This is a genomic window from Rhodococcus sp. 06-470-2, assembly GCF_002258235.1.
GTDB lineage: Bacteria > Actinomycetota > Actinomycetes > Mycobacteriales > Mycobacteriaceae > Rhodococcoides.
In genome coordinates, this window is sequence record NZ_NOYB01000024.1 from 55672 (window position 1) to 252105 (window position 196434).

Genomic DNA, 196434 nt, shown 5'->3' on the forward strand with positions numbered 1-196434 from the left:
GACGCATTCTCGTCTCGCTGCGGTTGGTGGTGCTCGGCACCGTCCTCGGCGCGGTACTGGGAACACTCGTAGGTGCGTACGGTGCCGTCCGGCAGTACAAGATCTTCGATCACGTCGCGACTGTCGTGACGTTCATCCTCATCAGCACCCCGATCCTGGTTCTGGCGCCGGTACTCAAATACCTTGCTGTGCAGGTCAATCAGAGCACCGGTAGCCAGTTCTTCCAATACACCGGTGAGACGTCGACAACACTCGCTCCCGGTCTGATGAACGAAATCATCGACCGTGCTCAGCATTTGCTGTTGCCGACCGTTGTCCTGATGTTGTTCACCATCGGTGGTTACAGCCGCTACATGCGTAGTTCCATGCTCGACGAACTGAACATGGACTACATCCGTACGGCCCGCGGCAAGGGCCTCACCCGCGGCCGCGCGATCTTCAAGCATGGCTTCCGAACTGCCTTGATCCCGATGGCGACGCTCTTCGCGTTCGGGATGGGTGCGGTGATCACCGGCGCGACCTTCACCGAGCGAGTTTTCGGGTGGTACGGCATGGGGGACTGGCTGATCTACGGCATCACCAGTCAGGACATCAACATCACGCTCGCGGTCTCGCTGTTCACCGCGCTGTCGGTCCTCGTCTCCGGAATGTTGACCGACATCTTCACGGCCGCATTGGATCCGCGCGTTCGTTACGCGGACTGACCCACCACTTCGAGTAAGGAAAGGATCGGCGATGGCGACACCTGTGGTTCCCGAGATCGCTGCGGTCGAGGGCCCGAGCGACTCGACGGCTCCGATCACACGCAGGCGCTTGGTGCTGCGCCGGTTCCTGCGCAACCGGCCTGCGTTGGTGGGCATCGTGGTGTTGCTCGCGATGTTCGTCGGCGCATTCGTACTCCCGCACTTCATTCCCTTCACCTACGAGGAACTCGACGCGTACGCGCTCAACTCGCCGCCGACCACACGACACTGGTTCGGCACCAACCAGATCGGGCAGGATGTTCTGGCTCAGACGCTGCGTGGACTGCAGAAGTCGCTCATCATCGGCATGCTCGTCGCGCTCATTTCCACGGTGCTTGCCGGCGTCGTTGGCGCGGTGGCGGGATACTTCGGCGGTTGGACCGACCGCGCGCTGATGTGGGTCGCCGATGTTCTGCTCGTCGTCCCGAGCTTCCTGGTCATCGCTATCTGCTCGCCGCTGTTCCGCGACAAGAGCTTCTTCATCCTGGTGTTGCTGCTCGCGGCGTTCGCGTGGATGATCACCTCCCGCATCATCCGTGCGATGACGCGGTCGTTGCGTGAGCGCGAATTCATCCGTGCCGCCAAGTACATGGGTGCGACGCCGACGAGTGTCATCGGGAAGCACGTGCTGCCGTCGATGGCGTCGATCCTCATCGTCGACGTCACGCTCAACGTGGGTATCGCCATCATCGGTGAGGCGTCGCTGAGCTATTTCGGTTTCGGTGTCCAGCGGCCCGACGTCTCGCTCGGCACACTAATCGCGGACGGTACGTCGTCCGCGTTGACGTATCCGTGGCTGTTCGCGTTCTGCTGTGGCGCACTGGTCTTGATCGTGCTGGCAACGAACTTCGTCGGCGACGGCCTGCGCGACGCATTCGATCCGAACTCGACGAGGGGACAGGCACGTGGCTGAGACTGTGCCGGTGTTGAAGGTCAGCGGACTCGAAGTCAGCTTCCCGAGTGAGGAAGGCCGCGTCACCGCGGTCCGCGGACTGGACTATCAGGTCGACAAGGGCGAGGTCATGGCCATCGTCGGCGAATCCGGCTCCGGTAAGTCGGTGTCGTCCCTGGCCGTTATGGGGTTGCTTCCGCAGACCGCACGGGTCACCGGGTCCATCGAGCTGAACGGCCGTCAGCTACTCGGACTGTCCGACCGTGAGATGTCCCGTGAGCGTGGGCGTTCGGTGGCGATGATCTCGCAGGACCCATTGACTGCGCTGACGCCCATCTACCGGATCGGTGATCAGATAGCCGAGGCGATCTCGGTACACAATCCGTCACTGAGCAAGGTGAAGGTCCAGGAGCGGACCTTGGAATTGCTCGATCTGGTCGGCATCGCCGATCCGAGAACACGGGCCAAGTCGTATCCGCACGAGTTCTCCGGCGGTATGCGGCAACGCGTCGTCATCGCGATGGCCATCGCCAACGATCCCGACCTCATCATCGCCGACGAGCCCACCACTGCCCTCGACGTGACGATCCAGGCGCAGATCCTCGATCTGCTTCGGACCGCACGGGACGTGACCGGAGCGGGCGTCGTGTTCATCACCCACGACCTGGGAGTCGTTGCCGGCGTTGCCGATCGGGCCATGGTCATGTACGCCGGGCGAGCCGTCGAAAGTGCTCCAGTGGACGAGCTGTACGCGCACCCGTCCATGCCCTACACCGTCGGATTGCTCGGCTCCGTCCCTCGCCCGGATCGTCCCGCACAGGACCGTCTGGTGCCGATCGAGGGCACGCCGCCCGCTCTGGTGAATCTCCCGACCGGCTGCCCGTTCGGGCCTCGATGCCCGTTGCACACGGAGGCCTGCGACGAAGGCGAACCGCCGCTGATTCAGGTTGCCCCGAATCACAGTGCGGCGTGTGTCCGCATCGATGCGGCGACGGCCGAGTCGGTGGAGGCGGAGTTCGAGGGTGCCCCGAGGTCGGAGGCACCGGCCGAATTGGTGGTGACCGTGCCGAAGGATGCTCCGGTGTTGTCGGTGACCGATCTGCACAAGAGCTACCCCATGTTCAAGGGTTCGGTACTGCGGCGTCGGGCGGGGGAAGTGCCTGCGGTGCAGGGCATCAGCTTCGATGTCCACGCAGGGTCCACCTTGGCGATCGTCGGCGAATCGGGCTGCGGCAAGTCGACGACCCTGCTCGAGATCATGGAGTTCGTGAAGCCGCAGCAGGGCTCGATCAGAATCAACGGAGTCGAGCCTTACGGCCTGAGCCGAGCCGAGCAACGAAAGCTGCGCGCGCACATCCAGATCGTGTTCCAGGACCCGATGGGCTCGCTCGATCCGCGAATGCCGGTGGGGGAGATCATCGCCGAGCCGTTGAAGATCAACGGCGTGCCGGTCGACGAGCGCACCCGCCGGGTTCGGGAACTGATGGACACCGTCGGAATGCGTCCCGAGCTCGCCGATCGGTATCCCACCCAGTTCTCCGGCGGGCAGCGTCAACGTGTCGGCATTGCACGGGCTTTGGCGCTCAAACCGTCGATCCTGGTGCTCGACGAGCCGGTGTCCGCGCTCGACGTGTCGATCCAGGCGGGCGTGCTGAACCTGCTCCAGGATCTGCAGGAGGAGCTCGGTCTGGCGTATCTGTTCGTCTCGCACGACCTGTCGGTGGTGCGTCATCTTGCCGACGAAGTAGCGGTGATGCGCAACGGGGTGTTCGTGGAGAAGGGCCCGACGGCGCAGATCTTCGACGCACCCGAGGACCCGTACACACGGGCTCTCCTGAAAGCCATCCCCATCCCCGATCCGGTGCTCCAACGAGCCCGAATCGCCGAGGCCGCACAGCTGGCCGACGCCATCTGACCTTGCAGGTTATGTGCACACTGAGAAAGGTGAATTGATGAGAGCCAAGCTATTTCGGGCACTGGTCCCGATCGCGGTGGCAGTGACTACCGTCGGACTGGTGGCGGGGTGCAGCTCCGGCGACACCGGGCCCAACGCCGATGCGCCTGCGTCGTTCGAGAGCGGAGCGCAGATAAACCCGCATCCCATCAGCGATCTCCAGCAGGGCGGAAACATGAACTTCCCGCTCTCGCAGGTGCCGACCAATTACAACTACTACCAAATCGATGGCACGACGGTCGATGCGGCACGGTACTACCTGGCATTGATGCCGAGAGCATTCAATGCTGCAGCCGATGCAAGCCTGACGGTCGCGACGGATTTCTTCACCGACATCACCGAGTCCGAGGTCGACGGCAAGCAGGTCATCACCTACAACATCAACCCAAAGGCGAAGTGGAGCACCGGGCGTCCGTTGGACTACACAGACCTCGTGGCAACGTGGACTGCAAACAACGGTAAGGATCCGGCGTACGAGGCGTCCAGCACCGCTGGCTGGGACAAGGTCGAGTCCGTCGTCCGCGGCGAGAATGACCAGCAGGTCATCCTGACCTTTGCCGAGAAGTTCGGTGACTGGCGATCGTTGTACGAGCCTCTGATGCCAGCTGAGTCCATGGCCAGTGTCGACGCATTCAACACCGGATCTGTGAGCACGATGCCTGCCACCGCAGGCCCGTTCCGGATCCGGACCATCGAGCCCGGTGGCAAGCGCATTGTTGCCGAGCGCAACCCGGACTGGTGGGGCGAAAATCCCGCAGTGCTCGACACCATCACTTACCTCCCACTCGATTCGACAGCGTCCGTCGGCGCATTGCAGAGCGGCGAGATCGACTACTACGAACTGGGGAGCAGCGCAGATGCATTCAAGGTCGCCCGTGGTATCCCGAACGTCGACCTGCGGCAGAGCCTCGGGTCTCAGTACCGCCACTTCGACTTCAACGGTGCTCCCGGGCGCATCACGTCGGACAAGGCGGTCCGGTTGGCTCTGATGAAGGCGATCGACCGCGATTACCTGGCCACCTCGCAGCTCGGCCAGATCACCTCGAACCCGACGGTGCTCAACAGTCACATTTACGTCGACGGACAGAAGGGCTACCAGGCGAACAACGGCGACATCACGTTCGACCCGGAGAAGGCGAAGTCCGAGCTCGAGGCCGCCGGTTGGACGATGAACGGCGAGTTCCGCTCCAAGGACGGTCAGCAGCTCGATCTGCACGACATCATTCCGGCGGACACTCCGAACGCGACGCAGGAAGCGCAGATCATCCAGCAGAACCTCAAGGCTGTCGGTGCCAACCTCATCATCGATGCGGTGCCGTCGGACGACTTCTTCGAGAAGTACATCCTGGTGGGTGCTTTCGACGTCACCCATTTCACCTGGGAGGGAACGCCGTACACGTCCAGCAGTGACGGCATCTTCCGTTTGACGCCCGGAAGTACATTGCAGAACTACGGCCAGGTCGGGTCCGAGGAGATCAACGGGCTGCTCGACAAGGCCGCGGGCGAGCTCGACGACGACGCACGTATCGCCGACTACAACGAAGCGGACAAAGCGATCTGGGCCGAAGGCCACAGCCTGACGATGTTCCAGCGTCCGTTCACCTATGCGACGAAGTCGAATCTCGCCAACTTCGGCGCTCCGGGATTCGGTGACCTCGATATGTCGAAGGTCGGGTTCCTGAAATAGCTCACGGTCTCGGATATCCGGTCGGTGCCGCGGCAGCCACGTTGGTTGTCGCGGCATCGACCGTTGTCGTCATCGCACCGCTGAGTGTCTTCGTTGCGCTCGTCGTCCTCGTCTGGACGGGTTGGTCGGTGGCGTGCGCTCTCCTGTCCGGGCGATCAGCACAGACATCGACCGCCCGAACCACAGTGCGGCGAGTTCGGTTTCAGCACCGCATGCGGTCGCGCGGTTACCTGGAGGTCCACGAGAAAACAGGGCGGGCTTGGTACCCCGTCTACTTCCACACCGGGCTGCTGGCAATCGTTCCCGACGCCGCCGCGACCGTGAGCAGGTCGATCTTCGGTCGGCGTGCTTTCGTCGTGGAACCGGGGATTCTCGCCGTGCCGTCGGGGCGGCATCGCACGTCGTTACCTCCCGGCACACCCCTCGATGCCCCTCGCCTCAACGACGTCGATCTGCATACGCGCAGTGAAAGATTCGGATCGCTACGCCGCCGAATCATGCTCGACGCCCCTGCCGCAGTGGCCGGCCCGTTCATCGGTCTGCTGTGGCTGGTCGTCGACGGCGGGGGATTGGCCGAGTTCGTAGCCGTCACCGTTCTGGCTGCGGTCACTGCGCTCTGGTGGTCGGCGATCGGTGGAAGCGATCCCAGCTGAGCCGTCCTGCCGAGTACTTCGTCCGACGCATGTTCGTAACTGCCGAGAAACACCCTCGGTCTACGTTCGAGATTCGGACAATTCAGGAGGCATCATGGCGCGGTCGATGGCGGAGCAGGCAGCGGAGACGATCACCAAGGGAATCGGTCGACGTGGATTCATCCAGGCGGTGGCGGCATTGGGCGCAGGCGTCGGAATTGCCGGAACGGCAGCGTGTTCGTCGTCGTCGTCGTCCACCACCACCGCCGCCGCGAGTTCGTCGGCACCTGCACCGGTCGGCATTCTTCAGCCCGGATCAGGCGACATCTCCGGCGATCACTATCTGAGTTCCGAAGTCGACAAGGTCCTGTGGGGGTACGTCCCGACGGTCGAGTCCGAGTCGGTGCTGCAGATGAAGTCCGGCGAGACGGTGACTATCGACGCGCTCAGCCACGAAGGAATTCTCGAAGATCAGGGTCGCGATCCCGTCGAATTCTTCGGCAGCAAGGGCGTATCGGAATCCGACGTGCTGCAGGACGCCATCGACATCGCGGGCGGGTACGACCGCACGGTCCGTAACTTCGACGTCGACGGCCCTCATGTGGTGACGGGTCCGGTGTTCGTCGAAGGCGCGCAGCGCGGGGATGTACTCAAGATCGAGACGCTGGAGGCGATCCCCCGCGTTCCGTACGGCGTGGTGTCGAGCAGACACGGCAAGGGCTCGCTGGCGGTCACTGCGTCCGGTGAGGCACCAGCGGGGATCAGCCTGGACGAGGTGATGCCTCCGATCGCGAGCGACGGCAGGACCTCGGGTGACCCGACGCAGTACGGCAATATCTCCACGTTCACCGCCGTCGAGGACGGGCAGGGTGTGATGCGGTACGGCGATGCGGCCGTACGCTTTCCGCTGCGTCCCTTCATGGGCATGATGGGTGTTGCCTTCGCCAGCGACCCGGGCCTGACATCACCGAATGCGAATTCGATTCCCCCGACGCTCGGCGGCGGCAACATCGATGTCGGCCTGCTCGGCGTCGGGTCGACGTTCTACCTCCCGGTGTTCGCAGAGGGTGCGTTGTTCTACGTCGGCGATCCGCACATGGCGATGGGCGACGGGGAGGTCGCACTGACGGCGATGGAGGGTTCCCTGCGCGGCACCTTCCGTCTGACGGTCTGCAAGGCGGGTAGCGGTGATGCCCCGTCCGTCGCATACTCGTATCCCTTTGCCGAGAACGAGGATTCATGGATTCCGATCGGCCTGTCCGATCCGGACGGTGCCGTCGGCGGTCAGAGTTCGGACCTGAACGCAGCCATGCGTCGCGCAGTGGTCAACGCGCTCGACTTCCTCGAGAGCGACCTCGGCATGGACCGGGCGACGGCCTATGCCTACCTTTCCGCGGCCGCGAACTTCACCGTCTCGCAGGTGGTCGACAAGACGGTCGGCGTGCACGGCCAGATCTCGAAGGCGCACTTCGACCGATAGGAGTGCGCCTTCGGCGCAGTGGTGCGAATAAGTGCCTTCCGCGGCACCTGAACACGCCACTGCCGAAGGCACCTCAGCGGTGTGCCGTCGCGATGAAATGACGTGTTGCGGCGTCGACGATGTCGGCAGGGGCGATGTCGATTTCGTCGTTCAACCACGCGATGACCAGTTCGGCGAGTCCGCCGATGAACAGCAGGCCGTTGATCTCGGATTGTGGTTGCGGCCAGGCCTGTTCGCCGAACAGTTCACGTGACTGCTCGGCCACCAGATGGGCGAACGCGCGCATGGACTTTCGTCGATAATCCCGCAGTGAGTCGACGGCCAGTGACTCGATCATCGCGACGCGTCCCTTGCGGCGGTCGTCGGTGAGCACGCCGACGAACGCTGCTATGGCGTTGCGCACCTGTTCCTCGACGGTGGGGGCCGGGGAGTGCAACGCGTCCATAGCCGCTGCCCGGATCTCGTCGGATACCGACTCGACCACCTTCTCGAGCAAATCCTCTTTGCCGGAGAAGCTTTGGTAGAAGTAGCGCTCGGTCAGTTTCGCCTCCGCGCAGATCGCGGTCATGGTCGTGTTCTGGGCACCGGCCGTGGAGAACACTTCGAGTCCGGCTTCGAGCAACCGCGCGCGACGGTCGGCGGTGCGGTCGTCGGCACTCATGCCGTTGTACCTGCGCGTCGGGGAAGCCATGGGTAGATCTTGACAGAGGAAGCGGGTGTGACGCAGACTACATCTCATCTGACAGGACGCTCTGTCAGATTGACGGAGGTCGACAATGGCACGTGCTCTGGCTGCTCCCCCTGCTGATTCAGCGCTCCAACCGGTATACGGTGACGGCGGCATACCCGTCGTGGGGCACACACTCGAATACATCCGAGACCCCCTGAAACTGCTCGGGAGTCGGTGGGAGAAGTACGGCGAGGTGTCGTGGCTGACGATGGCCGGGCAGAAGTGGATCACCGTTCTCGGTCCGGACGCATGCCAAGAGGTGTTGCAGAACGCCGACAAGGCGTTTGCGAACGGTGACGGCTGGTCCCTGCTGATCGGCCCGTTCTTCCACGGTGGGTTGATGCTGCTGGACTCCGACGAGCACCTGAAGCACCGACGAATCATGCAGCAGGCCTTCACGAGGGACCGGCTCACCAAATCCGTCGAGGCGTTGAATCCTGTCACCGCAACCGGTTTGGACGCGTGGCAGGGCGGGCGCGACGTCCAGGTCTACCCGGCGCTCAAAGCGCTGACCCTGGAGGTGGCGACGAGCATCTTCATGGGCGGTGCCGAGGGCAGCACTGAAGCCGAGATAGCCGAGCTCAACTCGAGTTTCGTGGCGTGCGTTCAGGCTGCGACGTCGATCGTGCGCTATCGAGTTCCGGGAACGCGGTGGAAGCGTGGCCTCGATGGCCGCGCCATGCTCGAGCAGTTCTTCCGGCGCTACCTTCCGTCGCGGCGCGCCACCGAAACCGACGACCTGTTCTCGGTCCTGTGCCACATCGAGGGGAACGACGGCGAGCGATTCTCCGACGAGGAAGTGATCGACCACATGATCTTCCTGCTGATGGCTGCGCACGACACGTCGACGATCACGCTGTCGACGATGATGCAGTACCTCGGGCAACACCCCGAGTGGCAGGACAAGTGCCGCGCGGAGTCCGAGGCCCTCGGCACCGATGCGCCGACGCTCGCGCAACTCGACGAACTGCACGGTGTCGATCTGGTGATGAAGGAATGCCTGCGGTTGGTCTCGCCCACTCCGGTGGTGGCGCGACGCGCTGTCAAAGACACCGAGGTGCAGGGGAGGTTCGTACCCGCGGGGACGTACGCGTCGGTCGCGCCGCACTTCACGCACCACATGGAGCAGTACTGGCCGGAACCCGAGAAGTTCGACCCCGGCCGGTTCGCCGACGACCGCCGAGAGGACAAGGTGCACCGCTACGCGTGGGAGCCGTTCGGCGGCGGAGTGCACAAGTGCATCGGCATGTTCTTCGCGGGTGCCGAGATCAAGACGATCATGCACCACCTGCTGCTGCGATTCGATTGGTCGGTCGATCCCGATTACGTTGCGCCGCTGAACTTCACGTCGCTGCCCTTCCCGGAGGACGGGCAGCCCGTGCAGCTACGAAAGCGCTAGATCTTTCCGGCGCGGTCGGTGAGCCAGCCGATGATGTTCGCGGTGACCTCGTCACGGTTCGTCTCGTTGAGAATCTCGTGGCGGGCACCGGGGTACAGAGTGACGGTCACGTCGCTCATGCCGGCCTGGCGGTACCGGGCAGCGAGGGTTTCGATCAACTGTCCGCCGTCGGCGAGCGGGTCGTCGGTTCCCGACGTGATCAGGAGTGGCAGGTCGGAGCGGATCTGCTCGAGGTTGTGTGGATCGGCGAGCTTGTCGGCCTCACCGAACAAGGCAGGGACCGTCGACTCGGGGAGGTCGAAGCCGCACAGCGGGTCGGCGACGTAGGCATCGACTTCGGCCTCGTCGCGCGAGAGCCACTCGTACCCGGTGCGGTGCTCGAAGGCGGCGTTGAAGACACTGAGGTCACCAGCTGGAGCGTCGGCCATGCCGGCGGCGAGGATGTCGAGCGTGGTCGAACCCGACAGCACCACGCCCTCGTAGAGATCCGAGCGCTCGATCAGAACATGCTGCGCGGCAAAGGATCCCATCGAATGTGCGAACAGGAACAGTGGCAGGTCCGGGTATTCGTTCAGCAACGATTCGCCGAGTTGCTCGATGTCGGCCCACAACCCGGCGAACGCGGCAGCCCCGAAGTCGCCCGGTGTGTCGACGATCGACTCTCCGTGGCCGCGATGATCGGAGGCGACGACGTGGAATCCGGCGTCGTTCAGAGCGGCGGCGAAGCGGGCGTAGCGGCTGCCGTGTTCGGCGAGTCCGTGTGCGATCTGTACGACGCCGCGAGCCGGATCGACGGACGTGGTCCAGGTGTAGGTGCTGATCTCGATGTCGTCCTGCTTGGATACGAACGACGAAGCGTTGGCCACGACTATCTCCTCGAAACGGCGATGGGAACGAGACTCGAACCTATCTCCTATGCGTTCTCTATCGGGTCGAAATGCGAGACGACGGGGAACGGCTCGTAGAAGTGATGCAGCAGCGTCTTCCAGTCCTGGTACCGGTCTGACTTCCTGAAGCCCTCGGTGTGGTCTTCGAGGCGTTCCCATTCCCCCAGCAGAAGATAGACATCGGGCTGCTCGATGCCCCGCGACAGTGTCAGATTCACGAACCCCGGCATCGAGGAAATGATCGATTTCGCGTCGGCGAAGGCGGCCTCGAAATCGTCGGTTCGGTGGGGAATGACGTGCAGCAGGGCGTGTTCGATGATCATCGAGACAGTATGCGAGGCGGACTCGGGAACCGGTTCGGTGGGTCTGGAGCTCTAGACACCCGGAATTCCGAACGCCGAGGCCTTACGGACGCAGTCCACGCGTGAGACAGCACCGAGCTTTGCATAGATGTTGGTCAGGTGGCGTTTGACGGTGGATTCCGTGATTCCGAGTTCTCGGCCGATCTGATAGTTGGAACGTGCTTCGACCAGTAGGTGGAGAACTTCGAGTTCTCTGGGCGACAACAGGTTCGGCGGTCCGGGCGTCTCGGAGTCGAGCGCGGAGCTGATCGAATCGCGAGACGTGGACAGCAATACGTTGTCCGGACTGCGCTGGACCGAGTGGAGCCCGGCGATCAGCTGATCTCGCGCGACGGTCTTGGACAGAAATGCCGATGCCCCGGCATCGAGGAGGCTGCGCAACAGTTCGGCATCCTGGTGCATCGACAGGACGACGATCGAGACGGTCGGTGCTGCGGCGCGAATTGCCGTGACGACCGCGTGTGCTCCTGGGCCCGGCATTTCGATGTCGACCACGGCGATGTCCGGAACGTCTCGGGTGATGACCTCGATGGCGGTCGTTCCGTCCGGGCACTGCGCGACCACCTTGAATGCGGGGTCGGTCTCGATCAACGCTGCGAGACCGTCTCGAAAGAGTGTGTGGTCGTCGGCGAGGATCACACGGATGGCGTGCCCGGTCACCACCGAGTCCTCCCGAGCGATTCGGCGGTGCGGTCGAGCAACGGCAGCTGAACCTCGACCGTGGTCCCGCATCCTGGATCGGCCGTGATGACAGCGCGCCCCCCGAGCAACTCGGCGCGTTCGCGGATCGACGCCAGTCCGCCCACGATCTTGATCGCGGTGACCGCTCCGACGTCGAAGCCGCATCCGTTGTCGCGGACGACGGCGCGCAGTCTGTCTCGCTGGGTGGCGAGTTCGACGGTGATTGCGTCTGGCTTCCCATGGATGATGGCGTTACGGATCGCCTCTCGGAGTAGCAGGTAGAGCTCCTGAGCAACCTCGTCCGCCAGACCCGGTTCCTCCCCGGCGACCGTCACCTCGGAGACCGTTCCTTCGGGAACGGTCGATTCCAAGTAGGACGCCAACGACTGGCTCAGCGATTCGCCGCCCAACCGGACCCACAGATCCGCCGATACCTGCCGAGTGCTGTCGAAGCTCGACTTGATCGACTCTCGTGCAGTGGAAAGGTGGGCTTCGGCTCGGACCGGATCCCGCGTGCGGTAGTGGTCGTAGAGGTCGAGTTGTTGGAGGGCGGCACCCATTCCGTGCGCAATACGGTCGTGTAGGTCGCGGGCGATCCGGCTGCGCTCGTCCTGCTGCGAGGACAGGAGCTTTGTCAGCAGATAGTTGACGTACGGGATCGATCCGACAGCCAGGCGTTCCTGGATCTCCCGTTGCAGAGCGGTTCCCAGCGCGACGACGGTATCGGTCGAGGTCGGTGGGTCGACCGCCTCGACGAGTACGGGAAACAGGGCCTCGAACATCAATGTGGCCGCTGCCAGCGATTGGGTCGGGTGAATGCCTGATCGGGCGCGCTGCTCACCGATGGCTTCGCTCGGATCGGGCGAGGGCGGCGTCGATGTCGGCGTGCCGACAGCGGTGAACGCTGTAGCGATGACGCGCACCACGGCTTCCGCCTGACGCGTCAGCTGCACTTGCAACGATCGATCGGTCAGCACCGGGCTCCCCGAACCGTCGAGGAGGGCTGTGTACGCCGTGACCGCCCGCTCGACGAGTCGATTCGGTTCGACACTCACTTCGTTCGCCCCCGCCCTGGAGAACCGGACGGATCAGACCCCTGGAAAGCCTGATTCGCTACGCCGATCCCGATCGCGTCATATTAGCGGGACAAACAGCACAACTGGTACCGAGTGCACATGAACACGCACGTCGAGGCCCTTCCGTTCGAGACTTCGTTCGAAGCAGTTCACCTGTGGGTCACCGGTGATTCGATGCGTGGTCGGGTCGGCAATCGAATCGTGTTGTTCGGGCGTCTCTCACAGCAGCATGCACAGAGCGCCCGTGTGCGCACCGTATTGCGAGTACATGAAGGCGGTGTACGGGGTGCGCGCGTGCCTTCGACGTGATGATCCCCCCACCGCAGCGAACGCCGCAATCGCCGCTGCCCCGCAGGCCAATACCAGTGCCGGGACGATGAGTCGTTCCTCGAGTGCCCACGCCGAGACGGCGAATCCGACGCAGATGGCTCCGGCCGCCGACGCGATGACCAGGCAGGTGCCACGTTCGCTCCACATCGCCAGCGTCGACCGTCCGGCGGCCCTGTCGCCGTCGACGTCGGAGACGTCCTTGGCCAGACCGCCAACACCCATCCACGCCGACATCGCGATCGCGAATACGATCACGGCAGGCGTGACCTCGGTGCCGGCCGCACACACTCCGGCAGCGTAAGTTGTGAGCCCGCCTCCGAACACCGCGACCTGGACCCCCCACACGCTGTTCTTCAACGGCGCGGGCCCGACGGAATACAGAAAGCCCAGGGCGAGCATGACGAGCGCCGACATCAGAACCGGCCGGCCGGCCGACAAGCACAGAACCATACCCACGCACGCCAGAACAGTTACGAACCGGCGAGCCACTCCCGCATCGAGTGTGCCCTGCGCAATCGGTCGCATTGATCCGTTCACCCGGTCCTCGATGCGGTCGGCGAGACCGTTGAGCAGGTAGATCGACCACGTGAGGCACAGCCATCCCGCACAGCACAGTGCGGCGGCCGTCCACCGGGGAGCAGCTCCGGCGTCGAGCGACGCCACGGCGACCACCGCGATCAGCCGAAGCTGGAAGATGATCTGCACTGCGGGTCGAGCTTCGGACCAGGCAGATCGAATCGATGACCGCAGTGACCGATCGGGCGCACCGACGGCGACGAGATGACGCGGTGATGCAGTGCGGGGACCGACTGTTCCACTAGCGGTGGCCATGCGTCGATCGTCTACGGCCGGGTGGCTCACGTCCATTGCCCGAGGGTCGTAGTCCACTACGACCTTGGTCGTAGTGGGAGGTGCACCTTCGCGGCGACCCCATTGGCTTTCGGTGTTCTGCCACTTAACTTTCGAGTCGTAACACCGCATTCGACGGAATCGGAACCCGGCGTACGAGAACGACAGTCGCCGACTCTCATCGGCCTACGAAGGTGGAATGCACGTGAACACGGACTACGTCTGGTTGGCTTTGGGATGGATGGCTTTCATCGCGATCATCATCGTGGTGGTCGTGGTTGCACTGGTGGTCCTGGTACGCGGACGCCAGACGGCACCCCGCTCGGCCGATCACCGAACCTTGCCGACAGAGAACGACCCGGCGGAGTAGAACCCCGGATTCGAGCTGTAGCCCGCACTGCACCGTCGGAGCCGATGCGCGTCGCGCATTCGGGGATCGCGACGCCGGCCCATGGGAGATCTGCGAGATGAATCGATTGACCGCCGCTCAGTCGGCGATGCTGTTCGACCAGATCGCCGAACCCACCGATATCGGCAACAACGTCGTGGCGTCCGTGATCGTTGCGAGTGGGGCATCGGCGTCCGACCATCGATCGGCGTGGGAGGACGCGCTGCGACGCCACCCGGTTCTGATGAGCCGAATTGTCTCTCACGACAGTGGTTTCCGGTTCCGGGCAACCGACAGATCGATATCGGTCGACGTTGCTCAGGTGCCCGATGTGCGTGACCGGAGCGTGCGAGAGGATCTCGCGTTTCGTGTGATGCAACCGTTCGATCTGTTCGCTGGGCCCCTCGTCCGCGCGGCAGTCCGCTGTGACGGGCGCCGTGCGGTGGTGTCGCTGGTGGTTCATCACATCTTGATCGACGTTGCGAGCGCACCGTTGATTCTCAACGAGTACTTCGCGAACCTGCGAGCGCTCGAATTCGGTGAGTCGGGTGCGAAAATCGACCCTGGAGCGAACTTCGAGCAGTTCGTCGACGCCGAGCAGGCCTACCTCCGTTCGTCCGAGGCGGAGGCCGATCGCGCGTACTGGTGTGCCACAGTCGAGGGCTACTCGAACGATCCATTGGCCGGTCTGCCGACCTCGACCGATCCTGCCCCCGACCCTCTCGAACCGTTCGTGCGGTTCGAGGCCGAGCCCGACGTCGCCGAAGCTCTTCGTGCACAAGCGAAGTCGGCCGCTGTGTCGCCGGCTGCATTGTTCCTCGCGGCATTCCAGCGCGCTCTCGCCGCTGTCTCGACCTCCACTGTCGCCGACATAGCAGTCGGAATGCCGGTGCTGCGGCGCGACGAACGACATCTGACGACGCTGGGTAGTTTCACCCAACTCGCAGTGGCACGTTCGCGTGTCGGGCTCTCGTTCGACGACGACCTTCGCGCAGCGGGCGAGGCCATTGCAGGTGCCAGGCGACACGGACGCCTTCCGCTCTCGGAATACGCACAGTACGCAGACGAACCCTCGTGCTTGACTCGAACCACCTTTCTCTACGAACCGTCGCATCTGGCGTTCGGTACTGCCTTCGTTCTCGGTGATCGATGGGACTTCGACCTGTCGGGTTACCGGGCGAACCCGTATCCGGTGCCCTCGCAGACCGGCCAATTCGACTTGAGATTCCAGGTCGGGCTCGTGCGCGGAAGATACGTCTGCGCAGTACATTTCGGACCGCGGTATCACCGTGCTGCGGTCCTGATCGCCGAGCACATTCGAGACGATCTCCAGCGCATTTCAGGACCGGCGTCCTTCGCTTTCGTCGAACCGGGTCGGTCCGGTTCGGGCTGGGTGCATCCGGCCGATCGCGGGCCTACCGACCGACCGGCCGATGTGATCGCACGAATCGGCGACATCGCGCGTTCGCACCCCGACCGTTTCGCCGTGTCGACCGGTTCGGCCAGGTTGACCTACGCCGAACTGTGGCGTTCGGCGAGTCGGGTGGCACGTTCGCTGAGCGGTCGACGGGGCGAGCTCGTGGCCGTGTCGATGCCGAAAGAGCCCGACGCCGTGGCGGCGATACTCGGGGTGATGTTGTCCGGCAACGCGTTCGTTGTCGTGGACCCGATGTATCCCGAGCAGCGTCGCGCCATCATGCTCGCCGGCATCGACGTGGCCGTCGTCGCGACCGGTACGGGGGGTGCGATTCCGAAGACGTTCGCAGGGTCCGTCATCGAATACGGTGGTGCTGATGGGAGTCCCGCGGCCGGCGGGCTTCCCATACCCGACCGCACGCCTCCGCTGCGTGCTGCTTACGCCGTTCACACCTCGGGATCGACCGGACGGCCGAAGCGCGTGCTCGTGGATCGCACAGCTCTGGCGTATTCCACGGCTGCACGCGATGTCGTGTACGGCGAAGAGCCGCAGCGCTTTCTGCACCTGTCGTCACTGTCGTTCGACAGTGCATACGCCGGTCTGCTCTGGACGTTGGTGCGGGGCGGTGAGCTGTTGCTCGTCGATACCGGCGAGCCGCGCTCGACCGCAGAACTGGCCGATGTGGTGGCCCATCGTGGTGTCACCCACGTACTTGCCATCCCGTCGTTGTACGAGGCACTGCTCGACGAGTCCGCCAGCTTGCTCTCTCTGCGACAGGTGATCGTCGCGGGAGAGGAGTGCACCGAGGCTCTGGTCGATCGACATCATGCGAGGCTGCCCGATGTCACGCTGACCAACGAGTACGGCCCGTCCGAAAGTGCGATCTGGTCGACCTCCGATGACGTCGCAGCGAACGAGCAGGTCACGATCGGGCGAGCAGTACCCGGTATCGGTACTCGCGTGGTCGACGAATCCGGTCGCCCGGTCCCGGCAGGAACACCCGGCGAACTTCACCTGACCGGCACGCTGGCATACGGATACGACGGCGACCCGCGGGCCACGGCCGACAAGTTCAGGCCCGATCCGTGGGGGACCGACGGACGGCGGGTGTACGCAACCGGGGATCGAGTGCGAATCGCATCCGACGGTCGGTTGGTGTTCGATGGCCGAGTCGACGAGCAGTTCAAGATCTCCGGATTCCGTATCGAGCCCCGCGAGGTCGAAGCGGTGGTCCGCCGGATCACCGGGCATCAGTGTGTCGCGGGTGTCGCGACGGGGCCCGGTGGGCGCCGTGACCTCGTCATCGCCGTCGACGATGCCGTGTTCGCGAGCGTGGACGTCGAATCGATGCTCACCCGTATTCGACAGGAGGTTCCCGCGCATCTCGCACCGCGCGCTGTGCAGGTCGTCGAGTCCATCCCACGCAGTGTGAACGGCAAGGTGGACAGGCGTGCGGTTGCGGCATTGTTGTCCGAGGTCGCTGTCCCGACGACCGAGCACAATGCGGCCGGTGCACCCTCGACCGACATCGACGGCCTTCTCCTGGACGCGGTTCGGCATGCGTTGTCGTGTGCTGTCGACGGGAGCCGTACCTTCGTCGAGCACGGCGGTGACTCGATCGCCGCCATGCGGGTCGTGGGCTTCCTGCACAGACGGGACGTTCAGCTCTCACCTCGCCGACTTCTGGCACCGGTACCGCTACGCGAACTCTCCCTCGTCACCGGAGGGGAGGTCGTTCCCTCCGTGCGGCCCATCGGCGCTCGGACGGATACGCTCGCCACCAGCCGTGCTCAACGAGCCATGCTGCTGCAGACCGCGCAGGCGTCGTCACCGGGGGTCTACGTCGAACAGTTGGTGCTCGAACTGTCGGGTGATGTCGACGTTGCGCGTCTCGCTGCGGCGTGGCGAACAGTGTTCGAAGCCTTCCCTGTCCTCGGAGCGCACGCCACCGCGGCCCCGTACCTCACCCTCGACACCGGACGAGCAGGCACCGTTCCGATCGACATCCGTCCCGAGGTCGTGAATTGGACCGACATGCTGGCCGAAGATCGTGCGCGTGGGTTCACTCTGCCGGTCGATCCGCTCTCGCGGGTGCTGATCGTGCCGAGCGCCGACGGTGTGCGGGTCCTGTGGACCCATCACCACGCAATCGCCGACGGCTGGTCCCTGCCGGTGATCGTCGCGGGCCTCGCGGCCGCGTACCGCTCGGGTGACGTAGGTGACAGACAAGCCGGATTCGAGTCGTCGGCGGACGAGTCCGTCGCGGAACATCGGTCGAATGCACGCCCTCTGGTGGAGAGATTGTCCTCGCCGACAGAGGTGGAACTCGGTGCGACCCGGACCCACACGATCACTCCACCAGTCGATCTCGATGTCGTGGCCGACAGGCTCGGCATCACGGAGGCCGCACTGGTCAACACGGTGTGGGCACTGGTGCTCGGTAGCGTCTTCGGAGTCCGCACGGTCGAGCACGGCGCGGTCGGCAGCGGCCGTCACATCGGTACACCGGGGATGGATCGCGCGGTCGGCATGTTCGTGCGGATCGACCCGATCACCTCGACGTGGACCGACGTCACGGAACTAGCCGACCTCGGTGCTCGTGTCGCCGATCAGGTGGCCGCCGCGATGGACGGACCTGTTGCCACCGGGTGGGCACCGGAGACCCTCGTCGTCGTCGAGAACTACCCCCTCGATCCGTCGGTTCTCTCCTTCGGACCGGGGATCGAAACGGCATCGGTGGAGCTCGTGGAACAGACCGAGTTCGCACTGGTTCTGCAGTACCGGACATGGCCGACGAGCGCGCTCCATCTGCACGTCGACACCACTACGGTCTCGCCGACAGCCGCAGGTGCCGTGGCTCGACGAATTCGAGCAGTGCTGTCGGGGCTGGCCTCCGCCACGGGTGAAACTCCGGTGACGACGATTCTTGCCGCCCTCGCGAATCGGGAGGTCGATCACGCTGTCGAACAGTCGGTTTCGGTGGTCGAGAGGGTCGCGCAGAACGCGCGAAACCATCCCGCTCGGATCGCCCTGGTCGACGGTTCCGTCCGCTCGACCTACGCCGAGCTGGACGAGCGTCGTCGAGACGGCGCGGCTCGATTGCGCGCGGTCGGTGTCGCGCCAGGGCACGTGGTGGCCGTCCGTGCGTCGGCGTCGGTTTCGCTGGCCAGTACGCTTCTTGCGATCGCAACCGTGGGTGCCACCTGGATGGTCGTCGACGACGATCTTCCGGCCCAGCGAGTCGAGACGATGCTCGCGCGATCCGGAGCGCATTGGTCGTTGGTACCGGGCGAGCAGGCCGTGCGATCGACCGTCGCGTTGCCGAGGTCCGAGGCGAACCCAGCCGACCATCTCGCGTACCTGATCTTCACGTCCGGCACCACCGGTGAGCCCAAGGTGATCGCCGTGGAGCACGGCGCGCTTGCTCGCCACCTTTCCGGTACGTGCGCGCGTTTCGACTATCGGCCGACCGACGTCGTGTTGGTGTTCGGGTCGGTGGCGTTCGACGCGTCGCTCGAACAGCTCTTGGGCGCACTGTATGTCGGTGCCACCGCAGTGGGCAGGCCGAAGAATATCGTTGTGCCTACCGAACTCGCGCAGTTCCTGAACGAGTTCGCCGTCACCGTGTTCAACCCGCCCACAGGCTATTGGACCCAATTCAGCTCCGTTGCGCTGCCTCCGACTGTGCGCACCGTCATCGTCGGTGGAGAAGCGTTGCCGGCGTGGGCGACTCGCGTACCGGACGGAGTGACGCTCTGGAATGCGTACGGCCCGACCGAGGCGGTGGTGACGGCCCTCGCCCACCGCGTCGAGCGTCGGGCACTCGATCCACTCCCGATAGGCACGTCTTCACCGGGTCGTGGTGCGGCGATCCTCGGCCCCGACCTGCTGCCGGTCGCCGACGGCGTGATCGGCGAGATCTGGCTGACCGGCATTCTGGCAGCAGGCTATTCGGGAGACCCCAGAAGTACGGCCGATGCGTTCCGGCCGAACGTGGCCACCGTTGCATCGGCTGGTGAGCGGATGTATCGCACTGCGGATCTGGGATTCAGGGCTGCCGACGGTTCGATGACGTTCGTCGGCCGGGTCGACCGTCAGGCCAAGGTTCGTGGGTATCGCGTCGATCCGGCCGAGATCGAGACCGCGGCGGTTGCAGTGGACGGCGTTGTTTCGGCCCGCGCACTGCTCGTAGCACCCAGCGACGGTGTGGCGGTACGCATCGAATGCGTCGTCGTGGTTCGAGACAAGGACGCTCGATCCGTTCGCGCCGCAATGGGAGCGATCCTGCCTCCCCATCTGGTTCCGGCGCGTGTGCACGTGGTCTCTGAGTTGCCGTTGACCCGAAACGGGAAAGTCGACGATCTCGCGTTACGGACCCGGATTCTCGCCGGTACGCCGGCCGTGGGTGACCCCGGCGACGCCACCGACATCGACGGCATCGTCACCTCGGCGGTGCGGGAGGTTCTCGGCGTCACCGATCGAAATATCGGATTCGTCTCCGCCGGAGGCGATTCGCTGCGTGCGCTGGAACTGTCGGCGATAGTACGGCGCAGCGGAGTCGTCCTCGACGTACGGGTGGCTCTCGCCGACGGAACCGTCGATGCCCTGGTGGCGACCGCATCCGTCGACCCGTCTGCCATGGCCGACGGTACCCAGCCCCATCGAAGCCGGCTCCTACCGCCGGCCGTGCACTGGTTCGGAGATCGTGTATCGCCCGAGCCGATCGCGCAGTGGAACATGGCAATTCGGCTGGATCTGGATTTCCTGCCGGACAGCGCCCGCGTGGACGCAGCGGTAGCCGAGGTGCTTCGCGTACACCCCATGCTTCGGGTGCGCCTCGAAGAAACGGACTCGGTTCAGGAGTTCGTTCTCGCCGAGGCATGCCCTGTCCTGTTCTTCTTCGACACGGTCGACCACGAAGTGGCGAACGCGTGCAAGCGGGTGTTCAACATGCTGACCCGTCGAGTCGGCATCGACAACGGCACACCGATCGGTTTCGGCGTCGTCCGAGCGATGGACTCGGGTGCGGCCACGATCATCGTGCTGGCCCATCACCTCGTCATGGACGTCGTGTCGCTGCACATCGTCGCAGGAGACCTGATCGAGGCCGTCTCTCACGGTGACGACGGCGTTCGTCTTCCGTCCGAGCACACCAGTGTTCACGAGTGGGTGCAGTGGCTGGCCTCCGACGCGAGCGCCCCCGGTTCGTCCGAGCGATGCCGCGCCGCCTATCGAGGGCTCGACCTCACGTGCGCAGATTCCGGACGTATCGAGCCGGGCACCGAGGGCGCCGCGGTCTCGGTACAGCGAAGTGTTCCCGCCGCGATGATCGACGCGGCGACGGCCGCCATCGGTGCAAGTGTCGAGGAGATCCTGCAGTCGGCGGCGGTCACAGCGTATGCCGAGACAGCAGACGCATCGCCGGTCGTCATCGAGGTCGAGACGCACGGACGTGAGCTCGACGCGGACGGTATCGATCTGACCCGAACCGTCGGGTGGTTCACCGGACTGTCCGCGGTTCCGGTACACCCCGCGACACCAGGTGAGCAGATCGCCGAGATACGTTCGAGGCGAACGTTTCTCGGTGCAACCGGTCAGCTACCCACGGTCCTGAGGTACATCCTCGGGTCGGACCCGTGTCCGGGATTGCGTCCACACGTCGGCGTGAACTACGTCGGGCGGCTCGACGCCGATCGCACGGGCTCGGCACGTGCGTACGGCCAGGGGCATCTGCGTGCCGCTCATGCCACACGACCGGTCGCTGTCCAGATCGACGCCTGGTTCAGAGGCGGGGAATTCGTCGTAGCAGTCGAACACGTGGACGGTGAGTCGGCGGATCTGGTCGCCGATGCGATGGTCGCGGCGATCACGGCCGCGTCTTCGGCCCGGTCGATCGCGGTGGAGGCGGGACTGTGTGCGATCGATCTGCGCGGCAACACGATCGACGACGTACTCGCTTCCGGGCCTGTCGAGGCCGTCGCACCGCTCACCGAAGTTCAGGAAGCGATGTACCTGCGCAGCGGTTCCGATCCCGGCGCTGCATACATCGAGCAGATCGTCCTGAGACTGCCGGACGGCGTCGAGGTCGGCCGACTGTGCGCAGCCGTCCGATCCGCGGTCACGGTGATGCCCCTGCTTCGCGGCGATATCGTATGGGAGGGGCTTGCCGATCCGATTCTGGTGGTTCGGGCACACGCGGAATCGGTCGTGGTGTCGGACACTCTCGATGCCGGGATCGACGTCGATTCTCTTGCACGAGGTTCAGCGCTGTTTCGGGCCACCGTCTCGAACGGTGCGTTGGCCCTGACCTTCCACCATCTCGTCGCTGACGGCTGGACCGTCCGAATGCTGCTGCAGCACATCGACGATCACTACTTCGGCCGTCCCGTGCCGACGGAAGCCGATCATCGGATGCTCCTGCACATGGTCGTGTCGGCGAATCGGCAACGGCCTGCCTCTCTCGACCGATCTCCGGCCACGCTGCTTCCGCCGCTCGATCCGGACGCACCCGCGGCGGGCCACGGGAACATCGACCTGACCCGCTCGGTCGAACCGGCGGCTGCGCGGCAGGTACGGCGGGCCGCCGCCCGACGCGGTGTCACCGTGGCATCTCTCGTCCACGCCGGCTGGGCACTGCTGCTCGGACGGTCCGGTCGGCACGTGCGGTTCGGCAGCGTCGGACAACACCGTCCGGCGGGCCATGACGATTCGCCCGGCATGTACATCGAGACCCGCACGCTCGACGTGCGACTGCCCGCCGATATCGACGTTTTGCTGAAGTCGATGCATCGTGCATTGCGAGCAGAGCCCGAATCCGATGTCCACGAACACGATCCGGACCGTGTCGTCACGGCGGGCGTCGGTGCGATGTACGAGACCGCGGTCATCGTCGACGACGCACGAGGAACCGGCGCAGCCGACGAGTTTCTCGGTCGCCCCGTCGAAGTGATGTCGACCCGTGAACGCACGGGTCTTGCGCTGACCGCGTCGGTGATCGACCTCGGCGGCGCGTCCGGCATCGAGGTGACCCTCAACTGCGATCTGGAGCAGGTGACGGAGCCGGACGGACACCGCATCCTGAGTGATCTCCTCGAGATCCTGGCCGACCTCGCCGAGCCTGCCGATCACATCGACCGACGGGTTCCCGATCTGCCCATCAGCACCACAGCCGACTCTGCACCGAGGAGCACACGTTGACCACCACCAGACAGGCGATCGACGTCGGGGCCGACGCGACCGCATGGATCGATGCTCATCTGATCGAACTTCGCGAGATTCTCGCGACCGAGGGCGTGTTGCGTCTGCGCGGTCTGGGCGGGGCAGTCCGCGAGTTCGACACGATCACCGAAACCGTGACGGGCGCTGCGCCACTCGAATATCACGGCGGCGCAACGCCGCGCACCCGAATCGATCGAAACGTGTATTCGTCCACGGATTTTCCGTCCGAGTACGCGATAGATCTGCACTCGGAGATGGCGTATTCGCGTACCTGGCCGCTCTACCTTGCATTCTGCTGTGCGAAGCCACCACGTTCCGGCGGGGCCACTCCACTTGCATCGACGGTCGAGATCGCCGAGCGCATTCCGGTCGCGCTTGCCGAGCGGCTCCGTCTGTTCGGCATCAGGTACCGGCGCGCCTTCCACCCCCTGCTCGGTACCGACTGGCGCAGTGCGTACGGCGTGAACGACGAGGCGGAGCTCGTCGACTGTGCTGCCCGACGTGGAGAGGACGTTCGGATCGACCGTGACGTCGTCACGTCGTCGTGGACCTTGCCTGCGTACCGAGACTGCGGAGGCGGCATCGAGTCGTGGTTCAACCAGATGGTCGCGTTCAACGTGCGCACGCTGCCGTCCGGGGTGCGCGAGGACCTGCTCGACGTCGTGGGAGAGGACGGAATCCCCAAGAACACCCTGCTCGGTGACGGCTCGCCGTTCCCCGAATCCGACATCGGCGCGGTGCGCGATGCGGTGGACGCGACATCGACCGCCGTGCCCTGGGAGGCGGGGGATCTGACCATCGTCGACAATCGCCGCTTTGCACACGGACGGCAGCCGTACACCGGTTCTCGGGAGTTGCGGGTGTGCATGACCGGAGAGGGGAGTTGGGCATGACCGCCGATACCCTGTTCGCGCGTCTGGCCGGAGCCTGGGTCGTGGACGACGACAGCGCGAGCCACGGGACGAACGGAGTGCCGGCACATGTGGCCGATGCCTCCGTCGATACCGTCGAGTCCGCCGTCCGTGCGGCGTTGACGCCGTTTCTGTTGGGGGAAGGCACTATCGGTTCGCTGCGCACGATACGCACCGGTGCCGGTTGGGTCGTGGACGCCGGTGACGTCATCGTCAGGGCGACACCCGAACGGGTCGAGGTCTCGGGGCAGGTGGCCGGGTGGACACTCGATTCGTTGGTCGCGTCCTCCATAGCGACCGAAACGGCTCGCCGACTCGATGCGGGGATCGCCGGTGACGCGCCGGCGCCCGAGGCGAGAAGGTTCGAGAACGTCGATGTCGTCGAGCGCATCCGCACACACGCCCGACTCACACCCGACCGCACTGCAATTCGTTCCCTAGCCGCGACGCTCGACTACGCGGACCTGGTCCGTGCCGCCGAGGTGGCGGCCGACGGACTCGATGCGTCCCGAGCCGGAAACGTCGTTGCGGTGCGATTCGATCGGTCGATCGGCTCGGTGGTGACACTGCTCGGAGCCCTGATCTCGGGGCGCGCCTATCTGATGGTGTCCTCGGACGACGAATCCGATTATGCCCGCACCGCATCGACCATCGCCTCGAGCCGGGAATCGGTCTCAGGAGGGTTCGATCGAGCGTCGGCCTCTGCCGCCGCGTACGTGCAATTCACGTCGGGAACATCCGGTGAGCCCAAGGCGATCGTCGTCGAACGGGCCCAATTGTCTGCTTACTGTGCATTTCTCGAGGCCGAGAAACTCTGCGGCCCGACAGTGACCATGCCGGTCCTCAGCGCCCCCGAATTCGACGCCATCGTCAAGCAGATCTGGGGGCAGCTCACCGCAGGGGGAACGGTGGTGCTACCCGAGTCGGGCGACGTACTACGAGAGATCGACCGGGCCACTGCGATCGACAATGTGTCGATCAATACGGTGCCGGCCGTGTGGAATCAGTTCCTGGACGTAGCGACGCACCGTCCGATCACGACGCGGGGAACTCTGCTGCTCGGTGGTGAGGCCCTCGATCCGATTCTGGTCGAGCGCACTCGGTCCCTGTGGCCCGGTGTACGGGTGGTCAACCTGTACGGACCATCCGAATGCACCTCCAACGCAACATGGTTGCGAGAGGTCTCCGGCCGCCGCGATCGCACCCCCATCGGCAGCGCGATCCGTGGTTCGGTCGCAGTCGTACTCGATGACCGGCTCACCGCCGTTCCCGTCGGTGCCGTCGGGACCCTGCACATCTCGGGCGACAGCGTTTCGCGGGGTTACCACGGCGACACGCGTCGCACCGCGGCCTCGTTCCTGCCGATGGCAGTGGACTGCGGAACCGGATCGGGCACCAGGATGTACGCGACCGGCGACCGCGTGCGAGCCACGTCCGACGGGCTGGTCTATCTCGGCCGTACCGATGCCGAAGTGAAGATCAACGGAGTCCGCACCGACCTCGAGGCTCTGCGCAACGACATCGCCGTCGTCCCAGGGGTCACGAGCGCCGCAGTGGTCGTGGTGCACGGCGGCATCGAGGTCGTCGTCGAATGCCCACTGCAACAACGGGACGACGTGTTCGGATCGGTGCGAGAACGAGTCGAAACCAGCTGGCGACGCGAACTGCGCACCAACCGGGTGCGCTGGGTGGCCGAGATTCCCCGTACCGAGGTGGGCAAGGTCGACGTCTCGACCCTCGCCCGGCACGTGGACCGACAGGCTGCCTCGGAAGGCCTCGACACGGCGGCGGCCGCATCGCCTGCACCACCGCACCGCGTGCTCGAGACGATCTGGACGTCCGTGCTCGGATCCGAGCCGACTCGGTCGTCGTCCATCGTTGCGCTCGGCGGCGATTCGATGAAGCAGCTCAAGATCGTCGCGCTGTACCGGCGCATTCTCAAAGTGGATGTGTCGCTTCACGATTTCAAGCAACGAGACACCCTGGGTGAACACGAGGATCTACTCCTCGAGCGCGTCGACGTCGCCCACCTCGATCGAATGGCTGCATCGTTGGACGGGGCGAAACGGTGAGCGACATCGACGTTCTTCTCGCTGCCGCGGACACGGGAATCGAGGCCGAGGTTGCCGTGGATCTGCGGGCACCGAGCCCGTATCAAGAACGGCTCTGGAGAGCGCACTGCGCTGCACCTTCGACCGCATATTCGGTGCCGTGTGTGTTCGATCTGGACGGCGGAGACAGCGCACGGGTGCTCGCGGCGATCGTCGAGGTCCTGGCATCACACGAGGTGTTCGCCACGCGCATCGTCGACGCCGACGGCTCGAGCTTCGCGCTCGAACCCGTCGGTCCGATCGTTCCCGAGATCGCTGTCGTGGACGACGTGGACGCCGCGACCGAGGAACTGCTTGCACGTGGGTGGGCGAGCGGACCGTTAATGCGAGTCGCCCTGTTTCGCAGAGAGGGACGCTCGGACCGCATCGCCATGGTGTTCCACCATGCCGTGATCGACGGCCATTCGGTGTCGCTCCTGATCACCGACATCTCTCGCGAGCTCGCGGAACCGGGTGCCTCCTCGATTCGGCCTCGTCCCCGCTATCGCGATGTCGCTCGGGTACGGCTTTCGTCGAGGTCGTGGTGGACAGACCACCTGGCCACGGTGCCGTACCGCCGCGCCTGGCGACCGTCCGAGCCCGGCGCAGCCGTCGTCAGCCGTGCCTCGGTGAGGGCCGGTCGCCAGGATGCCACGAGCTGGTTCACCGCAGTGGCCGTCACGCTGTCCAGGCTTCTCGGCTCGGAGGTCGTGTGCATGTCGATACCACTGGCCAACCGTCGGGAGGTCGAGGAATTCGACGTGGTCGGCCCACTCGTGAGCACCGTGCCGCTGGTCGTGGAGGTGTGCGAGAGCGACACTCTCTGCGAGGTTCGTGGCCGCATCGAAGCTTCGGTGGAGGCTGCGAGCGCGCATGCCGACGTGGATCTGGCCGGCGTGGTCGCCGACCTACGCCGCGATGACCCCGATTTCTTTCTGCCTACCGAGGTGTTCGTCAACGTCCAGAGCGCCGACCGATCCTGTTTCGCACTGGGCGGCGCGACAGCTCGGCCGGTCGCAGTACACACAGGGGAGATGAAAGCCGCACTGACGGTGAGTATCTCGGCGACCGATTCGCCGGAGGTGCAGATCGAGTCGGCGCTGCCGGGGTGGTCGGCAGTGACCCACGACGGCATCCGAGACGTTCTGCTCACCGTTCTCGCTGCGGATCCGTCGGTATCGGTCGCGGAACTCTCGGTCGGACTCACCGGCACCACGGCGTCTCGATCGAGGCTCGATGCCTCGATCCTCACGCCGCTGCTGTCTGCGGCCGACGATTCGCGAGTCGCACTGGTGGCACCCGATCGCACCCTCACGCGTGCGGAACTGGTTCGGGAAATTCGAGCGCGTGCGGGAGTTCTGACGCAGCACGGCGTGGTCAGCGGGGACGCAGTCCTGTTGTCGGTCGAGCGAGACCACGAGTTCGTGGTGTGGGCTGCGGCGATCATGGCACTCGGAGCGGCGTATGTTCCGGTGGACACTCGGCACGGAGCAGTCCGCATCGCTTCCATTGCAGCACAGTCGAATGCCAAGTCCGGTGTGTTCTCGGACGTCGCCGAGGCTCCGCCCGGTCTCCACACGATCGACCGCGCAGCTGTGGTTTCCGACGTCGATGCGGTCGAGTTGCCGACCGTCGCTTCGGGCCTGCCCGCGTACATCATCTTCACCTCGGGCACCACCGGCGCTCCCAAGGGTGTCCCGGTCACTCACGCCAACCTGCTGGCGTTGCGCGATGCCACCGCCTCGATCATCGAGCCGGGCGACATCGTCTCCGCCGTGCACGCGTTCACCTTCGACTTCAGTGTCTGGGAGATATGGACAGCGCTCTCTCGCGGGGCGCGCGTCGTGATCTACGAGGAGGGCGTTGTCCGCGACCCCTTCGAGTTGGCCGTACGGCTGAACGAGGACAGTGTGAGCGTTGTATCGCTGACGAACTCGGCGTTCGGGTCGCTGATCGCGGCGCAGCCGGTTCTCCCGTCGTTGCGACGCGTGGTGCTCGGCGGGGAGCAGGTCTCGTCCGGCTACGTGCGGCAGTGGCTCGATGCAGTCCAACACCCAACGGGGGGTGTCGAAGTCGTCAACATGCTCGGTGCCACCGAGACCACGGTGCACACCACTCGGCGGGTGGTCACCCGGACCGATCTCGAGGCCCCCGCCGTCCAGGTGGGGGAACCGCTCGAGCATCTCGACGTCGTCGTGATCGACGCGGCCGGGCGGGCACTGCCGAGAGGCTTCGAGGGCCAGATCACCGTTCGCGGTGCAGGTCTGGCTCTCGGCTATCTCGGGCGCGGTCGGTTGACAGCGTCGCGCTTCGTTCCCGATCCGTTTCCCGATGCTCTGCCCGGTTCCAGGCTCTACCTCACCGGCGACAAGGGGCGGTGGCTCGCACCACGCGAACTGTACGTCGACGGTCGAATCGACTCCCAGGTGAAGGTTCGCGGACACCGTATCGAAACGGCCGGGGTCGAGGCCGTACTCGAGCAACTCCCCGGTGTTCGGCGGGCCTGCGTCGTTGCACACGAGAATCGTCTGCTCGCGTTCGTCGACGCCGCCGACGACTGCGTCGATCTGTACGCCGGTGCTGCCACCGGACTGGCAGCCTACGAGGTACCCGACCGAATTCATCGCGTGCACGAGTTCCCGGTGACGGTCAACGGCAAGCTCGATCGGCGAGTGGAGTCACTGACCGCTGTGGCACTCCCGTCGGAGGTGAGGCCGCATGATGAACCGGATACTGCCCCGGGGTGGTTCGAGCGTGCACTCGCCGATGCGCTGGGGTTCGAGGAGCCCGACGAAGACCGCTCGTTCCTGGCCAACGGAGGCGATTCGATCCTCGCAGTCCGCCTCGTGAGCGATGTCCGCTCGCGTGGAACAGAGCTCGGAATCGGTGATGTACTCGGCGCATCGAGCCTGAGAGAACTTGCCGCACTCGTGGCCGATCGTGGGGTCAGGGCCGAGCCCGAAGACGAAGAGCTGCAGCCGTTCTCGCTGATCGACGCCGGCGTTCGTGATGGCCTGCCCTACGACGTGGCCGATGCGTACCCGTTGTCGGCAGCGCAAGAGGGCATGTTGTTCCACATCCGCTCCGATTCGGTCGTTGGGGTGTACCACAACACGGTCAGCCTGCGCATTCGTGGTGGGCTCGATCCGTTGGCGTTCCGGGTGGCACTCGCCGACACCGTGCGCAGACACGAGGTGTTGCGCACCTCCGTCGACGAGTGGAGTGCAGCCGAGCCTCTGCAACTGGTGCATCGGCACGTGGCCACACCCCTGTCGGTGGTCTCGGTGCCCCTGGGTTCGGACGCCGATGCAGTGATCGACGAGATCGTCTCCGCGGAACGGGTGCGCCCGTTCGACCTCGACCGGGCACCGCTGTTTCGTCTGACACTGGTTCGCGTCGCACCGGGGGAGGACCAGCTGATCATCAGCGACAGCCACCTCGTACTCGACGGGTGGAGTTGGACCTCGACACTGGCCGAGGTCGTCGACCGGCACAATGCTCTGCTCCGACGAGATCAGGCGTACGACACCCTCTACCCACCCGTACCCGTCAAGTTCGTCGATTTCGTGGCAGCAGAACGACGTGCGCAATCGTCCGCAGCGACATCGCAGGCCTGGGCCGAGCACCTGCGCGGCGTCCGGCCGCGCCGAGTGGCCGATGTTCGCAGCATCGGTGGCAGAGACGTCCGACGCACCGAGATCGACGCCGATGCTCTCCGTGAACGTGCCGCGGCTGCGGGTATTTCGGTTCGTCACCTCGCGATGGCCGTGCACGTTCATGCGCTGGCCGAGGTCTTCGGCGATCGCGAACTGGTCACCGGTACAACTGCCAACGGTCGGCTGGAGCGCGAGGGTGGTGTCGATGCCCGCGGGATGTTTCTGAACATGCTGCCGCTGCAGTTGCGTGCCCTGTCCGACCCGATCGCGACGGCGGAGGAATGCGCTCGCACGGAGGCTGCATTGATGCCGCATCGATGGCTGCCGAATGTGGACATCACGACGGCGGTCGGCAGGGGACCGTTGTTCGACTACGGATTCAATTTCGTTCGCTTCCATCGTCTTTCGGGCATCGAGAAGACTCACACCTTCGGCTCGAAGGACGACGATTCCCACTTCTCGCAGGAGGACACCGACTTCGCCTTGATGGCGACGTTCTCGATACACCCACCCGAGCATCGGCTCGCGTTGATGCTCGTCGTCGACACAGCCCGTGTGTCACCGCCGCGCCACCGAGTGATCGTCCAGGCGTACCGCGCAGCACTGGCCGACGCGGCGACAGCGGTCGACGCCACCGAAGGAGACACCCCGTCATGACAACTCTGCTTGCAGTTCTACTTCGAGGCGGTCGCGGTATCTCGGCCCTGGCCGTGGTCGCAGGAATCGTCACCGGTGTTGCGACCATCGCCATGGTTGCGACCATCACCAGCGCGGTGACCTCCGACACCGGACTCGACGCGCTGGCACCGTTCGGGGCGGCGGCCGTGGCGGTACTGCTGTCCGGTGCGTTGGCCTCGAACGCACTGGTGCGGGTGACACAGAAGTCCGTCGACCGACTGCGTACGAGGCTCGTCGACGACCTTCTGTCGGTGCCACTGCGCGGATTCGAATCGCTGCGTACTTCTCGCGCGATGGCGGTGCTCACCGACGACCTCGCCGCCGTGGGGCAGGCAGTGCAGTCTCTGCCGTTGCTGCTCATCAACTCGGTGATCGTCGTCTGTGCACTGGGGTACGTGGGCATACTCTCGCCCGTGGCGCTGGGAGTGTTGGTGCTGGTCATCGTCGTCGGCGGCGGTGCGTACGCGTTCGCGAACGGCAGAGCCGGAGCGCACATGTACCGAGCCCGTCAGGCTCAGGACGGACTCCACGAGACCTACCAGGCCATCACGCACGGCTTCAAGGACGTCAAGCTCAGCTCCCGGCTGCGGGCATCCCTGGTGGAACAGGACCTGCGTCGGCACTCGGGCGACTACGCGCGCAGCGTCGTCAGGGGTTCCACCGTCAGCCTCGTCACGGGGTACTGGGGGCAGATGCTCTTCCTGGCGTGCGTCGGTGCGGTCGCCTTCGGTGGGGACGCCCTCGGCATTCCGGCACAGGATCGAGTCGGTGTCGCACTGGCGGTTCTCTACCTCAATACCCCGCTCGTCACCGTGCTCAACATCGGACCGGTTCTGTCGCGTGCGGTCGTGGCACTGCGCCGAATCGGCGAGGTCGCGACACTGCGCGAGGACAGCGAAGTCGTCGTCGACGTCGGGCGGCCCGCCGTTGTCGACGAGATCGGCGTCGAGGGTGTGACATTCGCGTACGACGCTCCTTCACCAGGAGAGGCCTTCGCGATCGGACCGGTGACACAGCGCTTCTCCCGCGGCACGATCACCTTCCTCGTAGGCGGAAATGGCAGCGGCAAAAGCACATTGGGTCGTGTGCTGGCGGGGTTGTACACCCCGGACGGGGGATCGCTCGAGGTCGACGGCAGCGCACTCTCACCGAACGAGATCGTCGCCTATCGGGAAAACGTCTCGGCGTGTTTCGCCGACTCGTACGTCTTCGGTAGGTTGCGGTCGGCCGATCCCGAGGTCGCTGCGCGTGCCCGCTACTGGCTGCACGAGCTGGGGCTCGACGCGGTCGTCGAACTCGACGGGGAACGTCTGATCTTCGAGGGACTCTCGAGCGGACAACGCAAGCGGCTGGCTCTGGTGGAAACGCTGGCGGATCCGCGCGATGTCGTGGTGCTCGACGAGTGGGCCGCAGAGCAGGACCCGGAGAACCGACACCGCTTCTACACCGACATCCTTCCGCGCATCCGCGACGAAGGCCGCATCGTGATCGTCGTGACCCACGACGATCGCTACTTCGACCTGTGCGATCACCTCGTCAAACTCGAGCGGGGCGCGCAGGTGTTCGTCGATCAGCCCGTACACAACTGACGCAAGCCATCACTCGACCAGTCGAAGGAACAGGGGATCACAGTGCAGGACTACATTTCCGAATGGACCGTCGTACGAAACGACGAGGAGCAGCATTCGATCTGGCCGGCGAAGCGACCACTGCCGCTGGGGTGGTACGAGGTCGGATTCACCGGCGACCGTGAGGCGTGCCTGGACCACATCGAATCGGTGTGGACCGACATTCGCCCACTGTCGCTACGTCGCGCGCTGGGGGTGGCGTGATGACCGTCGTCGACACCGCGTCGGGAGTCCCCGCATCACTGGCCCGGACTCTCGTGGGCGACTTCCTGCCGATGACCATCGACATCGAGCGTTCGTCCGGTTCCTACCTCTGGGACGAGGCTGCCGGACGACCGGTCCTGGACATGGGGATGTTCTTCTCGTCGTCCCCGCTCGGCCACAACCCCACACCGCTCGCGCATATCGAAGCCGAGCGAAAATTGTTGGCAGCAGCCAAGATGAAGCCCTCGAACCCGGATTTCGCGTCTCGAGTCCTGGCCGATTCGGTCTCGACCTTTCGTCGTCTGCTCATGCCGGAGGACATGCCGCACCTGTTCCTCATAGACGGTGGTGCGGCTGCAGTCGAGAACGCACTCAAGGTCGCCTTCGACTGGAAATCCCAGCGAGCAGGCACCGACGAAACGAATCTTCAAGCGCTGCATCTTCGTTGGGCCTTCCATGGCCGCAGCGGCTACACCATGTCGCTGACCAACACCGATCCGGCCAAGACGGCGCGATTCCCCAAATTCGACTGGCCCAGAATCGATGCCCCGGCTCGCGGTGAGGATGGCGGTGACGACGCCGACCGAGCCGGTCTCAGTGAGGCCGAACGTCGGGCACTCGCGGAGATCGAAGCGACCCTCGTCGCCGACGGTGACAGGATCGCGTGCTTCGTCTACGAGCCGATTCAAGGGGAAGGCGGCGACCGACACCTGGGTGCTGCATTCCTCAGGGCCGTGCAGTCGCTGTGCATCGAGCACGACGTCCTCACCGTCGCGGACGAGGTCCAGACCGGAGGCGGCACGGTCGGCGCTCGGTGGGCGCACGAGGCACTGGGATTGCGTCCCGACTTGGTGGCATTCGGTAAGCGCCTGCAGGTGTGCGGGGTCATCGGGGGCCGTCGCGTCGACGATCTCGACACCAATGCGTTCGCCGTACCGGGACGGATCAGCTCGACCTGGGGTGGTTCGTTGGTCGATCTGGTGCGCTTCGCACTGCTCTACGAGTACATCGCGCGAGAGAACGTGATCGCGCGAGCGGCGGCGATGGGTCCCTTCGTGCGCGCCGGACTCGACGCGATGGTCGGTTCCTCGGATGGTCACGTGACGTCGGCTCGGTCACGGGGCCTGTGGGGGGCCGTCACAGTGTCATCGCGCGAACTGCGTGACGCGGTGCTCGGCATCGCATTGGACGAGTACGACACGGTGCTTCTGCCGTGCGGGACGAGGTCGATCCGTTGGCGTCCGTCCCTGTTGGTCACCGAACAAGAGTTGGCGCTCTCGTTCGACGCAGTGACTCGGTCACTGACCGCGGCGGTTCGCTCGTGACAGCCTTCGTCGACGATCTCGCGTTCACCGGGCTCTCGGAGCGCTTCGGCGATCGGCCCGTGCAGCTGTGCGTGGACGGTGAATTGGGTGTCACCGCACTCGAAGAGCGGAGCGCGCAGGTCCGCGAGGCCTTGACGCGCGCCGGGGTCGGCCGCGGGCACGTCGTCGCAGTGAAGGGCCGCCGCGACTCCTGGTTGTTCCCGACCTTGCTGGGCATTCTCGGTGCAGGCGCGGCGTACACGGTCATTCCGTACAACAGTCCCCAGGCAGTCGAGGCGCAGTTGCTCGAGACCATCGAGCCGGCCGCCATGGTGGTGTGGGAGGACCTGCACCCGGCGTCCTGGCACGGACGGCCTTCGATTGCCCTCGGCGACGCCGTCTTCTTTCTGTTCGGTTCGTTCGAGCCGACTTCCCCCTCACCGCGCAGCGTCGACGATCCCGCCTACATCATCAGCACGTCCGGGACGTCGGGTAGGCCGAAAGCCGTTCTGGTACCGCACCGAGCGGTGCTTGCTTTTCTCGACGCGGCCCGCGGGGTCGTCGCCCTGTCGAAATGCGATGTCGTGGCGGCGCGGTCGTCGGCTGCCTTCGATCTGTCGGTGTGGGAGTTGTTCGCATCGGTGGGGGCGGGTGCCACCGCTGTACTCGTCGTGGAGGCTGTTGCGGCCGATACTGCCCGGCTGCACGAGTTGCTCGAGCAGACAGGTGCGTCCGTGCTCTCGACCACGCCGTCCGCGGCATATCAACTCGGTGCGTACGACGAGACGATCGGTGGCGGGCTGGCGCTGCGATCTCTGCTCGTGGGCGGCGAAGCCTCCGACGGCGGCAGGCTTGCCGACGTCATGGCCGCACCGTCCTTCGGCCGGTGTCGACTGGTCAATTGGTACGGTCCGACCGAGGTCACTGTGTCCTGCACCGGCGGCGAACTCGTCGAACAGGATCTCGCCGAGCCGAGGACGCCCATCGGGCCCGCACTGTCGGGCGTGAGAGCGGCGGTACTACCGGCCGCTGACGGTGTCGGTTCCGCCGACGGCCTCGGACAGCTGGCAGTGGGCGGCGACCAGCTCGCACACGGATACCTTGGGAACCCGCGTGCGACCGCAGCAGCGTTCGTCCCGGACCCTGAAGGCCACGGTGATCGGTTGTATCTCACCGGGGACATCGTCGGTACAGACGCAGGCGACCGTTTCGTGTATCACGGCCGCGCCGACGACCAGGTGCAGTTGCGGGGGTACCGGCTCGAGCTCGGCGAGGTGGAACGAGCGATCGCGAAGCACCCGGCAATCCGGTGGTCGCATGCCACGGTCGGCGGCACCGACCTCGATGTTCTCGTCGCGTATTTCGCGACCTTCGACGATGGCGATCTCGATCGTGCGGAGCTGTGGTCCCACCTCTACCGCACGCTCCCGCGCCACGCAGTACCTGCCGCTCTGGTGAAGGTGGTCGAGGTTCCCGTGACCGTGGGGCAGAAGTTGGATGTTGTGAAGTTGCCGGCGCCGGTGATCACCGACTTCGTTGCCGGTTCGACCGCGGGCCGGGCGGCGGAGACCGAAACCGAGGAGAGGCTGTTGACGCTGTGGCGACGGCTGTTGGGAATCGAGGAGATCGGTACCGATCACCACTTCTTCGCGCTGGGCGGCCACTCCTTGTTGGTCGCGCGCTTGGTCAACGGCATCGCCCGCGAGTTCGGGGTGCGGTTGCAGTTGGCGGACGTAGTGGAGGGACTGACCGTGCGCGAGATCGCGTCGGTCGTGGACAGAGAAACGAATCGTCTGTCGGTCGGCGCATCGGCGTCGAACCGTGGACAGGAGGAGATGTCATGGTGACCACGAGTGAGAGGCCCCCGATCGAGGACGCGACGGCGGATGGCTCCATTCTGGAGCGTTTCGCGGCGGTGGCCAGGTGGAGTTACCGTCATCGTCTCGCAGTGCTTGCGGGATGGCTTGTGGCGCTGGTGTTGTCGGCCGGTGCATACGTCGGACTCGGCATGTCCGAGTTGTCTCCGGCGGACGGGTTCGTCGGCGAGTCCGGCGCGGCGGAGCAACTGGAAACGGGCTCGGACTTCCTGTCCTCGCGAACCGAAACCATTCTGGTGCAGGGTAGCTCGGCGGAGGACTCCGATCGCATCGCAGACGAGTTGTCGGCTGCGCTGATGGGGACGGCGCAGGAGCCTCCGGAGAAGTTGACGGCCGCTACCGGCGATCAGCGAGTTCTGCAGGTGCTGTTGCCCGACGAGCAGGCATCGCCGTCCGAGCGTGTGCAGGGGATCGATTCTGCGATCGAGAGCGCCCGCGAAGCCAACCCGGGTGCTGCCATATCTGCTACCGGGCCCATCTCGGTGCAAGCCGACGTCACCACCAGTTACGGTGAGCGACTTGTGTTGCTGGAAATGCTCAGCCTCCCCGTCACGGCCGTCGTGCTGTTTCTCGTGTTCGCCGGTCTGATCGCCACCTTGATTCCGCTTGTCACCGGCCTCGCCGTGGTGGCACTGGCCATCCTCTGGAGCGGGCCGACGTCATTGTTGGTGCCCATGGAGAGCAACCAGATGAGTGTCATTCTGCTGATGGGTCTCGCTCTTGGCGTGGACTATTCGTTGTTCTTCGTCAGGCGGGCCCGCGAGGAGTTCGCCCGGTCCGGTGACGCCGACGCAGCCGCAACGATCGCGGTGTCGATGACGGTGCGCTCTGTTCTGGTGGCGGGGCTGGTGACCGGTGTTTCGGTGATCGCAGCCTTCCTGACCGAATCGCCGATTTTCCACTCGCTCACACTCGGCATCATTCTCGTCGTCGTCGCCGCGATGCTTGCATCGATCACGCTGCTGCCTGCGCTGCTGGCATTGGGACGTCGACGAGTGGTTCGGCAGCTGTTCGGCAAGACTCCGGACGACGCAGCGGAGGAGACAGGGTTCTGGGGTCGTCTGTCGGGCAATGTCGTTCGGCGCCCCATGCCTGCGCTGCTCGCCGGACTGGCCGTGATGGTCTTGTTGGCCGCACCGGTCGCGACCATGAAGCTGCAGTTCCCGGGAACGGACAGCATGCCGCGCACCTTCGAGACGCTGCGCACGCTGGACGACGTCTCCGAACAGTTCCCTCTGTACGGCGTCAGCCACACCGTGGTCACCGAGACCGGCGGTGACGTCGCCGGTGCCTCGGCCGTACTCACCGACATCGCCGAGGCCGCGGCCGGCTTGCCCGGATTCGACGGGCAGGTACGTGACGTTCAGATCTCCACGGACAGGTCGGTGGCGCGCATCGAGATCGGCACCGACTCGGACGGTATCGATGCACAGGCGGCGAAGGATTCTCTGAACGAGTTGCGAAGCAACGTTGTTCCGGAGTTCGCGGGCGGTCGTGACATTCTCGTCGGTGGTGAGACCGCGGTCAGCGTCGACGTTTCGCAGTCGACCTCGCGTGATCTTCTGATCGTCATACCGATCGTCCTCCTGGTCGCCTTCGCGCTGATCTACCTCGCCTTCCGCAGTGTGGGGCTCGCCGCGCTGAGCGTGGGTCTGAACCTGCTGTCCGTCCTCGCGTCCTACGGCATCCTGGTGCTGTTGTTCCAGTACGGCTGGGGTGCAACGGTGTTCGGTTCGGAGTACGTCGGTCCGGTGGTGACTCTGCTGCCGGTGATGATGCTGGTGATCCTCATCGGGTTGTCGATGGACTACCACGTCTTCATCCTCACTCGGGTGCGAGAGGCGTTCGGTCGCGGCCTCGGCGTCGAGGATGCCGTCCGGCAGGGTGTGGTCCGGTCAGCACCGCCGGTCACCGCGGCTGCGGCCGTGATGGTGGTGATCTTCGCGATGTTCACGCTGTTGCCGACGCCGGAGATGAAGCAGCTCGGTGTCGGGCTCGCCGCGGCAATCGCTCTCGACGCGACCGTTGTTCGCGGCATTCTCGTCCCTGCTGCCCTACGCCTGCTGGGGGCGAGCGTGTGGAAGCGCTCACTCGACGGCGCGGGCCATCACTGATCACGAAACCGGCCGATCGCACCACGGACAGGAGCTCGACAAGGATGGCGACCGTAGCGGCATGTACCCGACGACTCGCCGTGGGACTGCTCATGACTCTGACCTTCCTCCTCGGGCTCACGCCCGGTCCTGCTGCGGCAGTAACACTCTCGAACACCGATCTGCAGAATGCAGTGGACGAGTGGGCGGCCGAGATCGGAGCCCCGGGAATGTCGGTCCAGGTTCTGGACTCGGACACGGTGGTGGGGGAAGCATCGAACGGTGTCGACGGCAACGGCGAGCCCGTCGATGCCTCGACACCGTTCGTGTGGGGCTCGGTGTCCAAACAATTCACGGCGGCCACCGTCCTCGGGCTGGAACGGCAGGGTGTACTCGACGAGTCGACGCCCGTCGTGGACATCGTCCCGGGAGCACGGAACATGCTGGGCGACCCGGCAACGTCAGTCGGCGACCTGATGCACCACACCAGTGGCTTGCCGCACGACATCACCGTCACCGACGATTGGTCCCGGCGTGGCTCGGCCGTCGACGCAATTGCGACCATCCCGCAGCCGGTGGGGACGACCGAACGTGGATCGTTCCGCTATTCGAGCCTGAACTACATGCTCCTGCAGGCAGTGGTCGAGACCGTGACCGGTGAGTCGTTCGCCGATGCACTCGACGCCCAGGTCCTCTCGCCCGCAGACACCTCCGCCATCACCGATCCGGAACAGTTCACCGACGACGTTCCACCGGGCCATGTGCCGTTTTTCGGCTCGGCGCGACCCATCGACGTAGGAGTGGATTCGGCGGGTCTGGGCTACGGCTACCTCGCGGGCTCCACGGGCGATCTCGGACGGTACGCATCATGGCGACTGAGTCGGCTGCAGGGCGGCGAGGACACGGCTCCCGAGGTCGACACCGGCGAGGGCACCGAGTACGGCGACGGTCTGTTTCACGAGAAGATCGCAGGCCAGGACGTGTGGTGGCATTCCGGAGCCGTCCCCGGCTACTACGCCTACGTTGCATTCGTACCCGCCCTGGACAGAGCAATGGTGTTGGCCACCAATCGATACGGTGAAATCGAAGCAGAACATATCGCTGCGGTAGGAAGAAATCTCACCACGCTCGTCATCGACGGGTCGACCACAGGACTACCGTCGTCGTCGGCTCCGATGGTGCTGGGTACCATTTTCGCGGCCGTGGCTGTCCTGCTCGCCATCGTCGTCTGGGTAACCGTTCGGCTGTTCACGGGGCAGGTGCGACAGCGTTCGCTCGGTGGTGCCGCACTTCGGATCGCGATCACCACGGTGTTGGGCGGGTCGGTGCTGATCGGTGCCTACATCGGGGTGCCGACGATCGTCGGTGCGTCACTGTCCGTCATGGCGCTGTGGGCACCCGACGTCACCCTGGCGTTCTGGATTCTGCTCGGCACGGTGTTTCTCGCATCTGCACTGGTGGTGACCGATCAGGTGGTCAACTACGGTCGAATTCGGCAGACCTGATCGGTCGGACGAACCCACACGGACGAACTGCTCCCCGGCCGCAGGGCCGGGGAGCAGCGTCGGTCGAGGTGGTCCTACTTGGCGGAGACGCGGACCAACTTCTTGTTCACGAACTCGTCCATGCCCCACGGTCCCAGCTCACGGCCGACGCCGGAGCGCTTGACGCCGCCGAACGGCAGGCCCGGCAGGGTGGTGCCGTGCTCGTTGACGAAGGCCATACCGACCTCGAGCTGCTCGGCCACGTCGCGGGCCTTGTCCAGATCGGCGCTCCACACCGAGCCGCTCAGGCCGTAGGCGGAGGAGTTCGCCAATTCGATTGCCTGCTGCGGGCTTTCGACCTTGTAGATCACTGCGGCCGGTCCGAACAGCTCTTCGCTGTACGCACGCATGTCGGGGGTGACGTCGGTCAGCAGCGTGGGCTGCACGAAAGCACCCGGTCCGTCGATCTTCTTGCCGCCGGTGAGCAGTGTCGCGCCCTTGGCGACGGCGTCGTCGATCTGCTCGATCAACGTGTCGGCCGCTGTCTGTGACGACAGTGGGCCGAGCGTGGTGTTCGCGTCCAGCGGGTCGCCGGTCTGCACGGCCTCGAACGAGGCGGTGAGCTTGGTGACGAAGTCGTCGTAGTGCTCCTCGGCGACGAGGATGCGCTTGGCGGCGTTGCAGGCCTGACCTGCGTTGGAGAGTCGCGCCCTGGTCGCGGACTCGACTGTTGCATCCATGTCGTCGGAGTCGAGCATGATGAACACGTCCGATCCGCCCAGCTCCAGGACGACCTTCTTGAGGTTGCGTCCTGCTGTTTCGGCGACGGACGTTCCGGCTCGCTCGCTACCGGTGAGCGAGACGCCCTGCACGCGTGGATCGGCGATCATGTCGGCGATCTGCTCGTTGGTCGCGAAGATGTTGATGTACGCGTCCTGGGGGAGTCCGGCCTGCTGGAAGATCTCCTCCATCAGCAGCGCCGACTGCGGGCAGTTGGGTGCGTGCTTGAGCAGAATCGTGTTGCCCACCATCAGGTTCGGGCCGGCGAACCGAGCCACCTGGTAGCAGGGGAAGTTCCACGGCATCACGCCGACGAGCGCGCCGACCGGCTTGCGCTGCAGCACAGTGTCTTCCGCACCGGGTACGTCGAGCTTCTCGTCCTCGAGCAGAGCGGGGCCGTTGTCGGCGTAGTAGCGGTAGATGTTCGACGACAGCTCCACCTCACCCTGGGATTCGGTGAGTGGCTTGCCCATTTCGAGTGAGATGGTCCTGGCCAGCTCGTCGGAGCGTTCGGTGTAGAGGTCGGCGACCTTGTGCAGAATTTCGGCGCGATGCTTCGGTGAGGTCTTGCGCCACGTCCGGAATCCGGCGTCTGCGTCGGCGAGCGCGCGCTCGACACCGGCCGAGTCGAGGGTTTCGAATTCCTTGACGGTTGTGCCGTCGGCGGGATTGACAGTCTTGTAGGTCGTCATGATTCGTTCAACGGTCGGGGAGGGGTCTGTTGTTCCAATTCGGGCAAATCGGATGCTCCGACGGTGGTCAGGGGCGGATCGAGGAACGCTGCGAAAACCTATGAGCGCCCTACTGGTCGGTAACTTGGAATCGCAGGTGGAGTGATACCCCACTGCCCCGCACATCGGCGGGTTCAAAGATTAAAGTCGACGGTGGACGCATCCAAAAGACGACGTTGAAACTGAGGCAAAGGCGAAACATGACAGCGAAGAAGCCGACCATCATCTATACCCTGACCGACGAGGCGCCGATGTTGGCGACTCACGCGTTTCTGCCGGTCATACGTTCTTTCGCCAGCGCGGCCGAGATCAACGTCGAGTCGAGTGACATCTCCGTTGCCAACCGCATCCTCGCCGAGTTCCCCGATTACCTGAACGAAGACCAGCGAGTGACCGACAACCTCGCCGAGCTGGGCAAGCTGACTCAGCTGCCCGAGACCAACATCATCAAGCTGCCGAACATCAGCGCATCGGTGCCGCAGTTGCTCGCTGCCGTCAAGGAACTGCAGGACAAGGGCTACGCGATCCCCGACTTCCCCGGCAACCCGAAGACCGACGAAGAGCGCGAGATCCGCGACCGGTACACCAAGTGCCTCGGCAGCGCGGTCAATCCTGTTCTGCGTGAGGGTAACTCGGACCGCCGTGCACCCAAGGCGGTCAAGGAGTTCGCCCGCAAGCACCCGCACTCCATGACCGAATGGTCGATGGCGTCACGCACCCACGTCGCGCACATGCGCGAGGGCGATTTCTACCACGGAGAGAAGTCGACGGTCGTCGACGGAGACCGTGAGATCAAGATGGAACTGCTGCCCGCGGACGGCGAGCCGATCGTGCTCAAGGAGAAGGTCTCGCTCACCGACGGTGACGTGATCGACTCGATGTTCATGAGCAAGAAGGCGCTCCTCGACTTCTACGAGGAGCAGATGCAGGACGCCTACGAGACCGGCGTCATGCTGTCCCTCCACGTGAAGGCCACGATGATGCGGGTATCGCACCCCATCGTGTTCGGCCACGCCGTTCGCGTGTTCTACAAGGACGCGTTCGCCAAGCACAACGAGATCTTCGAAGAGCTGGGCGTCAACGTCAACAACGGCCTGTCGGACCTGTACGCCAAGATCGAGACACTCCCGGCGTCCAAGCGTGACGAAATCATCGAAGACCTGCACAAGTGTCACGAGACCCGTCCGGAACTCGCGATGGTCGACTCCGCCCGCGGAATCTCGAACTTCCACTCGCCCAGCGACGTCATCGTCGACGCATCGATGCCCGCGATGATCCGCGCCGGCGGCAAGATGTGGGGAGCCGACGGTCGTCCCAAGGACACCAAGGCCGTCAACCCCGAGTCGACGTTCTCCCGGATCTACCAGGAGATGGTGAACTTCTGCAAGACCAACGGACAGTTCGATCCGACGACGATGGGCACCGTCCCCAACGTCGGCCTGATGGCGCAGAAGGCCGAAGAGTACGGCTCGCACGACAAGACCTTCGAGGTACCGAAGGCAGGCGTCGCCAACATCACCGATATCGCCACCGGCGAGGTACTGCTCACGCAGACCGTCGAAGAGGGCGACATCTGGCGTCTGTGCATCGTCAAGGACGCGCCGATCCAGGACTGGGTCAAGCTCGCCGTGACACGCGCCCGTGAGTCCGGAATGCCGGTCGTCTTCTGGCTCGACCCGTACCGCCCGCACGAGAACGAGCTCATCGGCAAGGTGCGCACGTACCTTAAGGATCACGACACCGAGGGCCTCGACATCCAGATCATGTCGCAGGTTCGCGCAATCCGGTACACGATGGAGCGTCTGGTCCGCGGACTCGACACCATCTCCGCGACCGGCAACATTCTGCGCGACTACCTCACCGACCTGTTCCCGATCCTCGAGCTCGGCACCAGCGCCAAGATGCTCTCCATCGTTCCTCTGATGGCAGGCGGCGGACTGTACGAAACGGGTGCGGGTGGCTCGGCTCCCAAGCACGTCAAGCAGCTCATCGAGGAGAACCACCTGCGCTGGGACTCGCTCGGCGAGTTCCTGGCTCTGGCAGTGAGCCTCGAAGACCTCGGCACCAAGACCGGCGACGTCAAGGCGACCATCCTCGCCAAGGCACTCGACGCCGCCACCGGCAAGCTGCTCGAGAACAGCAAGGGCCCGTCGCGCTCGACCGGTGAACTCGACAACCGCGGCAGCCAGTTCTACCTCGCCCTCTACTGGGCCGAGGAGTTGGCCGCACAGACCGAGGACACCGAACTGGCCAAGCACTTCGCCGCACTGGCGAAGACGCTGTCGGAGAACGAAGACAAGATCGTCTCCGAGCTCAACGAGGTCCAGGGCAAGGCAGTCGACATCGGCGGCTACTACTACCCGGACCCCGAAGCCACCGCTGCAGTGATGCGTCCGTCCAAGACCTTCAACGAGGCTCTGGAGTCGTTCAAGCTGTAGTTTCTCTGGCTCACCCCCATCGAATGAATGGTCCATTCACGCGCTCAGACGTACTGAATGGGCCATTCATTCGTATTGGGGTGCACCAGAATTCGGTCCACCACCCACCCCGTTCGGAGCCGGCCCCGCCCACCCCGTTCGGATCAATGTGACTTTCACGCGCTCAGACGTACTGAATGGACCATTCATGCGTTACGGGGCGGCACCAAGATGTCGAGAAACGCCGTACAGCTCGCACTGTGGCGACGCCCTGGCAGTTGGACAACGGAGATCGTGCGATGGATCGTCGGCTCGATGGGCAGGTAGACGAGGCTCGCGAACGACATCATCGGCACCACCAATTCCGGGATGACGGTGATGCCGAGTCCCGCCGCGGTCAGGCCCGCCACCGCGGCCACGTTGTGTGCCTGAACCGACGGTCCGACGTCGACTCCGGCGTTTTCCAGTGCCAGTCGCACGTGCGACGCGATGCTCGATTCCGGGCCGAAGGCTATGAACGGCTCGTCGGCGAGGTCGGTCCATCTCAGGCTCTTGCGCTGCGCCAGAGCGTGATTCGACGGTAGTGCGCACACGAATGCGTCGGTGCTGACTGTCGTACGCATCAAATCGTTCGCTCGCCCCGAGGCAGCAACCACCGCGAAATCCACGGAACCGTCACGTACGGAGGCCACTACGTCGTCGCGCAGGCCGTCCCTGATGTGCACTGAGACATCGGGATGGCTGTCGCGGAATCCGACGATGTACGGCGGGAGGAACGTCGCCGCGATCGACGGTAGGCACGCGATGGTGACGGTTCCGCGGTCGCCCGAGACGAAGCGCCCGATCTGCTCCAGGCCGTCATCGAACTCGAGCAAGACCCGACGGGCATAGGCCGTCACGTCGTGTCCATCACCGGTGAGGTCGACGCTGCGGGTGGTGCGTACGAACAGTCGCACGCCCAGGCGGCGCTCCGCCTCGGCGACCGTGCGACTGAGGTTTGGTTGTGAAACCCCGAGGGACGCGGCCGCCGAGGTGAAGCTCGCGAGATCGGCCAGCGCCACGATGGCCCGTAGGTGTGCGATGCCGAGATTGATGCTCACAGCGAATGAATCTATACCCAACTGATGTTGGACTGCGTAAGTGATCTGCACAACACTCGACGTATTCGATGAAGGAGATCACATGCTGTCGCTGCTCGGCTTCGGGACGATTGCCGTCATCCTGCTGCTGTTGTTCACCCAACGCGTCGCGGCCATCGTTGCGCTCGCGGGTGTCCCACTCGCTGCTGCGTTCCTGGCCGGCAACTCACCGTCCGAGGTGGCAGGGTTCGTCAAGGACGGGCTGGGTGGCGTGGTGGGCGTCGCGGCCATGTTCCTGTTCGCGATTGTCTTCTTCGGGATCATGCGCGACGCAGGTCTGTTCGATCCCATCATCGCCCGCATCGTGCGCTGGGCAGGTAGCGCCCCGCCGACCGTCGCAGTCGCGACCACTGCCCTCGCCGTGGTGGCTCACCTCGACGGTGCCGGCGCAACCACGTTCCTGATCGCAGTCCCCGCCATGCTGCCGATCTACGAACGTCTCGGTATGAGCAGACTCGTTCTGGCCACCTGCGTCGGTCTCGGTGCCGGAGTGATGAACATGGTCCCCTGGGGTGGTCCGACTGCTCGCGCTGCAGCAACTGTGGGTGTCGACGCCAACGAACTGTGGGTCCCGCTGATTCCTGCTCAGATCGTCGGGGTCGTGTTGGCACTGGGTGCTGCCTACTACCTGGGTCGGCGTGAGCGGACCCGTCTGGCCAAGGTTGCCGCGGGCGATGCGTCGGCCGTCGTGGAGGAGTCGACGGCGCGAGTCGCCGAACGCGTATCCGTGGGATCCGGGGATACCGGATCCGCGGTCGGTGACGCGAACGAGGACCCCGGCAGCCCGTCGACCGGCGCGGACGATTCGGACGTTCCGGCAACCGCGTCGAGTGACCGAGCGCTGCTGCGGCCGAAGTTGTTCTGGGTCAACGCCTTCCTGGTAGTCGCGACGTTGGCTGCGTTGATCGCCGCCGTCGCCCCTCCGGAAACCTGCTTCATCATCGCCACTATCGTGGCGCTCCTCGTCAACTACCGCGGAATGAAAGCACAGTCCGCCCGCATCGAGGCCCACGCTGTCGGCGCGATGCTGATGGTCGGCACGTTGTTGGCTGCAGGGGTACTACTCGGTGTGCTCGACGGCAGCGGCATGATCGAGTCCATGGCGGTCAGCGCAGCGAATGCCATTCCGGACGCAATGGCCCCCGCCTTGCCGCTCATCGTCGGCGTGTTCGCCGTCCCGATGAGCCTGATCTTCGGACCGGACGCCTACTACTTCGGCGTGCTGCCGGTCCTCATCGAGGTGGGTGACCAGTTCGGCGTCAGCGCAATCGATCTGGCGCAAGCCTCGATCATCGGTGAGGAAACGGTCGGATTTCCGATCAGCCCGATGACCGGCGCGTTCTACCTTCTGGTGGGTCTCGCGAAAGTCGACATCGGCAGGCACATTCGGCACACGCTGGGGTGGGCGTGGCTGATCAGTCTCGGCATGCTCGGCGTTGCCATGGCCACCGGCGCGATCCCCCTGTGGTCGTCATGAGTCGCGACGGAACGATCCGGCTCGGGGCCGGAGCAGGCTTCGCCGGCGACCGCATCGACCCGGCACAGGTCTTGGCTGAGCGCGGTGAGCTCGACTATCTCATCTTCGAGTGCCTCGGTGAGCGGACGGTTGCAACCGGGCAAGCCCGAAAATTGCTCGATCCCAAAGCGGGCTACGACCCTCTGTTGGCAGCGCGGATGCGTGCAGTTCTCGGGGCGACGACGGAGCAGGGCATCACCGTCGTCACCAACTCCGGAGCCGCGAATCCTGTTGCGGCAGCCGCGGTCGTCGCGCAGGTGGCGGAGCAGGTGTGCTCGCGTTCGGTGCGCGTCGCTGCTGTCACCGGCGACGACGTGCTCGACGCGGTGCGTCGCATCGATCCGGTGGTGTGGGAGACCGGACGCCCGCTGTCGGAGCATTCCGAGGAACTGGTGTCGGCCAACGCGTATATCGGGACCGATGCGGTACTGCCCGCACTCGACGTCGGTGCCGACGTGATCATCACGGGCCGTCTCGCCGATCCGGCGCTGTATCTCGCACCTCTGATGCACGAATTCGGTTGGGCCGGGCAGGATTGGGAGACACTCGGTGCAGGGACAGCCGTCGGGCATCTTCTCGAATGCGCGGGCCAACTGACCGGTGGCTACTTCGCCGACCCGGTCACCAAGCCGGTGCAGGGTTTGGCGAATCTGGGTTTTCCGTTCGGCGACGTATATGCCGATGGCACAGCAGAATTCGGCAAAGTCGACGGCACCGGCGGGGAGCTGACGCGTCGAACGTGCGCCGAGCAGCTGCTCTACGAGGTGGGCAATCCCGCCAGGTATTTGACGCCGGACGTGACCGCCGATTTCACCGGAGTCTCCTTCGAGACCGTCGGACCCGATCGGGTGGCGGTGTCGGGGGCGACGGGCAGTACCCGGCCCGAGGAGCTGAAAGTGACCCTCGGATTCCGCGGCGGTTGGCTCGGTGAGGGGCAACTCAGCTACGCCGGGCCGCACGCGCTGCAACGCGCCGAGCTCGCCGGAGAGATTGTGCAGCAACGACTGTGGGAGGTGCACGGCATTCCGGCAGAGAATGTCGGCATCGAGTACATCGGGGCGGGTGCGGCATTCCGCGGACTTGCTGCCCCAACCGATGTCCCCGAAGTGCGATTGCGCGTCACGGCAAAGGTGCCCAACGCGGAGACAGCCTCGTTGGTGGGGTGGGAAGTCGAAAGTCTGTACACCAACGGCCCGGCCGGGGGAGGTGGCGCACGGAGCAGCAGCGCCGAGGTTCTTGCCATCAGATCGTGTCTCATTCCACGTGCACAGGTAACGACCGCTGTACACACCACGGAGGTGACGGTATGACGACTGTCGACGATCTCGCCGACGTGCGAACCGGGGACAAGGGCGACACCCTGATCCTCGCTGTCTTCCCGCGGACAGACCAACACTACGAGCTACTGGCCCGCGAACTGACTGTAGATGCCGTCGCCACGCATTTCGCACCGCTGGTCACCGGAGACGTGCGCCGCACTGCAATGCCTCTGGTCTCCGGGTTGGTGTTCGAGCTACCCGGCGTGCTCGGTGGGGGAGTGACGGGTAGCCCGGTGCTCGACGGTCACGGAAAGTGTCTGAGCTACCACCTGCTGAGTATGGCTGTGGGCGAGCAGATCTAGCCGAGTTGCTCGACCTCGGCGTCGGGCAACACCGGCAGCGCAACCGGATACAACTGGAAACTTCCGCTCATTCCCTTGAGTTCGACGTCGCGGGGCGTTCCGAGAGTCAGATCATGCGCCGCGCCGATTGCATTGCGCACCGGTTCGCTGACCAGAATTTCACCGCCGTCGGCCTGTCCGGCGACGCGTGCGGCCATAGCGACGTTGAGTCCGAAGAGGTCGTCGCCGCGTCGCACGGAACTGCCCACGTGTACGCCCATGCGTACGCGGATGCGGTCCCAGCGGTCGGGGTTCTTCAGCAACGCCTCTTGGACTTTCACCCCGCAGCGCACCGCTTGGGCAGGGTCGGAGAAGGCGATCATGTAGCCGTCGCCTTGGCTCTTGACCACGTGACCTCCGTGGTCGTCGACGTGTTTGCGGATCAGCTTGTTGTGCTTCTCGAGCAGCTTCACCCAGCCGCGGTCGCCGAGTTCCTCGTTGCGTGCGGTGGATCCTTCGATGTCGGAGAACATCACGACGATGTCGCCGTCGGCCGTCATGCGCGCCAAGTCAGGGCGTTCGACCTTGGCCCAGCCGGCGAGGTCTTCGACGGAGTTGCGGACCGTTGCGCCGAAACCCTTGTTGATGAGTAAGTCCGTCGTGTGAAAGGCGGTTCTGATCGCGAAGGGGACCAGGCCTCGTCGCTTACGCCGTTGTTGCGATTCGGCAAGCGCACGGTCCAGGGCACGGCGTGTGCTGCCGAGCTTTCGACGCGAGACGATCAAGACCACGCCGAGAGCGATGATGGCGGCGAGTTCGACTCCGGCAACTATCCACAGGATCACGTCGCTCATCCTTGCCTGTCGGCCGCATCCGTGGGTGCGCAACCGACCGCGAAGTGCCGTCGATACGCCGTCGGGGTCACCGCGAATGCCGAGCGGAAGTTCTGACGCAATGTGACGGGGCTACCGAATCCGCACAGCGTCGCGATGTTCTCGATACTGCGATCGGTGGTTTCGAGCAGGCTCCGAGCTTCCTCGAGTCGTTTGTCCAGCACCCAGCGAGCGGGGGTGGACCCCGTCTCGAGCTGAAACTGGCGGATGAAGCTGCGTCGGCTCATGCGCGCGCGTTCGGCCAGTCGCTCGATGGGCAACGGCTCGTCCAGTCGTTCGAGTGCCCAGCTCTGTACGTCGGCGATCGTGGTGTCTCCGGCTGCTTCGACGACCGGACGTTCGATGTACTGCGCTTGCCCGCCGTCGCGATGGGGTGCGACCACCAGGCTGCGAGCCACCCGCGTCGCCGCAGCCGAACCGAGGTGCTTGCGGACGATGTGGAGGCAGGAATCGATCGACGACGCAGTGCCCGCAGAGGTCATCACGTCACCGTGGTCGATGTAGAGCACGGACTCGTCGACGCCGGCGTGCGCGTTTCGTTCCCGCAGCTCGGGCATTTTCGTCCAGTGTGTGACGGCGGGGCGGCCGGCGAGCAATCCGGTGTCTGCGACGGCAAACGAACCGAGACACAGACCCGCGATTTCCGCGCCTCGCGTATGCGCTCCGCGAAGTGCGTTCGAGAAGTCGGTACCTATGTGCGGCAACGACTCCGGCCAGGACGTCACGATGACGATGTCGGCCCAGTCGACGGTATCGGGCCCAGCGATCCCGCCGACCGGAAACCCCTCCTCGGTGCGGATCGACCCGGCTTCGTCGGACCACACCCGCGTCTCCCAGTCCGGTGCGAGCCCGAGTCGGGTCACCTCGCCGAACACCATCAGCGGCGCAGCGAGGTGGAACATCGTGATGCCATCGAACGCGTAGAGCGCGATGCGCATGGCTGACTCCGATCTCGAACGTTGGCGCAAATCCATCGAAAGTATGCATCCGTGCCACTCGTGCTCGCAAGGCCGCCACCGCAGGATGAGAAGCGACCGAGATCGCCAGTCGAAGGAGAACACCATGACCGCACCGCGCAGAGCCTTGATCGTCATCGACGTTCAGCAGGAGTACTTCGAGGGTGTGTTGCAGATTCAGTACCCGCCCCGCGACGAGTCGTTGGCCAACATCGTTCGCGCGATCGAAGCGGCTGCGGCGCAGGATCTTCCCGTCGCGATCGTCCAGCACGAAATGCCCGAGGGCGCGCCCGCATTCGTCAAGGGCACCCCGACGTACGAGCTGCACCCCGATATTCAGGCGCTCGTGCAGCCGTCCTTCGAGCGGGTCGAGAAGAAGTACAGCAGCGTGTTCGCCGGAACCGGCATCGCGAAGTGGCTGCAGGGCAACGACATCGACACCGTCACCATCGTCGGATACATGACCAACAACTGCGACCTCGCCTCCAGCGCCGACGCCGAGGTCCTTGATTTGACCGTCGAGATCCTGGCCGACGCCACCGGCGCGATCAATCTGTCGAACGAGGCGGGCACTGTGTCCGCCGAACAACTGCACAAGGCTTTGATGGTGCTCCTGCAGTCGAACTTCGCGGCGGTAGCGACGACGGATCAGTGGATCGACGCCGTCAAGAACGGAAACGAGCTCACCGCAAACAATCTGGTGGTCTCCGCGGCTCAGGGCAACGACGCGGTGGCCTGAGCTTCTACACTTTCCACGTGACTGCGCGGGCGATTACCGATCGGACTCTCGGTGCATGGGTGATCAAGTGCAATCCGCACAAGACCGATCTCGCACCGATGGTCCAAGCTGGACGTGCGCACGAGCACTGGTGCGTCGCTGACAACTACCGAACGCGTCTGATGGCACCTGGTCATCCGGTGCTGTTCTGGGTCAGTAGTCATCCGAGACGCGGAATCTGGGGTGCCGGTCGGTTGACCGGCACCCCGGTCCCCGGCCCGCAGTGGAAGATCTCGACGAACATCGCCTTGTTCGACGAGCCGATCCTCGCGTCGGATATTCGGTCCGTCGCATCGTTGTCGAATCTCGAGGTGTTTCGCTCGCCGCAGCAATCGAATCCGTCCTGGCTCGACGCGTCCGCGTGGGCGTCGATCCGACCGATGCTGCCTCTCGAATGATGTGATGGCGGTATGGCACTGGAAGACGAGCCGACGCAGCACGGGATGTTGGATGTCGGGGACGGTCAACGCATCTACTGGGAGCAATGGGGTCCGTCCGATGGCGTGCCGGCGGTCTACCTGCACGGTGGACCAGGCGGGACCCTGAATGCCAGTCAGTTTCGTCGCCACTTCGACCTGACCCGTGTTCGCGCAGTCGGGTTCGAGCAGCGCGGGTGTGGCCGGTCCACCCCGCACGCGTCCGATCTTTCGACGTCGTTGGCCAACAACACCACTGCGCACCTGATCGCCGATATCGAAGCCCTGCGTGAGCACCTCGGTGTCGAGGCCTGGATCGTCAACGGCGCGTCCTGGGGATCCACCCTCGCCATTGCCTACGCCCTCGCACATCCGGCGCGTGTCCTCGGCGTCGTTCTCGTCGCGGTCACCACGACCGGCCGTGAGGAGGTCGACTGGATCACCGAGGGCGTCGGCGCGATCTTCCCCGAAGCCTGGGATCGGTTCGCAACCTTCGCCGAGCAGTCGGGCGTCGGCTATCGACGGAGCCAGGGCCGAATCGTCGACGCGTACGCCCAACTGTTGAATTCGCCCGATCTCTCGTTGCGCGACAATGCATCCCGAGAATGGGCATTGTGGGAAGACGTCCACATATCGATCGGCACCGGCGGTATGAGACGCGATCCCAGGTGGGAGGATGACCGGTTTCGTCTGGCTTTCGTGCGACTGGCCGCGCACTACTGGTCGCACGACGGGTTCTGCGATCCGCCTCTGCTCGATCGCGCCGACGGTTTGCGTGATGTCCCGGGTGTCCTGATCCACGGCCGAAAGGACATCTCGGGACCCGCTGTCACGCCGTGGCGTCTGCATCGACGTTGGCCCGGGTCGACACTCGTCGTCGATGAGGGGGACGGGCATGGGGGCAGGTCCATGGCGGCGCGCTGGGACGCTGCGAACGATGCATTGACCAACCGGGCCCTGCAGGAGCCGAATGGTGCATGATCGAGAGGTGACTTCCTTCCCGATCATCGACCTGACTCCCGACGAGTTGCTGACCACGACTCGCACCGTTCGCAAGCGCCTGGACCTGACGCGGCCGGTGCCGATGGAGCTGATCAAGGAATGTCTCGAGATCGCTCTGCAGGCACCGTCCGGCTCGAACAAGCAGGGTTGGCAGTGGATCGTCGTCACCGATCCTGATCTTCGGGCTCGCATCGGTGCGATCTACGGCGAACTGTTCACCGCGTATCAGGCGTCCAAGCATTCCGCGTCGGCGCTGTTCGCAGACGACCCGGAACGCGCCTCGGTGCAGAAGCGCGTCGGAGACAGTGCGAGCTGGCTCGGCGAGCACATGGGTGAGGTGCCGGTGCTGCTGATTCCGTGCATCCAGGCCGGTAAGACCCTCCCGGCCGGAAATCAAGCCGGTCTGTGGGGCTCACTCCTGCCCGCTGTGTGGAACTATGCCCTGGCTGCGCGGGCGCGTGGTCTCGGAACGGCCTGGACGACAATCCATCTCGCCAAGGAAAGAGAGATCTCTGAGCTGCTCGGCATCCCCGAGGACTTCCATCAGGGTGCGCTGATTCCCACGGCGTACTACACGGGTGAGACGTTCAAGGTCGCTCCGCGGGATCCGATCGAAACGGTGCTGCACGTTGACCGCTGGTGATCTACGGGCAGCCCGTCCCAATCCCGGTAGCGTCGAATGGCAACTACCTGGGCAGCCCCATCCTGTACTGCAGGGCGTAGGCCAGCTTGCCTGGTTTGTCGTCCGAGTACGGTGCCGAGAGCTTTCCGAATTCTCCCTTGCCGGCTGCCTTACCGTCGTTCCACGCGTTCAGCGCGCCGAGTTCCGCTGCAGTTCGGCCACTGTCGATCACCGCGTCTTTGGGAGCCGCGACCTGTGCACGCGACACCGCCTCGACGGTGCTGAGGTAGCTCGTCAGGTTGTTGCTGTCCCAGCCGCTGATGTCGACGGCACCCGAGTCGCGAACCCATGCACCCCAATAGAATTCCTGGAAGGGGATGGTTCCGGGGGTGAAGCCGATGTCGCGGGCGAAGTACGTCAGGCTGCGGTATCTGTCGTTCTGGAACTTGGCGAGGCCGACTCCCGACGGGAGTTGTTCCACCGGAACCTCGTTGCCGTCGACGTCGTAGTTCCACACCCACTTCTCGGCCTTCATCCGTGCCCAGAAATCGGCTGTGCTCAGGTCACTGAGGTTCGCGACCACCCGCAGGCGAAGGTGCAGATTCGGTCCACCGTCGGCCGTTTCGTAGAAGGAAGTCAGCGTGTGGTGACCGTCGGTCAGGTACGGCACGCCGCCCGGACCGATGACGACAGTCTTCATGGGCGCGATGGTGTCCGGCGTTTCCCGACCGACGGGGACGGTGCAGGTGAACGACGACGGATTGTCCAGTCGTGCATCGGGCAACGCCGACGCGGCCTCTTCCTGGCCGTTGGCCTCGCACCAGTCGTCGAACTTCTTGTTGATCTCGTCTTTGCCGAGTGTGTATCGCCCGAGCTTGTAGTACACCTCGTCGTATCCGAGCGAGGGTTGTGTCGCACGCACTTCGCCGATCGGCAGGTCGAGAAGCTCACCCGCTTCGGCGCATCGGTAGCCGAGGCCTGCCGACGATCCGGAGGGAAGCAGGTCAGCGACCTGACACAGCGGCGACGCTGCCCGTGCCGGCGCGGCCGTGGCAACGCTGGTCATCGACGCGGATACGACAGAGATCAATGCGAGCGTGCCCAGCAGGGCTGCTCTACGACGCGTGACCATTCGGTGAAACTCCTCTGAGTTCGAGTGAAGTTCTCCGAGAGTGCAGCCCGTGGGTCACCGGTCGATGTCGCAGAGCCGAACCGGAGGTGTTCGAGAGGTGAACGCAGCGCGCCGGTCAGCGATCCTCGCGCAACATCGCGTACACGAGCGTGTCGGTCCATTCGCCCTTGCACCACCAGTTCTGCCGGAAGTGAGCTTCCCGTCGCATCCCGACCCGCGCGGCCAGTCGGGCAGAGGCGTCGTTCCGGCCGTCCAGCTGTGCGCTGACGCGGTGGATCTGGGGTAACGAGAACACGTGCTCGATCAAGGCGGTGACCGCCTCGGTGGCGTACCCGCGGCCCGCAACGTCGGGGGAGAACGTCCAGCCGAGTTCGACGAGAGCCGGGGAACCGTCGACCAACCACGCCTCGACATTTCCCACCACCATTCCCTCGTGCTCGGCGACCATCGCGAGTGCTTGGGTGTGCAGTCCGATTCGCTTCATCCGTTTGCCCACCGCAGCAACCGCATCGGTGTGTGTCCACGCTTCGTGGAGCAGATAGCGGCAGACTTCCGGGTCGCTGTAGTAAGTGAGGATCCTGTCCGCATCGGCGGGTTCGTACAGACGAAGGGTCAGGCGCTCGGTGTGGATGGGCTCGACGGTCATATGTCCGATTCTGCCCGACTTGTATTCACGCTGATTCGAACCCTGGTCCAGGACCCGACGTGTGATGGATGGTGGTGAGTCGAACCTGCCCGCACTCAACCGGAAGGCCTGTACCCATGGTCATGACGTCGTATGCCGCTCCCGCGGGACCCGTGGACGTGAGCGACAGCGATGCCTCCGACATCGGCTCCACACCCGTCTCGCCGAAAGGGTCTGCGTGGCAGCGGTACCGCTGGACCGTCGTGCGGGCTTTGTCGCCGGTCGTCCTCCTTGTTCTGTGGCAGATCGCCAGCGCTGCCGGAGTTCTCTCCGAACGAGTGCTGCCTGCACCGTCACTGATCTTCGATGCAGGTCTGGAGTTGCTGCGCAACGGTGAATTGGCCGACGCTCTGGCCATTTCCGGAACTCGCGTAGTCCAGGGACTCGTGCTGGGTGGGGTGATCGGGGTGGCGCTCGGAGCGCTCGTCGGACTGTCCAAACTTGCCGAGGCAACCGTCGACCCGCCGCTGCAGATGCTGCGCGCGCTACCGCACCTCGGTCTCATCCCGCTGTTCATCCTGTGGTTCGGAATCGGGGAGACTCCCAAGATCCTGCTCGTTGCTCTGGGAGTCGCATTTCCGTTGTACCTGAACACATTCTCGGCGATCCGCCAGATCGATCGCAATTTCCTCGACACGGCCGTCGTACTCGGTTTCTCGTGGCGTCAGCGGTTCACCACGATCATTGCGCCGAGCATCGCCCCGCAACTGCTGGTGGGACTTCGTCAGTCGTTGGCCATCGCCTGGTTGTCGCTGATCGTGGCCGAGCAGATCAACGCCGAATCCGGGCTCGGCTACATCATCAACAACGCGCGCGATTTCCTGCGTGTGGACACCATCATCTTCGGGCTCGTCGTCTACGCCCTGATGGGAATCGCCACCGACGGCATCGTCCGAATCCTCGAAAAACGAGCCCTCCGTTACCGATTGGATGCTTGATTCATGACTACGACGACGACCTCCGTCGCCACCCTGCGCGGAATCGACAAGTTCTACGGTGCCAGTCACGTGTTGAAGGGCGTCGACCTGTCGATCGAACGCGGCGAAATCGTCTCGCTGGTCGGACGATCCGGCTCCGGCAAGTCGACCATTCTCCGGGTCTTGGCGGGGCTGTCGACGGACCACACGGGGGAGCGGCACGTCACTGGGCATCCCGCGGTGGCGTTCCAGGAACCGCGGCTGTTTCCGTGGCGCTCGGTCCGGCAGAACGTGTCCTACGGGCTCAACACAGCCGGTGTGACGGGTAACGAGGCGTTGACTGCTGCGGATGCGACCCTCGACGAAGTCGGCCTCGCCGACAAGCGCGACGCATGGCCGATGACGTTGTCCGGCGGCCAAGCTCAGCGCGCCGCACTCGCCAGAGCATTGGTGGGCGAGCCGGAGCTGCTGCTGCTCGACGAACCGTTCGGCGCTCTCGACGCGCTCACCCGGCTGTCCATGCAGTCGCTGCTGCTCGACCTGTGGGGTCGGCACCGATTCGGCATCCTCCTGGTCACGCACGACGTCGACGAGGCAATTGTGTTGGGAGACCGGGTGTTGGTGCTCGACGGGGGTGGCGTGGCCGAGACCGTCACCATCGACCTGCCTCGTCCACGCGACCGAGGAACAGCCGGATTCTCTCGCATCCGCACTCATCTGCTCGGGGCGCTCGGCGTCCACTGAACCGATCGATTTCACCGAACTCATCGATTTCACTGATACGAAGGATCGTTCACGCATGTCGTCATACGCTCGTTCCCGATCGCTGCGCGCCGTCGGGATACTCGCTGCCCTGTCCCTGACGGTTGTCGGACTCACCGGCTGCGTCTCCCGCGGTAGCGACACCACTTCCACCGAAGCGCCCGAACTCGTCTCGAACGATCAGCTCGCCACCGTCACCCTCGACGTCGGCGACCAGAAGGGTGGCACCGAAGCCCTGCTTCGTGCGTCCGGTGAGTTGGACTCTGCGCCGTACGATGTCGCGTTCTCCACCTTCACCTCCGGCCCGCCGCAGGTGGAGGCCGCAACGGCCGGTCAGATCGACTTCGCGGTCACCGGCAACACACCCCCGGTGTTCGGAGTCGCAGCCAACGCGCGCATCAAGGTCGTCTCCGCCTACAGCAACGACGCGAGCGGGGATCAGATTCTCGTGCCGCCGGATTCGACTCTCGCCACGTTCGCCGACCTGCGCGGCAAGAAGATCGCCGTCGGCAAGGGAAGTTCCGCGCACGGCCATGTCCTGCTGCAGTTGCAGAAGGCAGGGTTGACCACCGATGACGTTCAGCTGGTCTTTCTTCAGCCAGCCGATGCGCTGACGGCGTTCACCTCGGGTGAGGTCGACGCCTGGGCGATCTGGGATCCCTTCACCGCGATCGCGCAGGTCCAGAACGGCTCGAAAACGCTCACCACCGCAGAGGGCGTCGCCAACGGCTACGGCTTCGGCATCGCCTCGCAGCAGGCGCTCGACGATCCCGCGAAGAACACTGCCCTGCAGGACTTCGTGGTTCGTCTGGCCAAGGCGTCCGCCTGGGCGAATGCCAACCCGGCCGAGTGGGCGGCGGCGTACTCCACGGCCGTCGGCATCGACCCTGCCGCCGGTGAATTGGCTCAGGGACGAAGCCAGCGACCCGCAATTGCGCTCGACAACACGGTGATCGAGTCCGAGCAGGCACTCTTCGATGCCTTCGTCGAGAGCGGAAGCATTCCCGGTGGCAACACGTTCGCGGACTTCGTCGACACGCGGTACGCCGACGCCACCGCCTCCACCAACTGATCACCCACCACGTCGTAGGAGTTCACTCGTGACCGCACGCATCTTCTGGTTCCTTCCCACCGCGGGCGACGGCCGTTCCATCGTCGGCGCCTCCCACGCATCCGGGAACCTCCGCGAACCCGCCGGGTTTCGTCGCCCGTCGCTGCGTTACCTCACCGAGGTGGCGCAGGCTGCGGACCGACTCGACTTCGAGGGCGTGCTGACTCCGACGGGAACCTGGTGCGAGGACGCGTGGCTGACCACGGCTGCTCTACTGCAGAGCACCCGACGGCTGAAGTTCCTCGTCGCCTTCCGTCCCGGCCTCACACCGCCCACGTTGGCGGCGCAGCAGGCGGCGACGTTGCAGCGCTTCTCGGAGGGACGGGTGTTGTTCAACATCGTCACCGGCGGCGACGACGTCGAGCAGCGTCGGTTCGGGGACTGGATAGACCACGATCGTCGCTACGCTCGCACCGACGAGTTTCTCGAACTCGTTCAACGCATCTGGACCGAGCCGTCGGTCGATCATAAGGGCGAGTTCTTCGAGGTGGCCGATGCACGGGTGTCCGAGGCACCGGATCCGTTGCCGGAGTTCTGGTTCGGTGGTTCGTCCGAGCCGGCTCTCGAGGTTGCGGCCAAGCGAGTGCAGACGTACCTGACGTGGGGCGAGCCGCCGGTCGACGCTCGCGCCAAGATCGAGAAGGTGCAGGCGCTCGCGGATGCCGAGGGCCGCAAGCTCACTTACGGCATTCGCCTGCACACCATCAGCCGTGACACGTCCGAGGAAGCCTGGGCCGTCGCACAGAAGCTTCTCGACGAGCTTCCCGAGGATCAGGTGTCCCAGGCTCACGTACTGCACTCGTCCTCGCAGTCCGAGGGGCAGCGCCGGATGGCCGCTTTGCACGGCGGCAGCAAGGATTCGCTCGAGATCTACCCGAACTTGTGGGCGGGTGTCGGACTCGTTCGCGGCGGAGCCGGGACGGCCCTGGTCGGTTCGCACGAGGAGGTCGCGGACCTGATCGGCGAATACCACGACGCCGGCTTCGACGAGTTCATCCTCTCGGGCTACCCGCACCTGGAAGAGGCGTATCACTTCGCCGAGGGTGTTCGACCGATCCTCGACGCCAGAGGAGTCACCGTTCCGGCCAGGTGATCTCGGCGGCGCAGGCGTCGCTCACACGGCCGTCGGCGCGAGAACGATGTCGAATTGCACTCTCGACCAGTTGTTTTCCCCGAGATCGCGACCGTCGGGGGTGCGGGTTCCGGCAGGCTGTTCCACGAAGTCCTTGATGAGCGAGTCCTTGACGCCGAACACCGAGTCGCGATCGAGCAGTTCGTCGCCGCGTACGAAGATGTGGGTGATCAGTGTCCGTTGACCCTCGGCGGTGACCATGAAATGCAGGTGCGATGCCCGCATCGGCGAGCGTCCTGCGGCGTCGAGCATCCGCCCGACGGGTCCGTCGAACGGGATGGGGTACGGAGTCGGGGTGAGGCCCCAGAACGCAAACTTTCCGTTCTCGTCGGAGAGCAGGTGACCGCGGGCGGCGACCCGTCCGTCGGAGTACTGGACGTCGTAGAAGCCGTCGTCGTCGGCCTCCCATACTTCGATCCGAGCATTCGCAACTGGGTCGCCTGCGATATCGGTGACGGTTCCCTCGACCCAGCAGGCCTGGCCCGGTGCGCCGTGGGAGATGTCCCCGCCCGACTCGATGGCGGGGGCGTCGTCGACGAAGAACGGACCGAACACCGTCGCCTCCGTCTCGCCTGCGATCGCTTCGTTGTTGACGGTCACGGTCTGCATCGAGGCCCCGAAAACGTCGGAGAGCAGGATGAATTCCTGACGTCGGTCATCGGTGATGTGACCGACCTCGGTGAGGAACTCGATGGCCGTGTTCCATTCGTCCTGCGTCAGCCGGACCTCTCGGATGAACGCGTGGAGATGCTCTGTCAATCCCGTGAGCAGTTCTCGCAGTCGTGGATCGGGGGTGTCGGCGAAACTGGCGACGACCTTGTCGGTCAGTGCCCGCTCCCGGCTGCTCTGCTCGGCGGAGATGTCGGTGCGACTGTCGATACCCATGTCAGCGGCCCTCGTTCTCGGAAGTCGTTCCGGCCCAGGCGTTACGGAGCAGTACCATGAGCGATTCAGCAGTGACCGGCCGCGGATTGGAGGCGGGAGCCGCGTCGAGAACGAGTGCGACGGCCTCATCCAGATCGGACTCGTTCATCCCGTAGTCGCGCAGCGCGGTAGGTGCTTCGAGTTCGGTTCGGAGCGACCACAGTCCCTCGACTGCAGTGCTGCTCCCGAAGGCACTCGCGATGCGCTGCTCGGCCGTCGGTGCATACGGAGCGTTGTATTCGAGTACGTGTGGCAGCACGATCGCATGGGTTTGGGCATGCGGCATGTTGTACGTGCCGCCGAGCACATGACAGATCTTATGGTGCAGTCCGGACCCTGCGGACGCGAAGGCGACCGCGGAAAGGTAAGCGCCGTACAGGGTTTGCTCATGGCCGGATTGGCTGGCGGAATCTCGTTTGATGTCTCGAAGTCCGCTGGACAGTGCAGTGATGGCCTCCACCGCGAGCGTCGAGTTGATCGGATCCGCGCGCGGAGCCCACATCGAGTCGACGGAATGCGCCAGAGCGTTGAGTCCCGACGCCACGCTCAACTCCACCGGAAGGGTCAACAGCGAGAGCACGTCGTAGATCACGGTGGTGGGGAGCACCCGCGCGTCGACGCCGGTGGTCTTGCGCGAGGACTCGGTCAGTCCCCACACGTTCGTGGCCTCCGAGCCCGCGTACGTGGTGGGAACGGCGACGATGGGGATACCGCTGGTGAGGGCGACGGCTTTCGCCAGGCCGGTGGTCGACCCGCCTCCGATGCTGACCAGCAGATCGATGTCGTGCTCGTGAGCTGCGGCTCGCGCCTTCTCCGCCGTCTCTATCGGAACATGCTGGACCACTTCGGAATACATCAGTCGCGGCTCGATCTCGCCGCACACCGAGTTGGCCAGATCGGTCTCGGCGGGGCCGGCGATCACCATGACGGAGGTGGCACCGAGTCGAGCGACCTCGGCAGCGAGATTCGATGCTGCTTTGCCTGCTCCGAACAGAACGCGTTGTGCGAGTGAATCGTGCTCGAATTCGAGCATCCGTGCCTCCGGTGTGTCAGTGAGCCGAGTGAGTGTCAGTGCGAGGGGCGCGGAGTCGGCTGGTAGGCGAGGAGCAGCCACTGGTCGTTCTCCTTGACCCACACGGCGATCGAGTTGTTCACCAGTTCCTTCTCGGTGCCGTTGGCGGTGATACTCGCGTTCATCTCACCGACCACCACTGCGGTGTCGCCCGAGACCAGAATGTCGTCGGTGGGGTGGTCGATGCGGTGGTAGACGTAGAAGCCCGAGGTGACCTTCTTCAGGTACGACTCGACGGTATCGCGGCTGCCGTCGGAGTGGGTGTAGACGAGGTTCGGGTGGCAGCAGCTGGTGAAGGCATCGAGGTCGCCGTCGACGATCGCCGTGTAGCGCTTGTTCTCGAGCTCGGAGATCGTGGCCTTGATGGCGTCGATGTCGAGTTCCTGTGCCTGTGTCATGGGTTCTCCTGAGAAGTCGAGCGGCCGCAGGTGTGCCGGTGGTGATGACGGTAGGCAGCCGGACGGTGAGTGTCAACTGTCACAGAACACTCTCGACCGTGACGAAACGGTCTTCCTGTACTTCAGTCGGTGCGAGAACGCCATATTTTTCGCCGAGTAAGTCCAGCTAGAGGCATCTGTATTCCCGGCAGAAGTGGCCCACAGCATTGCGTGCTTGACAAAGTGACCCACTGCACAGTTCAATCAGGACAGGACATTCATGCAGCACTGGTGGACATTCTGAAGCTCTATGTTCGCCTGCTTGTGCACAGCCGAGTTTCACGCAGCGAAACATCCCGCTGGATTCACAACCCTCATCGCCCGATCAACGGAGAACTCTCGTGACATCACATGGTCAATCGGCTGGGGGACCCGCGCCCTCGACGGGAATCGGGCCCACTCCCGGCAACGAACGATCGACGGCAGGCGGACTGCGCACGGCCCTGAGCGGACGAGCCAGAGGTGCCGTCGCCATCGGAATCGCCACCGTCGTCCTGTTCCTGATCAGCGCAGTACTCGCGCCACAGAGTGTCAGCGGTGGGGCGATCTCCGCGATGCTGCCGTTCGCCGCAATCCTGGCGGTCGTCGCGATCGGGCAAACCCTGGTCGTGCAGCAAGGCGGTATCGATCTGTCGGTACCGGGCGTGTTCTCCCTGTCCGTCGTCGTGGTCACCAAACTCGCGAGCAGCGGCACACCCGGCGCGATCTTCCTGGCAGTAGCCGCGGCCCTTCTCATCGCTGCGGTGGCCGGAGCCGTCTCGGGCTTCGTCGTCGCGCGGTTGAACGTGGCACCGATCGTCGCGACCCTCGGTATGAATGCGCTCCTCATCGGTGCGACCTGGGCGGTTTCCGAGGGTGCCGCCCGCCGTACTCCGACCGGACTGTCCGATGTCATCGGATCGACGCTGCTCGGAGTTCCGGTGACCGTCGTCGTCGCGATCGTCCTGACCGTCGTCGTCGGGGTCGTCGTTCGACTCACGCCGACCGGACGCATCTTCGAGGCCGTCGGTGCCAATCCGCGGGTCGCCGTCGCGGCAGGTATTGCACCGTTGCGTTACACACTGGGCGCGTACTCCGTTGCGGCAGTGCTCTACGCCGTTGCCGGTGTGCTGCTGACCGGCATCGTGAACACCCCTGGAATCAGTGAGGGCAACACCTACCTGCTGCCGTCGGTGGCTGCCGTCGTACTCGGTGGCACATCGCTGCTCGGCGGTAAGGGCAGTGTGCTCGCCTCGTTGATCGCTGCAGTCTTCTTCACTCAGGTCGACCGGTTGGCCTCGACTCTGGGACTCGCTTACGGCTGGCAGATCCTCATTCAGGCTCTCGCGCTCGGTCTCGGTGTCGCCTTCCACAGCGGTTTCCGGCCCGGCGGCAAGCGTCGCGCCCCGGCCGTCGAGGAACCCAGAAAGCCGGTCGAGGTGGCATGACCGCCGGCACACGGCACCTGGCCCGTTACGACATTCGTACTTCCCCCTTGACTCGAGGACATCATCGATGAAGCTCACGACCTACACCCTGCGGATGCTGACGCTGCTGCCCGTTGCCGCCCTGATCGCGGGCTGTTCGGTGGGCGGCTTCGAGACCGTGTCCAGCAGTGAGCCACGGCCGGACTGGTGTGGCCCCAACGAGGCCGTCATCGGGTTCGCCGACGGTAGCGGCGGAAACAGTTGGAAGCGAACCAATTTCGCCGAGTTGCAGGACGAGCTCGCCAAGTGTTCGTCCGTCACGGACTTCATCACCACCGATGCCCAGGGGGACACTCAGAAGGCGATCGCCGACATCAAGAGCCTCGGCGCTCAGGGCGTCGACGGCATGCTGGTGTTCCCCGACGCAGGACAAGCGATTCTTCCGGCGCTGCGTTACGAGTACAAGGCCGGTGTCGCCGTCGTTCCCTACCGGATATCTCCCGGTGGGTCCGAGGGCTCGGAGTACACCACGTTCGTGGCCGCCGACTTCGGCGCGATCGGCCGGTTGTACGCCGAGTGGCTGGTGAAATCGCTGCCGAACGGGGAGGGCAACGTCCTGTTCCTCGGCGGACCGCCCGCGAACTCCCAGGATCTCGCGGAGTACGAAGGCATGCAGGAAGTCCTGGTCGATCATCCGGGCATCAAGTTGATCGGCGACCAACCGTTCACCGTCACCAACTGGACGCCCGCGGAAACCCAGCAGGCCACCTCGACCATGCTCTCGCGTTTCCCCCAGATCGACGCGGTCATGACGGACTTCGCCGCGACCAGCATCATGACGGCATTCCAGCAGGCCGGACGTCCGCTGCCGCTGATCGCGTCGGCCGACTCCAACGGACTGTCCTGCCAGTACGCGCAGCTCAAGGACGCCAATCCCGGGTTCGAGTTGTTCACGGTCACCTCGCAGACCTACATGGTGCGCCTCGCCGTCCAGCACGTCGTGGCCGAAGCAACCGGGGGCATCGCACCCGAGTCCAAGGTCGATGTGCCGGTGGCGTTCGAGGATTCGATCAGCGCCGAACCGAGCGCGCCGATCTGCAACCCGGCTCTACCCGAGGATGCCCTCCTGTCCAGCACCCTCGATCCGCAACGCATCGGAGAGGTTCTGCAATGACACGTCCGATCACACCGCAGCCAGTGCTGTCAGGAGCTTCGATGAACGAGACATTCACGTCCACAACAGTTCTCGCCGAGCCGTACCTTCAGGTTCGCGGCATCGGCATGACCTTCGGCCCCGTCACCGCACTGTCCGGTGTCGACATCGACATCAGACCGGGACAGGTGCACGCTCTTCTCGGCGAGAACGGCGCAGGCAAGTCGACGCTGATGTCGATCATCTCGGGAACCCAGACGCCCACATCGGGATCCGTCGTCGTCGACGGCGTCGAGCGGACCGCTCTCACCCCGGCCGACGCCTTGGCTCTCGGCATCTCCATCGTTCACCAGACTCCGGCCCTGTTGCCGGACCTGACGGTTGCCGAGAACCTCGTGCTGGCCATTCCTCGGACCATGCGTCCCTCGGTGTTCGAGATGGGCCCGTGGGTCACCGAGAAGTTGGCGGTGGTGGGCTGCACCGTCCATCCCGACACCAAGTGCGGCGACCTTCCCATCGCGGAGCGTCAGCTGATCGAGATCGCCAAGGCGCTCGCGACCGACACCAAGGTGCTCATTCTCGACGAGCCGACCGCGCCGCTGGTGCAGGACAAGGTGGATCTGCTGTTCGAGCAGGTGCGCCGGTTCGCCGCAGCCGGGGTGGCGGTCGTCTACATCACCCACCGCATCCCCGAGGTCAGGGAACTGGCGGACACGATGACCATTCTTCGCGACGGCCGGGTGCGCGGCTCCTACGATCCGCAGTCGCTCACCGACGACGAGATCATCACGCTCATCGCAGGCCGCGACGTCGACGCCGTGTTCCCGCCCAAGGGAATCGGGCCGAGCGCAGACGGTCTCGTGGTCGAGAACCTGTCGAGCCCGGATTTCGACGACGTCTCCTTCACGGTCGGCGCAGGTGAGATCGTCGGACTCGCAGGCGTTGCGGGCAACGGCCAGGTGGCACTGCTTCGAGCCCTCGCCGGCCTGAGCGATTCCACCGGGACCGTGCGGTTGGGTGGTGACCGGTTGACGCTGAAGTCCTCGGCGGACGCCCACAAGGCCGGCATCGCCTTCATGCCCGCCGACCGCGCGGGAGAAGGGGTGCTGCCGGACTTCTCGATCCGGGAGAACTCCGCGCTCGGTGCGTTCGGTCGCTTCGTCCGCCACGGGATCATCGACAAGAGCCGCGAGCGAAAACTGACGTCGGCGATGGCCGACTCGCTGACGGTGAAGGCACCGAGCGTCGACACGGCGGTGGGAAATCTGTCGGGCGGAAATCAGCAGAAAGTGGTGTTGGCCCGAGCGCTGCTGTCGAAGCCCGCGCTGATCCTGGCCGAGGAGCCGACTCAGGGCGTCGACGCCGGTGCGCGCGCCGAGATCTACCGCGAGCTGCGCGACGCCGCCGACGCGGGCATGGCGATCGTCGTACTCTCCTCCGACGCCGTCGAACTCGAAGGACTGTGCGACAGGGTTCTGGTTCTCTCACGCGGCACCGTGGTCGAATCGCTCAGTGGTGATGCGGTGACCGAACACAACATGATGCAGGCGATGGTGTCGGCGACCGGTCACCGAAACAGTGCCGCGACATCCGGTGCCGGCGCGGTGGACACGCCGCCCAACAAGCTCGTTCGATCGTTGCCCGCGTACATCCTGCTCGGAGCCATCGTCCTGCTGTCACTGATCGCCACGACGCAGAACGTGCGGTTCCTCGGTGAAGCCAACATCGTGTCGGTACTGCTCACCACCACGGCGCTCGGCTTCATCGCACTCGGCCAGATGCTGGTGGTGATGACCGGCGGTATCGATCTGTCGGTGGGACCGCTCACCGGATTGGTGCTGGTCATCATGTCGTTCTTCTGGTTCGACGGGGCCTCGGTGCTGAGTCTGGTTGCCGGTGTCGCCGTCGCGGTGGCGGCAGCGATCGTCGTGGGTGCAATCAACGGCGGACTGATTCGAGGCCTGGGGTTCACCGCCGTCGCAGCAACTCTGGTGACATACATCGGTATTCAAGGAATATCGCTGCTGCTTCGGCCGGAGATCGATGGGTACGTCGACTTCGCGATTCTCGATGCGATCAACTACAGCATCGGTCCGATTCCGGTGGCGTTCCTGATCGCGGTACTCGCCGCCGTCGCGCTCGGCGCGGTTCTGCGATACACGCGACCCGGAATGGCCCTGCGCGCGTCGGGATCCGACAGCAGCATCGCGGAGAAGATGGGCGTGCGCAACGGTCTCACCGTGACCGCGGCCTACATCGGCTGCTCGTTGATGACGATGCTCGGCGGGATCATGTTGGTCGGTCAGGTCGGCGTCGGTGACCCCAACCAGGGGATCGGTTTCACCCTGTCGGCCATCACCGCGGTCGTCGTGGCCGGAACACTGTTGCGCGGCGGTAGCGGTTCGCCGGTGGCGGTACTGCTCGGCGCGCTTCTGCTGCAGGTGATCCTGGCCCTCGCCAACTTCCTGCGCCTGGGTACGGCATGGCAGTACTGGTTGCAGGGCGCGATCGTCATCGTGGCCGCCGTACTGTATGTCGCTTTGCAGCAACGTAATTCGGCCCGCAAGCACTGATCGCCCGCACACCAACGTCATACAGAGGAGACAACAGTGAAAGCACTCAGGTTCGTCGGAGAGAATCGGGCCGAGGTCGCCGACCTCGACATCCCGACCATAGCGGCGGACGAGGTTCTGATCGCCGCACGATCGGTCGGCGTCTGCCATTCCGACATCGAACTGCTCGAGGGCCGCTACATCATCCCGTTCGAGTACCCGATCATTCCCGGACACGAATGGTCCGGTGAGGTCGCGAAGGTCGGTGCCGACGTCGACGGCTTCCAGGTGGGCGACCGTGTCGTCGGAGAATGCGTCATCGGCGATGACCACTTCGGGTTCTCCATCAGCGGAGCCGCGGCAGAGTTCTTCGTCGTCAAACCCGCATGGCTGCACAAGCTTCCCGACGAGGTCTCGTTTACCAGCGGCGCGCTCGTCGAACCGTTCAGCTGCGGCTACTACGGACTGATGCGCGCCGGAAACGTCAACGCGAGCGACGTACTCGTCGTACTCGGAGCCGGGCCGATCGGCCTCGGGGTAGTGGCCGGCGGCGCAGCACTGGGGGCGACGACCATCGTGGTCGAACCATCCGAGGGACGTCGGCAGGCCGCGCTGAAACTCGGTGCCGCCCATGCGGTCACCCCGGAGGAGGTCGACGAACTACTCGACCGAGTCAGTGGCGGCCGAGGTGCCGACGTCGTCGTCGAGGCAACCGGCCGACCCGAGGTGATGGCCAGTGCACTCGAACTCGCCGGGCACCGCGCACGGGTGGTGTACATCGGCATCGACGTCGGACGATCGGCACCGGCGAAACTGGGGCTCATCCAATCCAAGGAGCTCGACATCCGCGGTGCGATCGGCTCGCCGGGCGTGTGGCCTGCGACCCTGCGCTTCATCGCCAGGAGTGGGCTCGATCTCGGTGGACTCGTGACGCGGGAAATAGCGGCCGACGATGCCGTGACCGCTCTCGACGAGGCACAGAAGCCGGCCGAGAACATCAAGGTGCACATCACTTTCGACGCAAGTCTCTGATTTCCGAACCCATACGACACCGAGGACCCTTCATGTCTCGTCTGACCGACAAAGTCGCCATCGTCACCGGATCCGGCAAGGGAATGGGTCGCGCTATGGCAACGCTGTTCGCTGCCCAAGGAGCCGCCGTCGCGGTCACCGACGTCTCCGAGAGCGACGGACTCGAGACCGTCCGGCTGATCGAGGAGCAGGGTGGCCGGGCGGCGTTCTGGCGATTGGATGTCAGTGACGAAGCCGAGGTGTCCTCGGTGTTCGAGCAGGTGACCGCGACGTTCGGAAAGCTCGACATCCTCGTCAACAACGCCGGCATCTCCGGTGTCGACAAGCCCACCCACGAGGTCACCGAGGCCGAGTGGGACGCAGTGTTCGCGGTCGATGTGAAGGGCGTCTTCTTCTGCACCAAGCACGCCATCGGACACCTGCGGGCCAACGGCGGTGGCAGCATCGTCAACATCTCGTCGATCTACGGGCTCGTCGGCTCGCACGAGATGGCCCCGTACCACGCGGCCAAGGGCGCGGTCACGATCATGACGAAGAAGGATGCGGTGACGTACGGACGCGACGGCATCAGGGTCAACTCGGTGCACCCCGGCACCATTCTGACTCCGTTCGTGCGTGAGCTGGCCGAACGTAGCGAGGGTGGATTGCGCGGCTATCTCGACATCATGGAGCCCAAGCATCCGATCGGTCACGTCGGTGAGCCGGAGGACGTCGCCAACGCTGTGCTGTTCCTGGCCAGTGACGAGGCGCGTTTCGTGCACGGCGCGGCACTGGTGGTCGACGGCGGTTACACGGCGGTGTGAGACCGCATCACTTCTGTCGGCCGACCACGAACCAGATTGCGACGCAGGTCTCGTCGTGTGGGTTGCTCAACCGGTGCGGAATGGACGAGTCGAAGTGGAGACTGTCGCCCGGTCCGAGCACCTGGCGAGCGAAGGCGACCTGAATCTCCAAGCGTCCGGACAGGATATGGATGTATTCCTTGCCGCCGTGGTTCATCAGGTTGTCCGCGGGGCAGGATTCGGTCCCGGCAGGGTAGGTGACTCGGAGGAACTCGACCTCCGGATCGTCGTCCGGGGTCAGGCGTTCCCACCGGACTCCGCCGAGGTACAACTCGGGCCGTTCGTCGGCACGCTGGAGACCCGGGAGCGCTCCCACTTCGGGGAGCGGCTGAACCGAGGATGTTCGCGAGCTGCCGTTCGCATGCGCCACCTCGGTGCGGTCCGTGAGCGTCGGCCGTGCCGAGGGCGTGGGCTGTGGGGTCTCGAGGTCGTGCGGTGCCACGTCTTCGGCCATCAAGGAGTCGAGGGACAGACCCAGCTCGGTGACCATGGCATACAGCGTCCCTACCGAGGGTGCCGTTCGGCCGAGCTCGACCTGGGAGATGAAGCTGGGGGACAGGTGAACTCGACGGGCCATCTCGCGCAGCGACATGTTCGCCTTCTCACGCGCTCCGCGTAGACGCAGGCCCATCTGCGCGTTCATCTGAACGGCCGTCTCGGTCGATTCGACCTGGACAGTTTCTTCGGTCATTCTTTCGCCGCCTCCCACCTCTGCCTTCACCGTCTCCCCCTGCTGCCGGGTGTACGCACCCACTGGACGGACGGTAGTGCATCGATTGTCTCATTGCTCGGTCATTCCGCTGTTCCGCGTTCGTACAAAGGTTTTCACGGTGTGACGCTTGGCACTGAACATGTGCAGTGTTACTCTACACTCAAGAAGTAGCGTGCATCACATTCAATGTTCGTCCAGGAGGAATCGTGCCCGACACCATGCAGGCCGCCGTGTACCACGGCGCGCGCGACATCCGCGTCGAGGAGGTTCCCGTTCCCCGACGCGGGTCGGGTGAGGCGCTCGTACGCGTTCTACGCTCGGGTATCTGCGGCACCGACGCCTCGGAATGGGTGGCCGGACCCAAGACCTTCCCGGTGCTGCGCCGGCATCCGAACAGCGGGCATCAGGGCCCGTTGATCCTCGGCCACGAATTCGTCGGCGAGGTGGTGGAAGCAGACCCCGACTCCGAGACGAAGATCGGAGATCTGGTGGCCACCGGAGCCGGAATCTGGTGTGGCACATGCCGACGCTGCCGGGAAGGCCGCACCAACCAGTGCGCGACCTACAAGACCCTGGGACTCAACGTCGACGGCGGCATGGCGGAGTACGCGAGCGTCCCGTCGAAGACATTGCGCGCGCTGCCCGAAGGGCTGTCCATCGACCACGCCGGACTCGCTCAGCCCTTGGCCGTCGGGATTCACGCTGCCCGGCGCTCGGGTGCCCGTGACGGGGACAACGTCGTCGTCATCGGTGCCGGTGCCATCGGCTCCTTCGTTCTTGCCGGACTGCAGCACCTGGCCGACGTCGAGGTCACCGTCGTCGACTTTCCGGGGAAGAGACTGGATCGCGCCTCGCGCCTCGGAGCACACCGCACGATCACCCCGTCCGACGACCTCGGCGCGGACATCGTCGAGGCTCTGGGCGGAAAGAAACCCGATGTCGTCATCGAAGCGAGCGGAGCGCCCGGCCAGCTGGTCTCGGCGTTGACCATGGTGGCCGACGGTGGCCGCGTGCTCGCAGTAGGAATTCCCAAAGAGAAACCGGAGTTGGATGTGCATTCGCTCGTCTTTCGAGAGATCACTCTCGAAACCACCTTGGCCCACGTGTGCGACACCGATCTGCCTGCCGCACTGGACATCCTGAACACCGGACCGCTCGGCGCAGAGCTGGCCGAGACGCCCGTCGGACTGGCTGCTCTGCCCGCGGAGTTGGACAGACTCTCGACCGGCAAGGTCGAAGGCAAAGTCCTGGTCGATCCGGCGATCCGATGAGCGCGCCCAGCAGAGCGGCACTCGTCATCGGTGCCACCGGCATTGCCGGACAGACGATCTCGCGTCAGCTCGTCGACGCCGGATGGACCACCTACGGTCTGGCCCGCGGCGCGACCAATCCGGTCGAGGGCGTGGTGCCGGTCTCGGCGAATCTGCTCGATGCGGAGTCGTTGACTGCAGCACTCGACGGCGTCGACCCGGAGATCGTGTTCGTCACGGCCTGGATGAAGCAGGACTCGGAGGCCGAGAACATCGAGGTCAACGGGAGCATCGTCCGCAACGTCCTCGGTGCGATGAAGGGCAAGTCCGCGCTGCGTCACGTCGCGCTGATGACCGGCCTGAAGCACTATCTCGGCCCGTTCGACGACTACGCGACCGGTGTCATGGCCGAAACCCCGTTCCACGAGAGCGAACCCCGGCTGCCGAACCCGAACTTCTACTACACCCAAGAGGACGAGCTGTTCGCGGCGTCGGAGAAGCAGGGGTTCACCTGGAGCGTGCACCGAGCGCACACCGTCTTCGGCTACGCGGTGGGCAACGCGATGAACATGGCACTCACCCTCGGGGTCTACGCCGAGATCTGCCGCGAGACCGGAGCTCCGTTCGTGTTCCCCGGCTCGGACACCCAGTGGAACGGGCTGACCGACATCACCGACGCAGACCTTCTCGCCGAGCAGATGATTTGGGCGGCAACACATGTCGAGGGCGAGAACGAAGCGTTCAACATCGCCAACGGTGACGTGTTCCGCTGGCGCTGGATGTGGCCGCAGATCGCGGAGGCGTTCGGCGTCGAACCCGTCGGATTCTCCGACGCCCCCAAGCCGCTCGACGACCGCATGGAAGACGCCCCGAAGGTATGGGCGGAGATCGCCGCGAAGCACGATCTGGTCGAAGGCGATGTCGACCGCCTGGCGTCCTGGTGGCATACCGACGGCGACCTGGGCCGCGACATCGAATGCCTGACCGATATGACCAAGAGCCGCAAGGCCGGCTTCCTCGGGTTCCGTTCCACGTTCGAGAGTTTCATGGACAAGACCGAGAGCTACCGCGCGGCCGGGATACTCCCGAGGAGTCAGCGATGAACGAACAGTCGCAGTTCACGAACAAGGGTGCCATCGTCACCGGTGCCGGCAGCGGTATCGGTCGAGCGGTGGCGCATCGGCTGGGATCCCTGGGTGCGCGGGTGCTCGCCGTCGACATGAACATGGCGGCCGCGGAGCGCACCGCCTCTGAGTCGGACGGCGAGATCCATCCGTTCGCCGCCGACGTGTCCGTCCACGATCAGGTGAAGGCCTATGCGGATGCCGCGACCTCGCTGATCGGTGAACCACGACTGTTCTTCAACAACGCCGGGGTCGAGGGAGTGCACAAGTCGATCGTCGACACCACCGAGAGCGAATGGCGATCCGTGGTCGACGTCAACCTCAACGGAATGTTCTTCGGGCTCAAGCACGTACTCCCACTGCTGCGTCGGTCCGGAGGCGGAGCGGTGGTCAACACCGGTTCGATTCTCAGCCTCAAGGGCGCTCCCGATCGCTCCGACTACGTGGTGACCAAGCATGCCGTTCTGGGTCTGACCCGCAGTGCTGCAGCCGAATCCGCCGCTCACGGCATTCGAGTGAACTGCATCTGCCCCGGGCCGGTCGACACCCCGTTGATGTCGAGGTCCGAAAGTCTGGTCAACCCCGACGATCCGAACTTCGAGCGCGACCGATTCATCGAAGGCACACCACTTCGGCGCTACGGATCACCCGAGGAGATCGCCGAGCTGGTGGTCTTCCTCCTCCGTGAGGACGTCGGCTATCAGACCGGTTCCGCGGTCACCATCGACGGTGGCATCACCGCGGTCTGACGCGGACACCCCCTGCACACAGAACATCGACTACAGGAGAAAGCTATGCGCGCCGCGGTATTTCACGACCGACACGATGTACGGGTAGAAGACGTTCCGGCCCCGAAGGTCGGCCCCGGCGAGGTTCTGCTTCGTCCGTTCTTCTGCGGCATCTGCGGAACGGACCTGCACGAGTACGCCTTCGGTCCGATCGTCATTCCGACCGAACCCCACGCACTCACCGGCGCGAAAGCCCCGCAGGTGTTCGGCCACGAATTCTCGGCGCGCGTGGTCGAGATCGGCTCCGACGTGACGTCGGTCGCGGTGGGCGATCGCGTGTCGGTCATGCCGCTCGTCACCTGCGGCAAGTGCTACTACTGCCTACGCGGGCTCAACCACCTGTGTGTGATCATGGCCTGCACCGGGTTGAGCTGGGGCGGCGGAGGAATCTCCGAACTGGTTGCGGTGCAGGAACAACAGGTATCGGTGCTTCCGGACAGCGTCAGTGACGTCCAGGGCGCTCTCATCGAGCCGGCAGCGGTGGCCGCCTACGGTGTCGACTGCACCGGCCTGAGAGCAGGCGACACCATCCTCATCACCGGTGCGGGACCGATCGGTGCCCTGTCCGCTCTGTACGCACACGCATCGGGTGCGGCGAAGATCATCGTGTCCGAGCCGAATGCCAAGCGCCGCGCGCTGATCGAGGCCTTCGGCATCGCCGAGGTACTGGACCCCACCGTGCAGGACGTGCCCGCCGCGGTCCACGCACTGACCGGCGGTATCGGAGTCGATGCCGCAGCGGAATGCTCGGGTCACCAGCACGGACTGACGGCCGCACTCGGCAGCGTTCGCTCCGGCGGAACCGTCGCCCAGGTCGGTCTGCACGTCAAGCCGGCCACGATCGATCCGATGGCCATGTCCAACAAGGACCTGACCCTGGTGGGTACCTGGTGCTACCCGGTGTACGACTGGCCGCGCATCATCGCCCTGGTCGCATCCGGACGCTACCCGGTGGAGAAGGTCGTCAGCGAGATCATCGACGTCGAGAACATCGTCGCCGACGGATTCGAGCGGCTGCTCGACCCGAACGGTGACGCCCAGAAGCTTCTGGTTCGGGTCGGCGACGCACCGACGTCCTGATCGACACGACAGTACTTGCAGCGACCTTCCGCCCCACGCTAGGAGAAACAATGCACATCGGATTCGCCGGAGTCGGCCGCATGGGCACCCACATGGTGCGCCGCCTCCTCGAGGCGGGCCACACGGTCACCGCCTACGACATCTACCTGACGCCGGAAACCGCGCCGGCCGAACTGGTCGATCGGGGAATGACGATCACCACGACCCCCGCCGACCTGGCCCGCGCCGAGATCTCCTTCAGCATGTTGCCCGATGCGGCAGCGACCGAGGAGGTGCTGTTCGGTGAGCACGGAATCGCCACGGCCGGCGCGTCGCAACACCTCCATGTGGTCATGGGAACGGTCGGCCCGACGGCCGTGCGCGAATTCGCCGAGCGCGCAGCAGGTTCGGGCACCGCGGTGGTCGACGCCCCGGTCTCGGGCAGCGTGAGCCTGGCCGAGACCGGGCAGATCACCACCATGGTCGGGTGCGACGACGAACAGTTCACCTACCTGAAGCCGATCCTCGAGGCGGTGACGCGCGCTCAGTTCCACACCGGTCCGGCCGGTACCGCCTCAGTGGCCAAGCTTGCGGTCAATTCGGTTCTGGCAGCACTGAATCAGGCTGTCGCCGAGGCGTTGATTCTCGGTGAGTCGGCAGGTTTGGCCCCGTCCGCCCTGTACGAGGTGCTGGGCTCGAGTGCGGTGGCTGCGCCGTACGTCGGCTACAAGAAGGAGCACTTTCTCGATCCGGACGCCGCGGGTGTGGCATTTCCGTTGTCGCTCTTGCACAAAGACGTGGGCCTCGGACTTGCATTGGCCCGCGATCATGCCCTCGATCTGCCCCAGGCCACGACCGTCGGAAACGTTCTCGACCGGGCGCTGGATTCCGGAATCGGGGCGAAGGACATGGCCGCAGTGCTCGAATTCCTGAAGCCCGCCGAATCCTGACCGTCAGTCGAGGGCGGCGTAGACCGCGCGCACGTACTGCTCGGCTCGGTCGGAGCCGATGATGCCCGGACCCATGCGGTTCATCACGTAGGAGATGGTCAGCTTCGAGTCCGGGTGCAGAACGGTCAGCGATCCTCCCCAGCCGCCCCAGAAGCAGACCTTGCCGTCGGGGATGTAGCGCATCGATTCGGGCTGTGGCAGAGCGAAACCCAGGCCGAAGCGCAACGGAATGCCCAGGGCCAGATCGACCCCGTTGGATTGCTCCTCGAAGATCGTGTCGATCGTCTCCGAGCTCAGCAGTCGTACGCCGTCCACGGTCCCGCCTCGGGAGATGACGGACAGGATTCTCGCGACCGATCGGGCATTGCCGTGCCCGTTCAGTGCGCCCATGTCCGCGGCGCGCCACGCCGCGGTGTTCGCCGACGAGGCCTGCACCAACGGACCGAGAAAGGTCCTGCGACGCACCAACGTCGGGTCGGGCACGCCATCATCGGTCGGCGGTGGTGGCGGTACGACATCGGCGATCCGATCCCAGTCGGACTCGGCGGCACCGATCTGGAAATCGGCACCGAGAGGGCCGGCGATCTCGTCGGCCACGAACTGCCGCAACGATGTTCCGGTGACGCGGCGGACGACTTCTCCGATCAGGTGGCCCTGGCTGGCCGCGTGATAACCCGAGGTGGTCCGCGAATCCCACCACGGCGCCTGCGCCGCCAGCCGCGAGGTGGAGAGTTCCCAGTCGTAGAGGTCCTCTTCGCTGAACGGTCGGTCCCAGCCCGAGACCCCGGAGGTGTGCGACAACAGGTTCCGGATCGCGATGTCGTCCTTACCTGCGGCCGCGAACTCGGGCCAGTACGACGATACCGGCGCATCGGGATCGACCAACCCACGGTCGATCAGCATCAATGCCGCCAGGCACGTCACCATCTTGCTGGTCGACCACACGTTGGTGATGGTGTCCGACTCCCACGGCAGGCGACGTTCGGTGTCGCGGTAGCCGCCCCACAGGTCGACGGCGGTGTGGCCGTCGATGTCGACCACGATCGATGCGCCCAGTTCGGCGCCGCTGTCGACGTTGGCGCTCAACGCGTCACGTACCGCCGTGAAGCCTGCGTCGCAGTGACCGTCAATCCTCATGTCGTGCACCGAGAACGCGGTGGACCGCCAGTTCGACGTACCCGTCGGCGACGTCCTCGATGCTCAGCTCGCCGCCGTCGTGGAACCAGTTGCTGATGCCGTTGAGCATGTCGGTCAGGGCGAACGATGCCAATCGCGCGTCCGGGACGGTGAATTCGCCACTGCGCATTCCGGCGGTGATCACGTCGCGGACGCGTCGTTGGTACTGGCGGCGGTAGTCCTCGATGACGGTGCGGTGCTCAGGGGTGAGTGAGGCCAACTCGTGCAGGCCGACGATGTACTCCACCCGTCGCCGGTTCAGATGCACCAGGTGCGCACGCACCAGAGACGACAGGCGTTCGGTAGGGGTTCCGGCCGCGTCGAGCAGCGGCAGGTTCTCCTCGGCCGGTTCCTGCGTGACCGTCAGACAGATCGCGAAGAGGATGTCTTCCTTGGACGGGAAGTGGTGGTAGAGGCTGGCACCCTTGATGCCGACGGCGTCGGCGATATCGCGCATCCCCACGTTCGAGTAGCCCTCACGCGCAAAGATATTGGCGGCGTTGGCTACGATGTCGTCTCGTCGTTGGCGAGTGCGTTGCTGTCGGGGGAGAGCGGTGACCTCGGCCGGTTGCGTCGAATCGGGCTGAGTCATACGGTCTCCTCGACCGCCGCCAACAGTCGCAGTTCACGCTTGAGGATCTTGCCCTGCGGGTCGACGGGCAGTTCGGCAACGATGTGTACCGACTTCGGGGCCTTGTACGACGCCAACTCGGTGCGGCAGTACTCGATGATCGCGGCCGGGTCGGCGGTCACTCCGTCGCGTGCGATGACGAAGGCGGTGACGGCCTCGGACCAGTACGGGTCGGGTACTCCGACGACGGCGGCGCGCAGCACGTCCGGGTGCGTGTGGATGGTGCGTTCCACTTCCTGCGACGACACGTTCATCCCTCCCGACTTGATCATGTCCTTCATCCGATCGTAGAAGAACAGGTTGCCGTCGGCGTCGATGCGCACCATGTCGCCGGTGTGTACCCACCCGTCCCGGAACACCTCGGCGGTGCGTTCGGGGTCCTTGAAGTAGCCGAGCATCACCGACGGAGTGCGGCAGAGCAATTCACCGATCTCGCTCTCGGTGCCCGCAGGGTCGACCACCTTGATCTCGAGGTGGGTGACGGGCTTGCCGATCCACGACGCGTCGCCGTCGGGGATGTCGTCGAGGGTGGAGAACCAGCCGACCGAGCCGAGCTGCGAGAGTTCCGACTGTCCCCAGTAGGTACCCCAGATGGCCTCGGGGGCGGCGGCGGCCCAGGCGCTGATCGTGTGTGGCGACACCTGGCCACCGTAGGTGAGGCAGCGTCTGACCTGGCTCACGGTCTCGGGGCCGAACTGCGCATCTCGGGCCAGGGCCAGGTAGAACGTCGGCGTCTGGGCGATGACGGAGATCTTCTCGGCGGCGATGATGCGCAGGGATTGCGCCGGGTCGACTGTCGCAGGCAGAACGAGCGTGGCACCCATCAGCGTGAGGGTTGTCATCGAGCCAAGTCCGGCGATGGTGTGGAACGGCATGACGAACAGCCAGGTGTCCTCCGGCCCGGTACGCAGGCCCCAGCTCCATGCGGGCGCGGTAGAGATGAGGAAATTGCGGTGCGGGATCATCACGCCCTTGGGGGCTGCCTCGGTTCCCGAGGTGTAGATGACCATCGCAACGTCGTTCTCGTCCATCTCGACGTCCGGCTCGGTGGACGGGGTGTTCGCCGTCAGTGTCTCGTATTCGGACCCGAATGTCACCAGGGTGGTGGCGTCGGGCTTCACCGAGGAGATGATCTCGGCATAGGCCGGATCGGCCACCACCACAGTCGGTTCCGCATGTTCGAGCTGGTGCTTCACCTCTGCCGCGCGGTACATCACGTTGATGCCGGTGAAGGCTGCTCCGACTTTGAGCGTGCCGTAGTACGCGACCACCACGTCGACGCTGTTGCGAGCCATAGAAGCGACGCGGTCGCCCGTGGTCACTCCGAGATCGACCAGCAGGTTGGCGAACCGGTTTGCACGAGAATCGAGTTCGCCGTAGGTGGTGACCTCGCGGGTGCCGTCCGCCGCGTAGCTGATGAATGCGACCTTGTTCGGCTGAGTCCGCGCATGGCGACGCAGCTGATCGCCGATGGTGGCGCGGCCGATGGGGGAGCGGTGGTGGATGGCGGTACCGGGCACGGCGGAATCCTTCAGGTGGAGGGGTTTCAGAGAGCAGGCGAGAGGGCAGCGGTGTCGAACATCGGCTGCGAGAACGTCTCTGCCGCAACGATCTGCTCCACCGGATCGCGAGTGAGTTTGCGCGGGAACGACTTCTCCGGATACCCGACGGCGATGTGCGCGGCGGTGATGTAGTCGTCCGGGATGCCGAGCAGTTCGCGGATGGCCGGTTCTTCGTGGCACAGCAACGTCGTCACCGCGGTCGCGACGCCCTGATCGCGCAGGCTCAGGCACAGGTTCTGCACGGTGGGGTAGATGGATGCGCCGCCGACGACGGAGAGTCGGCCGAGTTCGTGGTCGGTGGGGTGCAGTCCGTCCAGAGCGGCGCAGACCACCACGATGGCGGGCACCTCGGCGAGGTGGCGGGCGAAGTAATCGGCGTCCTGCACGGTCTTGGGCAATGCGCCGACGGCGACGGTTCCGCCGGTGATGCCGGCGAAGTAGGCGTCCCACATCGGGAGGTAGAGGTCGGCGAGGGCCTGCTTGCGGGCGGCGTCGCGCACGACGATCCACCGCACGGGCTGACGGTTGCCGCCCTGCGGGCCGAAGCGGGCGACGTCGAACGCGGCCTTGAAGACCTCGTCGGGAACAGGATCGCTGAGGTACCGCCTGCAGGTGCCGGTGGTGCGCATCGCCTCGGTGAGTTCCATGGGTGTTTCCCTTCGCCTGTCCGCTGTTAGGTAGTGCCTTGAAGCATTGTGTGGCGTGTGCCACATTGTCAAGGGTCAAGATCCTGTGAATACCAAGATTGCGAAACCCTTGCGCAGATTTACCTAACCGTGGTTAGTTGAGCTGTCGGAGTCGGATGGAGCAGCGCGCAGCAGGAGGTACCGGTGTCCACAGACGCAGCAACGGCAGCGGAAACCGTGGGTGGGGTTGATCGGGACCGGCTCTCGCGGGCTCTCACTGCGGCCAACCTGCCCACGCTGGTGGCGGTGCTCTATCAGTTGACCGGCGATCGCACGTGGCTCGCCGATCCGTATCGCCCCACGCGCAGTCGGGGCATGGACGACAACGACAGGGGCGGATTCGACGACGCAGTAGCCGACCGCATCCGTGCCGCGGCCCTCGACGCAATCTGCGCCTTCCACGAGGGTGCGCCCATGGCGGTGCCCTCGCCCGACTCGGAGCACCTCGTCGAGATGATCAGCCTGGCCGTCGGCGAACAGGTGCCTCCCGAGTTCGGGGTCATGGTTGCCGAGGACATGGGCTTCGTAGCCGCGGACACTCCGGTGGCCGCGCCGAACGATCTGTCGGTCATCGTGATCGGTGCCGGTGTCTCCGGGATGCTCGCTGCCATCAAGCTGCACGAGGCGGGCATCAGTCACACAGTGCTGGAGAAGAACTCCGACGTCGGCGGTGGATGGTTCGAGAACACCTACCCCGGTGCGGGCGTCGACACCCCGAGTCACCTGTACTCCTACTCCTTCGCGCCGCGGGCCTGGAGCACGCACTTCGGCAAGCGCGACGAGGTGTGGGAGTACCTCAGCGACGTGGCGTCCGAACACGATCTGCGGCAACGCATTCGGTTCGACACCGAGGTGTCGACTGCCGAGTACGACGCGCAGAGGCAGGGCTGGACCGTCACGACGGTCGACGGCGACACTCTGACCGCAGACGTGGTGATCACCGCTACCGGTCAGCTCAATCGGCCGAAGATGCCGAATATCCCCGGCCTGGAGTCGTTCGACGGCCCGATCTTCCACACGGCGAACTGGCCGGCCGATCTGGATCTGACCGGTAAGCGCGTCGCCATCGTCGGTACCGGGGCCAGCGCCATGCAGGTGCTGCCGGCCATCGCGTCGACGGTGGGGCATGCGACGGTCTTCCAGCGTTCGCCTCAGTGGGTTGCGTCGAGCGACGTTTATTTCACCGAGATGAGCGACGACGCCAACTACCTGATGGATGTCGTTCCGTTGTATCGCCTGTGGTACCGAACGCGGTTGGCCTGGAATTTCAACGATCGCGTGCACAGCTCGCTGCAGGTCGATCCCGAGTGGGAGCATCCGGCGCGCTCGATCAACCCGGTGAACGACGCGCATCGACGCGTGTTCACCCGCTACATCGAAGCCGAGCTCGAGGGCAGACCAGATCTGATCGAGAAATCGCTGCCCGATTACCCGCCCTTCGGCAAGCGGATGTTGCTCGACAACGGTTGGTACGCCGCGCTCAAGCGCGACAATGTCACCCTCATCGCCGACGCCGTCTCGTCCATCACCACCAACTCGGTTGTGGCACGCGATGGTTCGGAGACCGAGGTGGACGTAGTGATCCTCGCGACGGGCTTCGAGACCCACAAGCTGTTGACGCCGATCGACGTGCGTGGGCGATCGGGTGAGTCCATTCGCGATATCTGGGGCCCCGAGGATGCGCACGCGTACCTCGGCATCACTGTTCCCGACTTCCCGAACTTCTTCCTCACCTGCGGCCCCGGAACCGTACTTGGCCACGGGGGCAGCTACATCACCATCGCCGAATGCCAGGTGCGCTACATCGTCGATGTGTTGATCGACATGGTGGACAAGCGAATCGGAGCCATCGAGTGCAAGGCCGACGTGGAAGCGGAGTACGTCCGGAAGCACGACGAGGCGCACGCCAAGATGATCTGGTCGCACGGCGGCATGGACAACTGGTACCGCAACGACGCCGGACGCGTGGTCTCGACGTTGCCGTGGCGCATCGTCGACTACTGGGAGATGACGCGGCGGGCCGATCTGAACGACTTCGTCACGGAGCCTCGACGGGATGAGGCTCGCTGATCAGTTGGACGTCGCCTGCTGCATCGAGAGTACGAATCCGTGGCCGTCGCCCGCGTCGCAGATCATCGCTTCGACGCGGGAGAAGCACGTGAAGCCGTTGAACGTGATGGATGTGTTGTACTCCAACGCTTTCTGACCCTCGGCTCCGAACACCCCCTGGTTGAAACACGTGGGGGTGACGTGTCCCGGGTCGAGGTAGAAGCCCTTCGACAGCATGTCGACGCTGAAGGTGGTGTTCGGTGCGCAATCGTTGCCTGCGCCATCGGGTACCGGCGCATCGGATGCCTGGCAGCCGGAGGAGAACGGGCCCGATCCGATCTTGCAATACACGTTGCCGGACGGGGACTTCCACGCAACTTGATTGTCGGGCACCGAGTAGCTAGCCGGGTCCACCGGTGTGATGGGCGCGGTGTTGTTCGCGGGATTGCCTGCCGTCGGTTCCGTACCGGTCGCCGAGGGCGTGTCCGTCGATTCGTCGGCACCATCGGTGCTCGACGGCGCTGCGATGGTCACCTGTGGTGGCGTGGGCATCTGTGCGGTGACGCTGGTGCTCTGGGTCGGCGCGGCAGCCGGGGTGTCCTCGCCGCCACAGGCCGTCAGCGCGAAAGCGGTCAGTGATGCGGCGGCAGCGAGGAGGGCGGTTCTGCGGAACACTCGGAGCTCCTTCATCAGAACGCGATGTTGACGTCGCGGGAGATCATGAAGCCTCGGTCGCCGTCGTAGCAGGTGATGCCCGCTTCGGTGGAGCGACAGAAATTGCCGGTGACTCCGATGACCTGACCGTATTGGAGAACCTGGGTGTCGCCGTTGTTCGGATCGCCGACGAAGATGCCCTGATTGGTGCAGATCTGTTCGACTGTGCCGTCTTGGTTGATCTGCACCCCGTAGGTGTTGTTCGCCGTGTTCGCGCATTCTCGGCCGGTGTTGCCCGGTACCGAGTAGCGGACCTGGCAGCCCACGATGGTCCCGGGAGCGTTGAACGAATTGAATGCGCAGAATACATTTCCGCTGGGGGATTGGAAGAAGTACTGGCCGCCGGGCTGCTCGTAGTCGCGCGCATCGACGTTGACGTCGTCGCGGTTCGGGGCGGGCGGTACTGCTGGTGTGTCCGCAGCGGTGGGTACGGCTTGTACCGGGGTGACTATGTCGGGAGCCTGTGCGATTCCGCCTGCGTCGCTACCACCGTCGGATTCGGTGGACCCGTTTGCCGACGGAGCAGCCGCTGCGCTGGTGGCAGGCGTGGGTGGGTTGCTCGCTGGCTCGTCGGAGCCGCAGGCCGTGGATGCGAGAGCAGTAGCGGCGATCAACGCGCTCATGGCCACGATATTTCGGACTTGCCTCATTCGATGGTCCTCACCGGTGGCTGCGGAGTGCGTCACCTCTGATCAGTGAATCGAACGGGCCAAGTGGTCTGTTAACGTCAGTCGTGTCACGACCCCATCACGAATCGGTATACGGGTGGTCCTTTTGTCGCTGTGACTGCGAGGGTGGGTTCGGTAAAGACTCAAGAACCACTTGATGTTTCAGGTTCAACCTGGAGTTCGTGGTGCGAGGCCACAAACGGTCCGGTATGTCGTTGTGCGACATGATCGAAAGGCGTGCTGTATGCGAAAGACATTGCGGCGAGCGGTCGTATCGATCGCACTCGTAGTTCCCCTGATGCTCGGCATCGGTACGGGAACGGCCGTGGCAGCTCCGCAGACCACGCTGCTCCAGATTCCGGTGGTCACCGGCTTCCAGATCGCACCCGGTGCCGTGCCCGGCGGGTTGTTCCAGACCATTCCGATGAAGGCCACGGTCGGTACCGAGCCTGGAGTTCTGCTGCTGTCGGCGGCGAACATCGCGCCGTACGCGGACCAGTACCCGTACCGGAGCCTCGGTGTGAGCTGGCGAAACTGGGACATCGGATTCCGCGGAAACGTGGGACTGCGGCATTGGCAGGAAGACCCCAACCCGGGCCCGCCCAATGACCTGCCACCGCTGCAAGGTGAGCAGCTACCACTCGAAGTCGCGCTGCCTACAGGCCGGGGGTGGGTCGAGATCACGGTGACCCACTACCGCGATTACTACTACGGCGAGCCCTACGCCGACACGCTGATCCCGGGCAAAGGCCTGATCTACGTGCCCTGATTGTCCACCCGAAAGGAAACTCGATGAGGACATCGATCCGATGCGGAGTCGCCGCCCTGGCGCTGTGCGTCCCCCTGGTCTTCGGCACGGCCGCCGGAACCGCAACCGCTGCTCCGCAGGAGTCGGTACTTCAAGTACCTGTCGTCACCGGGCCGGAATTCGTCCCTGCGGGCGTCCCCGGCGGGCTGATCCAAACAATTCCGATTCGCGCGGTGGTCGGCGAGAAGCCGGGTGAGGTGCGTTTCTCGGCCGCCGACATCCGGCCGTACTACTACCAGTTCAACTACCGGCACCTGACGGTCAATTGGCGCAACCTGTCCACCGGTGAGGCGGGTTCCGCAGGTCTGCGGCACTGGAACGACGAGATCGATCGGACGCAGCCGGCCAATCAGGGTGGTCCGCAGGCCTACCGCCTGCCGACCGAGGTGACCGCTCGGACGGGTGCAGGTCCGGTCTTCGTGACCGTCACCCACGACCGCGAGAATCCCGATGCGTCGAACGCACTCATCCCCGGATTGGGAGTGTTGTTCGTACCCTGACGCGCGGGGCTGTAGGCGGTCAGGTACCCAGGTCGCCCGCGATATCCGCGGCCGCGAGCATCGAAACCAGCAGCGGCACAACTCGTTTGGCGGCGATTCGATAGTCGCCGCGACCCTGCTGCTCGACGATGTTCGCCGAACTGAGCGTCTTGAGGTGGTGATAGATCTGACCGGACGAGCCGAGTCCCACTGCTGCGAGGAGTTCTGCAGCATTCGCCGGGCCGCGCAGCAGTGTTCGCACGATCTGCAACCGCACCGGATGTCCCAGAGCAGCAAGTACTTCCGATGCGGAGGGAACCGGCAGTTCCACGATGGCGTCGGGGGAGTAGCCGATGTCCCAGCGGACCGTGCCGTGCAGATGCACGTCGCCTTGGTAGGCGATCATGCCTCCTGTTGTCTCCCTGGCCTCTGGCTGTTCGGGAGCGTCGCGTCGTTCCAGTTCGGCGACGCGGGCTTCCAGCTCTGCGAGTCTCGACTCGAACTCTGTGCTCACACCACGCAGGCTATCCGGTCGAGAACCTCGGGCGAGAGCATCGCCTCGACGATGAGTTGTTGCTGTACGCCGAATAGGGTCATGGCCTGCTCGAACCTGTCGGCCGGAAGCCCGTCGGTGAGCCACACGGCCGTCGCCACCGTTCCATCGTTGCGGCGTAGTTCGAATCCCTGGGTCAGCACACCGGGGAGGCTGCCACCTTTGAACCCGATACCGCGGACGCTGTCGCCGGCAGGTTGCCATTCCAGTTGGCGCAGAATGGTGTCGGATGCCGCGCCGTAGGTCCCGTCCGTGAAGGCGCGATACATTCCGTTCAGTTCTTCGGCCGAACCGCCGCGGAAACTGCTCTCGACCCTGGATACCTGGTCCTCGTAGGTCGGCAGTTGCACGGACGCCTCGGCCTGGGCCCGGAACTGCGGGTCGAATGCCCACTTCTGAGCGGTCTCCCAGGTATCTGCATCGGCGAGTTCAGGATCGAAGATCGAGAGCATGTCTGCCACCATGCTCGGTGCCTCGAAGTTCTCCCAACCTCCTGCGGCTGCGGCGTCGACGAGTGCTTGATCGCCGAGTCGGTAGCGGAGGTAGTCGGGAACCGAGTTGTCGCTCTCCTGGATCATGGCCGAGACCATGTCGTCGATACGGACCGTCGCGTTGGGGTCGGTTGCGTTCGTGCCGGCGTTCGCAATACCCAACCGGGTCAGGGCCTTCGGATGTGCGTTGGCGTCGGTGCCGGGCACGTACCACCGCTCCCAATCCGAGAGGGCAACTTGCTCGTTGGGGTCGATGGTGCCGTTCGCGACTGCCTGCGCGTACGCGGCGAGATGCACCACCTTGATTGCGGAGGCGAGTACCTGCTGCTGGTCGGCCCGATGTTCGACGGTTCTGCCGCGACCGTCGTCGATGACGAGGCTGACGGTGTCGGGCGCTTGATCGATCAGCCCGATCCACCCGTCCTCGGTCGCGAGGTCGGTGGACGTGACAGGAGCGCAGTTCTCCGGCGTCGGGGTAGTGGTGGTCGCTGCAGTTGCGTCGGTGTCGGTGGCGCATCCGCCCACCAACAGCGCAGCTGCACAAGCTGTCGAGATCCAGGTCGAGCGTCGCATCGAAGTCTCCGATCTGTTATTCCGTAATTCCGGAATAACCATAGAACCGAGAGTCCGACGCCGCAAGAGCTGAACAGGATTTGCTCGTGAACTGGCTGCTCAGAACAACGTAGGCGCGGTGTAGCGACCGTGTCGTGCTTCGTTCAATCGGGCGCTCCAGCGCTGCACGAGCCACATTTCGACGAGCTCGGGGTTGGTGCCGATGTCGGTGGCCCATGCGGTGATGAGTTCGACGTAGCGGTCGTAGCGGCGACGAGTGAATCCGGTGACGGACGGGTCTTCGAGCCACCCTTCGTGAATGAGGGTCGACACTCCGTATTGGTCGATCAGCTGCGCCGGGCCGCCGTAGACCGACGCCTTCACCGCCCACAGGAACGTGGCCATCAGGGACATTCCGACGCCGGGCGCATCGGGCCAGCCCGACCAGGTCGAGCTCGGATGGTCGGGCACTGCGCGGTTGCGGACACAGCTGTCGAGGACAGCGAGAGTCTTCGCGACGGGATTCTCGTCGGGACGGCTGAGGTGCGGGTTGATGACATCCGGGAATCGCCGCATCGCTCTGCGGTGTCGGTGGCTGCCTTGCCACGCCGCGCAGAGGAACAGCAAGCCGAGCGAATCATGTTCGCCTTCAGCCAGATCGGTGCAGATTCGAAGATCGTTGCGCTGAACAGTGGCACCGCCGTACTCGACGATTTCTCCGTCGAGGTTGCGCCCGCGCAGCCGTAGATCATGACCTGCCCGGTCGAGGTGGCCGTTCCACCAATCCAGGTCCACCTCCACACCGTCGTCGAGGACGTGCAGGTCGTAGCTGCGGTGCTGACACCACTGCACACAGGCCGTGGGCGGCGGGAACCCCTCGTCGAGTCGTGACATACCGCCATCGAAGCATCGGGTACCGACACATTCGGTGGCGTTTTCGATGTCCCTGCGAACTGTCAGTCCCATATGGAACTGTGGGGTCTGGTTAGCCATCAGAACGAACAGGGGAGTGCCGGTGCCCGTTGCCGACAATGCTGTCGACAGGCCACTCGTCGACATAAGTGTCCTCGTTGGGGACGGTGCTGTCCCCACTCAGCGCCTCCATCGCGCAGGTTAGTCACTATTTACCCGTCGAGAAAAAGATGCTTGGCGCGGGTGTCGGCCTCCAAACCGCCCCTTTCGGCTAGACGGGCTTGGAATGCACCTGTGCTTATGTCCGCCTATCCAAGCACTAACACCGGGGGTGTCTTCGCAGTACGGCCGCCGACGGCTCCGCACCGTTGAGCCACGTGCGGTCCCATCGCCAGGCGAAGCCATGTTCAAAGCGCAGCTGCGTTCAGAAACGCGGTGTTCACCTATAGACGATTAGCCAGATCAACCGGGGTGCCGATTGTTGTCAGTGGTCGCACGTATGCTGAACGGTGCCAGGCCTCAGCCGTACGGGGTGCGGTTGACCACAGAGGGAATGAACTATGGAACGTAGCCAGGGCGTACTTACGGACGTTTGGAAACTCGTCTCAGCGCTGGATGCGGCTAGCGCAGTTTGGGCTGCGGATTTTCGTAGGCGTTAAGAGCTGTCTTGAGCGTGATAGTCCAAGGGAAGGTGCCGTGCTGACGAGTTTGCTGAGAGTGCTACTGACTTTCAACGCTACATCACTACTGATCATCGTATATCAGATTAAAGCACCCTTCTTGCTTTCCGACGTTTTCGGGATCCGTCGATATCTGTTGAACGTCGGTCTGCTATCCGTACCGGTGCTACTGACTGGACTCAGCATCTTGGTTGTCCACCGGCTCGGTAAAGACTCCTTTTCTGAAGGGCAGATCCAATCAATCGGGCATGCAAACAACTCGTTTCTACCGAGTTACCTTGGATATTTCTTTGTCGCGCTAAGTGTTCCAAATCTTGAGACTCTTGTCTTTGTATACGGAATACTCTTTGTCTTCACTTTCCTTTCCCAAGCGCTGTACTTTAATCCCTTCTTTCTTTTCTATGGTTTCAAGTTCTACAACGCAACCACGGCCAAGGGTACTGTTATATTCCTCATCAGCAAGAAAAATTATAGGATACCGACCGAAATCGCGATCGGAGAGGCGTGCCGCATCAACGGCTACACGCTCTTGGAGAAGGGGTAAGCATGGATCAGGTGTATGCACGACTCAAGCGGCTGAGAAGGGCCCCCTTTCGGAGGGTCATATCGGGGACGAAGCTCTTCGATGTTGACGTGCCGGAATCAGGTTTTTGCGTCGAGTACGACCCGTCAACGCTACTCGACGACGACGAGTGGTTTAAGATTTCCGACTTCCGCGAGAGGGAATTTTTCCTAAACATTCTTGACGACAATGATTTAGTCTCGGCCGACATGGCGGAACTTGCGAAAAATCAATTCGGCAATATTTCATTTCTGATGTCAGTTCAGGACGAAAACTACTTTTTTCAAAGGGTTCGTCCGAGTGTGCTTCTGCGTAGAAAGTCAATAGTTTTCGGTGATGTGGCCTTCCTGGAAGAGCCGTCGAACAGGATAATTGTTAATCCATTGCCGGACGCAATTTTTGCCCCAGAATCAGACATTCTGCTGTTCCGTGACTTGGCTGCAGTTTCGCCCATTTTTCCGGGAATTGATGCTCTATACAGGCTAGCTACAGATGAGCAAGTTCAGGCTTTCCTCAACTCTGATTTTATAAATTCTAATATTCGACCTGCCGATGTCTCGAAGCCTAACCGTAAAAGGATTGCGCTTGCGATAGATTCGTTAGGTTTAATGTCATCGGCAGAGCAAAAGTCTGTACTTTCTTATATATCCGAATACAGTGAAGGGAAGCTCAGTTTGGATCCCAAGTCGGGTACCTTTAACGTTTCCAATGATGAGGAGCTGAAGATCTTAGTGTACGGAATCGAGCAGCGTTTCTATACTACTATGGTGGGAAAAGAAAAACGTCTTGCAAATTCGATAGTCAAAATTTCATGAAGCTGACTAGTTGGGGTCTGCGTGCATAAGATAGTTGCTGACGTCGGCTCGGAAAAGTTGAGGTCCGGGCCGGCTCGGCAGATGGTTTCCGTAACAGATATTGCGTATGGTACGAAATTAAGAAAAAGGTTGGACGGCGAGTGCAGCGATTCTAAAGTTGGAACTGGTTGATCTAGCTAATACCGCAGGAGCTTTGGATTAATAGATCCGGCCGCTGCGGGAGGGCATCGTCAGCTGTTCCTCGCATACTCAAGCGAATATTTGGTTCGTTGCTGTTAGCGCGAAGGCTGGTGGTGGGTGTCGGAGGATTGGCAAAGAGGTGGCATCGGTCAAGGATCGCGTATCTCGCAGCCTAGGGTCGTGCCTCGGGGAATACATCGTAAATGACCCCAACGAGCTTCTTAGCCATCTCAAGACTGAGTTGAATCGATTGGCTGCTCTTAGGAGCAGACCTTCGCTGGTCAGATCCAAAAGTACTTAGATGGAGTAGTCGGTGGCCTTCGCTGTCATCGACCACAGCAAAGTGGCAGTCAACCTTCGTCGTGTGAGGCTGAATCCGCTGCTTACCGGGCTCGATGGATCTGACACGGGCCATAGATTTGCCTTTCGTTCCGAGTCCCGATGGTTTGGTTTCGAATGAGACATTGTCTTGAGCCCACTATATGTGTTGTTGCGGTGCATATTGAACGCTGCATTAAAAGCCTTCGCCCCACAGCAGTAAGTCTGTGCAGCAATCGCCGGCGGTTGGCTCTCATTGTGGTGGTAGGAGGTGTGGACCGGTGGCGGAACGACTGAGGAGTGGTGAGACGAGCACTCGCATAGATTGCCAGGATGCGGACGTGTCGGAGATTCTATGAATTTTCTCTGCCCTGAGCACAAATCCTGCTTCACGAAGTTGCTGCACTGCGAGTTCGCGTAGAAGACCCTTCCAGCTATGTTCACGAGTAAGACTGGTTCCCGACCGAGGGGTTGGTACCGACTATTCTGTACTAGTAGCGTTAGACGTGCCTAAAGCTTGAGTCGTACGCCTGCGCGGCTCGGTTGATCATATTGGCGTAATGAAACTGGTTGCCCGGTTGCGGTGCAGGAGGTTCGGTTACCAGCGTGACCGGACTACCATCGTTCTTACAGTCCAGGACGATGATGCCGAGCGCGTCGAAGCCTCGTTGACCATCGTGCGAACCGGACCGCCGGTGGATCTCCTCGATCTTGGAGATCGTTCGTTCGGTGTCTTTGGGCTGATTATGGGTGCTTACGACACGGTGACCAGGGATCTTGTTCAGGTCGCTACTCACGAAAGTGTTCGCATGATTGATGATAGAGAGACCAACGGCAAGTGCATTATTGCTGTCGCCGTGAATTGTCTGAAAACTGGACGTAAGTTCGTCGTGCAGCCGTGGCAGAGCGCGAATGTGGGCGGTCATGGTCGCCTTGGCCTCTAGTGCAACGAGGACAACAGACCCGGCGACACCGATAGGGCTGGTGGGGAGTCCGTCGAGCTTAGTCTGCTCGGCTGCTGTCAGCCTTATTCCGAACTTGTCCGCCATGGTCCCCAGGTCGACGGTTTTCGCTCCTTCCTCCTCGCTGGTTCGCGCGACGACCAGATCGAGATTCTTAGTCCTGTTCGAGGTCCAATCGTTCAGTTTCCGATTGATTCCGAACGCAACTTTCCCCTCCGCGGCGTGTGCTCGCATCAGAGACGATGAGGTCAGGAGATCGAAGAGAACGGCCCAACAAGCAACCTTTGAGTGATGGTCGCTTCGTGAGTTGTACTGCCACCATTGGCCCTGCTTATCCTCGACATTGGGACCAGACAACGTGCGCGCGAGGATGTCTGGACCGAATGTCACGCTGTCATGCCCGTCGTCGTCATGGCGTCGAGGTGGTTTTCGACCTCGGCGAGGAAGTTCGGTGCAAACCGCAGTGAGCCAGCTTTCGCCCGCTTGAGAAAACCTGCCGTTGCACGTGGGGACAGTGGTGCAGAATCTTCCAGAAATTTCTCAATGGGGTCTAGTGGTTGAGCTTCCGGCCACAGTGATGTCACGCCACCAGCGATGAACGAGCCGGTTTTGTCACCCCATGCTGCTGTGGGCCAACGGCTAGTGACTTCAATATCGGCTTGTCCGTCATATGGTTGGTGGGACTCGATGAGTTGCTCGCCTACCCACTTCGACATCCTCGTGCTGACTGCGTTGCCGACCAACCTCCATCGGCTACCTGCACGAGCGCCAGCGTCGATCGCGGGGAGAGTCCAACCGACCGGAAAGCCCTGAAGCCTCTCGGCACCGTTGATTCCGAGCGTCACGATGCCGCGGCCCGGCAGCCAGACAGCGGGAGGGCTAGCAATGCCGACGGTCGATCCCGACTTGATGGTGGGCACTCCGTTAACGGCCCAGCCTAAACCGGTTCTGCCTTCGGTCCAATAGAAGCCGCAAGGGTCATCGGCGTTAAGGAGTTCTGTCGGCGGCTGCGCGTTTCCGCTGAACAGAACCGCCCGGGGATCTTCGCTACGGGAAGCGAGCATTACGACGCGATGCCGCCGTTGGGGTAGCCCAAAGGACCGAGCGTCGACTACGCGATACGCCCAACGGTAACCGAGTTCGGTCAACGTTTGTGTTAAGTGGTGCATCGCTGCGCCGCGGTCGAGTTGCAGCATAAACGGTACGTTTTCGAGCAGCAGCCATTTCGGCCCCTGCTTCCGTTTGATAAGGCGAAACACCTCGCCAACCAAACCAGAGCGCGAACCGGTAATGCCGGCGGTCCTACCGGCTTGTGAGAGGTCCTGGCAGGGGAAGCCCGCTGCGACCAGCTCGGTGCCCGTGGGGAGCGCACGCAACTTCCGAACGTCGGCCACCGTATCGACTCCGTCGAACTGCGAGTTCAGCACTTGCCTGGCCGCAGGATCAATCTCACACATGAGGGTCGTCGTGAATCCAGCCTGATTGAGACCGATCTCCAACCCGCCGATGCCCGCAAAAAGTCCTACTGTGTCCACGCGACCTCCACCTATGCCTTCTGAAGGACCGTACGGCAGAGGTCCGACATTTGCTTGTTGCCACGCGGCGATCGGCGTCAACCGGTGGTCTCTGCTCCTCCGGCCTGGGTGCTCGAACGTATGGTGGTCGTTGGAGCCGCCAAGTATTCAGCATGCGACGGGCAATCGAACGAGCCGCCCGACTTTCCGGCGACGGGCAATCACCGTCGAGCCGGGTCCGCTCACGGCCGGTTTCGTCGGGGGAACCTCTCGAAGTTCGAGACAGCGACAATGTTGAGCCCCTCGACACTGCCGGGTCCCGTAGAAATCCTTCGAATCCTATGTCAAGGGGTCCGAACCAAGGCATCACACCCCGGGGTCGGCCAAGATCACCGGTACTCATGCAGCCTGCTCGCGCCTGCTGGCGTACCGGAGCGCCCTCGGTGCTGGAAGGTCGATGCAGAATGTTCGATGGCCGTTCGTCCGTGAACTTGGCGACACCGACCAACAGACTCGGGACGTATTGGCACCAACTGAATCGCATCACGAACCGTCGCAGGTTTGATGCCGATTCGTCCTTTGTGAAATATAAAGAGCATGTAGCACCCGGACCGGAATTGGGCCTCAGTGCCAAGTTGTCGCTTGCCAGGGTGATGGGACCACCTGATTGCCAGAGGGTAGGGACCACCGTGGCGCGTTATTGAGGATGCTCGTTGTCGGTGGTGGCGTCAACTGGTCCGGGTCGGGTGCGTTGCCGGTAGGACGGTCCTCCGATGGCGAGGGTGTGCGCGGTCGAGGTCAGTCGGTCGATGGATGATTGGGCGAGGAGGGTGTCGGCGGTCATGGTCAGCCACTGCGACGGCTCCCGGGTGGAGGTGACGATGGTGGTTTTCTTGCGGTGGCGTTCGACGATGCGTTCGTAGAAGTCGCTGGTTTCGGCGGCGGCGAGTGGGCGCAGCGCGAAGTCGTCGATGATCAGTACGTCGATGGCGGTCAAGCGCCGGTTTTCGGCGTCGACGGTGTTCTCGAGTCGGCCGCGCGGCGCCGGGTGAACAGTTTGTCCGATCGCGCGAACAGGACACCGTGTCGTCTCCGGATGGCCATGTATCCCAATGCTGTTGCCATATGCGTCTTGTCGACTCCGACGGGGCCGAGGATGATCGCGGACTGCTGCGCGTCTAGGAAGCGTTGTCCGGGGCCGGTCAGCGGGCGGCAGCCAGGCCACATCAACTGAGAATCGAATGTCGAATGTGGAGCAGCGCTGTGTAACAGAAGACTCGCGCCCGATGGCATTATGGTGGTCTGCAGTGCGCCTCACCCTAGTCGGCAGCGGGATAATTTCATGCGGTGAAAGTTGGCTGACCAATTATATGATTGGTCAACGATTGTGTAATGGCTAAGACGCCAATGCAAGGGGTTCAGGCATACCGGTCAGCTCAGATCTGGAGGCAAAGCGGAGTAATCCTCAAGCTTGACATCGTCGGTTGCTTCGATAAATCCGCTATCAAGTGATGGCCGGCGCCCGCTTGCTCGGGCCACTACAACGGGCAGCAAATCGATGACTCGAGTTACCACGGTAGGGTCGCCCGAACCGTGAATTGAGGATGCGACAGCCCGTGCGCTTGCTGTTGGCCGCATAATCTGCGTGCCTGGGAACTGCCCAGTATTTACACATACCGTAATGCAGTAGTTATCGCGTGTCGTGGAAGACTGGATCGAATCAAAATACCGCCAATCGGTGTTCCATGACGAAACCGTAAGAATGTCTGTGTCTCGTCGGAAAGAATTTCGAACGGAGATATCGGCAAATTCGTAGCAAATGAGTGAAGAGAATTTCACGCCTCGCCAGTAGTACGGTCGAACATTGGTATTGCTGGGATTGTATATAACACGAGCTTTCTGAACAGCCGCTCTCTCGACCGGGCTCAAGTAAGCTTTGTCTCGCGGAGGTGGAACTAAGCAGGCCCGATGTCCGGCCCTGTCGACGACAGGGATTCCTGTCCATAGTCGGTTTTTATATTCGTTTCTCTGAATCATAGGTGCCTCGCCAGCGACTAGAACCATCTGTCCTTTTGCTGCCTTTGAGAAAACCCACGAAAGTTGGCTCTGTAGCACAGCCCACTCAGGTAGGACCGTAAAGTTCGCACGACGGTCAATGGATTGCTGCACTACTGCCCTGACTGCTTTTCGCGCGTCTCTTGCACTAGAGCTTAACGCAGAGGAATTTCCATCAATAATCCAACTTAATTGATTACCGCACACTTGGAGGCTGGGTATCGAAAATCGGATTTTATAAGCAGAGAGCATTGCAGGAGAATCGCTGGCTGTATCGAACGACCCCATTATCCGATTGCAACGTCTTCTTAGGTCAGCTATCATGCCCTTGTTTACTAGAGGTTGAGATGCGAGTGCTCGGAATACGGAATTTAGCCAATTTCTTCCCGTACCGCCAATCCACAGATGAACGGCAAGGCATGTTTCTTGCAGGGTAATGAATCGCATTGATCTTGATAGGTCTACTCGATTGATTGGTAGCGAAATTCGGTCAGTGGCCGCCTCATCCAACCAGTCGGAAAAGTTCCGAAGTGCTTCCTCTCCGAATAGCGCCCCTTCGTAGGAGGAGAATTCCGACAGTGGCATGGAAACCAGCGATGGAAGTACGAAGTTTGCAGCACGCGACAATCGAGCGCGGCTAACGATCGATTCAGCCGATTCATGAAAAGGACTTAGAAGTGGATTGAATTGGTAATCGCCAATCAAGCTCTCGATGTCTGTTACAGCAAGGGCTTCAATAAGCGCTTGCTCCCAGGATGCGCGGAGTCCGCGTTTAACCTCCTCTATGAACTGCGTATCCCTCTCTGACAGTCCGACTATCCCGCCAATACTCTCCACTAGCCGCTCTGAAATGGCACTCAAAAGCGCGTGAGAGCGAGTGTGTAAAGCACACGCGACTAGTTCCGTCCAGGTGCTGCGTAGTGCGAGGAGTGATCCGCGATCCAACTCTGTCAGAAGTGTTTCCAAGCTCGACTTTGTTTCGGGTGCATCCAGCCCCACCCGTACTTCCTCTGTCAAAGTATGGAGTTCCTGTTCCAGGTCGCGTGGCACGCGATCTCGTTTGAAGGGGGAGGTTAAAATAGTGCGTAGTCGGCCACCCCAGTCTGCGTCGGGCGATGAATCGCGAATTCTGTCAGAGAACTCGAACCGGAAATCGGCATTCGGTTCATCCAGTACGGACCAACGTCCGTAGGAAATTGAAGTCTTGCTCAGTCCGACATCAAATCTAGCCAGACTTGCTCCCTGCGGCGATGTCTGTAGACCGAAATCGTTTTCTGTATTTTTCTGTATTACGCCTATACGTTGTAAGAATTTCGCCGCACCCTCAAGTAGATTCGGAAGTGATTTTGTGAGAATTAAAATGTCGTCAGCGTACACGGCGACCTCAATTATCTCAGCACGATTCTTCAGTTCCTGGATTGCAATACCCATCGTAAGGTTGGCCAAAACTTTAGAGGAAGGCAACCCAATGGGTAACGGGACTTCACCGGGGGAGGATTCTTTGCGCGGATTCAGGTGCTTCATTTTCGATGAGTATTGCAAATGTAGAGCATCCAGTAAATTAGTCAAGACCCGGCCGGCAATGGATAGTCTTTGATTATTCTTGTTCTCTTTCATAAATCGGTCCATAATCTCAGATGGGGGTAAATTTACTGAATAGAAGAACGACTTCAAGTCTACTGTTGCCGCGGCGATAGTCTCATTTGGTAGTAACTGGCTTACTCTATTTGGAGTTTCTTGCCACGCCAAAAAGGCGCTTCTATCGTTTCCGAATATCTGAGAGCTTGTATGTGGGCTGTCTATGTAGGATCGGTGCAAGCGATATCCCATTATCTCAGGTGTCAGAAGAGGATCTAGTCGACGACCGACCTCTTGGCACCACATAAAGGAAATGAGCCATCAAATTTTAGGGACATCGGCGAAGGCGTGCACGCTCTCTACCCCCACTTCTGGAACTCCGTTTCGTAAGACTAACTGCAGGTCTCTCGGTAAGCAGCCGACTTTGATCTCTTCGAGTAGGTGCGCGCCGTCGGTTGACAATAGCCAGTCGTCTATCGTCGTCTCGCCGCGTAGGAGCGCTCGCAGCGAAAGTTCTTGTTCAAACGGAATAGTTTCTGCAGCTTGCTGCCTCAGGTATGGGTTGTCTCGGACGTGGAAGGCCGTCCGTCCCAGGTGGTGTAGCGAAGTGCTGATGAGCTCGTCCAGTTTGTTCACAGGTATATGTATAGCAGTTTGTGGACCTTGCGGGGTTGTAACCGACAACCATGTTGGAACGGAAACGTCCTAGCCGATCCTCACGGATCCCGACACAAGACAAAATTTGGAAGCACCCAACTCCACCCTCGCTTGCACTAGGTGCTATAAACAATATTTGGGGCGTGTAGATTCGACGGTAATTGAGCTCTTTCACACGGAAACGTAGTGCGAAAAGGAAGCAAATTCGGGCACGTGTTGTGCACCCCTACGCTGTCGTTACTGAGTACTCGTGTTCCGCCTGGGCTGAACTGCCTTTCGGTCGAACCGAATTGCTGCATTGGAGTTTTTACACCGAGATTTTAGATGTTTTGACCGCCTACGGTATTGACCGCTTCATGTCCATCGTCGTCAACAAGGTTGCTTTTACCGTAAGACTGAGTTGTCAAAATGGCACTCAGCGCCTACCAGCAATACGTAGCCCTCGTTCGTGCCGTTCCGGAGCGAAAAGGTCGAGCGACCAAAAATTGTTCGCCGACTTTTGCTCTACGTTGAATCTGGACCTACGGACTCAATGGGGCAACCTCGCAGGGAACTGCACCGTCCGCCATCAGTCTCCGATTCGGTGGCGGACTACCAGCAACGGAAGCGCTCGGCGGGTGTTGATGCTTGTTCGGTTTCGGCATTCACCTCGGAAGATCGGAGACGAGCGCGGGGTGTGTAGGAGGGGGCGGTCTACTACATTCCTCCTCGACACCGCCGGCGGTGGTCGGATCGGCACCGAGAGTCTCACCAGGCCACTGGTCCGGCGTCGTCGAAGAATCCGCCCCGCGGGCCGTCGTCGGGCAGGGTGGCGAGCCTGAGTGCGATGCGCGCACCCTCCTCCGGCGTGCGTGTGGATGCGAATCCGGTGAAATCCGTTGCTAAGTAGCCTGGGCAGCATGCATTCACGATCACTGCCGTGTCCGCGAGCTGTCGTGCGTACTGCACGGTCATCGCGTTCAGCATGGTCTTGGATGGAGCGTATGCCGCCATGATCGGTCCTGTCTGCAGTGCGAGCGAACCCATGTTGCTCGAGACATTGACAATGCGTGGCGAGGCAGACCGAAGAAGCGTCGGAAGTAGTGCGTTCGTCACTCTGATGACCCCGAATATGTTGGTGTCCAACGTAGTTCGCAGTACGTCGATATCCAGCGTCGTCGGATTCTGTTGGTCGCCGCCGGAGATGCCTGCGTTGTTCACCAGTATGTCGAGGTCGTCGATCGAGTTGGCGGCGGCGGCAACGCTGTCGCCGGAGGTGACATCGAGGGGGACTCGGAAGGCATCGATGCCCGCAGCACGGAGCTTGTCGACCGCGTCCTGTCGTCGTGCATCGTTGCGGGCCCCGACTCCTACTCTGATTCCCTGCATTCCGAGTCCGTGTGCGATAGCGAAGCCGATCCCTTTGTTGGCGCCGGTGATCAGCGCGGTCTTTGTCGTCATGCGATCCATGGTCGGCGTCGAGCGCAGGTGCGTCCAATACCGATCGACCAACCTGTGATACTCACTGGGTATCACAACTACGCTGTCGGAGTGGACGATCTCGAAACACGCGAACTCCGGTACTTCATCGCCGTTGCCGAGGAGCTGCACTTCGGACGCGCAGCGCAACGCTTGGGGATCGCCCAGCCACCACTCTCGCGAGCGATCAGCAGGATGGAGCGCCGACTCGGCGTCGTCCTCCTGGATCGGAATCGTCGCGGAGTCGCACTCACTGCTGCCGGTGCCGTGCTTCTGAGGGACGCTTTAACGGCGCTCGACGCGGTCGCAGCGGCAGCGCAGCGAGCTCGAGCCGCAGGTGCCAGAGTCAAGCTGGTGACCAAAGCCGGTGCGTCCCACGAGCTTTTACGGCGCGTTCTCGAAGCGCACCCCGCTGACGTGGATGTCATGTTGTGTGAAGTCGGTGAGCAGGCAGAATATCTGCGCCGCGGTGACGCGGACGTGGCGTTGATGCATCGCCCCGTCGATGACCTCATCGGGTTCGACTCCGAGGACCTCCTCACCGAGGGGCAGGTCGCTATCGTTCCGCGTGCTCACCCCTTGGCGTCGAAAGACGAACTGAGTATGGACGATATCCGTGACGTCCCGGATCTGCCGATGGCTCGGTGGCCACAGCTCGACGGAACTTATCCGAAGGGGCCCGGGCCTGAGGTGCGTGCTCAATCGCAGATCGCCCAACTGGTCGCGCTGGGTCAGGCGCTGCTGGTGATCCCAGCGTCGAGTCGGGCGTGGCAGTGGCCCGAGCACATGGCCGTACCTGTGTCCGATGCGCCGATGATCACGACGGTCATTGCGTGGCCGACAGGAGTCCGATCGCCAGCGGTATCGGCATTGGTCCGGTCGGCCGTCGGTGCTGCGTTCGAGTGACGGACCGCAGGCTTTTCGGCGTGCGCCGATCTACTGCGATCACCGACCGCCGTACTTCGAGGTGATGCGACTCTCCAACCACTGCAGCGCAATCGTGGGTGGCAGTGCCATCACCAGGATCAGCACAACCGTGCCCATGATGTTCTCCATGCGCACCAGGCTGACGTTGCGCAGGAGTTCGTATCCGATACCGCTGGACGACGAGAACATCTCGGCGAGAAGCAGACCCAGGAACGCCAAGCCGAAGGTCATCTGCATACCCGTCGCCAGCGCCGGGAGCACCGCGGGAATGACGATCTGACGGATCAACCTGGGCTGACATAGGAAAGTCCGAGCTCGGGTCCGGTCACGATGCTAGGCAGCGCGTACGGAAGCAGTGCCAATCGGAAGTACTACCACCGCACGAGCAGCAGTCTGCTGCCGAGTTTGGTAACGATCGGCGAGATCGCGTTGAAGCCGGTGCGTGCGTTCGACGCAACCACATCGAAGGCGAAGATGGTGGACAGAATTGCAATCGGAACCACGCCGGCACCGAACAACACCACCATGTTGGGGTTGGGCGCGACCGCCGGAACGGCCTATCGCACGTTGAGGTACGGCCAACATGCTGGGTCCAACACCTTCTATCGCCACTGAACATAAGCGGCGGTGCCAACGCATACAGAGCTGAGCACGATGGCGAGGACGATGACGCTCGGCGATCGACCCAACGTCGATCGCCGAAGAACTGCGGGTCGGTCAACAGGCTCAGCGCCGTCGAGATCACGTCGGGAACCGGAACTATGTCAAGCGAATGATCGTGAAGACGTGTCGCGGTTCGCGGCCGCAAGAAGTCGAGCACGGGTGCGAGGCGGTACGAGATACGAAAGATCGCACTGTTGACCTGGACTGGCCCGGGGGAAGTCGTCTGGTCGAGCCGGCGGGTTGAATGAATTGCCGGTCATTCGATCAACGGACTGTGCTTGCCTAGTACCGCATCTACTGTCCGAGACATGGCCAAACGTGTTCGCGGACTAGTCGGCCTCATCGTCCTCGTGTTGTTCGCGGTGGTGTCGTGTTCGGCAGACGGACCCCCGGATGTTCCCGACTCGATTCCTGCTGTCGAAGAACAGGAAACGGAACCAGCTCCCGACCCAGCGGTGCCTACCGTGCCTTCACCGACCGTCAATCTGGTCGATGCAGTCACCTTCGCATACTCGGGCGGACTCGGCGGGCATTACTTCACCACCCCAAGCGGACTGTGGCGGTGTGCGATCTTGTCGAATGCGGGTGACAGTGGAGCTTACGATCAGATGGCGGGGTGCCAACCGAAGGCGAGCATGGTGATGGACGTCGCAGGTGCACCTCAGGTTCCGGATCACGCGACAGGCCGCCCAGTAGCACCCAACGCCATCCTGGTCGGGCCGACTGACAATGCTCGGTTCGCAAGTCTGAGTCAGGCATTATTCTGGCGGGAGGACGGAACAACCCCCGTTCTGGCCTACGGTCAAACACTGATGGTCAACGGATTCTCCTGCAACGTCCAGCAATTCGGCGTCTCGTGTCGATCCGACAGTTCTGGGAAAGGGTTCCGGTTCTCCACTGATGGCTACACGTTCGAGTACGTCGAGGCACTCGACGTCGCGGCTGATGAACCGGCAGTCAGTGGGCAAGAACCTGTTCTGGGTCGCGTTTGGGGACCGGATCAGCAAGGGTACGGCGAAGTGAGGCCCTCCGCGATATACAACGGGGGCAGTCTTTCCGGGCTCGTGGAGAATATCGTGTGGCAGGATTGGGGCAGTCCTCAGGCCGAAGGTAGCGGGATATCCCGCAATGTCGGCAAGTCGCCGTCAGGAGTCGCTGACGCTCCCCTCGAACCGGTTGTGATCGTCGGCTTCGACCTGGGCGACTGCGATGGCACGTTGATGTATCGATCCTTGGTCTGGTACTTCCCTAACAGCGGTGAGACGTTCGATTCCGTTAGAAATCTCTCCACCAATCCCTGCCAAGAACGGCCGTATGACGTGCCCGGATCCGCAAGCTCGGTTGGCAACAAGTGTGGTGTAGTGACGGCCGCCGACGGGATTGCACGCGACGTAGTCGTGTCGAGCGGAAGTGCCTCCTGCGCCGACATTATGGCCGCAATGAACGCCACCTATCCCACCTTGTATGACAAGCCGCTGGACTATATGGAGTACGGCAAGTGGTACTGCACTATCAACCCTGCGGGCGAGGTTTTGTTCAGCTGTGTGGACAGTAGCCAGGAAACCGACTCGGTTGCAGTCATTTACAGATCGCTAGACGATCCTTACCGGTAAGGATCGTCAATCTTCGAGCTTGATGCCGTCGTACGCAACGCCCACGCCCGAGCGAGCGCAAAGGTTGCCACGAGAACGCACAGCACCGCCACGATGACGGCGACGAAAGTGGATGCCTTCATGGAGAATCCGAGAATCCAGGCAGTCCCCATTCCGACGAGGGTGGCGAGGACACCTCCGATCGGGAGAAAGGCAGCCACAACCTTGGTCGTCCGAGACGGCAACGGATCATCAGTTGCCCTGAGTAGCAACCGGACCGAGGCAATTCCGAGCACGTAAGCCAAAACTGCGGTGCCTGCATAGATCGGGAGCAAGTAGTCGGGCGATACGCCCGAACTTGAACCGGAGAAGCTCGTGCCGACGAGGATCAGCACGGGCATCATTCCCAGCGTCACGCCGACCAGACCGGCAACGACGACGAGACCCACGCGCCGAGAGGGTTCGACGGTGAATCGATAGCCGCACAGGTGCAGCACCAGGCCTGCGAACATGCCGATCACTGCGCCGGTCGACGCGGCGACGACGGGTCGCACCCACGGCCCCAGCGTGGTGTCCGGTCCATAGAACGACTCGCCGGAGACGTACGCCGAGTACCCCGAAGTTCCCGTCACTGCGTGACCCAGCACCGCAATCACAGCGCCGAGCAAAGCAAAACAACTTCCCTGTTTGATCACGGGTCAATGATGACGGATGTCCGATCTACGTCGAGAACCTAGGCCGGAGTGTTGCCCGGTCATCACAGGAATCATTCGGTCTCCGCCGCGACGTCGCACCGTTCGGCAAAAGCGAGGCGTACTCGCGTCCGATCCAATGGAACCGATGCATCGGTAGCTGCGTCCAACATCAAGGATGGCTTTCATGGACGGAGTGCTGTGAGCAAAATGCGCTTGCTGACCGCGGGTGTGGTCGGTCTGATGCTGGTGGTAACCGGATGCGGACGGGCCACCGAAGGCAGGCCGGTTGCGTCCCCGTCGACGACATCGGTGCCGACTACCGCACCGGCGAACGGTGCCTGGGATCCGTGCACCATCCCGGAATCGGCCATCGAGGACGCAGGCTTGGCGGTAGAGACGAAGTCCTCGAACTTGGTAGGAGATCTGCCGATTTCGGATGACTGGATGACCTGTATCTGGACCAATCCCTTGCCAACGCCCTGGTATCACCTCGGAATCTTTTCCTCCACCGAAAGCCTGGACATTCTGCGCGACGAAGGACGTTTCGGGCAGTTCGAGCCGATCGAAGGCTTCGACGGTTTACAGTTCCGCCGGACTGCTCAGTACGAGGTAAATTGCGGTATCGCTTTCGGGCGCACGAACGGCGTGTTTTACCTCATCCTCGACGGCTTGTTGGCGACCGAGCCGATCGGAGATCCGTGTGTCGAGGTCGAGCGTGTGGCGCGCTCGCTCCGGCCTTTTATGCCTTCATCGAACTAGTTGAGGAAGAGTCGATGGGTTCAGAAACGAACGAGCTTGCGGCATCGATCCAGCAGTGGAAGTCACTATCGGCGCAGGCAGCATCCGGTCAGCTCGAGATTCCCGAAGGTGTTGCGTTCCAGTGCGATGAGGTCTGCGCGGCCTACATCAGACACTTACAAGATATTGCGCGTAAGACGGAGTATTTGGTCGACGTCAAAGCATTCGGCACCTTGGATTCGGCGCGCCAGCTCGGCGAAAAGTTCGAGAGGATTGCCTACAGCGGTAATCGCTCGCTGCGCGTCGTGTTGACACAACACATCGAGGTCATCGAACTGATGCGGTCGGTGTTCAAGCGCTATTTCGATGAAGCCGAGTACGCCGATCGGCGAACATTGACGTCCATCGCAGAGATCGGCGAGCGTCTGGGCAGGTGACCTTTCATGCCCGAGTCGTACCCCTCGGCTATTGTCGAGGAAGGTTCAAGAGCGATAGCCGTAGGTACCTGGCCGGCTGTCCGGCAACCCCGTCTCCATCGACAGGGTGCCCCAGGGGAAGAACCGGCGCATCTCGCGACCGCGGGTGCGCAAGTCGATGGAGGGTCGCACCTCCGGGACGAGGTGAACAAATGTCTGCAGATGACGGACTCGCAGCAGCACAAGCCAAGTGGGAACCCATTCCGCCGGAGCGTCGTCGTTCCTGGTGCCAGACGCTGCTGAGCTATCCGCCGATATGGTTCGGGGTGTTCCCGATGCTCGAGACCCGAAGGCTCGTGCTCGCGGGTGGATACGCGAACAGTAGGGCGTGGATCGACGTTGCGAAACGTGCTGAGGCAGTGGGCTTCACACCGCGGACGTGGCTGATCTTTCGGCAGAGTCTCGAGTCCGCCTATTTGAAAGATCGGTTTCCTGCGCATCCCGAGAACATGCCCAAGCGGCGGGGGAACGGTGGTGTGGAGACCGTAGTGGTCGATCCCGAGGATTTCTCCGAGTGGCCGTGGCTGTTCGAGGCGGGGTATCGAGCCGGAGAGGCGACAGTGCACGCGTTGTCCCGGTGAGTGAATTGATCGCAGTCAGGCGTGGAGTCGGCCCGGGTAGGCCTCTGTAATTGGCTCGAAGCCTCGTACCGCTCGACGTCACCCGAAGGCGATACGAAGCCCCACGCTTGCCGTGGCTCCACCTGCGCTGAGGATGAAGTTGTGCCGTCCTTCGTCGCGGAACACCATCTGCATCGGCAGGAACCAGAATCGATTCTCCCCGGTGAAGCCGGCACCGGGGATCTGGAGACCCCGCTGATTGACGATGTGTTCGCCCTCGGCGTCGAGCACTTCGAGCGTCGCGGGGAAGTCCTTCCCGATGTCGTCGGGTCCGGTCTGTAACAGTGCGACCAGACGGCATTCGAGTAGACGGGTGTCGCGGGGAACGGTGCAGGTGTCCCAGACCCCGCCGAGAATGTCGAGCATGTCTTCGCTGACTCGTGCGTACTCGGCGAAGAACAATCCGGTGATGATCATCGGCGTCGGCTACCTCTTTCGATCGGCACTGGCTTCGGGGTCGACAGGCGTGTCGACAACCCTAAGCGGCCAGGGATCCGTTTGTTGACGTCGCGTCGCGCCGTTGCAGAACGATGGTCAGTGCGATGGCGACAACGATGCCGATAAGAGGCGGGATTCCGATTGCCAGTTCTCCCGACAACCACGCGAGAAATGCCGCAAAAACGTAGACCGCCAGATGTCGCCAGTGCACCAGCGGTGGAGTGTGATCCTCGGGAATGCCCTGACGCCAGCGGCTCAGGAAGTCTCCGATGAGAACACCGCCCAACGGGGGAATGAAGGTGCCGAGCAAGCTCAGGTAGTCGACCAGATGGTTGTGTACACCGACGAGCGCGAGCAGGGTCCCGATTACACACCCGCCGATGATGAACGGTGCCTTGCGGGGATGCCGGAACATTTCTGCGCCAGCGACACCGAAGGCATATGCGGTGTCGGCGTTGCTCTTCCAGAGGTTGCCGAACAGCAGGATCAGGCCCCAGCCGACGAGTCCCAGGTTGTACAGAACCAGAACGAAGTCGCCCTCACCGAAGGTGATCGCACCGATGGCCCCGAAAAGAATCATCATCCCGTTGCCGACGAGGAACCCGATGATGCACGCCCATGCGGCTTGCGACCCGGATCGCGCGAACCGCGTCCAATTGGGCGCCTGCGTCCCCGCGGAGACGAAGGTGCCGACGACCGTGGTGATGGCGAGCGTGACCGTCATGGTCGTCGTGGGTGCAATCGACGTCAGGCCGGAGAATCCGCCGACCTCGTCGAGGGATCGTGCTACCACCCAACACGCGAGGGCGATTATCAACGGCGTCGACACGACCGAGACCCAATACATCCCGCGGTATCCGTAGCACGCTGTGATGCACATCAGGATGCTCGCCACGATCATCACCGCCGCGCGGGCGGCATAGGACTCCCAGCCGAACGCCTGCGAAGTGAGCTCACCGATGGTGCCGACGATGACGCCGTACCAGCCCACCTGGGTGCCACCGAGTAGCAGCGACGCGAGCTTCGAGCCGCGCGTGCCGAAGCTGTAACGAGCCATGAGGACAGTCGTCAAACCCGTTCGCGCTCCGGCATAGCCCATCATGGCGACGTACGTGCCCAGAATCGCCGAGCCGGCCGCGATGACCAGGATCAATGTCCAGAAACTGAATGCGGTGCCGAGTGCCGCGCCGGCCAGCATGGTCGGAGTGAAGATCGTGAACCCCAGCAGCACAATGGCCAATGAGAAGAACGGCTTGCGGGCACTGCGGGGTACCGGCGTGACGGGGTAGTCCAGGTCGACCGGTTCGTCGACCTTCTGTGTGGCGGGCTCGCGGTCGGCTCGGTTGCTCACGCCTCCTCACCGATGTCTTCGAGCCACAACTCCGGGCGCTCGGTCAACATACGTTCCATCAGGCGTACACAGCGGGCGTCGTCGACGACGTCGATCTGTACCCCGTGCTCACGCAACAGACTTTCCGATTTCTCGAAGGATCGGTTCTCGCCGATGACGATTCGCGGAATTTCGTAGAGCAATGCGGTACCCGCACACATGAAGCATGGCGACAACGTGGTGTACAGAACGGACTTGCGGTACACCGAAGCCGGCAGTCGACCCGCTCGCTCGATGCAGTCGGTTTCTCCGTGCCGAATTGCGCTGTCCATCTGTACGCGGCGGTTTCGACCTACAGCAAGAACTTCACCGTCGTGGACGAGTGCCGCGCCGATCGGAACGCCGCCTTCTTCCCAGCCGATCTGTGCTTGCTCTATTGCGAGTCCGAGAAAGTACTCATCAGTGCGGGCGGGATCGGTCACGGTTCCTCCTGGGTGTCTGTGAACATTGTGCGCGTCAACGGCCGATCAGGTGTCGAACAGATTGCCAAGGGGCTTCAGTTCAGGACAGCTCGGTGCAGCGTTCATCGAGCAGTCGTTTCAACTGCCGCGTTTGCTTGTCATCGAATCCGATCGTGTCGACTTCATCGATTCCGCTTCGAACACCTGCGCAGACGTCGTCGAGGATTCGTCGAGTCGCTCGCTCGGGCATGCCCAACCGGCCGGCGGACTCGACGAAATGCCCACGTGTCCAACGGTTCGCGCGCCCGTAGAAGCTCAACGCCATCGGATCGCTCCACGACGCGTAGGGCTGCGTGCACAGGAGGTCGTAGGCAGGTGTGATCGACCAAATTCCGCGAGTGTTGTTGTGTATCGAATAATTCTTTCCGTGCAGATCGCCGTTTCCGATCGCATACGAATAGGCCGTCAAGCGAAGAAGTTCGGCAGTGGCCTGGCGCGCGGAACCGCCGCCGCGCTCGACAGTGTCGGCGAGCAGCGCAATCACCGCTTCGGTCTTCATTCGGTACTTGGACGCGGGATAGAGCCCGGCTACTTGGCACGCATCCTCTTGCGGTAGCCGTTGTTCACCGATCCGATCGAATCGCGCCACCAGCAGACCGCTGACTCCCTTGTCGTCCTCGATCACCCGGTGATCTGGCACCGAAAGCCCGCATCCACGTGCCAGATTCATGAAGAAGCTCTCGTTATCCACCAGTCGCGGGAGTCGCGCGGGCGGGGCGAGTTTCAAGATGGCGGGCCCGGCCGTAGTCGACACCGGGGTCGAGTACATCTGCGCGGACACTTTGCCCTGAACGCCCGGCAGAGCGGACGGATCCTGACTCACCGACTCACCCGTGGCCAAGGAATCGAACAGGCGACGAAGATCGGGAACACGATGTCTCGAATCGAATGCAGTGCCCACCAACGACATCTCTTGACCGCGTGGCAGCACACGAACGTCTCCGATGGTGTCCGATCCGACCGCCAGCAGCAGAGTGAAGTGATCGTCCTCGGATGTCTTGGTAGCCGTTACCACTCCGGTGAGACGGACGCCTTCGGGCAGTAGGCCCGCGAAAAAGGCAGGGACGCTACCGCCCGATGCCCGCGTCTCTGCGGACGACTTCGGGATCGACCACGCGAGATCCGGCGCAGGAGCGCTGTCGAGGTAATTGCTGTCGTACCGAAACACGACGTCGTTCCCCACACGCGTCAGTGAGCCGGCGAGAAGATCGCCCTTGTAGACATCGGCGGCATCGACATCCCGCAGCTCGGATACTGGGATCATGTCGCGTCCATTGGCGGCACAGGCGATCCGGCGCGCGTGAGCAACGTGATCTCACAGCCCAGCGCTTGCGCGACAGCAACCGCGCCGTCGAGCTGCACCGTGTCTTTTCCAGCTTCGAGTGCCTGGACTGTCGAGCGCCCCACGCCGGCGAGCAACGCCAACTCGGCCTGAGTCATGCTCAACTGATGCCGACGCGCGACGAAGGCTTCGGCCAGCTCGCTGGGATGCTTCCTGACTCGTCGTCGTGGTTCGGCCATCATCTCTCCTTGTGCTTGCGAAAGCATGCATATCGGAGCTTACATCGCGAACCACGCGGTGAACAGTCTTTATGCTTGTCAACATAGGCATATAACAGCTGGACGAGCTTGCTGACACGTTTTACCGAGCTTATGCATGCTTTCTCATGCGTAAGCATGATCTTACGGATGAGCAAGGGACGCGGTACGGACTTGGGCCTGCAAGCAGCAGCCGCGCGTTGAGGGGCGGAGGTCGACGAGTAGTCCGAAGCGAGCGGCGGTCAGTCGTGGCTGTTGAGGTCCACGACCAATCGGATCACGAGTTCGCCGTCGACGATTCGCGTTCGTCGCTCGCAGATGGTGTTCATCAATGCCGTGCCCTCGTCTATTCCGCGTCGGTGGGTGAGAAGTCCATCGATCGAGTCCTCGGCGAATGTCAGTGCCGTTGCTGCTGCGGTGAGTTGACCGTTCGTGACGCCCCGATTGCCCGTCAGCGCCACGCGCTGAGAGCCGCGCGTGAACGTGGTCACCGCAGGCGGAGTCGGGCCGCCGGTATTGGCCTGCCGCACGCCGGCAATATCCACGCCGGGGAGCAGATCGGAGGTGGCCTTGGCAGGCACCCCGCCGATCGGGTGTACCGCCACCACTCGATCGCCGAGACGTCGCAGAGCCGCGTCGATGGACGCCACCGTCCCGGCGCGATGGGTGGCCACGAGTACTGCGACCGATCCGGTGAGGTATCGCTCCCACTCGTCATCGACGGCGAAGTTCTTCACGTACGGGAGATGGTTCGCAGTCCACTTCGTACCCAGTTCGGTACGGTGCACCATCGCGACGTCCACGGTGGGGAACAGGACGGACCGAGCGAGTGTGGCTGCGAGATTGCCGATCAAGCCGTCCCCGAAGATCAGCAGTGTCTCCGGGGTCTCCCTCACCAGGCACGAGAGCGCGTAGCGCACGACGGCGTACGGTTCGACGAGAGTCGCCCGGGCACTGGACAAACCGGTCGGAAGTAGCGACACCAATCCGCCGCCGACAGCGGACGCGCCGATGACGACGCGCTGCTGGAACAACCCCTCGACGTTGTGGCCGAGGAGGAACGACGAGTCGTGTGGGTGCGTGGGATTGACGACAACACGATCGCCGACGGCGAACCCCGACACCCCGGTACCGACCTCCACAACACAAGCCGCTCCCTCGTGCCCGACGATCGGGGACGGATCGTCTCGATCACCGCGCACGATCTGAATGTCCGTCCCGCACAACGACACCGACTCCGGGGCAATCAGCAGCTCTCCCGGCCCGGGCGTCGGCGTCCGTCGCTCTTCGACGGTCGAGTGGCTGCCCTGTCGAACGATGGCGCGATGAGTCGATTGTGTTGTCATGGAGTCTCTTTCAGATCTTGGTGGCGCGCAGATAGCCGTCGGCGATGGCATCGGCTCCGGCCAGAGTGTCGATGTCGCCGGGCTTGCAGAGGTGGATGATCTCGGCGACACGCTCCGAGGTGAGGGAGTCGGCGTACGAGCGTGTCTCCGCGAGTTGTTCCTCGAGCTCACGTCCGTAGAACTCGCACAGTCCCTCCGCGACGCCACCGCCGATGCCGATTCGGTCCAAGCGCGGGTCGAGGGTGATCATGGTCCTGATCAGTTCGGCGATCGGTTCCACCATAATCCGTAGCAACCTGGCCGCGTCTGCGTGTCCGGCCGTAAGCGACGCCGCGAAGGTATCGACGTCGTAACCAATGCCGAGTACCTCCGCCACCGCCTCTACTCCGGGGCCGGACGAGATGGACGACACGTGCCCGATGCCGCCGCATGCGCAGGGCAACGTCCGCACTGCCTCGGGGGCTGAACTCGTTGCCCGCAGATGGCCGATCTCACCCTGTAGACCTCGGTGGTCGACCGGGATGGTTCTGTCGGTGAGAACTGCAGTGCGCGCAGCGATTCCGCTGCTGATCGTGAGGTAGGCGATGTGACGGTCGGTAGGTCGAGCAAATCCGAGTGCGAACGACGCCAGCCCAGCCGTCACGTCGTTGACGAGCCGCCATCGCACATCGGGGCGTCGAGAGGTCAGGACGTCGAGCAGAGGAATCTCACCGGTCGGCGCGCCTCCCCACAGGGGCCCGGAACCGAGGGCAACACCGTTCTGCTCGTCGAGCGCAGCGCCACACGAAATGTTGGCCGCGGCACCCTGTGGAACATGGAGATCCAGGGTATCCACCAGTTGCTCCAACAGCTCGTCGGACGGTGTGCCGGGCTGCCTGATCGAGCTGGGAGACGGTAGCCGCTCGGTGGCACCGCCGTGTCGGATGCGCAACCACGTCCCGCCGAGATCGACCGAGACGGTGGTGTTCACGTCACCCCATCCACATCGATCACCAGACCGCCGTCGCTTACCGCCACCCGCATCGACTCGAAGTCGTCGACGCGGGCAACCTGTGGACCGGACTCGTTGCCGATCGCGATGCACCGCGCGCCGGCGGCATGAGCTGCGGCAATCCCGGCGTCGGCGTCCTCGAAAACGATGCACGACTCGATCGGCACACCCAATTGCTCTGCGGCATAATGAAATCCCTCGGGATCAGGCTTGCCGACGGCGACGTCCTCGGCGCACACGGCAACACGCGGCGTCGGAAGTCCGGCCGCGGTGAGGCGTCGCACCATCATCGAACGCGACGCCGACGTCACCACCGCCCATCGGTCCGGTGGCACCGCGTCGAGAAACTTCTGCGCACCGGCGATGGGCCGAACCGGCACCAGGTTCTGGTGTTCGCGTTCTCGAATCCATCGGAGCGCGGCACGGAGGTCTGCAGTGGGGCCGAGTACACGCAGAACGATGTCGGCGGCCAGTCGCCCCGGCAGGGCCTTGGCCATCACGGCCTTGTCGACGCCGTGGCGTTCGGCGAACTCGAACCACACCGCCTCGATCGACTCGTGGGAATCGACGAGTGTGCCGTCCATGTCGAACAGGAATGCAGCTGCCGTGATGGATCCGCGAAGCGGGCCGGGCTGCAGACTCATACCGTAGCCTCCGCTCGCATCCCCAAGGCGTCGCCGGCGTAGCGGACGAGCTCGAGATCGTCTGCGGTGGAGCGGCGTAGTCGTTGGTCGCCCGGGTCGGTATCGAGAACCACGGTGCCGGCACCCAATTCGCTGAGGAATTCGATGTCGGTACGGATCTGGTCCACGGTCCCGTACCCGAGGGGACGATTGGGCGACTGCACCGGAGTGTCGGTGGGGAGAAAGTAGATTCTCGGGACGAACTCCTTGTCCTCGTGCAGGGCTCGCGATCCTGCGATGCACAGTTGTCTCGACGGGTGCAGTGGATGCCAACCGGTGCCGCGGGTATTGGTCCGGTCGATCGCCGCCGGGCCGTTGCCACCGATCCACAGCGGCGGATGTGGCGACTGCACCGGCATCGGCCCACCGTGGATACGGCGGGATGTGCCGCTGGCACCGGGGGATTCGTAGGTCTCCGACGCCCAGGCGGCTGCCAGGGTGTCGAGTGTGGTGTCGGTCAGCCTGCCCCGGCGGTGGAACGGAACACCCAGAACGTCGAACGCCTGCGCCGTCCAACCCACGCCGACTCCGACGATGAGTCGTCCGGCGCTGAGCCGGTCGATCGTTGCGGTGGCATGCGCGAGGTATGCCGGATGGCGATGGCTCCCGATCAGCACTCCGCTACCGAGACGGATCGAGTCGGTCTGCCCGGCAAGCCACGACAGCGTCGTCAGGCATTCGTAGAACGGCGCGGGGGAGCGGCGATTCGCATCGTCGGTCAGTACCACGTGATCCGAGAGCAGGATGTTGTCGAATCCGGCCGACTCGGCAGTGCGTGCCCATCCGAGGAGCCCGTCCGGATCGATCTGTGGCCCGAAGTTCGGCAGATTGAGCCCGTACTTCACGGCGCACCCGGAAACAGTCGACGTGCGCCGGTGTTCCGATCACTGGTGGGCAGGGTGAGGAAATTGCCACCGTTGGCCGTCAGCGGCCGGGCACCGTGCTTGCGTCCGATGTGATGCTCGAACAGTTCCACATTGAGCTCACCGACCGACACCATTGCCATCCTGGACGTACCTTCCACATCGAGATCGAATTGCGCTCGCATGAATCCGCGGTCTGCTTCGATCTCGGTGCGCAGTACCTCGGTTGCGGAGTGCGAGCCCACCAGCTGCGCGATGGTCGCATCGAGATCCGCCACGCTGTACCCGGAATGGTCGAGCCCTCGGCAGGTCGGCAGCAGCGCCGAGGGGATATCGTCACGTCGATGATGCAGCCGGGCGTCGGTGTGGCCGAAGTAGCCCGGGGTCTCGGGCCACTGCTGCAGCTCGAACAACGTGCCCCACGGCGATCTGAAGTAGATCCACTTGTTGCCGGCAATCGGACCCTCGGGGACGGTGATCACATCGCCGAGCAACGAAACATCCTGCTGTTCATCGAGGTAACCCGCTGCAGCGTCGATGTCTCCGACGGTGAAGCACAGGTGATTGGTTCCCACATCTACTATTCGCGGCGGGGTCTGTTCGGCCGAAGCCGAAGACGTGAACTCGACGGTGACGCTGCCCGAGACCGGCACCGAGGCACCGTCCGTGGCAGTCGCGCCGACGAGCGATGCGACGAAGTCAGCGGCCTGGTGGGCGTCCGGGACGGTGATACCTATTGTGGTGAGCGATGTTTGGATTCCTTCGGTCGTGGTCATGGGATCAGCAGTACCTTTCCTCGGGTTCCACCGGCCGCAAGGAGCGCATGCGCCTGCGAGGCCTCGTCGAATCCGAATTCGCGGGCAACGGGGACAGTGAGCGTGCCCGCCGAGACGAGCGCGGAGATCTCCGCCAGTCCCGGTCCGTCCTCGTTCACATAGCTCTTGCCCGGGGTGATCCCGCGTTGTGGTTGTGGTTGGTCGCCGTCCTCGATCGAGACGTACGCGCCGCCGTCGCGCACGGAGTCGATGGTCTCGACCACGCCTGCGGTGTCGACGACGGCGTCGTACTCACCGGCCTGCAGGTCGACGGGTTTCGCGAACACTCGGCGTGCGCCGAGCGCGAGCAGATCCTCGGTGTCGGACTCTCGCGCGAGGGCGTCCACTCGGTGGCCGCGGCCGATCAGAATCGCCGACGCGATGCGTCCCACCGCGCCCGCAGCCCCGGTCACCAAGACCGTCGAGTGCGCTGCGAGGGTGATCTTGTCGAGTTGCTGCACGGCGGTGAGAGATGCGAGCGGGATCGCTGCCGCATGCGCCAGGCCGACGCCGGTGGGCGCGTGTGCGAACAGAGATTCGTCGGCGACCACACGCTCGGCATAGGTACCGAAACGATGTGCCGGCTGCGCAATCATCCCGATCACGGTGTCGCCCGGTGCAAATCGAGTCACCGACTGTCCGACGGCGACGACGGTGCCCGACACATCCCAACCGAGGATCGCGGGGTACGTCAGTTCGATCGGTAGAAATCCCGAGCGGGTCTTGAGGTCGACCGGATTGACGGCGGCCGCAGCCACCGTCACCGTGATGTCTCCCGGTCCGGCGACGGGTTCGTCCACGTCGGCGACAGTCAGTACTTCGGGTTCACCCTTGGCGGTGATGACAACGGCCTTCATGCGATCTCCTCTCGTTCGGCTGCGGGCACCAGCTCGCCCGCGTACCGTGCGTTTTCCTCCGCTGCGGTCAGCACGAGGCCGCCGTCGACGGTGATGGTGGTACCGGTGAGGTAACTCGATGCCGGTCCGGCGAGAAAGACTGCGGCTGCGGCAACCTCGTTCACCCCGGCGGGCCTGCCGAGGGGAATGGCCGGCCTCGAAATCTCCGCGTAGGCGGATTCGTCGACAACTCCGTTCATCGCGGTTGCTGTCTCCCCGGGAGCCACCGAATTGACGCGAACACCGTGCCGCGCGAACTCGAGCGCGAGTACCTTCCCCGACGCAGCCAACGCTGCCTTGCTGGCGCAGTAGATCGCGCCGCCGGTGATGGGCACCGAATCGTGAACCGAGGTGATGTTGACGATCGAGCCCGCGATGCCGTCCGAGATCATGCGACGACCGACAGCCGATGCCAACGTAAGTGGCGTGACGGTGTTGATCGCCAGGACATCCTCGATCCGTTGGACATCGAGACCGTCGGCCGAGGACCGGTCGTTGACGCCGGCGTTGTTGACAAGGCATCGGATCTCGCCGAACGTGCCGATCGCGCCCTCGACTGCGGCGACCGTGGCCCGCGCGTCGCGCAGATCGAGCTGGAGCGCAGTCGCGTCGACGGGATACGACGCTCGAATATCGTCGATCAGTCGACTGACTCGGTCGGTGCCGTTGCCGTATCCGAGGATCAGGTTGTGTCCCTCGCGTGCGAGGGCCACGGCGATCGCGCGTCCGATTCCGCTACTGGCACCGGTGACAACGGTGTAGCCGGGTCTACTCAACTGCGATCACCACCTTCGGGCGTGTCCTGTGGCTTTCGAGACGATCGAAGGCCGCCTTGGCGTCGGACAACGGGACCACGCTGTCGATGAGCGCCGCCAGGGCGGGACGAATGAGCGGGAAGAGCGCCGCAGCACGGCGATAGTGATCGACACCGTGACGAATCCCGATGATCGAGATACCCGCCAGCGCAACCGCTCCGGGGTCGATGGACTCGCAGTGCGCAGCCACGCCGACGAGAATGCACTTTCCACCGGGGCGCAGTACCCCGATTGCGGTGCTCAGTGCGCCGACGCCGCCCGATGCCTCCACGACGATGTCGTAGGGCCCGGTCAGAGCGTCGGCCTCGGTGAAGGTCCGAGCCACCGCGCTTGGGTCGAGGTGCTCGATGCATCGTGGTTCGAGAATGTCGACGGTGACTGGGTAGCGGGAAAGCATGGCCACGGCGAGACTGCCGATGGTTCCCGCCCCGACGACGAGGACCCGATCGCCCGGCGACACCGATGCCGGTTCGACAGCTTCGAGTACGGTCACCAGCGGTTCGATGAGGACATGTTCGGGTTCGGCTGTCACCCGTCCCAGCGAGACCACGGCGCGCCGCGGCATGACGAGGAATTGTGCTGCAGCCCCGCCGTGTTCGTAGAGGCCGACCTCGCGAAGATCCGAACACTGGTTTCGTTTACCCGATCCGCAGGCCGTGCAGGACTGACAGAAGAGCATGGTGCTTCCGGTGACCGCGTCACCGGCATCGAGATCGCGGACGCCGCTGCCCGTCCGTTCGACCACGCCGACCCACTCGTGGCCGAAGTGGTGCGGAAAGGACGTCTTCCCGTCGGTCAGGTACGAGGACGTGCCGTGCAACAGTTCCAGATCCGTACCGCACAGCCCGACGTACGAGACAGCGACCACGACGTCGTCCGGACCGCAGACCGGTGCGTCGAGCTCGACGATCGAAACGGAATGGGGCGCGTCGATCACCGCGGCTCTCATGCGGCCACCTTTGACGCGCGACGACTGACGAACAGCAGCACCACCGCGCCGACGGCGAGGACCGCTCCGATGGCAGGCAGGACCGAGACGCTGCTGCCTCCCGACAGGGCGATGGAACCGATCCAGGCACCCGCTGCGTTGGCGAGTTGGAACCCGGCGATGTTGACGGTGGCCGCGAGGTGGGGCGCTTCACTGGCCGCGCCGATCAACTTCGAGGCCAGCGGCGGGATGATCGAGAAGCCCGCGGCACCGAGAACGAACATCCACGCGAACGCGAACCATGCTGTGCCGCCGAAGAGGAACAGGACGACGAGTGCGCCCGCGAGTGCAGTCAGCGCCGTGTACAGCGTCGTGTCCAGTGCTTTGTCTGCGAAGTATCCGCCGAGCTGGTTGCCGACCACCGAGCCGACGCCGAAGACGAACAGCACGATGGTGACGGTCGATGCGGAGATGCCGGCGTGATCGGTCAGGTAGGGCGCGATGTAGGTGAACACCACGAACAGCGCGGCCTGGCTCAGCGCCGTGAGGCCGATTGCCCACAACACCGGTCCGCGGGTGAACACGCTCAGTTCCGAAGTGACACTGCCGGTCTGATGTGACGGTGCTGCTCGTCGGGTCGAGGCGATCAAGGCGGCGGTGACCAACAATTGGAAGAGCGCGACGATGGCGAACGACCAACGCCAACCGAGCTGCGAGCCGATCAGCGTCCCCAACGGAACTCCGAGGACGGTGGCGAGGTTGAGCCCCAGCGTCACGCGTGCGATGACGCGGCCCTGAAATTCCGGTTCCACCAACGATGTTGCCAACACCAGGCACAGTGCAAAGAACGTCGCGTGGGGGAGCGCCGTAATGATTCGGAAGACCACGAGGGTCGCGAAGTTCGGGGCCAGTGCGGTGCCGATGTTGCCGATGACGAACAAGGCCATCAAAGCGGCGATGAGCGGGGTGCGATGGACTTTGGTGGTGGCGATGGTGAGAAGGGGGCCGCCGATGACCACCGTGACGGCGTAGATCGTGATCAGCAGGCCCGCAGTCGAATCACCCACACCGACATCGGAGGAGATGTCCTGTAGAACTCCGGCGACGAGGTATTCGACGGTTCCCACCCCGAACACTGCGAGCAGCATCCAGATGATGGCCGCGTTCGCGTTGACCGCGGGCGCTTCGTGACGTGTCTCGGTGACCATTGGTCTATCCCTTCGTGGTGTTGTCGTGGCCGGTGTACTCGACGACTGCGCATCCCCAGGTGAACCCGACGCCGATGCCGGTGAGCATGATTCGGTCACCGGGCTGCAGGGTTTCGGTGTGCCGGAGCAGGTCGAGGCCGAGCAACGGGTCGGCAGCACCGGTGTGGCCGATCTCGCGCCCGAGTTCGACCAGCGTCTGGTCGGGCTTGATCTTGAGAGGCTCGAAACACTGCTTGCGCAGCAGAACGTTGCCGAAGTTCGGGACGATCCACCTGCCGATCTCGCCGTGATGGGTCGCCGAGTCACCCAGTGCCGTTTCGGCACAACGGGACAGAGCCGCTGCGTTGCGGGACCAGAACTCGTCGATGGAGTGTGTCGCGGTGAAGCCCGCGACGCGTGCTCTCAGGTCGATGGGCCCTTCGGTGTCGTAGACCGGCATGTCCAGGCTGTCGAAGCCGCGGTGCATCTGTTCGAGGTGCGCATCGCTGACCACGGATGTCGACAGGATGCGGAACGGGCCGAGATCGGGGCCGACGACGGCGGCGGCCGCACCGTCGCCGTAGACGAGTCCGCTGTCGGACTTCCACCGGTCGAACAGCGGCATTCGCCATGCGTCGGACGCGGTCACCAATCCCTTGCCGCGTCCGTCGAACCAACGACCGATCATCTCCATGCCCACGATCGCGCCGGCACATGCGGTGCGGATCTCGATGGGCAGACAGTCGTCGATGCCGAGTTCGTTCTGGATGTACGCACCGCAGTTCCAGGCCTCCAGACCGTTGTGCAGAACGACAGCGTGTACCAGAAGATCGATCTCGTCAGTGTTGATTCCGCTGTCCTGCACCGCGGCTCGGCCCGCGAGGACGGCCATGTCCGGCGCGGACTCGCCGAGGTCGGGATTCGAGACCGCGACCGACGTCTGCCCGGTCTTCTGGTGCTCGACCGAGTCGAATCGCCCCGCCGCGACCATATCGGCCGCCTGCACTCGGCTTTCGGGTAGATAGGACCCGAAGCCCTCGATGTACAGGCTGTCCCACTTCATGACGCGACCTTCGTCACCGAGACTTCACCGTTGGCCAGCCCGGTGTTCTTGCGCGCGAGAAGAGTCAGCGCGGACGCGATCTCCTCGTTGGTCACATCGTTGGCGAAATGGTGTCCGCCGATACCGACGGGCAGCGGCAGTCGCTGACGTCCGTCTCGATGGCGGACGGTGTCTGCGAGTGCGGCGTCGAGCACGCCTGCGGTGGACAACACGTCGTTCCAGACGGGGAGGCCGAGCCGTTTCATCACCGTGAGAATTCGGTCCAGATCCTCTCTGCTGAGGCTTCCGCGCAGGAAACCCAGCGCGGAGGTGAGCGCCATGTCGATGCTGACGGCCTCGCCGTGCAGAAGAGCGGGCAGAGCCTCCATCTCGAGTGTGGGCGAGAACGTGTGGCCGTAGTCCACGCACCGTTCGAGGCAGGACTCCCACAGGTTGGGTTGAAGCTCCTCGAGCATGAGGTGGATCGATTCGGCAATGACCTGCCTTGCAGCAGTGTCGAGTTCGCTGGACGTACCTTGAAAATTGTCGGCGATCAGGCGTTGACCGTAGGTTTCGAGCAGCTCGAACAGGTCGACCGACTTGATCAACGCCATCTTCAGGATCTCGGCGAGACCGTTGGACAGGTGTCGGTCGTCGAGGGTGCGCAGGAATGAGCGGTCCACGTAGGTGGCGATGGCGGGGGCGTACGTTCCGAGGCGGTTCTTGCCCATGCCGTAGTTGACACCCGTCTTGACGCCCACTCCGGCGTCGACGAGACCGATCAAGGTGGTGGGAATCCTGATGTACGGAGTGCCGCGCCGATAGACACTCGCGGCGAATCCGACGACGTCGAGCAGCACGCCACCGCCGACGGCGATGACCGGCTCGCGTCGTCGGTCGATACCGAATCCGTTCATCGCGTCGACGACGCGGATGACCGAGCTCCATTCCTTCACCGTTTCGTCGGCGCGCATCGGCACGAACGACGCGGCCACCCCGTGGTGCTCGAAGTATCTCCTGATGCGGTCGCCGTGGATGCGATCGACATTGGAGTCGATCACGAGGAGGCGTCTGTCTCCCCGGGTCAGCGGTGCTGCGCTGCAGCCGGTCAACAGCTGGGCGTTTTCCGTCTCGAAAAGGTTCCGTGCGGCGATGACGTGGTACTCGACTTGCTTCACCGCCTCGACCTTCCACGCCGAGTCGGTGTCTGCGCTGTGACTGAGTCCGAGTTTGAATGAAGCGGCACTACGCATTTCGATCCCCCTGGACGGTGATATGCACTCTCGGGCTGTATTCGCTCTCTTCCGTGCGGCGCCGAACCGAAGTTCTTGCAGAAGCGTAAGGGATTCGCTTAGTGATCGCTACAGGAGTAGAGTAGATCACAGCTGAACAGAACTGTTGCGATGTGACACAGGAGGGCCTATGGCCGGCGTGCGAGGGCAGGGGCGCAAGTTCGATGTCGACTCTGCGCTGGACAAGGCGATGTTCGCCTTCTGGGAGCACGGGTACGAGGGCACCTCGGTGTCGATGCTGACCGGTGCCATGGGCATCAACCCGCCCAGTCTCTACAGTGCATTCGGCGGCAAGGAGGGGCTGTTCTTCGCAGCGGTGGACCGCTACCTCGCTACGCGCGGTGACTTCATGGCCCGGGCGTTCGCCGAGGAGCCGCAGGCCGCCAAGCTCATCTCACGGCTGCTGTACGACGCGGCTGTGCACTACACCGACGATTCGTGTCCGGGGGGCTGTCTGATCATCAGCTCGGCCGTCGGCGTCACCGACGCCAACCGAGGCATCGCAGATCGGTTGCGGGACATGCGCAATGCCAACGTCGCGCTGCTGTCGGAGCGCATTTCGGAGAACATCGCCGACGGCATCCTGCCCCCGTCATGGGAGCCCGTCGATATAGCGGAATTGATCGGTGTGATCATTCAGGGCATGTCCCAGCGCGCCCGGGACGGCGCAACGCGGGGTCAACTCGAACGAGTGGCCGACAGAACCTTGGCGTCGCTGGGCCCGACCGACGCCTGACAGACATTCGTTTCAGTCCACGACCGCCGTGAACATGTCGAGGAACAGGTCGACGTCCGCCGCCTCGATGGTCAACGGCGGTCTGATCTTCAACGTGTTTCCGTACAAGCCGGTGGCGGAGATCAAGACCCCGCGTTGCTTCATGCCGTTGACCACGCGCAGTGCCTCGGCCGGATCCGGTTCACCTGCTGGTCCGATGAATTCGACTCCGACGAACAACCCCGCACCACGGATGTCACCGATGGAATCGATACGAGGGGCAAGTCCTCGCAGGCCCGTCAGCATGCGCGAACCCATCGAGGCGGAGTTGGCGACCAAGTCCTCGTCGCGGATCACGTCGAGAACCGCCTGGGCCGCAGCGACAGTCACCGGATTGCCACCGAAGGTGTTGAAGTAGCGCAGGTCTCGTCCGAACGACTCGGCCAACGAACTCTGCATGACCAGTCCGGCAATGGGCATACCGTTGCCCATCGGTTTGCCCATCGTCACGATGTCGGGCAGCAAGCCGTGCCGCTCGAAGCCCCACATCGAGGCGCCAAGGCGCCCGAATCCCGGCTGCACCTCGTCGGCGATCAACAGCCCACCTGCGGCGTGAACGACGTCCGCTGCAGGCTTCAGGAACGGTGTCGGCTCCGGCAAGATCCCGTCGGAGGCGAAGATCGAATCGACCATCAGCGCAGCGAAACCGACACCGCTGCAGACCAAGTCGTCGATCTGTGCCTGCACCTTCTCGGCGAACCACGTGCCCGGATCGCCGTCCACCCGGTACGCATCCGGTGCCGGAACCGTCCGCACCCACTCCGCGTCGCGGACGGACGCCGGACCCATCGACGGCGAACACGCCGCCACATCCACGGTTCCACCGTGATATGCGCTTTCGGTGACGATGATGCCCTGACGGCCGGTCGCGTGCCGTGCGATCCGGAGAGCGAGGTCGTTCGCCTCGGACCCGGTACACGTGAACATCGTCGTGCTCAGGTTTTCCGGGAAAGTTCCGACCAGATCTTCTGCGTAGCCGATCACGGCCTCGTGCAGGTACCGCGTGTGCGTGTTGATCCTCGACATCTGCCGGGTGACGGCGTCGACAACCCGGGGATGGCAATGCCCCACGCTGGCGACGTTGTTGTACATGTCGAGGTACCGAGTGCCGTCGGCGTCGTAGACGTACACACCCTCGCCTCGTACCAGCTCGAGCGGAGACTCGTACATCAGGTGGTAGGCGGGCCCAAGGACGCGCCTCCGGCGTTCGACCAGATCGAGCGTGCGAGTGCTGAGCCCCACGGTCGAGGACGCATCGAATCCGTTGACGCTCAGGGCTCCGACGCGATCGAGAGTGGTCACCTCACAACCCCTGCAGCCAGAACGCCCAACGCGGATCCGCCATCTTCATCCTGGCGCGGGCGAGCTTCCAGGTTCCGTACTTGTGGTAGTCGAAATCCCATGCGGTGCTGAGCTTGTGGTTCATGCAACCCCACAGGCCCCACTTCACGTCCGCGAGCGCGCTGCACACCTGCACGCGAGAGATCATCGACCACTCGGCCTTGCCGTAGAACTCCTCGATCAATTCCATCGTCTGCTGCTCGCCGTAGAACATCTCGGTGATCATGACGGCGAGCTCGTAGGCGCGGTCGTTGTTGGATGCGAACTCGTAGTCCACCAGTTTCATCGGCATGCCGTCGCCGATGAGGATGTTTCCTGGCATCGGGTCGTTGTGACATGCAACCAGATCCAGGCCGGACGCCAGCATCGCGTTCTTCGCCTGCCCGTACTCGGCGAGGATCAGCTCTGCGTCGCGCGGCAACCGCACACCGAGTTCGGCAACCTGATCGAGGTGTTCGTCGATCATGTCGAAGATCGTCTTCGTGATGCTGAGCTTGCTTCCCGAATGAAGCACGCGATACACATCGATCATGCCCATCGGGATCTCGGGACGCTTGAGGTCGCCGTTGGTGCACGCCCGGTAGCCTTCCAGGAATTCGATCACCTCCACCCCGGTCACCGGATCGAACAGCACCACCTCCGGCCCGATGTCCAAAGCGCCTGCCCGGCGAGCGGCTTCGTTGGCCAGTGACCGGTCGATGAACGAATCCGTCCCGGCACCGGGGAGTTTCATGAAGTAGCGCTTGGGTTTCCCTTCGACGGTGATGCGCCAATTGCTGTTCATCAACCCTCCGGGTACCGGAGCGTAGGTGATGTTCAGGCCCTCCCACTCCGCAACGGCGGCCAGAGCCTTCTCCACCTGCCGTTCGGGCTCGGTTCGGGCAGATCCCAGTGCGATCTCGTTCATGGCCACCTCAGATATTCCGTACTCGGTCGTCGAAATGGGGGTCGCGCAATCCAGCCCGCGCTCTCAGGAACTGCCAGTCGGAGAACTTCGAATACTCCTGCGTGCCTGGCCTCATCGCGTCGGCATACGAGCCGATGAGGGCCCACCGCAGGGAGTCGGCGATGCCGTATACACGGGCGCGATCGAACAGCGCACTGTCGAACGATCCCCACATCATCTCGAACACCTCGCGTGCGTCGGTGTCGAACGGACGGATCTCCGCGAGCAAGGCACCGATGTCCTGCAACGGATCCATCAGCGCCGCAACGTCCCAGTCGACGAGCCGCATACCGCCGTCGTCGAGCATCAGGACATTGGAGACGTTGCCGTCGCCGTGGCAGGGGACCGCGTCGAACCCGGCACCGTCGATGCGGACTCGAGCAGGCGCGAGAGTCCGCAGCATCCAATCGAAGTCGGCCGGGAACAACCCCCCGACCTTGTCGACCAAACCGATCACGTGCGCCAGGTCCTCGAACACCGACGCACGTCTGGTGATTCCGCTGACCCGGTGAACGGATGTCCGCAGCGCCACCAGCTTCTCCACATTTGCGTCCTCGTCGAACAGATCGAGCGTTGCGGTCGAACACCGTCCGGTGAAGTCCTCCATGACCAGCACACCCGAGGCTGCGTCGGAGAAGAAGACTTTCGGTCCGATGCCCGCGTCGCCGGCCGCGGTCGCCGCCGAGAACGTCGCTGCGACATCGATGTAGTCGCGAGCGTGCGGTTCCGTCACTTTCACGTATGCGGCCGAGCCCGCGCCGGAGTCCGCAACCTCGGCCCGCGCCGAATACCGCTCGGAGTCCGCGCCCCACCAACTGGGGCTCGCCATGGTGGTACCTGGGTCCAACGTCAGGTTGCCCGTTGCCCAGATACCCAACTCGCTCAGTGTCTGCCGCACAGTCATCCCAGCACTCCGATCTTGTCAGCGGCCACAGCCGTCGGCCAGTTCATCTCGAATCCGCGTGCACCTTCGAGCCATTTCGTCAGCCTCAGCACCGCCTGGTCGGCGAACCGAGGTCCGACGACCTGTATCCCGACAGGCATGTGTCCGGCGAAGCCGAAACAGAGCGCCGAGGCCGGTTGCGCGGTCTGGTTGAACCATGCGGTGAAACTGCAGTGGCCCAACGGTTGTGCCGGGTCGAGCCCGACTTCCTCGGCACCGAAGCCCACTGTGGGAACGACCGGAGAAATGACGAAGTCGAATTCGGACGTCTGCGCCCGAACCGACTCCTGCGAGCGCATCACCGCGTCGGTATCTCGCGTGAACTGAGCGGCCGAATACTCCGCCGCCGCCGAGGCCCACTCCGCGACCGCGGGCAGTACCTGCGATCGACGACTCTCGGGAATGGCCTCCCACTCCGTGCGCGCACGAACCTGGAACAGGCGATCCAACGCCGGGTACGGATCCACGCCGAAGATCGGCGGCATGTCGGTGACCACGGCACCCGCTGCACTCAGTTGCATTGCGGCAGAACGCACCACGGCCTGTACGTCGTCGGAAACGGTGGGACCGTACCCCATGTCGAGCATGATGCCGATGCGAAGCCCGGCAGGAGCGAGAACCGCGTGTATGTCGGAGGTGTCCTCGTACGGCAGACTCCACGTGTCGCGTGGATCGGGCCTCGAGACAACGCCGTAGAGGTCGATGAGATCGTCGACGGTGCGCGCCATCGGACCGGCCGATCGCATGGTCGACGGAGCAGTGTGCGGAATGCGGCCCTGCGTCGGCTTCAATGCAACGAGCCCGCAGTGTCCCGCAGGCAACCGCACCGACCCGGCGATATCGGAACCGACAGAACCGAACCCGATGCCCGACGCCAGCGACGCACCTGCACCGGCACTGGATCCACCGGTGTTGCGCGAAGGGTCCCAAGGATTGCGGGTGATTCCGTACAGCGAGCTGACGCCGGCTGCCATCATCCCCATGTCCGGCATCGTGGTCTTGCCGACGATGACAGCACCCGCTTCCTTCAGCCGGGCGGCCGGCGGCGCGTCGACCGTGGACATCGGCAGGTCCGCATTCGCGGCGACGCCGTGCCGCCACGGCATCCCGATCGCATGGACGCTGTCCTTGATCGTCACCGGAATCCCGTCCAGGCCTCCTCGGGCACGGCCGGATACGAGTCGGTCGGTCGCGGCCGCCGCGGCTGCACGGGCACCCGACTCGTCCACGTACGCCATCGCATTGATCACGGGGTCGGTCGCCGACAGATGCTCCAGCGTGGCGTCGAGCAACTGCACGGGAGTGAGCTCACCGGTGCCGAATGCCGCACGTATCTCGGCGACGGTTTTGGTCAACATGGGATTCATCGCGTGCCTTTCATGCCGATACCGCGGTTACCGCCGGTACGACCGGAGTGCCGACGAGCCAGCCGCCGTCCACGGCCACGATCTCTCCGCAGATGTGGTCCGAGAGCGACGAGGCCAGGAACAGCACGGTGTCGGCGATGTGCTGCGGATCTGCCCACTTGCCGTTGGGCGTCTGCCCCTCCAGAGCAGCGCGGATGGACGCGTCGTAGATCGCGGTCATGTCGGTCTCGACGAAGCCGGGCGCAACGCCGTTGACGTTGATTCCCATCGGTGCATAGTCGATGCCGACCTGCCGAGTGAAGTTGACCATCGCTCCCTTCGCCGCGCAGTACCCGGCAAATCCTGGATTGGCCCGCAGGCCGCTGATCGACGCGACGTTGACGACCTTGCCGCCCCGCCCGGCGTCGACCATGTGCCGTATCGCCGCTCGGGTGCAGAAGAACGTCCCGTCCACGTTCACTGCGAAAAGTGACCGCCACGCATCGTCGGTCGTGTCGAGGACCGTTCCGGCACTGAGCACTCCGGCGTTGTTGACGAGGATGTCGATGCCCGATCGGCCCGCGACGTCCGCGAAGACCGCGTCGACCTGCCGGGAATCGGAGATGTCCAGCAGGACGGACTCGGCGGTGCCTCCCGCAGCGCAGATCAGATTCGATGTCGATGCGCCGTCGGTGCGGAGTGCGTCGCTGCGGTCGGCGATCACCACGTTCGCGCCGGCCGCCGCCAAAGTGGTCGCGACTGCGCGTCCGATGCCGCGGGACCCGCCTGTGACCAGTGCAGTCTTGCCGCTCAAATCGATCATCTGGCTCTGCTTTCTATGCTCGAGTGCGGCTGGTGGCGGCGAGTTCGGAAGATCGGCCGACTCCGATATCGCCGCGGACCATGCGCGCGACCGTCTCGGCGAGCATTTTCACGCCGTCGAGCAGGTCGCTGTCGTGGGTCAGTTCTTTCTCGCTGTGCGAGATTCCGTCGACGCTGGGGACGAACAGCATCACCGTCGGGACGACGTCCTTGAGGTTCACCGAGTCGTGGCCGGCCATCGTGAGCATCCGTCGGGACGACAATCCGAGTGCCTCGGCTGCCTCCTCCGCCAGTTCGACGCCGTCGATCTGGTAGCTCGTGGACGGCCGTAGCGCCGAGGTGTCGACGCTGACCCGCACCTCCCCGTCGGTGTTGACGGAATCGATTGCTGCAAGGAGCTTCTCGTGGGCCTGCTCGAGAACCTCGGGATCGGAGGACCGGATGTCGATGGCCATGGTGACCTTCGACGGCACGACGATGGGGGAGTTGGGTTCGACATCGAACTCGCCGACCGAGGCCAGCAGCGCCTCCTGCGGGAACTGCTTGGTGAGTTCGCGGGTGGCGAGCACGATGCGCGATGCGCCGACCAACGCGTCGTGACGCAGGGCCATATGAGTTGCGCCGGTGTGCGACTGCTCGCCGTGCACGGTGATCGAGTACTTCCGTGCGGCCCAGTTGGCGGTGACGATTCCGATCGTCGTGCCCGTGTCCGCGAGAATGGGGCCCTGTTCGATGTGGATTTCGGCGTAGGACGCGGCCTCGGGTGCATCGTCGTTGCCGTGAAACCCGATATTGGACAGAGCATCCCGCACGCTGACGCCATTGCGATCGGTGACCTTCAGGATGTTCTCGGCGTCGAACTTGCCGATGAAGACCCCGCTTCCCATGAGGCTGGGCGAGAAACGGGAACCTTCCTCGTTGAACCAGTTCACCACCGCGAGGTTGAATTGTGGAGCGACCGAGCCCCGTTCGACGCATTCCGAGACCTCGTACGCGGCGTGTGCCGCGGCGAGGACCCCGTAGGCCCCGTCGTACTTTCCGGCCGTGGGCTGACTGTCGAGATGCGAGCCGACGAGGACGTACGGTGCGCCGGGAACCAACTCGACGGTGCCGTACATGTTTCCCACCGCGTCGACGGTGGTGGTGAAGCCGTGCCGGTCGAACCAGTCGGCAAGGAACCGCCTGGTTCGACCGTCGTTCGCGGTCGCTGCCTCGCGGTGCACGCCGCCGGCGGCGGTGGCACCGAACTGCGACATCGCGGCGAAATCGTCGAGAAAGGTCACTAGATCTTCTCCGGTGCGGGGTTGGCGGCCAGTTCTTCGATCCGGTCCTCGAAGGACAGGTCGACCGGTGCTGTGCGGGTAGGACGCTTGCCGACCGCGAACATCTCGTCGACGCGTGCCTTCTCCTCGGCCGTGATTCCGGTGACCTTGGAGACGATGAGGAAGACGGCCAGGTTGACGGCCATGCCGACGACTCCACCGGTGAGGCTGCCCAGTCCGACGATGTCGTCGGGGAAGATCGCGGTGAGCACCAGGGCGACGGTGAAGCCGGAGATCATTCCGGCGACTGCGCCCTTACCGTTGCCGCCTCGCCAGAAGATGCCGAGGAACAGTGGAATGGCAAGCTGCACAACGCCTTGGTACGAGATCTGCGCGAGGAGTTGTAGGCGCGTCATGTTGAAGGTGGCGTAGGCGACGATGGCCGCCGCTGCCATGAACGCGAGCATGCTCGTCTTGGCCACCTTGGTGAGTTGGCTGTCGGAGAGTTTGCGCTTGTCGGAGTTGACGATGTCGTTGGCGATCTGCAGTCCGCAGACCTGCACGCTGCCGTCGATGTGGCCCATGGATGCGGCGAACACCATGGTGGCGGCGAGTCCCAGAAGCCACGTCCCACCGTAGCTCTCGGCGATGGTGAACCAGCCGGTCTGCGGTGAATCGGCGACGGCGGGAATGACCGTGCCTGCGATACCGACGAGCATGAGCAGTGAGTAGAAGACGCCGGAGATCAGCACGGTGCGGATGGTGCCGGACTTGACTGCCCGGACACTGGATGCGGTGTAGATCCGCTGAAAACTCGTCGGCCAGCAGAGGGATCCGACGACACCGGTGAAGATGAGGGCGAAGAGGTAGAACGGGCCGTAGGAGTCGCCGTCGCCGGGGACGCGGAGATACTGGTCGGCGACGTCTCCCAGAGTCGAGAAGCTGATCGGGCCGCCGGCGACACCGGAGAGCAGGATCAGGCAGAGTGCTGCGGAGAAGACATACGCGACGATGCCTTGGAACATGTCGGTCATGATCAACCCGCGCATGCCCATCTTGACGGTCCAGTACTGACGGATGACGATGACGGCCAGGCCGACGAACAGGCACGTGGTGACCGACCATGCTCCGGCACTGGCGATCTGGAAGACCTCACCGAGTGCCTGCATACCGAGTACCACCCAGGGGAAGAGCGAGACGATACCGATGACGCTGGCGACGATCTTGGTGCCGCGCGAGTTGAAGCGCAGGCCGAGCAGGTCGGGCTGTGAGCGGAGGTTGTACTTCGCTCCCCATCGCCAGGCGCGGGTGGCCATGAAGTACATCATGGCGACACCGAGGCTGGAGTAGGCGAGGCCGTACATGCCGAATACGCCTGCGCCGCTGGCGAGTCCGAAGAACGCGATGAATACCGAACCCGGCCACCACGAGTTGACGTAGCTCATTGCGACGTACCAGGGGCCGTAGCTGCGACCGCCCACCGAGTACTCGTCGAACGTCGGGGAGGTCTTCTGTTGGGTGGTGTACAGAATGAAGATGACGACGGCGTAGAAGACGCCGAGCATTCCCAGCATGATCAACATGTCATTCTCCAGTCAGCGGTGCGGTAGCGGGGAGGAGGTCCTCGTCGAGTTCGCCTCGGATGTCCTCGACGATGTAGAGGCCCCACAGGGTCAGTCCGAGCACGACCCCGTTGATCAGCCAGTACATGATGGCGAACGGGATACCGAGGATTTCGTAGCGAATTCCGCTGCCCCACATGTAGAGCGGTGGGAACAGTGCGAAGAGCAGAGCGAGAGCGTAGGTACCGCCGAAGAACGTCATGATGCTCTTTCGGCTCAGGCCGCGAATGTACTCTTTCATGTGCGTCATCCTTGGTTGACTATTTTGAGAACCGAGTCGTGAATTACGCCGTTGGTCGCAATCCCGTTGCCTTTGTCGAAGTCTCGCGCTCCGTCGAGCGAGGTGAAGGTGCCGCCGGCTTCCTCGATGATCACCGGCATGGGGGCAAGATCGTAGATCTGCGTCGTGTAGTCGACCACGGCATCGGCCTGTCCGCTCGCGACCATCATGTAGCCGTAGGCGTCGCCCCAGGTGCGCAGTACGGCACCCGTGGCGTGGAGGTCGACGATGGTATCCGGGTGCCAGTCCTCGAGCCAGGTTGCCATCACGTAGGCACCGTCGAGATCGGTCCTGCTCGAAACATGCACCTGCTCACCATTTTTCCAGCACCCTTTGCCGCGCTCGGCGTGCATGAGGATGTCGACGCTGGGTAGGTTGATGGCACCGAAGACGATCTCGTCGCCTTCCTCGATCGCAATCAGGTTGGCGTACAGAGGAACTCCGTGCACGAACGATTTGGTGCCGTCGATCGGGTCGACGATCCAGCGGTAGTCGGAGGTGCCGCCGGTTTCACCGAACTCCTCTCCGAGAAAGCCGTCGGTGGGGAAGTGCTCGGCGACGCCGGCTCTGATGTGCGTCTCGATATCGCGATCCGCCTGTGTAACAGGGGAACCGTCCTGTTTCTGTTCGACGGTGAGGCCTGAAGTGTCGAACCAGCGACGAGCGATCTCGCCCGCCGAGCGGGCGAGCTCCACGCCGAGAGCGGCGCGTGCCGACCTGGAATCCTCCACGGTGTTGCACCCTTCGGTAGATGTTGCGTTCTCGGGTAGGTGCAACGATGGGCGTAGACCATTTCTGGTTTTCTCGTCGATACGTGAACGTCGTGTAACGCATGACCTGGTTGCGGGTCATAGGACACCCGCCGTGTTAATCGTGCGTTAATGCCCAGGTCGAGGGGTGTTGCGCGGGCCTGATTGAAGATTGAATGGACACCACAGTCATTCCAGGAGAAATCGAGGTGGTCCGGTGCTGTTGATGGAACAGACGCACGCGGCGCTTCTTCGGCTGGCGGCGGAGCTCGAATCGCGCTCCGTTGCCCGGTTGCCTCCCGAACGCGAACTGGCCGAGCGGCTCGGCACGTCGCGGACGACACTGCGCAAAGCGCTGGATCTCCTCGAACGCGACGGTGTCATCCGACGGACGAAGGGTAGGGCAGGCGGTGCCTTTCTGACCTCGGTGACACCGGGTTCGTCCTCGCCGGAAAGTGCGCAGTCCCTCTGTCAGAGCCGGCGACTGCTCCGAAGCCTCAACACCGTCAAGGGCGTCCCACAGATGCTGCACGAGCAGGGATTTCGAGACGGGACCAAAGTCATCTCGGCGCGCATCGCCGAGCCGAGCCCGGAGGCGGCGCAGGTCCTGGGAGACGGACCGGTGGTATCGCTGCTGCGCCTGCGCTTCGCTGACGGCGACACGCTGTCGCTCGAGCAGATGTATCTCAGCGACAGCATCTGTGGCCGAGTTCTGGAGACTCGGTTGGACTCGGTGTACGAGGCTCTGCGTACCCGGCTCGGCGTATCGGTCTGCATGGCAGACGAATCCATCGAACTGGCGACGATCAGTGCGCCCGCGGGCTCGCTGCTCCGCCAACCCGAGGGAACACCCATCCTGAAACTCGAACGCATCGGATACGACCAGTCCGAACGACCCGTCGAATATTCCGTCGACCTGTTCCGAGCCGATCGAACGCGATTGAGTGTGCGCACCTCGTCGCTGGTGAGTGCCTCGGTCACCGAGACTGCGACCTAGACGCGTAGGCCCGGAGACCGCGGTCCCCGGGCCTGGACGCGGACAATTACTCGTTGCAGCAATGCCCGGCGGGCTTCGGCGTCTCCGGTGCCAGATCCAGCATCGGATTGCCGTCGAAGAATCCCGTGGGCTTGAGGTGCAGACTCACATGACTGACCGGCATCACCGGCCAATCCTCGGGGCGCACCACATGGTGTGCAGAGATCGTGGGCCAGATGACCAGGTCGGCGTTCTCGAGGGAACGGTCACCGCTCGTGTACTTCACCAGCCCGTCGGGTCCCGGATTCTGGGCCACGTACTCACCGGCCGCATAGCGCTCCCGTTCTGCGTACGGCGTCGCCCACAGGTGCTTGGTGGCGAACCCGCCTCGGCGAGCCTGCTGCGAACCGGGCTGTGCCAGAGGCAGAGCGACCGCACCGGACGGCTCGATCTTGTACCCGATGTGCCCACCGAGCTTGTTCATCTTGTCCGCGTTGGCAATCAACCAGGAACGAGCCCGGAGTGGATCGGCGACGCGCTGCGCCTGCGATTCGGTGACGAGATGGCGCTTGGTCTGACGCCAGGCGTTGCCGTGGGGATTGTCCGGCCCGGCGGGGACGGCCTCGGCTTCGAGCTCGTAGAGGTTGTTGCGTGCCCCATCCACGTTCATGTCCAAACGCACACTGAAGAAGTGTTGATGATGCGGCCCATAGAGACCGGGCGCGACAAGAGTGCCGAACTCGGGGACCTGGCCCGGCTCGATGGCACCGGTGGAGATGATGCCGGTCAGCTTGATCTCGAACTCGATGGACCCGTCGAGATACAGATGCCAGTAGAAGCCGTAGTCGTAGTTGCCCACGGTGGCGAAGAACGACACCACGAGACGACGGTTGCGTCGGACCTGGCCTACGTTGTCGCGAAAGTCGGTGTGCTTCCAGCCGATGCTGTAGTCCTCCTCGTGCATGCAGATCGCGTTCGGAAGTTCGATCGGCTGACCGTCCTGATCGTTGACGTACGCGTCGAAATAATGGATCTCGCCGAGGCAATCACAGCCCAGCTGAAGCGAATTGGCGAGAACGCCGAGCCCGTACTCGCCCTCGTCGAACACGTTCTTGTTCCACTGGCTGTCACCCGGATCGCCGTACGGTACGTACATTTCCGACAGCGACGCCCGATGGATGACCGGGCGTAGAGTTCCGCGATCGACGTATCCGACATCGTGCAGCACGAGACCCTCCCGCGGCGTGAAGCCAACGCGCAAGCGCCAATTCGCCCACTCGACGTAATGGCCGTCCACCGTGAACGACGGACCGTCGGGTTGAGTGATCTCGATCTTCTTCATCGATGCCCGCTGCTGCGCGAACTCCGGGACGTTGCCGGGACGTTCGTAGAATCCGGGTAGGTAGTTGCCTGGCGTGTCTGGGATGGGGACGACGCCGGTATCTGCGACGTCGACGACCTCCATCGTGTCCATATCGACCGTCACGACGAGGTTCTCGACGGGCCGCGCGTAGCCGTTCTCCTGCGCTTCGCTTCGTACGAACGTCAGTGGCCGGGCGAGGCGTCGACCGCCGGGGTTGTCGCCCGCCATGGTGTGGCCGCTGGCCCACTTGTCCACCATCGCCAGCGAGAAGTCGGTGACACCACGCTTGACCATTGCCGCCTGCCAGCGCGGGTCGGCCTTGATGACATCCTCGCAGCGAAGGAATTCCTCCAGCGTGATGGGCGGCTGGGCGTCGGCGATCTCGGTGTAGCTGATCAGGGCGTCGTGGGTGAGCGAGACAACGGCCTCGAAAGTGGCATGGGCGTCACGGTCACGCAGGACGACGAATGCTCGACGGTCCGTATCCGAATGCTGGAGATCCGTTTTCGTCGGCTCCAGCAGTTCGATGTAGACGAAGCGTGCAGCGGAGGTCAGGTTCCGCTCGCGAACGACTATCGCCGACGTCCTCGAAATCTCCTGCGGGCTCAGCGGTTCGAGGGGATGAACTACAACGGGCGCAAAGGTATCGGTCATCGAGGCTCCTGCAGTCGGTGATGGAGAAGTTCCGGCGGAATGCCGCGCGTGCGAACGAAAACCACGACGGCGGCGAGCGTGAGTTCGACCGCCGCGAGAATCGAGGCCGCGGAGGCACCGCTGACAGCGTCGGTCACGACAGGCTGATGGTGCCCTGATGGACTGGAGGCATGTGCAAGCAGCATGACGGCACTCGATGCCGCCATCACTACCCACGCGCGATTGTTCGTCGACCGCCACAGATCGGCGGCGCACACAACGCACACCACCGCCATGGCGGTCACCAACATGCCCGACGCGCCGCCGCCGCCCATTCTCAGATGCAGAACGGCCGATATCACCGCGAGTGCCGATGCACAACGGTTGATCAACACAGTTCGCCACTTCCCGCCGTCGCTGTCCGTTACGACGCTAGGGGTAGACCATTACTGGTATTCGCAGTTCGCGTGAGGAACGTGTAACTCACCGAACGGATCAGACCAGCTCGATGACCTCCAATGCACCGTCGGCATGGGAACTCCGCAGCCTCTTCTTGTCGTATTTGCCGACACTGGTTTTCGGGACCTCGTCGATGAATGTCCACCGCTCCGGCAGCTGCCAATGCGCGACACGACTGTCGAGGAATTCCTTCAACTCCTCGGCCGTCACCGACGCCCCCTCGCGAACGACGACGGCCACCAACGGGCGCTCGTCCCACTTCGGATCGGGCACACCGATGACCGCGGCCTCCCGCACGGCCGGATGTCCCATCACCTGGTTCTCGAGCTCGACCGAGGAGATCCATTCGCCACCGGACTTGATGATGTCCTTCGAGCGATCGGTCAGGCGCAGGTACCCGCCCTCGGAGATCGTTCCCACGTCACCGGTGCGCAGCCAACCGTCGTCGAACTTGTCGTCGGCGTCGGCGTGGTAGTAGCTGCCGGTGATCCACGGGCCACGCACTTCGAGTTCCCCGACGGTCGCACCGTCCCATGGCAACACCGTGCCTGCATCGTCGACGAGTCGCGCCCGGACTCCGGCGACGAATCTGCCTTGCGTACAGCGCAAGTCGAATTCGTCCTCCGGCGACAGGCCCGCATCGGGCTTGCCCGAGGTGCCCAGTGGGGAGGTTTCGGTCATGCCCCACGCCTGAGAGATGTGCACTCCGTACTTCTCGTGGAACGCCCGCATCAGGCTCGGGGGGCACGCGGCACCACCGACCACCACGTCACGCAGGCTCGACAGATCCGCCGGGTGCTCGTCGAGATGAGCGAGCAGGGCCTGCCAGATGGTCGGAACCGCTGCTGCGGCCGTCGGACGCAGCGTCAACATCATCTCCGCCAGCGGTGCCGGCTGCAGAAACCTGTCGGGCATGATCAGCGACGCACCGACCATCAAGGCGGCGTACGGCAAGCCCCACGACATCGCGTGGAACATCGGCACGATGGCCAATACCCTGTCGGACTGCGCAATCGCCATCGCATCGGTCATACACGCTTGCATCGAGTGCAGGTAGATGGAGCGGTGCGAGTACACCACGCCCTTGGGATCACCGGTGGTGCCCGACGTGTAACACATTGCGGCAGCTGATCGTTCGTCGAGCTCCGGCCAGTCGAACTCCTCCGGCTTGCCTCCGAGCAGGTCCTCGTAGCCGAGCACCTCGATACCGTCGGGTGCGGTGACCTGCGCCGGATCGACGCCGACGACGATGAGGTGCCGCACGGTCTCGAACGTCGGCAGCAACGGCGTCAACAGGGGGAGCAGACTTGCGTCGGCGATGATGACCTGGTCCTCGGCATGGTTGACGATGTAGGTGAGCTGCTCGGGAAAGAGCCGAATGTTCAGTGTGTGCAGCACAGCGCCCATCGCTGGAATCGCCATGTAGGCCTCCATGTGCGGGGCGTTGTTCCACATGAACGTTCCGACGCGCTGATCGTCGTCGATGCCGATCGACCGCAGACCGTGCGCCAGTTGCGCTGCCCGCCTGCCCAATTCCCCGAAGGTCACCGTGGTCGGACCGGTGTCGGTCCAGGTGGTGATCTCGGCCGAGGAGTGAATGGACGTCCCGAATCGAACCAGCTGGCCGATGGACAATGGGGTGTCCTGCATGGTGCTCTTCATCGATCTCGCTCCTGAAGTCTCGGCATACACATCGTTGTGCTGCGCGTCACACCATGCACGATACGGACTTACTCGGACGCGTGGTCTCGGGTACCTCGGATTCGTGCGTCGACCTCGCGAACGATGTCCTGAAAGATCTCCGACGCGGGGTCGATGACGGCGAAATGGCCCCCAGGTCCTTCGATCGAGGCGACCGAATCCGGGCCGGCCGACGCGGCGGCGTAGTACGCCCGGCTGATCTCGAGCAGATTGGGGTCGTCGTCGAGTGCACTCACCACAAGCTGCGGGACGCCGAGCGGAAGCCTCGAGATGGGCGACGATTTCTCGTACGTCTCCTGCGCACCGGCGAATCGTGCGCCGATCGCGTTCGACACTGCCCCTTCGCCGAGCCACCGCTCGTCCCCGACCCGCAGATCGAGTACCCCGGCCAGACTCACTGCGAGAGCGGGTGTCCCTGGCTTTCCTGAGGAATCGGCCGCGGCTCGCAGTGCGAGTTGACCGCCCGCCGAATGGCCGAACAGAACTACCTGAGACAGATCCAGATCGCCGGGTGCCGTCTCCAATGCTGCGAGCGCGGACGCGACATCGTCGGTCATCACATCCCAGCCGTGTTCGTCGGGTCGACGGTATTCGATGTTCCAGGTGGCATAGCCACGTGCCGTCAGATCGACGGCCATCGCGTCCATCAGATCGAATTCCCATCGCGAACGCCAATACCCACCGTGGATCAGCACGGCGACAGGGAACGGACCGTCGCTCTCGGGCACCCGCAGCTCGACGCGTTGTTCCGGGTGATCCCCGTAGGACAGGATCGTTCCGGGGTGGAAGCGGTGGAAATACACGCTGTCGATCGCGAATCGCAGACCGTCGAGTCCACGGCCGCGAATATGAGTGCGTATGCCCGGTGATCTGTCCGGAGTGCACTGACCCAGATCGACCCGAACTGCACTGCTGTACGGCGACGTATCGATCGGGATTCCGTCACCTGGAACGACGATCGCCTCGTCGGAACTGGTTGCGGCATCGCCGATTTCACCGGTCAGGCCACGAGCAGCGAGAGCCCGGTTCGCCAGTTCCTCCGCCGTCGCTAGATCGGCGAAGACTCCGGGAGCGGCAACGATATGGATGTGTCTCGAAACGTCGGTCATGGGTTCACGCTACCCAGAACGGCGTCGACCGAGCCCGGGACGGTGCGTCCGGACTCGGTCGAAGAACGTGCAGTCGAAGAATGCGGATCAGTTGTCGACGGCCTCGTTCAGTTCGCGCAGGCGGGGGAGTGCGCGGTTGGTGAGCAGGTCCTCGCGGGTCGCGGCGGAGACGGCCATGCTGTCCTTCCACAGTGACCGGCCGGCCATCGCGCCGCGCGCGCCGTTCGCTACAGCGACGCGTACCTGCTCGATGAACGTCTCGTGGTCGACGCCTGCCGAGAGCACTGCCCACGGAACACCCTGTGCCGCTTCGGTAACGGCGGCGCAGGCCTCGGCGGAGCCGGGGTAGGGGAGCTTGAGGACCTTGGCACCGCATTCGACCGAGATGCGGGTGGAGTCGGCGATGATCTTGCCGAAGCCTGCCTTGTAGTCCTCGTCCGATTCGCCCTCGAGCTTGTAGGTCAGGATTTCGACGATGAGCAGCAGGCCTTCGGCGGAGCAGGCCTTGACGAGGTCGCGAATCTCCTCGGCGACACGGGAATCGACGCCCTGCCGTTCGGGACGCATGTAGAAGAGCATCTTGGCGACATCGCCACCCAGGTCGCGTACGACGCGCGGGGTGACGCCGTCGACGTACCGGGTGTAGCGCAGGCCGTCGGTCTCCTCGAAGCCCGAGGCGTCCATGCCGACCACCAGCGCGGTGCCCCGCGAGAGCACACCCTCGTCGACGATCTTGGGCAGTGCGACTTCCGGGTCGAGCAGGATCGCCGGGGCGTGATTGCCGAGGTAGCGAACCAGATCGGCCTTGGCGTCGGCGAGCTGCTCGAACGTGACCGAACCGGGCCCGTCGGGAGCGTCCGTCATGACCGCCTTCATGCCGTTGCGTTGATCTCCTGCGACGATGAGCATGTTGCCGTCGGCGGTGGAGATGGCGGCCATTCCGCGACGTTCGAGTGTGGTCAGTTCGTTCATTGTTTTCTCCTGGTGCTGGGTTGGGGTCGAGAGCGAGCGAGACAACGTTGTCTCACTGCAGAAATGTGGGCTCAGATCTCTATGAGCGTCAGTAGTCGCGCCGCGAACAACGCTGCGCCGTAGGCGGTGTCCTGGGCGCGGGTGGAGACCGAGACATCGGGGAGCACTTGCGCGCGGGCATCTCGAACGCTGGCCATGCTCGCCCAGCCGCCGGTGAGCAGCGTGGAACGGGCCGGGGCAACCTCCGCGTCGAGGGCGGCGATGAGCCGCGCGATCTCGTCGTTGCCGTGCAACAGAATCGAACGGAACAACTCCGCCGCGTTCACCCCGTCCGTCCGCACGGTGATCGACAGAACCCCGTCGTCGTTGCGGGCTCCGGCGATGTCGATACCGCCGTCGGTGGACGGTCCGCCGGCAGGCAATGCGCACACCCGCTGATCGAGCAGGTCACGCCCGGCGCGGTCGGTGATGTCGCACAACTGCAACGCCCGTCGCATCAACAGCCCGGTCTTGACTCCGGCGACGAGTACGTGTTGGCCCGGAACCACATGCCGCACCGAATTGATCAGATGATCGGCCAGACGGCTTCGTGCATCGGGCGTCAGCGGAGCGTCGAGCACTCGCAGCAGCACCTCGGCGGTTCCCATCGACACGTGATAGCGGTCGTTGGGGATTGCCTCACCCGATACGGCGGAGACGAGGTGGTCATGGCCGGCCACGGTCAACCGTGCCCCCGCGATGGCGTCGGGGAGGGCGGGTCCGGTTGCCGTTCCCAGATCCGTGCCCGCATCGACGAGAGGCGGGATGAATTCGGCCCCGACGCCCAAGTGCGTCAACATCTCCGACCACGGCTCGCCGGTGTCCTGATCGAGCAGGCCGGTTCGGGAACCGAGCGAGTAATCGGCCACCGCGCGGCCACCGAGGGACAGCACGACGAACTCGGGAAGGTTGAACCATCGCAGTCCGGCCAGCTCCAGTCCGTTGTCGCGCAGGTGCGCGATCTTGACCACCGACACCTGGACACCGACGGGAAGGCCTGTCTTCCCGGCGAACCGGTCACGTAGATCCCGGGGTAGTGCGTCGACCTGCTGTTGCCCTCGGGGATCGAACCACGCGAAGGCCGGCGCTCGGACAACGTTGTCTTGATCCAGAAGGAAACCCGTCTCACCCATTCCGGACACTGCGATCGCATCGATGCGCGACGCGGGATCGCCGGTCACCTCGGGCAGTCGGCGCGCGACGGCCTCGAGTAGATTCGCGATGGTGGCGAGCAGGTCCTCGGCCGCGAGGTCGGTGGTACCGCCCGGGCCGTGACGCCACGGTGTCGGACTCTGCTCGATGAGCATTTCGGTGCCGGCATCGTCGGTGACGAGTACTTTGACGCCGGTGCTCCCGAGGTCCAGTCCCGCAACAAGTCTGGGGTTCACGGAGTTGGTCTCATTTCTGTACGGGTAGGGGGAGTGCATGCGAGAGTCTTTCCACCAACGTGGTGGGCGCGACCTGTTGCTCCGGTTCGAGGTAGGGATCGTCGAAACGCTGCACCAGCCGATCGAACGCGAGTGTGCCGATGCGATACGGGTCTTGGTCGATGCACGTCACCGATGGACTGACGGCATCGGCGAGCGAGAAATTACCGAACGAGACCATCGCCACGTCGGTGCGATCCATCTCGTGCAGCACCGATACCACGGCCGTCGCATGACGTGCGTTGGCGACGAAGAAGGCGGTCGGCGGATTGCGTAGTGCCAGTAGCTTCTTCACCACGGGCCGTACCGAATCGGCGGCGTGCGACACCGGGGGAGCAAGTGCCACGTCCGGCTTCTGGCCGAGGTTCGCGAGAACATCGACATACGCCTCACGGCGCAACTGCGCGGTCTGCAGTCGATCGTCGAAGCCGAGCAACGCAATTCGGGTGTGCCCGCCCTCCACCAGTTTCTCGACGGCTCGTTTGGCAGCGCCGTAATCGTCGACGATGACCGAATCGAATCCCGGGATGGAACGGTCGATGGTCACCGTGGGCAATGTCCGACGCCGAGGCACGAGGAAGTCGCTGTGATCGCCGACCGGCGCGAGAATGATGCCGCGCACGTGTTGACCGGCCAGCAGTGCCAGCTGGTCACGTTCGCGCTGGGCGTCGAACCCGGTGCTGCCGACGATGACGGCGAGTCCGTGTTCGAGAGCCCGATCCTCGACGGCACTGACCAGGGAAGCGAAGAACACGTCGTCGATGGAGTCGACGACGATGCCGATGGTGTTGCCCGATCCCGATTTCAACGAGCGCGCAGCCGAATTGGGGACGTAGTTCAGCGTCTGCACCGCGGCCTCGACGCGTTCGCGCAACTCGGGCAAGACGGTGTCCACGCCGTTGACGACGCGGGAGACGGTCTTGAAGCTGACGCCTGCCAATGCGGCGACGTCTTTGATGCTTGCGCGCTCGGTCACGTGAACTCTCGATCGGAGGGATTGCGTTTCGCTGTAGCAAGGTGCGAGACAACGTTGTCTTGTATGATTGCCGCTATGCCTCATGTCTGTCAAGACGTTTCCGTGATCGATCGGGATCGACTGCCGGTCCTGCTCGTCGCGGGTGCTGCCGGGAGTGGAAAGACCACCCTGGGACGCGAGCTGGCGCGCCGTTTCCGCATCCCCTTGCTCGACCTCGACACCCTGACGAATCCGCTTCTCGATCAGCTGGATTCGGTGTCGGTCGGCCCGCACTGGAACAGTCCAGGGCCGCACTCGGAGCAGATTCGAGCCGGCCGATATGCAGTATTGCTGGCCGCTGCCACCGATCTCGTGGACATCGGTCAGCGGCCGGTCCTCGTGGCTCCGTTCACCCGTGAGCTGACCGGTGGCGCGGAATGGGAGCAGCTGATCGCGCAATTAGCGCCGGCCGCAACGTCGGTCGTGCACGTGGACGGCTCGCCGGAACTGCTGGCGCGTCGACGGGCCGCCCGTGGGGCAGAGCGCGACGCACATCGGCCGTCGGATACTCCGGCGGAGAAGCCGCGTGTTCCTCATCTACGGGTCGATGCCGAACTATCCACCGAGCAGCAGGTAGAGCTGGTCGCGGGAACTCTCGAGGGCTACGTGCAGCGGTGATCGCTTCCGGGCGTGCACGATCGACGTTCGATCAGCTCGACCCCGAGTATGTTGCGCCGCTTGAAGCGCTTGCCGGGATTCTCGATTCGGCCCAGTAGCCGCTCGATGGCCAACCGGCCCAGCCGAGCAGGATTCTGGTCGATCACCGTCACCGGTGGCATCACGGCATCGGCAAGGGGAAAGTCGCCGAATCCGACGAACGCCAGATGCAGCAAGTTCATCTGCTGCAGAACGGGGACACATGCCATGGCCACGCGTGCGTTGGAGAGAAACAGCGCTGTCGGTGGATCGTCGAGCGCGGTCAGTGCGGTCAGGGCGCTGCGTGCATCGTCGCGGCCCATGACGCCGAGCGCAACGAGGGATTCGTCGAACTCGATTCCTCGGGCCTGCAACGACTCTCGATACCCCTTCAGCCGATTTCGGCTGGTAGGAATGTTGGCACTGTCGCCGATGACCGCGATCCGAGTGTGGCCGAGTCGTAGCAGATGATCGGTGGCCAGCACCGCCCCACCGTGATCGTCGTCGACGAAGCTGTCGGCCTTGAGGCCATCGGGTCCGCGATCGACGAAGACCGTGGGAGTCTTGTCGATCCACCGCTCCAGATAGCCGTGGTCGGCACCCGTGGGTGCAATGATCAAGCCGCTCAACTGCCTCCGCAACAGTGACTCGACCAGCGCCTGCTCCTGATCACCGTCGTGGCCCAGGCTGGTGACCAGCACGGCCATGTCGTCCTCACGGGCGCGCTCCTCCACCGCGCGTGCGATGGAGGAGAAGAACGGATCGTCGATGTCGGGCACGGCCACACCGATTGCCGCGGCTTGACCGTTGCGAAACGACGTCGCCATCGTGTTCGGAACGTAATTGAGCGAGTTCAGGGCATCGGTGACGCGAGCGCGCGTGTCGGGGTCGACGTGCGGGTCGTTGTTGTACACCCGTGAGACGGTCTTGGCGCTGACTCTGGCCAGCGCCGCGACATCCTGCATCGTGGTCATGATCTACCCCCGTCTGCTCGTCGTCCGCTCGTCATCGACTGGTGTAGCCGCCGTCCACCGGCAACGACACTCCCGTCACCATGGAAGCATCATCGCTCAACAAGAAGGCAATCGGCGCGGCAATCTCGTCCTCGGTGGCCCAGCGACCCAACGGCATCTGTGCCAGGAACGGCTCCTCGATCTCCGGACGACCCCAGTAGAACGCGGACATCTCCGTCATCACGACGGTCGGATTGACTCCGTTGACCCGGATTCCGTGGCGGCCGAGTTCGAGGGCCGAGACGCGAGTGATGTTGTCCAGGGCTGCTTTCGAGGAACCGTATGAGACGTGTCCTGTCAGCGCGACGAGACTGGCCTGGCTCGAGACGTTGACGATCGATCCGACACCGGCGGCGATCATCGCGGGGACGGTGTACTTGATGACGAGCAGAGCGCCGCGCGCGTTGATGGCGATGACCTTGTCGAAGATCGAGATGTCGGTGTCCTGAGGCGTCGCGATCTCGCCGCCGAAGCCCGCGCAGTTCACCACCCCGTACAGCTCCAAGCCGGAGACGGCGTCACGCACGCTGTCTTCCGACGTCAGGTCGAAGGCCAGGGGTTGTGCGCCGGTCTCGTCGGCGAGCTTGTCCAATGCATCCACCGACTGGCCCGCGGCAACGACATCGGCACCGTCGGCCACGAGTCGTCGCACCGTCGCCGAGCCGATGCCTCCGCTGGCACCGGTCACCAAGATCGTCCGGCCGTCGAACTTCGCCATGGGGTCTACCTCTGCTGTTCCGAATGGATATGTCATCGATGTCATCGGCTCGCTGAGCGGGCGCAATGTCATCGGTGTCATGGACGGTACCTCAGGACACCTCCGGCGGCTCGAAAATCGAACAGATCGGTTATTTCTGCAGCTGAGAGACGGTACCGTCCGGTCCGATAGTGGTTCGACAGTGCGCCACCATCCATGTGCATCGTTTGTGTCATGTCACCGGTGACATGAATTTTCGCGAAACACGTGACAACGCGGGTTGCGTGGGTCACACTCGTTTACACAACGAGCCCCGCGGGGAGCTCGACCCGCCTCGCAGATCACGTTCACCGACCGAGCTGCACGGGCACCGGTGGGGGTGTCCATCCCGCACCCGAAGGTTTTCGATCCGACCTAGGAGTATCCATGGCCAGCGTTGCACCTGTTGCGACACCGATCCTCGAAGCGAGGGGATTGTCGAGGAGCTTCGGAAACGTGCGCGCCCTCGACGACGCCGATTTCGACATCTACCCCGGCGAGGTCGTCGCCCTCATCGGCGACAACGGTGCCGGCAAGTCGACGTTGGTCAAGGCGCTCTCGGGAAGCCTTGCCGTCGACACCGGAGAGATCCTGTTCGACGGCACCGCCGTCGATCTCGACAGCCCAACGGTGGCAGCGGAACTCGGCATCGAGACGGTGTTCCAGGATCTCGCGCTCGCGCCGCACCTCAACGCCCAGCAGAACATGTTCCTCGGCCGGGAGCTGCCGGCGAGAGGCCCGCTCGGCCGACTCGGTTTCCTCGACGTGTCCACTATGCGCAAGCAATCGCAGGCCGCTCTCGACGAACTGGGAGCCACCGTTCGCAGTCTGACCGTCCCGGTCGGCTCGATGTCCGGTGGACAGCAGCAGGCCATCGCCATCGCACGTGCCGTCGCATGGGCCAAGGGCGTGGTGTTCCTCGACGAACCGACCGCTGCGCTCGGCGTGGTGCAGACCCGCAACGTACTCGACACCATCCGTCGGGTGGCAGATCGGGGAGTGGCAGTGGTGTTCATCAGTCACTCGATGCCACACGTCATCGAGGTCGCGGACCGCGTGCAAGTGCTGCGGATGGGCAGACGCGTCGCCACTCTCGACGCCAAGAACACGACCATGGAAGAACTCGTCGGTGCGATGACCGGCGCGACCACCGGAGCCACACGATGAGCAATCAGATCATCACCCCATCCATCGAACCGTTGCCGCCGAGCGAGAAGCCGTCGAAGCACACGTTCGACCTCGTCGAATCGCTCCGTAACCTCGCTCGCGTCCAGGTCTTCCAGATCGTCCTGGTGTTGGCAGCCATCTGCATCGTGTTCTCGATCATGGCTCCCGGGAGTTTCCCCGAGTGGGGCAACATTCGGCAGATCATCCAGAACGTCTCCATCCTGGCCGTCCTCGGGATCGGCATGACGTTCGTGATCGTCACCAGCGGCATCGACCTTTCCGTCGGGTCGGTTCTCGTCTTCTCCGGTGTCGTCTCGGCCAAGACCATGGCAGCCATCGGTGGCGACGGATGGGGAGTCGCCGCCGTCGGGATCGTGGTGGCCCTGGGATGCGGCCTCTGCTGGGGATTGCTCAACGGATTTCTGATCGGCAAGGCCAATGTGCCTCCACTGATCGTCACGCTCGGTACCCTAGGCGGCGCACTCGGGCTCTCGCAGGTCATCACCGGCGGCGTCGACATCCGAGACGTTCCACCGGTACTGGTCGACACGATCGGGTACGGAAATCTACCGGCCACCACCATCCCGCTGATCTCGAGCATCGCCCTGGTGCTGGTGGTCATCTTCGGAATCGTGCTGCATCGCACCAAGTTCGGTCTCTACACGTTCGCCGTCGGCTCGAAGGAACAGTCCGCTCGTCGAGTCGGCATCAAGGTGGACATGCACCTGGTCAAGATCTACGCACTCTCGGGCACCCTCGCCGGACTCGCAGGAATTCTGTCGCTCTCGCAGTACGGCACCACCGCCATCGCGGGTCAGTCGCAGACCAACCTCAATGTCATTGCGGCCGTTGTCATCGGCGGAACGAGCCTGTTCGGTGGCATCGGCACGATGTTCGGCACCGTCGTCGGACTCTTCATTCCCGCAGTGCTGCAGAACGGATTCGTCATCGTCGGCGTCCAGCCGTTCTGGCAGCAGGTCGCCGTCGGCGCCGTCCTCATCGCCGCCGTGTACTTCGATCAGCGTCGTCGTGACGCAGCGAGTCGAGGTCAGTCGCCCAGCTCGCTCAAGAAACTCTGGTCCCGAAGTCCGTAGCTCGGGCCGGCCCACAACTCCCTCCCGCACAATCCCTTACAAGAAAGTCGACCATGATCACATCACGCACCGCCGTCGTTGCACTGAGTGTCGCTTCGGTCTCCGCCATGTTTCTGGCGGGCTGCTCGTCCGACTCCGGAAGCGGTGACGGCAGCGGCAAGATCGCCTTCATCCAGGGCGTGAGCGGCGACGAGTTCTACATCAGCATGCAGTGCGGAATCGAAGCTGCAGCCGAAGCCGCCGGCGTCACCGTCGACACTCAGGGCCCGGTCAAGTTCGATCCCACGCTGCAGAAGCCGATCGTCGATTCCGTCGTCGCATCGCGGCCGTCGGCCATCCTGATCGCGCCCACCGACGTCGCGGCGATGCAGGCACCGTTGGCGGCTGCGGCGAACGCGGGCATCAAGGTCGTCCTCGTCGACACCACCCTCGAAGATCCGTCCATCGCGGTGTCGTCGATCTCCTCGGACAACAAGGGCGGCGGAGCGGAAGCATTCAACGCCATCCAGGAGCTCAACCCCTCCGGCGGCAAGGTTCTGGTCATCTCCACCGACCCCGGTATATCCACCGCCGATGCGCGTGTCGAAGGCTTCGAAGAGGCCGTAGGAGCCAATTCGGCATTCGACTACCTCGGAGTCCAGTACAGCCACAACGACCCGGCCGAAGCTGCCCGTCTGGTCTCGGCCGCTCTGGCCAAGGACCCCGACATCGTCGGCATCTTCGCCGCCAACACCTTCGCAGCCGAGGGCACCGCGACGGGCGTCCGACAGGCAGGCAAGCAGGACCAGGTCAAGATCGTCGGATTCGATGCCGGTCCCGCACAGGTCAAGCAGCTGCGTGAAGGAACAGTGCAGGCACTGATCGCCCAGCAGCCCGACACGATCGGCACCGACGGCGTCGAGCAGGCCATGGCTGCGATCGACAACAAGCCGGTCACGTCCGAGATCTCCACCGGCTTCCACGTCATCACCGCCGACAACATCGACGGCGACGGTGCGCAGTACGTCTACAAGTCGTCCTGCTGACCTGTAGCACCTCGAACTGCGGTGGTGCTCCTGGTGGCAGCACATGCCCGGGAGCGCCACCGCTCACCAATTCCATCCGAATCGTTCGACCCGAGGAACCTGTCATGACCATGCTTCGCCGCGCGACGTTGGAAGAGCTGCCCGCGACCGTCACGAAGCCGGCCTACGACTTGGACGAACTGCATTGCGGTGTGGTGCATTTCGGCGTCGGCGCGTTCCATCGCGCACATCAGGCGGTGTACTTCGATCGGCTGCTCGCGGCCGGACATCTCGACTGGGCTCTGTGCGGAGTGGGAGTGTTGTCGGGAGACAGGAAGATCGGGGACGTCCTCGACTCGCAGGACCACCTCTACACCCTCGTCACAGTGGATCCGGACGGTCGACGGGACGCCCGGGTGATCGGCTCGGTCGCCGACTTCGTCTACGCGCCCGACGATCCGCAGGGTGTGCTCGATGTGCTCAGCTCGCCCGCCACGATGATCGTGTCCTTGACCATCACCGAGTCCGGTTACGGCGTCGACGACGCCACCGGAGCGTTCGCGCCCACCGATCCCGGAGTGCTGCAGGACCTTCGGGATATCACGGTACCGTCGAGTGTATTCGGCTTCCTCACCGTTGCCCTCGCCACCCGCAGACGCCACGGGATCCCGCCCTTCACCGTGATGTCGTGCGACAACATCGTTCACAACGGGTCGGTGACCCGAACGGCATTGACCTCGTTCGCCCGCCATCACGACGCCGATCTCGCCGACTGGATCGATACCACGGTCGCGTTTCCCAACTCGATGGTCGACCGCATCACCCCCGCTACGACGGCCGCCGTCATCGAGGACGTGCGCAGCGACTTCGGAATCGACGATGGCTGGCCGGTGCGGTCGGAATCGTTCTCGCAGTGGGTGGTCGAAGACACCTTCTCGTTCGGGCGACCTCCCTTCGGCGAGGTCGGAGTGCAACTCGTCGCCGACGTCGCGCCGTACGAACACATGAAACTGCGGCTGCTCAACGGCTCCCATCAGGCGATGAGCTACCTCGGCATACTCGCCGAGTACACCCACGTGCACGAGGTGATGGCCAGCCCAGACCTGCACGAATTCGTCGCGTCGTACATGCGGAACGAGGCCGCACCCACCCTCGCCCCTGTACCGGGAATCGACATCGAGGGCTACATAGACCAACTGCTGCAACGCTTTTCCAGCCTTGCCGTTCGCGACACGCTCGAACGGCAGATCGTCGACGCGTCCGCCCGCATTCCGAAGTTCGTACTGCCGGTGATCCGCGACCTGCTGGCCCGGGATCGATGCGTCGACCACTGCGCGTTGATACTCGCAGCGTGGTGCGGTGTCTACGAGCGCGGAGACGTGCCGATGCTCGACGCGGATGCCGAACATCTTCAGCGGCTGTCCTGGGAAGACCACGACAACCCCGGTGCCTTCCTGGCGAATCCTGCTGTGTTCGGGGGTCTCTCGACCAGTCCTCGGCTGCGAGGCGCGTACCAGAGGGCCAAACGGTCGCTTCAGGACAGCGGAGCGCGCGGAGCCGTACGGCGCGTGCTGGAACAGTCGGTCGGTCAGGCCTTGTAATAGACCACCTGGTGACTCGTCGCCAGCAATGTCCCGCCCCCGGTCCACAGTTCGGCCGTCTGGTCGAAGTAACCTCGGTGGAAGCGGCGCGCTCGGGCAGTGCCGAGGATGTACCCGTCGGAGTGGCTGACGAGATCCTCGGGCGTCGCGAAGAAGTGGGTCGTCAGTGAGATGGTGCCCGCCGGAACGTAGCGACCGAGACGCTGAAAGATCCTGGGATAGAACACATCGCTGAGCGATGTCAGTGCCGGGAAGTCCAACGGACGCGGCGGTGTGTCTCGAATCCACAGGGTTTCGGTCGAGTCCGCGGATTCCTGGTCGCTCAGAGCGCCTGCCACGAAGCGCATCTCGTAGTTCTGTGCCCAGGCGATTGCATCGGGAAATGTGCCTCGGGGCGTCTCGGCGGGGGAGGGAACGGTCGGTGCCACTGCCTCGATGGTGTCCCACGTCTCGCGCCTCGTACCGAACACTGCTGTTGCGGTGGTGGCGACGTCGCCACCCTGAGTCAGTTCGAGATACCAGTGTTGATTGCTTCGGTTGGTGCGCACGGCACGCGCCGAGATATCGAACTCACCCTCGGCGACGGGGCCGGCGAAGTTCACCGTCAGCGAGACCGGTGAACCCAGACATTCGGGATGCAGCTCGATGGCACGGACGAACGTTGCGGCGGTGAGACCACCGAACGGGCCGACCATGTTGTTGTACGGTGCCGACGTCCTACCGCGGTAAATGCCGTCGGAAACGGTCTCGAGTGCCACTGCTGTGTCGAACGGATGCATTGTTCTCCCGTAGGTCTCGATCGGCGTTGGTGCCGATTCAAACTATCCGGCTCACCTACACGCCACGCAGGGTGGCTCCTCACGGAATGATTTGCCGGCTGCGTAGCTCGGCGAAGATCCCGGCGAACATGGCCTCGGTGTCGACGAAGCGGTGAAATCCCATGCGACGGGCCTTGGAACCGTCGGCGATGACGTCGTAATCCCAGGAGAACACGAAATCACCGAATGCCCAGGAAGAGACGTCGGAATACGGAGTCGACTGCAGTCCGTGCTCGGCGACGATGGAATCCCACAGCGGCTCCTTGTCTGCCATGACGTCCGCCAGGGACATCGGTAACGGAGTTGCGGTGTCGAGGTCGAACAGACCCGCGATGCGCGGCCACATCTCGCTCCAGCGAAACAGGTCGCCGTTGGTGATGTTGAACGCCTGATTGGCGCAGGTCGGCGTGGTGGCCGCCCATACCGTCGCCTCTGCGAGCAACGATGCGTCGGTCATCTCGAGCAGCGCGCCGAAGGCACCGGGCTTTCCCGGAAACCGCATGGGGACGCCCAGTTTCGCGCACATGGTGGCGTACACGGCGATGACGGTGGCCAGGTTCATCGGGTTCCCCAGAGCGACACCGCACACCACCGATGGCCGGATGGCCGACCAGGTCCATCGCTTGCCGAATTGCCGCGCCTCGAGAAACTGCTGCTGATCGACGTTGAACTCGGGCGGCATGTGGGGCGGATCGGATTCTCGCGCCGGGGTTTTGAAGGGCCCCAGGTGTGCGCCGTACACCTTGTATCCCTGCATCAGACTCACGTGCTCGAGGTCCGGTGAACTGTCCTCGATGGCCGTGACCACGTTGACGAGCATCGAGAGATTGGGGGCGACGAGTTCGGCCCAGCTCGGTCTCTCCTGATACGCGGCGTAGAAGATGTGCGTGACGTCGGTGAGCTCGGCCAGTCTGCGGTGCGTCTCGTCGGCGTCGAGCAGATCCACCGCGATGTGCCGGACGCGTCCGTCGTCGATACCGCCGCGGCGTGAGAGCCCGACGATGTCCCAATCACCTGTTCGCTGCAGGTGATCGACCAAGTTACCGCCGATCACTCCGTTGGCTCCCACTATCACTGCTACGCGTGACATGAACTTCTCCTATCTGGATATCGCGATATTGCGATGTCATTAGTAGACCACATATCGGGATATTGCGATATTGGAGTAGGCTTCGAGGGTGGCTGACGAACTGGACCCCGCAGAGCTCGCGGCGGTGTTCGGTGCGCTGAGCAATCCCGCGCGATTGGCGATCATGCGGTGGCTCAAGGATCCCAATGACTTTCCGCCCCAGCTCGAGCCCGCCGAGGACGTAGGAGTGTGCCTCAAGCACATTCGATCGCGGGCGGGTGTTTCGCAGTCCACAGCCTCGCAGTACATGGCCGTGCTGCAACGCGCGCAGCTGGTGACAAGCACCAAGATCGGCCCCTGGGTGCATTACAAACGCAACGACGAATTCCTCGACCGACTGGCCGAGACGATCAAGTCCGATCTGTGACGTCTGTAAGCGGTGGGTTCGACCGGGGCTTTCTTCTTCGGTTCGACACCAGGTTGATGAACCCGGACAGCGCGAGACTGCCGCCAGGGTAGAGAAGAAGACCGAGTGAAAAGATGACGGGTTCCGAGGCGTCCTTCACCATGTACACCGCGCCGACGCCGGTGAGAACCACTCCCACAACGGTGGCAAGCGCGATGGTTCGCCGGCTCTGACGGGACAACCGCGTCGAGATCAAGGCTGCGAAACCTGCGAACACGCAGAGGAAGATCGACGCGATGAACAACGCATCCGACTTCACCACAGTGGCAGCGACGAACATAAATCCGCCGATGAACAGCAGCACCAGTTCCGGAACAGGCTGTCGCTGAGGAGTATCGACACTCATTGTGGCAGTCCCCTCGCGAGATCCACCGCGCGAGTGAGCGATGCTGCCCCCAACAGTAGACCGTGTACGGCCGCACCATCGGCAGCACGTTCTCTCAGCGCGACGGTGTCCGTCGCGCAGGCGATGGCCCGTAGGTCGATGCGCTGCAACAGCTTCTTCGTCACCGGTCGCTTGCTGTCCCAGAATGCGAGGGCCGCGATGAGATCAGTCGCTTCCGGTCCGGTCAACAGTGCATGGGCGACGGCGCATGCCGCTGGGTCCTCGAATGGCAGTAGATAGGTGGCGTCGTCGAACACCGCAGGTTTTCCGTCGTAGGGGCCGACCATCCTGAACTGCGGAATCTTGTGGAATCCGGAGATCGCGATCTTGTAGGGCGCAAACGTGTACGGCCCGACACCGAAGATGCAGAACCGGGCGCGATTTCGGTAGATCGACGACTTCCGGCCATCGAGAGCTGTCGCGTTGTCGGTCAGGTACTTCCACAACTTCGGTGCGCTGTCCGCCAACTGTGCGGTGTCGTCACCGGTGTGGGATTGCGGCACGATCATCCATCGCGAGACCACGCTCAACTTGTCGCGGTAGACGTCGGTGCATTTGAACAGGGGAAACAGGAAGTCTGTCTCGACGTCGACCGTAGCTCCGAGTTTGGTTCGTGGGCCGTCGTTCTCGGCCAGTTCCATGACGGCAGACGCATCGTGTTTGATGCCCTGACGCCACATCAATGGACTGATGCCATCGAACTGCTTGCTTCGCTCGTAGGCGTCGACGTCCGCGACGAGTTGTCCGTCGACCACTCCGATCCTGCTGCTGGGGTGCAGTGCGTCCATGCTCGAATACATCTGCGCGGTGTGGTCGGTTGCACCGGTTCCGAGTTCGACCACGAACCAGCAGGCATCGACTCCGGCGTCGAACCACTTCTTGGCGTCGATGGGGCGCAGACTCGAACCGGTGATCGGAAGGCCGTGCCGAGCGCAGTGCAACAGGACGTTTCGAGCTACCTGGGTTTTGCAGATCATCGCAACGGTGACCGGGCGATCTGCGAACTCGGTGAGCAACTTGATCCAAATGAACTCCGCAACATCGAAATTCGAGCTTCCGGTGATCGCATCGATGCCGCGCACGTTCCCGGTGTTCGCACGAGCCGGTCTGTTGTTGGAACCCAGAACCGACAGCTGTGAGTTGGTCACCCACGGTGGGTTGCCGACGACGAGGGTCGGGCCCGACTCCGACGTCCATGCGATGTCGCGCGCCAGGTCGAAATCGAAGATCGATGCTGTGATCACCCTGCCGAATATCGATGCTGCCGCGGCGTACTCGGGCTGCACTTCGATTCCGACCCGTTCTGTGTCGGGGTGACGCTCACCGATGACCGACAAGAAGTTCCCGACACCACACGTGGGTTCCAGGACACGAGTCCACGGCCGTCGAGGCAGGGTGTTCACCAACGCACGTGCCAACTCGATCGGGGTCTGGAAGTCCCCGAACTCGTTGTTGGGCATCGATGCCTCCGGCGGTGGTGCGAACAAGTTCCTTCTACGGCACTCAACCACACCACTGCCGAAGGCATTAAAGTCGACTGGGATGAAGCTCTCGCGTGCGGCCCTACTGCTGTCAACTCTGGCGTTCATCGTCGCTCTGATCTGGGTCGCCGTCACTGCGGGGGATCAAGTGCCCGCGCACTTCGACGGGTCCGGTCAGGTCGATCGCATGGAGTCGAAGCTGTCCTTCCTGCTCACGATGGGCGGCATCGGATTCGCGATCATCGGGTTGTTCGCGAGCATCGGGTGGTGGTTCCCCAAGGTTCCGGGGTCCATGGTGAATCTGCCGAGCCGGACGATGCACGAGTATTGGACTGCCGCCGAGAACCGACCCGAGCTGAACCGAAAGATGGCCGAGGACCTCGAGTGGATCGGTGCGGCAACGGCATTGCTGTTCGCCTGGATCACCGGCGTTGCGGGTGCAACGACGGGCGACTCGGTCGGCGTCTGGGTTCTCGCCGTCCCGACGGCGCTGTACCTGCTGGCCGTTCTGGGATACGTGGTGTTCGTCGTCAAAGGCGGCCGGTACCGCGTATCGAAGAACTGAATCAGGGGAGTGGTTGCAGCATCGCCAATTTCGGGTTCGATGACACACGGCCGGTCGATGTTCAGTGCGTACCGAGTCCGTCGAGGAGAAGTTCACCGACGAACGTCGCGTTGTCCTGTGGGCTGTTCTGTCGTCGGGTGAAGCATCGCATCAGCAGAGTGTTGGTGATTCCGGCAGCGAGATCCACTGGGCTCGAGCTCGTTCGGAAGACGCCGGTGTCCTGTCCTCGCGCGATGACCGGTGCAATGATCGCCGGCAGGTTGAGCTTCTCCTTGATCGAGATCAGCCCCTCCGGCTCGCCGTAGGTGTCGTGTGCGACGGCGACGAGGAGAGCGTCCATGAACTCGAGTTCGTCGGCGGCGAGTTGCGCGCACCGCAGCATGTGATTCCGCAGAATCGTGAGCTCGTCGAGGCCCAGCAACTGGTCGTCGGCCACCGACTCGCGAAGACGATCGACTCGACTCTGCAGTGCTGCAACGATGACGGACGGTTTGGTCGGAAACAGTGTCTTGCACGCCGCCCTCGGCACTCCCGCGATATCGGCGACGTCGTCCATTCGCGTCATGAAGTAGCCACGCTTTCCGAACTCGTCGCGCGCAGCGGTGACGATCGCAGCACGCGGATCGCGGGGCAGCGGCCGCTCCTCGCCCGAGACACCGACTTCCCCCACGACGTCATCGAGGTGCTGATGATGCCCCGACGTGTCGACGACGGCCCCGAGGAAGGCGAGCAGCGCATCGGACAACACATCGGCCGATACGGAAGCGGCGTCGACCTGACTGCGGATGCGAAAGCCGTCCACGACGGCATTGACCGTCACGGCGAACGATCGGGCCGTGAAGGGACGGCGAAAGGCTCCACCGTCGGGAGCGAACAGCACCTCGAATGCGTCGAGCACGGCGTCGTCACGCAGGCGGTACTCAGCGGCGAGTGCCGCGGAAGCGGGTCCGCGGAAAACATGGTCGAGAAGAGACGCGGTGGTGCTCTTCCGGTCGACGATTGCCGGGAAGTGGTCCGCGACGAGCGCCGACACCGATGCGCGAATCGACGCGCCGCTGTTCGTCATCTGCGCGCGAACGATGTCGTGGATGGCGACCGGTGGAGGAGTACGGGACAAATGTTCGACGACCGCGGCGAGGAAGTCGGATTTGGTCTTGAACTTGCGGAAGAACGTCGCCGTCGACGACTCGGTCTCGTGGACGACGTCCTCGATGCGCAGTCCGCGTTCGAGGATCTTGCGCGGATGTGCGATCAGCAATGACACACCCGCCTCGACAAAGTGGGCGGCGGTCGCGTCGAGCTCGGTCATAGAGCCGGACTTTACCCAGGTGGGGCCAAGATCGAGGTCGCGGGCGACAGTATTCACTCTCAGGTGAGAGCGACCTCGGTCATTCCTCGGAGTGACCCAGCGGAGCGGTTGCGGTGTCATTGGCCGTGTTCGCGCCACCGGGACAGCGGCGGTGCCCGACACCAAGGACCTCCATGACAGTGCTCGATATCCGCGTCGGCGACGCACCCGACCCCCGGCTCAGCGCTCGTGAAATCGAAGTACTCACCGCCTGGCTCATCTCGGATTCCAAAGCGGAGGCGTCCCGTTCGCTCTATCTGTCGATGGGAACCGTCAATACACATCTGACTCGCATCAGAGCGAAATACACGGCGGTGGGGCGAACGGCACCGACCAAGGCGACGTTGCTGGTGCGTGCGCTGCAGGACGGGTTCATCGACATCGACGATCTGTGAGCGGCTATTGCACCTCGACGCGTCTGGACTTGATCTTCTTCACCACGAACCAGGCGATCAGCGCGACGACTATGCCGATGACGACGTACTGGAACACCGAGGCGTAGTTCTCCACGTAATGCCAGTTCTCGCCGAGGAAGTAGCCGGAGAGTACGAAGATCGAGTTCCAGATCAGGCTGCCGAGAGTGGTGTACAGGGTGAATTGGAGAATCGGCATCCGGGACACGCCGGCCGGGATGGATATGCCCGAACGGACGACCGGGATCATGCGGCCGAAGAACACTGCCGACCGACCGTGACGGGTGAACCAGTCCTCTGCCTTGGTCAGATCCTCGGTGCCGACGAACGGCATCTTCTCGACGATGGCATACATCCGATCGCGGCCGAGCTTGATGCCGAGCCAGTACAGGACGAGTGCGCCGATCACCGAGCCTGCCGTCGTCCAGAACAACGCACTCAGCAGCGTCATGCCGCCCTGCGACGCGGTGAACCCGGCGAGAGGGAGGATGATCTCGCTGGGAAGGGGCGGGAAGAAGTTCTCCGCGGCGACGGCGATTCCGGCCCCAGGGCCGCCGATGGCCTCCATCAAACTCACTGCCCATCCGGCAATCCCTCCGAGGTCGCTGTCGGCTGCGGCAAGGGAGGAAAGGGCACTCATGGCAACGACTGTACGAAACCGACGCCAGGAAAATCTGCTCACCAGGACAAATGCCCGAGAATTGAGACATATGGAACACTCGACGGTGTGAACCGAGTCTCCCGAGTAGTCCCCGCTGTTGCCGTTGCCACACTCCTGCTGAGTGCCTGCGGGTCCTCGGATTCGGCCGAGCCGGCACCGAGCACCCCGAGCGGTTCCTCCTCGTCGGCGGCAACGTCATCGAGTTCGAGCACCGCAACGGTCTACGACCTGCCCGGTAGCGGAGTGTTCCCCGAGGGCATCACCGCCGCGGACGACACGTTCTACGTGACGTCGACGTCCGACGGCGCGGTGTTCCGCGGAACCGTCGGATCTCCCGATGTGTCGGTGTTCCTACCCGGCGGCGCGGACGGACGTACCGGTGCTGCGGGTATCGATGTGACCGATGACGACGATCGCGCCGACTACCTGGTGATCGCCGGTGGAGCCACCGGCAAGGTGTGGGTGTACGACGCCGAATCCGGTGACCTGGTGGCCACGTTCACCAACGGTCTCGGTGCAGACGCGACATTCCTCAACGACGTCGCCATTGCCGACAACGGCGATGCCTACGTCACGGACTCGCGCAGCCCGGCGTTGTACCGCATTCCCGCCGAACAGATGACCGCCGGAACGCAGGACGGACCGTTGGAAACGTTCGTGAGCTTCGACGGCACTCCGTTCGCGTACGGCGAGGGGTTCAACGCCAACGGCATCGTGGAGAACGACGACGAATCTGCGTTGATCGTCGTGCAGTCGAGCACCGGCAACCTGTATCGGATCGACAAGACTTCCAAGGAGGTCACACAGGTCGATCTCGGGGGAGCGACACTCATGAACGGCGACGGGATGGAGATGGACGACGACACGCTGTACGTCGTCCGTAATCGCGACGGTGTTATCGCGAAGGTCGACCTCGACGACGACGGAAGAACCGGCGCGGTCACCGGCGAGATCACCGACGCATCGTTCGCGTATCCGACAACCGTTGCAGCGATGGACGATCGGCTGTACGTGGTGAACAGTCAGTTCGACAAGCGTGGGGGAGAGCCCGTCGAGCCGTTCACCGTCAGCTCGGTTCCGGAATAGAGCGGCTTCGCCGCACGTGCACGAAAGTTCGTAGCAGAGACCGAGTTTCCGTGCACAACGATCAGTCAGCGACGATGGCGTCGATCTGACCGAGTGCCAGGGCCATACCCTCGTCCATGCCCATCTCGACGAGTTCTTCGAGCTGGCTGAGGCTGTCGAATCGCGAACGTATGGTCATACGCGTTCTGCCGTCGACGTTTTCGAGGGTCGCGGTGGCATGGGTGACGGGCATCGTCGACGACGGGTTGCCGGAGTCGTCGGCGAAACCGTCATCGAAGGACAGTGTGGTCGGCGCGAAGATCTCGGTGAAAAGCCACCAGCCGGCGGCTTTTTCGCCCTCAGGGCCGGTCATGTAGTACGACGCCCTTCCGCCCGGAACGAAGTCGTGGCTCTCGAAGGTCGCGGGCCACGTCGGCGGTCCCCACCAGCGCTCGAGTTGTCGAGGGTCCTCCCAGATCTGCCACACCCGTTCGACCTTCGCGTCGAACTCGGCGACCATCGTCATGGTCAACGTCTCCGCATCCTTGTGGGAGCTGATGAACGGCATGGATTCAGCCTTTCTCGTCGTGGGAAAGTAGTTCGTCGATCCGGTCGACTCGACGTCGCCAGATCTCTTCGTATGCGTCGAGCAGTGCGCGGGCTCGTGCGATGGTGTCCAATCGAACTCGCACGATCTGCTCCCTGCCACGCTTGTGTTTCGTGATCACGTCGGCGCGTTCGAGAACGGCGACGTGCTTCTGCACAGCGGCAAAACTCATGGCGTAGTGAGCCGCCAATTCCGACACCGACTGTTCGCCGACAGTGACCCTCGCGACGATGTCACGCCGGGTCTTGTCGGCGAACGCCTGGAACAGGCGATCGACCTCATCGTCACTCAACTCATCTACAACCATTTGGTTGTAGGTTATGCCCGCCTTTCTCTCGGGTCAAGGGGGTACGCCCGAACCTTCAGGCAACATGGAGTGCGGGACGGCGATCGACGCCGTGCGAGAGGGGAGGCGTTGTGCCGATTCGACCGGCCATGATCGGCGCATTGACGATCGTGCTGGGCGCACTCGTGGTGCTGGTTCTCGATATCCACACTGCATGGCATACGCCCTCCCATCTGCGCCGAACGATCAGCGAATACGGACTCGGCGCGCAGCAGTGGGTGTTCTCGATCGGCGTCGTACTGCTCGCATTCGGTTCTGCACTCACCCTCGCGTCCGCGATCCGATATCGCCTCACTCGGCCTGGTGCAGCCGCCTCGATCTTCCTCACGCTGTGGACCGTGGGGCTCATTGCCGTCGTCGCTGTGCCGAAGCAGGACTGGTCGAACGACGCCTCCCTGAGCCTCGGCGGGACGATCCACAGGTTGGGGGCTGCCGTGGCGTTCGTCAGCATCCCGGTCGCGGTGTTCGCGTTCTCGCGGCCCTGGCTTCGGGACACCGTGTGGGCAGTGCGCGCCCGCGTGACCATGGGACTCAGCGCGCTCTCCGTCGTGACACTGATGCCCATCGTCTACGCGCTGGCAGTGGGAGCAACCGGCTCGCGGCCTTGGTACCGCGTAGTCACACTCGGCTACGTGGAGCGGGTGCTCGTCGTCGCCGAAGTGATCGCATTGATATCGCTGGCGCTCTGGGTGTGGGCGGCGGAACGAAGGAGCCTCACCTCGAAGGCGACTCGGGAGCTGCGAGCCTCTCAGCGTGTCTGAGGGAACCGATCGAGCACGCGTCGCGTCCAACCGTTCAGTGACGTCTGTGTCGAGAGGTTGAACGAATGCGGCTGGTGGGTGGGCGTTTGCTCGCGGTGGTCTGTGCTTCGGCGCTGGTGCTGACGGGGTGTGGGGGCTCGACGCAGGGCAGCCCGGTCGCGAGTGGGGACGCCTCGACGGAATCGACGACGATGGCGGCCGGTCCGGAGCCATTCGATCCATGCACCATTCCGAAATCTGCCGTGACGGCAAGTGGATTGGACGTGAGTACCGAGAGACCGGACTTCGCGGGAATCACAACGTATCCCGGTTGGAAGGGGTGCACCTGGGATGGGGCCGGGCCGAGCAGCTGGTATTACGTTGCTGTTCTGTCGTCGTTGGAGTCAATCGACGATTTGCTTCTCAGCCCCTCGTTTGTTCGTGGGGTGGACTTGAAGGTGTCCGGGCGCACCGCGATTCAACTGCGCCATGCCGACGATATGCAGTTCCTCGGTTGCGCAGTCGCCCTGGATGCAGGTGATGGTCTGATCGTGCTCGACCTCCAAAAGAAGGGGTCACGCGACCTGGACGGCGAACCCTGTACCGAGGTCAATCGACATGCAGTTGATCTGGAACCGTTTTTTCCGGCATAGATGGGACGCTGAAAACGATGGAGCAGTACGGGCTCAACGACAATCTCGGTCACTGGCGTGCACTTCGAGATCAGGCGGTGGCGGGCGAACTCGACGTCGAACCAGGAGTCGCCGAACGCTGCGATGCGGTTTGCGTCGAGTATCTGACGAAGCTCGACCGAATGCTCGAAATGACGACTTCCCTCGCGTGGCCGCAGTCCTGGGGCGACTTGGACTCGGCTCAACAACTTCAAGCGAAGTTTCATCGTCTCGCGGTCGGCGAAGAACGCTCTGCGCGCTTCGCGATCAAGCAGCAGATCGAGATCATCAAGACGATGCGGGAGTTCTTTCGACACTATTTCGCCAGTGTCGAGGCGACCGATACAGACACCGCGTCCGCGGTCGAAGCTCTGTCACCACCGCGATAGACGCCGATTCCCGACGACCCAGGTGCTCGGTCGTCGGGAATCGCAGATCGAATTGCTCTGTCAGCGAGCGAGTTCCACGTCCGCTTCCTCGTCGACGAAGGGGTCACCGTTTCGCGGAGCGTTGTAGCGCTCGAGGTCGAGAATTCCCTCACGCTTGGCGACGATGGTCGGCACCAATGCCTGACCGGTCACGTTGACTGCGGTGCGTCCCATGTCGACGATCGGTTCCACCGCAAGCAACAGACCGACACCGGCCAACGGCAATCCGAGTGTCGACAGCGTGAGGGTGAGCATGACCGTCGCACCCGTTGTTCCTGCCGTTGCGGCGGAACCGATCACGGACACCACAATGATCAGCAGGTAATCGGTGATGGTGAGATCGATGCCGTAGAACTGAGCGACGAAGAGCGCTGCAATTGCGGGGTAGATTGCCGCGCAACCGTCCATCTTGGTCGTCGCCCCGAGAGGTACCGCGAACGACGCGTACTCGCGCGGAACTCCGAGGTTGCGTTCGGTGACGCGCTCGGTGAGTGGCAGGGTTCCGATCGACGAACGCGAGACGAAGCCCAGCTGGGTGGCCGGCCACACTCCCGAATAGAAGTTGCGCACCGAAAGGCCGTGCGCGCGAACGATCAACGGGTACACCACGAAGAACACCACGGCGAGGCCGACGTAGATCGACACGGTGAAGACTCCGAGTGAGCCGATTGCATCCCAGCCGTAGGTCGCCACTGCGTTGCCGATGAGGGCGGCGGTGCCGATCGGTGCCAAGCGGATGATCCACCACAGCACCTTCTGCACGATGGCCAACAGTGACGCGTTGAACTCGAGGAACGGCTCGGCTTTCTTGCCTACCTTGAGTGCCGCGATACCGATGGCAGCGGCAATGACGAGCAACTGCAAGATGTTGAAGCTCAGCGATGTGGTTGCGGTGCCGCTGTCGGCGACCGTGGTTCTCGCACCGAGCGCGAGGAAGTTGTTCGGCACCAGCCCCGTGAGGAACGACCACCAGGACCCGACGCTCGACGGATCGCCCGCCGAATCGGCGCCCGCGCTGGTACGCGAGCCGGGCTGCGCGACCAACCCGATCACGATGCCGATGATGACGGCGATGAATGCCGTGATGGCGAACCACCACAGCGTCTGGATCGCCAGACGGGCAGCATTGGTGACCTCGCGCAGGTTGGCGATGGAACTGACGATCGCCGTGAACACCAGCGGGATCACCACGACGGTGAGAAGTTTGACGTAGCTCGAACCGATGGTCGACAGGGTGCCGACCAACCAGTTCTCGTTCCCGTCGGCGGCGTCGGGCATCGATCGGGCGATGAGTCCAAATACGACTCCGAGAATGAGTCCGGCAATGATCTGTGGACCGAATGCGGTTGCCCAGGTAGGGACACGGCGCGTTCGGGTAGCGCTGGGCGCAGACATGGATATGCCTTTCGAAAAGGAGAGGTGTCGCCAGGGATGGGCGACAGAAGTGCTGGTCGGCCGATGGGCCGAACTTCAGGGGGTTGCGGTCTGGAGGACCGTCAACAGGTAGCGCTGGCTTGCAGACGCAAGTCGACATACCGTCGAGAGGTCAGCAGCGGATTCACTGATCGAACGGTACTCCGCCTCCGAACTGTGCAATCAAGCAGGGGCGGGCTCTGAGGGATCACTGTGGAATCGGTATGGGTGCGCTGCGGCGACCCTCGGTCGCCGTATTCGTGGGTTAGCTTGAGGTTTCCTGACGACGACGAAACGAGATCATGAGTACCGAATCGAAGCCCCGAGGATTGGGCCGGCGACTCGTCGGTGCCTTCTGCGCGGTGGTCGCCGCCCTGGTTGCCGTCGTTCTGGCATCGGCCGGTTGGGTGGCGTATGCGACGGCGGGGAAGGTCTACGACGTCGACGATGCGCCGGACGCGCCGGTAGCCATCGTCCTCGGTGCACAGGTACGCGACGGCAAGCCGATGCGATTTCTGGCCGGACGGCTCGACACGGCGATTGCCTTGATGGCAGCGGGGAAGATCAAGGCAATCCTGGTCTCCGGTGACGCGGACGGCAACTCCGGCAATGAGATTCAAGCCATGACCGACTACCTGATCGAGCACGGAATCGACCCCAGTGTGATCATCGGAGACGATCACGGCATCGACACCTACGACACCTGCGCCCGCGCAAAGGAGACGTTCGGCGTCGAACGGGGACTGATCATCAGCCAACCCCTCCACGTGTCGCGAGCAGTAGCGTTGTGTGAGGACATGGACCTCGACGTCGACGGAGTCACGGCCGAGTGCATCGACTGCAATACCCTTGCAGTGGTGCGTAACTACGCGCGAGAGTTGCTGGCGCGCCCCAAAGCGGTACTGGATCTGTGGTCGGGTCGCGACCCCGTGGTGGTGTCTTCGCCCGTCGATTCTCTTGCGAACATCACCGATCGATGAGTGTGCCCGACGGCGACGTCACAGTCCCGGCCATGGTGCGAGACTTGGCGGGACCTGACGATATCGAGCCGGTGTGGTCGAATGAACTGGGCGGGTTGACTTTTCGTCTCGGCGCAGGACGCTACGTCAAATGGACGCCGGTCGCGGCCTCGATCGACTTGGAGGAGGAGAGGCGTCGTCTGCAGTGGGTGATTCGGTACAGCCCGGTGCCCGAGGTCCTCGACACCGGTTCCGATGACTCGGGCTCCTGGATGGTGACCGAGGCCTTGCCGTGGGGGAACGCGGTAGCCGATCGGTGGAAGACCGACCCGGCTGTCGCAGTTCGAGGGGCGGCGACCGGCCTTCGGGCGTTTCATGATGCTGTCCCCGTCGCACAATGCCCGTTCGATTGGTCGGTGATCTCTCGCATCGGCGATCGCGACCTGCCGGTCGAACCGCCGCCGATCGATCGACTCGTCGTGTGCCACGGCGACGCTTGCATGCCGAACACCCTGATCACCGACGACGGATCCTGGGCAGCACACGTCGACATGGGCAGCATGGGCGTCGCCGATCGATGGGCAGACCTGGCACCGGCAATCTGGAGCACCGAGTACAACTTCGGACGCGACTACTGCGCGGCCTTCTTGGACGCGTACGGCATCGACCTCGACAGTGAGCGCCTCGCTTACTACCTGTGGTTGTGGGAGTCCACGTGAGCAGCAGAATCGAACGGAGCCGCGCGCGGCTAGAGTGAGCGAGCCCGGTTCGACGACTCAGCGGACCCGTGTATTCAGGAGAAGTGGACGCTTGAGCTGGATTCGCTTGAACGACGTTGCCAAGGGATACGACCAGAAGGTGATGCTGCGCGAGGTGTTCTTTCGTCTCGCCGACGGCGATCGCATCGGTCTGATCGGGCGCAACGGAACGGGCAAGACCACCCTGCTGCAGCTGCTTCTCGGACGTGAGACGCCCGATACGGGAACGGTCGATGTCACCGAGGGAGCCCGGATCGGGTACTTCTCGCAGTTCTCGGAACTCGACGGCGATCGCAGCATCCAGGCGGAGCTCGAATCTCTTTTCGTCGCTGTCCACGCTATCGAGGTCGAGTTGGCCGAGGTCGAGGCCGCACTCGGAGGTGACCTCGACGAGAAGCAGATGTACAAGCTCGTCGACCGCCAAGCCGAACTGCTCGACGCCATGGAGAACAGCGGCGGTTGGACCTACCACCAGCAGATCGACACGGTGCTGTCGATGCTCGGATTCAACGCCGAACGACGTGAGCTTCCTGTCGATCGACTGTCCGGTGGTTGGCGCAACCGCGCAGCGTTGGCCAAGATCCTCATCGAGGCCCCGGACGTCCTGCTCCTCGACGAGCCGACGAACTTCCTCGATGTTGCCGGAATCGCGTGGCTCGAACGTTGGCTACGAGATTTCCGCGGCGCGCTTCTCGTTGTCTCGCACGACCGCGCATTCCTCGAGCAGGTCGTCACCAGCATCGTCGAAATCGAGAACCATCACCTGCAGACGTACGACGGTAGTTATTCGGAATACGTTCAGCAGAAACAGTTTCGACTCAAGAACCTCGAACGTGAGTTCAGCAACGAACAACAGCTGCTGGCCTACGAGCAAGAAGCGATCAGTGATCGCAAGGAAGCAGTGAAGAACCCCAGCGGGGTGCTCAAACGTCGACTGGCGAACATCAAGAAGAGCAAGAGTCCACGGCCGGTCGACACGGTGGTCACCGCTATCTACGGCGGTCTGCATGTGCACGACAACCTGGCGGAGATCAACGGGATCGCCAAGAGCTATGGGGAGCAACGACTCTTCGACAACATCTCCTTCACCGTGCACCGCGGTGACCGCATCGCCATCACCGGACCCAATGGATGTGGAAAGACCACTCTCGTCGACATTCTCGTCGGTGCCGAGCAGCCGGACAGCGGCAAGATCAAATGGAAGACCAAAGCGCCGTCGTTCATCTACTACAACCAGGTGCTGGCCGATCTCGATCTCGACGACACGGTGTCGCATTCGGTGAACGCGATGCCGGGCAGTCTCGCTCTGACGGCGACGAAGAAGGAAGTGCACCGCTTTCTCACGTTGTTGCAGTTCTCCGAGATGGATCTCAAGTCGAAGATCGGCGTGCTGTCCGGAGGGCAGAAGGCACGAGTTGCATTGGCGCAGTGCCTGTTGTTCGGCGCCGGCGTCATCGTGCTCGACGAGCCCACCAACCACCTCGACCTGCAGAGCACCCAGGTGCTCGAACGCGCACTGATGGCGTTTCCCGGCGCGGTGATCCTGGTGAGCCACGACAGGTTCTTCGTCGAGAAGGTGGCATTTCGGCAGTTGTCGTTCGACGGCAAGGGCGGCGTCACCGAAATCGCCGGTGTGCAGATGGCGTGACCAGAGCGGGCTACCCGTTGATCTTCGACGCGGACGTGCCCCACTCGGCGTCGCGCAGCTCCTTCTTCCTGATCTTGCCGGTCGATGTCTTCGGCAGCTCGACGATGAATTCGACGTTGCGCGGGGCCTTGTACGACGCGATGGCCGATTTCACGTGCGCCACGAGCTCGGCTTCCGAGGCGTCCGCGCCGGGCACCAGCACCACGAACGCCTTCGGTCGCTCTCCCCACTTGTCGTCGGGAACCCCGATGACCGCAACATCGGCGACGGCAGGATGGCTCGCCAGCGCCTGCTCCACCTCGATGGTCGAGATGTTCTCGCCGCCGGAAATGACGACGTCCTTGGCGCGATCGAGTAGCTGAACGTAGCCGTCGGGATGCATCACCCCGAGGTCACCGGAATGGAACCAGCCGCCCGCGAAAGCCTTTGTCGTTCCGGCGGTGTCGTTGTAATACCCCTTCATGACGTTGTTGCCGCGCATGACGATCTCGCCCATTTCGCCGCCGTCGGGTTCGACGTCGATCAACACTCCACCGGGACCGGGCTTGTCGCGTACCACGCGCAGACGGTCCGCAGTGAGCATGCCGACTCCCTGTCTGGCCAAACGACGAGCCTGTTCGTCGGCGTCCAGTTCGAGCCACTCCTGCTTTGCCTCGCACACCGAATAGGGACCGTAGGTTTCGGTGAGGCCGTAGACGTGTACGAGCGTTGCTCCCAATGCTCGGATCTTGGCGATGATCGTCGGGCTCGGAGGAGCTCCCGCTGTGACGATGGTCAGCGGTCGATCGAGTGAATGTGCCTCTGCAGCAGTGGCGAGAGTGGTCAACACGGTCGGCGCACCGGCAAGGTGATCGACGCCGTTGTCGATGGCCGACCAGATGGCGTCGCCGCGCACTCCGCGAAGGCATACGTGTGTGCTGGACGCGGCTGTGACCGCCCACGTGGTGCACCACCCGTTGCAGTGGAACATCGGCAGCGTCCATAGATAGCGGGTGTCGACACCGAATCCCTGGTGGTGCAGTTCGCCCAGGGAATTGAGGTAAGCACCGCGGTGGGTGTACATCACGCCCTTGGGTCGACCGGTGGTGCCCGAGGTGTAGTTGATCGTGATGGTCGAGGTCTCGTCGTCGACCTCCCACTCCATCGGTTCGTCCGTGCCCCGTTCGAGGAATGCGTCGTATCGAGTGGTGTGCGGCAGCTTCTCGTACGTGCCGTCCACCGAGGGAGTCTCGACGATCTCGGTGACCGAATCTGCGATGGGATCTGTTCCAAGGCCGGCCAGCAGTGCCGAATCACCCACCAACAGAACCGAACCGGAATGATCGCAGATGTAGCGAACTTCGTCCGGTGAGAGCCTGGTGTTGATCGCGACCAGAACGGCACCGGCCAGCGGCACCGCGTAGTGCGCGAACAGTAGCTCCGCCGAGTTCGACGCGATGTAGGCCACCCGATCGCCGTGGCCGACCCCCGACGCGCGCAGTGCACGCGCGAGCCGGGTGACGGCGGCGGCGAACTGCTCGTAGGTGAAGGTGCGCGGTCCGTCCTCCACGGCGGTCTTGTGGGGATGAACCTCGGCAGCGCGTTCGAGGAAGCGAAGTGGCGTCAGCGGAGTATCCAGACCGGTCATGTCACCCAATGTAGCCCGCACTACGAGGCCAGATCGGATTTGTCGATACGTTCGCGCCCACCGGTCAGGTCGGCGCGTTCGGCGGCGGCACGGCCGGCAAGCCACCCCTGAGTATTGTCGCTGCCGAACTTGATCGTCTTCGTCGACGGGTACCGGGCAGTGTAGACACGGTCCACGGCATCGGATCGCTCCGCCATGATCGGCACCAGAGCCGATCCGTGTTGTTGGGTCGCCGCTGCAGTCGCTCGCGTGCGTGCGTCTTGCAATCGTTCGCCGACTCGGTGGGCGTAGGCGATCAAGAATGCGTGACGGAAGCTGCGAGTCCGCGAGGTCGCCGACTGGCCGGCCTCGTCGAGTGCACGTGCCGATTGGACCAGTAACGAGGTGTACAGCAGCTCGCACAGATCGAGATCGACGGGCAGACCGATCACGGTGGCCAGCAGATACTTCTTCTTCCATACTGTTCTAGCACCGTTGGCTTTGCACACACTGTGCAGCAGAAGCAGTTTGGCCTTCGAGTACGGGTTGCTCACCATGATGCGACGACTGATGACATCGTCGATCAAGGTGCGAGAGTTCCCTGCATCGAGAAGTGCGCTGTCGATCGCATATCGCGTCATCAGGTCCTGGGCCTTGGCCGAAAATGCCTCGGCTTCAGCGGGGAATTGCGTCGACTCGGCCTTCGCCAGTAGCCCTCGTATCCTGCCGAGCATCTTCGAGTCCACGGCCTGCCGCGGACCGGCAGGTGTGGTGCGTGTTGTCCATCGAGTGGGAGGGGGTAGGAGTGTCTCGAGGGGCAACAGCCATGTTGCGCAGCCGAGTACGAGTAAAAGGGTGTACCACGACTGCGCCGACGACCGCCGGTTGTACGAACGCCATCGACGAAGACGGTCCGCAGAGGTGCCACCTGCAGATTCGACGTTCAGCTCGGACAACTGATCCCGCCAGGATTCCGGAGCAACGCTGTCGGCGGAACTTCGCGCTGCGTGAGCACCGATGGCCTCGACAATGACCACGGTGCCGTCGCCTCCAGCGCTCTGACGGGTGACGTGTACCAGTTCGGCGGGCTGCCAGCCGTTCTCGAAGGCAACGTCGAGTGCGTCGTCGAGTATATTCGCCGCGCGATCGTGCACCGAATACGTTCGGCTGGTGTCTTCCGCAGCCGACAGGCGTTCCGCGATCAGTTGGGTCATGTCCTTCGCGGAGGCCCCCAACTGGGCGAAACCGATTCCGCTGTCGAGCAATTCGTTCGGATCAGCACTGTCCCGAGCAGTGGTTGCGCGCGAATACTTGAAAAAACTGTCCAGATCGATACGACTCATCGTCGTTCCCTCCACGTCCCCCGGTGTGGTCCCCGAACTGTTCGGTGAGACGCAGAGTAAGGGAGGGGTCCGACAAACTGTTCGAACGTGTCAGCGAGGAGCGAGCATCTGCAGTAGTTCCTCGACGGACGGCAGGCCGGGTATCACGGGAAGGTTCGGAAGAGGAGCGGCGGCGGGCGGTGCCGTCAATTCGATGCCGCCGAGGCCCGCCATGACGTCGTCGGTGTTGGATCGGGTCGGTCCGTATGTATTGGATGCAATGACGAAGTCATCGCCGATCGACGCGGACGCCACCACACTCGATCGGTCGTCGGCCCATCCCCACTTGGTCCCGGTCACGCCGGGCAACTGCTCGGTGCCCCAGTCCTGAACCATTCCATCGCGTGCCACAGGAGCCGCGGTGTTCATCCATGCGAGGACGGGGCTGGCGGGATCGGTGCGCTTCTTCGCCGCCAGGAATCGCACCGTGTCGGCTGTGCTCGTGGACGAGTTGCCCCAGAAACCGCCCCGCGAGGTAGAGGTGAGTCCGAATTCCGCGGCGGTTGCCGAAATCGCCTGTGGGTACTTGTTGTCGAGCGTCGAAGCGGCACCGTCGTCGCTGACTTGGACCATCCTGGCTGCCAGGTCGAGGTCTCTGGGCGAACCGTCGCCGAAGCGGACGACGTAGTCGGCCATGTAGAGCTTTACCGTCGACAGTCCTGGGCGCGCCGAGTTGTCCTCCGCGCTGCCCACGTAGGTCCCCGTCGGGATGTGTTCGTACGAGATCGAGGTTCGGGCCGGGACATTTGCGAGGTCACCGGGCGTCGGCAGAGCCTGGGCCGGTACCGCGCACACCAACGCCACGGCAATACCGACAATTGGGACAGCGGTCCTGGTGAAGATGCGTCGCAGGGCCGTCATCTCGTACTCCTCGAGGTGTTGGCCCGCCGCGAATCGGTGGCCGATGCCTCGGTGTACCCCGATGGTCGACGCTTCAACCTCGACACCGCTTCCCTGGTTTTGCGGCCTTCGTCACCCGGATGAATGTGGCTTTCTTGCAGTTGGAGTGACCGAAAGGCGCATTGATCCCAACCGAGGTGAGCAATCAGGAGCGGCGCAGGGCCAGTAGCCTGTCTTTCGAGCGTCGTAGCGTGCCCCGGTTCGCCCCGGTCGGCCAGGTGTCGGGCAGCTCGATCGGATCCGTCAGGCGACCGGCGTTGAAGTCGTCGACCAAATGGCCGACGGTTTCCTGAGCGCAGGATTTGTTGGTGCCGATGAATCCCGAGGGACCCCGCTTGATCCACCCGGTGACGTAGCTGCCGACCGAAGTCTGCCCGCCGGATTCCTCCAGCACACGGCCGCCGTTGTTGGGAATGATGCCCGCCTGGTCGTCGAACGGAACTCCGGGAAGCGCGACACCGCGGTAGCCGATGGAGGTGAGGACGAGTCCGGCCTCGATGCTCTCCACGTCGCCGGTCGGAGTGCTGCGAACCACGTCGTCGCCGTCCGCGGAGAGGCCCATTCGGTCGAACTCGATTCCCGTCACGCGGTCGGTGCCCAGGATTCTGGTGGGAGAGAGAAGGTAGCGCAGAGTGATTCGCTTGCGGCCGTCGCTGTGCTCGGGGGATTCGTCGACGTGGCGAAGCAGTTGCAGCTTCTGTGCCACGGCGTGGGGTAGTTCGTCGGTCGCGGCGAGTCGGACGGTGACGGGATCGAGTGCGAGTTCGCTGCGATCGATGGCCAGGTCGATATCGGGGACGGTCAACAATCCGGCGAACTCGGGCACCGTGAAGGCGGACTGAGCCACTCCGCGTCTGCCGACGACGACAACTTCACGAACTGCGCTGTGGCGCAGGGCGTCCAAGGCATACGGTGCGATGTCGGTCTGGGCGAGCGCATCCGGATTCATCGTCAGAATGCGCGCGACGTCGAGTGCAACGTTGCCATTACCGATGATGACGGCACGTTCGTGCGAAAGGTCGAAGGTGCGGTGCGCGTGATCGGGGTGGCCGTTGTACCAGGCGACGAAGTCGGTCGCCGAACTGCGCCCGGGCAATTCGGCTCCCGGAATGCGGAGCTCGCGATCCGATGATGCCCCGACGGCGTAGATCACGGCATGGTGGGTGTCCATCAACTCGTCGTGGGTGACGTCCTTGCCGACCTCCACGCCGAGGTGGTAGGTGAATCCCTCTTGCGCGGAGATGGTTTCGAACAACCGGGACACCTGGCGTGTCTTCTGATGATCGGGTGCGACGCCGAGTCGGGCGAGGCCGTGAGGCCGCGGAAGTCGATCGTAGACATCGACGCGAACGCCGGGTTGGGTGAGCAGTTCGTCCGCTGCGTACATGGCCGACGGGCCTGAGCCGACGATTGCGACTCGTAGCGGCTGACGATCCCTCGATACCGAGGCTGCAGGGGTGACCGGTGCCAGGATGGGCCGCGGTGGGCGCTCCTGCTTGTAGAAATCCGCATTGATCGTCAGGAACGGCAGTTGGGCCTCGGTCAGTTTTGCTTGCGGCACAATGGCGTCGACCGGGCAGGCCGAGACACATGCGCCACAGTCGACACACGATTGCGGGTCGATGTGCAACATTTCCGCCGTCAGGAAGTCCGGCTCGTCTGGAGTGGGATGAATGCAGTTGACGGGACACGCGTAGACGCATGACGCGTCGCTGCAACATGACTGGGTGACGACGTGGGGCATGAGGGGTTCCTGACGGCAGAGGCAAGAATGGCTGAGCGGCGAGAGGGCTATGCGGCGAACTGGCTCGAGCTGCGGTCGGGTTCGCTACGGAAACGCGACGCTTTGCCGTCGATTCCGCACAGCTTCCACACCAGGCGAGCAGCGCGGTTCATCATGCCGGTGTCGGTGGCCAGCATGCGCACATCTCCGAAGTAGTCCTGGAGCGCGTGCTGTGATTCCTCGGTGCCCCAGAACAGGTCCTTCTTCACCTGCTTGGGAATGTCGAACTTGGTCCAGAACTTCTTCGGCGGAATGACGATGACGTCGCACAGGATGCGCATCGTGACCGGGAAGGCCAGCGAGAGCAGGAACCGCCCGGCCTTGGACATCTTGGGAACGCGACGTCGCAGCAACTGGTGCGCGAACGAGATGTGTCGTGCCTCCTCGGCGACGTGAATTGCCATGACGCTCTGCATGATCGGATGAATGTCTTCACCGGACCGCAGGACCGACTTCTGAATGTGGTCGATGGGTTCCTCGCCTGCGAGAACGCCGACGAAGAACAGTTCGGGCAGCAGCGTGGCGAACAGGGGAATGAACGGCGAGAGCATCTTCATGGGCCGACTCATGCCGGGGGCGTCGGAATCGACGCGGTTGACCATCTCCTGGAACATCAGGGTGTGGTTGCATTCTTCGATGGATTCGTGAGTGCAGTAGCGTGCCTCGGCCGAGCCGTTGGGCAGCGAGAACACGTACTGCATCATGCCGCGGATCAGGATGTTCTCGAACTGAAGACCGACCTTGGCCACGTTGGCCTGGCGCCACATGCCGATCTCGATCTGCTTCTCGAGCGGTAGTGCGCGGTACCAGTCGTGGCCGCCGATCGGGTCCGTCTTGGCGGGGAGTACCCAGCGGGGATCGTTCGCAGGTACCGCGAACTTCTCGGACTCCCAGTCGATGTCGACGTACGGATCGAAGTGCTTGTGCACAGAACCCTCGGACAGCAAAGTGAGCGTCTCGTTGTACTGCTGTTCGTCCGTGGTGTCGGTATCGACCGAAACGGACGTGGTGCCTGTCGTCAGTGTCATGGCTTCTCCAAACGAGGTGCGAACATAGGGTTAATGTAACCCCAGTTAACACGAAAGGGAAGCGCGTAGAAGAAATCCTGTTGGGTCGCCGCCTACTGTTCGTCCGAACGCTCGTCGGAGATCTCTGCCACCTCGTCGGTCTCGAACAGCTGCAACTGGATCGCCGACGGATCGACCACCGGCGTGACCTGCTCGGGTGTGCTGCGCAGTACCTCGCGCAGAGCGGTAACCGCGCGGCCCCACTTGCCGGCTTCTCGGTCTGCCTCGTCGACGTCGCAGTGTTCGTCACCGAGATCTGCAGCGACGGCCATACCCCGCCACGACGCCTCCTGCTCGGCGCTGATGCGCAGGTAGGAGACGACGACATCGCGATCGGAGGAGCAACGACCGAGGACGGTGTCGAGGTCGAGGGATTCGTCGGACCGGTCGAGAAGCTCGACCAGTTCGAGCAGCCCGTCCGGAAAGTCGTCCGCGTCGATCGGCGGCGGAGTCGGTTCCCCGAGTGCGCCGCCGAAATCCTCGGCGAACTTCTCGTCGACCTGCTCCCACACGTGGCTGAGCATCCGCACCGCCCACAGCAGGTGATCGGCAACGAAGGGGGACCCGCTCACTCGCACCTGCGCGACGATGCAGTCCTGCACCAGGTGCAGCATCACGTCGGGGAGTTGCAGATTGAGATCGACCAGCAACTCGGCTGCGCGGGTTCGTCCGGATACGGCGTGCACCAGCGTCGAATTGATCTCGACCACCGGTTCGGTGGGCTTGACCGACACGTAGGCGGTACCGCCCGCGAACCGCAGGGGGATGTCGCCGTCGGGGTCGTGATCCGGCGGGAAGCCGAACCATGGCTCGAGGGCGCGGTCGACGAGTTGCTGTAGGTGCTCCTTGCCCTTCGGTTGCACGCACAGTGGGACGACGGCCGTGTCGGTCTCGGCGGTGGTGGCGTCGAAACTCGGGACGTCGTAGCGACCGGTGGCGCGTGAGCCCAGGAAGGACGGGTGGGGCAGACCCCAGATGTCGCGAAACACCGCGACGGTCTTCTTCGCCAGATCATCGGACCACGAGCGATTTCGGTCGACGTGTGGTGCCGTGGGCTCCGAATCGACCGACGTGCGAAATCCGATATGGCTGAGCGCATCTCGCTGCTCGACGGTGATGGCGCGGCTACTGTGCAGATGCTCGTTCGCGGGAATTTCGCAGCGGACCATATCCAGATCCCAGGCATAGAACTGCACACAGGCGGCGGTGTCGGGCACGCCGTCGGTGGTGTCGTAACGCGACTCGATCACCAGCGCATCGCCGTCGCGCATCGCGCTGACGTAATCGCCGAGCTTGCGCTGGAAGTGCATCCAGGCAGCGTCGACGTCGAAGTCGAACTCGAGTGAATCGCTCATGTCGGCTCCTTACCCAGATCGCGTCGACGTAACGCGCAGTCGGTGACGCTAGCGGCGACCACCGACAGGGTCTCGGCGCTCGCGTGGGTTGTCACGACGATGCCGAATCCTCGACCGAGCCGTAGAGCGGGTCGTCCTGCGACTCCTCGTCGATCACACCGAACGGCTGCGCCTCGGCCACACCGTCCAGCACTGCCGGACGCAACGCGTGCGGAACGGCGAGTACTTCCTCGATCCTGACGAGGATGCCCTGCTCGATGAGGGATCGAACGCGGTGATCGATCAGCTGTGCCGTACGCAGATCCTCACCTTCGAGCTCGGCGTAGTCCTCGCCCTCGTTGTTGATCGGCCGCTCGTCGGTCATGGCAGCCAGCAGCGTCTGCACCGCGAACGTGTTGGCCAGCGACCGTGACACGTCGGGGTCGTCGGCGTCTCCCGACAGCTGCACGCGAACGTGTTCGGCAACCAGCTCGTGCACGGTCTCGGCTCCACGGCCGGCCAGCGAATGGGCGTTGTCTCCCGGCCGGGCGGTGTCTCCGTCGATGCGAATCAATTCGGTGGCGATGGCCGTCGACCAGTAATCGACCGCGGCACCCACATCGAGCCGGGCGGGATCGACCAGGGCCGAGCCGACGGCCTCCTGTAGGTCGGCGTTGTCGGCCACCGCCAATCCGTCGGCCACACGCGCGACGATGTCGTCGAGGGCGGGCAGCAGCGGAAGCGCCGAGATCGCGGCGAGTTCCTGGGCCAGGGAAACGTCGGGCAGGTCGATGTCGTCGGCATCGAGCATGTCGGGCTCGTCGCCCTCGAGGAAGTCCGAGAGGTCTTCCATGCAGTGCGCGTAGTCCTCGGGGCTGCCGTCCCAGAGATCGGTCTCGTCGAGGAATGTCAGGTATTGCAGCGAGGTGAGAACGAGATTGACCGCGGTGTCCTCCGCAGTGTCGGACTCTTCCTGCAGGATCCGTTCGGCCGCATCCACCAGCAGGTGCGCATCTGCGGGAAGCCATGCGCTGGGCGAGAATCCCTGACGCGCACCGGCCAGTTGGGTCAGTGTCGACGACACGAGCCGAGAGATGGCCTCCGACTGTTCCGACATCTCGCTCTCGTCGAGCCATTCGACGAAACCGTCGATCAGGTCGGCGATGCGTTCGGTGACGGCACCGGTCGGGGCCGGTCGGGATTGCTGGTGACGCCGTTGCCGGGCCTTGGTCTTTTCTGCGCGTTTCTGTCCGCGGTTGGCAGGCCGCTTCGATCCCATGACTCCCAGCTTATCTGTTGGCATGTCCGGTTTCGCCGATCCGTGCCCTCAGCGAAGAAGGAACGATCCCGCAGCCGCGGGAAGAGCTGGATCCGCGGCACGGCGATACAGCTCTGCGGGGCGGCCGCCACCTGCGGTCGAGGTTGCGCCCGTCCCTTGCAACGAGCCGATGACGTGGCGTCGGAAAGTGTCTTTCGGCAGCGGGCGATCGAACACGATCTCGTACAGCTCACGGAGTTCGAGAAGGGTGAATCGAGCGTCCGTCAACAGCGCGGGATCGACCTCACGCGCGTAGCGATGACGGAGGTCGAGCACCGCCTCGGTCACCATGTCGCCGTGATCGAAGGCCAGCGACGAGACCGGTTCCGAGCCGTCGATCGGCATCGATTCTGTTGTGGGAGCAAGTGATCGAGCCGATATCGCTGCGCTGTGCGCCATCGACAGTACCCATCCACGGTCGTCGCGATCAGGACCGTCGAACATCCTCAGCTGATGAAAGGAGAGATCGATCAGGCCTGCCTTCGTCCTCAACGCGCGGTCGGCCGCGTCGGCGAGAGTCTCCGACGGCCGCAGGAAAGTGCCCGGTAACGCGAGGCCGCGGTCGGACCGAACGACGACGACGTGCAGTCGCCGTTCGCGGATGGTCAGTACTGCGACGTCGACGGCCACCGAGGGGCGCGGATAGTCGGTCAGAGCCTTGCCGTCTTTGTCTCGCCACGTCATGTCTTGCATCTTAGCGCCGATGTGATCTATGGTTAGCGCAATATCAATCTAAGGGTCAGAGATGCGGTTGACCGACATTCAGCACGATCGTGCGCGAGGGGTTCTGCTCGGAACCGCGGTGGGCGATGCTTTGGGCGCAGGATACGAATTCGGGTATCCCACGTCCGAGGAGACCATCGCCATGATCGGCGGCGGATCATTCGACTGGGCTCCGGGCGAATGGACCGACGACACCTCGATGGCGCTGTGCATCGCGCGCGCACTCGAGCAGGGCGGCGACGTCGACGAGATCGCCGGGTACTTTCGCGACTGGTTCGACCAGAACCCTCCGGACGTGGGGAACCAGACTCGGCTGGTGCTGTCGCAGCCGACACTCGACGGTGCCGATATGACTGCGGCGGCAGCGTCGTTGGCCGGTAGAACCGGAGGCAACGGATCACTCATGCGAACGGCACCGATTGCCCTGGCCTACCTCGACGACCCGGCCGGTTGTCGAGATGCTGCGGCGCGGATCAGTGCCCTCACCCACTCCGATCCCCGTGCCGGTCAAGCGTGCCAATTGTGGAGTCACGCAATTCGATACGCGATTGTGAACTCCACCTACGACGGCGTGACCGAGTTCTTGAACGAGGCCGAAGCCGACGTCCGCGAGTTCTGGCAGCCCCTGCTTCGTCAGGCACAGGAGGGGCAGCCGTCCGACTTCCCGAACAACGGCTGGGTGGTCCACGCTCTGCAAACGGCGTGGTGGGCAATCCACCGATCTGCCGACGCGGAGCAGCCCCTGCCCGCCGCTCTCGAACTGTGCGTCCGCGCCGGCGGCGACACCGACACCACGGCGGCCATAGCCGGAGGACTCCTCGGAGCGCGTTGGGGCGCATCGGCGGTGCCGAGCGAATGGCGCGACATCGTCCACGGCTACCCGGGATTGCGCGCCGACGACCTCGACCGAATCACCTCGAACATCATTGCAGCGAAGGAGCTTTCATGACAGTCATCGACGTCGTCCAGGGCGACATCACGGACGTGGCGGCAGACGCGATCGTCAACGCTGCCAACACTCGATTGCTCGGCGGCGGGGGAGTGGACGGTGCCATCCATCGAGCCGGTGGACCCGAGATCCTCGCAGAATGCAAGGCGCTGCGGGCCACCACCCTGCCCCACGGCCTCGACATCGGGGCAGCCGTCGCTACCACCGCGGGCCGACTTCGAGCCGGCTGTGTCATCCACACCGTCGGCCCGCGCTACTCCCCGCACGAGGACAGATCGGAGCTGCTGCGACTGTGCTACGCCCGGAGTCTGGCGCTGGCAGCGTCGATGAACATGAAGTCCATCGCATTTCCACTGGTTTCCGGCGGCTCCTATGGATGGCCGATGCAGGATGCAGTCACCCAACAAGTCCTGGCAGTCAAAGCTGCCCGGCCGTCGGTCGACCTCGTCATGCTGGTCGCCTACTCCCACGAAACCGCAGACCTGACGCGGCGGTTGGTGGGTTAGCTTTCACAGGCGACGCCGTCGCTGTTGCCGTCGAGCTTCGGTCGGTAACCGGGCTCACCGATGCGGATATTGGTGGCTCCGGCTGCCTTGGCCGCCGTGCAATTTTCGTAGTACACGCTTTCGGGCGCATCGACGAAGGGAGCTGGGGCGGTATAGACCGGCTCGGGTGTGTACACCGGTTCCGGCGTGTAGACGGGCTCCGGGATGTACACAGGTTCGGGCTCGGGCAACGGGATGTATTCCGTGGTCGTCGGTATCTCGACGGCGGCGGCCACCGGCTCGGTGGTCGGAGCCGCGGTCGTCGTGGTCGGGGCCGGTGTTGTGGTCGACGGCGGTGCGGTGGTCGTCGTGACGGTCGGCAACGCGGGCACGGCCGCGACCGGTGCGATGGCGGTCGGGGTCTCGCTTTCGGTCGTGGTGGTCAGCCCGATCACGAACAGGGCGGGGAGGACGGCGATGGCCGGTACCGCCCAGACCTTGCGACCCCGCGCGGGCGACGAGCGAAGGTACGTGACTCCGCTGCCGACCAGCAACGCGCCGACGAGTAGCGCACCGAACTCGAACGAGACCACTGCCCCGATCAGAAAAAGTGCACCGAAAACAATTGCGACCCAGGCGAATATCTTCCCGAACAGGGGGCGGCGAGGCGTCTGTGGCTCGGGTGCCGGGCGCTGAAAGGGTGGGGGGTAGGCGCTGGTCATGTCGAGGGTCCGTTCGGGTCGCGAGGGGTGTCGATGCCGCGGCCGAGATGTCACCCGCGAGACCGGAAGCAACCGTCTCGTTCTGTCCGAACCGGTCGGTCGCATTTCCGTTCACCATGTCGCACTGACCGGGCTCCTCGTTACATCCCGTGTGAGAACGCCATCCGCCCGATCAGTAGTGCTCGCGAAAGCCGCCGATCGCAGTGATGGAATTGCCGTCGGGATCGGAGACGGTCGACAGTCTGACTCCTTTGTTCGCGTCGACGATTTTGCCGAAGTCGATACCGCGGGAACGAGCGGCATCGACGAACACCTCGATGTCTCCGACGGCAACGTTGAACAACGACGAGCCTGCCCGCTCGGGATCTACGGTCACTTGCAGCCACGCAGCCGAAGCAAGCCGCCACTCCACCAGACTCGGCATCGGATTGTTGTCGGGGCGGCGGTCGAACAGCTGCTCGTACCACTGTCGTGCCGAGTCGATATCGCGCACCGCCACCACGGCAAGCACATGTTCGATCATTGCGTTCTCCTCACAATCGTTCGGGTTCGCAGATATGGACCGGATCCGGCGGCCCGACTCATCGCGCAGAATCTGTCGGTGGCTCGAGTAGGGTCGTCACGAGTCCGAAATCGGGCACCGATACGAGCAGGCAGGGGACCGCAACGGTGTTGACGCTCCACCGCGCCGAACGCGCCGGAACACTCGCGGCTGCACTCGCCGAGATCCTGTCCGTTCCGTTGGACGATCCGTTCGTACCCGAGATTGTGTCGGTCCCGGCGAAGGGCGTCGAGCGTTGGCTCACCCAGCGACTGTCGAGCACCCTGGGCGGTTCGCACGGCGACGGCATCGCCGCGAACATCGACTTCCCGAGCCCGACGCGATTGGTATCGCGCGCCATCGCGGCGGTCGACGACATCGACCCCGACGATGATCCGTGGGCTCCTGGCCGGGTTCTCTGGACGGCGCTGGAGGTGATCGACGAGTGCCGAACCGAACCCTGGGCGGCCGTTCTGTTCAAGCACCTCGGTGCCGGTTCCGAGGATCACCGGGTGGGACGCCGCTGGTCGACGGCTTCGCATGTGGCAGAACTGTTTCGCACTTACGGATCACAACGTCCCCAGATGCTGCGCGACTGGTACGACGGGCGTTTCACCGACGGCCACGGCGGCGATCTCGACGAGGACCTGCTGTGGCAACCGCGGGTGTGGGCCGCGATGCGCGAGCGGATCGGCAGCCCGAGCCCGGCCGAACGACTGCCGCAGACCTGCGCGCGACTCAGGGATGCACCGGAGTCGGTGGACCTACCGAGCCGGTTGTCGGTGTTCGGTCCGACCCGGCTAACCACCGATCAGCTCGAGATACTGAGTGCACTGTCGCAGGCTCGGGATGTGCACGTCTGGGTTCCGCATCCCAGCCCGTCGATGTGGCGCACCCTCGCCGAGATTCCGGCGGTGACGCGCCGACGAGACGATACGACGGCTCTGGCCGTCGAGCACCCACTGCTGGCCGGCCTCTCGCGAGACGTGCGAGAACTCCAGGCCACCATCGCGTCGGTGGCGACGAACACCGTGCATCACCAGGGCCCGGAAACGGCGAACACCCTGCTCGGTCGAATTCAAGACGACATCACCGCCGATTCGCCTCCGTCTCCCGAATTCGACGACGGCACAACGTTCGTCGACGGATCGATGCAGATTCACGCCTGTCACGGACCTGCTCGACAGGTCGAAGTGCTGCGCGAGTCGTTGTTGCATCTGTTCGCCGGCGACCCGACGCTCGAACCACGGGACGTGCTGGTCATGTGTCCGGATGTCGAGACCTATGCGCCGCTGATCCGTGCGAACTTCGGGCAGGCGGCGCTGGTGCATCCTGGACACCGGTTGCGGGTGCGCCTGGCCGATCGAGGCCTGCGCCGCACCAACCCCGTCCTCGATGTCATCGCCACGGTGCTGGATTTCTCGGAGGGGCGGGTGACGGCGAGCGAGCTGTTGGACTTCGCTGCGAGCGGCCCGGTGCGGGAGAAGTTCTCGTTCACCGACGACGATCTCGAGCGCCTGCGCGAGTGGGTGGCGAGCTCCGGTGCTCGCTGGGGACTGACGGTTCGGCAACGAGAAGCATACGGCTTGAACGGTTTTCGCCAGAACACATTCAAATCTGCGCTCGACCGCATCCTGCTGGGAGTGGCCGCGGACGAGACTCGTAACGAATACCTCGACCTCGCGCTGCCTCTCGACGACGTCGACAGCAACGACATCACCCTCGCCGGCCGCTTCGCCGAGCTCGTCGATCGGCTTGCCTCGGTGCTCCGCGCACTTGCCGGTCCGGCATCGGTGACCGAATGGACGCGGCAGCTGGGACGCGCCCTCGATCTCCTCGCAGACGTGCCCACCGCCGACGAATGGCAACTGGCACAGGCACATCGAGAGATCTCCGACGCCACCGAACACGGCGGCACCGCCGAGCTACGGCTCGCGGACGTGCGCGCCATGTTGGCCGGCAGACTGGCCGGTCGACCCACCCGTGCGAACTTTCGCACCGGCGAACTGACCGTGTGCACCATGGTGCCGATGCGCTCGGTGCCGCACCGAGTGGTGGTGTTGCTCGGGCTCGACGACGAGGTGTTCCCCCGAGTGGGCAGTACCGACGGAGACGACATCCTCGCCCGTGATCCGGCCGTCGGCGAACGAGATATCCGCAGTGAGGACCGACAACTCCTCCTCGACGCGGTGATGTCCGCCGAGGAGAAGCTGCTCTTGTTCTACACCGGAGCAGACCCCGTCGACGGGTCCGCCAAGCCGCCCGCGATACCGCTGCGAGAGTTGATGGACGTGCTCGAGGTGACTGCGGGCGCAAGCGTCGAACACCGGCATCCGCTGCAGCCGTTCGATCCGCACAACTTCGAAGCCGAACACCCGTTCAGCTTCGACACCGTTGCCCTGGCCGGAGCGGTCTCCCAGCAGCGGACGCCCGATCCGGTGGCACCGTTTCTGCTCCACGCACTACCTCCGGCCGAGCGCGGGGACGTCGAGCTCGCCGAACTGATCGCCTTCGTCGAGAACCCGGTGCAGGCATTTCTACGGCAACGGCTCGGATTTCGAGTTCCGGAGCTCGAGGACGACCTGGCGGACAGTCTGGACATCGAGCTGGACCCGTTGTCCCGGTGGGACATCGGTGATCGAATGCTCGCGGCAGTGCTCGCCGGTGGGGACATCGGGGAATTCGCGGACGCCGAGTGGCGGCGCGGCACCCTTCCTCCGTTCCATCAGGGCCGCAGAGAGATGTCCGACATCCGGCAGATCGTCGGAATCATCGCCGACGCGGCCGCTCCCTTCCACGAGGGGCCGGCCGAGACCGTCGACGTCGCGGTCGATCTCGGTGACGGACGCCGCCTGACCGGCACCGTCACCGGAATTCACGGCCGCACGCTGGCGAGATCGTCCTACTCGCGCCTGGCCGCCAAACATCGACTGGCCGCGTGGGTGCGGTTGCTGGCGGTGGCCGCATCCCAGCCAGGGGAGTGGAGCGCCGTCACCATCGGCCGAGCGAGCGGGATGCGCCCGCCTCGTCGCTCGCGGTTGACCGCCCCGCGGGACCCCGCATCCGTGCTGCGTGACCTGGTGGACCTGCGTGATCGCGGAATGACCTCGCCGCTGCCGATATCGACCGGTACCGCGTCGGCCTACGCGGAGAAGCGCTTCGGTGGCGGAACCATCGAGGACGGCTATGAGTCGGCCACGTGGGCGTGGCGGGGTGACTTCGGCGACGGGACCGACCGGTCGCTGCGCTACGTCCATGGGTCGACACTGTCGTTCCAGACGTTGCTCGCCGCGACCCCGCATGCCGACGAGACCGAGCCGTCGAACGAGAAGAGCCGCTTCGGAATTCTCGCTCGAAAGCTGTGGGACCCGTTGCTGACCGCCGAGAACATGGGGAACGCATGACTGCCGCCCGCGGTTTCGACCTGCTCGGTCCGATGCCGACCGGAACTACCGTCCTCGAAGCCAGCGCCGGGACCGGCAAGACGTACGCGATCGTGGGATTGGCCGCGCGCTACATCGCCGAAGGGATCGCCGAGATCTCGGACCTGCTTCTGGTGACGTTCAGTCGGGCCGCGACCCAGGAACTCCGAGACCGCACCCGCAGCAGGTTCGCCTCGATCGCCCGGGACCTGGCAGATCCGGACACCGCTCGCGCATCTCGGGATCCACTCGTGGCGTTTCTGGCAGAAGTCGACGACGCCGAAGTGGACCGGCGGCGTCGCCGGTTGCGACGGGCACTGTCGGACTTCGACGCCGGAACCATCGTCACCACTCACAGTTTCTGCCAGCGCATGCTCGACGGGCTCGGCATCGCGGGCGAACGCGAACCGGAATCGGCCTTCGTCGAATCGGTTTCGGACCTGCTCGAACAGGTCGTGGACGACCTGTATCTGCAGATGTTCAGCGGTGACGACGAGGCGCCGGCATTCGGTAGGCGGGACGCTCAGCAGTTGGCGTTGGCGGCCGTGGGTGACCCGCAGTCGATTCTGTACCCCGACATCGAGGACCTGGACGACAGCAACCGCGAGCCTGGACTGCGTGTGCGGTTCGCCAGGGAAGCGCGCCGGGAAATCGAACGTCGCAAACGCCTGCTCGGGGTGCGTGACTACAACGATCTGCTGGGACTTCTGCATTCGGTTTTGTCCGACCCCGTCCACGGCGAGGCCGCTTGCGCCCGAGTGAGAGACCGATTCCGCGTCGTGCTCATCGACGAATTCCAGGACACCGACCCCATGCAATGGGACATTCTGCGGCGGGCGTTTCACGGATTCACCACGCTCATCCTCGTCGGCGATCCGAAGCAGGCCATCTACGCGTTCCGTGGAGCCGAGGTACTGAGTTACCTCGACGCGGTGCAGACCGCGGACCACCTCTACGAGCTCACTGCCAACTGGCGTAGTGATTCGGGGCTGCTCGACGCCCTGCATCATCTGTACGGGGGCGCAGCCCTCGGTCACGACGACATCGTGGTGCACCGAGTCGAGGCTCGAAACCCTCTCTCGCGCATGGTTGGACATCCTCCCCTGAGGCTGCGCTATCTTCCCCGAACCGGCGCTGGTCCACTGCGGCAGGGTTTTCCCGCGGTCGACCGCCTCCGATCCCGGGTTGCGGCGGACGTTGCGGCGGACATCGTCGAGCTGCTGTCCGGACATGCCGTGATCGAGCGTCCCGACGGCCCTCGGGTGATCGAACCGCGGGACATTGCCGTGTTGACCCGAACGACCAAGCAGGTGGCGTTGATTCGGGACGCGCTCGACGCGGTCGGGGTGCCGTCCGTGGTATCGAGCAGCACCAGCGTGTTCGGCACCGAGAGTGCCCGACACTGGCTGTGGTTGCTGCAGGCGATCGAGCAACCTCATCGCACCGATCGCGTACGTCTGGCCGCTTTGACTCCGCTGCTCGGGTGGACCGCCGCGCAACTCGACTCCGGAGCCGAGGACGCGCTGTCCCAGGTCAGCAGTCGTCTGCGCGAGTATTCGGTGCTGTTCGACGAGGCCGGGTTCGCAGCAGTCTTCGAGCGCGTGTCGGCCCAGTCCGGACTCGATGCAAGGCTGCTCGCGGTCGAATCCGGTGAGCGCACGATGACCGATCTGCGACACATCGCCCAATTGCTCAATCGCGCAGCGGTATCCGAGTCCTACGGAATCACCGCCCTCACTCGCTGGCTGACCGACCGCATCAAGGAACCGGCAGCGGGCGGGTCGACCGACCGGAGCCGTCGACTGGACAGCGATTCCGCAGCAGTGCAGATCATGACGACACACGGAAGCAAAGGGCTCGAATTCCCGGTCGTCTACCTGCCCTACGCCTGGGACACATTGTTCTTCAGCAAGCCGTCGACGCTGTTGCTGCACGAGAACGGCAAGCGAATCCGAGACGTCGGCGGACCGTCCGGGGCGGGGTATGCGGCCAGGAAGATCCTCAACGATCAGGAGGAGGCAGGCGAGGAACTGCGATTGCTCTACGTCGGTCTCACCCGCGCCGAGTGCCGGATCGTGCTGTGGTGGGCACCGGGCCGAAACACCGCGACCTCCTCGCTGCACCGCATGCTGTTCGGACGCATCCCCGGAATCGCTCTGCCCGAGCCGTCGTACAAGGTTCTCGACGACGCGACGACCGCGAACCGGCTCCAATCCTGGGTCGGGTCGGCAGCCGGGCTCATCTCGGTCGAACCGGTGGGGCCCGGTGAGCCGTCCACTGCACATTGGATTCGTCCCGAGCAACCGCACCTCGACGTTGCCGCCGCACGCTTCGATCGAACCCTCGACCTGCTGTGGCGTCGGACGTCGTACTCCGCGTTGACAGCTCATGCTCACGACGCCGCGCCCGGCCGGCTCGAAGTAGGAGTGACCAGCGAGGCCGAGCATCCCGGGAAGACGGACGAGCCCGCCGAGACGTCGGTCGGCGGCGACTATCCAGGAAGCGAGTACATCGACGAACAGCTGGACGGAATCGCGTCACCGATGAACGGCATGCCTGCCGGTGCGGCGTTCGGAACGCTCGTCCACGAGGCTCTCGAACACGTCGACACGTCCGCACCGGACCTGCTCGCGGAACTCGAAGGTCGCTGCGCTGCGGCGGTCGCGTCGCGAATGGCGGAGGTCGATCCGATGGCGTTGGCCCAGGCTCTGTTACCGGTGATGCAGACACCATTGGGTTTCGGGACGCTGGCCGACGTAGCGCCGTGCGACCATCTGGCAGAGCTCGACTTCGAGCTGCCCTTGGCCGGCGGAGACGATCCGGTGGCTGAGAATGTCACGCTGAAGTCCGTGGCGCGCCTGTTGCGTCGCCATCTCGATCCGACGGACGTGCTCGCGTCCTACGCAGATCTGCTCGACGATCTCGAGGCAACACCGCTTCGCGGCTTCCTCACCGGGAGCATCGATTCGGTTCTGCGCGTGGCCGGACCTCGATACGTCGTGGTGGACTACAAGACGAATCGAATCGCGAGAGGCGATCTGACCACCGGCAACTTCACCCGCGAGAAGATGGCCCAGGAAATGATCCGCTCGCATTATCCGCTGCAGGCAATCCTGTATGCCGTTGCGCTGCATCGATATCTACGATGGCGTCAATCGAACTACGACCCGCAACTACATCTCGGCGGCATCCGATACCTGTTCGTGCGGGGCATGGTCGGACCGCAGACTCCCGCCGGATGCGGAGTGTTCGACTGGGATCCGCCCGCAGCTCTGGTGGTCGAGCTGTCGGATCTGCTCGCGGGCAGGGTGAGCCGATGACCGGTGTCTCGATTGCGCTGCGCGGCAGTGGAATTCTACGTACGTTCAACGACGTGGGTGTGCTGTCGGCATCCGACGTGCACGTTGCGTTGCGCCTCGGTGCCCTGGCCGGGGAATCGTCGGAGCACGTGCTGCTCGCCACCGCTCTGACGGTGCGCTCGGTGCGATCCGGCTCGGTGTGCCTGGATCTGCGACGACTGCAAGACGTCACCGTCGACGAGGATTCGGACGTCGATCCGAGCGCACTCCCGTGGCCCGAGCTCGACGACGTGCTCCGAGCGCTGAGGGTGAGTCCACTGGTGGTCGGCAGCTCGAATGGGCCGTTGAGGCCGCTGAAACTGGTCGACACCGATCAGGGTGAGCTGCTGTATCTGGACCGATACCATCTGCAGGAGAGCACCGTTCGGGATCTCCTCGACGTGCGTTCGCAATCCCACCCGCCCGCCGATGCCGTCGAGATCGGCGGGGCCTTGGCCGCGCTGTTCGTGGATGGATCGGGTGCACCCACGGCCGCCCCCGATCGGCAGCGAATAGCGGCGGCTCTGGCAGCGACGCAATGGACCACGGTCATCGCCGGCGGACCCGGAACCGGAAAGACCCACACCGTAGCGAGAATTCTGGCGCTCCTCGTACGCGAACACGGCAGCGATCTGCGCATCGGACTGGCCGCACCCACCGGTAAGGCCGCAGCCCGACTGCAGGAATCCGTGTCCGAACAAGCCGGGCTCCTCGGACTTCCTGCGGACCTGAAAGCAATGACGCTGCACCGACTTCTGGGATGGAAGCCCGGAAGCAAGACGCGGTTTCGGCACGATGCGGACAATCGGCTGCCCTACGACGTCGTCGTCGTCGACGAAACCTCGATGGTGTCTCTGACGATGATGTGTCGGCTGCTCGAAGCCGTACGTCCCGAGTCTCGGTTGATTCTCGTCGGCGACCCGGACCAGCTGACGTCGGTCGATGCAGGCGCGGTGCTGGCCGATCTGGTGGCCAGGCCCGTCACCGGCACGGAGAACCCGGTTCTGGCTCAGCTCGTCGACGCGGACTTCGCCGCCGCCGAGGATCCCGAAGAAGCGGCGCTGAGCGCGTTCGAGCGAGACCGATTGCGCGGCGGCGTCGTTCGGCTCAGTCGTGGCCGACGCTTCGGCGGAGCCATCGCTCGCTTGGCCGTGGCCGTCAGGGACGGCCGGGCCGACGATGTGATGGCGTTGCTCGAATCCGGCGCGGAGGAGATTTCGTTTCAGAGCCCCGACGACGTCGACGCTCTACGTTCGGACGTGATCGACACCGCAGCCGAGGTCACCGCCGCCGCCGTACGCGGGGATGCCACCGAAGCACTGCTCGGGCTCGAGAAACATCGCCTCCTGTGCGCGCACCGCGAGGGGCGATGGGGAGTCTCGCGGTGGGACCGGCAAGCGATGGAGTGGGTAGGAGAAGGCACCGGAACATTTCTCGACCCTTCGCTGTGGTACCCCGGTCAGCCGTTGTTGGTTACGGCCAACGACCACGAGGCGAGGATCTACAACGGAGATACCGGCGTTGTGGTGTTGGGAGACAACGGGACTCCGATGGCGGCGTTCGCTCGAGGTCGCGGCCACGTGTTGATTCACCCGAATGTGCTCTCCTCGGTACACACCGTGTACGCAATGACGATCCACCGCAGCCAAGGCAGTCAGTACGACACGGTCTCGGTTCTGCTGCCGGCCGAGGCATCGACACTGTTGACGCGAGAACTGCTGTACACCGCCATCACCCGCGCACGATCGCACGTTCGAGTGATCGGTACCGAGGAGGCCATCCGCGCGGGCGTCGAACGTCAGGTGCTGCGGGCGAGCGGGCTGCGCCGAAAGATCCTGTAGCTCGTTCGATCGTGTTCGTCACCGGCACGCATGCCGGTCTGCCCTCGTCATGACGTCCATGCTGTGTGCGACCAGAAGCCATGTGCGGGCCAGGTTCTTCCATACCCCGACGTTGTTGCCAGTCGCGTCGGCGGAGGGGCGAGCCCGAACGGCGGCCGATCGATGCAGCGACAGAGCTCGCGCTTTCAGCGCGTCGATATCGCCGTCGGCGCACACCGATCGAACGGTGTGCGCATCGACGCGTCGACCGACCAACTGGCACAACGCTTGCAGTGACCTCAGCTCGGCAGGCACGTCCTCGGATGTCTCCGACGGGCTTTCGGTCGTTGTGCCGGACGTGCGACCGACGAACCCGCGCTGCAGGTCGACCGGTCCCGACGACGCAGCGTCGGCCGCGACGCTCCACACGCTCAGGAACGACGGATGTGGGACGTTCCAGAGCTCCCGGAACGCGCGAGTGATCATCTCCGCGACGAGCGCTGCATCTGCTCGGGTGTCGGTGCGCGTGAGATCGATGATCGACCCGTCTGCGACCGGCTTGCCTCGATCCAGCCAACCGAAGTCGAGGAGCTGCACATCCATGGCCGTTGCGTCCGGGGCATCCGGGTACAGCAGTGACGGCAGCGCTGCCACCGACACCAGCACGCCGCCGTCCGTCGCTGCCACGTCGATGTACGGCCGCAATCCGCGCTCACCGGGGCTCGCCTGGGCAGCGGAAACCGTGATGTAGTCCCGTCTCGGCAGGGTCCGAAGACGGGAGTGCAGGTTTTCGGTGAACGTGGCCCACGCAAGCGCGGTGGCGGAGTCGAAATGGCCGTTCTGCAATGCGGTCACGATGCGAACCCTCTTCTCGGACGAGAACTGATGCCTGTATCCGAGACCGTAGCGAGAGGGTCCGACAAGAACCTGGGTCAGTAGACGTCGCGAAGGTAGCGCTTGGATCGCTTGAGGTCGTTGACGTAGTCCTCGGCGGCGTCGGGGGAGCGGCCACCGTGCTCGGCGACGATCTCGTGCAGTGCCTCGTCGACGCTCTTGGCCATCCGAGCCGCATCACCGCACACGTAGATCAGCGCACCCGCTTCGAGCCACCCGTACAGCTCCTTGCCTGCCGCACGCATGCGGTGCTGAACATAGATCTTCTGGGGCTGGTCGCGGGAGAAGGCCAGATCGAGTCGAGTCAGCAGACCGTCCCGCTCGAAATCGACCAGTTCGTCCTCGTACAGGAAGTCGCTCGCTCGATGCTGATCGCCGAAGAACAGCCAGTTCTCGCCTGTTGCGCCCCGGGCTCGACGCTCGTGCAGAAAAGCTCGGAACGGTGCCACTCCGGTTCCCGGCCCGATCATGATGATCGGGGTGTCGTCGGATGGAAGGCGGAACGATTTGTTGGCCGACAGGAACACCCCGGCTCGCTGTTGCTCCCCGACGCGGTCGGCCAGATACGTCGAGCAGACGCCGCCGCGATCACGCTCGGCGGACCGATATCGGACCGTGGACACGGTCAGATGCACGGTGCCCTCGTGCGCGATCGGGGACGAGGAAATCGAGTACACCCGGTGTTGCAGTGGTCGCAGCAGTCCGAGGAACTCGGCTGGATCGAACGCTCCCGACCGATCGAGGTCGAGAACGTCCACGACGTCCCGACCCCACGTCCAGGCGTCGAACGACGCGCGGTCGCCGTTCTGCAGAACGTGATCGAGCTCGGCGTCACCGGCGCGTTCGGCCACGGCCTCGATCAGATCCATGGACGGGATGCCGATCTCGTAGTCCGTGGTCAAGGCATCCGCCAGGGTGATCTCACCGGATTTGGTGTGGACAGCGGTGTCGGCGGGCACTCCGAGACGCTCGATCACGGCCGAGACCAGCGCTGCGTCGTTGACGGGTTTGACGCCGAATCCGTCGCCGGCCTCGTAGGCGATGCCGCTCTCGCCGAGCGCGATCGAGAAGTGTCGAACTTCCTTGGCCGACGTGGGGCCGGAGAGACGTCGGTTGCCCAGAATCTGCGCGCGATAGGGATTCTTCCGATTCCACGGTGAGCGCTTCGATGCGGTCTTGGTGGCGCCGAGATCGCCGGTTCGAGCGTCGATGTCCTGTACCTGCCTTGCGGTAGTCGTCTTGTGAGCCGACTGGGAGGTCGACTCGTTCGAACACTAATCGGGGCCACTCACTCGCGGTGCAGGACCTCGATTCCGTCGACGGAGAACACGACGTCGTATCCGCTCGCCAGCGCCCGGTCGATCGCCTGACGGTCGCCGGTCTCGTCCGTCGGCCACCCCGCAGGTCGTTGCCGGTTGACGACGATCCAATCCGGGACGGTCGAATCGGTCGTACGCTGCGGAAAGACCGAGACCTCGTGGTCGGCGACGAGTTGAGCCACGAGATTGTTCGACGCCGCAACCCGATCACCGGCGGGAATCCACTCGGAGATCTCTCGTGCGGTCGCGGCCTGCGGATCGATCGTCCATTCCTGCGCGTGCACCACACGTGACATGGGCAGGAACGGCAGCGCGATGACCGCGAAGGCTGCCACGAACGCGACGATCAGCTTCCGGCCACGTTCGGTGAGCTGACCGTGGCGGTGGCTACGCGCCAACGCGTCGAGCAGGGCGACGAACACGATGACCATCAGGATCGCGTTGTAGTGGTAGATCGGTTTCCAAAAGTTGGTGTTGTCGCTGAGAAAGCGCCATGCGACCGTCGGGACCGCGACCAGGAGCAGTGGCGATCTCAGGGCGAAGAAGCCGGTGACCGCGAGAAGCAGAAATGCTGTGGCCGCCCGTGAATCGCCGGCAACCAGACCGTGCGCGGTGTCGGCTATGCCCTCGCCGAGCGGAGGCAGCTTTGAGCCCTGATCGTACGAGTTGTCCGAGCTGAGGGCCGGGATGATCACCTTGACCGCGAGCACTACCCAGGTCAATCCCCACACAGCAGTCAGGGCCCCCGCAAGGCGCGTTCGGCCGGTCGTCCACAGCGCCACCAACGCCCCGATGACGATCACCGTAAGGCCCATGTCCTCTTTGACGAACACCAACGGTAGAGCCCAGGCCAGGGCCGGCAGCCAATGCTGTCGGACCAGCGCGACCATCGACATGGCCAGCAGGGGCATCGCGAACGCCACCTCGTGGAAATCGAAGTTCAGCGCGGCCTGCACGCCCCACGACAGTCCGAACGCCGCGGCCGTCACGATGCCCACGACCGTGCCGAATTTCTGTACCGCCAGTCGGCTGATCGGAATTACTGCGAGCGCGAACAGCACCGCTTGTGCGATCAGCAGTGTCTCGGCGTGCGGGAACAGTCGGTAGAGGGGCCCCAGCAACGCGGTGATGGGCGAGAAGTGATCGCCGAGCGTGTTGTAGCCGGTGCCGAGCAGGTCGGATGTCGGCGCGCGAAACTGCGAGTACGACGCGATCTGTTGGACGAATATCCCCAGGTCGAATCCGGACGTACGGAGCTGGCGATGGCCGAGGACGGACATCACCGAATACAGGGTCGCCAGCACGGCGAAGGAGACGACCGGCACCAGCGTCTCGGCGGAACGGAACGCCGAGCGCCGGTCTGTGGTGGCTGTTTCGTCGGTCGCTGTGTCGACACTGTCGGCATCGGTGACGACCGTGGATTTCTCGGTAGTGGTCACGAGAAGGCATGTCTACCGGACCGACGTGAGATGTTCCTGAGAACCGCCGGTCAGCGCTTGCGCTTCTTCGCTGGTTTGCGGCGCGGCGGCTGCGAGGTGAGGTGGTAGTAGAGCGCATCCTCGGAGTCCTCGACCACCACATCGATGAAGTCGCCGACTTCGAGGTAATCGTCGACGGCGATCCGGTCGGTCGAGCCGATGACTGCTTTCACCGATCGAGCGGGAACGAGGCCCCTACGGCCGTCCGGTCCGACGGCGAGTGCATAGCGTGGACCGGTACGGGTGACCCTGGCGCTGATGAAGTCCGGGTCCTTCGGTATCGGGTCGGCCGCGAGCACACCCCCGTCCTTCGACGCGGCCGTCAACGAGTCGAGCTGCGCGGCCAGATCGTCGGCCATCGCATCCACCTGATCGAGCAGGTGGGCCATGTGTGCGGCGTAGTCGGTGTGCTTCTTGGTCGGCTTGAGCGCCTCACCGGGCTTGTACATGTCTTCGTGGGTCAGCTCGCCCCAGGCGTCCTGCAAGCGCGTCTTGACCTGAACTTCCACTTTCACATCGAGATCACCCTGATGCGTTGCGACTCGGACGACCAGCACCGCGTGGTACGCGCGATAGCCACTCGGCTTGGGAAAGGCGACGTAATCGGTCGGTGGTTGCGCGAACCGAACAGAGCATTCCGGGTCGTTGCACGCACGCTCGAGAGCAGCGACGAACGTCAGCTGATCGCGCGGGGTCTTGCAGAGCACCTTGACGCCGACGAGATCGGGCAGAGCCTCGGCGACGGCATCGGCGTCGGTCGGCTCGGTGATGCGGCCCTCGGACAGATAGCGGCGCAGCTTGTCGGCCGATCTGCCCGGGTCCTTGATGCGTGCCGTCTGCGCATTCAGTCGGTCTCGATCGACGTCCTCGAGAATCTCGTCGGCGATGGTCTCGAGGAAATTCTGCGCGGTGACGAGAGCGGCTTCCCACGCTCGACGACGCTGCAGGTACAGCTCTTCGACCAAGTCGTCGATACTCGTTGCCGATGTCACGATGCCGAGGTTAACGCAGAAGTACCGCCGATCCTGTCGGCGGCGCGCATTCGAGCTGTGGCGTGACTGTGTGCGGTTTACGCTCTACCGCATGACCGTGGCTTCGGAACAGAAGGACGACTTCGTCGAGCAGTTCGATCCCTTCCGTCGTGAGTTGCTCGCGCACTGCTATCGCATGACCGGGTCGATCCACGATGCCGAGGACCTGTTGCAGGAGACGTACATTCGCGCCTGGCGGGGGTACGCAAAGTACGAGGGCCGTTCGTCCCTGCGCACATGGCTGTACCGAATCGCAACCAACACCTGTCTCACCGCTCTGGACGGCCGGGCGAAGCGTCCCCTGCCGACGGGCTTGGGTGCGCCGAGTTCAGGCCCCACCGACGAACTCGTGCAGAACAACGAGATTCCGTGGTTGGAGCCGATTGCAGATTCCGATCTGGCGGATGCGAGTGATCCCGCATCGATCGTGGTGGCGAAGGAATCCGTGCGGCTCGCCTTCGTCGCCTCCTTGCAACATCTGTCGTCGCGACAACGCGCGGTGCTGCTGATGCGCGAAGTGTTGCAGTGGAAAGCGTCGGAAGTTGCCGAGGTTCTCGCCACGACGACGACCGCGGTCAACAGCCTCCTGCAGCGAGCCAGGGAGCGCCTCGACGAGATCGCGCCCAATTTGGACGACATCGAGCCGATCGAATCGGCAGAACTGCAGCAACTGCTCGCCCAGTACGTGGACTGTTTCGAGGCCTACGACATCGACCGGCTGGTCACGTTGTTCACCACCGACGCGGTGTGGGAGATGCCGCCGTTCGTCGGGTGGTACCAGGGCGGCGAGACGATCGGATCGCTCATCCGCAACAACTGCCCGGCAAACGGCGCGGGCGATATGCGGATGGTGTCGACGTCTGCCAACGGACAACCGGCGTACGGGTTGTACATGCTGGGTGAGGACGGTGTGCACCGGCCGTTCCAGCTGCACGTGCTCGATGTCGATGCCAGAGGGGTCGGGCATGTGGCCTGCTTCTTCGATCTGACTCTGTTCGATCGATTCGGATTGCCCGACCACCTCTAGAACAAAGGTCGGTCAGCTCTCCGAGACGGCGGACGGATCCATCCACATCACTTCCCACACATGATTGTCGAGATCTCGGAACGCCCTTCCGTACATGAACCCGTGGTCCTGTGGTTCCATCCACTTCGATCCACCCGCGGCGATCGCCGCGTCGGTGAGCGAATCGACCTCTTGGCGGCTGTCGGCCGAGATGCACATCAGCACCTCTCGGGCCGAGCCGGTGTCGCAGATCGAGTCCGAGATGAAGTCCTCGAATCGCGCGGTGGCCAGGAACATCACCGTCGCCTGGTCGCTGACGATCATGGAAGCGGTGTTCTCGTCGCTGAACATGTCGTTGAACTCGAATCCGAGACCCTCGAAGAATGCGCGGGTGGCGACGACGTCGCGAACGGGCATGTTGGCGAACAACAAACGTGACATGGGTACACACCTTTTCCGTGAAGAACCTGCTGCGTCGAACCGTCGAACAACGGTCTTGCTCGTACTGACAGCTGTCGATCCGAAAAGTCATCGGGTGAAGATGTGCCGACACGACGCGACCCCGCCGAGCGGGTGCTCGACGGGGTCGCGGGCTGCGAAGCTGAAGGGGGCGTGTCGCTATCGCGTGATCTGCTAGCTATCGCGTGATCTGCGCGAGGCGCGACAGCATGCGCGAGAAGACGTGGCCGTCGTTGCCGAGATCTGCGTAGGGGTCGGATGCCTCGTCCGACTCGGTGGTGCCGGGCGTTGCCGCAGCAAGCGTGCGCGCCAGCCGGGTGCGACGCTCGATGGCGTCGAGGATGGTGGCGTCCAGCGTTGAAACTTCGTCGAAGAGCTGGTCGACGTCAGCTGTCGCGATGTCGGCACTGTCGGTGCCAATTGCGAGCGAATCGATCTGAACAGTCACATCGTCTCCTTTTGTTCGCGTCCTGAGGTGTGAGTCGTTCGGTCGGCCGGAACCGTTACAGCTCCATCCGAGTAAAAACGATGTTTCGTCGCCCAAACCAACATGCCCACTCGACGGGCCTGGGCCAACCTCTTCGGGGTGTGATGCTGCATACAGTCCGGTCGGTTCCGCTACCTGCGGGTTCTTCGGACGGAACGGCTCGAAGGATTCTTCTCGCGATGTTCCGGGTAGCCGCGGAGCGGATACGTCGACTTTCGAGGAGTGAACGATGCGTTACGACTACCTGATCATCGGTGGGGGAATGGTTGCGGACAGCGCAGCTCGCGGAATCCGCGAGCAGGACGCGACGGGCTCCATCGGAATACTCGGCGCGGACCCCGATGCGCCGTACACCCGGCCGGCGCTGTCGAAGAAGCTGTGGACCGACCCGGAATTCGGCCGCGATCAGGTCTCGCTCGACACTGCGTCCGACACCGACGCATCGGTGCACACCGGAACTCGAGTGATATCGGTCGACCGCTCGAACTCGTCGGTCACCACGGAATCCGGAGACACCCACGAGTACGGAAAGCTGCTCCTGGCAACGGGGGCGACGCCGACGCGCATCGAACTGACCCCCAGCCCGCGTGTGGTGTACTTCCGCACCTTCGCCGACTACCGGGCGCTGCGTGAACTGACGAAGACCGCCGACCACATCGCCGTGGTCGGCGGCGGATACATCGGCACCGAGATTGCAGCTGCGCTGTCTCTCCAGGATGTGAAGGTCACACTCGTCACGTCGGACTCCGTGCTCGGCGGACACATGTTTCCGCAGAGCCTGGCAGCCGGCTTCGACAAGGGTTTCGCCGGCCACGGTGTGACCGTGCGCCGAGGAACGAGGGTCGTTTCCGGAGCCGAGGCGTCGGCGCGCGTGCAACTGCAACTCGACGACGGTTCGACCGTGGAGGCGGACGGAGTCGTGTTCGGACTCGGTGTGCGACCCGACACGGAACTGGCCGAGGCTGCGGGGCTGGCAGTCGACGACGGCGTGATCGTCGACGAGTTTCTTCGCACCGAGGACGAACGCGTCTACGCCGCCGGTGACGTGGCGAACTACCCCGACGCCATTCTCGGACGCCGACGCATAGAGCATGTCGACAATGCGACCGAGATGGGCAAGGCCGCCGGACGCAACATGGCCGGTGCCGCAGATCCCTACACGTACACCCCGTACTTCTACTCCGACGTGTACGACGACGGCTATCAAGCGATCGGCACGGTGTCCACGACGCTGACCGTCGTCGAGGACTGGAAATCGGTGGGGAAGGAAGGCGTCGTCTACTACCTCGACGACGATGCCGTCGTCCGGGGCGTGCTCATGTGGAACGTCTGGGAGGGGCTCGACGTGGCGCGCAGCCTGTTGGCGGAGAAGAAGCCGCAGACCGAACAATCGTTGCGCGGACTTATCTGACCTTCTGGAACACTCGATGGCGAGCGATCCGTCGACGACGCCGGCGATTCGGCGCGACCTAGGAGAGACGATGTCCGAGTTCGATCGCAGTGAGTCGGCCGATCAGCGTGCCCGGTTCGACGACGAGGTCCATCGCCGCTGTGCCGACTGCCGGCTGCCCGGTCGCTCCGACCAGCTGTCCGACGCGGCGGCTGTCGCCATCGCGGCCGGACGAGTGGACGAGGCCACCCGAGCAGTCCTCGTCGGCCGATGGCATGCCGGACGCTCGCTGCCGTCGATCGGAGGATTCGGCGCACTGCGCAATCTGGTGGACGAGCGCGATCGCTGGCTCGGCAAGGACACGACGAACAAGCCCGGATCTGCGCTCGTGTACAAACTCCGTGCTGCAGAGTTGACCAAACGAGTCAATCACCACCGCACCACCGTGGTGATGTCGAATCGCCACTACGCCACCGGGGTACGCGCGGCGCGCAAAGAGCGCAGGGAAGGTGTGCATCTGGACCTGGACCAGCGGGACGCGATCTTCGATGCGTTGACGAAAACGCCTGCACCACAGAAGTTCGGCCCGATCGCCGAGCGTGGCCTCTCGCTGGTGGACGCGGCCACGGATCGGGTGAGCACGCTGGCGCGCAGAACTCCGGTGGCCGACAGGGTCGAGTGGGCGACAGGAGTGGTGGATCAGTTCGTGGATCGAAAGGACGACCGCTTCGTCGATCGTTACGACACCCTGCTGTTCCTTGCCGGCACGGCGTTCGATCGGGTGCGTCGGTCGCCGGCATGGCAGTCGACGTACTTCGAGATCCAACGCAAACAGCTGGACCTGTTCGTCGAACTCACCGAGATCTCGGTCGATGCCACCTCGTTGCATACGGTAGCGACCGAGTTGAATCGGATCGGTGAAACGATGGTCGACGAGGAGACAGCAGCACAGGTCGAATCCCGCCGTGTCGCACTGGAAGTGGTGTGGAAACAGTTGACCGGACGGGTGGCTGCGCTGGTTCGGCTCGCGAACGTGGTCGAGTCCTCGGAGACCGAGGCACGCACCTCCGACGCTATGGCCCGCGCGCACAGCCTGGACGATCGGATCGACGACCTCGTCGGGCGGTCGGGGAGCCGGGAGATGTCTGCCGAGAACACGCACTTCGTCGGCGATCAAGTGCGGACACAGTGGCGCGACTGAATGACACCATAGGCGCAGAGGCGCGATTCACTGCTGTTCGGGCCACTGAATCGCGCCACCGGCTCTAGGCGATGATTGCGAACAGAATCCCCGCGACGGCGAAGCTGACCACGGACAGAATCGTCTCGAGGACCGTCCACGTCTGCAGTGTCTGCTTGACGGTGAGGTTGAAGAACTTCGCGATGATCCAGAATCCGCCGTCGTTGACGTGGCTGGCGATGATCGAGCCCGCCGCGATGGCCATGGCGATGAGCGCGACGGCCGGAGCCGAGTAGTCCTGCGCCGCTACCAGGGGTCCGACGATTCCACCGGTCGTCACGATGGCCACTGTGGCCGAGCCCTGCGCCACGCGCAGGGCGCAGCTGATGATGTAGGCCAAGACGATGATCGGTAGGCCCGCGGCTGCCATGGTGTCGGCCAACGCCGTGCCGATACCCGTGGCCGAGATGACCTTCCCGAAGAACGCACCAGCTCCGACGACCAGCAACAGCATGCCCACCGGACGAAGTGACTCTCCGGTCAGCTTGCTGAGTTCCTGGACTGTCGATCCGCGTCGAATGCCCAGAACGTAGAACGCGATCAGAACTGCGATGAGCAGCGCGACGGCCGGTGTGCCGAAGAAGGTGAGTACTTCGAGGAGGTTTCCGGGATCGAGCAGAATGCTGCCGAACGTGGCCCCGAGGATCAGGACCAGTGGAACGGCAATGATCGCTCCGATCGTGCCCACCGACGGCGGCGTCGTGACGACCGGGCGCTTAATTGCGACCGTGCCTGCGCCTCCACTCTCGGTGGTGCTTGCGTCGTCGCCGTCGTTGATGAAGTCCTCGGGGACGTCGACGATGACGCGTTTACCGATCCAGTTACCCCAGACCAGGCCGGCGGCGATGAATCCTGGTATCCCGCAAATGAATCCGAACAGGATGAGCCAGCCCAGGTTCACCTCGAGCAACCCGCCGAGGGCGACCGGACCTGGGTGTGGCGGCAGGAAGGCGTGCGTCATGGACAACCCGGCCAGCATCGGCAGCGCATAGAGCACCAACGACTTTCCGCCTTGACGCGCCGCCACGTACACCAGCGGTGCCAGCACGAAGATGCCGATGTCGAAGAAGACGGGGATACCGAAGATCAGCCCCAGCAGTCCCATTGCGATGGGTGCTCCGCGTTCGCCGAAGATCCCGAGTAGTTTGGCGGTCAAAGCCTGTGCACCACCCGACTTTTCGAGAATCGCCCCCAGGACCGTTCCCAGTCCGATGATGACTGCGATGTGCCCGAGGATGCCGCCGAACCCGGTTTCGAGAAGCGACTCGTTGCTCTTGATCGCGGTGCCGACTATCTCGTTGACGGGCAAACCGGCAGCCAGAGCCAATCCGAGGCCGACGATGAGAAGTGCGATGAACGGTTCGAGCTTGACCTTGATGATGACTACGAGCAGTACGGCAATTGCGATGCCGCACAGTACGAGTAGACCAGGAGTCGAGGTCCTGAGCCAGTCGACGACAGAATTCATGACGAGCCTTCCTTGATGTGTGCACTGATAGCCGCCACGAACGCCTGCGCTCGCACGGTGATGTCGTCCCACTGGGCGGCCGCGACCGACGCCGGTGGGACCACATCGGTACCTGCAGTCACTGCGACGGCACCTGATGTCAGGAACTGAGCAGCGTTGCCCGCGTTGACTCCGCCGGACGGAACGAGTTGTGCGTCGGGGAAGGGGCCGAGCAGATCCTTGAAATACGCGGGCCCGACGGTCCGAGCCGGAAATATCTTCACGGCATCGGCTCCGAGATCGAGGGCGGTCATCACCTCGGACGGGGTGAGTGCGCCCATCATCAGCGGGACTCCGGCGTCGGTGACGATCGCGGCAACGTCGGGACGCAGCCCGGGTGTCACGACGAAGTGCGCCCCGGCGTCGATCGCGGACCGGGCTTGGTCGGCGGTCAGGACCGTGCCCGCCCCGACGACTGCACCTGCGTCCGATGCCGCGCGGATCAGCGCGAGGACGCCGGGCGTGGTGAAGGTCAGCTCGAGCGCGCGAATTCCTCCGCGCGCGAGCGCATCTGCCAACGCAGCAGAATCCGAGATGTGCGGGGCGCGCACCACCGACAGTGTGCGATCCTCGAGAATGGTCGTCATGGCGTTCACGATGTTTGCCTTCCGGTGGGGTTCATCCGCAGGGCGTGGCCTGCCAGAGAATGAGTGGGGCGATGCTCGTCGATGGCGAACGCGCCGTTGACCATGACGTGGCTGATGCCTTGGGCCTGTTGTTTCGGGTTCTCGAACGTGGCGGTGTCGCGGACGGTGGCCGGGTCGAACAGGACGAGATCGGCTGCGTACCCTTCGGCGATCGTGCCGCGGGCGCGCAGGCGGAGTCGCTCAGCGGGACGGCCGGTCAGGTGATTGACGCAGTCCTCCAGTGACAGCAACTGCTCGTCTCGCGCGTAGTGACCCAGGTAGCGGGGGAACGTTCCCCAGGCGCGCGGGTGCGGCTTCTCGCCGACCAGGATCGCGTCGCTGCCGCCCATATGGCGTGGATGCGCCATGATCTCGCGCACGTTCTCCTCGTGTCCGACGTGCTGCAGGATGGTGGTGGCCAGCGCGTCTCGTCGAAGAAAGTCGAAGAACACGTCCACCGGGGACCTACCCGCCTCGGACGCGATGTCGGACATCGTGCGTCCGACGTACCGATCGAGGTCGGGGTTCGCGACCCCGCTGAGCTGGATGGTCTCCCACTCGACGGTGACGCCATGGCAGCCGTCGGACCCGTTGACATCGACATCTCGTGCGATGCGTCGACGCATGTCCGGATCGTCGAGTCGTTCCAGCGCGCGGTCCGGGCCACCCGACATCGCCCAACTCGGAAGCAGCGCAGACAAGGTGGTGGCTCCGGGCAGGTAGGGATACGTGTCGAGGGTGACGTCGCAGCCGTTCGCGATCGCCGAGTCGACGCGGTCCAAGAACTCGCGTGCCCGGCCCCGATTGACGCCGAAGTTCATCGTCGCGTGAGTCAGATGCAGCGCACATCCCGTCTGCTCGGAGAGATCGAGCATCTCCTGATACGCGTCGAGCGCGCCCGCGCCGTAGGACCGAGTGTGCGGCGCATAGAACCCACCGAAGTCGGCGACGACCTCGCACAACGCTCGTAATTCGCTTGTGTCCGCGTACATTCCGGGCGTGTACGTCAAACCGCTCGACATCCCGACGGCACCCTCCTGCAGCCCCTGTGCCAACAACTGCTGCATGTGGGCGATCTCGGACGGCGAAGCAGGTCGCTGATCAGGGCCGACCGCGAGGTATCGCAGTGTTCCCTGGGGAACGAGATAGGCAGCGTTCGGAGTGATGCCCTGGTCGAGGCGAGCGAGGTACTCCGAGACCGAACGCCACGAAAAGTCGAGGTCGACGGGATTGCCGTTCCATCCGGCGATCTGACGCCGGACCACATCGAGCGTCGCGTCGTCGATCGGAGCGTAGGCGATTCCGTCCTGTCCGATGACTTCGGTGGTGACGCCCTGACTGATCTTCGGGAAGTGGTCGGGGTCGGTCAGCAGACGCAGATCGGAATGGGCGTGCATGTCGATGAACCCGGGGGACAGGACGTGCCCCTCGGTGGCGTCGACGATTCTGTCGGCACCGCGAACGGTGCCGGGTTCGGCGACCGAGGCGATGAGACCGTCGCGTACGAGAACGTCACGACGCTGCCGCGGTGACCCGGTGCCGTCGATGACGTCGGCACCTCGAATGAGGATATCGGACAAGGGTTTCGGCTTTCTAGAAGAATGTGTGCACGAGATCGACGACGCGGGGATCGTCGCCATCGGCGTCGTCGACGACGGGAACCAGACGCCATTTGTCGAAGGCGGTGCACGGGTGAGACAGGCCCAACCGCACCACCGATCCGACCGGCAGCGCCGCGGCGTCCTCGGCCGGTAGGCGAAGGAACGCGTGTTGATCGTTCAGCGCTGTGACCGCGGCACCGGAATCGAGGGTTTCGGTTCCTCGAACCAGCTGGGGGACCGGCAGACCTTCGTCGAACGGAAAGTCCCGCTTGCCTGCATCGAGCAGCGCGAGACCGGGTTCCGGCCGGGATACCGTCCGAGCCCATCCGTGCATCGCAGACATCAGCGGCGCGTCGGTGCGGGCGGGAGTCAGTGGTGAGATCTGCGAGTAGAAGCCGTCGTCGTGCACCACATAGGCACCGGAGCGCAGCACCACGTCGGTAGGTACCCCCTCGCCGGTGGTGAGGGAGTGCAACCGCTCGACAACCAGGTCCTGGTAGGCGCTACCGCCGGCGGTCACGATCGCATGGTCGCCGTACAACCCTTCGGCATCGAGCGCGCGATGAAGGGTGGCGACGTTGTCGAGGTAGGTCCGAACCGCCGCGAGGCCGCTGTCGGTCCGGTCGTGGCTGAGTGCGCCCTCGTAGCCGCCGACCCCGGCCAGGGTCAGCCGCGGCGACGACGCGATGGCACGAGCGACCGCGATCGCCTCGTCGGTCGTCCGCGCTCCGGTGCGACCGTGCGGGCCACCGAGTTCGACGATGACCGGGATGGAGCGTGTTCCCTGCGCCGCCAGGATGCGGTCCATCTCGTGCACCGTCGCGACGCTGTCCGCCCAGCAATAGAACTCGAATGTCGGATGCGAATCCAGTTCGGCCGCAATCCATGTCAGTGCGACAGGATCGATCTCGGCATTGGCGAGAACGACCCGTTCGACCCCGAACGCACGCGCTGCCTGAACCTGCCATCCGGTTGCGAGGGTGATCGCCCAGCTTCCCGCATCGAGTTGCTGTTTCCACAGTTGAGGGGCCATCGACGTCTTGCCGTGGGGCGCGAGCAGCACTCCCGCGCGCGCCGACCACTCGGCCATGACCGAGATGTTCGACGCGATGCGTGCGCTGTCGAGAGTGAGTACGGGCGTCGTGAACTCGGAGAGTCGTGGCGACGTGGCGAGAAAGCTCTCGATGGTGTGCCCCCACGACCTGGGTGGCAGCGCCTTGTGCTCGGGTCCGAGCACTCGCCGGCTGAGTGCCTCGACGGCATCGGTGTCGATCACGGTCGTCTCCTGGGTCTCGAAATCGAAAGCGTTGCGTATTGTGCAACGCTAGTTGCGCAATGTGTTTATGATTTGTAGTCTGCAACGAAAGCCAGCGTTCCCGCAAGAGTTCGAGGAGATCGACGTGAAAGCACCACGAGCGGTGTGCGTAGGCGAAGGCCTCGTCGTTCTGGTCGCCGAGCCTGGCCCACTGGAGAATTCGGACACCTTCCATCGCACGGCCGGTGGCGCCGAAGCCAACGTGGCAAGGGTGTTCGGTCAACTGGGCGTCGATGCATCGTGGATCTCGAGAGTGGGCGACGACGGATTCGGCCGGTACCTCGTCGGCCAATTGGACACGGCAGGTGTCGACACCTCCGGTGTGACGGTCGACGACGCGCGACCCACGGGCATGTATGTGAAGCAACGCGGCTCGGGTTCCGATGATCGACACGACCTCGCGTGCGGAGACAGTGCCATGACGTACTTCCGTGCCGGCTCGGCTGCGAGCGCCCTGTCGCCGGGAGACATCGACGGGCGTGCGGCGACCTTGGTTGCTCGTGCCGACTTGATCCACTTCACCGGGATCACCGTGGCGATCTCCGATACCGCGGCCGATCTGACGAGGTCCCTGATGGATCTACCCACCGTCGTCAGCTTCGATCTGAACTATCGGCCGGCGCTGTGGAAGTCTCGGCCGGACGCAGCTGCAGATGTGCTCGGGGAACATGTTCGGGGAAGCGATGTGGTGTCCATGGGGGCCGACGAAGCTGCGCTGGTGTTCGGCACATCCGATCCCGCCGAGCTGCGCGAGATGTTCCCGCAGCCACGCCATCTGGTGATCAAGAACGACGCGCACACCGTGACGGCGTTCGAGGGAACCTCTCGGGTCGACGTACCGGCGCTGAAGCTCGACGTAGTCGAAAAGATCGGTGCCGGAGACGCGTTCGCGGGCGGGTATCTGACCGGACTGATGTTGGGTAGGAGTTCCGTCGAGTGCGTTCGGTTCGGGCATCTCTGCGCGGCGGGTGCCTTGACCGGGCACGGTGACATCGCCTCGGTGCTGCCCCTGGCGGTGCTGATCGAACTGGCCGAACTGCACGACGCCGACTGGGCGAGGCTGGACTACGCAGTCACCACCGCGCGTCACTCGGGGGTATTGCAGTGAGTCAAAGTCTCGCGCGAGCGATGACACTCCTCGGCTTGCTCGGCGACGGCCCGCGTTCACTCGACGAGTTGGCGTCGGTCCTCGAGGTTCACAAGACGACCGTGCTGCGCCTGCTGCGCACGTTGGAAGCCGACAGATTCGTCCAGCACGACGTGGATCACCGCTATCAGCTCGGATCCAGGCTGTTCGAGCTCGCCAACCGAGCGCTCGAACAGCGCGACGTTCGGAGCATCGCGCGGCCGCATCTGGCCGAACTGAACTCGATCACCGGTCAGACCGTCCACCTCGCCACCTACGAGGCAGGCGTCGTGATCTATATCGACAAGTTCGACGCCCAACAGAGTGTGCGGATGTATTCGCGAATCGGAAAGCCCGCACCACTCCACTGCACAGCTGTGGGGAAGGTTCTGGTCTCGGCCCGTCCCGAGGCAGAACGAGCGCAGATTGCACACGGCATCACATACACACCGTTCACCGAACGAACGATCACGACGGCCGAGCGCTATCTGCGCGAGCTCGACCTCGTGCGTGAGCAGGGGTTCGCCGAGGACCGCGAGGAGCACGAGTCGTTCGTCAACTGCATCGGCTGCGCAGTGCGCGACGGAACCGGCGAGGTCGTGGCAGCGGTGTCGATGTCTGTTCCCGACATGGTGCTCGATCACCAACAGGTCCTGGCAACACTCCCCGAAGTACAGCGCGCCGCGGCCGCGATCTCCGAGGGATTGGGCTGGCGACCGCGAGAAGCCCAGGACCGCAAGACACAGGACGAGAGCTCGACGGAAGGAACACAATGAGTGAAAAGATCAAAATCCGCACCACAGACGCGCCCGCACCGGCTCACACCTTTTCTCAAGGAGTCCGGAAGGGACCGTTCGTTCAGGTCTCGGGGCAGGGACCGGTCGACCCGGTCACCAGCGAGTACCTGTACCCAGGCGATGTTGCCGCACAGACGACCCGCACTCTCGAGAACGTCAAGGCCATCGTCGAGGCCAGCGGTGCGACATTCGACGACGTCGTCATGCTGAGGGTCTATCTGACCAAGCGCGAAGACTTCTCCACCATGAACGACGCCTACGGACAGTTCGTGTCGGCACATACCTCGGGGGACGTCCTACCGAGCCGCACGACAGTGTTCACGGGCCTGCCACGAGAAGAAATGTTGGTCGAAATCGACGCCGTCGCGATCGTCTGACCGAGTCCGGCGGCAGATGTTCACACGAAAATTACATCTGACCAGGCGATTTGCGTAAGCGTTGGTCTTCGCGTAACTTTTGTCGAGTCAGAGCGACACGGACACCGACCCGGTCTTCACGGACTGGGACAACGAGGTTGTACGGAGTGTGCACTGAACAACCCAGGCAAGGCGAGATGGTATCAGCCATGCCTGGGGTTCGAGCGTGTAAGCCCCGAAGCTACCGTGCAAACGGTAGCGACGGTGTGTGCGTGTTCTTTGAGAACTCAACAGTGTGTCGATGAATGTCAGTGCCGAAATTATTTTGGTGAAAGCATTCGATGTATCAGCCATCCGCTTGTGGTGGTTGTTGTCGGGTGTTGTTTTAAATGCTAGTTGAGTTTTTTTGCTAGTGATTTGACTCTTTATGTTTATGACTGATTTGCAGTTTCGGCTGTTGATCGAGAGTCTTTTACGGAGAGTTTGATCCTGGCTCAGGACGAACGCTGGCGGCGTGCTTAACACATGCAAGTCGAGCGGTAA

171 protein-coding genes, 1 rRNA gene, 2 pseudogenes and 1 riboswitch (1 of these 175 only partly in view) are annotated in these 196434 nt (G+C 63.7%); of the genes and pseudogenes, 78 read left to right on the plus strand and 96 right to left on the minus strand.

The features are described from left to right. The 6 genes from CH276_RS12900 to CH276_RS12925 all read left to right on the plus strand — a co-directional run. Positions 1–704, plus strand: the 3' portion of a protein-coding gene (locus CH276_RS12900; RefSeq protein WP_032394960.1) for an ABC transporter permease. The gene continues 277 nt to the left of window position 1, outside the view; only the last 704 of its 981 coding nucleotides appear in the window; its start codon lies off the left edge, out of view; the stop codon is at positions 702–704. Positions 705–735: 31 nt separating this feature from the next. After that, a complete protein-coding gene (locus tag CH276_RS12905; protein WP_045199361.1) occupies positions 736–1656 on the plus strand; it encodes an ABC transporter permease in 921 nt (306 codons plus the stop codon). Beyond that, positions 1649–3550, plus strand: coding sequence for an ABC transporter ATP-binding protein (locus CH276_RS12910; RefSeq protein WP_094630829.1), 1902 nt, complete (start codon positions 1649–1651; stop codon positions 3548–3550). The genes CH276_RS12905 and CH276_RS12910 overlap by 8 nt, the downstream gene beginning before the upstream one ends. A gap of 37 nt (positions 3551–3587) precedes the next feature. After that, on the plus strand, positions 3588–5276 hold the full coding sequence (locus tag CH276_RS12915; protein WP_141214702.1) for an ABC transporter family substrate-binding protein: 1689 nt from the start codon (positions 3588–3590) through the stop codon (positions 5274–5276). A 212-nt stretch (positions 5277–5488) separates the two neighbouring features. Continuing rightward, positions 5489–5929, plus strand: coding sequence for a hypothetical protein (locus CH276_RS12920; protein ID WP_141214703.1), 441 nt, complete (start codon positions 5489–5491; stop codon positions 5927–5929). Positions 5930–6023: 94 nt separating this feature from the next. Further along, positions 6024–7388, plus strand: a complete 1365-nt coding sequence (locus CH276_RS12925) for an acetamidase/formamidase family protein (protein ID WP_094630823.1) — start codon at positions 6024–6026, stop codon at positions 7386–7388. A 73-nt stretch (positions 7389–7461) separates the two neighbouring features. Here the strand turns inward: CH276_RS12925 and CH276_RS12930 are convergent, their stop codons facing one another. Further along, positions 7462–8079 (minus strand): TetR/AcrR family transcriptional regulator, encoded by a 618-nt coding sequence (locus tag CH276_RS12930; protein WP_032394963.1) that lies wholly within the window; start codon positions 8077–8079, stop codon positions 7462–7464. Positions 8080–8164: 85 nt separating this feature from the next. On the opposite strand from CH276_RS12930, the gene CH276_RS12935 reads away from it, so the two are divergent. Continuing rightward, positions 8165–9517, plus strand: coding sequence for a cytochrome P450 (locus tag CH276_RS12935; protein WP_094630822.1), 1353 nt, complete (start codon positions 8165–8167; stop codon positions 9515–9517). Here the strand turns inward: CH276_RS12935 and CH276_RS12940 are convergent. The 5 genes from CH276_RS12940 to CH276_RS12960 all read right to left on the minus strand — a co-directional run bounded on the left by CH276_RS12940 (position 9514) and on the right by CH276_RS12960 (position 13684). Continuing rightward, positions 9514–10383, minus strand: coding sequence for an alpha/beta fold hydrolase (locus tag CH276_RS12940; RefSeq protein ID WP_094630820.1), 870 nt, complete (start codon positions 10381–10383; stop codon positions 9514–9516). The genes CH276_RS12935 and CH276_RS12940 overlap by 4 nt on opposite strands. Before the next feature lie 47 nt (positions 10384–10430). After that, complete coding sequence (locus CH276_RS12945) at positions 10431–10727, minus strand: antibiotic biosynthesis monooxygenase family protein (RefSeq protein ID WP_094630818.1); 297 nt, start codon at positions 10725–10727, stop codon at positions 10431–10433. Between the two features lie 51 nt (positions 10728–10778). Beyond that, positions 10779–11426, minus strand: coding sequence for a response regulator transcription factor (locus CH276_RS12950; protein ID WP_032395107.1), 648 nt, complete (start codon positions 11424–11426; stop codon positions 10779–10781). Continuing rightward, positions 11423–12502 carry a sensor histidine kinase gene (locus tag CH276_RS12955; RefSeq protein WP_094630816.1) on the minus strand — a complete coding sequence of 360 codons (1080 nt, stop codon included), beginning with the start codon at positions 12500–12502 and terminating at the stop codon, positions 11423–11425. The genes CH276_RS12950 and CH276_RS12955 overlap by 4 nt, the downstream gene beginning before the upstream one ends. A gap of 240 nt (positions 12503–12742) precedes the next feature. After that, positions 12743–13684 (minus strand): UbiA family prenyltransferase, encoded by a 942-nt coding sequence (locus CH276_RS12960; protein WP_176459236.1) that lies wholly within the window; start codon positions 13682–13684, stop codon positions 12743–12745. Positions 13685–13907: 223 nt separating this feature from the next. Between CH276_RS12960 and CH276_RS28495 the strand changes: the two genes are divergently transcribed. From CH276_RS28495 to CH276_RS13010, 11 genes are all read left to right on the plus strand, one after another. After that, the gene (locus CH276_RS28495) at positions 13908–14072 is read left to right on the plus strand and encodes a hypothetical protein (RefSeq protein ID WP_155290797.1); all 165 of its coding nucleotides are present in this window, start codon (positions 13908–13910) and stop codon (positions 14070–14072) included. A gap of 97 nt (positions 14073–14169) precedes the next feature. Further along, complete coding sequence (locus CH276_RS12965; RefSeq protein WP_094630813.1) at positions 14170–22704, plus strand: non-ribosomal peptide synthetase; 8535 nt, start codon at positions 14170–14172, stop codon at positions 22702–22704. After that, entirely contained in the window at positions 22701–23618 is a 918-nt protein-coding gene (locus CH276_RS12970) for a TauD/TfdA family dioxygenase (RefSeq protein WP_094630811.1), read from the plus strand. The genes CH276_RS12965 and CH276_RS12970 overlap by 4 nt, the downstream gene beginning before the upstream one ends. After that, positions 23615–25708: a non-ribosomal peptide synthetase gene (locus tag CH276_RS12975; RefSeq protein ID WP_094630809.1), complete on the plus strand. Its 2094-nt coding sequence runs from the start codon at positions 23615–23617 to the stop codon at positions 25706–25708. Before CH276_RS12970 ends, CH276_RS12975 begins: the two co-directional genes overlap by 4 nt. After that, entirely contained in the window at positions 25705–30039 is a 4335-nt protein-coding gene (locus tag CH276_RS12980; RefSeq protein ID WP_094630807.1) for a condensation domain-containing protein, read from the plus strand. Before CH276_RS12975 ends, CH276_RS12980 begins: the two co-directional genes overlap by 4 nt. Beyond that, the gene (locus CH276_RS12985) at positions 30036–31649 is read left to right on the plus strand and encodes a cyclic peptide export ABC transporter (RefSeq protein WP_094630805.1); all 1614 of its coding nucleotides are present in this window, start codon (positions 30036–30038) and stop codon (positions 31647–31649) included. Before CH276_RS12980 ends, CH276_RS12985 begins: the two co-directional genes overlap by 4 nt. A gap of 42 nt (positions 31650–31691) precedes the next feature. Then, a complete protein-coding gene (locus CH276_RS12990; RefSeq protein ID WP_254924235.1) occupies positions 31692–31892 on the plus strand; it encodes an MbtH family protein in 201 nt (66 codons plus the stop codon). Next, positions 31892–33217: an aminotransferase class III-fold pyridoxal phosphate-dependent enzyme gene (locus tag CH276_RS12995; RefSeq protein ID WP_094630801.1), complete on the plus strand. Its 1326-nt coding sequence runs from the start codon at positions 31892–31894 to the stop codon at positions 33215–33217. Before CH276_RS12990 ends, CH276_RS12995 begins: the two co-directional genes overlap by 1 nt. Beyond that, positions 33214–35043, plus strand: coding sequence for a non-ribosomal peptide synthetase (locus CH276_RS13000; RefSeq protein WP_176459237.1), 1830 nt, complete (start codon positions 33214–33216; stop codon positions 35041–35043). The genes CH276_RS12995 and CH276_RS13000 overlap by 4 nt, the downstream gene beginning before the upstream one ends. Then, positions 35037–37187, plus strand: a complete 2151-nt coding sequence (locus CH276_RS13005) for an MMPL family transporter (protein WP_032394971.1) — start codon at positions 35037–35039, stop codon at positions 37185–37187. Before CH276_RS13000 ends, CH276_RS13005 begins: the two co-directional genes overlap by 7 nt. 44 nt (positions 37188–37231) lie before the next feature. Next, complete coding sequence (locus CH276_RS13010; protein WP_254924234.1) at positions 37232–38671, plus strand: serine hydrolase domain-containing protein; 1440 nt, start codon at positions 37232–37234, stop codon at positions 38669–38671. Between the two features lie 74 nt (positions 38672–38745). Here the strand turns inward: CH276_RS13010 and CH276_RS13015 are convergent, their stop codons facing one another. Beyond that, positions 38746–40122, minus strand: coding sequence for an NAD-dependent succinate-semialdehyde dehydrogenase (locus CH276_RS13015; RefSeq protein ID WP_094630797.1), 1377 nt, complete (start codon positions 40120–40122; stop codon positions 38746–38748). Positions 40123–40361: 239 nt separating this feature from the next. Between CH276_RS13015 and CH276_RS13020 the strand changes: the two genes are divergently transcribed. Continuing rightward, a complete protein-coding gene (locus CH276_RS13020) occupies positions 40362–42599 on the plus strand; it encodes an NADP-dependent isocitrate dehydrogenase (RefSeq protein WP_032394973.1) in 2238 nt (745 codons plus the stop codon). A 185-nt stretch (positions 42600–42784) separates the two neighbouring features. Here the strand turns inward: CH276_RS13020 and CH276_RS13025 are convergent, their stop codons facing one another. Beyond that, positions 42785–43678 carry a LysR family transcriptional regulator gene (locus CH276_RS13025; RefSeq protein WP_094630880.1) on the minus strand — a complete coding sequence of 298 codons (894 nt, stop codon included), beginning with the start codon at positions 43676–43678 and terminating at the stop codon, positions 42785–42787. Positions 43679–43760: 82 nt separating this feature from the next. Here CH276_RS13025 and CH276_RS13030 point away from each other — a divergent pair, with 82 nt between their 5' ends. The 3 genes from CH276_RS13030 to CH276_RS13040 are packed head-to-tail and all read left to right on the plus strand — an operon-like array spanning position 43761 to position 46854. After that, positions 43761–45194, plus strand: a complete 1434-nt coding sequence (locus CH276_RS13030; protein WP_094630795.1) for a CitMHS family transporter — start codon at positions 43761–43763, stop codon at positions 45192–45194. Next, on the plus strand, positions 45191–46543 hold the full coding sequence (locus CH276_RS13035; protein WP_094630878.1) for an acyclic terpene utilization AtuA family protein: 1353 nt from the start codon (positions 45191–45193) through the stop codon (positions 46541–46543). Before CH276_RS13030 ends, CH276_RS13035 begins: the two co-directional genes overlap by 4 nt. Beyond that, a complete protein-coding gene (locus tag CH276_RS13040) occupies positions 46540–46854 on the plus strand; it encodes an AtuA-related protein (protein ID WP_094630793.1) in 315 nt (104 codons plus the stop codon). The genes CH276_RS13035 and CH276_RS13040 overlap by 4 nt, the downstream gene beginning before the upstream one ends. On the opposite strand, the gene CH276_RS13045 is transcribed toward CH276_RS13040, so the two are convergent. After that, positions 46851–47687, minus strand: coding sequence for an adenylate/guanylate cyclase domain-containing protein (locus tag CH276_RS13045; RefSeq protein ID WP_176459238.1), 837 nt, complete (start codon positions 47685–47687; stop codon positions 46851–46853). The genes CH276_RS13040 and CH276_RS13045 overlap by 4 nt on opposite strands. Then, on the minus strand, positions 47684–48664 hold the full coding sequence (locus CH276_RS13050) for a GlxA family transcriptional regulator (RefSeq protein WP_094630874.1): 981 nt from the start codon (positions 48662–48664) through the stop codon (positions 47684–47686). Before CH276_RS13050 ends, CH276_RS13045 begins: the two co-directional genes overlap by 4 nt. Before the next feature lie 124 nt (positions 48665–48788). On the opposite strand from CH276_RS13050, the gene CH276_RS13055 reads away from it, so the two are divergent. From CH276_RS13055 to CH276_RS13070, 4 genes are read left to right on the plus strand one after another with little or no spacing between them, the layout of a single operon-like run. Continuing rightward, on the plus strand, positions 48789–49421 hold the full coding sequence (locus CH276_RS13055) for an isochorismatase family protein (protein WP_094630791.1): 633 nt from the start codon (positions 48789–48791) through the stop codon (positions 49419–49421). A 17-nt stretch (positions 49422–49438) separates the two neighbouring features. Next, a complete protein-coding gene (locus CH276_RS13060) occupies positions 49439–49858 on the plus strand; it encodes an EVE domain-containing protein (RefSeq protein ID WP_235387034.1) in 420 nt (139 codons plus the stop codon). Between the two features lie 12 nt (positions 49859–49870). Continuing rightward, positions 49871–50857: an alpha/beta fold hydrolase gene (locus CH276_RS13065; RefSeq protein ID WP_094630790.1), complete on the plus strand. Its 987-nt coding sequence runs from the start codon at positions 49871–49873 to the stop codon at positions 50855–50857. 7 nt (positions 50858–50864) lie between these two features. Next, complete coding sequence (locus CH276_RS13070) at positions 50865–51521, plus strand: nitroreductase family protein (RefSeq protein WP_032395119.1); 657 nt, start codon at positions 50865–50867, stop codon at positions 51519–51521. A 43-nt stretch (positions 51522–51564) separates the two neighbouring features. On the opposite strand, the gene CH276_RS13075 is transcribed toward CH276_RS13070, so the two are convergent. Beyond that, complete coding sequence (locus CH276_RS13075; protein ID WP_094630788.1) at positions 51565–52632, minus strand: ParB/Srx family N-terminal domain-containing protein; 1068 nt, start codon at positions 52630–52632, stop codon at positions 51565–51567. 115 nt (positions 52633–52747) lie between these two features. Next, a complete protein-coding gene (locus CH276_RS13080; protein ID WP_094630786.1) occupies positions 52748–53278 on the minus strand; it encodes a GNAT family N-acetyltransferase in 531 nt (176 codons plus the stop codon). 122 nt (positions 53279–53400) lie between these two features. Here CH276_RS13080 and CH276_RS13085 point away from each other — a divergent pair, with 122 nt between their 5' ends. From CH276_RS13085 to CH276_RS13100, 4 genes are read left to right on the plus strand one after another with little or no spacing between them, the layout of a single operon-like run. Continuing rightward, a complete protein-coding gene (locus CH276_RS13085; protein ID WP_094630872.1) occupies positions 53401–54255 on the plus strand; it encodes an ABC transporter permease in 855 nt (284 codons plus the stop codon). A gap of 3 nt (positions 54256–54258) precedes the next feature. After that, positions 54259–54978, plus strand: coding sequence for an ABC transporter ATP-binding protein (locus CH276_RS13090; protein ID WP_094630785.1), 720 nt, complete (start codon positions 54259–54261; stop codon positions 54976–54978). Between the two features lie 55 nt (positions 54979–55033). Continuing rightward, positions 55034–56068 (plus strand): ABC transporter substrate-binding protein, encoded by a 1035-nt coding sequence (locus tag CH276_RS13095; RefSeq protein ID WP_094630783.1) that lies wholly within the window; start codon positions 55034–55036, stop codon positions 56066–56068. A gap of 28 nt (positions 56069–56096) precedes the next feature. Beyond that, positions 56097–57200 (plus strand): LLM class flavin-dependent oxidoreductase, encoded by a 1104-nt coding sequence (locus CH276_RS13100; protein ID WP_094630781.1) that lies wholly within the window; start codon positions 56097–56099, stop codon positions 57198–57200. Between the two features lie 21 nt (positions 57201–57221). Here CH276_RS13100 and CH276_RS13105 read toward each other — a convergent pair whose 3' ends face one another. From CH276_RS13105 to CH276_RS13115, 3 genes are read right to left on the minus strand one after another with little or no spacing between them, the layout of a single operon-like run. Beyond that, on the minus strand, positions 57222–58124 hold the full coding sequence (locus CH276_RS13105; RefSeq protein ID WP_094630779.1) for a dioxygenase family protein: 903 nt from the start codon (positions 58122–58124) through the stop codon (positions 57222–57224). A 1-nt stretch (position 58125) separates the two neighbouring features. Continuing rightward, on the minus strand, positions 58126–59196 hold the full coding sequence (locus CH276_RS13110; RefSeq protein ID WP_094630871.1) for a maleylacetate reductase: 1071 nt from the start codon (positions 59194–59196) through the stop codon (positions 58126–58128). 35 nt (positions 59197–59231) lie between these two features. Then, complete coding sequence (locus tag CH276_RS13115) at positions 59232–59633, minus strand: nuclear transport factor 2 family protein (RefSeq protein WP_094619629.1); 402 nt, start codon at positions 59631–59633, stop codon at positions 59232–59234. 380 nt (positions 59634–60013) lie between these two features. Here CH276_RS13115 and CH276_RS13120 point away from each other — a divergent pair, with 380 nt between their 5' ends. The 5 genes from CH276_RS13120 (at position 60014) to CH276_RS13140 (ending at position 66618) form a co-directional block, all read left to right on the plus strand. Further along, on the plus strand, positions 60014–61099 hold the full coding sequence (locus CH276_RS13120; protein WP_094630777.1) for an ABC transporter permease: 1086 nt from the start codon (positions 60014–60016) through the stop codon (positions 61097–61099). A gap of 67 nt (positions 61100–61166) precedes the next feature. Further along, entirely contained in the window at positions 61167–62252 is a 1086-nt protein-coding gene (locus CH276_RS13125) for an ABC transporter substrate-binding protein (protein ID WP_045194166.1), read from the plus strand. A gap of 41 nt (positions 62253–62293) precedes the next feature. Then, entirely contained in the window at positions 62294–64804 is a 2511-nt protein-coding gene (locus CH276_RS13130) for an ATP-binding cassette domain-containing protein (protein WP_094630869.1), read from the plus strand. Between the two features lie 36 nt (positions 64805–64840). Then, positions 64841–65815: a zinc-dependent alcohol dehydrogenase gene (locus tag CH276_RS13135; RefSeq protein ID WP_094619632.1), complete on the plus strand. Its 975-nt coding sequence runs from the start codon at positions 64841–64843 to the stop codon at positions 65813–65815. A gap of 32 nt (positions 65816–65847) precedes the next feature. Further along, the gene (locus tag CH276_RS13140; protein ID WP_045194170.1) at positions 65848–66618 is read left to right on the plus strand and encodes an SDR family NAD(P)-dependent oxidoreductase; all 771 of its coding nucleotides are present in this window, start codon (positions 65848–65850) and stop codon (positions 66616–66618) included. Between the two features lie 7 nt (positions 66619–66625). Here the strand turns inward: CH276_RS13140 and CH276_RS13145 are convergent, their stop codons facing one another. Next, entirely contained in the window at positions 66626–67348 is a 723-nt protein-coding gene (locus CH276_RS13145) for a helix-turn-helix domain-containing protein (protein ID WP_094630867.1), read from the minus strand. Positions 67349–67575: 227 nt separating this feature from the next. Here CH276_RS13145 and CH276_RS13150 point away from each other — a divergent pair, with 227 nt between their 5' ends. From CH276_RS13150 to CH276_RS13170, 5 genes are read left to right on the plus strand one after another with little or no spacing between them, the layout of a single operon-like run. Beyond that, entirely contained in the window at positions 67576–68640 is a 1065-nt protein-coding gene (locus CH276_RS13150) for a zinc-dependent alcohol dehydrogenase (RefSeq protein ID WP_082073647.1), read from the plus strand. Further along, positions 68637–69722, plus strand: coding sequence for an SDR family oxidoreductase (locus CH276_RS13155; RefSeq protein WP_094630775.1), 1086 nt, complete (start codon positions 68637–68639; stop codon positions 69720–69722). The genes CH276_RS13150 and CH276_RS13155 overlap by 4 nt, the downstream gene beginning before the upstream one ends. Further along, positions 69719–70492 (plus strand): SDR family NAD(P)-dependent oxidoreductase, encoded by a 774-nt coding sequence (locus CH276_RS13160; protein WP_094630773.1) that lies wholly within the window; start codon positions 69719–69721, stop codon positions 70490–70492. Before CH276_RS13155 ends, CH276_RS13160 begins: the two co-directional genes overlap by 4 nt. 45 nt (positions 70493–70537) lie before the next feature. After that, entirely contained in the window at positions 70538–71611 is a 1074-nt protein-coding gene (locus CH276_RS13165) for a 2,3-butanediol dehydrogenase (RefSeq protein WP_094630771.1), read from the plus strand. Positions 71612–71661: 50 nt separating this feature from the next. Next, positions 71662–72540: an NAD(P)-dependent oxidoreductase gene (locus tag CH276_RS13170; protein ID WP_094630769.1), complete on the plus strand. Its 879-nt coding sequence runs from the start codon at positions 71662–71664 to the stop codon at positions 72538–72540. A gap of 3 nt (positions 72541–72543) precedes the next feature. Here the strand turns inward: CH276_RS13170 and CH276_RS13175 are convergent, their stop codons facing one another. Genes CH276_RS13175 through CH276_RS13190 form a run of 4 tightly spaced genes read right to left on the minus strand, consistent with a single transcriptional unit; the run spans position 72544 to position 76556 of the window. Beyond that, the gene (locus CH276_RS13175; RefSeq protein WP_094630768.1) at positions 72544–73677 is read right to left on the minus strand and encodes a serine hydrolase domain-containing protein; all 1134 of its coding nucleotides are present in this window, start codon (positions 73675–73677) and stop codon (positions 72544–72546) included. Next, positions 73667–74308, minus strand: a complete 642-nt coding sequence (locus CH276_RS13180) for a TetR/AcrR family transcriptional regulator (protein ID WP_094630767.1) — start codon at positions 74306–74308, stop codon at positions 73667–73669. Before CH276_RS13180 ends, CH276_RS13175 begins: the two co-directional genes overlap by 11 nt. Beyond that, positions 74305–75867, minus strand: a complete 1563-nt coding sequence (locus CH276_RS13185; RefSeq protein WP_094630766.1) for a class I adenylate-forming enzyme family protein — start codon at positions 75865–75867, stop codon at positions 74305–74307. The genes CH276_RS13180 and CH276_RS13185 overlap by 4 nt, the downstream gene beginning before the upstream one ends. 26 nt (positions 75868–75893) lie before the next feature. After that, positions 75894–76556 (minus strand): nitroreductase family protein, encoded by a 663-nt coding sequence (locus tag CH276_RS13190; RefSeq protein ID WP_094630765.1) that lies wholly within the window; start codon positions 76554–76556, stop codon positions 75894–75896. A gap of 183 nt (positions 76557–76739) precedes the next feature. On the opposite strand from CH276_RS13190, the gene CH276_RS13195 reads away from it, so the two are divergent. Beyond that, positions 76740–78665, plus strand: coding sequence for a flavin-containing monooxygenase (locus CH276_RS13195; protein ID WP_176459240.1), 1926 nt, complete (start codon positions 76740–76742; stop codon positions 78663–78665). Here CH276_RS13195 and CH276_RS13200 read toward each other — a convergent pair whose 3' ends face one another. Both CH276_RS13200 and CH276_RS13205 read right to left on the minus strand, forming a co-directional pair. After that, complete coding sequence (locus tag CH276_RS13200) at positions 78666–79319, minus strand: hypothetical protein (protein ID WP_141214704.1); 654 nt, start codon at positions 79317–79319, stop codon at positions 78666–78668. Between the two features lie 14 nt (positions 79320–79333). Then, positions 79334–79981: a hypothetical protein gene (locus CH276_RS13205; protein WP_254924231.1), complete on the minus strand. Its 648-nt coding sequence runs from the start codon at positions 79979–79981 to the stop codon at positions 79334–79336. Positions 79982–80270: 289 nt separating this feature from the next. Between CH276_RS13205 and CH276_RS13210 the strand changes: the two genes are divergently transcribed. Both CH276_RS13210 and CH276_RS13215 read left to right on the plus strand, forming a co-directional pair. After that, positions 80271–80795 carry a hypothetical protein gene (locus CH276_RS13210; protein WP_235387036.1) on the plus strand — a complete coding sequence of 175 codons (525 nt, stop codon included), beginning with the start codon at positions 80271–80273 and terminating at the stop codon, positions 80793–80795. 23 nt (positions 80796–80818) lie between these two features. Further along, positions 80819–81334, plus strand: coding sequence for a hypothetical protein (locus CH276_RS13215; RefSeq protein WP_094630763.1), 516 nt, complete (start codon positions 80819–80821; stop codon positions 81332–81334). Between the two features lie 19 nt (positions 81335–81353). On the opposite strand, the gene CH276_RS13220 is transcribed toward CH276_RS13215, so the two are convergent. The 3 genes from CH276_RS13220 to CH276_RS13230 form a co-directional block, all read right to left on the minus strand. Beyond that, positions 81354–81827 carry an ArsR/SmtB family transcription factor gene (locus CH276_RS13220; RefSeq protein ID WP_094630762.1) on the minus strand — a complete coding sequence of 158 codons (474 nt, stop codon included), beginning with the start codon at positions 81825–81827 and terminating at the stop codon, positions 81354–81356. After that, positions 81824–82930: a serine hydrolase gene (locus CH276_RS13225; protein WP_094630761.1), complete on the minus strand. Its 1107-nt coding sequence runs from the start codon at positions 82928–82930 to the stop codon at positions 81824–81826. Before CH276_RS13225 ends, CH276_RS13220 begins: the two co-directional genes overlap by 4 nt. A gap of 99 nt (positions 82931–83029) precedes the next feature. Continuing rightward, positions 83030–83803, minus strand: coding sequence for an 8-oxoguanine DNA glycosylase OGG fold protein (locus CH276_RS13230; protein WP_094630862.1), 774 nt, complete (start codon positions 83801–83803; stop codon positions 83030–83032). 1244 nt (positions 83804–85047) lie between these two features. Between CH276_RS13230 and CH276_RS13240 the strand changes: the two genes are divergently transcribed. Further along, positions 85048–85878, plus strand: a complete 831-nt coding sequence (locus tag CH276_RS13240; protein WP_094630760.1) for a hypothetical protein — start codon at positions 85048–85050, stop codon at positions 85876–85878. A gap of 998 nt (positions 85879–86876) precedes the next feature. Here the strand turns inward: CH276_RS13240 and CH276_RS13245 are convergent. The 5 genes and pseudogenes from CH276_RS13245 to CH276_RS13265 form a co-directional block, all read right to left on the minus strand. Beyond that, positions 86877–87728 carry a hypothetical protein gene (locus CH276_RS13245; RefSeq protein WP_176459241.1) on the minus strand — a complete coding sequence of 284 codons (852 nt, stop codon included), beginning with the start codon at positions 87726–87728 and terminating at the stop codon, positions 86877–86879. Next, positions 87725–88873, minus strand: coding sequence for a DNA cytosine methyltransferase (locus tag CH276_RS13250; protein WP_094630759.1), 1149 nt, complete (start codon positions 88871–88873; stop codon positions 87725–87727). The genes CH276_RS13245 and CH276_RS13250 overlap by 4 nt, the downstream gene beginning before the upstream one ends. Before the next feature lie 676 nt (positions 88874–89549). Then, positions 89550–90040: pseudogene (locus tag CH276_RS29365) on the minus strand (ATP-binding protein); the annotation flags it as partial. Between the two features lie 243 nt (positions 90041–90283). Further along, positions 90284–92791 (minus strand): reverse transcriptase domain-containing protein, encoded by a 2508-nt coding sequence (locus CH276_RS13260; protein WP_094630758.1) that lies wholly within the window; start codon positions 92789–92791, stop codon positions 90284–90286. 1098 nt (positions 92792–93889) lie between these two features. Beyond that, positions 93890–94582 (minus strand): SDR family oxidoreductase, encoded by a 693-nt coding sequence (locus CH276_RS13265; RefSeq protein WP_217901397.1) that lies wholly within the window; start codon positions 94580–94582, stop codon positions 93890–93892. A 90-nt stretch (positions 94583–94672) separates the two neighbouring features. Between CH276_RS13265 and CH276_RS13270 the strand changes: the two genes are divergently transcribed. Next, positions 94673–95506 carry a LysR family transcriptional regulator gene (locus tag CH276_RS13270; protein ID WP_094630857.1) on the plus strand — a complete coding sequence of 278 codons (834 nt, stop codon included), beginning with the start codon at positions 94673–94675 and terminating at the stop codon, positions 95504–95506. Between the two features lie 39 nt (positions 95507–95545). Here the strand turns inward: CH276_RS13270 and CH276_RS13275 are convergent, their stop codons facing one another. Both CH276_RS13275 and CH276_RS28500 read right to left on the minus strand, forming a co-directional pair. After that, positions 95546–95815, minus strand: coding sequence for an ABC transporter permease subunit (locus CH276_RS13275; RefSeq protein ID WP_254924229.1), 270 nt, complete (start codon positions 95813–95815; stop codon positions 95546–95548). An 83-nt stretch (positions 95816–95898) separates the two neighbouring features. Continuing rightward, complete coding sequence (locus CH276_RS28500; RefSeq protein WP_176459243.1) at positions 95899–96054, minus strand: hypothetical protein; 156 nt, start codon at positions 96052–96054, stop codon at positions 95899–95901. A gap of 444 nt (positions 96055–96498) precedes the next feature. On the opposite strand from CH276_RS28500, the gene CH276_RS13280 reads away from it, so the two are divergent. Then, complete coding sequence (locus CH276_RS13280; RefSeq protein ID WP_141214705.1) at positions 96499–97803, plus strand: hypothetical protein; 1305 nt, start codon at positions 96499–96501, stop codon at positions 97801–97803. On the opposite strand, the gene CH276_RS13285 is transcribed toward CH276_RS13280, so the two are convergent. Next, positions 97794–98477: a hypothetical protein gene (locus CH276_RS13285; RefSeq protein ID WP_141214706.1), complete on the minus strand. Its 684-nt coding sequence runs from the start codon at positions 98475–98477 to the stop codon at positions 97794–97796. The two genes, CH276_RS13280 and CH276_RS13285, sit on opposite strands and share 10 nt — an antisense overlap. Before the next feature lie 207 nt (positions 98478–98684). On the opposite strand from CH276_RS13285, the gene CH276_RS13290 reads away from it, so the two are divergent. From CH276_RS13290 to CH276_RS13300, 3 genes are all read left to right on the plus strand, one after another. Next, on the plus strand, positions 98685–99236 hold the full coding sequence (locus tag CH276_RS13290) for a DUF3558 domain-containing protein (protein ID WP_254924228.1): 552 nt from the start codon (positions 98685–98687) through the stop codon (positions 99234–99236). Between the two features lie 14 nt (positions 99237–99250). Then, a complete protein-coding gene (locus tag CH276_RS13295) occupies positions 99251–99652 on the plus strand; it encodes a hypothetical protein (RefSeq protein ID WP_094630754.1) in 402 nt (133 codons plus the stop codon). A gap of 43 nt (positions 99653–99695) precedes the next feature. After that, positions 99696–99814: riboswitch (SAM riboswitch) on the plus strand. A gap of 29 nt (positions 99815–99843) precedes the next feature. Beyond that, the gene (locus tag CH276_RS13300; protein ID WP_094630753.1) at positions 99844–100272 is read left to right on the plus strand and encodes a mandelate racemase/muconate lactonizing protein; all 429 of its coding nucleotides are present in this window, start codon (positions 99844–99846) and stop codon (positions 100270–100272) included. Between the two features lie 78 nt (positions 100273–100350). Here the strand turns inward: CH276_RS13300 and CH276_RS13305 are convergent, their stop codons facing one another. From CH276_RS13305 to CH276_RS13380, 16 genes are all read right to left on the minus strand, one after another. Beyond that, entirely contained in the window at positions 100351–100728 is a 378-nt protein-coding gene (locus CH276_RS13305; protein ID WP_094630752.1) for a DUF6941 family protein, read from the minus strand. Positions 100729–100789: 61 nt separating this feature from the next. Further along, positions 100790–102100, minus strand: a complete 1311-nt coding sequence (gene codB / locus CH276_RS13310; RefSeq protein ID WP_094630751.1) for a cytosine permease — start codon at positions 102098–102100, stop codon at positions 100790–100792. After that, positions 102097–102561, minus strand: a complete 465-nt coding sequence (locus CH276_RS13315; RefSeq protein WP_094630750.1) for a nucleoside deaminase — start codon at positions 102559–102561, stop codon at positions 102097–102099. Before CH276_RS13315 ends, codB begins: the two co-directional genes overlap by 4 nt. A gap of 79 nt (positions 102562–102640) precedes the next feature. Beyond that, complete coding sequence (locus CH276_RS13320) at positions 102641–103864, minus strand: type II toxin-antitoxin system HipA family toxin (protein ID WP_094630749.1); 1224 nt, start codon at positions 103862–103864, stop codon at positions 102641–102643. Further along, positions 103861–104121, minus strand: a complete 261-nt coding sequence (locus tag CH276_RS13325) for a helix-turn-helix domain-containing protein (RefSeq protein ID WP_094630853.1) — start codon at positions 104119–104121, stop codon at positions 103861–103863. Before CH276_RS13325 ends, CH276_RS13320 begins: the two co-directional genes overlap by 4 nt. A gap of 260 nt (positions 104122–104381) precedes the next feature. Continuing rightward, positions 104382–105485 carry an alcohol dehydrogenase catalytic domain-containing protein gene (locus CH276_RS13330; RefSeq protein WP_094630748.1) on the minus strand — a complete coding sequence of 368 codons (1104 nt, stop codon included), beginning with the start codon at positions 105483–105485 and terminating at the stop codon, positions 104382–104384. Positions 105486–105495: 10 nt separating this feature from the next. Beyond that, a complete protein-coding gene (locus CH276_RS13335) occupies positions 105496–106455 on the minus strand; it encodes an ROK family protein (RefSeq protein ID WP_094630747.1) in 960 nt (319 codons plus the stop codon). Next, positions 106452–107120, minus strand: coding sequence for an HAD-IA family hydrolase (locus CH276_RS13340; protein WP_094630746.1), 669 nt, complete (start codon positions 107118–107120; stop codon positions 106452–106454). The genes CH276_RS13335 and CH276_RS13340 overlap by 4 nt, the downstream gene beginning before the upstream one ends. Continuing rightward, positions 107117–108004 (minus strand): TIGR03619 family F420-dependent LLM class oxidoreductase, encoded by an 888-nt coding sequence (locus tag CH276_RS13345; protein WP_094630745.1) that lies wholly within the window; start codon positions 108002–108004, stop codon positions 107117–107119. The genes CH276_RS13340 and CH276_RS13345 overlap by 4 nt, the downstream gene beginning before the upstream one ends. Further along, positions 108001–108798, minus strand: coding sequence for a VOC family protein (locus tag CH276_RS13350; RefSeq protein ID WP_094630744.1), 798 nt, complete (start codon positions 108796–108798; stop codon positions 108001–108003). Before CH276_RS13350 ends, CH276_RS13345 begins: the two co-directional genes overlap by 4 nt. Continuing rightward, positions 108795–109694 (minus strand): NADP-dependent oxidoreductase, encoded by a 900-nt coding sequence (locus CH276_RS13355; protein ID WP_094630743.1) that lies wholly within the window; start codon positions 109692–109694, stop codon positions 108795–108797. The genes CH276_RS13350 and CH276_RS13355 overlap by 4 nt, the downstream gene beginning before the upstream one ends. Further along, a complete protein-coding gene (locus tag CH276_RS13360; RefSeq protein ID WP_094630742.1) occupies positions 109691–110509 on the minus strand; it encodes an SDR family NAD(P)-dependent oxidoreductase in 819 nt (272 codons plus the stop codon). Before CH276_RS13360 ends, CH276_RS13355 begins: the two co-directional genes overlap by 4 nt. Next, complete coding sequence (locus tag CH276_RS13365) at positions 110502–111497, minus strand: zinc-dependent alcohol dehydrogenase (RefSeq protein WP_094689113.1); 996 nt, start codon at positions 111495–111497, stop codon at positions 110502–110504. The genes CH276_RS13360 and CH276_RS13365 overlap by 8 nt, the downstream gene beginning before the upstream one ends. Next, positions 111494–112684 (minus strand): MFS transporter, encoded by a 1191-nt coding sequence (locus CH276_RS13370; RefSeq protein WP_094630741.1) that lies wholly within the window; start codon positions 112682–112684, stop codon positions 111494–111496. The genes CH276_RS13365 and CH276_RS13370 overlap by 4 nt, the downstream gene beginning before the upstream one ends. Before the next feature lie 4 nt (positions 112685–112688). Continuing rightward, positions 112689–113726, minus strand: a complete 1038-nt coding sequence (locus CH276_RS13375; protein WP_094630740.1) for a ketoacyl-ACP synthase III family protein — start codon at positions 113724–113726, stop codon at positions 112689–112691. After that, on the minus strand, positions 113723–114958 hold the full coding sequence (locus tag CH276_RS13380) for a sedoheptulose 7-phosphate cyclase (protein WP_094630739.1): 1236 nt from the start codon (positions 114956–114958) through the stop codon (positions 113723–113725). The genes CH276_RS13375 and CH276_RS13380 overlap by 4 nt, the downstream gene beginning before the upstream one ends. A 169-nt stretch (positions 114959–115127) precedes the next feature. Here CH276_RS13380 and CH276_RS13385 point away from each other — a divergent pair, with 169 nt between their 5' ends. Continuing rightward, complete coding sequence (locus CH276_RS13385) at positions 115128–115733, plus strand: TetR/AcrR family transcriptional regulator (protein ID WP_094630738.1); 606 nt, start codon at positions 115128–115130, stop codon at positions 115731–115733. Between the two features lie 12 nt (positions 115734–115745). Here the strand turns inward: CH276_RS13385 and CH276_RS13390 are convergent, their stop codons facing one another. The 9 genes from CH276_RS13390 to CH276_RS13430 are packed head-to-tail and all read right to left on the minus strand — an operon-like array spanning position 115746 to position 125065. After that, the gene (locus CH276_RS13390; RefSeq protein ID WP_254924227.1) at positions 115746–117074 is read right to left on the minus strand and encodes an aspartate aminotransferase family protein; all 1329 of its coding nucleotides are present in this window, start codon (positions 117072–117074) and stop codon (positions 115746–115748) included. A gap of 1 nt (position 117075) precedes the next feature. Then, complete coding sequence (locus CH276_RS13395; RefSeq protein ID WP_094630849.1) at positions 117076–118020, minus strand: choline kinase family protein; 945 nt, start codon at positions 118018–118020, stop codon at positions 117076–117078. A gap of 7 nt (positions 118021–118027) precedes the next feature. Beyond that, positions 118028–118963: a phosphotransferase family protein gene (locus CH276_RS13400; RefSeq protein WP_094630737.1), complete on the minus strand. Its 936-nt coding sequence runs from the start codon at positions 118961–118963 to the stop codon at positions 118028–118030. After that, positions 118960–120369, minus strand: a complete 1410-nt coding sequence (locus CH276_RS13405) for an amidase (protein WP_094630736.1) — start codon at positions 120367–120369, stop codon at positions 118960–118962. Before CH276_RS13405 ends, CH276_RS13400 begins: the two co-directional genes overlap by 4 nt. Before the next feature lie 10 nt (positions 120370–120379). Further along, a complete protein-coding gene (locus CH276_RS13410; RefSeq protein WP_094630735.1) occupies positions 120380–121171 on the minus strand; it encodes an SDR family NAD(P)-dependent oxidoreductase in 792 nt (263 codons plus the stop codon). A 13-nt stretch (positions 121172–121184) separates the two neighbouring features. After that, positions 121185–122453 carry a M20 family metallo-hydrolase gene (locus CH276_RS13415; protein WP_254924225.1) on the minus strand — a complete coding sequence of 423 codons (1269 nt, stop codon included), beginning with the start codon at positions 122451–122453 and terminating at the stop codon, positions 121185–121187. Continuing rightward, entirely contained in the window at positions 122453–124015 is a 1563-nt protein-coding gene (locus CH276_RS13420) for a sodium:solute symporter family protein (protein WP_094630734.1), read from the minus strand. The genes CH276_RS13415 and CH276_RS13420 overlap by 1 nt, the downstream gene beginning before the upstream one ends. A gap of 1 nt (position 124016) precedes the next feature. Beyond that, a complete protein-coding gene (locus CH276_RS13425; protein WP_045199456.1) occupies positions 124017–124295 on the minus strand; it encodes a hypothetical protein in 279 nt (92 codons plus the stop codon). Between the two features lie 5 nt (positions 124296–124300). Continuing rightward, positions 124301–125065: an inositol monophosphatase family protein gene (locus CH276_RS13430; protein ID WP_052049432.1), complete on the minus strand. Its 765-nt coding sequence runs from the start codon at positions 125063–125065 to the stop codon at positions 124301–124303. A gap of 244 nt (positions 125066–125309) precedes the next feature. On the opposite strand from CH276_RS13430, the gene CH276_RS13435 reads away from it, so the two are divergent. Continuing rightward, on the plus strand, positions 125310–126080 hold the full coding sequence (locus tag CH276_RS13435) for a GntR family transcriptional regulator (protein WP_094630733.1): 771 nt from the start codon (positions 125310–125312) through the stop codon (positions 126078–126080). A 46-nt stretch (positions 126081–126126) separates the two neighbouring features. Here CH276_RS13435 and CH276_RS13440 read toward each other — a convergent pair whose 3' ends face one another. The 7 genes from CH276_RS13440 to CH276_RS13470 all read right to left on the minus strand — a co-directional run bounded on the left by CH276_RS13440 (position 126127) and on the right by CH276_RS13470 (position 134738). Next, positions 126127–128076, minus strand: coding sequence for a primary-amine oxidase (locus CH276_RS13440; RefSeq protein WP_094630732.1), 1950 nt, complete (start codon positions 128074–128076; stop codon positions 126127–126129). Beyond that, positions 128073–128450, minus strand: a complete 378-nt coding sequence (locus CH276_RS13445; RefSeq protein ID WP_094630731.1) for a hypothetical protein — start codon at positions 128448–128450, stop codon at positions 128073–128075. Before CH276_RS13445 ends, CH276_RS13440 begins: the two co-directional genes overlap by 4 nt. Before the next feature lie 100 nt (positions 128451–128550). Continuing rightward, positions 128551–130176: a long-chain fatty acid--CoA ligase gene (locus tag CH276_RS13450; protein WP_094630730.1), complete on the minus strand. Its 1626-nt coding sequence runs from the start codon at positions 130174–130176 to the stop codon at positions 128551–128553. 68 nt (positions 130177–130244) lie between these two features. Further along, positions 130245–131324 (minus strand): alpha/beta hydrolase family protein, encoded by a 1080-nt coding sequence (locus CH276_RS13455; protein ID WP_094630729.1) that lies wholly within the window; start codon positions 131322–131324, stop codon positions 130245–130247. An 87-nt stretch (positions 131325–131411) separates the two neighbouring features. Beyond that, the gene (locus CH276_RS13460; protein ID WP_094630728.1) at positions 131412–132296 is read right to left on the minus strand and encodes a tagatose-bisphosphate aldolase; all 885 of its coding nucleotides are present in this window, start codon (positions 132294–132296) and stop codon (positions 131412–131414) included. Positions 132297–132367: 71 nt separating this feature from the next. After that, the gene (locus CH276_RS13465) at positions 132368–133723 is read right to left on the minus strand and encodes an FGGY-family carbohydrate kinase (RefSeq protein ID WP_217901396.1); all 1356 of its coding nucleotides are present in this window, start codon (positions 133721–133723) and stop codon (positions 132368–132370) included. A gap of 10 nt (positions 133724–133733) precedes the next feature. After that, positions 133734–134738: a LacI family DNA-binding transcriptional regulator gene (locus CH276_RS13470; protein ID WP_176459244.1), complete on the minus strand. Its 1005-nt coding sequence runs from the start codon at positions 134736–134738 to the stop codon at positions 133734–133736. A 102-nt stretch (positions 134739–134840) separates the two neighbouring features. On the opposite strand from CH276_RS13470, the gene CH276_RS13475 reads away from it, so the two are divergent. Continuing rightward, positions 134841–135395 carry an AAA family ATPase gene (locus CH276_RS13475; protein WP_176459245.1) on the plus strand — a complete coding sequence of 185 codons (555 nt, stop codon included), beginning with the start codon at positions 134841–134843 and terminating at the stop codon, positions 135393–135395. Here CH276_RS13475 and CH276_RS13480 read toward each other — a convergent pair. Continuing rightward, a complete protein-coding gene (locus CH276_RS13480) occupies positions 135380–136387 on the minus strand; it encodes a LacI family DNA-binding transcriptional regulator (RefSeq protein ID WP_032395044.1) in 1008 nt (335 codons plus the stop codon). The genes CH276_RS13475 and CH276_RS13480 overlap by 16 nt on opposite strands. A 31-nt stretch (positions 136388–136418) precedes the next feature. Beyond that, positions 136419–137144 (minus strand): SDR family oxidoreductase, encoded by a 726-nt coding sequence (locus tag CH276_RS13485; protein WP_032395045.1) that lies wholly within the window; start codon positions 137142–137144, stop codon positions 136419–136421. A gap of 405 nt (positions 137145–137549) precedes the next feature. On the opposite strand from CH276_RS13485, the gene CH276_RS13490 reads away from it, so the two are divergent. The 4 genes from CH276_RS13490 to CH276_RS13505 all read left to right on the plus strand — a co-directional run bounded on the left by CH276_RS13490 (position 137550) and on the right by CH276_RS13505 (position 142028). Continuing rightward, entirely contained in the window at positions 137550–138329 is a 780-nt protein-coding gene (locus tag CH276_RS13490; protein WP_032395046.1) for an ATP-binding cassette domain-containing protein, read from the plus strand. Next, entirely contained in the window at positions 138326–139423 is a 1098-nt protein-coding gene (locus tag CH276_RS13495; RefSeq protein WP_082073654.1) for an ABC transporter permease, read from the plus strand. Before CH276_RS13490 ends, CH276_RS13495 begins: the two co-directional genes overlap by 4 nt. 53 nt (positions 139424–139476) lie before the next feature. Then, positions 139477–140448 carry an ABC transporter substrate-binding protein gene (locus tag CH276_RS13500; protein WP_032395047.1) on the plus strand — a complete coding sequence of 324 codons (972 nt, stop codon included), beginning with the start codon at positions 139477–139479 and terminating at the stop codon, positions 140446–140448. 104 nt (positions 140449–140552) lie between these two features. Next, a complete protein-coding gene (locus tag CH276_RS13505; protein WP_094630724.1) occupies positions 140553–142028 on the plus strand; it encodes a mannitol dehydrogenase family protein in 1476 nt (491 codons plus the stop codon). Here the strand turns inward: CH276_RS13505 and CH276_RS13510 are convergent. Together CH276_RS13510 and CH276_RS13515 are read right to left on the minus strand one after the other, a co-directional pair. Beyond that, a complete protein-coding gene (locus tag CH276_RS13510) occupies positions 142016–142807 on the minus strand; it encodes an acyl-CoA thioesterase (protein ID WP_094630723.1) in 792 nt (263 codons plus the stop codon). The genes CH276_RS13505 and CH276_RS13510 overlap by 13 nt on opposite strands. A gap of 79 nt (positions 142808–142886) precedes the next feature. After that, the gene (locus CH276_RS13515) at positions 142887–143936 is read right to left on the minus strand and encodes an SDR family oxidoreductase (RefSeq protein ID WP_094630722.1); all 1050 of its coding nucleotides are present in this window, start codon (positions 143934–143936) and stop codon (positions 142887–142889) included. A gap of 88 nt (positions 143937–144024) precedes the next feature. Between CH276_RS13515 and CH276_RS13520 the strand changes: the two genes are divergently transcribed. Beyond that, a complete protein-coding gene (locus CH276_RS13520) occupies positions 144025–144342 on the plus strand; it encodes an ArsR/SmtB family transcription factor (RefSeq protein ID WP_032395051.1) in 318 nt (105 codons plus the stop codon). Here CH276_RS13520 and CH276_RS13525 read toward each other — a convergent pair. Together CH276_RS13525 and CH276_RS13530 are read right to left on the minus strand one after the other, a co-directional pair. Then, positions 144326–144727, minus strand: coding sequence for a hypothetical protein (locus tag CH276_RS13525; RefSeq protein ID WP_141214707.1), 402 nt, complete (start codon positions 144725–144727; stop codon positions 144326–144328). The two genes, CH276_RS13520 and CH276_RS13525, sit on opposite strands and share 17 nt — an antisense overlap. Then, positions 144724–146226: a type I restriction-modification system subunit M gene (locus CH276_RS13530; protein WP_094689115.1), complete on the minus strand. Its 1503-nt coding sequence runs from the start codon at positions 146224–146226 to the stop codon at positions 144724–144726. The genes CH276_RS13525 and CH276_RS13530 overlap by 4 nt, the downstream gene beginning before the upstream one ends. Before the next feature lie 82 nt (positions 146227–146308). Between CH276_RS13530 and CH276_RS13535 the strand changes: the two genes are divergently transcribed. Further along, positions 146309–146812 carry a DUF1648 domain-containing protein gene (locus CH276_RS13535; RefSeq protein ID WP_094630719.1) on the plus strand — a complete coding sequence of 168 codons (504 nt, stop codon included), beginning with the start codon at positions 146309–146311 and terminating at the stop codon, positions 146810–146812. Positions 146813–146873: 61 nt separating this feature from the next. Here the strand turns inward: CH276_RS13535 and CH276_RS13540 are convergent, their stop codons facing one another. Continuing rightward, a complete protein-coding gene (locus tag CH276_RS13540; protein ID WP_094630718.1) occupies positions 146874–148121 on the minus strand; it encodes a TetR family transcriptional regulator C-terminal domain-containing protein in 1248 nt (415 codons plus the stop codon). A 173-nt stretch (positions 148122–148294) separates the two neighbouring features. Here CH276_RS13540 and CH276_RS13545 point away from each other — a divergent pair, with 173 nt between their 5' ends. After that, the gene (locus CH276_RS13545) at positions 148295–148555 is read left to right on the plus strand and encodes a LuxR C-terminal-related transcriptional regulator (protein ID WP_032395056.1); all 261 of its coding nucleotides are present in this window, start codon (positions 148295–148297) and stop codon (positions 148553–148555) included. 4 nt (positions 148556–148559) lie between these two features. Here CH276_RS13545 and CH276_RS13550 read toward each other — a convergent pair whose 3' ends face one another. Further along, on the minus strand, positions 148560–149213 hold the full coding sequence (locus CH276_RS13550) for a DedA family protein (protein WP_094630717.1): 654 nt from the start codon (positions 149211–149213) through the stop codon (positions 148560–148562). A gap of 87 nt (positions 149214–149300) precedes the next feature. Here CH276_RS13550 and CH276_RS13555 point away from each other — a divergent pair, with 87 nt between their 5' ends. Continuing rightward, positions 149301–150320 carry an SMP-30/gluconolactonase/LRE family protein gene (locus tag CH276_RS13555; RefSeq protein ID WP_094630716.1) on the plus strand — a complete coding sequence of 340 codons (1020 nt, stop codon included), beginning with the start codon at positions 149301–149303 and terminating at the stop codon, positions 150318–150320. A gap of 61 nt (positions 150321–150381) precedes the next feature. Here the strand turns inward: CH276_RS13555 and CH276_RS13560 are convergent, their stop codons facing one another. Then, positions 150382–150867 carry an SRPBCC family protein gene (locus CH276_RS13560; protein WP_094630715.1) on the minus strand — a complete coding sequence of 162 codons (486 nt, stop codon included), beginning with the start codon at positions 150865–150867 and terminating at the stop codon, positions 150382–150384. A gap of 4 nt (positions 150868–150871) precedes the next feature. Continuing rightward, positions 150872–151213: an ArsR/SmtB family transcription factor gene (locus CH276_RS13565; protein ID WP_032395060.1), complete on the minus strand. Its 342-nt coding sequence runs from the start codon at positions 151211–151213 to the stop codon at positions 150872–150874. Positions 151214–151323: 110 nt separating this feature from the next. On the opposite strand from CH276_RS13565, the gene CH276_RS13570 reads away from it, so the two are divergent. The 3 genes from CH276_RS13570 to CH276_RS13580 all read left to right on the plus strand — a co-directional run bounded on the left by CH276_RS13570 (position 151324) and on the right by CH276_RS13580 (position 153052). Next, positions 151324–152013 carry a DUF998 domain-containing protein gene (locus CH276_RS13570; protein WP_254924221.1) on the plus strand — a complete coding sequence of 230 codons (690 nt, stop codon included), beginning with the start codon at positions 151324–151326 and terminating at the stop codon, positions 152011–152013. Between the two features lie 65 nt (positions 152014–152078). Then, entirely contained in the window at positions 152079–152645 is a 567-nt protein-coding gene (locus tag CH276_RS13575; protein WP_094630714.1) for a DUF3558 domain-containing protein, read from the plus strand. 17 nt (positions 152646–152662) lie between these two features. Further along, positions 152663–153052 (plus strand): hypothetical protein, encoded by a 390-nt coding sequence (locus CH276_RS13580; RefSeq protein WP_094630713.1) that lies wholly within the window; start codon positions 152663–152665, stop codon positions 153050–153052. 60 nt (positions 153053–153112) lie between these two features. Here the strand turns inward: CH276_RS13580 and CH276_RS13585 are convergent, their stop codons facing one another. Beyond that, the gene (locus tag CH276_RS13585; protein WP_094630712.1) at positions 153113–154486 is read right to left on the minus strand and encodes a dicarboxylate/amino acid:cation symporter; all 1374 of its coding nucleotides are present in this window, start codon (positions 154484–154486) and stop codon (positions 153113–153115) included. 320 nt (positions 154487–154806) lie between these two features. Here CH276_RS13585 and CH276_RS13590 point away from each other — a divergent pair, with 320 nt between their 5' ends. The 3 genes from CH276_RS13590 (at position 154807) to CH276_RS13600 (ending at position 157869) form a co-directional block, all read left to right on the plus strand. Next, positions 154807–155484: a SanA/YdcF family protein gene (locus CH276_RS13590; protein WP_094630711.1), complete on the plus strand. Its 678-nt coding sequence runs from the start codon at positions 154807–154809 to the stop codon at positions 155482–155484. After that, positions 155481–156182 carry an aminoglycoside 3'-phosphotransferase gene (locus CH276_RS13595; protein WP_094630710.1) on the plus strand — a complete coding sequence of 234 codons (702 nt, stop codon included), beginning with the start codon at positions 155481–155483 and terminating at the stop codon, positions 156180–156182. Before CH276_RS13590 ends, CH276_RS13595 begins: the two co-directional genes overlap by 4 nt. Positions 156183–156273: 91 nt before the next feature. Further along, positions 156274–157869: an ABC-F family ATP-binding cassette domain-containing protein gene (locus tag CH276_RS13600; protein ID WP_176459246.1), complete on the plus strand. Its 1596-nt coding sequence runs from the start codon at positions 156274–156276 to the stop codon at positions 157867–157869. A gap of 10 nt (positions 157870–157879) precedes the next feature. Here the strand turns inward: CH276_RS13600 and CH276_RS13605 are convergent, their stop codons facing one another. The 8 genes from CH276_RS13605 to CH276_RS13640 all read right to left on the minus strand — a co-directional run bounded on the left by CH276_RS13605 (position 157880) and on the right by CH276_RS13640 (position 167943). Next, a complete protein-coding gene (locus tag CH276_RS13605) occupies positions 157880–159496 on the minus strand; it encodes an AMP-binding protein (protein WP_094630709.1) in 1617 nt (538 codons plus the stop codon). 20 nt (positions 159497–159516) lie between these two features. Then, positions 159517–160818 carry a DUF2786 domain-containing protein gene (locus CH276_RS13610; protein ID WP_141214708.1) on the minus strand — a complete coding sequence of 434 codons (1302 nt, stop codon included), beginning with the start codon at positions 160816–160818 and terminating at the stop codon, positions 159517–159519. Positions 160819–160908: 90 nt separating this feature from the next. After that, positions 160909–161718 (minus strand): hypothetical protein, encoded by an 810-nt coding sequence (locus CH276_RS13615; protein WP_094630707.1) that lies wholly within the window; start codon positions 161716–161718, stop codon positions 160909–160911. A gap of 184 nt (positions 161719–161902) precedes the next feature. Further along, positions 161903–163501, minus strand: a complete 1599-nt coding sequence (locus CH276_RS13620) for an FAD-dependent oxidoreductase (RefSeq protein ID WP_094630706.1) — start codon at positions 163499–163501, stop codon at positions 161903–161905. 47 nt (positions 163502–163548) lie between these two features. Then, entirely contained in the window at positions 163549–164568 is a 1020-nt protein-coding gene (locus CH276_RS13625; RefSeq protein WP_094630705.1) for an AurF N-oxygenase family protein, read from the minus strand. Between the two features lie 92 nt (positions 164569–164660). Then, positions 164661–165962 carry a T3SS (YopN, CesT) and YbjN peptide-binding chaperone 1 gene (locus CH276_RS13630; protein ID WP_052049440.1) on the minus strand — a complete coding sequence of 434 codons (1302 nt, stop codon included), beginning with the start codon at positions 165960–165962 and terminating at the stop codon, positions 164661–164663. Between the two features lie 91 nt (positions 165963–166053). Next, on the minus strand, positions 166054–167220 hold the full coding sequence (locus CH276_RS13635) for a hypothetical protein (protein WP_094630704.1): 1167 nt from the start codon (positions 167218–167220) through the stop codon (positions 166054–166056). Positions 167221–167268: 48 nt separating this feature from the next. Next, complete coding sequence (locus tag CH276_RS13640) at positions 167269–167943, minus strand: NUDIX hydrolase (RefSeq protein ID WP_094647322.1); 675 nt, start codon at positions 167941–167943, stop codon at positions 167269–167271. A gap of 61 nt (positions 167944–168004) precedes the next feature. Here CH276_RS13640 and CH276_RS13645 point away from each other — a divergent pair, with 61 nt between their 5' ends. Beyond that, a complete protein-coding gene (locus CH276_RS13645; protein WP_094630702.1) occupies positions 168005–168931 on the plus strand; it encodes an ADP-ribosylglycohydrolase family protein in 927 nt (308 codons plus the stop codon). After that, the gene (locus CH276_RS13650; RefSeq protein ID WP_094630701.1) at positions 168928–169437 is read left to right on the plus strand and encodes an O-acetyl-ADP-ribose deacetylase; all 510 of its coding nucleotides are present in this window, start codon (positions 168928–168930) and stop codon (positions 169435–169437) included. Before CH276_RS13645 ends, CH276_RS13650 begins: the two co-directional genes overlap by 4 nt. Here CH276_RS13650 and CH276_RS13655 read toward each other — a convergent pair. Both CH276_RS13655 and CH276_RS13660 read right to left on the minus strand, forming a co-directional pair. Beyond that, positions 169434–170138: an excalibur calcium-binding domain-containing protein gene (locus tag CH276_RS13655; RefSeq protein ID WP_094630700.1), complete on the minus strand. Its 705-nt coding sequence runs from the start codon at positions 170136–170138 to the stop codon at positions 169434–169436. The two genes, CH276_RS13650 and CH276_RS13655, sit on opposite strands and share 4 nt — an antisense overlap. Before the next feature lie 172 nt (positions 170139–170310). Beyond that, positions 170311–170661: a VOC family protein gene (locus CH276_RS13660; protein ID WP_094630699.1), complete on the minus strand. Its 351-nt coding sequence runs from the start codon at positions 170659–170661 to the stop codon at positions 170311–170313. A gap of 146 nt (positions 170662–170807) precedes the next feature. On the opposite strand from CH276_RS13660, the gene recC reads away from it, so the two are divergent. The 3 genes from recC to recD are packed head-to-tail and all read left to right on the plus strand — an operon-like array spanning position 170808 to position 179280. After that, positions 170808–174083, plus strand: coding sequence for an exodeoxyribonuclease V subunit gamma (gene recC, locus CH276_RS13665; protein WP_094630698.1), 3276 nt, complete (start codon positions 170808–170810; stop codon positions 174081–174083). Then, complete coding sequence (locus CH276_RS13670) at positions 174080–177421, plus strand: UvrD-helicase domain-containing protein (protein ID WP_094630697.1); 3342 nt, start codon at positions 174080–174082, stop codon at positions 177419–177421. Before recC ends, CH276_RS13670 begins: the two co-directional genes overlap by 4 nt. Further along, positions 177418–179280, plus strand: coding sequence for an exodeoxyribonuclease V subunit alpha (recD, locus tag CH276_RS13675; protein ID WP_094630696.1), 1863 nt, complete (start codon positions 177418–177420; stop codon positions 179278–179280). The genes CH276_RS13670 and recD overlap by 4 nt, the downstream gene beginning before the upstream one ends. Positions 179281–179298: 18 nt before the next feature. On the opposite strand, the gene CH276_RS13680 is transcribed toward recD, so the two are convergent. The 4 genes and pseudogenes from CH276_RS13680 to CH276_RS13695 all read right to left on the minus strand — a co-directional run bounded on the left by CH276_RS13680 (position 179299) and on the right by CH276_RS13695 (position 183942). Next, positions 179299–180114 (minus strand): TY-Chap domain-containing protein, encoded by an 816-nt coding sequence (locus tag CH276_RS13680; protein WP_094630695.1) that lies wholly within the window; start codon positions 180112–180114, stop codon positions 179299–179301. Between the two features lie 77 nt (positions 180115–180191). Continuing rightward, positions 180192–181385, minus strand: a pseudogene (locus CH276_RS13685) (sulfite reductase subunit alpha); the annotation flags it as partial. Positions 181386–181441: 56 nt separating this feature from the next. After that, a complete protein-coding gene (locus tag CH276_RS13690) occupies positions 181442–182911 on the minus strand; it encodes a DUF2079 domain-containing protein (protein ID WP_094630693.1) in 1470 nt (489 codons plus the stop codon). Between the two features lie 50 nt (positions 182912–182961). Next, positions 182962–183942 carry a GTP pyrophosphokinase gene (locus CH276_RS13695; protein ID WP_032395080.1) on the minus strand — a complete coding sequence of 327 codons (981 nt, stop codon included), beginning with the start codon at positions 183940–183942 and terminating at the stop codon, positions 182962–182964. Between the two features lie 91 nt (positions 183943–184033). On the opposite strand from CH276_RS13695, the gene CH276_RS13700 reads away from it, so the two are divergent. After that, complete coding sequence (locus tag CH276_RS13700) at positions 184034–185008, plus strand: sigma-70 family RNA polymerase sigma factor (RefSeq protein WP_094630842.1); 975 nt, start codon at positions 184034–184036, stop codon at positions 185006–185008. 12 nt (positions 185009–185020) lie between these two features. On the opposite strand, the gene CH276_RS13705 is transcribed toward CH276_RS13700, so the two are convergent. Together CH276_RS13705 and CH276_RS13710 are read right to left on the minus strand one after the other, a co-directional pair. Beyond that, positions 185021–185428: a VOC family protein gene (locus CH276_RS13705; protein WP_094630692.1), complete on the minus strand. Its 408-nt coding sequence runs from the start codon at positions 185426–185428 to the stop codon at positions 185021–185023. A 196-nt stretch (positions 185429–185624) separates the two neighbouring features. Further along, a complete protein-coding gene (locus CH276_RS13710; protein ID WP_045194358.1) occupies positions 185625–185894 on the minus strand; it encodes a hypothetical protein in 270 nt (89 codons plus the stop codon). Between the two features lie 268 nt (positions 185895–186162). Here CH276_RS13710 and CH276_RS13715 point away from each other — a divergent pair, with 268 nt between their 5' ends. Both CH276_RS13715 and CH276_RS13720 read left to right on the plus strand, forming a co-directional pair. Next, complete coding sequence (locus CH276_RS13715) at positions 186163–187344, plus strand: NAD(P)/FAD-dependent oxidoreductase (RefSeq protein ID WP_094630691.1); 1182 nt, start codon at positions 186163–186165, stop codon at positions 187342–187344. Between the two features lie 70 nt (positions 187345–187414). Beyond that, positions 187415–188524, plus strand: coding sequence for a hypothetical protein (locus CH276_RS13720; protein WP_094630840.1), 1110 nt, complete (start codon positions 187415–187417; stop codon positions 188522–188524). Positions 188525–188588: 64 nt separating this feature from the next. Here the strand turns inward: CH276_RS13720 and CH276_RS13725 are convergent, their stop codons facing one another. The 4 genes from CH276_RS13725 to CH276_RS13740 are packed head-to-tail and all read right to left on the minus strand — an operon-like array spanning position 188589 to position 193573. After that, positions 188589–190031: a GntP family permease gene (locus tag CH276_RS13725; protein WP_094630690.1), complete on the minus strand. Its 1443-nt coding sequence runs from the start codon at positions 190029–190031 to the stop codon at positions 188589–188591. Continuing rightward, positions 190028–190657 (minus strand): bifunctional 4-hydroxy-2-oxoglutarate aldolase/2-dehydro-3-deoxy-phosphogluconate aldolase, encoded by a 630-nt coding sequence (locus CH276_RS13730; RefSeq protein WP_094630839.1) that lies wholly within the window; start codon positions 190655–190657, stop codon positions 190028–190030. The genes CH276_RS13725 and CH276_RS13730 overlap by 4 nt, the downstream gene beginning before the upstream one ends. 5 nt (positions 190658–190662) lie before the next feature. Continuing rightward, positions 190663–192276 (minus strand): N-acyl-D-amino-acid deacylase family protein, encoded by a 1614-nt coding sequence (locus tag CH276_RS13735; protein WP_254924220.1) that lies wholly within the window; start codon positions 192274–192276, stop codon positions 190663–190665. Between the two features lie 13 nt (positions 192277–192289). Further along, positions 192290–193573: an alanine racemase gene (locus tag CH276_RS13740; RefSeq protein ID WP_094630688.1), complete on the minus strand. Its 1284-nt coding sequence runs from the start codon at positions 193571–193573 to the stop codon at positions 192290–192292. A 124-nt stretch (positions 193574–193697) separates the two neighbouring features. Here CH276_RS13740 and CH276_RS13745 point away from each other — a divergent pair, with 124 nt between their 5' ends. The 4 genes from CH276_RS13745 to CH276_RS13760 all read left to right on the plus strand — a co-directional run. Next, a complete protein-coding gene (locus tag CH276_RS13745) occupies positions 193698–194720 on the plus strand; it encodes a sugar kinase (RefSeq protein ID WP_254924219.1) in 1023 nt (340 codons plus the stop codon). Then, positions 194717–195514, plus strand: a complete 798-nt coding sequence (locus tag CH276_RS13750; RefSeq protein WP_094630687.1) for an IclR family transcriptional regulator — start codon at positions 194717–194719, stop codon at positions 195512–195514. The genes CH276_RS13745 and CH276_RS13750 overlap by 4 nt, the downstream gene beginning before the upstream one ends. Next, the gene (locus CH276_RS13755) at positions 195511–195912 is read left to right on the plus strand and encodes a RidA family protein (protein ID WP_094630686.1); all 402 of its coding nucleotides are present in this window, start codon (positions 195511–195513) and stop codon (positions 195910–195912) included. Before CH276_RS13750 ends, CH276_RS13755 begins: the two co-directional genes overlap by 4 nt. A 450-nt stretch (positions 195913–196362) precedes the next feature. Next, positions 196363–196434, plus strand: a 16S ribosomal RNA gene (locus CH276_RS13760); the annotation flags it as partial.

Bases quoted from the DNA above. Each gene is read 5' to 3' on its own strand.
- CH276_RS12905 (WP_045199361.1), top strand. From the start codon at position 736: ATGGCGACACCTGTGGTTCCCGAGATCGCTGCGGTCGAGGGCCCGAGC.
- CH276_RS12915 (WP_141214702.1), top strand. From the start codon at position 3,588: ATGAGAGCCAAGCTATTTCGGGCACTGGTCCCGATCGCGGTGGCAGTG.
- CH276_RS12920 (WP_141214703.1), top strand. From the start codon at position 5,489: ATGCGGTCGCGCGGTTACCTGGAGGTCCACGAGAAAACAGGGCGGGCT.
- CH276_RS12925 (WP_094630823.1), top strand. From the start codon at position 6,024: ATGGCGCGGTCGATGGCGGAGCAGGCAGCGGAGACGATCACCAAGGGA.
- CH276_RS12930 (WP_032394963.1), bottom strand. From the start codon at position 8,079: ATGGCTTCCCCGACGCGCAGGTACAACGGCATGAGTGCCGACGACCGC.
- CH276_RS12935 (WP_094630822.1), top strand. From the start codon at position 8,165: ATGGCACGTGCTCTGGCTGCTCCCCCTGCTGATTCAGCGCTCCAACCG.
- CH276_RS12945 (WP_094630818.1), bottom strand. From the start codon at position 10,727: ATGATCATCGAACACGCCCTGCTGCACGTCATTCCCCACCGAACCGAC.
- CH276_RS12960 (WP_176459236.1), bottom strand. From the start codon at position 13,684: ATGGCCACCGCTAGTGGAACAGTCGGTCCCCGCACTGCATCACCGCGT.
- CH276_RS12965 (WP_094630813.1), top strand. From the start codon at position 14,170: ATGAATCGATTGACCGCCGCTCAGTCGGCGATGCTGTTCGACCAGATC.
- CH276_RS12975 (WP_094630809.1), top strand. From the start codon at position 23,615: ATGACCGCCGATACCCTGTTCGCGCGTCTGGCCGGAGCCTGGGTCGTG.
- CH276_RS12985 (WP_094630805.1), top strand. From the start codon at position 30,036: ATGACAACTCTGCTTGCAGTTCTACTTCGAGGCGGTCGCGGTATCTCG.
- CH276_RS12995 (WP_094630801.1), top strand. From the start codon at position 31,892: ATGACCGTCGTCGACACCGCGTCGGGAGTCCCCGCATCACTGGCCCGG.
- CH276_RS13005 (WP_032394971.1), top strand. From the start codon at position 35,037: ATGGTGACCACGAGTGAGAGGCCCCCGATCGAGGACGCGACGGCGGAT.
- CH276_RS13010 (WP_254924234.1), top strand. From the start codon at position 37,232: ATGGCGACCGTAGCGGCATGTACCCGACGACTCGCCGTGGGACTGCTC.
- CH276_RS13015 (WP_094630797.1), bottom strand. From the start codon at position 40,122: ATGACGACCTACAAGACTGTCAATCCCGCCGACGGCACAACCGTCAAG.
- CH276_RS13020 (WP_032394973.1), top strand. From the start codon at position 40,362: ATGACAGCGAAGAAGCCGACCATCATCTATACCCTGACCGACGAGGCG.
- CH276_RS13030 (WP_094630795.1), top strand. From the start codon at position 43,761: ATGCTGTCGCTGCTCGGCTTCGGGACGATTGCCGTCATCCTGCTGCTG.
- CH276_RS13035 (WP_094630878.1), top strand. From the start codon at position 45,191: ATGAGTCGCGACGGAACGATCCGGCTCGGGGCCGGAGCAGGCTTCGCC.
- CH276_RS13040 (WP_094630793.1), top strand. From the start codon at position 46,540: ATGACGACTGTCGACGATCTCGCCGACGTGCGAACCGGGGACAAGGGC.
- CH276_RS13045 (WP_176459238.1), bottom strand. From the start codon at position 47,687: ATGAGCGACGTGATCCTGTGGATAGTTGCCGGAGTCGAACTCGCCGCC.
- CH276_RS13050 (WP_094630874.1), bottom strand. From the start codon at position 48,664: ATGCGCATCGCGCTCTACGCGTTCGATGGCATCACGATGTTCCACCTC.
- CH276_RS13055 (WP_094630791.1), top strand. From the start codon at position 48,789: ATGACCGCACCGCGCAGAGCCTTGATCGTCATCGACGTTCAGCAGGAG.
- CH276_RS13065 (WP_094630790.1), top strand. From the start codon at position 49,871: ATGGCACTGGAAGACGAGCCGACGCAGCACGGGATGTTGGATGTCGGG.
- CH276_RS13075 (WP_094630788.1), bottom strand. From the start codon at position 52,632: ATGGTCACGCGTCGTAGAGCAGCCCTGCTGGGCACGCTCGCATTGATC.
- CH276_RS13080 (WP_094630786.1), bottom strand. From the start codon at position 53,278: ATGACCGTCGAGCCCATCCACACCGAGCGCCTGACCCTTCGTCTGTAC.
- CH276_RS13085 (WP_094630872.1), top strand. From the start codon at position 53,401: ATGACGTCGTATGCCGCTCCCGCGGGACCCGTGGACGTGAGCGACAGC.
- CH276_RS13090 (WP_094630785.1), top strand. From the start codon at position 54,259: ATGACTACGACGACGACCTCCGTCGCCACCCTGCGCGGAATCGACAAG.
- CH276_RS13095 (WP_094630783.1), top strand. From the start codon at position 55,034: ATGTCGTCATACGCTCGTTCCCGATCGCTGCGCGCCGTCGGGATACTC.
- CH276_RS13105 (WP_094630779.1), bottom strand. From the start codon at position 58,124: ATGGGTATCGACAGTCGCACCGACATCTCCGCCGAGCAGAGCAGCCGG.
- CH276_RS13110 (WP_094630871.1), bottom strand. From the start codon at position 59,196: ATGCTCGAATTCGAGCACGATTCACTCGCACAACGCGTTCTGTTCGGA.
- CH276_RS13115 (WP_094619629.1), bottom strand. From the start codon at position 59,633: ATGACACAGGCACAGGAACTCGACATCGACGCCATCAAGGCCACGATC.
- CH276_RS13125 (WP_045194166.1), top strand. From the start codon at position 61,167: ATGAAGCTCACGACCTACACCCTGCGGATGCTGACGCTGCTGCCCGTT.
- CH276_RS13130 (WP_094630869.1), top strand. From the start codon at position 62,294: ATGAACGAGACATTCACGTCCACAACAGTTCTCGCCGAGCCGTACCTT.
- CH276_RS13140 (WP_045194170.1), top strand. From the start codon at position 65,848: ATGTCTCGTCTGACCGACAAAGTCGCCATCGTCACCGGATCCGGCAAG.
- CH276_RS13145 (WP_094630867.1), bottom strand. From the start codon at position 67,348: ATGACCGAAGAAACTGTCCAGGTCGAATCGACCGAGACGGCCGTTCAG.
- CH276_RS13155 (WP_094630775.1), top strand. From the start codon at position 68,637: ATGAGCGCGCCCAGCAGAGCGGCACTCGTCATCGGTGCCACCGGCATT.
- CH276_RS13160 (WP_094630773.1), top strand. From the start codon at position 69,719: ATGAACGAACAGTCGCAGTTCACGAACAAGGGTGCCATCGTCACCGGT.
- CH276_RS13165 (WP_094630771.1), top strand. From the start codon at position 70,538: ATGCGCGCCGCGGTATTTCACGACCGACACGATGTACGGGTAGAAGAC.
- CH276_RS13170 (WP_094630769.1), top strand. From the start codon at position 71,662: ATGCACATCGGATTCGCCGGAGTCGGCCGCATGGGCACCCACATGGTG.
- CH276_RS13175 (WP_094630768.1), bottom strand. From the start codon at position 73,677: ATGAGGATTGACGGTCACTGCGACGCAGGCTTCACGGCGGTACGTGAC.
- CH276_RS13180 (WP_094630767.1), bottom strand. From the start codon at position 74,308: ATGACTCAGCCCGATTCGACGCAACCGGCCGAGGTCACCGCTCTCCCC.
- CH276_RS13190 (WP_094630765.1), bottom strand. From the start codon at position 76,556: ATGGAACTCACCGAGGCGATGCGCACCACCGGCACCTGCAGGCGGTAC.
- CH276_RS13205 (WP_254924231.1), bottom strand. From the start codon at position 79,981: ATGAGCGCGTTGATCGCCGCTACTGCTCTCGCATCCACGGCCTGCGGC.
- CH276_RS13210 (WP_235387036.1), top strand. From the start codon at position 80,271: ATGCGAAAGACATTGCGGCGAGCGGTCGTATCGATCGCACTCGTAGTT.
- CH276_RS13215 (WP_094630763.1), top strand. From the start codon at position 80,819: ATGAGGACATCGATCCGATGCGGAGTCGCCGCCCTGGCGCTGTGCGTC.
- CH276_RS13225 (WP_094630761.1), bottom strand. From the start codon at position 82,930: ATGCGACGCTCGACCTGGATCTCGACAGCTTGTGCAGCTGCGCTGTTG.
- CH276_RS13230 (WP_094630862.1), bottom strand. From the start codon at position 83,803: ATGTCACGACTCGACGAGGGGTTCCCGCCGCCCACGGCCTGTGTGCAG.
- CH276_RS13240 (WP_094630760.1), top strand. From the start codon at position 85,048: ATGGATCAGGTGTATGCACGACTCAAGCGGCTGAGAAGGGCCCCCTTT.
- CH276_RS13260 (WP_094630758.1), bottom strand. From the start codon at position 92,791: ATGTGGTGCCAAGAGGTCGGTCGTCGACTAGATCCTCTTCTGACACCT.
- CH276_RS13265 (WP_217901397.1), bottom strand. From the start codon at position 94,582: ATGACGACAAAGACCGCGCTGATCACCGGCGCCAACAAAGGGATCGGC.
- CH276_RS28500 (WP_176459243.1), bottom strand. From the start codon at position 96,054: ATGGTGGTGTTGTTCGGTGCCGGCGTGGTTCCGATTGCAATTCTGTCC.
- CH276_RS13280 (WP_141214705.1), top strand. From the start codon at position 96,499: ATGGCCAAACGTGTTCGCGGACTAGTCGGCCTCATCGTCCTCGTGTTG.
- CH276_RS13290 (WP_254924228.1), top strand. From the start codon at position 98,685: ATGCGCTTGCTGACCGCGGGTGTGGTCGGTCTGATGCTGGTGGTAACC.
- CH276_RS13295 (WP_094630754.1), top strand. From the start codon at position 99,251: ATGGGTTCAGAAACGAACGAGCTTGCGGCATCGATCCAGCAGTGGAAG.
- CH276_RS13300 (WP_094630753.1), top strand. From the start codon at position 99,844: ATGTCTGCAGATGACGGACTCGCAGCAGCACAAGCCAAGTGGGAACCC.
- CH276_RS13305 (WP_094630752.1), bottom strand. From the start codon at position 100,728: ATGATCATCACCGGATTGTTCTTCGCCGAGTACGCACGAGTCAGCGAA.
- CH276_RS13320 (WP_094630749.1), bottom strand. From the start codon at position 103,864: ATGATCCCAGTATCCGAGCTGCGGGATGTCGATGCCGCCGATGTCTAC.
- CH276_RS13325 (WP_094630853.1), bottom strand. From the start codon at position 104,121: ATGGCCGAACCACGACGACGAGTCAGGAAGCATCCCAGCGAGCTGGCC.
- CH276_RS13330 (WP_094630748.1), bottom strand. From the start codon at position 105,485: ATGACAACACAATCGACTCATCGCGCCATCGTTCGACAGGGCAGCCAC.
- CH276_RS13340 (WP_094630746.1), bottom strand. From the start codon at position 107,120: ATGAGTCTGCAGCCCGGCCCGCTTCGCGGATCCATCACGGCAGCTGCA.
- CH276_RS13350 (WP_094630744.1), bottom strand. From the start codon at position 108,798: ATGACCACGACCGAAGGAATCCAAACATCGCTCACCACAATAGGTATC.
- CH276_RS13355 (WP_094630743.1), bottom strand. From the start codon at position 109,694: ATGAAGGCCGTTGTCATCACCGCCAAGGGTGAACCCGAAGTACTGACT.
- CH276_RS13365 (WP_094689113.1), bottom strand. From the start codon at position 111,497: ATGAGAGCCGCGGTGATCGACGCGCCCCATTCCGTTTCGATCGTCGAG.
- CH276_RS13370 (WP_094630741.1), bottom strand. From the start codon at position 112,684: ATGGTCACCGAGACACGTCACGAAGCGCCCGCGGTCAACGCGAACGCG.
- CH276_RS13375 (WP_094630740.1), bottom strand. From the start codon at position 113,726: ATGAAGTGGGACAGCCTGTACATCGAGGGCTTCGGGTCCTATCTACCC.
- CH276_RS13380 (WP_094630739.1), bottom strand. From the start codon at position 114,958: ATGCGTAGTGCCGCTTCATTCAAACTCGGACTCAGTCACAGCGCAGAC.
- CH276_RS13385 (WP_094630738.1), top strand. From the start codon at position 115,128: ATGGCCGGCGTGCGAGGGCAGGGGCGCAAGTTCGATGTCGACTCTGCG.
- CH276_RS13395 (WP_094630849.1), bottom strand. From the start codon at position 118,020: ATGAACGAGATCGCACTGGGATCTGCCCGAACCGAGCCCGAACGGCAG.
- CH276_RS13400 (WP_094630737.1), bottom strand. From the start codon at position 118,963: ATGACTGTGCGGCAGACACTGAGCGAGTTGGGTATCTGGGCAACGGGC.
- CH276_RS13405 (WP_094630736.1), bottom strand. From the start codon at position 120,369: ATGAATCCCATGTTGACCAAAACCGTCGCCGAGATACGTGCGGCATTC.
- CH276_RS13410 (WP_094630735.1), bottom strand. From the start codon at position 121,171: ATGATCGATTTGAGCGGCAAGACTGCACTGGTCACAGGCGGGTCCCGC.
- CH276_RS13420 (WP_094630734.1), bottom strand. From the start codon at position 124,015: ATGTTGATCATGCTGGGAATGCTCGGCGTCTTCTACGCCGTCGTCATC.
- CH276_RS13425 (WP_045199456.1), bottom strand. From the start codon at position 124,295: ATGAAAGAGTACATTCGCGGCCTGAGCCGAAAGAGCATCATGACGTTC.
- CH276_RS13435 (WP_094630733.1), top strand. From the start codon at position 125,310: ATGGAACAGACGCACGCGGCGCTTCTTCGGCTGGCGGCGGAGCTCGAA.
- CH276_RS13440 (WP_094630732.1), bottom strand. From the start codon at position 128,076: ATGACCGATACCTTTGCGCCCGTTGTAGTTCATCCCCTCGAACCGCTG.
- CH276_RS13450 (WP_094630730.1), bottom strand. From the start codon at position 130,176: ATGAAGAGCACCATGCAGGACACCCCATTGTCCATCGGCCAGCTGGTT.
- CH276_RS13455 (WP_094630729.1), bottom strand. From the start codon at position 131,324: ATGACCGACGTTTCGAGACACATCCATATCGTTGCCGCTCCCGGAGTC.
- CH276_RS13460 (WP_094630728.1), bottom strand. From the start codon at position 132,296: ATGAACGAACTGACCACACTCGAACGTCGCGGAATGGCCGCCATCTCC.
- CH276_RS13480 (WP_032395044.1), bottom strand. From the start codon at position 136,387: ATGACCACGATGCAGGATGTCGCGGCGCTGGCCAGAGTCAGCGCCAAG.
- CH276_RS13485 (WP_032395045.1), bottom strand. From the start codon at position 137,144: ATGGCGAAGTTCGACGGCCGGACGATCTTGGTGACCGGTGCCAGCGGA.
- CH276_RS13490 (WP_032395046.1), top strand. From the start codon at position 137,550: ATGGCCAGCGTTGCACCTGTTGCGACACCGATCCTCGAAGCGAGGGGA.
- CH276_RS13495 (WP_082073654.1), top strand. From the start codon at position 138,326: ATGAGCAATCAGATCATCACCCCATCCATCGAACCGTTGCCGCCGAGC.
- CH276_RS13500 (WP_032395047.1), top strand. From the start codon at position 139,477: ATGATCACATCACGCACCGCCGTCGTTGCACTGAGTGTCGCTTCGGTC.
- CH276_RS13505 (WP_094630724.1), top strand. From the start codon at position 140,553: ATGACCATGCTTCGCCGCGCGACGTTGGAAGAGCTGCCCGCGACCGTC.
- CH276_RS13510 (WP_094630723.1), bottom strand. From the start codon at position 142,807: ATGCATCCGTTCGACACAGCAGTGGCACTCGAGACCGTTTCCGACGGC.
- CH276_RS13515 (WP_094630722.1), bottom strand. From the start codon at position 143,936: ATGTCACGCGTAGCAGTGATAGTGGGAGCCAACGGAGTGATCGGCGGT.
- CH276_RS13525 (WP_141214707.1), bottom strand. From the start codon at position 144,727: ATGAGTGTCGATACTCCTCAGCGACAGCCTGTTCCGGAACTGGTGCTG.
- CH276_RS13530 (WP_094689115.1), bottom strand. From the start codon at position 146,226: ATGCCCAACAACGAGTTCGGGGACTTCCAGACCCCGATCGAGTTGGCA.
- CH276_RS13535 (WP_094630719.1), top strand. From the start codon at position 146,309: ATGAAGCTCTCGCGTGCGGCCCTACTGCTGTCAACTCTGGCGTTCATC.
- CH276_RS13540 (WP_094630718.1), bottom strand. From the start codon at position 148,121: ATGACCGAGCTCGACGCGACCGCCGCCCACTTTGTCGAGGCGGGTGTG.
- CH276_RS13545 (WP_032395056.1), top strand. From the start codon at position 148,295: ATGACAGTGCTCGATATCCGCGTCGGCGACGCACCCGACCCCCGGCTC.
- CH276_RS13550 (WP_094630717.1), bottom strand. From the start codon at position 149,213: ATGAGTGCCCTTTCCTCCCTTGCCGCAGCCGACAGCGACCTCGGAGGG.
- CH276_RS13560 (WP_094630715.1), bottom strand. From the start codon at position 150,867: ATGCCGTTCATCAGCTCCCACAAGGATGCGGAGACGTTGACCATGACG.
- CH276_RS13565 (WP_032395060.1), bottom strand. From the start codon at position 151,213: ATGGTTGTAGATGAGTTGAGTGACGATGAGGTCGATCGCCTGTTCCAG.
- CH276_RS13575 (WP_094630714.1), top strand. From the start codon at position 152,079: ATGCGGCTGGTGGGTGGGCGTTTGCTCGCGGTGGTCTGTGCTTCGGCG.
- CH276_RS13580 (WP_094630713.1), top strand. From the start codon at position 152,663: ATGGAGCAGTACGGGCTCAACGACAATCTCGGTCACTGGCGTGCACTT.
- CH276_RS13585 (WP_094630712.1), bottom strand. From the start codon at position 154,486: ATGTCTGCGCCCAGCGCTACCCGAACGCGCCGTGTCCCTACCTGGGCA.
- CH276_RS13590 (WP_094630711.1), top strand. From the start codon at position 154,807: ATGAGTACCGAATCGAAGCCCCGAGGATTGGGCCGGCGACTCGTCGGT.
- CH276_RS13595 (WP_094630710.1), top strand. From the start codon at position 155,481: ATGAGTGTGCCCGACGGCGACGTCACAGTCCCGGCCATGGTGCGAGAC.
- CH276_RS13605 (WP_094630709.1), bottom strand. From the start codon at position 159,496: ATGACCGGTCTGGATACTCCGCTGACGCCACTTCGCTTCCTCGAACGC.
- CH276_RS13610 (WP_141214708.1), bottom strand. From the start codon at position 160,818: ATGAGTCGTATCGATCTGGACAGTTTTTTCAAGTATTCGCGCGCAACC.
- CH276_RS13615 (WP_094630707.1), bottom strand. From the start codon at position 161,718: ATGACGGCCCTGCGACGCATCTTCACCAGGACCGCTGTCCCAATTGTC.
- CH276_RS13620 (WP_094630706.1), bottom strand. From the start codon at position 163,501: ATGCCCCACGTCGTCACCCAGTCATGTTGCAGCGACGCGTCATGCGTC.
- CH276_RS13625 (WP_094630705.1), bottom strand. From the start codon at position 164,568: ATGACACTGACGACAGGCACCACGTCCGTTTCGGTCGATACCGACACC.
- CH276_RS13630 (WP_052049440.1), bottom strand. From the start codon at position 165,962: ATGAGCGATTCACTCGAGTTCGACTTCGACGTCGACGCTGCCTGGATG.
- CH276_RS13635 (WP_094630704.1), bottom strand. From the start codon at position 167,220: ATGGGATCGAAGCGGCCTGCCAACCGCGGACAGAAACGCGCAGAAAAG.
- CH276_RS13640 (WP_094647322.1), bottom strand. From the start codon at position 167,943: ATGACGTGGCGAGACAAAGACGGCAAGGCTCTGACCGACTATCCGCGC.
- CH276_RS13645 (WP_094630702.1), top strand. From the start codon at position 168,005: ATGCGGTTGACCGACATTCAGCACGATCGTGCGCGAGGGGTTCTGCTC.
- CH276_RS13650 (WP_094630701.1), top strand. From the start codon at position 168,928: ATGACAGTCATCGACGTCGTCCAGGGCGACATCACGGACGTGGCGGCA.
- CH276_RS13655 (WP_094630700.1), bottom strand. From the start codon at position 170,138: ATGACCAGCGCCTACCCCCCACCCTTTCAGCGCCCGGCACCCGAGCCA.
- CH276_RS13660 (WP_094630699.1), bottom strand. From the start codon at position 170,661: ATGATCGAACATGTGCTTGCCGTGGTGGCGGTGCGCGATATCGACTCG.
- CH276_RS13670 (WP_094630697.1), top strand. From the start codon at position 174,080: ATGACTGCCGCCCGCGGTTTCGACCTGCTCGGTCCGATGCCGACCGGA.
- recD (WP_094630696.1), top strand. From the start codon at position 177,418: ATGACCGGTGTCTCGATTGCGCTGCGCGGCAGTGGAATTCTACGTACG.
- CH276_RS13700 (WP_094630842.1), top strand. From the start codon at position 184,034: ATGACCGTGGCTTCGGAACAGAAGGACGACTTCGTCGAGCAGTTCGAT.
- CH276_RS13705 (WP_094630692.1), bottom strand. From the start codon at position 185,428: ATGTCACGTTTGTTGTTCGCCAACATGCCCGTTCGCGACGTCGTCGCC.
- CH276_RS13715 (WP_094630691.1), top strand. From the start codon at position 186,163: ATGCGTTACGACTACCTGATCATCGGTGGGGGAATGGTTGCGGACAGC.
- CH276_RS13720 (WP_094630840.1), top strand. From the start codon at position 187,415: ATGTCCGAGTTCGATCGCAGTGAGTCGGCCGATCAGCGTGCCCGGTTC.
- CH276_RS13725 (WP_094630690.1), bottom strand. From the start codon at position 190,031: ATGAATTCTGTCGTCGACTGGCTCAGGACCTCGACTCCTGGTCTACTC.
- CH276_RS13730 (WP_094630839.1), bottom strand. From the start codon at position 190,657: ATGACGACCATTCTCGAGGATCGCACACTGTCGGTGGTGCGCGCCCCG.
- CH276_RS13755 (WP_094630686.1), top strand. From the start codon at position 195,511: ATGAGTGAAAAGATCAAAATCCGCACCACAGACGCGCCCGCACCGGCT.